The sequence below is a fragment of the Streptomyces sp. NPDC060035 genome (genome assembly GCF_042736635.1).
Lineage (GTDB): Bacteria > Actinomycetota > Actinomycetes > Streptomycetales > Streptomycetaceae > Streptomyces.
In genome coordinates, this window is sequence record NZ_JBHWVO010000010.1 from 1 (window position 1) to 169,384 (window position 169,384).

The window sequence follows — 169,384 nt, forward strand, 5'->3', positions numbered from 1 at the left end:
GTTGATAGGCCAGATGTGGAAGCCCGGTAACGGGTGGAGCTGACTGGTACTAATAGGCCGAGGGCTTGTCCTCAGTTGCTCGCGTCCACTGTGTTAGTTCTGAAATAACGAACGGCCGTGTTTTCATCCGGTGTTGGTTAATTTCATAGTGTTTCGGTGGTCATTGCGTTAGGGAAACGCCCGGTTACATTCCGAACCCGGAAGCTAAGCCTTTCAGCGCCGATGGTACTGCAGGGGGGACCCTGTGGGAGAGTAGGACGCCGCCGAACAATTATTCCGGGAAAGCCCCGTGCCCTTGTGGCACGGGGCTTTTCTGCGTTCACCACCCTTTTCCGGGCCGTCAGCCGTCAAACAGGTTCGACGTCAGGCCGGGGTCACCAAATGGGTGTCATAGGCCAGGATGACCGCCTGGACTCGGTCTCTCGCTCCTGTCTTCGCGAGGATGCGAGTGACGTGCGTCTTCACGGTTGATTCGGCGAGGTGGAGCCGTTCGGCGATCTCCGTGTTGCTCCAGCCCCGGCCTATGACGGTGAGGATTTCCCTTTCGCGCTCGGTGAGGGCGGCGATCCGTGGGTCCTGGGTGGCGGGTTGGCCCGGGGCCGGCGGCAGATGCTGTACATACGCGTCCAGGAGCCGGCGGGTCAGGCTCGGGGCGACCACCGCGTCACCGCCGGCCACGGCCCGGATGCCGGAGAGGAGTTCCTCCGGCAGGGCGTCCTTGACCAGGAAGCCGCTGGCGCCGGCCCGCAGCCCGTCGTACGCGTACCGGTCGAGGTCGAACGTGGTGACGATGAGGACGCGGGTGGAGGCACCGGCCCTGACGATGCGGCGGGTGGCTTCGATGCCGTCCAGCAATGGCATCCGGATATCCATCAGCGCGACGTCCGGCTGATGCCGGGCGACCAGGTGGAGTGCCTCGTGGCCGTTGGCGGCTTCGCCGACGACCGTCATGTCGTCCTGGCTCTCCAACAGCATGCGGAAGCCGAAGCGTTGCATCGCCTGGTCGTCGGCGATGAGCACGGTCGTCACGAGGGGGAGTCCTCCAGAGGGAGCCGGAGCCGTACCTGCCAGCCGGATGCGGCGGGTGGGCCCGCTTCGAGTGTGCCGTCGTAGAGGGATGCCCGTTCGCGCATCCCGGTGATTCCCTGCCCGGTGCCGTCGAGCGGGACGGGTTCGGGGCATGGGGTTCCGTTGTCGGTGATCAGGGCCTCCAGCTCCGTCGCCCGGTAGGTCAGGGTGACCTCTGCCGCGAAAGCCGGGTGTATGCCGCCATGCTTCAGCGTGTTGGTCAGGGCCTCCTGCACCACCCGGTAGACCGTCAGTTGCCTTCCGGCGGTGGGTGCTTCGGCCGGCGGGGTGCCGCGACGGTGCAGACGTACCGGGAGGCCTGCTCGCCGTACACCCGCGAGCAGGGCGTCCATGTCGTCCAGTGTGGGCTGCGGGGTGCGGTCGGCTTCGGCGGGGTGGTCGCGCAGGACGCCGAGCAGACGGCGGAGTTCGGCGAGGGCCTGGCGGCTGGTGGTGCCGATGGCGTCCAGGGCCTGGGCGGCCCGTTCGGGGCTCTTGGCCGCAGCGTAGGCGCCGCCGTCCGCGAGGCCCGTGATGACGGACAGGTTGTGGCCGATGATGTCGTGCATCTCCCGGGCGATCCTGGTGCGTTCGGCGGCTGCGGCGAGCCGGGCCTGCTGGTCCCGTTCGAGTTCGAGACGGTTGGCGCGGTCGACGAGGGCCTCGGTGTACTCCTTGCGCGTACGGACCACGATGCCGAGCAGGGCCGCGAACGCGAACGCCCAGAGATGCGGGAGGAAGAGCCGGTCCCAGGCTTTCGGGAAGTGGCCCGAGGCGATCACGAGCGGGGTGATCACGATCGCGCCGGACCATGCCAGGGAACGCATCGGCAGCCGGACGGCGATGTTGAAGACCACGATCGCCTGGAGGAAGACGGCCTGGACGACCGCCCCCGTCCAGACGTTGATCAGGGAGAACGGGGCCATGAACACGAGCACGGCCAGAGGACGACGGCTGCGGCGCCAGAGCAGCGGGGCGGAGAACGCCACGCTCATCGTGAGCACCAGCGGTTCCGGCACGTGCGGGTCGACGGCGACGGTGCGCCAGCCGCCCGAGGAGATGTCGAGTACGGCGAAGAGCACCCAGAACGTCGCCAGCAGCCCGTTCCAGACGGCGGGGCGCCGCCGGTCGTACGCGCGGATGCGCTGGAGCAGGCGCTGGATGTGCCCGGTGAGCGGGGTGGAGCCCGCGAGCCGGTTCGTATCGTCGTCCTTCACCCGTCCATCCTCGCCCCCGGTTCTCCCGGCGTCATGCGTCGCGGCGCCGCAGGAGCAGGGCTGCCGCTCCGAGGGTTGCCGCGGACCACAGCACGAGGGCGAGCAGGGCTCCGCCCACGGGTGCGGCGTCGGGCAGCGGGGTGGCGGAGCCGAGGACGCCTGCGGCCTGGGTGGGGAAGTAGCGGACGGCGGTTTCCACCGCGTCGTACGGGAGCATGGTCAGGACCTCCGGAAGGACCATGACGCCTCCGATGAACGCACCGATCGCGCCCGGTACCGAGCGGATCAGTGCGCCGAGTCCGAGGGCGATCAGGCTCAGGAGCGTGGTTCCGGTGGCGTTGCCGAGCACCGCACCGAGCACGGCCGGTTCGGTGAGGGAGGCGGCCTGGTCGGTGTCGTGGAGGAGGAGCTGGGCTGCGGCGAAGGTGATCAGTGCGGCGGCGGCCATGACGCCGAAGACAGTGACGGTGAAGACCGCTGCTTTGGCCCACAGGACGGGGAGCCTGCGGGGTACCGCGGTGAGCGAGGCGCGGATCATGCCGGTCGAGTACTCGCCCGCGGTGACCAGGATGCCGAGCACCACGGTGCAGAGCGTGCCGAGTGTGGAGCCGTAGAGGACCAGGATGACCGTGTCGACGTCCGAGTCGCCGCCGTCGGATGTGTAGGTCGCTCCCATGACGATGCCGACGGACAGGACGAGGGCGGCGGCGGAGCCCAGGGTGATCCAAGTGGAGCGCAGGGTCCGGAGCTTGTGCGTCTCGGAGCGCAGGATCCGGGCCGGGGTGACGCGGTACGCATGGCTGGTGGCGGTGGTCATGCGGGGACTCCGGCCGGTTCGGGGGCGGTGATCCGGTACTCGACCGACTCCTGCGTGAGGTCCATGAAGGCCTGTTCCAAGGAGGCGGTGTGCGGCGTGAGTTCGTACAGCGGGATGGCGTGGGCGGCTGCGAGGCGGCCGATGTGTGCGGCGTCCGTGCCGCGGATCTCCAGCTCTCCGAGGTCCGCGCCCGTGCTCTGGGTGATGTCGATGCCGGGTCCCCCGAGGAGTGCGCGCAGCGCGGGTGCCTGCGGGGTGACGACTGTGACCGAGGCGCCGCCCGCTGTGGCCACGAAGTCGGCGACCGTGGTGTCCGCGAGGAGCCGCCCGCGTCCGATGATGACCAGGTGGTCGGCGGTGAGTGCCGTCTCGCTCATCAGATGTGAGGAGACGAAGACCGTGCGGCCTTGTACGGCAAGGGACTTGAGCAGGTTGCGGATCCAGAGCACGCCTTCCGGGTCGAGGCCGTTGACGGGTTCGTCCAGGATGAGGGTGGCCGGGTCGCCGAGCAGTGCGGCGGCGATACCGAGCCGTTGGCCCATGCCGAGCGAGAAGCCCTTGACGCGTGTGTGGGCGACCGCGGTCAGGCCGGCCAGGTCGAGGACGTGTTCGACGCGGCTGCGCGGGATGCCGTGCGTGTGGGCGAGCGCCATGAGGTGGTTGAAGGCGGTGCGGCCGGGGTGGACGGAACGGGCTTCCAGCAGGGCGCCGACTTCGGTGAGGGGTGCGCTGTGGGTGGCGTACGCGCGCCCGCCGACTGTTGAACGGCCGCGGGTGGGGGCGTCCAGGCCGAGGAGCATGCGCATGGTCGTGGACTTCCCGGCGCCGTTGGGGCCGAGGAAGCCGGTGACGGTGCCGGGCCGGACCGTGAAGTCGAGGTCCTGGACGACGGTGGTGTCTCCGTAGCGTTTGCTGAGTTCGTATGCCCTGATCATGCGTCCGACGCTACGGAGCGGGCGCCCGGTGGGCGTCCGACCGGGGGCGGGATGAGGGAGGTGCCGTAGTACCGGGGTACGACGCGCAGGGCGGGGCTGCCGCTACTCGTGGAGTGGGGCCTGTCCTTCGACGAGGGGTGTCAGCCCGTCGAGGAGGGCCTTGAGGCCGAGCTCGAAGAGTGTGTCGAGGCGCAGGTCGTAGCCGTCGTCGAAGGCCCTGACCACCTTGGCGAAGGTGGGGAAGCGGCCGGAATCCACCAGGTTCTTCAGGGCGGGGGCGCGGCTGTCCATCCACTGGTCCTCCGACTGGCCCGAGGTGGCCGCGGCGTTCGCCTCCCGCTCCAGGTGCACCGCCAGGCCTTGGACGTGGCTGTAGAGCAGTACGTGGATGTCGAACAGCTGGGTGGGTGCGAGGCCGTGGCCGTCGAGGGCGCTCAGGGACCATTCGCCGTGGACCATCAGATTGGGCACCAGCAAGGGGCGGGTGAGGGAGTCGAGCTGGGCCAGCCACGGGTGCTTGCGGTGCAGGGCCCACAGGGTTCGCGCGCCCAGCTCGGCGCGGGCGCGCCAGCCCTGCGGAATGTCGGCGGGGTAGAACTTCTCGCCGAATGCGGCGTCGGCCATCAGCAGCACCAGGTCGTCCTTGCTGGGCACGTACCGGTAGGGCGACATGGCGGCGACTCCGAGCCGGGCCGCGATGCCGCGCATGGAGAGCGCCGAGAGCCCCTCGGTGTCGGCGATGTCGACGGCGGTGCGGACGATGCGCTCGAGGGTCAGTTCCTGCTCGGAGGACGGGGCAGCGGGCTGACGCCTGCGGGGCGCCGTGAGGGGTGCGGCAGCGGCGACGACGGTGCCGGTCCGGGGCCGGGTCTCGACCAGTCCTTCCAGGCGCAGGGTGGTCAGGGCCTTGGTGGCGGTGGCGAGGGCGACGCCCCACTCCCTGGCGATCTGACGGGTTGAGGGGACGCGGTCCCCGGGGGTCAGTTCGCCGTCCCGGATGCGCCGGCGGATCTCGGCGACGATGCGCAGGTAGGGCGGTTCTTCCCTCACGCCTGTGGGCTTCGTCACGCTCTCGGGCCTCTCTCTCCTGTACTAGTGCAGAGGGTAGCAGCGAGGACGCTGGAAGGGTGGCAACTGCCCTAGTGCAGAGAGGCCTTATGCCCAGTTGATGCGCTCGCGCGTACGCCGTACGTTCCGTTGCGTACACCGTACGAGAGGAGCTTCTGATGCACACTGTTCTGATCTCCGGCGGCGGAATCGCCGGACCCGCGCTCGCCCACCGGCTGCGCGGCCACGGCTTCGGGGTCACCGTCGTCGAACGCGGGACGGGCCCCCGCGCCGGTGGGCAGGCCGTGGACGTGCGGGGTGTCGCACTCGATGTGGTCGAGCGGATGGGCCTGCTGGAGCGGGCGCGGCAGGTGCGTACCCGCATGCGTGGGATGTCGGTGCTCGATCCGGAGGGCCAGGAGATCCACCGGTCCACGGAGGCGACCTTCAGCAGCGGCCGGCTCGACAGCGACGACATCGAGCTGCTGCGTGACGACCTGGTGGACCTCGTCCACGAGCACACGCAGGAAGGCGTCGAGTACCTCTTCGGGAACAGCATCACCGCGCTCGACGAGGACGGGTCCGGCATGCGCGTCGGCTTCGAGCACGGGCCGTCCCGCCGCTTCGATCTCGTCGTCGGGGCCGACGGTCTGCACTCGGCGGTACGGCGTCTGGCATTCGGGCCGGAGGAGCGCTTCGCGCACCATCTGGGCAGCTATCTGTCGGTGTTCCGCGCGGACAACTTCCTTGGCCTGGACGACTGGCAGATGTGGCTGCGCGACGGCGACGTGGGCTTCGGCATCATGCCCGTACGCGAGAACACCGAGCTCAGGATCGCCTTCGGCTTCGAGTCCGGCCCGCTCACCCACGACACCGCTGCGCTTCGGCGCCTCGTGGTGGACAGGCTCGCGTCCCTGCGGTGGGAAGGGCCCCGTCTGGCCAGGGCGGCGCTGCAGGCGTCCGACTTCTACTGCGACGCCATGGCCCAGATCCGTATGGACCACTGGTCACGGGGCAGGGTGACCCTGCTCGGCGACGCCGGCTACTGCCCTTCCCCGCTCTCGGGGCAGGGAACCAGCCTGGCTCTCGTGGGCGCCCATGTGCTGGCCGACTCCCTTGCCCGGGCGCAGGGCGACCACACCGCCGCGTACGCCCGCTACGAGGAGCGGATGCGCCCCTTCGTCACCCTCAACCAGGCCCTGGCCACCGAGAACCCCGGCGGTCCTGCCTCCGAGGAGTCCGTCGCGCGCGCCAAGAACGCCCTCACGCTGGACGGCTGAGGTGCCGGTGCAATCCCGTTTGCCTGGGCGGGTGCGGCGCGGCACCATCGCCGGATGGAACACGTCGTACGAGCGGTGAGGGCCGAGGAATGGCCTTCGGCCAGGGAAATCCGGCTGGCCGCCCTGCAGGATCCTGTCGCGTCGGTTGCGTTCGCGGAGACGTACGAGCATGCGCTGGCCATGCCCGACACGTTCTGGCGCCGGCGGACGACGGACGCCGGCGAGGGTGCGCAGGTGCGGCAGTTCGTCGCCGAGGCCCCCGGTGGCCGGTGGGTGGGTACCGTTTCGGTGCTCGTGGAGCGGCCGGCCCAGGAGGTGCGCTTCGGGGAGGCGGCCGAGGTCGACCAGGCGCATGTGGTGGGGGTGTTCGTGCGGCCCGAGGCGCGGGGCAGCGGGGTGGCCGACGCGCTGTTGGGGTCGGCTGTCGACTGGGCCTGGTCGCTGTCCGGACCCCGTGTCGAACGGGTGCGGCTGTACGTCCACGAGCACAACCCCCGGGCCGCCGCGTTCTACCGGAGGTTCGGCTTCGTGCCGTCGGGGCGCACCGTGCCCGCGCCGGACGATCCGGACGCGCGCGAACTGGAGTACGTGATCGAGCGGGAGTAACCCCGCAGCGGGCCGGGTGATTTCAGCCGTGTCAGCGGATTCCGGTCCCCGGGAGCTGCAGTTGCTGTGTCCAGCGGGCCCGGCCCTGTTCCTGCGAGCGGAGCAGGACCAGGGTGGGCATCCCCTGGATCTCGCCGGTCGACAGCAGCTCCGGGAGCCGGGGAAGCGGAGCCACGGCCGCGACGTCGTCGAGGACGAGTGTCATTGGTGGGTCGAGCCGACCGTCGGTTGACCGTGCGGCCATGCGGCGGCCGTGCTCGACCACGTGTGAGGCGAGTGCGGTGAGCAGGGGCATCGCACCGGGACGGTGGCGTGGATCCTCGATGGGTTCGCCGACCACAAAGAGCGTTCCCCCCTCACCCGCAAAAGATTCCAGTACGAGCGAATCGGCTCGGTTGGGTGTGCAGGCCTCGCGGATGTGGACCGAGGAGAGGGCCGCGAAGGCCCGTACCGTCAGTTCCTGCGCCCTCTCGCGGCGTTCCGGGTACGCGGTGAGAGCGGACTCCAGCAGTCCGGCGAGTCCGGAGGCGGCCTTGGGGTGGGTACGGAGCAGGCGCACGGGTTCATGGGCGCTGCCTCCGGATGCCCAGCGGTGGACCTGGCGGAAGGGGCGGCCGTCCACCGCCGCGGCGTGCAGCCAGCACTGCAGAAGCGTTTCGGCAGTGTCGGCCATGGCGCTGTCGGCCCTGGCCGACGGGCGGACCGGGGCGAGCAGGGCCGCGGCCCGCGCTGCTGCGGTAGCGGGTTCCTCGCAGCCGGCGGTGGGCGCCCAGTGGAGGCGGGCCGGGGTGTCGCAGAGGTGGCCCGGGTCGTAGACGAGGACCGGGCCGAGTTTGCTGCGGGCGTCCTTCGTCTCGGCCCAGACCGTCGGGTCGGACGTGATGACAAGAGCGGGGCCGTCGGCTTCCCGGATGGCCTGGACGACGGTGGGGCGGCGGGTGGCGGCGGTGCCGTAGACGAGGAGGGGGGTGCGGGGGGACGGGACGGGTGCGGTGGCGGGGTTGCGCTCGTACTCGCGTACGGGGGCGGGGGCCGGCTCGACGAACGCAGGGTCCGGCGCAACAGGACGTACGGGCTCGGGGCGGCGTACGCGCTCGGGCTCTGCGCGCTCTACGGGCTCGCGCTCGGGTTCGTACGGACCGACCGCCGTTGCCTTCCGCTTCCGCACCATCCGCCAGCGGGCCACCACGCCCACGACGAACACCGTCAGGACCACCAGCACCATCAGCTCGCCGATGAACAGGCCCCAGAACAAGCCGTACCCGGAGAGCTCGCCCGCCGGTGTGCCGGGCCAGGCCGCCGGAAGGTTCTGCGGTTCGACAGCCAGTGCACGCAGGGCCAGCGGCGTCCGCGGGAAGGTGACGCCCGTCGGCCAGGCCCCGTGCGCGAACAGTCCGGCCAGCCCCGTGGCCGTCCAGGCCAGCATGGTCAGGCCGAACAGAAAGGCCAGAAGGCCGATCAGCAGGCCGTCCGGGACCCCGCCCTGTCCCTCGCCGCTGCGCTCCGCACGGGATGGTGCCTGGCGTGCCATGTCATGCCACCGTCGACTCGGACGACTCGTTCAGCCGGTGCTGGTGCTCGATCCGCGCCGCCCGCTGCTCCGCCTCCAGCTCGGCAGCCCGTACGTCCTCGGGAAGCATCTCGGACGTCGAGCCCTCGGTCATCGCGCGGTCGGTGAAGACCAGGGGGCGTTCCGCCTCGGTGATCAGGTGTTTGACGACCTGTACGTTGCCGTTGACGTCCCAGACGGCGATGCCCGGGGTCAGCGTCGGGATGATCTCGACCGCCCACCTGGGCAGACCGATCACCTTGCCCGTCGCTCTGGCCTCGTCGGCCTTCTGGGCGTAGATCGTCCGCGTCGAGGCCATCTTCAGGATGGCCGCCGCCTCCTTCGCCGCGGCCCCGTCGACGACGTCGCTGAGGTGGTGGACGACCGCCACGAAGGACAGCCCCAGCCGTCGCCCGAACTTCAGCAGTCGCTGGAAGAGCTGCGCCACGAAGGGCGAGTTGATGATGTGCCAGGCCTCCTCGACCAGGAAGATGCGCTTCTTCCGGTCGGGCCTGATCCAGGTGTGCTCCAGCCATACGCCGACGATCGCCATCAGGATCGGCATCGCGATGGAGTTGCGGTCGATGTGCGAGAGGTCGAAGACGATCAGCGGTGCGTCGAGGTCGATGCCGATCGTCGTCGGGCCGTCGAACATGCCGCGCAGGTCACCGTCGACCAGCCGGTCCAGGACGAGGGCGACGTCCAGGCCCCAGGCCCGTACGTCGTCTATGTCGACGTTCATCGCCTCGGCGGACTCGGGCTTCGGGTGGCGCAGCTGTTCGACGATGTCCATCAGGACCGGCTGGCGCTCGGTGATGGTCTCGTTCACGTACGCGTGGGCGACCTTGAGCGCGAAGCCGGAACGCTCGTCGAGGCCGTGACCCATGGCGACTTCGATGATCGTGCGGAGCAGGGCGAGCTGACCGGTCGTGGTGATCGACGGGTCGAGCGGGTTGAGCCGGATCCCGTCGTTGAGTGCGGCGGTCGGGTCCAGCCGGATGGGGGTGATACCCAGCTCCTGGGCGATGAGGTTCCACTCGCCGACCCCGTCCTCGCCCTGGGCGTCCAGGACGACGACCTGGCGGTCGCGGAAGCGGAGCTGGCGCAGCACGTACGTCTTCTCCAGCGCGGACTTGCCGTTGCCGGACTCGCCGAGCACCAGCCAGTGCGGGGCGGGAAGCTGCTGCCCGTACAGCTGGAAGGGGTCGTAGATGTAGCCCTTGCCGGAGTACACCTCACGCCCGATGATCACGCCGGAGTCGCCGAGGCCGGGCGCGGCGGTCGGCAGGTAGACGGCCTGGGCCTGGCCCGTCGACGTACGGACCGGCAGCCGGGTCGTCTCCACCTTCCCGAACAGGAATGCGGTGAAGGCATCCGACAACGCGGACAGCGGGTCTCGCATGGCGTGACTGCCCTGCCTCTCGGTTGGTGGTCAGCGGCGGATGCCGGTGGCGAACGGCAAGGTGTTCACGAAGGCGCGGTGGTGCTCACGGTCGCACCACTCCAGCTTCAGATACGACTTGCCGGCCGAGGCCCGGATCGTCCGCTTGTCGCGGGCGAGGGCTTCGGGCGACCGGGACGACACGGTGATGTACCCCACCAGGTTCACTCCGGCTGCGCCGCTCGCCAGATCTTCACCCCGCTGGTCGAGCCGGCCGTGCGCGGCGATGTCGCGGGGGTCGACGGTGCGGTTCATCTTGGCCTGGCGGCTCGCCTCGGCCTCGTCGTTCGTCTTCTCCGTCAGCATCCGCTCGATGGCGACCTCCGTGGGCTCGAGGTCCATGCAGACCGCGACCGTACGGATGACGTCGGGCGTGTGTACGAGGAGAGGGGCCAGGAAGTTGACGCCGACGGGCGTCATCGGCCATTCCTTCACCCAGGCCGTGGCGTGGCACCAGGGCGCGCGGGTCGTCGACTCACGGGTCTTGGCCTGCAGGAACGTCGGTTCGACCGCGTCCAGTTCCGCCGGCCAGGCGTTGCGCTTCGTCATGGCCTGGATGTGGTCCATGGGGTGGTCCGGGTCGTACATCGAGTGCACGAGCGAGGCCAGCCGGCTCTGGCCGAGCGGCTGACGGACCCGGATGTCCGCCTCGGCGAGACGTGCGCAGATGTCGGTGAGCTCGCGTGCCATGACGACGGCGAGCCCGGCGTCACGGTCGAGCTTGCGGCGTCCCTGGGGGCGGGCGGCGCGGGCCATGGCGTTGGCCTCGGCGGCCAGCTCGCGGCTGTAGTGCATGCAGGCGACGAGGTAGGCGCGGTGCTGCTCGCTGGAGGTGGAGACCATCGACTGGAGCTGTTCGTAGGACTCCTGGAGCCAGCCCGGTGCCGCCTTGTCGCCGCGCTGGGCGACGTCCTTCGCGTGGGCGTCGGGGTCCGCGGGCAGCGTCCGGGCCAGCATCTGAATGCGGGTCACGAAGCCGTCGCCGTTGGCCACGTGCTTGAGCAGGGTGCCGAACCTGTCGACCAGAGCCTCCTGGTCCTCGCTGTCGCGCAGGCCGACGCCGGGGCCCTCGATCTCGATCGCGGCGGTGACGGTACGGCGGTCGGCGTGCAGCAGCACGGCGATCTCGTCCGGCCCGAACGGCGCGGCGAGCCAGCTGATCCGCCCGATTCCGGGCGGCGGGCCGACCTCCACCTCACGCCCGTCGGAACCGACACCCGCCTCCATGGCGGTGGAACGGTAGGCCGTACCGCGGCGCAGGGTGCGTTTGAAGCTGCGGTTGATCTCGAACCATTTGTAGAAGGTGCGGCCCTTGTAGGGGACGTACACGACGGCCAGGGCCAGCATGGGGAAGCCCATGAGGGCCACGATCCGCAGCGAGAGGGCCGGGACGAGGAGCCCGCTCATCATGCCGAGGAACGCCCCGGCGATGATCAGCGCGATCTCGCCCGTCTCACGGTTCTTGCCGACGATCGCATTCGGCCGGGCGCGGCCGATGAGATACGTACGGCGGGGCGCGATCGTGTGGGACTGGGTCGTCAACGCCCTCCACCTCCTGTGTTCGTGCTACCTGTGCTGCCTGAACCGCCGCCTCGCGAGGAGCGGCTGCCGTGGGGGGTCCCGGAGGTGGGTCCGGACCCGCTGCGGGGCGGAGGTGCGGCGGAGGGGACAGATCCGCCGCCGACCCCGCCCCCGGATCCGCGGGAACTGTGCGCGGCCACACCGCCGCTGGCGGGGTTGGCGGGGCGGGCACCGCCGCCTCCACCGCCTCCCTCGCCGCCGCCGCGTCCGCTGTGGGTCTTGATGCCCTGGGAGACGAGAGCGGCCGGGGAGCTGATCAGCGCGGCTGCCTGGGAGCCGTCGGTGGCCTGCTTGCGGTTGGTACGGGCGCCCTGGATCTCGTCGCCGAAGCCGGGGACGAAGCGGTAGATCATGGCGGAGGCGAAGATGGCCAGCAGGATGATGGCGAGGCCGGACACGACGGCGGACATGGCGTTCGGCCCGTCGTCCTCGGACAGCGCGCCGGCCAGTCCGAGCACGATCACGATGACGGGCTTCACCATGATCACGGCGATCATGATGCCCGCCCAGCGGCGGACATGGCCCCACATGTTCTTGTCGACGAGCCCGGCGTAGACGACGACACCGAGCAGGGCGCCGACGTAGAGCAGGGCGGCCCGGATGACGAGCTCCAGCCACAGGATTCCGGCGGCGAGGATCGACACGAGCGAGACGACGATCAGCATGATCGGCCCGCCGCCGATGTCCGTGCCCTTCTTGAGCGCCTCGGCGAACGAACCGAAGAAGACGTCGGTCTGGCCGCCGGTAGCGGTCGCGATGCCTTCGGTGACGCCGTCGGTTGCGGAGACGACGGTGTAGAGGATGAGCGGCGTGAACGCGGAGGCCAGGACGGTCAGCCAGAGGAAGCCGATGGCCTCGGAGATCGCGGTGGTCAGCGGAACGCCGCGGATCGCGCGCTTGGCGACGGCGAGCAGCCACAGGACGAGCGTGAGGATGGTGGAGGCCGCGAAGACGACGGCGTACTGCTGGAGGAACCGCTGGTTCGTGAAGTCGACGGTGGCGGTGCCCTCAACGGCCTCGCTGAGCTTGCCGACGGTCCAGGACGCGGCGTCGGCGCAGCCGCGGGCGAGGGAGGAGAGGGGGTCGAGGGCGTCGTCGGTGACGGTGGGGGCGCGGCGCGATGGGCTGCCGCCGCCTTCGCCGCCTTCGCAGTAGTCCTTGGCGGGACCACGAATCAGGTCACACGCGTTGTTACTTGCGCTGGGCGAGGGAGTCGGCGTCGGCGAGGGGGCAGCTGTGGCCCGGCTCGCGAGCAGCACGACAGCAACCTGGATGGTGCTGAGGGCTGCCGAGAGCGAGAGCGCTCGGCGGGATTGCTTATCGGGCATAGGTGAACCCTCCGAACTGTTCCACGGCGTCAGCCATCTCCTCGGCAGAGGAGGCAGCCTGGTCGCGCCCGACCGGTGCGGGGCCGTCCCTTTGCGTGAAGTCGGTGACCTTCCAGTCTCCGTTGACCCAACTCAGTTCGTAGGTGGTCGTGTACCAGCCTTCGGACACGGGGTTCTTGGACCCCTCGCCGGCCAGACCGAACAGAGCGGAGTACCAAACGGCGACGCTCGCCGTGTCGCCACCGAACTTCTCTACTTTGGATCCGACAGGGCTCACTCGTGAGATGAAGGTCAGGCCTGCTGGAGGGGTGCCGTCGGCGTTGAGTCCGATCCTCGTCAGGAATTCCTTGCCGGAGTACGCCTTGTCGAGGTCACCCTGCCGTGCAGCGGCTACGTCAGGGGCATACACAGCGGCTGTGATTTCGCGGCGGCTGCCTTCGTCGAACATTTCCGCCGAGCCCAGCGCCACTCCGTAATTCGCCGCCGCGCTCTGCGCCCCCTGCTCGTCATGCGCGAAGCCCGACGCGATCGTGCCGCCGTTGCCCTGCACCGGCTTCGTGCCCGTCGCAGCTGTGGGCCCTGCACCGGCGGCGGGCGGTTCCTTTCCGCTGCCGCCGGAACCCTCGTCCCCGTTCCCGCTCTGGTTCGCGAACGCGATAGCAGCGATGAGGAGAACGACCACGCCCACGATCATGACCAGCGAGCGGGAGTTCCGGGCAGGCCGGCGTCCGTAGCCGTCGCCCTCGTCACCGTCGGGAAGCCGCGTACGGGTCTGGCGCGTGCCGCCGAGCGTGCTGTACGCATCATCCGTACGGTCGCCCGGTTCGTCACCGTATCCGCGTTCGTCGCCCTGGCTCATGCCGCGTCCGCCCCCTCAGCCGTGTGCAGTTCCGCGTAGTACGACGGTAGCTGTGCTGGTTCCCGCGTGGGCGCGGTGTGGTGACTCGACATCAGGGGACGCAACCTCTGCCGGTGGGCACGACGGACGGGTGGTGTGGGGTGGGCGGGACAGCCCGGGGCAGGGAGGCCGACAAGCAGGTCAGACAGCCATCCCGTACACAATCGTGAACAGGGTGCCGAGGGAGCCGATGATGAAGACTCCGGTCAGGCCCGCCACGATCAGGCCCTTGCCCTGTTCCGCACTGAAGGTGTCACGCAGGGCCGTCGCGCCGATGCGCTGCTTTGCCGCACCCCAGATCGCGATGCCGAGGCAGAGCAGGATGGCTACCGCCATCACCACCTCGATCATGATGCGTGCCTCGTTGCCCAGGGTCCCGAACGGCCCCCAGTTCGGGGCGATTCCGCCGATGATGGTGGTGATGTCGCCCTTTTCGGCTGCCAGGATCATGTAAGTCACCGCCCCTGTTGGGTAGTTCGCCGCCCGTGCCGTACGGCACGGGTCACCCTCTATCTTCGCTGATGAATCCGGCTCAGCACGACGCCTTCCCGTGTCTCTTTACCCGGATCTCGCACGTTTGACCGGGGCGGCCACCCTGACCTGCGGCTCGTACGCAGATCTGAGCGTATATGCATGATTACTCTGTGTATCACGCTCTGTGACCGCTAGCAACGACGGCGGCCATGGGTGCCGGGTGCGGTTGCAGCGTTCGCCGGATGCGGAGTGTTCGTATGCGCTGTTCGAGAGCTGTGAACGCGCCGGTGGCTTCCGGCCGACGCATCATCAGGTGACGTACGGGGAAGGGCTCGCGGTTCCCCCGGAATCAGAGGACCGTCCGGGCCGGGGCTGCGGCGAGAGGCGGAGTCGTCCAGTGCCTCGGCGGTCTGAAGTCGCACCAGGAACCGTCGAACGGGAAGGCTCTCGATTCGGCGAGCCCGGCCATCCTCTCGCCCTCGGCGCGGATCGCTGCCGCCTCGTCGACCGACCAGTAGGCGGGGTGGCCCGTCTTCTCGGCGAACGACCGCTCGTCCTTCCATTGCCAGGTGCGGTCCGGCGCCACGTTGATGTCGAGTTCGTGGTCGGCTACGTCGATGTCCTCGCCGTGGTGGACGCGGTGCTCGAGGTTCACGTACCAGCCACGGAACTTCCGACTCCGCCCGAAGAACCAGAACACCGCGTGGCCTGCCCCGGCCGGCTGGTGAATGAGAGCGCTGCCCCTGGGCCACCGGTCCGCCTTCGCCGGATAGCCCTCGGTGGGCCGCTCGTGCGGCGGGATGTCCCGGAGATGGGCGCCGCCGGGCAGTTCCGTACGCCACATCGGGGTGCCGGTCTCCAGCCACACCAGTTGCCCCTCGTCCGTGCGTTCGACGAGACGTACGGGGACGGAGGAGCTCAGGTGGCCGCCGATGAAGAGGTTCCAGCGGAGGATCTGTTCGGTCATGCGGCGAGCAGGTCCAGTTCGTCGGCGGTCAACTGCAGGGCACCGACGGCCACGTTCTCGACGAGGTGGTCCGGATTGCCCGTGCCGGGGATGGCCAGCACGTGCGGTCCCTGGTGCAGGGTCCACGCCAGGCGCACCTGCGCGGGCGTCGCGCCGTGGTTGCGTGCGACGGTGAGCACCGCCTCGCTCTCGGCGGTGGTCGCGCCCGCCTCGCGCCCGGTACCGGCGATGGCCCAGAACGGCACGAACGCGATGCCCTGCTCGCCGCAGTGGCGCAGAAGGGCGTGCTGCTCGGGCGGGGAGCCGATGCCGTACATGTTCTGTACGCAGACCACGGGTGCGATGCCCTGGGCCTCGGCGAACTGTTCCGGCGAGGTGTTGGACATGCCCAGGTGGCGGATCAGCCCGGCCTCACGCAGTTCGGCCAGCGCGCCGAAGTGCTCGGCGACGGACGAGGACGTGTGGCTGCGAGCGATGCGCAGGTTCACCACGTCGAGGTGGTCGCGGCCGAGCTGGCGCAGATTCTCCTCGACCTGCCCGCGCAGCTGGTCCGGGGTGGCCCATATCCATTCGCCGGAGGGGTCGCGGCCCGGTCCGACCTTGGTGGTGATGACCAGGTCGTCGGCGTACGGGGCGAGCGCGCTGTTGATGAGCTCGTTGGCGGACCGCAGGGGCGAGAAGTAGAAGGCGGCGGTGTCGATGTGGTTCACGCCGAGCTCCACCGCACGGCGCAGGACGCGTAGGGCCCGGCCCCGGTCGCTGGAATCGCCGTGCGTGAACGCCGTCCCGTTCTGCGGGAGGCGCATGGCGCCGAAGCCGATCCGGTTGACCGTCAGGTCACCGAGCTTCCAGGTGCCGGCTGCTGACGCGTTGATCGTCTCTGAGGATGAGGGCATCATCGGATTCTCTCACCAGCCCACCCTCGATGAGGTGCGGGACGGGAAGATGCACGGTGATCATCCCCAGCGTTGTGCTTATGAGCCGGGAAGGAGCGGAACATGACGAACGACGAGCCCATCTTCCCACCACCCACCGAGCGGCCCGAGTGGGAAGAGATCCGTGTCTGGGCGCGCAAGAACGGCTATCTGGTCAACAACCGAGGTCGTGTTCCAAGCTTCATCAGGGAAGCGTACGAACTGGCCCATGACCAGGGCGTTCACCCTGCCCAGGGCAACGCGGCCACCATCAGGCCGGACCGTGGCACGGGCGAGGCGGGCTGAGGGCTCATCACCCGACGGTGACCGGGGCGGGCGGCGGTGCTGTCGGCGAGGTGGATGCCGCCCTCGGCCACTTCCAGTCCTGGATCAGATGGTCACGGGGTCTCCTGGGCGAAGTGGTCGAACTCGCCGGCCCGGACGCCTTGTGTGAACGCGTCCCACTTGGTGCGGGTGGTGGTGACGACTGTTCCGGGGTCGCTGGTCTCGCGGAGGTGGACGAGGCCTTCGTCCCCGAACGCGATTTCGATCCAGGGCCCGGGGCCCTCGGCGTCCTCGGGGGCGGCGCGGGTCCAGACGAGGTCGGTGGGGTCGTCAGCCACGGGACGGGGTCTCTTTGACGGTGCGGATGAGGGCGGCCCACGCGGTCGGCGTGGTGCGGAGTATGGCCCCGGTGGGGTCGCTGCTCTCCGTCAGGTGCACCGTGCCCTGGTGGGCGGCGATGTGCACGCACGAGTTTCCTTGGGCGCAGTACGAGGACTTGTGCCAGACGAGAGCGGGCATCATGGACCCCTTCACAGGTTCTGGGCGATGTTGTGGATGAAGTCTCGCGATGCCTCAGGTGCGAGCGCAATCGCTTCCATGCGGCCGAGGAGTACGCGGTACTTCTCCAACTGGGCTTCGGCATCGAGGAAAACGGGGCCGTGCGACTGATCCAGATTGACCGTGTCCAGGTGCGGTACCGCACCTTGCAGGTAGTAGATCGACTGGCCTGATCCCGCGAAGGCTCCGGCAGAGAACGGGATCACCTGGAGCGTGATGTGGTCGCGCTCGCTCATCGCCAGCAGGTGACGCAGTTGCTGTTCAGTCACCTTCGGTCCGCCGAACTGCATCTGGAGAGCGGCCTCGTGGACGACGAACTGCTGGGCAGCAGGGGAGTTCCGGAACAGGACAGCTTGTCGCTTGATCCGGAACGAGATGCGGTGCTCGATGTCGGGTGGAGACAGCTCCGGAACGTCCTGGCGAAAGATCGCGCGAGCATGTTCAGCGGTCTGGAGAAGCCCGGGGATGTGGACGGTGACCGCAGTACGGAGGTGGTGGGAGTGGTGCTCGACCTCCGCCAGATCGAGGAGAGGTGTCGGCAGGATCTCCCTGTACTCCTCCCACCAGCCCTTCGTGCGGTCGGCGGTCATCCCGCACAGAGCCGTAACGAGATCCTGATCTGCACAGTCGTAGTGGCAGGCCAGAGTGCGCACCCGTTCAGGGCTGACGCCGACGCGCCCGGCCTCCATGTTGCTGATCTGGTTCTGCTTCACGCCCAGGAGCTGGCCTGCGTGGGTGGCCGTGAGGCCTGCGCGCTCGCGCAATTTGCGCAGCTCGCTGCCGAAGCGGAGTTGACGACCCGTCGGGTTGCTCCTCACATTCGCCTCCTTGAGCGGCTGGTCACCCACACGGGTGCGAGTTAACAGATTTCTTGAGATTCAGTTAACGCATTAGCCAGGGGTCGCTACTTTAGACCTCGGATCCCCGCCCGGAAGAACCCCGCTCGACGGAGCGACCTGGTCACTGGGCAACGCGACAGCACCGCACCCGACTTCCCTCCGTGAACGGAGACTTCCATGGCCACCGCCACCGTAACGCCGCCCTGGGCATACACCCTCCAACTCCCGCAGGATCCCCGCGCACCGGGCGTCGCCCGCGCCACCCTCCGTACCGTCCTTCGTGTGCACGACATGGCCCAACTCGCCGAGACCGCCGAGCTGCTGGCCAGTGAGCTGGTCACGAACGCGTACCTGCACTCCGAGGGCGCGTTCTCGCTCAGGCTGCGCGGCGCGGGGCGCCGACGCATCAGGCTCAGCGTCTGGGATACCAACCCGCATATTCCGGCGCCGTTCAGCCGGCGCGCGGAGACGCCCTCGGCCATGGCCGAGAGCGGGCGCGGTCTCCATCTCGTCACCCGCTGGGCGGAGAGTTGGGGCGCTCACCCGATGGGCAGCGGGCTGCCGGGGCAGGGCGGGAAGCTGCTGTGGGTCGAATGCGCAGGGGGGCCGGAGCGTCAGTGGGATGTCCTGCCGTAACGCTGTGTGGTTGTTCGGCGATCCCTATGCCCTGACAGCGACGACGGACGCGCTTCCCCTGTACGGCGTTCCCGTCGAAGCTCCTCGGCACGGGTGAGGGAGCGTCAGGCCCGCGCCGCATGCGGGGGAAGCCGGAGACCGACGCAGTGCGAGGCGGACCGTGTCCGGGCGGGGCCCACGAACGATTCCGGCCGTGGGGGCCCTACGGAACAGCCGGTAACGCCAAGCACGTGATCTTGGACGACGCCTGGCGCAAGTGATCTGTCCCGTGCGGGGGTTCGGCGGAAGGTCCTCGATCACTGGTGGGGCGTGGCTACGGTCCGCCGCATGGCGGTGGAATTTCTGACTGATGAGCAGGCTGAGGCGCGCGACCTCGACGATGACGACGACGGCGCGGAGGGATGGACGGAACTGGCGCCGGAAACGCGGTGCATGACCCAGATGTGCCAGAAGCCCGCCAAGGGTTGATGCTCCGTTTTCGGGTAGGTCTGGGGGCTTCGCAAGCACCACCACCACCACCGGACTGACGGGTCAAGGGGATCCGAATCCCCTTCCCTGTCACTTGCCCAACCAGGTATCTTGCTTCGCATGGAACCAGGTGATTCGACCAAGCAGGCCCGGGCAGCCGCCCAGCTACGCAAGGGCGTCCTGGAGTACTGCGTACTTGCCCTGATGCGGGACCGCCCCCGCTACGGCGTGGAACTCCTCCATGCCCTGGAGGACTCCGGCGCCCTGGCCACCAGTCAGGGCACGGTCTACCCGCTGCTCTCCCGGCTCCGCCGCGACGACCTGGTCACCACCACCTGGCAGGAGTCCGCCTCCGGCCCACCCCGTCGTTACTACGCGCTCACCGACAGCGGCCGGGCCGCACTCGACGAGTTCACCCGCGTCTGGCCCGGCTTCCGCAACGCCGTCGACGCCTTCCTGACCACCCCGCACCCCTCCACCGGAGACCTCGCATGAAGACCTCTGCCGATCCTGTACGCGACTACCTCTCCGCCGTCGAGCGCGAGGCCTCCGCGCTCCCCACCGACCGTCGCCAGGAACTCCTTGCCGACCTCGCCGAACACATAGAGGTGACGCGCGCCGAACGCCCCGATGCCGCGATCGGCGAGGTCCTGGCAGAGCTGGGGGACCCCCGCACGATCGCGGCGACGGCGCTGGCCGAGGCAGGGAGCGGGGCTGCCGGGGCCCCGGCAGCCGGCGGTGCCGGTGCACCCGCCCGGCGCGGCAAGGTACACCCCCTGGTCCCGCTCCTGATGCTCACCGTCCCGTTCCTCTTCGCGGCGCTCCTCCCCGACGTCCCCGCCGCACAGTTCTGCAGCACCTTGTTCCGCGTCATCGGCGCGGTGCTGCTCTGCACCTCGGTGCACTGGACCTCTGTCCAGAAGACCACCGGCGCTCTGCTCGCCGCCGTCCTGCCGACCGTCGCCATCAGCATCTGGATCTCGTTGAGCGTCGTCCCGTCGGGCGACGGCCCGGCCCTCCTGGCCAACCTGGCGACGCTCGCCCTGCTGGCCGGTACTGCCGCATGGCTCTGGCGGGTCCGCCGCGCCTGATCGCGGCCGCCTGCGCATCGAGGTCAACAAGTGGATCGACGCGAAGGCCCAGAAGGGGCCGTACGGCTCGACTCCGTCACCGGCCCCTCCGTTCTCGGGTGCATCCGGCATGCGCGGAGCATGTCGCCGCTCACCCGGGCAGCACGGTGTATCCGGGCCCGGACCACCCTCCCGAACTCGCGGCGGTCACCCACGTCGTACGCCGCGGACTCGTACTCGTCCTGCTCTACGCCCAACCACTCAGCCGAGTCGTGCGCCTCACCCTCGACGACATCGGCGGCCGCGACCAACAGATGCTTCTCCGCCTCGGCGAACCGCCGTCCCCCAGTTCCCGAACCGTTCGCTGAACTGTTGCTTCGCTGGATCGACAGCCGGGACAGCATGAACACCGCGACCAATCACGCCTCCCGGTTCCCCTGCCGCCGGGCCGGAGTCACGCGCTCATCCACCCGGATGCCTCTGACACTCGGACTGCTGGTCCGGGTCCGGTAGAGCGAAGGCCCGTTGCAGCCACCGGGTGGATGGCAAGCGACGGGCCTTCGCGGAGCTGGGGACGGTTTTGTTGTGTGGGCCTGCTCTTGGCGGGTTGCGGGGGGCGGCCCGCGTGCTCATGTCGCCTATTTGGGGTCGCGGTCGAACTGCGCCTTCGACCAGCGGTAGCCGAGGAGGGTGAGGCCCAGGCACCAGGCGATGGTGATCCACCAGTTGTTGCCGATCTCGGTGCCGAGGAGGAGTCCGCGCAGGGTTTCGATGGCGGGGGTGAAGGGCTGGTATTCGGCGATCGGCTGGAACCAGCCGGGCATGGTGTCGACCGGGGTGAAGGCGCTGGAGATGAGCGGCAGGAGGATCAGCGGCATGGCGTTGTTGCTGGCGGCCTCGGCGTTGGGGCTGCCCATGCCCATCCCGACCGCGATCCATGTGAACGCCAGGGCGACCAGCGCCAGCAGTCCGAAGGCTGCGATCCACTCCAGGATGGTGGCATCCGTGGAGCGGAAGCCTATGGCGACGCCCACGGCGCCCACGAGGACGACGCTGATGATCGCCTGCAGGACGCTGCCGGCGACGTGCCCGAAGAGCACGGAGCCCCGGTGGATCGCCATGGTGCGGAAGCGGGCGATGATGCCCTCGGTCATGTCGCCCGAGACGGACACGGCGGTTCCGACCACGGTGGAGCCGATGGTCATCAGCAGGATGCCGGGGACGATGTAGGCGATGTAGTCGGAGCGGTCTCCGCCGCCGATGCCCGCACTCATCACGTCGCCGAAGATGTAGACGAAGAGCAGCAGCAGCATGATCGGCGTGAGCAGCAGGTTCAGGGTGAGGGACGGATAGCGCCGGGCGTGCAGGAGGTTGCGGCGCAGCATCGTGGACGAGTCGCGCACGGCGAGGGAGAGGGAGCTCATCGGACAGCCTCCTTGGGCTGGCTGGGCTGGGCGGGCACGGTGGAGCCGGTCAGGGCGAAGAAGACGTCGTCGAGGTCGGGGGTGTGCACGGTCAGTTCGTCGGCCTCGATGCCGGCCGAGTCCAGCCGGTCGAGGATGGAGCGCAGCTCGCGCTGGCTGCCGTCGCTGGGGATCTGCAGCGCGAGTGCCTCGTCGTCGCGGGTGACTTCGCGCAGCGCGGTGGCGGCGGACCGGTAGGCGGCCGGGTCGGAGAAGCGGAGCCGGACGTGTCCGCCGGGGATCAGCCGCTTGAGCTCCTCGGCGGTGCCCTGGGCGGCGATCCTGCCGTTGTTGAGCACCGCGATGCGGTCGGCGAGCTGGTCGGCTTCCTCCAGGTACTGGGTGGTGAGGAAGACGGTGACGCCGTCGGAGACGAGCTCGCGGATGATGTTCCACATGTTGTGGCGGCTGCGCGGGTCGAGGCCGGTGGTGGGCTCGTCGAGGAAGATGATCCGCGGGTTGCCGACCAGGGTCATGGCGAGGTCGAGGCGGCGCTTCATGCCGCCGGAGTAGGTGGAGGCGGGCTTCTTCGCGGCGTCCACCAGGTCGAAGCGCGCCAGCAGTTCGGCGGTGGTGCGGAGGCCCTCGCTGCGGGAGAGGTGGTGCAGGTCCGCCATGAGGAGCATGTTCTCCTCGCCGGTGATCAGGCCGTCGACGGCGGAGAACTGCCCGGTGACGCCGATCGCGGCACGGACCGCCTGCGGGTCGGCGGCCAGGTCGTGGCCGCCGACGCGGATCTCGCCGGAGCCGGCGCCGGCGGAGATGAGCGTGGAGAGGATCTTGACGACGGTGGTCTTGCCGGCGCCGTTCGGCCCGAGCAGGGAGAAGACCGTTCCTTCGGGGACGGCCAGGTCGACGCCGTCGAGCACGACCTTGTCACCGTAGGACTTGCGCAGCCCGTTTGCCGCGATGGCCGGGTTGGTCATGATGGGTGCTCCTTCAGAGGCTGCGGGCGACGATGTCGCCGTAGGCGGTGGTCGCGTGGATGTTCAGGGCGGCGGCGCCGTCGGTGTTCCGGAGTGCGTTGTGGATCCGGCCGTAGGCGGTGCCGGCGTCCAGGGAGGCGGAGACTCCGCGTGCGGCGCCGACCGAGATCTCGCCGTGCTCGGTGCGCAGCGTGACCGTGCCGCGAACGGCCTCGCTGATGTGGATGTCGCCCTTTTGGGTGCTGATCTCGCCGGGGCCGTCCAGGCGGCCGACGGAAACGTCGCCGGCCTGGAGGGTGAGGCGGGCGCTCGTGGTCTCGTCGAGCTTGACCGTGCCCTGCGCGCCCTCGAAGGCGATGTGGCCGAGCCGTCCGACGCCCCGGAACTCGGCGCTGGCCGCCTTCGCCTCGATGCGGGAGCCGACGGGCAGTTGGACGGTCACCTCGATGGATCCGGAAGCGCCGAGGATCCGGTTCGTCGGCGCCGAGGTCTCGATCCGCAGGACACCGTCGCCGTAGGCGACCACGGTCTGTTCCGCCGCCTTCACATCGCGGCTCTTCGAGGTGTCCGCGGGCAGGACCTCGACCGTGGTGTCGGCCCGTTCTGCGGCGATGAACCGGATGCGTCCTGCGGGGATGTCGAGGACGGCGGAGATCGGGGTGGAGGTGTCGAACTTCTGCATCGTGCTCTCCTTCTTCTGCATCGCGCGCCCCCTCGGGCTCGCTGTTTCCGATGATGGAAACGCTACGTTGCGTTCATCGAGTTGGCAACGGACTCGTTGCGCATGAATGTCATCAGTGCAGGTGAGGGTGCAGGTTTCATTGCAATGGTTTTGAAAGTAACGCAACGGTCTTCGCTCGAGCGTTGCAATAGAGTGGAAGTGAACGCTATGCTGGAGACATCACAGACCACGAAGGAGGGATCGCGATGCCGGGAGGCAGACTCACCCAGCAGGAACGCCAGCAGATCGCGCTGGGACTGGCCGACGGCCTCGCCTACGCGGAGATCGCCAGAAGCCTCGACCGTCCGACCTCGACGATCACGCGTGAGGTCATGCGTAACGGCGGCCCCACCGCCTACCGCGCCGACCTGGCTCACCGCGCAACCGAACGCCGCGCGCACCGGCGCACCCAGGCGGCGCCCCGAGTCCTGGAGGCGCCCCCGCAGGCCCACGGACGCGACGCCGAGGCCGTGCGCGAGTACGAGGAGGCGTTCACCACCGTCCTCATGCAAGCGGGCACGCCCAAGATGATGGCCCGGGTGATGACCTGCCTCTACACCACCGACGCGGGCAGCCTCACCGCGTCCGATCTCGTCCAGCGCCTGCAGGTCAGCCCGGCGTCCATCTCCAAAGCGATCGCATTCCTCGAGAGCCAGGGTCTCGTCCGCCGGGAGCGCGACGATCACCGCCGCGACCGCTACGTCGTCGATGACGATGTCTGGTATCAATCGATGATCGCGAGCGTCCGGGCCAACGCCCAGATCATCGAGACCGCACAGCAGGGCGTCAGCATCCTCGGCCGCGGCACCCCGGCCGCGGCCCGCCTCGAGAACATCGCCCGCTTCCTTGACTTCGTCAGCGAGGGCATCACCCGCGCCGCGGAGCAGGCACGCGAAATCCTCCACACAAAGCCCGAAACGACCCCGGACAGCGCCGCCGAGCCACGTTCGGATCGCGAGTAGACAGCCGTCCTGGAGGCCGCGGCCGGTGGCGCCCGCGCCGGATCCCTCCGGATGGGCCGACCCCGGCGCGCCCGAGCCTCGCTGCGGGGCGGGAGCTGCTGTGGGCCGAATGCACGGGGAGCGACGCGGGGTGAGGCGGATCGCGTCCGCGCCCCACCCCCGTGTCGGGCCGCTCAGCTCACGTACCTCGTCTCGAACGCCCGGAAGGACCGCTCCTGGCGCGCCTCCAGCCGCGCCTTCGGGCTGTTCGCGAGCAGCCGTGCGCAGCGCGCAGACTCCAGGACCCGGCACTCCTCGACCGGCCGGAAGCCCTTGCGTACGGGGTCGGGTCGCCACAGGCTGCGGCCCGGCAGGAAGGCGTACTCCAGAGACGCCCGGGCCAGGTCCTTCAGCTCCGGATAGCCGAGCCCGTACGTGCGCGCAGCGCGGCGGTACTCCTGGCCGATGTCGGTGCGTGACACGCCGGGATCGTCCGTGGACAGCACCACCGGGACTCCGTACGCCCGGTACACCGGGAACGGGTGCTCCTCGCCCTCCACCTGGAGGATCTGCGCATTACTGGTGAGTGGCACCTCCACGGCGATCTGCCGACGGGCCATGTCGCGGGCGAGGCGCCGCCAGTTGTCCTCGTACACGAGGTCGACGCCGTGCCCGATCCGTTCGGCCTGCCCCGTGCGGACGGCGCCGGTGATGTGGAACGTGAGCTCTTCGGGCTTCACGAGGCCGGGCACCAATTCACCGGCGTGCAGGGTGATGTGGGCGCGCGGGTGGACCGTGTGCAGGTAGTTCAGCATGCGCATGTGGAGGCGGTAGTCGCGCAGCGAGATCTCGCCGTCCTCCGGCTGGACCAGGTTCACCGCGAGGAACCGCTGGTCGCGCTCGGCCAGGCGCAGTCCCAGGGCGATCTGGGTGAAGACGTACTCCGGAGCGTTGTTGCGCAACACCTGGAAGATCCGGCGCACCGTGAGCCGGCAGCCCGGCCCGGGGCGGCTGCTCGCGCAGTGAGCGGTCTCGCGGAACTCGGCGTCGGCCGTGTCGGACTCCTGCTCGGCGGCGGTGGCCAGTTGGTCCAGCCGGCCATCGGTGAGCAGCTTGCGGTGCAGGGTTGCGAGGTCCGGATCCCACCCGACATCGGCCGCGAGCCTTCTGGTGGCGGCCGCGGCGGGGGTGACCATGGTCTCCAGGTAGACCTGGTTCTGTGCGGCGGCGGCGCCCGCCACATCCGCCAGCAGCTTTCCCGTGTGTGCGGTCGCGGCATCGAACTTGCCGAACGTGGCGAAGAAGTGGTCGTGCCCCGACTCGCCCTGCGGAAAGTCCTGCATGGACCAGGCCCGGATGACGGCCTGCCGGAACCCGGCATCCGCGAGCGCGTCGGTGGCCGGCCGCTTGCCGGGGCCGCACGGCGGCGCGACGGCGGTCATGGTGGCGTCGATGCAGAGGCCGTCGGCGGCGGCGAGCTGGATGAGGTACTCGGTCCGTACCGCACCGGAGAGGTGATTGTGCAGGTCACCTCCCTTGGGCAGGTCCCGGAAGAAACGATCGGCCGCCCCCGCACCCTCTCCATGGGCGTCCAGCCATGCGGCGGTGCGGGTCTCGGCGGCCGTCGTGGGCCGGGGCGGTACGGGGGCGGCGGTGGCGGCGGCCCGGGCCGGCGGACCGGCGGGCAGCGACGGGACGAGGGCCGCCGCGGCGAGCCCTGCGGCCATCAACAACCGGCGGCCGCGCGATGAGGTGCGGTGTACGGAGATCACGCCTTGCATGGTCACGAAGTCCGCGGTGCGCCAACCCGGACCGGGTGCACAGCGCTCGATAAACCATCCGTCCGGGGGACATGGCGGGGTTCGTCCCGCCGACGGGCCCGTCGAAACGGGTGGGGCACTCCCGAATCATGTCGTCGCGCGTTCGGGTGAACGCCGGGGCGGTGATGCCTTGGGGCGCCGGGGCGGCGGACTTCGGGGGAGGTGGGCCCGGCGTGTCGCGTACGCCGGGTTTGGCACAGTGCCGCTCCATGATCGAGGAGCGGGGTGAGCGGTGTGTCCGTGGCGCAGTGGCTGAGTGATCCGGCGGGTCCGGCGGGTCCGGCGGGTCCGGCGGGTGGTGGCGGTGGCAGTGGCGGTCGGCAGGTGCTGAGGCACAGCGACGGGCCGTGGCTGCGGGCTGCGGGGGGTGCGGAGGCGCTGCGTACGCATCTGGGTCCCGTGCCCTCCGAGCTGGCGATGGCGCACGAGGGGCTGATGGCGGGAGCCGGTGACCTGTCGGCGCTGGCGGAGCTCGGCACCGTACGGACGTCGTGGGAGCGGCGGATCGCGGCGGCGCAGGGCGAGTGCGCGAGCCTCGCCGGCAAACTGCGGGCCGTCGCGCGGATCCAGGGCGCGACGAACGAGGCCGTGCGGTCGTCCTTCGCATCGGTGGCAGACAAGGCCGGGGCGCGTTGAAGAGGGCGGCGGGACTGACCTGGCTGGCCTTACGGGACCTGAAATGCGCCGAACTGGAGGGGGCGGCCGACGGATGGGGCCGGGCGAGCAACCGGGCCGACGCGGCGCGCGACCGGATCGACAAGCAGCTCCTGAACGGGCTGCGCGACACGCAGCAGGGGGAAGCGGCGGAGACGGCGGTGGCACGGCTGCGGCAACTGAGCCGGAACTTCCAGTACGTGTACACGGAGTGCGGCCTGCTCCGTACGACGCTGAACAGCCTGGCCCACGAGATGAAGGCGCAGCAGCGGGTGCTGGCGGATGCGCTGGACGATGCGGCTGCGCTGAAGTTCACGGTGCACCCGGACGGCTCGGTGACGTACCCGGCAGCCGGCGAGGGACTGATCGACGGCAAGCCGCTCGGAGGCGGTACGGCGTCGTCGGCCGGGCTACCGGGGCTGCTCGCGCCGTCAGGACTGGCAGCGCCGAACCCGAACACGGCGAAGGCGCAGGACATCGCGGACCGGGTGGCGGGGGTGGTGCGGACGGCTGCCGAGATCGACTGGCGGTACGCGGGGATCCTGCGACGCCTGAAGGCCGAGGAGGGCCTGAAGGTTCCGGACTCGACGTGGAAGGACGCGGCGGGGGATGCGGCGGCGGTCCGGGGTGCGGCGGGTTCGTACCTGCGGAACGGCATCCCGCAGGACGCGACTCCGGCCGAACGGCACGCGTGGTGGGCGGGCCTGACGCAGGAACAGCGCGAGGAGTACCTGGCGGTGTACCCGGACCGGATCGGCAACCTGGACGGGATCCCGGCGCTGGTGAGAGACGCGGCGAACCGGGACAACCTGCAGTTGCTGATCGGGAAACTGGAGGGGCGGGACGATGACAGGTCGGCGACGCAGCTGGCGGGGCTGCGGGAGATCGATCGGCAGTTGCAGGCGGGGACCCAGCCGCCGATGTTCCTGCTCGGCATCGGGGATGAGGGGAACGGGCGGGCGATTGTCTCGTACGGGAATCCTGATACGGCGCGGAATGTGGCGGCTTACGTGCCGGGGTTGGGGACATCACTCGATGAAGAGTTCGCTAAGAACGATCTAAGGCGGGCCCGAGACACAGCGATCGGCGCAAACGAAATGACCCCGGGATCTTCAACTGCCTCAATCGTTTGGCTCGGGTACGACGCACCCCAGGTACCAGCCGGGGATCTCGCGAGCAACTTGGATGTTGCTGGTGAGGGGAATGCCCGGTCTGGGGCATCCGCATACAACAATTTCATGGCGGGGATTTCGTCAACTAATGAGAATGGTGACCCGCACGTAACTGCTATTGGACACTCCTACGGTTCGCTCACGGTTGGCCTTGCTGCACAGGAGCGAGGAGGGATTCCGGGTGCCGACGAAATCATTCTGGTGGGTAGCCCGGGAACGGGCGCGCAGTCTGCGGATGAACTCGGCGTAGGAAAGGATCACGTATTCGTGGGAGCGGCCGAGAATGACACTGTGACAAAGTTGCCCAATAGTCGGGAAGCTAGCGGGCTGGGCAGTGGTGCTGCGGGTGGAGCGTCAGCTGGCTTCGTTCTGGGTTCGACTGCTGGACCAGTGGGCGCTGTCGTGGGTGGTGCGCTGGGAGGAGTCGCGGGCGGCGCTGTCGGATATGCCGCTCAAGATGCGCAGTCGAAGGAGAGTGACGTGTGGTTTGGCACCGATCCCGCGCACGAGGATTTTGGTGCGAATCGCTTTAAGGTTAGCGACGGGCCCTTGCCGCTCCAGCCCGGTCATGGACCGATGGAGGCGCACTCTAACTACTTTCATCCGACCAAGGATCAGATGTCTGCAGACAACATCTCGCGAATCGTTTCGGGTAAGTCTGGAGACATCGTTCGGGAGCGCCCAAGGTGAAGGATCGTATCGCATTTGTATGCGCGGCACTCTTCGTGGTTACGGGGTGTGCCTCGCTGAGCGGCCCGGCAGGATCTGATGGTGGAGAGATTGGAGGCGATATGGATATGCAGGAAGCGGCTGAAAGGGCAGATGCCATCCTTGATGCAACCCTTTCCGGCATTAACCCGGCGGTGCATTGGATGCACGGAGAGTCAACGGAAGGGAGCTGCGATGTCTCGCGTAGGCGCGCAGTTCTAACCTTGATTTCGGAGAGGAGGAGGGGGAGCTTTCTCGGAATCGTGGAGCGAGAATGGAAGCAAGCGGGCTATCGTCAGCTTGGTGTGAACGCGAATGCTGAGAGTCCCGCGACCTATTTTGAGACGCAGGATGGATTTCGTGTGAGGCTGCTCATCGGAGGGGGTGGGCAAGCATTCTTCGAGGTTGCGTCGCCGTGCGTTGCGGAGTCGCAGGTCGCGCCTCCAACTCCACCGCCCGGGGGCGAAGCGCGAGTGGGTGAACCAGTCCCGCCCCCCAACATCCGCTCCACCTTCTGGTCCGCCGGCGCCCCCTGACCCCCCGTAGCCGCCCCTGACGCCCCCTCATGCCCCCATCCACCCGTACACACCAGCGAATCGCGTCGTGAACCCCGCCCGAATGGGGGATGGTTGTGGGGTGCGGAAATACTGGGTGTTCCTCGGCGGCGGCATCGGGCTGGGCCTGTGCTTCATCGCTCTGCTCGTCGTGGGTACGTACTCCGCCGCCGCAGGCATCTCCGGGGCGGGCGGGGCCGTAGGGCTGGCCAAGGGGGCCGTTCCCGCGCGGTATCAGCCGCTCGTGGAGAAGTGGGGCAACCTCTGCCCGGCCATCAACCCCGCTCTGCTCGCCGCCCAGTTGTACCAGGAGTCCGGCTGGAACCCCCGCGCCCGGAGTCACGCCGCCGCGCAAGGCATTGCGCAGTTCATCCCCGGCACCTGGGCCACTCACGGTGTCGACGGGGACAACGACGGGGACCGGGACGTGTGGGATCCGGCCGATGCGATTCCGTCCGCCGCTTCGTACGACTGCGAGCTCGCCGGGTACGTCAAGAAGGTGCCGGGCGATCCGACCGACAACATGCTCGCCGCCTACAACGCCGGGGCCTACCGTGTGATCCGGTCCGGCGGGGTTCCCGCGATCTCCGAGACGCAGAATTACGTCAAAATCATCCGGTCGCTGGAGAAGAGCTTCGCCAAGCCCGTCGGCCGGGTCGCGCCGTCGCAGCAGGCGGCCGGGGCGATCTATTTCGCGCAGAAGAAGCTCGGTACGCCCTACCTCTGGGGCGGCAACGGAACGGCGGACCAGGGCGGGCGGTTCGACTGTTCCGGGCTGACCCAGGCCGCGTACCGGACCGTCGATATCGAGCTGCCCCGTGTGGCCAACGATCAGTACAACGCCGGGCCGCACCCCTCGCGGGACGAGTTGCTCCCCGGTGACCTGGTGTTCTTCTCGGACGACCTGAACAACTCGCGGGCCATCCGGCACGTCGGGCTCTACGTCGGAGGCGGGTACATGATCAACGCGCCGTTCACCGGAGCGGTGATCCGGTTCGACAAGATCGACACCCCTGACTACTTCGGTGCGACGAGGGTCACGGAGGACGGCGCCGCGGCGCTTCCGACCGCCCTCCCGCAGGGCTGACGGACTGTGGACCATGGCCGGAACTCTCCGTGAAGCCCGGGCCCTGAGCAGCGACGATGAGTCACTCTTCGATAACGTCATGGTGATCATTCGGTGGAGAGCGGAACGTACGCAGCGAACAGGCCGTTCCCTGGACTGGGACAGCATGCGCACTGACCATGCGCCACTGGCCAGGACAGTCACGCAGCACGGCGCCACGGCGCACGCAGTACTGAATCGCACCGACCACGGGGGTCCGACCAAAGGCGACGCACAGCGCTGTGCGTCGCAGCAGCAGACAAGGCAAGGGGCCGTAGCAGATGGCTGGACTCGCACTCGATGGGTCGAACCCCGACGTCAGCCTGCTCTACGACATCAACGGGCTGGCGAAGGCCGCTCCTGCCTGGTTCGACCGGGTCATGGAGTTCGTCGGTGAATACGGGATCATGCTCGGCATGGTCCTGGTGGTCCTGTGGTGCTGGTGGAGCGTGCGCCGACGCGGGACGGCCGATGATTCGGTGACGGCAGTCGCCGGGCTCGTGTGGGCACCCCTCGCAGCCGGAATCGCACTGCTCGTGAACATCCCGATCCGGGGTTTCGTGGAGCGGCGGCGTCCGTTCTACGACCATGAGGGGCTCGACGTCCTGGTGGCGGGCAAGACCGACTTCTCCTTCGTGAGCGACCACGCGACGATGGCGATGGCGATCGCGGTGGGGCTCTTCGTCGCCAACAGGAAGTTCGGCCTGGCAGCGATTGCCCTGGCCCTCCTGGAGGGCTTCTGCCGTATCTACATGGGCGTGCACTACCCGACCGATGTGATCGGCGGCTTCGCTCTCGGTACGTCGGTGGCTCTGCTGCTCGCCCCGCTGGCGATGATGCTGCTGACTCCGTTGGTGACGGCCGTGTCCCGTTCCGGATCGGTCGGGTGGCTCGTCCGCTCGCGCCGGCCGGTTGCCGCCGACGACCTGGGTGAGTCGCGCGGGATTCCCGAGCCGCGTCCTGGCTCGGGGCGTGGCGGCTCGCCCGACGAGAAGGATCTCGCTGCGTAGAGGGACTGTGCAGAGGGGCGCCGCAGAGAGGCGCTGCAGAGGTGTACGACGGCCGCAGAGAGGTGTCCCGCAGGGGGCATCCCTCTGCGGCCGTCTTCGTCGTTCGGTGTTCCGGGAATTCTGTTGACGGGGCATCATGTCCACTATTCGGGGGGTGATGCGGTGTGGCTGGGCGTCGGCCGTCACGGCAGGAAGTCAATCGACGGCACGGGCGGGCGGGGTTCGTGGGGCGCCGTGGTGAGCTGGCGGTCTTCCGCGAGACCTTTGCCCGCGATCCGGAAGAGGTGGACTTTCCGTTCCTGTTCCACGTGCGCGGCAACGGCGGCGTGGGCAAGTCGACCCTCGTACGGCAGTGGGAGGCCGCGGCGCGCGAGCAGACCTCGGTGGTCACGGCGTTCGTCGACGACGACGTGCACGACGCGCTCGAGGCGATGGAGACGGTCAGTGCCCGGCTCGGCCAGCAGGGGCACCCGCTGAAGCGGTTCGACAAGCAGCTGGCGACCTACCGTCAGCGCCGGCACCAGGCCGAGAGCGCGGCTCCCGCTCCGCAGGCCGCCCCGGGTGAACCGGGTGCGGCCGGGCCCGTACCGAGCGCCTCGCCGTCCAGCACGGTGGCCGCGCAGGTGGGTCTGGTGGGGCTGGGGATGCTGCCCGGCGTCGGGGCGTTCGTCGGGGCGGTCGATCCGCAGCAGGTGGCTTTGGGCGCCGACCGGATGCGGACGATGCTGAACATGCGGCTGCGCAGCCACGACGATGTGCAGCTGGTGATGAATCCGGTGGCGGGTCTCGCCCCGGTCTTCCTGGAGGACCTGGCGGACGTCTCCGAGCGGTGCGAGCGGGTGGTGCTGTTCTTCGACGTGTACGAGCGGACCGGGCCGGTGCTCGACGCCTGGCTGCAGAGCATCGTCTTCGGTGAGGAGCACGGGAGCCTGCCGGTCAATGTACAGATCGTGCTGTCCGGCCAGCTGCGCCTGGACGCCCGGGTCTGGGGCGACTGGATGGGGCAGGTCACCGAGGTGTGCCTGGAGGTGTTCACCGAGGAGGAGGCCCGTACGCTCCTCACCACTCACGGCGTGGTCGACGAGCCCAGCATCGAGCTGGTCCTGCGTCTGTCCGGGCGGCTTCCGCTGCTGGTCGACATGCTGGCGCGGAGCGACCCGGGCACCGGCGACAGCAGCGGTGATCCGTCCGAGACCGCGGTCGAGAGGTTCCTGAGATGGGAGCCGGATGCGCAGCGCCGCGAGGCCGCGCTGGCCTGCGCGCTTCCTCTTCAGCTCAACGAGGACGTCTACCGTTCCGCCGTTCCGGAAGCCGCCGCCGACGGTTACCCGTGGCTGCGCGGCCTGGCCTTCGTCTCCTCACAGGCGGGCCGGTGCCGCTACCACAACGTCGTCCGCGCCGCGATGCTGCGCCTGCAGCGCACCCGGTCCCCCTCCCGTTGGCAGCAGGCGCACACCCGTCTCGCCGACACGTTCGCGCAGTGGCGGCTGGCGGCGGAGGCCGATCTCGGCACCGACGCCGATGAGCACTGGCAGGACGCCGGCTGGCGTGAGCACCGCCTCAACGAGACGTACCACCGGCTGTGCGCGAACTCCCGCACCGCGCTGCCCGACGCCCTCCATCAGGCGGTTCACGCCATCGATCTCGACCTGGCGACGCTGCGCCGCTGGGCCCAGCTCCTCGGCCAGGCCGGGGAGGACACCGGGACCGCCGTCCTCACGTCCTGGGGCCGGCGGCTGGAGGCCGCCGGGGAGCAGGACACGGCCGGTGTCGCCGTGCTGACGTCGTTGCTGAACGCTCCCGAGCTGGACTCGGCCGGAAGGGGGATGGCGTACCGCACCCGCTCCCGCGAGCATCTGGCCGTGGGCGACTACGCGAGCGCGCTGGCGGACTGCGAAGCGGCCCTGGGCGTCGCGCCGGACACCTCGCGGAACCACGCGGCGCGCGGCGAGACGTACCGGCTCATGGCCCGTCACGAGGAGGCCCTCGCCGACTGCACGCGCGCGATCGAGCTCGACCCCGACTACGAGTGGGCCATCGCCAGTCGCGGGCAGACGTACCTGGCCCTGGGCCGGCACGAGGAGGCTCTCGCCGACTACACCCGCGCGATCGAGCTCGACCCCGGGTACGACTGGGCGGTCGCCAACCGCGGGGAGACGTACCGGCGCATGGAGCGTTTCGATGACGCTCTGGCCGATCTCTCGCGTGCCCTCGACATCAACCCCCAGTACGCCTGGGCCCTGGGCAGCCGGGGGCAGACGTACCAGGATCTGGAGCGTTACGAGGACGCGCTCGCCGATTTCTCGCGTGCCCTCGACATCAACCCCCAGTACGCCTGGGCCCTGGGCAGCCGGGGGCAGACGTACCAGGCGATGGGGCGTTACGGGGACGCCCTCGCCGACTACACCCGTGCCTTCGAACTCGACCCCGAATATGCATGGGCCCTCGCCAGCCGCGGGGAGGCCTACCGGGAACTGGCCCGTTTCGACGAGGCACTTGTCGACTACACGCGTGCCGTCGGCATCAACCCCCAGTACGCCTGGGCCCTGGGCAGCCGGGGGCAGACGTACCAGGCGATGGGGCGTTACGAGGAGGCTCTCGCCGACTACACCCGTGCCATCGAGCTCGCCCCACGTTCCGAATGGATCATCAACGGCCGCGCACAGGTCCATCTGCTCCTGGGCCGCAACGACGAGGCGATCGACGACTGTGCCCGGGCCCTCGACATCGACTCCGAGGACGGCTGGAACGTGGGTCTCCACGCCGTCGCTCTGCGCATGACCGGCAATGAGCAGGAGGCCCAGGAGCAGTTCCGGCACGCTGTCCGGGTGTCTGCCGCTGCCGCGGTGGGAGAGGGCCCGAAGGCTGCGTGGGCGCGCGAGTGCCTGTTCGTCATGACCTGCGCGTTGCCGGACCGGGACGAGGCCGCCGCGCACTTCGACGCCCTTCTCGAAGGTGAGCCGGCCCGGCCTCTGATCCAGGAGATGCGGGAGGACCTGGCGCTTCTCCGGAAGCTCCTTCCGGAGTCAGGACCGGGCACGGACGCCTTCATGCGGCGGCTGGAAGAGATCCTCGAGCGGCCGGCCACCCCTTAGCGGTCGGTCACTCCTCAGCGGCCGACACCCTCAGCGGCCGACACCCTCAGCGGCGGATGCCCCTCAGCGGCCGGACGCACCCCGGCCGCCCGGCATCGCGCTGTGGTGCTGGGCGTCGGTGCGGGCCCGGTCGCGCGAGCGTCTGGCCGGTCCCGACCAGCCGCAGGTGCAGCGGGCCAGGCAGAAAGAGCCTCGTTCGACCGTGGTGGTGGTGTGTGCCGGGGTGGGGGCTTGGACTGCGGAGTCCGGGAGGTCCTCATACACGCGTCCACGGTACTGGGGCCGGTCGGCGACCGGGTACGAGTGGGCCGATCGGCTTCCCGAAGGGCACCGGGTGGGGTGGGGCGGGCTCTTGTGGCGTGACGGCGCGCCCCGGTGGTCGTTAGGCGAGTCGGGCGGGAGCTCGGTCAGGGGTACGACGTCGTTGAGGGTTGGCAGGCGATGGTGGTGCGGCAGCACAGGTGCGGAAGCGGGGCACTGACTGTGTGCGCCCTGGCCATGGCGGGCGTGATGGCGGTGAGCGCCGGGTGCTCCGGCAGGAGTGACGGCGTCGGGACCGGCGAGCGGGCGGTGACCGGGGAAGGCGGAGCCGCCGGAACGTCGGCGGCCGTGGTCCGGCGGGCAGCCGATGAGCTGACCGCTGCGGGCAGCGCCGAGACGCGTACGTCGATGGAGACCGCGGCCGGCGCAACGCGGGTGACGATCCGGGGCCAGGGAGCGTACGACTTCCGCAGACAGCTGGGCCGGATCAAGGTGGTACTGCCGAAGGACGCCGCAGGGGTGGACGGGCACCGGCCGATCACCGAGCTGCTGGCGCCGGGGGCTCTGTACATGAAGAACCGCGGTGCCGGAGTGCCCGACGACAAGTGGGTCAGGATCGACACGACGGCTCTGGAGGACGGCAACCTCGTCACCGGCGGCGTCACCGATCCGATGGCCGCCGCCGAACTCCTGCGTGGTGCGGGCGTGGTGACGTATGTGGGGAGGACGGAGCTCGCCGGGGTGGCGGTCCGCCACTACCGGGGTGTCTCGGACATCGGGCGGGCGGCGGAAGCGGCCTCGCCGTCCGCGCGTGGCGCGCTGGAGGCCGCGGCGAAAGGGTTCAGCACGGACGCGGTGCCGTTCGACGCGTACCTCGACGACGAGGGCCTGCTACGGAAGGTGCGCCACCGCTTCAGCTTCGCTTCCGAGGGACCGGCGGTGTCGGTGGTGTCGACGATGCTGCTGTACGGGTTCGGGGCACCGGTCGTCGTGGAGCTGCCGCCCGCCGGGGACATCTACACGGGCAGGATCCAGCAGGGGCGGGATGGCCCGGAAACACCGTAGGGAGGGGGCTGAAATGGTCCGTCCGTGCCATGCGCGGGGAGTGTTGCGCTCCCTACCCTAGGAAGTCGGTGCGCCAGGAGTCGGCGACGGCAGAGAGAGGTGACGCAGGTGGTGACGCTCAGCGCTCCGAACGCTCAGGACTGTGTGGCTCTCGCCGAGATCGAACTGTGCGGCGAGCTCATGATCGCGGCCTCGGCCGCGTGTGAGGACCGGCTCAGTCCGGACCGTATCGACGAGGTGCTCAACGTCACGACGGCCCTGGCCGAGCGGCCGCCGACGATCCCCCGGCAGTGCACCCACGGGGGGTGAGCCCCTGCTCCGCCGCTGTCGGACATCTCACGGACCGCGTCGGAGTGCGCCGCTTCCCCGCCTCAGGTGCGCAGGAGGCGGGCGATGGCCTTCGTGGCCTCCTCGACCTTCGCGTCGATCTCCGCGCCGCCCTTGACCGCGGCATCGGCGACGCAGTGGCGCAAATGCTCCTCCAGCAGCTGGAGCGCGAAGGACTGCAGGGCCTTGGTGGAGGCCGAGACCTGGGTGAGTATGTCGATGCAGTAGACGTCCTCGTCCACCATGCGCTGCAGGCCGCGGACCTGGCCCTCGATCCGGCGCAGCCGCTTGAGGTGTTCGTCCTTCTGGTGGTGGTAGCCGTGAATACCGCGGTCGTGGTCGGTGACGACCTCTTCCGTACCGGCTGCGTCAGCTGCTTCAGTGGCCTCGGTGGTGGTCATGGGAGTCCTCCGTTGTCCTCTTGCCCTGCGTCCGTAGACCTGTCTGCGCTGTCTGTATACCCCTGCCGGGTATATCGTAACGAATCCAGCCGAAACGTGACCGGGGGGCCGTGCTGATCACTGTGCCCGATGCGCGACACTGAATAACGCCGGTTAGCCGTGGCCGGATGATGCGCCTAGCATCAGCCTGACCGAATCCAAAGCACCCCGAGGACCCCACGTGCGCTTTCGTCTGACCCCCAGGGAGACGAGCTTCTACGACATGTTTTCCGCATCCGCGGACAACATCGTCACGGGCTCGAAACTCCTGATGGAACTGCTCGGGGCGGATTCTGCCTCCCGAGTCGAGATCGCGGAGCGTATGCGGGCAGCGGAGCACGCGGGGGACGATGCCACCCACGCGATCTTCCACCAGCTGAACTCCTCCTTCATCACGCCGTTCGACCGCGAGGACATCTACAACCTCGCGTCGTCGCTCGACGACATCATGGACTTCATGGAGGAGGCCGTCGACCTGGTCGTGCTGTACCAGGTGGACGAGCTCCCCAAGGGTGTCGAGCAGCAGATCGAGGTGCTGGCCCGCGCTGCGGAGCTGACCGCCGAGGCCATGCCGAGCCTGCGGACCATGCAGAACCTCACCGAGTACTGGATCGAGGTCAACCGTCTCGAGAACCAGGCCGACCAGATCCACCGCAAGCTGCTCGCCCAGCTCTTCAACGGCAAGTACGACGCCATGGAAGTGCTGAAGCTCAAGCAGATCGTGGATGTGCTGGAAGAGGCCGCTGACGCGTTCGAGCACGTTGCGAACACCGTGGAGACCATCGCGGTCAAGGAGTCCTGAACCTCGTGGACACCTTTGCGCTGATCGTGACCATCGGCGTCGCGCTCGGCTTCACGTATACGAACGGCTTCCACGACTCGGCGAACGCCATCGCCACCTCGGTCTCCACCCGGGCGCTGACCCCGCGTGCGGCTCTGGCGATGGCCGCTGTGATGAACCTCGCCGGCGCCTTCCTGGGCCAGGGGGTCGCCAAGACCGTCAGCGAAGGGATCATCGCCACGCCCGAGGGGCAGAAGGGGATGGGAATCCTCTTCGCGGCGCTGGTCGGCGCGATCATCTGGAACCTCATCACCTGGTACTACGGTCTGCCGTCCTCGTCCTCGCACGCCCTGTTCGGCGGCATGGTCGGCGCGGCGCTGGCCGGCGGGACGATGGTGCACTGGGACGGCGTCCTCGAAAAGATCGTCATCCCGATGTTCCTCTCGCCGGTCATCGGTCTGGTCGTGGGCTATCTGGTGATGGTCGCGATCATGTGGATGTTCCGGAAGTCCAACCCCCACAAGGCCAAGCGTGGCTTCCGTATCGCGCAGACGGTCTCGGCGGCGGGCATGGCGCTCGGTCACGGCCTCCAGGACGCGCAGAAGACGATGGGCATCGTCGTGATGGCGCTGGTCATCGCCGATGTCGAGGGACCCAACGACGAGATCCCGGTCTGGGTGAAGATCTCCTGTGCGCTGATGCTCTCGCTCGGTACGTACGCGGGCGGCTGGCGCATCATGCGTACGCTCGGCCGGAAGATCATCGAGCTGGACCCGCCGCAGGGCTTCGCGGCCGAGACGACCGGTGCGTCGATCATGTTCGGCTCGGCGTTCCTGTTCCACGCACCGATCTCCACGACGCATGTGATCACTTCGGCGATCATGGGTGTCGGCGCTACCAAGCGGGTGAACGCCGTGCGGTGGGGCGTGGCCAAGAACATCATCCTGGGCTGGTTCATCACCATGCCGGCCGCGGCGCTGGTCGCTGCGCTGAGCTATGGGGTCGTGGTCCTGCTCTTCGGGTGACCGCGTGACCGCGTGACCGAGCCAATGGGTCCGCCCCTGCTCCGATCGGGAGATCGAGAGCAGGGGCGGACCCTTTGCCTTGCGGTGGCACCGCCATGCAGCACCCCAAGGCCGTTTTTGTGGTTATCCGAAGCGGCCCGAGATGTAGTCCTCGGTCGCCTGCACCGACGGGTTGGAGAAGATCCGCTCCGTCTCGTCGATCTCGATCAGACGGCCGGGCTTGCCCACCGCCGAGAGGTTGAAGAACGCCGTACGGTCCGAGACGCGTGCCGCCTGCTGCATGTTGTGCGTCACGATGACGATCGTGAAGCGCTCCTTCAGCTCACCGACCAGGTCCTCGATCGCGAGGGTCGAGATCGGGTCGAGTGCCGAGCACGGCTCGTCCATCAGCAGCACGTCCGGCTCGACCGCGATGGCGCGGGCGATGCACAGACGCTGCTGCTGGCCGCCGGAGAGGCCGGAGCCGGGCTTGTTCAGGCGGTCCTTGACCTCGTTCCAGAGGTTGGCGCCCCGGAGGGACTTCTCGACGACCTCGGCCAGCTGGTTCTTGCGGTACGAGCCGTTCAGCTTCAGCCCCGCGGCGACATTGTCGAAGATCGACATGGTCGGGAACGGGTTCGGGCGCTGGAAGACCATGCCCACGGTGCGGCGCACGGTGACCGGGTCGACCCCGGGTCCGTACAGATTCTCGTCGTCCAGCAGCACCTTGCCCTCGACGCGGCCACCGGGGGTGACCTCGTGCATGCGGTTCAGGGTGCGCAGGAAGGTGGACTTGCCGCAGCCGGACGGGCCGATGAAGGCGGTCACGGAGCGGGGCTCCACGGTCATCGAGATGTCCTCGATGGCCTTGTGGGAGCCGTAGTAGGCGGTGAGCCCGCCGATGTCGATTCGCTTGGCCATGAAAATCACTGCTTCTTTCGGAGGTCGCTGTTGGCCGCGTCAGCGACCGGTCTTCGGGGCCTTCCAGCGGGCGATGCCACGGGCCGCCAGATTGAGGATCATGACGAAGGCGATCAGGACCAGGGCTGCGGCCCAGGCGCGGTCGTAGGACGCGGCCTCGCCGACCTTGTACTGCTCGTAGATGTAGAAGGGCAGCGAGGACTGGGCGCCTTCGAAGGGGTTCGTATTGATCAGCTGGCTGCCGAAGACCAGCAGGATGATCGGTGCCGTCTCCCCCGCGATACGGGCGACGGCGAGCATCACGCCCGTGGTGATGCCGCCGATCGCGGTGGGGAGGACCACCTTCAGGATGGTGCGCCACTTGGGGATGCCCAGGGCGAGGGAGGCCTCGCGGAGCTCGTTCGGGACGAGCTTGAGCATCTCCTCGGTGGAGCGGACCACGACCGGGATCATCAGGATCGTCAGGGCGAGCGCGCCCATCAGGCCTGACGGCTCGATGCTCGCGATCAACATGATCGACAGGATGAAGAGACCGGCCACGATCGACGGGATCCCGGTCATCACGTCGACGAAGAAGGTGACGGACCTGGCGAGCGCGCCCTTGCCGTACTCGACGAGATAGATCGCGGTCAGCAGTCCGAGCGGGGCGGAGATCACCGTGGCGATGCCGACCTGCTCCAGGGTGCCGATCAGCGCGTGGTAGACGCCGCCGCTGTCCTCCGAGCCGAGGACTCCGGCCATGGAGTGGGTGAGGAAGTATCCGTCGAGGCGCTCGGAGCCGCGGCTGATGGTGGTCCAGAGCAGCGAGGCGAGCGGAACGACGGCGACGAGGAAGCACACCCAGACGACGCTGGTGGCAAGGCGGTCCTTGGCCTGGCGCCGGTTCTCGACCACGGTCGTCATGACGTAGGAGATGGCCAGGAAGAGCAGGGCGGAGATCAGGCCCCACTGCACGCGGCTGTGCCAGCCGGCGGCGACGCTGATGCCGACGCCGAGCGCGATCGCGACGGCGCCGAAGCCGAGCGGGGACCAGCGGGGGAGGCTGCGGCTGCTGAGGCTGCCCTTGCGGTGTTCCGGAGAGGTCCGCGGACGGTTGTCCTGGACGTCGGTCGTGGTGGCGTTGCTCATGCGTTGGCCCCCGAGTACTCCTTGCGGCGGGCGATGATGAGCCGGGCCGCGCCGTTGACCAGCAGGGTGAGGACGAAGAGGACGAGGCCCGAGGCGATCAGGGCGTCGCGCCCGAATTCGTCGGCCTCGCCGAACTTGGCCGCGATGTTCTGCGCGAACGTCCCGCCGCCGGGGTTGAGCACGTGCAGCGAGATGAGGAAGCTCGGCGACAGGACCGTGGCGACAGCCATCGTCTCGCCGAGCGCCCGGCCCAGGCCCAGCATCGAGGCGGAGATGATCCCGGAGCGGCCGAAGGGCAGGACCGAGAGGCGGATGACCTCCCAGCGGGTGGCTCCGAGGGCGAGCGCCGCCTCCTCGTTCATCTTCGGGACCTGGAGGAAGACCTCGCGGCTGACGCTGGTCACGATCGGCAGGATCATGATCGCGAGCAGGACGCCGACGGTGAAGAGCGAGCGGGCGACGCCGACCTCGGTCTTCTCGAAGATGTACGTCCAGCCGAAGAACTGGTCGAGCCAGAGGTTCAGGCCCTCCAGGTACGGCACGAGGACGAGCGCGCCCCAGATGCCGTAGACGATGCTGGGCACGGCGGCGAGCAGGTCGATGACGTAGGCGAGCGGGGCGGCCAGCTTGCGCGGCGCGTAGTGCGAGATGAAGAGGGCGATGCCGACAGCGATCGGAACCGCGATGAGCATCGCGATGATCGAGCTGACGACGGTGCCGAAGAGGAGGACCGCGATGCCGAAGACCGGCGGGTCACCGGCCGGGTTCCAGTCGAAGGTGGTGAGGAAGTTGCCCTCGTCCTTCGATATCGCGATGACTGCGCGGTAGGTGAGGAACACGGCGATCGACGCCATGATCACGAGCAGCAGGATGCCCGAGCCCCGCGAGAGGCCCAGGAAGATCTTGTCGCCGGCGCGCCCGGTGGTCTCGGGGCGGCCGCGCGTTGCCGGCGGAGCCGGTGGGATGTCGAGCGGTGTCGTGGAAGCCATGATCTTTCCGGTCTGTGTGGGGGAGGGACGAGCTCCCCTGGCGGCGGTGCACCGGATGGGGCTGGTGGCGGGCCGGTCCGGAGGGATGCGCCGGACCGGCCTGCCGTGTGTCGTGCGCGGTACGGGTTACGAGAGGGCGGCGACCGTCTCGCGGACCTTGGCGTTGATCTCGGCGGGGATCGGCGCGTAGCCGGCCTCGGAGAGGACCTTCTGGCCCTCCTCGGAAGCGGCGTAGGTCAGGAAGGACTTGACCGTGCCGAGGGTCTCGGCCTTGTTGCCGGTGTCGCAGACGACCTCGTACGTCACCAGGACCAGCGGGTACGCGCCCTCGGCCTTGGTCGTGTAGTCGAGGTCGAGTGCCAGGTCCTTGCCGGTGCCCTTGACCTTGGCGGCGGCGATGGCCTTGGAGGCGTTCTCCGAGGTGGCCTCGACCGGGGCGGCGCCACCGGTGTTGATGTCGACGGTGGTGATGTCCTGCGAGGCGGCGTAGGACAGCTCGAAGTAACCGATGGAGCCGTCGACCTGCTTGACCTGGGTGGCGACACCGGAGGAACCGGAGGCGGCCTGGCCACCGGGCGCGGGCCACTTCTTCTCGGCCTCGTACTTCCAGTCGCTCGGGGCCGCGGCGTTCAGGTACTTGCCGAGGTTCTGCGTGGTGCCGGAGTCCTCGGAGCGGTGGAAGGGCTGGATGGCCTTGTCCGGCAGCTTGACGCCGTCGTTGAGCTTGGCGATCGCCGGGTCGTTCCACTTCTTGATCTTGGTGTCGAAGATCTTGGCGAGCGTGGGGGCGTCGAGCGTGAGCTTGTCGACACCCTCGAGGTGGAAGCCGATCGCGATGGGGCCGCCGACCATGGGGAGGTTGATGCCCTGGCCGGTCTTGCAGATCTTCTTCGATTCGGCGACCTCTTCGGGCTTCAGGGCCGAGTCGGAGCCCGCGAAGCCGACGGTGCCCTGGTTGAACGCCACGATGCCCTCACCGGAGGAGGAGGAGTTGTAGTTGACCTCCACACCGGAGCAGGCGGCCATGTAGTTCTTGACCCAGAGGTCCATCGCGTTCTTCTGGGCGCTCGACCCGGAGGCGCGCAGCTGGCCCTCGGCGCCGTCGCACTTGATGTTCGACGCGGCGGCGCTCGTCTTGGTGCCGCCGTTCGCGTCGGCACCGGTGTTGTCGTCCGAACCGCACGCCGTGAGGACCAGGGCGCCGGAGACGGCGAGGGCACCGAGCGCGGTGGCACGAAGCCGGTTCTTGCGCTGAAGCTTCACTTTCGGGGTGTTCCTTCCAGGAGCCGCCGCGGCTGTGGATGCGAGGCGGCGTGCGATGAGGAATGGTGCGGTGGCTTGGCGCCGTGCACCGTGTACGTCCGAAATTAGGCAGAACAGGTGAAGCGCCCTACGGGGCAGAGTGAACGGAAGGTGAACCGTGCCGGGCGGGCTGGTTCCGGTGCGGCAGGCTCGGCGGGGGCTGTGCCCTCATCGCCGGTCCCGGCCCGCATCAGGCGGTCGGCGTCTCCAGGAACGCGTCCAGCTGGTCGCGGTCGCGGGGGCGGGTGAGGCGGTTGCGGGCGGCCGTGGGGGAGAGCCAGATCAGCCGGTCGACCTCGTCGTTGGGCACGAATGCGCCGTCCGTCGCCTCGGCCGCCCAGTAGGTGACCTCTTTCGGGCGGCCGTTCACCAGGTACCGGGACGTGGGCAGCCCGGTGCCCGGGGTGCAGTGGTGGCCCGTCTCCTCCAGGACCTCGCGCAGGGCGCACTCCAGCGCCGTCTCGCCCCGCTTCAGCTTTCCCTTGGGGTAGGACCAGTCGTCGTAGCGGGGCCGGTGGACCAGGCAGATCTCCAGTCCTCCGTCGCACGGCGACCGGCGCCACAGCACACAGCCCGCAGCCAGAACGGGGCCGCTGCCGGTGTCGCTCACGGTGTCGTCACGGCCGCCGCCGCGTACGGCCAGGTCTCCCGGAAGACGCTGCGGGCCGCCTCCACCTCGTGCCGCTGGTCGGCGTGGAGCACCCCCAGGGCGTACGCCGTCGCCGGGGCGATCCGCGGGGTGCGGGCCGCAGCTGCCGCCGCTGCGGCGGCCTCCGCCGCGTCCCGGTGCAGGTCGAGAGCGTGCCCCGCCCCGGCCAGGACCGGATCGTGGGTGCCCGGGACCACCTCGTGGGCGTACCGGTGCAGCCGAAGCAGCAGGCGGGCCTGGTGCCAGAGCGCGTCCTGGGTGTCGTTGTACGGCTCCACCGTCTCGTCGGGCGGCAGCGCGGCCACCGCACCGAGCATCCGCTGCTCGGCCCGCTCCGCGGGGCCGTTCAGCACTTCGGCGGCCGGGGCGGTGGCGGCGGGCGCCAGGGGGACCTCGGAGGCCAGCAGCGCGACAGCGTCCGCGACCGCGTGGAAGCGGGAGGAGCCGAGCGCCTGGAGCGCCGCCGAGTGGGCGCGGGTCCTTGCGAGGGTCAGCCGGCGTTCGAGGAGGGCCCCGGCCCGCGCCGCACCGACGCCGAGCGCGGCCCGTTCCGTGTCGCGGGTGTCGCGCATGTCGCCGCTGTCGCCGCTGCCTGCGGGCGCTGCCGCCCGGGCTGCCGGGAGCGAGGCGCCCGAGAGCTGGTGGAGCGCCTCCAGCAGCCGGGCCAGCCGGGTGGCGTACGCGTGTTCGCGGGCCAGCGTGCCGGAGAGCCAGGTCAGTTCCGTGCGGAGCTGGTCGGCCCAGACCGGATCGAGCGCCCCCCGGAAGGTGTGCAGCGTGCCGCTGATCCGCCGCGCGGAGCGGCGCAGCGCACCGGCGGCCTTCTCGGCCCCCTGGGTGCCGGCGTCCGTCGGGGCGCTGTGCTCGCGGTGCAGGCGCAGGCTCCGCAGGAAGTCGGCGGCCTGTTCCCGCAGGTAGGGGGCGAGGACGGCCTCGGCGGAGAGGTACGGTGCCTGAGTTGTCGTCAGGTGGTCAGGGCGTCGCACGCCGGCGCCTCCGTGCGTCGATGAGCATCTCTTGTACGTGCCGCAGCGGCTGGCCGTCCGCGTCCGTGGCGTGCCGGGTCCAGTTCCCGTCGGGACCGAGGTGCCAGGAGGACGTGGTGTCGGACATGCCTGTTTCCAGGAGCCTGCTGAGGGCGGCGCGATGGGCGGGGTCGGTGACGCGGACCAGTGCCTCGATCCGGCGGTCGAGGTTGCGGTGCATCATGTCGGCGCTGCCGAACCAGACTTCGGGCTCTCCGCCGTTGCCGAAGGAGAAGACCCGGGAGTGTTCGAGGAAGCGGCCCAGTATCGAGCGGACCCGGACGTTCTCGGAGAGCCCGCTGACGCCGGGGCGGATCGCGCAGATGCCGCGTACCCAGATGTCGACCGGTACGCCGGCCTGCCCGGCCCGGTAGCAGGCGTCGATGATCGCTTCGTCGACCATCGAGTTGACCTTGATGCGGACGTAGGCGGAGCGGCCCGCGCGGTGGTGGGTGATCTCCTTGTTGACGCGGGCGATCAGTCCGTCGCGCAGGGACTTCGGGGCGACCAGCAGGCGGCGGTAGGTCTCGCGGCGCGAGTAGCCGGAGAGCCGGTTGAAGAGGTCGGAGAGGTCCGCGCCGACCTGCGGGTCGGCGGTGAGCAGGCCGAGGTCCTCGTACAGCCTGGCGGTCTTGGGGTGGTAGTTGCCGGTGCCGACGTGGGAGTAGCGGCGCAGCGTGTCGCCCTCCTGGCGTACGACGAGCGACAGCTTGCAGTGGGTCTTGAGGCCGACGAGACCGTAGACGACGTGGCAGCCGGCCTCCTCCAGCTTGCGGGCCCACTTGATGTTGGCCTGTTCGTCGAAGCGGGCCTTGATCTCGACGAGGACGAGGACCTGCTTGCCGGACTCGGCGGCGTCGATCAGGGCGTCCACTATCGGGGAGTCGCCCGAGGTCCGGTACAGGGTCTGCTTGATCGCGAGGACGTCCGGGTCGCCCGCCGCCTGCTCCAGGAAGGCCTGGACGGAGGTGGAGAACGAGTCGTACGGGTGGTGCAGCAGCACATCGCGTTCGCGCAGGGCGGCGAAGATGTCGGGCGCGGAGGCGGACTCGACCTCGGCGAGATCGCGGTGGGTGCCCGCGATGAACTTGGGGAACTTCAGCTCCGGCCGGTCCAGCGACGCTATGCCGAAGAGCCCGGTGAGGTCGAGCGGGCCCGGCAGCGGGTAGAGCTCGGTCTCGGAGATCTTCAGCTCGCGTACGAGGAGGTCCAGCACGTACGGGTCGATGGACTCCTCGACCTCCAGGCGGACCGGCGGGCCGAAGCGGCGCCGCATGAGCTCCTTCTCCAGGGCCTGGAGCAGATTCTCGGCGTCGTCCTCCTCGACCTCCAGGTCCTCGTTCCTGGTGACCCGGAACATGTGGTGGGCGAGGACCTCCATGCCGGGGAAGAGCTCTTCGAGGTGGGCCGCGATGATGTCCTCGATGGGGACGTAGCGCTGCGGCGACGCCTCCAGGAAGCGGGTGAGCAGCGGCGGCACCTTGACGCGGGCGAAGTGGCGGTGGCCGCTGACCGGGTTGCGTACGACGACGGCGAGGTTGAGCGAGAGGCCGGAGATGTACGGGAAGGGGTGCGCCGGGTCGACGGCCAGCGGGGTCAGCACGGGGAAGACGCGCTGCCGGAAGAAGGTGAACAGGCGGGCCTGTTCCTTCTCGGTCAGCTCGGGCCAGCGGATGAGCTGGATGCCCTCGTCGGAGAGTGCGGGCGCGATGTCCTGCTGGTAGCAGGCGGCGTGCCGGGCCATGAGCTCGCGCGAGCGGGTCCAGATCAGGTCGAGGACCTCGCGGGGCTGGAGCCCGGACGCGGAGCGGGTGGCGACGCCGGTGGCGATACGGCGCTTGAGCCCGGCCACCCGGACCATGAAGAACTCGTCCAGGTTCGAGGCGAAGATGGCGAGGAAATTAGCCCGTTCGAGGAGGGGTGTGGCGGGATCCTCGGCCAGCTCCAGCACCCGTTCGTTGAACGCGAGCCAACTGCGTTCCCGGTCCAGGAACCGGCCCTGCGGCAGCTCGTCGCCGTCCGTCTCCGGCTCGTACGTGTCGGCGTCGTTGTCCAGATCGGGGTCCAGGTCGGCGGCTGTGGACAGGCCGGCGGGTGCGGACGACGAGCCGGCGACGGCGTTCGGCCGGTGCGCGGCGAGGGAGCCGACCGACGGCTGGGCGGGCTGGACCGGGACCTCGGAGCTGGGCTGCTGGCTCATGGACCTATTCTTCCGCGCGTTCGGCTCCTGGGGCGCGTCGGAGCCGTTAAAGATCGCGGAAGATGCGGGAGTGGTCAGTGAACCGGGGTGGCTCCCGTTGCGGGGGGTGGGCACAGCTGGCTGCATCCCGTGAGGGTCGCAAGCGTGTCTGAATGGCTGGTAACGACGACATGACGTGCAGGAAGCGGTGTGACTGCGGGGATGTCCCCGTTCACCGTATGCGTTCTCCCTGCCCGGGCTCCCCCGGGCCCGGACAGGGAGGTCTCTCAGCCGTGGCGGCGGCGCAGTACGCGGAAGGCGAGCACGAAGGCCAGGGCGGCGAGGGCGAGGAGGATGCCGGTCTCGACGAGCTGGAGGGGCCAGAAGTGCGAGGCGGGGTGGAAGTCGATGAACGCGCCGGTGACGTCGTGCTCGGCCAGGCACCGCTGCATGGCGGCCTCGTCGGCCTGCGGCAGGCACACCTCCCACGGCAGCCGCTCACCGCTGCCGGTGACCCGGCCGAGCTCGACGACCCAGGAGGTCACCGGAATGCCCGAGTTCCCCTCGGTCGGGCGGATCTCGGTCAGCAGGGGCCAGAGGCCGCTCCGGAGGGTCCCGAGCGTCGCGATCACGGTGCCCGTGACGAGTGCGGCCACCGACATCGCGGCCACGGTGCGGCGCACCAGCAGCCCCGTGAGTGCACCCACGGCGATGCCGAGCAGCGTGTAGCCGACGGTCGCGGGGGGTGTCGCGGCGAAGACCGGTGCCTCGTACCAGTAGAGCGGACTCTCGGTGCCCGCCCCTGACCGTGCCCAGGTGAAGACGGCGGACAGCACGGACACACCGGCGACCAGCAGCACGGCCGGGACGGCGAGCTTGGCGGCCAGCCAGCGCGTCGGTGTCACGGACTGGGTCCAGGCCATGCGGTACGTACCGCTCTCCAGCTCCCTGGCGATCATGGGGCCGGCGACGAACGCGCTGACGACCCCGGGCAGGGCCGTGAGTATCAGCGACGCGTAGGTCAGCACCCTGCTGTACAGGTACATCGCGTCGCTGTAGTCCCTGATCCGCTGGTCGCACTCGGGGCCGGAGACACCCGAGACTTCGCAGGGGCCCGCCTCGAACGCGTCGATGAGGTGGGACGTCCGCAGCGCGTAGCCGACGAGGACGACGATTCCGGCCACGGCGACCAGACCCGCGATCTGCAGGGCGCGCCGGTGCTGGCGTACGACCACGCGGGCGGGGCCGCGCAGGGTGAGCGTGCTCATGCGGCAGCCCCCGCCCGGCTCGATGTGCCGGTCGCGCTCGGCGTGAGCAGCGGCGGGGCGTCCGGCGAGCGGAGGTGGGCCAGCAGGAGCTCCTCCAGCGAAGGCTCCGTGACGTCCCAGGCGGCGAGGTCCACCGGGCCCTCCTTCCGTACGAGTGCGGTGAGCTGACGTCCCGTCGTGCGGGACTCGACGACGGTGTGCGGGGCGAGGTCGCCGACCTGGCCGGTGAGCACGGCGTGCGCGGCGAGGATGTCGTCGCTCTCGCCGCCGAGCCGGACCGTGCCGCCGTCGACGAGCAGGAGGTAGTCGCAGGCGCCCTCCAGCTCGGTGAGGATGTGCGACGACATCACGATGGTCGTGGCGTGCTCGGCGGCCTCGGCCATCAGGGTGCCCATCAGCTGGTGCCGGGCGAGTGGGTCGAGGTCGGCCATCGGCTCGTCCAGCAGCATCAGTTCGGGCCGCTTGCCCAGCGCGAGCGCGAGGGCGAGCCGGGTGCGCTGCCCGCCGGAGAGCGTGCGGACCTTCGCGTCCTGCGGGAGCGTTGCGGCGACCCGGTCGGCGGCCGCGCGGTCCCAGGTCGTGGGGTTGAGCTCCTGGCCGGCCCACAGGGTGTCGGCCACGGTGAACTGCGGGTACAGGGGCTTGTCCTGGGACACGTACGCGATGCGCGGCCGGGCATCGGCGGGAGTGGCGGAGCCGAGGACCCGCACCGTCCCCTCGGTGGGCCGGAGCAGGCCCGCCGCGAGGGCGAGCAGGGTGGACTTCCCGGCACCGTTGGGCCCGACAAGGGCGCACACCCGTCCGGCGGGCAGCCGGAACGAACAGTCGCGCAGCGCCCACCCGGCCCTTCGCCCGTACTTCATACCGAGGCCGGTCGCCTCGATCGCGGCGCCTGTCATGACTCCTGGTCCCCCTTGAATGTGCTGTCCAGTACGGCGGTGAAGAGAGCGCTCACGTCGTCCTTGTCCAGTCCCGCTGTGCGGGCTCTGCGGGCCCAGTCGGCGAGTTCGGCCCGCAGCGGTGCGTCGCCCGCGGCTGCCGCGCTGCCCAGGGTCCGGCGGACGAAGGTGCCGAGGCCGCGGCGGGCCTCGACGAGGCCCTCGCGTTCCAGTTCGCGGTAGGCCTTGAGGACGGTGTTGGGATTGATGGCTGTGGCCTCGACGACCTCGCGGGCCGTGGGCAGCCGGTCGCCGGGCTCCAGCACACCCAGACGGAGGGCCTGTTTGGTCTGCTGCACGATCTGCAGATAGGTGGCGACGCCGCTGCGCCGGTCGATGCGGAACTCGACCGCTGCGGACTCGGCCATGTTCACCACCCTTTCACTAATTGAGTAGTGAAAGGGTGTCGCAAAGAAGGGGCGACGTCAAGCGACGCCGCCCCGACCGGTTCTGACCAGGTGTCAGGACTCCGTGCGGTACATCAGGTCGACCTCGTGCGTGGCGAAGCCCATCCGCTCGTACACCGACAGGGCCGCCGGGTTGTCGGCGTCGACGTAGAGCATCGCGGTCGGCAGCCCCTGCGCCGCCAGGTGGCGCAGTCCGATCGCGGTGAGTGCCTTGCCGAGGCCGCCGCCCTGGGCCTCGGGCAGGATGCCGACGACGTACACCTCGCCGAGCTGCTCCTCGGTGTGCACCTTCGTCCAGTGGAAGCCGATGATCGCGCCGTCGCGCTCGGCGAGGAAGAAGCCCTTCGGGTCGAACCACGGCGAGGCCTTGCGGTCGTCCAGGTCCCGCTGGGTGAGGGAGCCCTGCTCGGGGTGGTGGGCGAAGGCGGAGCTGTTGACGGCGAGCCAGGCCGTGTCGTCCTGGCCCGGCACGAAGGTACGGACGGTGACGCCCGGGGGCAGGACCGGCTCGGCGATGTCGAGCGAGCCGAGAGGGCGGCGGAGCTGGCGCAGCTCCCGGAAGAGGGAGAGGCCGAGGACCTGGGCGAGGTGCCGGGCCGCCGACTTGCCGCCGTGCGCCCAGACCCGCAGCCGCTTCCCGGTCGCGGCGAGGAGGGCGGACCCGAGGGCCCGGCCGTGCCCGTGGCCGCGGTGGGAAGGATGGACGACGAGCTCGGCGGCGGGGGCCTCGACGGGGTCGGTGTCCTCCAGCTGCGCGTACCCGGCCAGTGTGCCGTCGGCGGTGAGCAGGAAGTGCCGGATGCCCTCGCGGTGCCCGCCCCGGAGCTGGAGCCGCCCCTGCTCGGAGACCGCCTCCCTGCCATCGGTCCCGGCCGCTTCGCCGAGAAGGGCCAGGACGGCGTCGGCCTGCTCGGAGGTGAGTGCGTCGAGGGTCTCGATCGCACGGCCGGGGGCGGGGAGGGGTACGTCAGTCGTCATGGGTACGAGCGTACGGCGACGGGGTGGGGCGTTCCATGCCGTCGCGACCGTAGCCGCGGAGAACGCCCCACCCCGGAGGGCACCGGGGTGCGTTGCGCGACTTCCTCGATGCCGGGGGCGTAGCCCTCCAGGGCCACCTTCGCGGCGGAGAGTGGAGATTTGGCCGGATCTGCCGCTTTCCGGTCGTGAAGCAACCAGCTCGTAACCCCGACACCCTGTCGCGCTACGCGCGTTGACTCTAGGCTGCGGCAGCAGGCTCCAGACCTGTCACCACTCCCAGACCTCCCGCTGAACTCACAAGGGGACCGATGTCAGCGACTCCGCAGAAGAACCGCGCGTCCAGGCGGGTGCTCGCCGCCGCTGCCGGGCTGGCCACCGTCGGCGCGCTCGTCGCCGCGATGCCGGCCGACGCCCATGACCGGGGCCACGGTCATGGCCACAAGCCCCGTACGGTCGACGTCCAGTTGCTCTCCTTCAACGACCTGCACGGCAACCTGGAGCCGCCGGCCGGTTCCGCCGGGGCGGTCAGCGAGACGCAGGCCGACGGCACCGTGAAGTCGATCCCGGCCGGTGGCGTCGAGTACCTGGCGACCTCGCTGCGCACCGCGCGCAAGGGTCACCCGTACTCCGTCACCGCAGCCGGTGGCGACATGGTCGGCGCGAGCCCGCTGCTCTCCGGCCTCTTCCACGACGAGCCCACGATCGAGGCGCTCAACGGCCTCGACCTCGACGTGACGTCCGTCGGCAACCACGAGTTCGACGAGGGAGCCACCGAGCTGGCCCGTCTGCAGAACGGCGGCTGCCACCCGGCCGAGGGCTGCTACGAGCAGGGCAAGAAGTTCCAGGGCGCGGACTTCCCGTACCTCGCGGCCAACGTGACGGCCGAGAAGACCGGCAAGCCGATCCTCAAGCCGTACACGGTCTGGAAGAAGAACGGCGTCAAGATCGGCTTCATCGGGGTGACCCTGGAGGGCACGCCGAACATCGTCACCGCCAACGGCGTCAAGGGCCTGAAGTTCCACGACGAGATCGAGACGGTCAACAAGTACGCCAAGGAACTGGACCGCCAGGGCGTCAAGTCCATCGTCGCGCTGATCCACGAGGGCGGGGCCCCGGCCTCCTCCTCGTACAACTACAACTGCGACAGCCCGGGCGCCGGTGACGGCATCTCCGGGCCGATCGTCGACATCGCGAAGGGCATCACGCCGAAGGTCGACGCCCTGGTCACGGGCCACACCCACCAGGCGTACGTGTGCACGGTCCCGGACCCGTCCGGCAATCCGCGCTTGGTCACCTCGGCCTCCTCGTTCGGCAAGGTCTACACGGACACGACCCTCACCTACGACCGTCGGACCAAGGACATCGTCCGCACGTCGGTGAAGTCCGTGACGTCGGCGAACCACGTCGTCAGCCGGGACCAGGCCAAGGCCACGGACATGACGGCGCTGATCGCCCGCTGGAACACCCTCGCGGCCCCGATCGCGAGCCGGCCGCAGGGCTTCATCGCCGCAGACATCAACGGCCGCGGCTCCACGGCCCCCGAGAAGCCGCTCGGCAACCTGATCGCGGACGCCCAGCTGGAGGGCCTGGCCCCGGCGGACAAGGGCGGTGCGGTCGTCGCGTTCATGAACCCGGGCGGTATCCGCTCCGACCTCGTGTACGCGGCCTCCGGCAGCGAGGGCAACGGAGTGGTGACGTACGGCGAGGCGTTCACCGTCCAGCCGTTCACCAACATGATGAACGTCGTCGACCTGACCGGCGCGCAGCTCGTGGCCGCGCTCCAGCAGCAGGTCAGCGGTTCCAACGCGGCCAGCCCGAAGATCCTCCAGGTGTCGAAGGGCCTCACCTACACGCTCGACCTCACGAAGGCGGGTGCCGACCGTGTGGTCGCCGGCTCGATCCTGCTGAACGGTGAGGCGATCGACCCGGCGAAGACGTACCGCGTCGCGATGAACGAGTTCCTCGCGGGCGGCGGCGACGGCTTCGCGGCCCTCGGCCAGGGCACGAACAAGCTGGTCGGCCCGTCCGACCTGGACCTGTTCAACGCCTACCTGGCGGCGCACTCCACGGCCTCCGCGCCGCTGGCCCCGCCGGCCACGGACCGGATCACGGTCATCCAGTAGTCGGCGGCAGACGCACGGGAGCGGGGCGGCGGGCCGAAATGGCCCACCGCCCCGCTCCTGCCGTTTTCACCCCGCCCACCGGACATCGCCCCCGCGGCGCCCGGCCGTCGGCCCTGTTCCGGTTTTGAGGTGTACCCGACATAATTTCAGGCCTCCCCCACAGCCGACGGAGGCCTCCCCGCATGAGCCCGTACACCGTCACCCGCCGGAACTTCCTCACAGGCGCCCTCGCTGCCACCGCCGGAGTCCTCATCGGCGCGACGCCTGCCGTCGCAGCCGCCGGCCGGGCCCTCGGCACGCAGGACTGGATGGGCGGTCTCGCCGACGCCACCCCTCTGCAACGCCTCACGATCCCGGGAACGCACAATTCGGGGGCCCGCTACGGCGGCCCCTGGACGGAGTGCCAGAACACCACGGTCGCCGAGCAGCTCAACAGCGGTATCCGCTTCCTCGACATACGCTGCCGGATCAGCGGCGACGCGTTCGCCATCCATCACGGAGCGTCGTACCAGAACCTGAACTTCGACGATGTGCTGGTCGCCTGCCGGGACTTCCTGGCCCAGCGGCCATCGGAGACCGTACTGATGCGGGTCAAGCAGGAGTACTCGGAAGAGAGCGACGCCGCGTTCCGCCGGATCTTCGACCTGTACCTCGACGGCAAGGGCTGGCGCCCGCTCCTCCGCCTCGACTCGGCCCTCCCGGACCTCGGCGCGGCCCGTGGCAAGGTCGTGGTGCTCGCCGACAACGGCGGCCTGCCGGGGATCCGGTACGCCGACCCGGCGGTCTTCGACATCCAGGACGACTACATGGCCGAGCCGTTCGGCAAGTACCCGAAGATCGAGGCGCAGTTCCGCAAGGCCGCGCAGCAGCCCGGCAAGCTGTTCATGAACTACGTGAGCACCGCGGCCCTGATGCCGCCCCGCTGGAACTCCGACCGGCTCAACCCGCAGGTCCACTCGTTCCTCGACGGGGCGCAGGCGTCGGGCTGGACCGGACTCGGCATCGTTCCGCTGGACTACCCGGCCACCCGCTCCGGCCTCGTCGCCTCACTGATCCGGCACAACCCGGCAGCCTGAGCGTTCACAGGTCCGGCGGCGGCTGCGGTGCCCCGGGGAGCGTGACCGAGGCCACCGTGCCGTCGCCGTCGCGTGGCGGGTGCAGCGCGATGGTGCCGCCCGCCTGCTGGACCGTGCGGGCCACGATGGACAGACCGAGGCCGGAGCCGGGGAGCTGGCGGGCCGAGGGAGAGCGCCAGAAGCGTTCGAAGACGTGCGGGAGTTCCTCGGCCGGAATGCCGGGGCCGTGGTCCCGGACGGACAGTTCGCCGCGGTGCAGGACGACCTCGATCCTGCCGCCGGGCGGACTGAACTTCACCGCGTTGTCCAGGACGTTGACGACCGCCCGCTCCAGCGCGGCCGGTTCGGCGCGTACGTACCAGGGGGCCAGCTCGGCAGTGATCGTCAGCTCGGGGCCGCGCAGCCGGGCGCGCTGCAGGGCGGTACGGGTGATGTCGTGCAGCGCGACCACCTGGAGGGGGCCGGGCTGCGCGGCGTCCGGGCGGGAGAGTTCCTGGAGGTCGCCGATGAGGGCGGCCAGCTCGGTCATCTGTGCCTTCACCGACGCCATCAGGGCCTTGCGGTCGTCCGGCGGGATGGCGCGGCCGGTCTCGTCGCTGCGGGCGAGCAGCTCGATGTTCGTACGCAGCGAGGTCAGCGGGGTCCGCAGCTCATGCCCGGCATCCGCGATGAGCTGGGACTGGCGGTCGCGTGAGGTGGCCAGGGAGCTGGTCATGGAGTTGAACGAGCGGGAGAGGCGGGCGATCTCGTCCTCGCCCTCGGCCGGGATCCGGACGGTGAGGTCCTCGGTGCGGGCGACGTGCTCGACGGCGTCGGCGAGCTCGTCGACGGGGCGCAGGCCGGAGCGGGCGACCCAGAGTCCGGCCGCTCCGGCGCCGACGACACCGATGCCGGAGACGAAGAGGAGCATCCAGGCGAGGGTGGAGAGCGGGTCGTCGACCTCGCTCATCGGGCGGGCGACGGAGACCGCCAGGGTGTTGACGGAGGCGGGGCCGGGGCGGTTGAGCTGGATCGGCCGGGTGTAGACCCGCAGCTGCTTGCCGTCGGTGCCGGTGACCGTGTGCAGAGCGTCCTTGCGGTCCCCGCCGGCCACGGCGATGTCCGCGTCGGTCGTGGGGAAGGGGCCGGTCCGCGACGGGGCGGCGCAGGGTTCGCCGGTGGTCGCGATGATCTGCACGCTGTACGAGCCGGGGGACGGGCGCTGGCCGGCCACCGTGCCCGCGCAGGCATTGAGCAGGTTCTGGACGTACTCCTTGTCGATCGCCGTCGAATTGCGCAGCGATTCGTCCAGCTGGTGTTCCAGCTGCTCGCGCGTCACGAACCAGCAGGAGACGGCCACCGCCGCCACCGCGACCGCCACCGCCGTGGCGACCAGCATGGCGAGGCGGGAGCGGAGCGGCAGCGTGCGGAAGCGGCGGAGCAGGCCCGTCACGCCTCACCGCCGCCGGACCGCAGGGCGTACCCCACGCCCCGCACCGTGTGGACGAGCCGCGGCTCGCCGCCCGCTTCGGTCTTGCGGCGCAGGTACATCACGTACACGTCCAGGGAGTTGGAACTGGGTTCGAAGTCGAAGCCCCAGACGGCCTTGAGGATCTGCTCACGGGTCAGCACCTGCCGTGGGTGGGCCAGGAACATCTCCAGGAGGGTGAACTCGGTGCGGGTCAGTTCGACCCGGCGGGTGCCCCGGGTGACCTCGCGGGTGTTCAGGTCCATGCGGAGGTCGGCGAAGGACAGCACGTCGTCGTCGGGGAGGGCGCCCGCCGCGACCGCGTACGAGCTGCGGCGCAGCAGCGCCCGGATGCGGGCGAAGAGCTCGTCGAGCTCGAAGGGCTTGACGAGGTAGTCGTCGGCGCCCGCGTCGAGGCCGGTGACCCGGTCGCCCACGGTGTCGCGGGCGGTGAGCATCAGGATGGGTGTCCTCGAGCCGGTGGACCGGATGCGCCGGGCGGCGGTGAGGCCGTCCATGCGGGGCATCTGGATGTCCAGGACGATCAGGTCGGGGGCGTACGACTCCGCCTTGGTGAGGGCGTCGTAGCCGTCCACGGCGACCTCGGTGCCGTATCCCTCGAAGGCGAGGCTGCGCTGCAGGGCCTCGCGCACGGCGGGCTCGTCGTCGACGATCAGAACGCGCTGCGGATCGTCTTCGGCGGGGCTCATCGCTGCTTCTTCCTTCTTCCTTCGCGTGGCTGTTGCTGCGTGCTGTGCTCTCAGCCTCGCACGGCCGTCGCACGGCGTCGCGCGGCACGGCGTCCGCGGCTGGTGGTGGCTGTGCGGACCTCCGGGGAGCGGGGGCCGTCCGTGGAGCGCCGGGCGGCCAGTTCGGCTGCCAGGGCGAGGGGAAGGACCAGGCCGGACGGGCCGGTGGCAGCGGTATCGGTGTCGGGGTTCATGGGGACCTCCTCGTCAGGAGCCGTTGCCGGCGCGCAGGGCGTCCAGGTCGGCCTTGACGGTGTTGACCGGGATGGCGAAGCCGAGGCCGACGCTGCCCGCCGCCGAGCTGCCCGAGGCACTTGCCGAACTGGGGGAGTACATCGCGGAGTTGATGCCGATGATCTCGCCGTTCATGTTGATGAGCGCGCCGCCGGAGTTACCGGGGTTGAGCGAGGCGTCGGTCTGGATGGCCTTGTACGTGGTCTTGGACGTACCCGTGTCGCCGTTGAACTGCTGCCCGCCGAACTCGAAGGGCCAGTTCCCGCCGCCCTGTTGCTGCCGGCCCTGGCCGGAACCGGAGCTGTCGTCGTCCTTGGCGACCGTGACATCGCGGTCCAGCGCCGAGACGATGCCGCTGGTGACCGTGCCGGTGAGACCCTCGGGCGAGCCGATCGCCACGACCTGGTCACCCACCTTCACCGCGGAGGAGTCGCCGAGGGAGGCCGTCTTCAGTCCGCTCGCGTCCTGGAGCTTGATGAGCGCCAGGTCCTTGTCGGCGTCGGTGCCGACGACGTCGGCGGTGTACGTCCTGCCGGTGCTGAGAGCCACCTTGATCTGCGAGGCCCCCGAGATCACGTGGTTGTTGGTGACGATCTCGCCGTCCGAGGTGATGACGACGCCGGAACCGGTGGCGTCACCCGCCGAGGACGTCGCGCTGATCTCGACGATCGCCGGTGCCACGGCCGCCGCAACGCCGGAGACGGTGCCCGCGCTGCTCCGGGACACGGTGGTGCCGCTGACGACGCTGCCGGAGCCGGAACTGTTCGAACCGCCGTCGGCGAGTTCGCCGACGAGGGTGGCGGTGCCGCCGCCGATCGCGGCCGCGACGATCGCCACTGCGGCGAGGAGGGCGAGGGGCCGCTTGACCCTGCGCTCCGGGGCCGGGGTCTGTGCGGGGGCGGGCTCGGGCGCGGGCCAGGCGGCGGCGCCGGGCTCCGCGGCGCTCTGCGGTGCGGGTTCGTACGCCGGCGGCGGCGGGTAGGCCGCCTCGCCGTTGCCGTACGAGGGGTACATCGGGTACTCGCCGCTCGGGCGGTGGCTGTCGGTCATGCCTACGAGAGTGGCCAGCGAACATGAGAAGGGCCTGAGTACGTCCTGAGAAGCCCGGCAGAACCGCGTATGCCCCATATAAGGGGCGGAGGGCTACGGCGCCGCGACCGTCGGTTCTCCGCAGCCGCACGAACGACGCACCACGAGCGCGGACGGGAACTGCTTCAGGCGCTCGCGCCGTGACCCCGAGACCCGCAGCGAGTCGTCGAGGACCAGATCCACGGCCGCCCGCGCCATCGCGGGACGGTCCGAGAAGACCGTCGTCAGGGGCGGATCCGTCAGGCCCGCCTCCTTCACGTCGTCGAAGCCCGCGACCGCGAGCTCCCCGGGCACATCGATCCGCAGCTCGCGCGCGGCCCGCAGTACACCGATGGCCTGGTCGTCCGTCGAGCAGAAGATCGCCGGCGGCCTGTCCGGGCCCGCGAGCAGCTTCAGGGCCACCTGGTAGGCGTCGTAGCGGTTGTACGGGGCGTGGAAGAGCCGGCCGTCCGTGGACCGCCCCGACTCGTGCATCGCCCGGCGCCAGCCCTCGATGTGGTCGGCGACCGGGTCACCGACCACCGGGGTCGACTCCATGCCGCCGAGGCACGCCACATAGGCGTTGCCGTGCTCCAGGAGGTGGCGGGTGGCGAGCTGCGCGCCGCCGATGTCGTCCGTGACGACCGCGACGTCGTCGATCGCCTCGGGCCGCTCGTGCAGCAGGACGACGCGGGCGTCCCAGGCCTCTATCTCGGCTGCCGCCCGCTCGCTGGGGCCCTGGCTGACGAGGATCAGGCCGGAGACCCGCATGCCGAGGAAGGCCCGCAGATAGTGGACCTCGCGCTCGTCGCGGTAGTCGGAGTTGCCGACGAGCACCATTTTCCCGCGCTCGGCGGCGGCCTGTTCGACCGCGTGCGCCATCTCCGCGAAGAACGGCTGGCGCGCGTCCGGCACGATCATGCCTATGAGGTCGGTCCGCCGCGATGCCATGGCCTGGGCGACCCGGTCGGGCCGGTACCCCAGCTCCTTGATCGCGGCGAGTACCCGCTCGCGCGTGGCCGGGGCAACCGGCCTGGGTCCGTTGTTGATGACGTAGCTGACGACCGCGGTCGACGTCCCCGCCAGTCTCGCCACATCGTCCCGCGTCACCTTGGCCACGCGCGGCAGTCTACGCGGATCGACCTACCGCTTGGCAGGCCGGACCGGGGCTTCTTCCGTAATCCCGGCTTCCGGGGACTGCTCCGAACGGGTTACGTCGTCCTCCACCATCATCGGTGCCGCCCTGTCCTTGGCCTCCTCGCGACCCCGTTCCGCCTTTTCCGGTGCGACGAAGCGGTAGCCGACGTTGCGGACCGTGCCGATCAGTGCCTCGTGCTCGGGGCCGAGCTTGGCGCGCAGCCGCCGTACGTGGACGTCGACCGTTCGGGTGCCGCCGAAGTAGTCGTAGCCCCAGACCTCCTGCAGCAGCTGGGCGCGGGTGAAGACCCGGCCCGGGTGCTGCGCGAGGTACTTGATCAGTTCGAATTCCTTGAAGGTCAGGTCGAGGACCCGGCCCTTCAGCTTGGCGCTGTAGGTCGCCTCGTCGACCGACAGATCGCCGTTGCGGATCTCCATCGGGGAGTCGTCGGCGGTGATCTGCTGGCGGCCGGTGGCCAGCCGCAGCCGGGCCTCGACCTCCGCGGGACCCGCGGTGTCCAGCAGGACGTCGTCGATGCCCCAGTCGGCGGTGACGGCCGCGAGGCCGCCCTCCGTCACGACGAGGATCAGCGGACAGCCGGGTCCGGTGGACCGCAGCAGCTGGCACAGCGAGCGCACCTGTGGGAGGTCGCGGCGGCCGTCGATGAGGATGACGTCGGCACCGGGGGTGTCGACGAGAGCGGGTCCCTCGGCGGGGGCGACCCGCACGCTGTGCAGCAGAAGGCCTAGGGCGGGGAGCACCTCCGTCGACGGTTGAAGGGCATTCGTCAGAAGCAGCAGTGAACTCATCGCCGCCCACCTGCCTGGGTCGTCGGTCGATCGTGCACGGTTCGCTCGCCCATTACGTCGGTCCTCCTCGTTCCCTGCGAGAGGGGCACTCCCGGGGCGGACCCGGGGGAGTATGCGGCACTGCTTCGTACTCGCGTACGACGTTCGCCCTGCGGCGGCGTCATACGGTTTTTACGGTGCGGCCCCGTGCCCTGGAGCCGCTGAGCTTGTTGAAACGTCTCCGTAACAACGCGCGGAAAGCACAAAAGGACCCGGGGGCTACTTTGCCCGGATCCTCTTCGCAGCAGAATAGCCCACATGAGTTCTGTGTCCGAGGGTCGATTCCTGAGTTCTTTTGTTCCCTCGATCACGCCGACCGCACGGCGCACCACATTGCTGACGGGTGACGGCGTCCGTATCGAGGCGGTGTACACCCCGTGTACGCCCGGTTCCGGCACCGGGGCCGACGCGGCATCCGCCGGTACGGCGATCGTCGTCGCACACGGCTTCACCGGCTCCGTCGACCGGCCGGCCGTGCGGCGCGCCGCCGAGGTGTTCTCGCAGCGTGCGGCCGTGATCACGTTCTCCTTCCGGGGGCACGGGAGGTCCGGCGGACGGTCCACGGTGGGCGACCGCGAGGTGCTGGACCTGGCCGCCGCGGTGGCCTGGGCGCGGTCACTGGGACACCGGCGGATCGTTACGGTCGGCTTCTCGATGGGCGGTTCCGTGGTACTTCGGCACGCTGCTCTGTATACGGCGCCGGAGGCACGGGAATCCGTGGAGACGGGATCCGCGGCGGGAGCCGAACGGGTGGGATGGCGCACTGGGGCGCACGCGGGGCGCACAGAAGCGCACGCGGATGCGGTGGTCTCCGTCAGCGCTCCCGCCCGCTGGTACTACCGGGGTACGGCTCCGATGCGGCGCCTGCACTGGGTGGTCACCCGTCCCGCCGGCCGGTTCGTCGGCCGCTACGGCTTCCGTACCCGGATCGACCGCAAGGACTGGGACCCGGTCCCGCTCTCCCCGGTCGAGGCGGTCCCCCTGATCGCACCGGCACCCTTGCTGATCGTGCACGGCGACCAGGACCCGTACTTCCCGCTCGACCACCCGAGGATGCTGGCCGATGCCGCGCGCGGCGCGGCGGACCTGTGGCTGGAGCGCGGGATGGGGCACGCGGAGAACGCCGCGGACGAGAGCTTGCTCACCCGTATCGCCGACTGGACGGCGTCGGCGTGATTCATGATGGCAGCTGACGCACGAGGAAAGGGGTGTCGCCATGGCAGCGGGGACGATCCGCTACTGGGCCGCGGCCAAGGCCGCCGCAGGGACCGCGGAGGAGCCGTACGCGGCGGTGACGCTCGCCGAGGCGCTCGACGGGGTGCGGGAGCGGCACCCGGGTGAGCTGACGCGAGTACTGCAGAGGTGCTCGTTCCTGATCGACGGGAACCCCGTGGGGACCCGTGGCCATGAGACCGTACGGCTTGCCGAGGGCGGCACGGTCGAGGTGCTCCCGCCGTTCGCAGGAGGGTGAACCGCAGACCATGAGCAACAGCGATCAGCAGTATCCGTACGGGCAGCAGTACGGGGACGGGCAGCAGCCGCCGTACGGTGATCAGGCCCCGTACGACGCCCACGCCCCGTACGACGGCTGCCCGGACGGCTCCGCCTGGCCGGCCGGGCAGGCACCGCAGCAGCCCACGGCACCCCAGGAGCCGGGGAACGCGCCGGGCCACCCCGACCAGGGTGCGACCCAGACGTGGCAGGGCCAGACCTGGGACACCCAGTACCAGCCGACGATCCGGCCGGAGCAGCAGCAGGCCGGGTACCAGCAGGCGCAGCCCGCTGCCCCGTATCAGCAGCAGGACGCGTACCAGCCGGCCGCACAGCCCGTTCCGCAGCCCCTCCCGCAGCCGGCCCCCCAGGGTGCCCCGCAGTCCGCCTCGCAGGGCAGCACCTCGGGCTCGTACCCGCTGCCGCCCGAGGTCCCGTTCGCCCAGGAGGCTCCGGCCGCCGGGGCGGCCGCCCCCGTGCAGGAAGGCTCCGGTTACAGCGCGCCCACCACGCTGGGCAACAGCCGGATCACCGACGCCCAGCGGGCCCGCGCCGAGGGGCGTTCGCCGATCATCGCGCCCGGGATGCAGCCCGCCGCCATCACGGCGGGCCTCGGCCTCCTGATCGCCCTCGGCGCCGCGATCGGGCCGTACGCCCTGCTCGTACCGCTGGTGCTGCTCCAGGCCGTGACAGCCGCCGGCTGGTTCCGGCTCAACGGCATGTGGCCTGCCAGGCAGGGCATCGCGCTCGCCTTCGCCGGTGGGTTCGTGGCGGATGCCGTCCTGCTCGCGGCGGGCCGGGACAACGCCCCGGCCGCCATCCTCGGCACGCTCGGTGTGTGGGTGCTGCTCACTCTCGTACTCCAGCTGCGCAGCCACGCCGGGGCCGACGAGCGGATGTACGGCCTGACGGCCACCGTCGCCTCGGCCGCGCTCGCCGTCCTGGCCGCCGGGCATCTCGCTGCGGCCCCGGACGCGGTGACGGTGGGCGCGATCGCGGTCGCGGTGGCCGTGCTCGTCAGGGCCCTTCCGCTGCCGGGCCCGGCCTCGGTCGTCGTCGCGCTGCTCGTCGCGGCGGGCGCCGGCGCTGCGGTCGGCACACTGGCCGGCATCGGTGCGCAGGGTGCGTTCCTCGGGCTCGCGGCCGGTGGCTGTGCGCTGATCGGTCTGCGGGTGGCCAGTTACGACTACCCGTCCAGGTTCGTGCACTTGACGGCCGGAGTGGCGCTGCCGCTCACCGCTGCGGCCCCTGCCGTCTATCTGATCGGCCGTGCGATCGCCTGATGCCGCCCATCGCCTTCCGGCCTTTTCCGGCCGGGGGGAACCGGCCGGGCCGCTTGCTCGTCGATCACTCCGGGCGTGCCGCGCAGCGGCAGTAGGCTCACGGGCACCAGGGGTCCGGCCGGTCGGAGTGGGGGAGCAACAGGCATGCGCGCACTGCGAATACTGCTGATCATCGCTGTGGTTCTCGGCGGCATCTTCGTCGCCGTGGACAGGGCAGCGGTGTACTTCGCGGAGTCGGAGGCCGCGGACCGGGTCCGGTTCGGCGGTGTGGAGACCGGTTCGACCGAGGTCGACATCAAGGGCTTTCCCTTCCTGACCCAGATCGCCGGATCGGAGCTCGACCAGGTCGACGTCAAGGTCGACGGCGTGCGGACCAGCGCGGGCGGCCGTTCGATACGGATCAGTGAGATCCGGGCCCAGCTGCACCAGGTGAAGCTCGGCGCCGGCTACACCAGTGCGACGGCCTCCCGGGCCACCGGGACGGCCGTCGTCTCGTACGAGGACCTCACCACGGCCGCGGACAACGGTGTCACCGTCGCCTACGGCGGCAACGGCAAGGTGAAGGTCTCCGGCTCGATCGAGATCCCGCTGCTGGGCCGTTCGGTCTCGCGCAGCGTGCTCTCCACCGTCACCCTGGTCGACGGCGACACCGTCAAGGTGCATGCGGACGAGGTGCCGGGTGAGGGCATCCCCGGTCTGGAGGACCTGGTCCGCAGGAAGACCGACTTCCAGCGCGAGATCGGCGGTCTGCCGGCCGGGCTGAAGCTGGAGAAGATCGAGGTTGCCGAGGACGGCCTGAAGATCTCGATGACGGGCTCGGACATCGAACTCGCCGGGTGACGGCGGTACGTGCAGCAGCGGCGGATATCCGCCGGCCGGGCGGGGTAGGGGGACCGCGAGGGCGGATGTGACGGCCGATCCAGATAATGAGACGGCCCCGTCCGACCCGTAGATGATGGCGCGGCCCGGACCTTCGGAATCCCGGTCCGGCACGGCCCCGATCGGCCTCGCGTCTCGCATAGCGGACGATCGTGTCTCACGATTCGACACGACGGTGACATCTCCGCCCGTACCTCCCTACGATCGGACACATGAAGCGACAGGCGGACCTCACGAAGCGGCGGGCAGTAGACCTGTGCCGCGTCGCCGCCATGCTCTGTCGCACCTTCTGAGCGGGACCTTCTCCCGTTTCCCCGGCCCTTCGACGATGTCAGGGCCGAACCCGTGCCTCCCGTACGCGTTCCGCTCCCCAGCACCTGCGCGTACACCTCGCACTTCGCACCCCGCACCACCCCGCCGCAGACTGCCCCGGAGGAGAATCACATGAGCCGCGCAGACGTTCTGGTCGACGCAGACTGGGTCGAGGCCCACATCGACGACCAGCAGGTCGCCATCGTCGAGGTCGACGAGGACACCTCGGCGTACGAGAAGAACCACATCAAGAACGCGATCCGGATCGACTGGACCAAGGACCTCCAGGACCCGGTCCGCCGTGACTTCGTCGACCAGGCCGGCTTCGAGAAGCTCCTGTCCGAGAAGGGCATCGGGAATGACACGCTCGTCGTCCTCTACGGCGGCAACAACAACTGGTTCGCCTCGTACGCGTACTGGTACTTCAAGCTGTACGGCCACGAGAACGTCAAGCTGCTCGACGGCGGCCGCAAGAAGTGGGAGCTCGACTCCCGCGACCTGACCGACGCCGTCCCGACGCGCCCGGCCACCGAGTACAAGGCCAAGCCGCAGGACGAGTCGATCCGCGCCTACCGCGACGACGTCGTGAAGGCCATCGGCAGCCTGAACCTGGTCGACGTGCGGTCGCCCGACGAGTTCAGCGGCAAGCTGCTCGCCCCGGCGCACCTCCCGCAGGAGCAGTCGCAGCGCCCCGGCCACGTGCCGAGCGCCCGCAACATCCCGTGGTCGAAGAACGCCAACGACGACGGCACGTTCCGGTCGGACGACGAGCTCAAGGCGCTCTACGAGGACGAGCAGGTGGACCTGTCCAAGGACACCATCGCCTACTGCCGCATCGGTGAGCGCTCCGCGCTCACCTGGTTCGTGCTGCACGAGCTGCTCGGCCAGGCGAACGTCAAGAACTACGACGGTTCGTGGACCGAGTACGGCTCCCTCGTCGGCGTGCCGATCGAGCTCGGCGCCAACAAGTAATTCCGCAGGACCTGATCAGCAGGACCCCGACCAGAAGGACAGAACACCATGTGTGGAGCACAGGCCGGCGGCCCCGACGCTTCGACGATCAAGCCGGGCGAGACGACCATCCAGGGCAGCGTGACCCGTGACGGCGAGCCCGTCACCGGCTATGTCCGTCTGCTGGACTCGACCGGTGAGTTCACCGCCGAGGTTCCGACCTCGGCGACCGGACAGTTCCGCTTCTACGCGGCCGAGGGCACGTGGACGCTCCGCGCCCTGGTCCCGGGCGGCACTGCCGACCGCACGGTCGTGGCGCAGACGGGTGGCCTCGCCGAGGTCGCCATCGCCGTGTAGTTCCCGCGCACGACCGGCCGGAGGGCCGCACCCCAGGGGGTTGGACGCCACCTGAGCAGGGGTGCGGCCCTTCGCGCCGTCCGGCCCGCCGCCGGACGGGTGGATCCGCTCTACCCTGGAGACATGTACGCCCGACGCCGTCGCGCCTACTTCCTGCTGATGGGCGGATGCCTCGTTCTCTTCGTCTCCGCCTGGGCCTTCGTGCGCCTCTGGTCCATCCCCGTGGCGGTCGGCATGTGCGTGGTCGCCATGGTCATCCCGCCCGTCGCGGCGATGGTCGCCAACCGGCGGGGGCCGGAGGACCGCTGGTGGGACGATCCCTCCGGCGACCCGAAGTCGGACGAGTGGTGGGACGAACTCGACGGAAAGAAACACCGCCGGTAGGGCAGCCCCGGGCCCTGCTCATGGACGAAGGTCAGTAGACGAGGGCCTGGCTGCCGTCCGCCATGGCCTCCTGCACGAAAACCTGGGCGCCCGCGATGCGTACGCCCTCCAGGACGTCCTTCTCCGTGATGTCGCGTCGTGCCGCGCACTGGGTGCAGAGCGTGATCCGGCCGCCGGCCTGGATCGACTCGATCAGATCCGGCAGCGGTGCGGAGTGCGGCAGTTCGAATGCGGCGGCACGCCCCGGCAGAGCGAACCAGGCGGATTCGCCGGTCAGCCAGAGCGAGACCTCGACCCCACTGGCGACGGCCACGGCCGCCACGGTGAAGGCCTGTGAGCAGCGCTCGGGGGAATCGGCCCCGGCAGTCACCTTGATCACGAGCTTCTTCGACATGTACCGAACTGTAATCGTCGGGTGAACAACCTCCCCTGTGACCTGTGGGTCAGTTGTGTGCGCAGGTAATGGAATCTGCGCCTCAGGTCTCTTTGGGGGGACCCTTTTGCAACCGAACGACACCGTTCCTGCAGGCACTGAAGTGCCTGGCGGGCCTGGCGGGCCTGGCGGGCCTGGCGGGCCTGAAGTATCTGAAGTGCCGGGCGCATCTGAAGTTCCTGGTGAACCCGCGCGGCCTGGTGAACCTGCGGGGCCGCCCGCAGAGCCCGCAGAGCCCGCAGAGCCTGCCGAGCCGCCCGCTCCGTCCGTACGTCCTCGCCCGCGCGGGCGTACGACCCTGCTGATCGCCGCAGCCGCACTGCTCGGCATCGCGGGCGGCACGGCCGTCGGCTACGACATCCAGGCCGAGCGGCCCCCGACGCCGCTGCCCGCGCTGTCGCAGTCCGATCTGGCCTACCCGGCGAAGGCTTTGCCCGCGGGCAAGGTCCCGGCCGCCCTGCCGGCCTCGCAGGACCGCCAGGTGCGGACGAGCGGCGACCTGCGCAAGCTGCTCATCGACCGGCCGGCGGGCTGGAGCGACAACAAGGCGGAGAACGGGGTGAGCGACGGCTGGCTCAGCGTGGACAGTTACGCGCGTGCCTTCAGGGCCCCGGACTTCATGTTCACCTACCTCCTGGAGAGGGATGTGCGCCGCGTCGCCGGCGCCGCCTGGAAGAAGGGGACCCACCGCGAGGCCAACGTCTGGCTCCTCCAGTTCGGATCCGGGACGGAGACGGGGGCCGTTGACCACGCCGAGAGCCAGACCTGGTACATGCCGGAAACGGAGCGCGGCGCGGGCAACGACGGCGACCCGGTCAAGGGCAGCGGCAACGGCCGCTACTACCTCTACGACGTCGTCCGGAAGCCCGGCTACCTGCCCTCGTACCGGGCGAGGGCCGTCATCCAGCGCGGCGACATCATGATCGAGATCAATATCTTCGACACCGAGCCGATCAGCAAGAAGGACATCCGGACGCTGGCCGAGCGACAGCTGGAGCGCCTGTGAACGACGTCATCCCGCCCGCCCCTGCCACCGCCCCGGAACCGTCCGTGGTCCCGGACGCACCCGCACGTTCCGGGAAGGTCCGCCGGGTGCTCCTCACCGCGCTCCCCGCCGTTCTGGTGATCGGTGCCGTCGGCGGCGCGGCCGCGTACACGAAGGTCACGGTCGACGACGCCGACCGGACCGTCAAGACGACCGCTTGGGCGGATCCCGAGCGCGGGCCCGTCAAGGATCCGGCCGGTGACACCGGCTCGGGCCGGGCCGACACCCCGCTCACCAAGCTGATGCTGCCCGTGCCCGACGGCTTCCGGCTCGGCCCCGACATCGGGGAGCACGGCAATGACGGAGAGGTCAGCGGCAAGCAGGCCACCGCCATGATGAAGGAGTCCGACAGCGGGCTCGCGGGCAGGAAACGCCGTGAGCTCGACAAGCGGATCGACCGACTCCGGATACAGGGCCTTGCCGTCCGTTCGTTCGTCGCGCAGGAGAACTTTCTCGTGGTGAAAGCCGAGATCGTGCGGATGAAGGACAAGAAGGCCGTCCGGGACCTCTACACGTTCCGGACGGAACTGTTCGACGCCATCGGTGGCTTCCGCGACGGACCGAAGGTCAACGGTCACACAGGCAAAGCCACCTGTTACCTGCAGCCCGAGGACAGCAAGAGCGAGCTGGAATCCATGATGTGCACGGCGTACGACGGTGAGCTGAGCATCAGCTACACGGCAGTCGCCGCCAAGCCCATCGACAAGGTGACCGTCGCCGGGCTGCTGAAGGACCAGCTGGACCACATCAAGTCCCCGGGGGAGTACGTATGACCGAGCAGACGGTGGAGTCGGCCGGCGAGGTCACTCCGGCCCCGAACCCGGCCGCACCGCCCGTTGCACCGGTTCTGCCCGTCCCGTCGGTTCTGCCTTCGGAGCCAGGAGAGCCCGGAGCGCAGACCCCGCCGCGCCCCCCGCGCCGGGTGCTGCGGGCCGTCGCCCGCTGGACGGCGGCTGTGCTGGTCCTCGGCGGGCTCGGTACGGGCACGGCCGTCGGCATCGCGTCGATGGAGCGCACCGACGTACCGGGCCTGGCCACCGAGACCGACGGGCGCTGGGACTATCCCCGGCTGACGTTGCCCGCCCTTCCCGCCGGCGCGCCCCGCCCGTTCAACGATTCCAACAGGGGGGAGGTCCACCACGCCGACCTGCGGCGCCTGCTGCTGCCGGCCCCGGCCGGAGCAACCGTGGACAAGAAGCTCGACGGCCGCTGGGTCAGCAGCGCGCAGTACGCCTCCCAGTACCCGAAGGCCGAGCGCGCCGCCCTCATCCAGTGGCTGGACGACTCCGCCCTGCGGCACATCGCGGCCCGCGGCTGGACCATGCCGGATGGCACGTCGTCCCGGATCTATCTGCTCCGGTTCAACTCGGTGGCGTACTCCACCGCGTTCCAGGACGAGCTGCTCGGGCTCGGGCTCGAGCAGCTCACGGACACGACCGCGCCCGCACCCGACGACGCATGGCCGGACACCGAGGTGGAAAACACCACGGCCCGCGTGTACACGGAGGCGAAGCCGTACGGCGCGGAGCAGGTCCGCCATGCGTCTGTGCTGGCCGGGGACACCGTCGCCCTCATCGTCCACACGCGAAAGGGCGGGGCAAGCACGGAAGCCGTTCCGTTCCACCAGAGTGTGATCCTGCAGAACCAGCTGCTGGGCTGACCGGGCCCGGGGGAAACCCCGGACCGTCGGGCCGGGCCCCCACCCATTAGGCTGGGGGCCCGGCCCCGTACTGCCGTCACGTCGTTCGTCCCGAGGAGCTCCCCGTGCTTGAGGCATTCTTCTCCGCCCTGCTGATTCTGGTCTGTGTCGGCGTGCTCGCCTTCTCCGTACTGACCGTGAAGAAGCTGTACCAGGGCCAGCGCTGACCCTCGCCGAACACCTGCCCGTCCACCTCACAGATCGACTGAGCCGCTCATGATCGAGATTCCGTCCGACCTCCACCCGGACCTCGTGCCGCTGGCCTTCCTCCTCGGCAACTGGGCGGGTGCGGGCGTCTCCGACTTCCCCGGCGCCGAGAAGTGCAACTTCGGCCAGGAAGTCACCTTCAGCCACGACGGCCGGGACTTCCTCGAGTACGTCTCGCACTCCTGGGTGCTGGACGCCGACGGCAAGCAGGTCAAGCCGCTGGAGACCGAGTCCGGCTACTGGCGCGTCGACAAGGACCGCAAGGTCGAGATCGTCATGGTCCGCGACCAGGGCATCGTCGAGATCTGGTACGGCGAGCTGGCCAAGCAGAAGCCGCAGATCGACCTGGTCACCGACGCGGTGGCCCGCACCGCGGCCTCCGGCCCGTACAACGGTGGCAAGCGGCTCTACGGCTATGTGAACAGCGACCTGATGTGGGTCGGCGAGAAGGCCACCCCGGACGTCGAGCTGCGCCCGTACATGTCGGCGCACCTCAAGAAGGTCGTCACCCCGGAAGAGGTCGCCGCGATGGCGAAGAGCCTCGGTGACCTGCCGGACGACGGCATCGCCTTCTTCAAGTAGGAGCGGTCCCCAGGAGCGGTCCCCGGCTTTCCGGCGCAGACGTGCCGGTGCCTGCCCCGCCCTACACTGGGCCTGTGGTGAGCACCGACTGGAAGACCGATCTTCGGCAGCGTGGCTACCGGCTGACGCCGCAGCGTCAGCTTGTCCTGGAGGCCGTCGACCGGCTGGAGCACGCGACGCCCGACGACATCCTCTGCGAGGTGCGCAGGACCGCGTCGGGCGTGAACATCTCCACCGTCTACCGGACCCTGGAGCTCCTGGAGGAGCTCGGGCTCGTCAGCCACGCGCATCTGGGGCACGGGGCTCCGACGTACCACCTGGCCGACCGGCACCACCACATCCACCTGGTCTGCCGGGACTGTACGAACGTCATCGAGGCCGATGTCGACGTGGTCGCCGAGTTCACCGCGAAGCTGCGCGGCGCGTTCGGCTTCGAGACCGACATGAAGCACTTCGCGATCTTCGGCCGCTGCGCCGACTGCACGGCGAAGGCGGCGGAGGGGGCGGAAACGGCGGAGGCGGCGGACACCGGTCCTGAGGAGACCGGTCCGGCCGAGGTACCCCGGTAGCGAGCCGCAGCAGGGTCGTACGCTGGTCGCATGAAGAGCCCCTTGCTGTCCCTGCCCGGCGCCGTCCCCGCCGAAGGGCGCGACGAAGGCGTCGCCGCGCACTACGGCGACCTGTTCCGCGAGCAACGCGCGCTCGCCGACGGCCTCGGCCTCGTCGACCTCTCGCACCGTGGTGTCGTCACGGTCACCGGCGACGACCGGCTGACCTGGCTGCACCTGCTGCTCACCCAGCACGTCAGCGACCTGGCGCCGAACCAGGCCACCGAGGCGCTGATCCTCTCCGCCAACGGGCACATCGAGCACGCCCTCTATCTGGTCGACGACGGTGCGACGGTGTGGATGCACGTCGAACCGGAGACGCAGGGCGAGCTGATCGCGTACCTGGAGTCGATGAAGTTCTTCTACCGGGTCGAGGTCGCCGACCGTACCGAGGACTTCGCCGTCGTCCAATTGCCGGCGGGTTCCATCGCCGAGGTCCCGGACGGCGTAGCGGTACGGGAGACGGCGCACGGCCGTGACCTCTTCCTGCCGCGTGCCGACCTGGAGGCGTACGCCGCCGGGCACGGCCCCGCCGCGGGCATCCTCGCCTACGAGGCGCTGCGCATCGAGTCGCACCGCCCGCGCCTCGGCTTCGAGACCGACCACCGGACCATTCCGCACGAGCTGGGCTGGATCGGCACGGCCGTTCATCTCCAGAAGGGCTGCTACCGGGGGCAGGAGACGGTCGCCCGTGTCCACAACCTGGGGAAGCCGCCGCGCCGGCTCGTCTTCCTGCATCTGGACGGCAGTGAGGTGCACCTGCCCGGCCACGGAACACCGGTCCGGCTGGCCGCCGACGGCGAGGACGGCCGTCAGCTCGGCTTCATCACCACATCGGCCCGTCATCACGAGCTGGGCCCGATCGCCCTGGCGCTGGTGAAGCGGAACGTGGCCGTGGACGCGGAACTGATCGCGGGGGCCACCGCGGCGGCCCAGGAGACGGTCGTCGAGCCTTAGACCGACCGGCGCACGGGGGCGGCGTCGCGGTGCCGGTCGGTCTTAGACGCCCTACGCGCGGCCGTCCACCCGCGCTGCTACACGTCGATCACTACGGTGAACGGGCCGTGGTTGGTGAGCGAGACGCGCATGTCCGCCCCGAACCGGCCCGTCTCCACCTGTGCGCCGAGCGCGCGCAGCTGCGCCACCACCTCGTCGACCAGCGGCTCGGCGACCTCACCCGGGGCGGCGGCGTTCCAGGTGGGCCTGCGGCCCTTCCGGGCGTCCCCGTAGAGAGTGAACTGCGAAATGACCAAAAGCGGTGCATTCACGTCCGAGCAGGACTTCTCGCCCTCCAGGATCCGCAGGGTCCACAGCTTGCGGGCAAGCTGTGCCGCCTTCTCCGCGGTGTCGCCGTGAGTGACCCCCACCAGCACACACAGCCCCTCGCCGACGATCTCGCCGACGATTCCGGTCCCCGACGGATCGTCGGAGGTGCCCGCAACGGCGACGCTCGCGCCGTCCACTCTCTGTATCACTGCACGCATACAGACCAACCTATCTTGGGCTGAACGGGTACAGAGCACCTGCGTGAGCACCGTGCGTAGTGGCACGATGCACGATGTCGGTGTGCCGACGCACCGGTCGAGGGGACGGAACATCATGACCACACAGGGAACCGGGCCATCACCCGGTGCGGTACCGGTGACACGTGCTGCCGGTACCGTGCGCCCACCCGTACAGCGGTCCGGCGCGCTGCCCGGACAGGGCCCGTTGTCCGCGCAGCTGCCCACGACACTCACCGGCCCCTTGTCCGTACCGGGACAGACGGGGAACGGCGGGGCCGGGGAAGGGCTCGCCTCGGTGCGTCCGCAGCCCGAATTCCGCGGACTGCGGCTGCCGGAGCTGCGCACACTCCGCCGTGACGCGCAGCGCGACGAGGCGGACCTGAGTTACGTACGCCGTCTGGTCCAGGGCCGCATCGACATCCTGCGTGCCGAGCTCGCCGGTCGCGCCGGCCCGGAGTCGCCGGTGGTGGACCGGCTCTCGGAGATCCTCGCCGACGCCCCGTCCGTCCACCGCTCCTCGGCGAGGCACGTCACCCTCACCACGCCGCGCAGCGACGAGTACCGGCAGCTGGCCGAGGACACACTCGCCGAGGTCGAGCTCTCCGACCTCGACGCCCGGACGGACGAAGAACTGCTCACGGCCATGGCGCGCCTCGTCCGCTACGAACAGCGGGTCTCCCGGCGCCGGCACCGGCTCCAGCACACCGTTGACGATTGCAGTGCGGAGATCGCCCGCAGGTACCGTGACGGCGAAGCACAAGTAGACGATCTGCTCGCCTGAAGCGATCCTTCCGGGGGCAGGTACCGCCCGCTCCCGGAAGGCCACCAGCCACCATGACCTCCATATCTCCCGCCGCGTCCCCCACGCTCCCGGTCCTGGCCGAGGTCGTGCGGTCCGGTTTCACCGAGGGCCACCACCGGGGGTCGCTGGTCGTGCTGGCCGCCGACGGACGTGTGGAGTACGCGCTCGGCGATCCGGCGGCTCCGGTCTTTCCGCGCTCGTCCAACAAGCCGATGCAGGCCGCCGCGATCCTGCGGGCCGGACTGGATCTCTCCGGGGAGCGGCTGGCGCTGGCCGCCGCGAGCCACTCGGGGGAGGACTTCCACCTCGACCTCGTCCGCACGATGCTCGCCGAGCACGGACTGAAGCCGGACGACCTGCAGACCCCGCCGGACCTTCCGCTGGACCCGGTGGAGGCGGAGGCGTACCTCGCCGCGGGGCGGGTGCGGGAGCCGCTCACGATGAACTGCTCCGGCAAGCACGCGGCGATGCTCGCCGTCTGCGTACAGAACGGCTGGGACACCTCGACGTACCTCGACCCGGCGCACCCGCTGCAGCAGCTCGTCGGCCAGGTGGTCGCGGAAGCGGCGGGCGAGCCGGTCGCGGCGGTCGGCACGGACGGCTGCGGGGCCCCGCTGATGGCGATCGGCCTGGTGGGCCTGGCGCGCGCGTTCCGTACGTTCGTGCTGGCGGAGCCCGGCACCGCGGAGCGCCGGGTCGCGGACGCGATGCGGGCGCACCCGGAGTTCGTGGCCGGGACGCGGCGCCCGGACACCTGGCTGATGCGCGAGGTGCCGGGCACGCTCTCGAAGATGGGCGCGGAGGCGGTCCAGGCGGTGGCGCTCGCGGACGGCAGGGCGCTGGCCTTCAAGATCGACGACGGTTCGACGCGCGCGCTGGGCCCGGTGCTGGCCCGTGCGCTGGACATGCTCGGTGTCGACGCCCCGGTGGTGTCCCGCATCGGCAGGGCACCGTTGCTGGGTGGCGCCGCGGAGGTCGGCGAGATCCGCGCGGCGTTCTGAGGGACGGGCCGAATCGAGCGGTGCCGGATCCCGTCGAAAAGCGCGCGACTTTCCGGCGGGACCGTGCCTAGCGTGGGGTCATGAGCCTTGATCTCCGTACCGTCACCGAGTCCGAGTACCCCGACTGGCTGCGCGCCGTGGGCACCGGGTTCCTGAACTCCTCGGTGCCGACGGACGAAGAGATCAAGGGGCGTCTGGCGCATACCGATCTGTCGCGCGTCCAGGGTGTGTTCGACGCCGGGCGGTGTGTGGCGACCTTCCGGTCGTTCGCCCAGGAGCTGTCCGTCGTCGGCGGCGCCACGGTGCGGGCCGACGCGATCAGCGCCGTGACGGTGACGCCCACGCACCGCCGCCGCGGACTGCTTCGCCGGATGATGACCGCGGACCTGGCGGCGGCGAAGGAGCGCGGCGATGTGGTCGCCTCGCTGATCGCGGCCGAGTACCCGATCTACGGGCGGTACGGCTTCGGCCCGGCGTCCTGGACCACGGAGTGGGAGATCGACGTCCCCAGGGCCGGCCTGGACCCGCGCCGGCCGGTCCCCTTCGAGGGGGACGCCGGCCGGATCGACCTGGTGGACGGCGCGGAGGTACGCAGGATCGGCCCCGCGCTCCATGACCGGCTGGCCGTCCGCCAGCCCGGTGTGATCAGCCGGGACGAGCGCTGGTGGCGCCTCAACACCGGGATCGACGTGCCGCCGAAGGACGAGTGGAAGGAGCCGTTCTACGCGGTCCACCGCTCGGCGGACGGTGAGGTCGACGGTCTGATCGTCTACCGGGCCGACGACAACTGGAGTGACGCGAAGCAGCCGTTGAACAAGGCGACGGTGAAGAGCATGATCGCGGTGACCCCCGAGGCGGAACGGGCCCTGTGGCACCTCCTCTTCTCGATCGACTGGATCACCACGGTCCGCACCGGCTACCGCGCCCCGGACGACCTGCTCCCCCTTCTCCTTCCGGACCCCCGGGCCGCCCGCACCGTGACCCAGGCGGACTGGCTGTGGCTGCGCATCCTGGACATCCCCCGGGCCCTGGAGGCCCGCGCGTACGCGAGCGAGGCCACCCTGGTCCTGGACATCCACGACGGGACGGGGCTGACGGCCGGCCGTTTCCGGCTGGATGTCTCGCCGTCGGGCGCCTCCTGCACCCCGACGACACAGAGCGCCGACCTAACTCTGGACGCACGGGAACTGGGGACGCTGTTCCTGGGCGACGAGTCGACGCTGCGGCTCGCCGCACTGGGCCGGATCGAGGAGAACCGGGCGGGGGCTGCGGCTTCGGCGGACGCGGTGTTCCGTACGGCGCGGCGGCCGTGGTGCCCGGATGTGTTCTGACGCGTTCCGAGGTGCCCGGGTGGTCCGGGGCTGCTACAGAGCTGTGCCCACCACGAGCACGGCCAGGAGCACGGCGCCGGCAGTGGTGCACTGCTCGCTGCCGGACTTCAGGCCTCCTACCAGCAACGAGACGGCGAAGCTGAACGGGACGCCGAATTTCCATTCCAGGTACCGGTCGATGACGAGGATGACTACGGGCATGGCGGTCCCTCCTGAGGAGGTGAGGAGCGAAGGCTCCGGGAAGCGGCCGATGCGCGAGCTGCACCCGTACGGCGTTGGACGGATTCAGCGATGAACGTGCCTTGTCTGAAAGGATGTTGGCGAAGTTGGCTGCCAACTTACTTTTAGTTGTCCCCACTTGGTACAAGTTCATAACCAACTAGGGAACAAGTTCCGTTAGATGGCAAGAAGTTGTAGCGTTCTGTTGTGACCCCTGAGCGCAGAGCTATGAACGGCACCAAAAAGCCCTCCTCCGAAGAGGTGGCGGACATCCTGCGCGAGCGGATCCGCACCGGCGTACTCAAAGCCGGCGACCACATGCCGACGCAGGCGCAACTCGTCGAGGAGTTCGGCATCGAACGGGGCGCGATCCGGCGGGCGGTGGAGCATCTGAAGGCCGAGGGCATGCTCACCGCGGTCACCCGGGGCGCCCCGGCGCGCATCGCGGGTCCGCCACCCGTCGTCGACGAGGCGGACGGCGGTGAGCCCCAACAGACGGCAGCCGGCCTGGGGCCGAAGATCCTGGCGGCGTTCGGGGCTCCCGATGTGCGGATCGACGCGCTCTGCCTCACGTCGGAATCCCTCGCGCTCGCCCTGGCGGAACCGCTGCAGCGGATCCGGTCCGGCCGTCTCGCCCCGCGTTCGGTCAAGGTGCGCATCCTGCTGCCGGACCGTGATCTGGACCTGGCGTTCCCCCGGCCCGCCGACGAGCCCAAGGATGCCGCACAGGTCCATGAGCGCTGGCTGCATCTGCGCAACATCCAGGGCGCGGCCCTGCGGCACAACCTGCTGGCGATGCGCAGCACGCGCAACCTCGACGTCGAAGTGACCTTCCGGGCCCTGCCGTTCACTCCGCCCGTGAAGATCTACCTGCTCAACGGCACCGAGGCGCTGTTCGCTTACTACACCGTCACCCGGCGCGAGGAGCAGATCGGCGGCAGCCCCGTCGAGCTCTTCGACGTGCTGGGGAGCGACTCGACGCTCTTCACCTTCAACGGTGACGGCGGGGTGCGGGACGAGGCCTTCGTCGCGCAGTCGTCGATGTGGTTCGAGAGCCTGTGGACCACCGTGGCGACCGACCTGAACCTGGAGCCCTGATGCGAGGATCGTGTGTTCCCCGAGTTCTGTCGCGGGGGTCGCGGGCAGTATGGGGAGGCGAAGGTGCCGGCCCCGGCCCGCTGCCCAGATGGACGGAGCGACGTGACTCAACCGCACCCGACCGACCCGCATGCTCTCCTCTCCGCCGCCGCATGCGTCCTCTTCGACTTCGACGGCCCCATGTGCCGGCTGTTCGCCGGCCATCCGGCTGAGGGGGTCGCGCAGCGGCTCTCCGTGAGGCTGGCGGCACTCGGCCGTGATCCGGCAAAGGTGGCCGCGAGCGTGCGGGATGCCGACCCGCTGGGTGTGCTGCAGGCGGTCCGCAAGCACTATCCGCACGACCGCGCGCTGATGGCCGAGCTGGACGAGCAGCTCACCGAGGAGGAGATCGTGGCGGCGGGAAGGGCCACGCCGACCCCGGGCGCGGCGGAGCTGATCCGCGCCCTGGAGGCGGCCGGTACGCGCCTGGCGGTGACCACCAACAACTCCCCCGCGGCGGTGACCTCCTATCTCGCCCGGGACGGTCTCGGCCCGTGCTTCGACGGGCACATACACGGCCGCAGGCCGGACCCGGCCCTGCTCAAGCCCGACCCGGACTGCCTGCATCGAGCCCTGGAGTCGACCGGGGTGGCCGCCGCGGACGCGCTGATGATCGGTGACTCGGCCGCCGACTGGGTGGCGGCCAGCAAGGCCGGAGTGGCCTTTCTCGGTTATGCGGAGAGCGCTGAGAAGGGCCGGAAGCTGCGTGACGCGGGAGCGGAGGTGAGCGTCTCCACGCTCGAAGGGCTCGTCCGCGTGGTGGACTCCCTGCGCTAGCGGGATACCAGCGCCGCTCGAACGGTGACGGCGAGTGTTTCAGCCCGAAATCGCTCGGCCTGAAACGAGTGACGAGGACGTGAATTTCCCACGCCCGGGACGATCAGCGGGGTACCTTCCTCGTCAGTTCCTGAGTTCCGCACCCACGAGGCGCCATCCAATGAAAGTCGACGCACCGTCCGAAGTTCGCCTGGTGGCGGCGGGGACAGCCGGGCTGGCCTACGACGACCGGGCGATCGAGGGCCCGCTCCAGGGACATCACCACGAGACCTACGTCATCCCGCCGCCGTCCGGCAGTGACCTGCGATGCAAGGTGCGGGAGCAGCGTCCCGGGCTGTTCTGGTACGACCGGCGGTGCTTCCGGTCCGAGGAGCTCCTTCTCCGGGCCCTGCAGGGGCGGGTGCAGAGGATTCCGAAAATCATCGAGGCCGGTCCGGGGGTCTGGCTGCAGGGGTTCGTCGAGGGCCGCACCCTGGGTCGGGGTGTGCTGCCCAGCGGGCCGCTCTCCGCCCGGCACAGCAGCCAACTCGGCCAACTCTTCGAAGAGTTGGCAGCGGTCAAGACGGACGAGATCGACATCGGGCGGATCTGCCGCCCCGAGGACCGGCCCGAGGACGGCGACTGTGCCGGCTTCCTGGCCAGTCTGATCCAGTTCACGCAGAAGCGGGTCTACCTGGAGCACGGCGCCCCGTACCACGGGCTGTTCGGGCAGCTGGGCGTGAGCGGCGCCGCTCTGGAGGGGCTGAGGAGTCGGGCGCAGGCGTTGGGATCCCGGCCTTTCGTGCTCGTCCACGGCGATCTGCACCGGAAGAACTTCATCGTCGATCTCCGTGGTGACCTGTGGACCATCGACTGGGAACTCGCCATGATCGGCGACCCGCTCTACGACCTGGCGACGCACCTGCATCTGATGAGGTACGCGGACCGGGAGCGGGAGCGGATCTGCGGGATCTGGGAGGCGGCGGTCGAAGCGGCCCGGCCGGACGCCACTGCGGGGTGGCGGCGGGATCTGCCTGTGCTGCTCGCCTACAAGCGGGCCCAGTCGGTGTATACGGATGTCATCCGGGGCGCCCTCGCGCTGGAGCATCCGGCGGGTGGGCTGAACCGGCGCGCGCTCCCCGGGGTGGCCTGGCGGGTCCAGCAGGCGCTGGTAGCCGCCCAGCCGGTCCTCGGGGTGCGGACCGCCCCCACGCTCCGGCAGGTCATGGGCGCCTACCGGCAGTGGTTCAGGACGCGCCCCGCCGTCACCGCGTCCGCACCCTGAACAGCACCCCCGACATCCCCACCGCGAGCACCAGGATTCCCGTCGCCCACGCGAGCGCGATCCACGGGGCGTTGCCCACCGGCTGGTTCAGCAGGAGGCCCCGGAGGGACTCGATGGCCGGGGTGATCGGCTGGTGGTCGGCGAAGCCGTGGAGCCAGCCGGGCATGGTGTCGACCGGGACGAACGCGCTGCTCGGGTAGGGCAGGAACGACATGAAGAAGGTGAACCCGCCGGCTGCCTCCGGGGTGCGGGCGAGCAGGCCGATCGCCGCCGAGATCCAGGACAGGGCCGTGATGTAGGCGAGGAGCACCGCGGCGACGGCGAGCCATCCGGCGGGGGTGGCGGCGGGGCGGAAGCCGATGAGCAGGGCGACGCCGAAGACCAGGGTGGTGGAGACCAGATTGCGTACGGTGCTTGCCACCACGTGCCCGGCGAGCACCGGCGTACCGCCGACGTCCAGGGAGCGGAAGCGGTCGATGATGCCGCCCTTCATGTCCTCGCTCACGGCGACCGCCGTGGTGGAGGCGCCGAACCCCGCGCACAGGAGCAGGACGCCGGGGACGACGTACATGACGTACGAGTCGTAGGCGGTGCCCGTGTCGATCGCGCCGCCGAAGAAGTAGACGAAGATCAGCATCAGCATGATCGGCAGCATCATCGAGGTGATGACGGCGTCGACGTTGCGGCGGCTGATGCGCAGGCTGCGGCCGGTCATGACCGCGGCGTGGGTGAGGGTTCCTGGTGCGTCAGACATGGGCGGGTGCCTCCGTCGTCTGTGCGGTGAGGGTCAGGAATACGTCGTCGAGGGTCGCGCTGTGCACGGAGAAGCGGTCCACGTCGGTGCGGTGCGGGTCGATCTCGTCGAGCAGGGCGCGGATATGGGCTCCCGTGCCGTCCGTGGGCAGGCCCAGGGTCAGCGTCCCGGGAGAGTGGTGGACGGCCCCGGTGGCGAGCCGGAGGTAGGCCTCGCGACTGGTGAGGACCACGTCGAGGCGGTGGCCGGAGGTGTGTGACTTCAGCGTGTCCGGGGTGCCTTCGGCGACGATCCGGCCCTTGTCCAGTACGGCGATGCGGTCGGCCAGCTGGTCGGCCTCCTCCAGGTACTGGGTGGTGAGCAGCACCGCGGCGCCCCGGCCCGCGAGGTCGCTGACGACCTGCCAGAGCTCCCGGCGGCTGCGCGGGTCGAGGCCGGTGGTGGGTTCGTCGAGGAAGAAGACGCCGGGTTCGGGCGAGCCGACCAGCCCGGCCGCGAGGTCGAGACGGCGCCGCATGCCTCCGGAGTACGTGCGGGCCTGGCGGCGGGCGGCGTCGGTGAGGCCGAAGCGGACGAGGAGCTCCTCGGCCCGGTGCCGGGCCTGTTCGGGCGAGAGGCCTGTCAGCCGCGCCATCATCCGCAGGTTCTCCTCGCCGGTCTGGGTCTCGTCGACGGCGGCGAACTGCCCGGTCAGGCTGATCGCGCGGCGCACCCGGCTCCGGTCGGCGACGACGTCGTACCCGGCGACGCGTGCCGTGCCGGAGTCGGCGGTGGTGAGGGTGGCGAGGATCCGGACGGCCGTGGTCTTGCCCGCGCCGTTGGGGCCGAGGAGCGCGAAGACGGAGGCGCGGGCGACACGGAGGCCGACGCCGTCCAGGACGCGGACCCGGGCGTCCGGTTTTCCGTAGGACTTGGTCAGGCCGTGCGCCTCGATCATGACGTCGTTCATGGCCGTACTCATGACGATCCCCCTTCTGCGTATGGCATACGCGTTACTGCGTAAGCATTACGCAAACTTAGGATGGTGGCAAGCCAGTACTGGGGAAGGCGGCTTCGGGTGACGGAGAACAGCAGCGTGTCGGGCGGCACCGGCCTGCCGGCCAGCATCGAGGCCGCGTGGGGACTGCGCGACCGGCCGGTCAAGGGTCCGAAGCCCGGCCTGACGCTGGACCGCATCGTGGCAGCGGCCGTGGCGGTCGCCGCGTCGGAAGGGCTCTCGGCCGTCTCGATGGGCCGGGTCGCCAAGGAGCTGGGCGCCTCCACCATGTCGCTCTACCGTTACGTCTCCGCCAAGGAGGAGCTGTACGTCCTCATGCAGGAGGCGGCCATGGGCGTCCCGGCGCCGCTGCCCGCGCTGGAGGACGGAGCGGGCTGGCGGGAGGCGCTCGGCCAGTGGGCGTGGGCCCAGCGCCGGATGTTCCAGCGCAATCTGTGGTCCCTGCGCATCCCGATCTCAGGTCCGCCGGCCAGTCCTCATTCGGTCGCCTGGTGGGAACAGGGCCTCCAGGCGCTGGAGGGCAGCGGGCTGAACGAGGGCGACAAGATCTCCGTCATCCTCCTCGTCTCGGGCTTCGTACGGAACGAGGCCCTGCTGATGAGCGATCTCGCCGCCGCCGTCGAGGCGAAGGGTGTCCCGGCCCAGGAGGTGATGGCGCAGTGGGAGCGGACGGTGAAACGGCTCGTCGACCCCGTCCGGCATCCGGCGCTGTCCAGACTGCTGAGCACCGAGGTCATGAGCGAGCCGGACGAAGCCGACTACGAGTTCGTGTTCGGTCTCGAGCGGGTGCTCGACGGGGTCGAGGCACTCATCAAGAAGGGTGCGCCGTCATGAGCGACGAGAAGACCAGCCTGCGCGAGCGCAAGAAGCAGCTGACCTATCAGGCGGTCTCCGACGCCGCGATCGCGATGTTCCTGGAGCGGGGCTTCGACAAGGTCTCCGTGGCCGAGGTGGCAGCTGCTGCCGACATCTCCAAGCCGACGCTGTTCCGGTACTTCCCCTCCAAGGAGGACCTGGTGCTGCACCGGTTCTCCGACCACGAGGACGAGGCGGCCCGGGTGGTCTCCGGCCGGGCTCCGGGCGAAACGCCCCTGGCCGCGCTCCGCCGCCACTTCCTGGACGGTCTCGACCGGCGCGACCCGGTGACGGGGCTCTGCGACCATCCGGCGGTGCTGGCGTTCCACCGGCTGCTCTACGGAACCCCGTCCCTCGTCGCCCGGTTGTACGGGTACCAGGGGCGCTCCGAGAAGGCGCTCGCGCGCGCCCTGGGCAACGGGGTGCCGGCGCGGCTCGCGGCAGGGCAGATCGTTGCCGTCCTGCGGATCCTGGCCGAGGAGAACTGGCGGCGGATCGACGCGGGGGAGAGTGCCGAGCAGGTGTACGGGAGCGCGGTGGCGTCGGCCGAACTCGCCTTCGTCCAGCTGAGGACGGGGCTGGAGCAGGTCAGCCGTTGAGGAGGTCTCCCTCCTCGACGGCTCACACATCCGCCTGGGTGAGGGCGAACCCGAACGGCCCGTACAGATCGGCCGGTTCACGGTGGAGCACCCCTGTCATCCCGAGGGCGACGGCCGCGTCGACGTTCTCCTGGCGGTCGTCCACGAAGAGGCACCGGTCCACCGGCACCCCCGCTCGCGCGGCGGCGATCCGGTAGATCGCGGGGTCGGGCTGGGCGACGCCCTCCACGGCACTGCTGACGACATGGTCGGCCGGATCGCCGATCCCCGACGTGGCGAGTTCGCCGGCCAGTTGGAGGGCCGCATGGGTGACCAGTACGAGCGGCACCCGGGCCCTGGCCCGTCGCAGGAGGGCCACCACCTCCTCGTCCGCCCGGAACGGCGCCCGGGCGAGCGCCCGGCCAAGCGCGCGGGCCCGGTCCTCGTCCACCCGGCCGGCGAGGCCGGGACACGACGGCCTCGACCCACTCGTCAGGGTGTATCCGGTCCAGGCGCAGCGGGAGGCCGGTCTCCGGGGCGTACGCGATGACTTCGCCGGTCGGCCGGTGGTACCGCGCCGGCGGATGCGAACGCCAGGATGTCGCGTACCGCATCGCCCAGTGCGGCGAAGCGCCGGTGCGCACCGGTCTGCGTGCTCGCGGTGGCGGCGGCGTTCACCGACCACACCGTCATCCCGGCCCGCAGACCGGCCCGCACCCCTGACGGAGCGTCCTCGATCACCAGGCAGTCCTCCGGCCGGGCTCCGAGCCGCTCGGCCGCCAGCAGATACGGCACCGGGGACGGCTTGCCCTCCTCCACCGACGCGGCGTCCACGATCACCTCGGGCACCGGCAGCCCCGTACGGGCGAACCGGCCGAGGACCCGGTGCTCGTAGTTGGACGTGACCAGGGCCCACGAGCCGGTGGGAAGGGCGGCCAGCAGTGCCGCGGCGCCGTCGAACGCGGTGTAGTCGCCGGTACGGACGTCCTCGTCCTCAAGTTCGTGCAGCAGGTCCAGGCAGGCGTGCGGATCCCGGTCCGGGGCGACCTCGGCGAAGGTCTCCATGGGCCGTGTGCGCAGCGCCGTCCGGTAGACCTCGTCGGGGTCGAGACCGTGCCGCAGCGCCCAAGTGCCCCAGACCGTGCGCTGGTTGTCGAGCGCGTCGATCAGGGTGCCGTCGACATCGAACAGCACGTACTTTCCGGGCGCCCGCATCGTCGGTCTCATTCCGCCGCCGGTATGTCCAGGGCCGTTCCGTACAGGCGGGAGACCCGGATCCGGATCACCACGCGGTGCTCCGCCACGACCTGCGCCAGGAAAGCGGCCTCGTCCGCCGGGTCGTCGAAACCCGGCGTCAGGGAGAGTAGTTCACGGCCGGTCGCATCACCGGCCACAACGGTCTCCTGCGACACCTCCGCCTCGCCCTCGGCCACCGCGAACGCCCAGTCATCGCTGCCGCGGACGTGCAGCGAGGCGTGCGGATCCCGGCGCAGCATGCGCACCTTCAGCCGATCGGCGGTGGTGGAGACGCGGACCACCCGCTCCTCGCTGTCCCAGCGGTACAGCACGGTCGACAGGTGCGGGTGGCCGGTACTGCGGACGGCGGCGAGCACGCCGAACTGCTGTTCCTGCAGGATCCGGGAGAGCTCCTGGTCGGTGAGGACGCGGGGTGCGGGCCCACTCTTCGGGTTCGATGTTTCGACGGCGTTCATGGATACACCTTTCAGGAACGGGCGGGAGCAGGGCGCAGGACGAGGAGTGCGAGGACGAAGGCGGCGACGAGCAGGCCCGTGCCGACGGTGAACGCGAGTTGGTAGCCACTGGTCAGCGCCTCGGCCCTGCTGCGGCCGTCCGCCAGCAGCCGCTCGCTGCGGCCCGCCGCGAGCGTGGACAGCACGGCGACGCCGATGGCCATACCGATCTGCTGCGTGGTGTTGAAGACGCCCGAGGCGAGCCCGGCGTCGTCGTCCCCCGCACCGGACATGCCGAGTGCCGTCAGTGCCGGGAGGGCGAGCCCGAAGCCGGCGGCCAGGAGCATCACGGGGAGCAGGTCGGTCACGTAATGCGCCTGTACGGGAACCCGGGTGAGGAGCCCGAGCGCGCCGATCAGCAGCAGGATCCCGGCCAGCAGGACGGCGCGCTCACCGAACCGGGCGTTCAGCCGCGCCGAGACGCCCAGCGATACGGCTCCGATGACAGCGGCGGCCGGCAGCATGGCGAGACCGGTCTCGGCGGCGCCGTACCCGAGCACGTTCTGGAGGAAGAGCGCGACGAGGATCTGGAACGAGAACAGGGCGGCCACCATGAGGGCCTGGACCAGGTTGGCCCCGGCCACACTGCGCGACCGGAAGATCCGCAGGGGCATGAGCGGCGTTTGGGCGGTGGCCTGGCGGACGACGAACCCGACGAGGAGTGCGAGGGCGAGTGCGCCGAGACCGAGCGTGGGCGCGGAGACCCAGCCGTACTCCTCGACCTTGACCACGGTGTAGATCCCCAGCATCAGGCCTGCGGTGACGAGGGCGGCACCTAGGACGTCGGCCCCGGCAGCGAGGCCGATGCCGCGGTCGGCGGGCAGGACGCGGCGGGCGATCAGGAGGGCCGCGATGCCGATCGGCAGGTTGATGAAGAAGATCCAGTTCCAGGCGAGCGCATCGGTGAGGCCGCCGCCGAGCACCTGCCCGATCGACGCGCCCGCCGCCCCGGTGAACGAGAACACGGCGATGGCCCTGGCGCGTTCCCGTCGCTCGGTGAACAGGGTGATGAGAATGCCCAGGCCGACGGCCGAGGCCATCGCGCTGCCGACGCCCTGCAGGAACCGGGCGGCGATCAGCACCCCGGGGGTCGCTGCCGCGCCGGCCAGGAGCGAGGCCGCGGTGAACACCATGGTCCCGGCGACGAACATGCGCTTGCGGCCGATCAGATCGCCGAGCCGGCCGGCCAGCAGGAGCAGGCTGCCGAACCCGATCAGATAGGCGTTGACCACCCAGCTGAGGCCGGCGGATGTGAATCCGAGGTCGCGCTGGATGGCGGGCATCGCCACGGTCACGATGGAGCCGTCGAGGGTCATCATCAGCATCCCGGAGGCGATCACTCCGAGGGCCAGCCTGCGGGTACGGGCGGTGGGCCCGGCGGTATCGCACGGCGGAAGGGGTGCAGTCACAGACATCGGTTTTCTCCTGTCGGACGGGTCGACAGGAGTGACCGTAGCAGATGGTTTCGTTGCAGACTATATTTAACGGTCCTACGCGATGCGGTCAGCTCTGGCCCTGGCGTGCGCGCCGGACCGGCCGGGGGTTCTCGACGGGGGTGGCCAGGTGCTCGTCGGCCAGCTGGTTCAGGGCCCGCAGCAGCGCCTCGCGGTCGTCGCCGGGGAGCGTCGCCAGGGCTTCCTTGTGCACGTGGTCGACGATTTTCTGGCTCCGCTCGGCGAGCCGGGCGCCTTCCTCGGTGACGGCGATGATCCGGGCCCGCCGGTCACGGCTGGACGGTCGCCGCTCGGCGAGCCCCGCGCCCTCCAGGGCGTCCACGGTCACCACCATCGTGGTCTTGTCCATGTCGCCGATCTCCGCGAGCTGGATCTGGGTGCGCTCCTCCTCCAGCGCGTGGACCAGGACGCAGTGCATCCGTGCCGTCAGCCCGATCTCGGCGAGGGCGGCGGCCATCCGGGTCCGCAGGACGTGGCTGGTGTGGTCGAGGAGGAAGGAGAGGTCGGGTGCGGTGCGAGCGGGCGTCATGGCGGTCATGTCAGCCAGCGTAACAACTCGGTCCGTGACAGATTGTCCGGAAGGAACGTATCAGGGCCCGCCGCGCGGCCCCGGATACGGCAGTTCTCGGCTACGGAAGCTCGGTCCGGAGAAGGGCCCGCGCGAACGGCTCCCCGGTGGCCTCGGCGTACGCCACCCGCTCCTTCACCTCGCGCAGAGTGCGCGGGCGGTAGCCGGGGCCGCCGAAGCAGCAGCCCTTGTGGAAGCGGATGCCCGCGTGCAGCAGCACCGAAAGAGCCCGCCACGCTGCCGTGTCCCTCCGTCGCGGCGCCGCGAAGGCGGACCCGACATGGATCAGCGTTCCGGTGCAGCGCGGACAGACGCGTTCCCGGTCCCTGTCGTAGGGCTGCTTGTACGAAGCCCGGCACGGCAGGCAGACGTACGCGGTCTTCGCGTGGGACATGCGCTCAGCGTAGGGGCCCGATCCGTTGCGTTCGAGCTGTTTTCCCACCGGTTCCACGGTGCGGACCCGGCTCAGCGGCCCCGCCACAGACGCCCGATGCGGCGACGGATCCCGCGCCGCGGCCGGCGAGGCCGTACCGGAGACGCCGGTCGGCCGCCCTCGCCCGGCTTCTCACCACGCCTGCGGCCCCACGGATCGTCGGGCGACACCATCGGCACCTTGCGCTCCGCCTGCGCCTGGATCTCGTAGTGGGCGTCATGAGCAGTCACCCTGAACGCCTCGTCGTACGAGGCCATGGCGGCGCGGATCGCCGCGCCGGCGACCCCGCGACGACGGGCGCGGGACGACAGCCACGTGAAGAAACCCATGACGGCGGCGAGTGCGCCCGCGAGTACCAGGAGCGGCAAGAGCTCACCCATGAGCCGGAGCCTACGGGACCTGAACCGCGCCCCGGCGCTCACCTCGACAAGCCGGACCTGAAGCACCGATCGCCGGGACGGGGCACTGCCGCCGTGCCATGCTGGTGAGCATGACCCTGGAGGACCTGGTACGGCTGCGCCGCGTCCGGGACATGATGGACCGCGCATACGCGCAGCCGCTGGACGTTCCGGCGCTGGCGAACGTCGCCCTCATGTCGCCCGGACACTTCTCCCGCAGCTTCCGCGCCGCCTTCGGGGAGACGCCCTACAGCTATCTGATGACCCGCCGTGTCGAGCGGGCGAAGGCGCTGCTGCGGCGGGGCGACCTGAGCGTGACGGACGTCTGCTTCGCCGTCGGATGTACCTCACTGGGGTCGTTCAGCTCGCGCTTCACCGAGCTGGTCGGCGAGAGCCCCAGCGCCTACCGGGCCCGACGCCACGAGGCGGGCGCCGCGATCCCGGCGTGCGTCGCCAAGATCATCACGAGACCGGTCAGGAACGGAGAAGCGAAATCAGCCGCCGACTCGTAGCGTCGAAGCCATGAACATCAACCTCTCGCAGTGCTTCATCGCAGTCGACGACCATGACAAGGCGCTCGCCTTCTACCGCGACGCCCTCGGCCTGGAGGTACGCAACGACGTCGCGTTCGAGGGGATGCGCTGGGTGACCGTCGGCTCGCCCACGCAGCCGGACGTGGAGATCGTCCTCGAACCGCCGCTCGCCAACCCCAACGCCTCGCAGGCCGACAAGCAGGCGATGGCGGAACTGCTGGCCAAGGGCAATCTGCGCGGCGTGATCTTCTCCACCGACGACTGCGACGCCACCTTCGAAAGCATCAGGGCCGCCGGCGGGGAGGTGCTGCAGGAGCCGATCGACCAGCCCTACGGCGTCCGCGACTGCGCCTTCCGCGACCCGGCCGGGAACATGGTCCGCTTCACCCAACCCCGCAAGGCGTAGGAACCGCCTGCGGTAGGGTCCCCGCCATGGCGGTGCGGCGCTCCAACTCCTGGGCTCCGCAGGCATTCCGGCTCCTCGGGGCGGTACGCCGCCCGGCGATGCCGGCCGGAACGAGCGTGAGGCCGCCGCCGGCCGGTCCGACGCCTCGGCCGACACCGCCCCGCCGATCCGACGGACCGCTGCCGCTACGGCTCCCACGCATGCAGAACCGGACGTACTGCTCGAAGCCGGTCGGATCGAGCCGGGCGACACCGACCGGGACCGCTCAGCGGCCCGCCTCACAGATGGAGAGACGATAAGCATGGCCACGAAGAAGGACACGCAGTCGCCCGCGCTGCACGATGCCGACAGCCACGACCTGATCCGCGTGCACGGCGCGCGCGTGAACAACCTCCAGGACGTCAGCATCGAGATCCCGAAGCGTCGGCTGACGGTGTTCACCGGTGTCTCCGGATCGGGCAAGAGCTCGCTGGTGTTCGGCACGATCGCCGCTGAGTCGCAGCGGCTGATCAACGAGACGTACAGCAGCTTCGTGCAGGGCTTCATGCCGACCCTCGCACGGCCCGACGTCGACGTACTCGACGGACTGACGACCGCGATCAGCGTGGACCAGCAGCGGATGGGGTCCGACCCGCGCTCCACGGTGGGCACCGCCACGGACGCCAACGCGATGCTGCGCATCCTCTTCAGTCGGCTCGGGAAGCCGCACATCGGCTCGGCCAAGGCCTTCTCCTTCAACGTCGCCTCGATCAGCGGTGCGGGCGCGGTCACGGTGCAGCGTGCCGGGCAGACTGTGAAGGAGCGGCGCAGTTTCAGCATCACCGGTGGCATGTGTGCGCGCTGCGAGGGCCGGGGCAAGGTCTCCGACATCGACCTCACCCAGCTGTACGACGACTCCAAGTCGCTGGCCGAGGGCGCGTTCACCATCCCCGGCTGGAAGTCGGACAGCCAGTGGACCGTGGGGCTCTACGCCCAGTCGGGCTTCCTCGACCCGCACAAGCCGATCCGCAGGTTCACCAAGAAGGAGATGCAGGACTTCCTCTACCGGGAGCCGGTCAAGGTCAAGGTCAACGGCATCAACCTCACCTACGAGGGGCTGATCCCCAAGATCCAGAAGTCGTTCCTGTCCAAGGACAAGGAGGCGATGCAGCCGCACATCAGGGCGTTCGTGGAGCGCGCGGTCGCCTTCAGCAGCTGCCCCGAGTGCGACGGCACCCGCCTCAACGAGGGCGCCCGCTCGTCGAAGATCAAGCGGAAGAGCATCGCCGACGCCTGCGCCATGGAGATCAGGGACCTGGCCGACTGGGTCCGCGGCATCGAGGAGCCGTCGGTGGCGCCGCTGCTCCTCGCGCTGCAGCAGACCCTCGACTCGTTCGTGGAGATCGGCCTCGGCTATCTCTCGCTCGACCGGCCGGCGGGCACGCTGTCCGGCGGCGAGGCGCAGCGCGTGAAGATGATCCGTCACCTCGGCTCGTCGCTCACGGACATCACCTACGTCTTCGACGAGCCGACGATCGGGCTGCACCCGCATGACATCCAGCGGATGAACGGCCTGCTCCTGCAGCTGCGCGACAAGGGCAACACCGTGCTCGTGGTCGAGCACAAGCCGGAGGCCATCGCGATCGCCGACCATGTCGTCGACCTCGGTCCCGGCGCCGGTACGGCGGGCGGCACCGTCTGTTACGAGGGCAGCCTCGAAGGGCTGCGGTCCAGCGGCACCGTCACCGGCCGCCATCTCGACGACCGGGCCACCGTCAAGGAGACGGTGCGCAAGCCCACGGGCGCTCTGAAGATCCGCGGCGCGAAGGCGAACAACCTGCAGAACGTGAACGTCGACATTCCGCTCGGCGTGCTCACCGTCATCACCGGCGTCGCCGGCTCCGGCAAGAGTTCGCTCGTGCACGGCTCGATCCCGGCCGACGAGGGTGTGGTGGCGGTCGACCAGGCCCCGATCAAGGGCTCCAGGCGCAGCAACCCGGCGACGTACACCGGACTGCTCGAGCCGATCCGCAAGGCGTTCGCCAAGGAGAACGGCGTGAAGCCGGCGCTGTTCAGCGCCAACTCCGAGGGCGCCTGCCCTACGTGCAACGGCGCCGGCGTCATCTACACCGACCTGGCGATGATGGCCGGCGTGGCCACCACCTGCGAGGACTGCGAGGGCAAGCGGTTCGACGCCTCGGTGCTCGAGTACCACCTCGGCGGCCGCGACATCAGCGAGGTGCTCGCGATGTCGGTGACCGAGGCCGAGACGTTCTTCGGCGCCGGCGAGGCGCAGACGCCGGCCGCGCACAAGATCCTTGGGCGGCTCGCCGACGTCGGTCTCGGCTACCTCACCCTCGGCCAGCCGCTCACCACGCTGTCCGGCGGCGAGCGGCAGCGGCTCAAGCTGGCCACCCACATGGGCGACAAGGGTGGCGTCTACGTCCTCGACGAGCCGACCACGGGCCTGCACCTCGCCGACGTCGAGCAGTTGCTCGGCCTGCTCGACCGGCTGGTCGACGCCGGCAAGTCGGTGATCGTCATCGAGCACCACCAGGCGGTCATGGCACATGCCGACTGGATCATCGACCTCGGCCCGGGCGCAGGCCACGACGGTGGCAAGATCGTCTTCGAGGGCACACCCGCCGCCCTCGTCGCCGACCGCTCCACGCTCACGGGCGAGCACCTGGCGGCTTACGTCGCCACCTGACCGAGCCCTCGCGGACGCCGCGAGCATCGCGTGTCAAAGGCCGTGAACCGGGGTGGGGTTGGCAAGGCCGACCCCACGTCCTACGTTGGGCCGATGACGGATCCTGATGTGCCGGCCGTCGTTCGATCCGCCGTCGGTGGCGAACGCGAGGTGCTGGAAGCGTTTCTGGACTTCCAGCGAGGCGTGGTGCGACGCAAGGCCGCCGGGTTGTCCGACGGGCAGGCCCGGCGGAACCTGGTTCCTTCGGCGACGACGATCGCCGGGCTGCTCAAGCACCTGGCAATCGTCGAGCACAACTGGTTCGAGCGGATCCTGACGCAGCAGCCGTCGGATCTGCCCGCCCCCGACGCCTCGTTCGCGGTCGGGGAGGACGAGATCGTCGAGGACGTGCTCGCGGCGTATGACGCGGCCTGCGCCCGGTCGCGGGAGCTCGCCGCGACGTTCGAGCTCGATCACGTGGTGCCGCAGGAGGAGCTCGGGCAGGTGTCGCTCCGCTGGATCTACGTACACATGATCGAGGAGACCGCCCGGCACGCCGGGCACGCCGACATTCTCCGGGAGCTCACGGACGGCTCGACCGGCGTGCTGGGCTGACCACTTGCCCGTCGCGAGGTCGAAGCGCCGAACCAGCGGCGGGTACAAAGGCGCACTACCGGTCCGGCGTTACCGGCCGTGCAGCCGGATCCGCAGCGGACCGACCGGCTCGTAGCCATGGCGCATGGCGGACGCCAGGTCGTCGCTCCGCTCGTTGCCGACCACCGGCACGGTGGGGAACAGCCGGTTCACCGCGTCCAGTACGCCGGGCCGAGCCGATTCGGGCCGCCGACGAGCCGAAGTCATGGGAGATTCCGACCACGTGGTCGCTGCTGCTCGCCACCGCGCCGGCGACCACTCGGCCGTTGGCCTGCGCGTCGAACTCGCCCGCGAAGCCGTGCGATCGGCTCATCGCCGCGCACCACTCGGCGTTGTTGCGGGCGGCGGCCTGGACCAGGAGCTGCTTCGGAGTCGTCACGCGTGCAGATCATGACGCGGCCGGCCCGCCCTGTCGTACGGATTCCGGCTGCAAGGTGTCCGTCCACAGCGGGTGACACAGGAAAAGGCAAGGAGGTTACCCACTCCTTGCCACTCTCAAGGTATAGCGCACAGGGGGGCTTGCGGCAAGGCCGGGGTCGTGTCGCAGAATGGCCGGCCAAGGTCAGAACCTGCGGAAATCGCATATTCGCGAAATATGTGTGTTTCGTTGGCGTACAGCTTCCGCGGGAGCGTCGAACCGTCGGTGGGACTCACGGTGCGGCTGGCCGAAATCCGATGTCGTTGAATGGGCGTTCTGATGATTGACGTGATCGTGGTCGGCGGCGGACCGACCGGCTTGATGCTGGCCGGCGAACTGCGGCTGCACGGCGTGCACGTGGTCGTGCTGGAGAAGCTGACCGAGCGGACCGAGGAGTCCCGCGGGCAAGGCCTGCACGCGCGCAGCGTCGAGATGATGGACCAGCGCGGCCTGCTGGACCGGTTCCTCGCGGTCAGTGAGAAGTTCCAGGTCGGCGGTCTCTTCGGCGGCATCATGAAGGCGTGGCCGGACCGGCTGGACACGGCTCACCCGTACGGCGTCGCCACCCCGCAGCCGGTCACCGAACGGCTGCTCGACGAGCATGCCCTCGAAGCCGGCGCGGAGATCCGGCGCGGCGTCGAAGTGGTCGGGGTGAGCCAGGACGACGACGGGGTGACCGTCGAGCTGGCGGACGGCACGCACCTGCGCTCGCGCTATCTCGTCGGGTGCGACGGCGGGCGCAGCGTGGTGCGCAAGCAGCTCGGCGTCGGGTTCCCCGGCGAGGCCGCCAAGGTCGAGACGCTGCTGGGTGAGATGGAGGTGACCGAGGACCCGGCGACGATTGCCGCCGTCGTCGAGGAAGTCCGCAGGACCCAACTGCGATTCGGCATCGGCCCCAGTACGAACGGGGCGGTCCGCGTCGTCGTGCCCGCCGACGGGGTGGCCGAGGACCGTGCGACCGCGCCGACCCTCGAGGACTTCAAGAAGCAGCTGCGGGCGTTCGCAGGCACCGACTTCGGCGTGCACTCGCCGCGCTGGCTGTCCCGGTTCGGCGACGCCACCCGTCAGGCCGAGCGCTACCGGGTCGGCCGGGTGCTGCTGGCCGGCGACGCCGCGCACATCCACCCTCCGACCGGCGGTCAGGGGCTCAACCTCGGCGTGCAGGACGCGTTCAACCTCGGCTGGAAGCTGGCCGCCGCGGTCAACGGCTGGGCACCGGAGGGTCTCCTCGACAGCTATCACACCGAACGGCACCCGGTGGGCGCCGGCGTGCTGGACAACACCCGCGCGCAGATCACGCTGCTGGGGGCCGATCCGGGTGCGACCGCGCTGCGGGAGCTGTTCGCGAAGCTGATGGACTTCGAGGAGGTGAACCGGTACGTGACCGGGATGATCACCGCGGTCGACGTGCGCTACGACGTCGGCGAGGGTCACGAACTGCTCGGCCGGCGGATGCGGGACGTGGAACTGAAGCAGGGTCGCCTCTACGAGCTGATGCACGGAGGCCGCGGGCTGCTGCTCGACCGGACCGGCCGGCTCTCGGTGGCGGGCTGGGCGGATCGGGTCGACCACGTCGTCGACGTCAGCGAGGAACTGGACGTGCCCGCGGTACTGCTGCGACCGGACGGCCACGTGGCGTGGGTCGGTGAAGATCAGCAGGATCTGCTCGGCCGGTTGCCGAAGTGGTTCGGCGCTGCCGTCGGCTGAGGGCGCAGCGAAGGCGGCTCCGGAAGCGGTGAGGAAGTCCAGCACGTCGCGGTCCGGATGCCGGCCGAAGAGGTTGGACTTCCGGAGTCCCCGGCCGGCGGGGCTGCTGTTCCTGGTCGGTCACGTGCGTCGGTTCTCAACCGGCTTCCGGTGCGGCACATGAGAAGTCGTACACGGCCCACTCGGTGAGCGGGACGTAGCCGATGCGTTGGTAGAGGGCGTTGCTGGTGGGGTTGGCAGGGTCCGCGAAGAGCACGACGTCCGTCGCGCCCGCGGCCAGCGCGGCCCTGCTCACCTCGACCGTCACGGCGCCCGCGTAGCCGCGGCCCCGGAGGTGGGCCGGGGTGTAGACGGGGTCCACCCGGATCATGCCGCCGACCATCGATGTCATGGCTGCCATGGATAGGGGGGTGCCGTCCCGGGTCTCCCAGAACGTGAAGTGTTTGTCGGCGAAACGCGAGTCGGCCCAGGAGTCGGCGTCCACGGACGGGACTTCTCCGACGGTGTCGAGGAACTCGGCGCACCAGCGCACGAGTTGCTCATGGTTCTGCTCACCCACGACTCGCCCCCGGCCGTCCGGGACCGGCTCCGGTGGGGTGAGCGTGCCGAGACGGTACAGACGGATCCGCGTTCTGAGTGTCGGCGCTGCGCCTGTGTGCCGCTGCCATGCCTCGGCGAAAGCGGTGGCGGTGCTGTGGTCCGCGCTGACGTACGGAAAGGAGTGCTGGAGGGCGGCCAGGTGGGCGGCGAGGGTGTCGGCCTGCTCGGGGGTGAGGGGGGTGACGCTCAGGCCGCGGGACGGGATGCGGTAGAAGGTGGCGTGGACCTTGCCCGCTCGTTCCAGTCGGCCGAAGACGGTGGCCCGGGCGCCGTGCGCGTCCGCCCCGCGCGTTGTTCGCAGTTTCTCGGTCACCGTCAGCGGCATGGTGTGCAGGGCGGGCCGAGAGCGCAGGAATTCTCCGGCTCGGGCGAGGAAGTCGTCGACGTCTTCGGTGAGGTGCCAGTCATCTGTGCGCATGCTGCATGATCCCCCATGCTGCAGGTGGCCCCGGACGGGATGAGGCCCTGACCTGCGGTGCCTACGGTCGAGTGGGACAGGTTGGTGGTCGGTGTCCCGCTCGACCGCGGGCAGCGTGGCCGTTCACCCACGGAGCCAGGCCGGCAGGCGCCGTGGGGTCGGTTGCGAGGTGCTGGCTGCCATGGCTCGGGGAGCCGGCTCGGGTCCCTTGACCTGTTGGGCGAGCCGGTATGCGTCGGCTTCGCCGATGAGTTCCTGGGAGCGGATCCGGTGCTCGACGTGCATGCCGTTCGCTCCTACTGCTGGAGCTCCATGACGTCGGCGACCACGCAGCTGATGTTGTCGGGGTCGCCGGAGCCGTTGGCGAGGGCGATGAGTTCGCGGACCGCCTGCTCGGGCTCTTCGGTCCCCGAGAGCACCCGGCGAATCTCTTCGGTCCGCACGACGGTCGACAGACCGTCGGAGCAGAGCAGGTATCGGTCCCCCTGCTGAACGTCGTGAAGGCGGATGTCGGGGGTGCCATCGGCTCCTCGGCCCAAGGCTCGTAGCAGCATCGACCGCTGGGGGTGGGAGACGGCTTCCTCCGGACTGATGCGTCCTTCGTCGACCATCGACTGCACCACGGTGTGATCATGCGTGATCTGGAACAGCTCTCCGTCGCGCAGGAGGTGGACGCGGGAGTCGCCGATGTGGACGAGGGCCAGTCGCGATCCGGTCCAGAGCATCGCAGTGAGTGTGGTGCCGGCCCCTTCGGGTGAGGAGCCGGGTCCTGCGACGCCGTTGACGGCCTGCTCGGCCTGCTCGATGGCGTCTTGGAGGACGTTGAGGAGATCGCCTGCCGGGAGACCGGCGGTGTCGAGGCGCTTGAGCACGTCGATGGCGGCCGCGCCGGCCGGGGCTCCTGCGCTGCCGTATCCGTCGGCGACGGCGAGCAGGCGCGACCCGGCGTAGGCGGTGTCCTGGTTGTTCTCGCGGACGAGCCCCGTGTCGGAAAGGGCGGCGTAGCGGATTCCCAGGGGCTTGGTGGTCGGAGACATGGCGGGGTCCTTCCAGGAAAGATGGTCGATGAGGAAGGAAGCGAGGTCCCGTCGAGCGGCTGTGTCGGCCTCGATCCGGGCCCGGAACGCGCGGATCTCCTGCGCCGCAGCGGCTGACTCCAGCGTGCAGACGTGCTGGATGCGGGCCAGGGGCATCCCCAGGCGTCGGAGCCAGGCGACCAGCCGGGCCCGGTCCAGTTGTTCCGGTGCGTAGAGGCGATAGCCGCTCACCGGGTCGACGCGAGCGGGGGTCAGCAGTCCGAGCTCGTCGTAGAGGCGCAGCGCCTTCGGCGACAGGCGGGACGCCTTCGCGAACGTTCCGATGGTCAGCAACCCCATGCTCGCTCCTCCTCATGCCGAGCACGTCGCCCGGCCCTTTGATGCTGTGGCCTCCCCCAAGGTGAAGGTCAACCGGTGTCCTGCCGGAACCTTGGTCGTCCGACTCGTACGCCACCGATAGCGGCGTACGAGGAAATCCGGCGTGTCCCGTCTCGAACGATCTGGCCCCGAACCAGACCTGTGACGTGCGGTGACCAGTCGCTTGAGACCTGGAGACGGTGGGAATCCCCGGTGATGCGGTCCTGGACGAGTGGATGCCGGACGCTGTCTCAGTCGATCTGGGTCCGGTTGCTCAGCCCTTCCGGATGCCGTCGAGTTGGAAGTGCCAGATGACTGCGACCGGGGAATCGTCCAAGGCCGCGGCCGATGCTTCCGGGCACCAGTGCAACAAGTCCCAGGACACATGGGCCGGGAGTGGGTCCGGGGCGGTGTCGGGGTCGAGGAAGTGGCGCGGGCGGCGGGGTTCCTCGCATTGCCGGACCTGGAAGCCCAGTGGGAGGGCTGCGGCGAGGTAGGCGCTGAGCGGGCGGTGGTGCTCGGCGGGGAGGGACGGGCGGCCGTCCGGGCCGGGACGGCGGGCCAGGGTCGGCCGGAGGTAGGACACCAGCAGGTGTGCATCCGAGATCACGAGGCTTCCGCCGGGGCGCAGGACACGCGCGAACTCCGCCAGTACGGGAGCCAGATCGGGGACGTGCGTCAGGGCGAGCGCGCAGACGACGGTGTCGACCGCGTTGTCGGGAAGCGGCAGCCGGTGCAGGTCGGCCTCGTGGAATTCGACATCTGGCAGGCGCTTGCGGGCCTGGGCGAGCATGTCCGGTGAGGCGTCGACGCCGATCACGTCGTGGCCGAGTTCCCGCAGGTAGGTGGTATGACGGCCGGTGCCGCAGGCCGCGTCCAGCGCCGTGCCGACGGGCAGGCCGTCCAGGATGCGCCGGACAACGGGCTGCTCAATGTCGATCATCTGGTTGCCAGGGGCGTCATAGTGCGGCGCCCAGGACTGGTAGACGTCGGCCACGCTGATCGTGCCCGGACTCACCGTGACCCCCTCGGCCTGCGCGAGGGCGGGCGTGTCCAGCAGAGCGCGGATCTCGGCGATCCGGGCTTCGACGAACGCTCGGTCGGCGCTTCCCTCCCTGAAGCCGCGCAGCAAGGCGGCGCCCTCGATGCCCAGCAGATATCCCAGGGAACTCAGATAGGTCATCCCAGGGACGGTACGGACACATACTCCGACCGCTCCACCGGTTTTCGTGCGCTTCGGGCAGCTGCCTCGGTGGACCACATCACCTGCGACCACAGGCGAATCAGGCCGAATCACCTGGGACCGGGACCAGGTCGACTGAGACGGGACATGACGTGTGCCGCGCCCGCTTCCCGTCCGGACCTGTCCTGTCTCAGTCGAGGTGAACCACGACGAGGCCCTGACCAGCAGTGGTTCATTTCGAGTGAGACGCGGTGCGGCCCGGTGTCTCAGTCAATCTGAGGTCTCGGAGTCCTGTGCTGCCTCGCGCTCGGCGGCGAACTCGTCGAGGAGTTCGAACAGGACTGGTGCCGGAGAGCATGTTGGTCATGGCCGGTCAGGAACGCGGTCAGCATGCGGAAGGAGCTCCTGCCCACGAACATGCCGGGGCGTTGGCCGACGCTCGCGAAGTACTCGCGTTCAGTCATCGTCGAGAGGGGCTTCATGCGTGCGCACTCGCATCGTCACCAACGCTGTCGTCCGGGACTGGACGAAGCCTGCGGCGGGCTGCTTCCAGAGCTTTCCGATCACATCTGCTCCGTGATCGCGGTCAAGGATGTGGCCCTGGCCAGGGTGCTCGGCGACGGCGCCACGGCCGGAACGTGGGGCGGCGCCCCGGCCGGCGTCATCGTCATCCGTGCTGCTCGACAGCGCGTGCGCCGGCCGGTGCCGCTGCCGTGGGGATGGCGTTGTCGACGAGGACCGCTGCGATGGCGGCGGCGGTGGTGAACGCTTCGGTGTTGAGGACTCGGCTGCGGGCCGAGGCGCCGTCCAGGAGCAGCGCCAGTTGCTCGCCGAGCTGTTCGGGGTTGGTGGCGCCGGCCTCGCGGGCGGTATCGGTGAGCCGGGCGGCAAAGCCTATTTTGTAGGTGCGGGCGTGCACGCGTGCCGGGTGGCCCGGGTCGGGGATTTCGACGGCCGCCGCGATGAATGGGCACAGGGGCGCGTGCACGTCGAACGCGGCGAGGAGTCGTTCGCGAGGTGTGAGGTCGGTGCGGTCGAACACTTCGGGCAGGATGTCGGGATCGAATCGGCGTAGGCACTCGGCGATCAGCTCGTCCTTGCCGGTGAAGTGCTGGTAAAGCGTGCGCTTGGACACCTCGGCCACCGCGCAGAGCTGGTCCATACCCGTGCAGTTGATGCCTTGATCGCGGAACAGCTGTTGTGACGCGTTGAGGATGCGCTCTCGTGCGCCCCTGCCGCGGCGCAGGCCTCGCGGCCCCTTCTCCAACTCTGTCACACGCCCAGCGTAGCCCACTTCGGTACCGCTCGGTGTGCATAGCTTGCACCCCCCTCGACTGTTCGATACGTTAAGTACGCAGACCGGTGTACATAACTTCGCCAACGGCATGTGAATGGAGTGGTCGTGGGAAAGCTCGATGGCAAGGTTGCGGTGATCACAGGCGCGACAAGTGGGATGGCGCTGGCCGGTGCGAAGTTGTTCGTTGATGAAGGAGCTCACGTCTTCATTTCGGGCCGGCGGAAGGACGTGCTGGACGAAGCCGTCAAGCTGATCGGCCGGAACGTGACCGGCGTGCAGGGCGATTCGGCCGACCTTGATGATCTGGACCGTTTGTTCGAGACGGTCAAGCAGGAGAAGGGCGCGGTCGACGTGTTGTGGGCAAGTGCTGGGACGGGCGAGCAGGGCAGGCTCGGCGAGATCACCGAGGAGCAGTTCGATGCCGCCTTCTCGCTGAACGCGCGCGGCACGCTGTTCACGGTCCAGAAGGCGCTGCCGCTGTTCAACGATGGAGGCTCGATCTTCATGACCGGGTCAAACGCGTCGCTCCGGGGCTACCCCGATTGGAGTGTGTACGCAGCGAGCAAGGCCGTGCTGCCCGCCTACGCACGGGTGTGGGTGTCCGAGTTGAGGGACAGGAGGATCCGGGTGAACGTGCTGACCCCCGGCCAGGTCGCCACGCCGATTCTGGAGGAGGTGATGGACGAGCAGATGAAGGCGCAGTTCGAATCCGTGATCCCGCGGCGAGAGATGGGCCGCCCTGAAGAGATCGCGTCGGTCGCGTTGTTCCTCGCCTCGGACGACTCGAGCTACGTCAATGGCATGGAGCTGGTTGCCGACGGCGGCACCACAGTGATCTGAGCGCGTCGCCGGTGGTCGTCAGCGCCGCGCCGCGCCGCGCAGGCCGGGCGCAGGCCCGGCGGTCTGGCGCGGTGCGGTGCGGCGCGGCACCGGCGGGTACCCGAGCTGGAGCAGGTTGGTATCGCGCGTCCAGCCGGGCGCGGAGGTCCAGGCCGAGTTCGCGTCGTTGCCGTCCTTGCAGTACGACATGACGTCGGCTCGGCGGCAGAGCATTGAGAATCTGCCTGCTGGAGTGCGACGGGACATTCGCCTCACCGCGTGTGACGGGACGCGGTAGTTGGAACCATGAGGGTGTGGTGAACGTGCGATTCGGACCCCGCGGGTCACGCTTGTCGGAACCACATGGTCACGCTGCTTGCAACCTGCGGTGAATTGCCATTCACGTGGGAACTAGTGCTGATAAACCTGTTCGAGACGCACGGGCGAAGCCCCTCACCCCGGCGGGTGATGACCGCCCGGGGCATCACCAGGGCACTACGCCGGCGTCGTCGAAGAACTTGCCGGTTGGGCCGTCGTCGGGCAGGGTCGCGAGTTTGATGGCGATCGCCGCGCCCTGTTCGGGGGCGCGCACGCCGCGGAAGCCGTTGAGGTCGGTCGCGACGTAGCCGGGGCAGCCGGCGTTGATCAGGATGTTCGTGCCGCTCAGCTCCCGGGCGTACTGGAGAGTGATGGCGTTCAGGAACGTCTTCGACGGCGCGTACGCCACGGCCACCGGACCCGTCGTCCGCTCACCGGCGGCTCCTGACTGCCGGGTGAGGGAGCCGACACTGCTGGACATGTTCACGATCCGCGGTGAGACGGAGCGGCGCAGCAACGGCAGCATCGCGTTGGTGACGCGGATGACGCCGATCACGTTGGTCTCCACGACCGTCCGGATGGTGGCGGGATCGACCCGGGTGGGCTCCTGCGGCATGCCGCCGGTGATGGCGGCGTTGTTGACGAGCACGTCGAGGCGCTCGGTCTGCTCCTCGATCAGCCGTGCGGCGGCGGTCGCGCTCGCGTCGTCGGTCACGTCCAGCGGTACGCCGAACGCGTCGACGCCGGCCGCGCGCAGTCTCTCCACCGCGGCCTTACGGCGCTGATCGTCGCGGGCGCCGACGCCGACGCTCCAGCCGAGGGCACCCAGGCCCGCGGCGATCTCGTAGCCGATTCCCTTGTTCGCGCCGGTGACCAGCGCAATCCTTCGTTCGCTCATGGAGACGATGCTGCCTCGGGGCCCGGCGGGGGTCCAACACCGATCGGGTGGGCGGCGATACCTTCCGGGTATGGATCCGGAGTAGCGTGGCCGTATGGAGACCCGGGAACTGCGATATTTCGTCGCTGTCGCTGAAGAGCTGCACTTCGGGCGCGCCGCACAGCGGCTCGGGATCGCGCAGCCGCCTTTGTCCCGGGCGATCCAGCAGCTCGAACGCCGGCTCGGGGCAGCGCTGCTGGACCGGACCAGCCGCACTGTCACGCTGACCGAGGCCGGCTCGGTGCTGTTGACCGAGGGCCGCGCGGCGCTCGACGCGGTCGACGCCGCTGAGCGCCGGACCCGCCGCGCCGCCCTATCCGTGACCGGCCGTCCCGGCCTGGTCCTGGTCACCAAAGCCAGCGCGTCCAGCGAACTGCTGGCGAAACTGCTCGCCGCGTACGCTGCCGAACCCGACGCGGTCCCCGTCGACGTCATCCTGTGCGGCCCGGCCGAGCAGGAACGATTCCTGCGCGAGGGCCGGGCCGACGTGGCGCTGCTGCACCGGCCGTTCGACTCGACGACCGGGTTCCACACCGAAGAGCTCGGCACGGAGGGCCAGGTTGTGGTCCTGCCGGCCGGGCATCCACTCACCGTCCGGGCCCATGTGCGCATGGCCGACATCACCGGGCTGCCGGGCCTGCCCCTGCCACGTTGGCCCGCCCCCGACGGCACCTACCCGACCGGCCCCGGCCCGCAGGTCCGCGACCACGCGCAGTTGTTGCAGCTCGTCGCGCTCGGCCGTGCCTGCGCGGTCTCACCGGAGTCGTGCCGAGCCCAACTGCACGCGGACCTCGCCGCCGTGCCCGTGCTGGACGCGCCGACAGTCACCACCGTGATCGCCTGGCCACCGCACAGCCGGTCCAGAGCCGTCGCCGACCTTGTCCGCACTGCGACACGTCTCTAGTTCCCACATGCTTGGCCAGGTTCCACCTATCGTGTCCCGGCTCACCGCGTAGGACACGGTCCAAGCCACAGCAGTGACAACAAGCGCTGAAATGTGACAGCCAACGCCGGAAGTCACACGGGAAGGGCTACGTGGCGCCGAACACTTTTGCAAGCAGGCGCTTGCAATAGTTAGCAAGGGTGTTGCACTATCGAGTCATGGCATCACTCAACGTCGGCAATCTCGGTGAGTACCTGCGTGAGCAGCGGCGTACCGCGCAGCTCTCCCTGCGGCAGCTCGCCGACGCCGCCGGAGTGTCCAACCCGTATCTCAGCCAGATCGAACGCGGCCTGCGCAAGCCGAGTGCCGAGGTTCTGCAGCAGGTCGCCAAGGCGCTGCGGATCTCTGCCGAGACGCTCTACGTGCGGGCCGGGATCCTCGATGAGCGGGAGCGGGAGGAGCTGGAGACGAGGGCGGTCATATTGGCCGATCCGTCGATCAACGAGCGGCAGAAGAACGTACTGCTGCAGATCTACGACTCCTTCCGCAAGGAGAACGGTTTCGACGTCGTGCCCGACACCGGCGCCGAGGTACACGGTGCTGCGGATGCGGAGAGCAGAATCGGTGCCGACGCGGAAAGCGGCGCCGGTGACGAAAGCGGCGCCGGTACGGATGCCCGCGGCCCCCGCACGGCCGACGGCAGTGATGCAGACACACCTCTGAACTGACTTCTGATGATCCGGGAGGACCACAGTCATGGCCATCACCGATGACCTGCGCAAGACCCTCACCGACCGCACCCCCTTCTACTTCGCCGCCGGCACGGCCGACCTCGCCGTGGAGCAGGCGCGCAAGGTTCCGGCGCTGATCGAGCAGCTGCGGGCCGAGGCGCCCGAGCGGATCGAGGCCGTACGCAACACCGACCCCAAGGTCGTGCAGGAGAAGGTGGCCACGCAGGCCAGGGAGGCCCAGGCCACCGTTCAGGCGAAGGTGACCGAGGTCATCGGGGCGCTGGACACCGACCTGAAGAAGCTGGGCGAGAGCGCCCAGGACCTGGCGCTGCGGAGCGTGGGCGTTGCCGCCGAGTACGCGGTCCGGGCCCGTGAGACGTACGAGAAGGTCGCCGAGCGCGGCGAGAAGACCGTGCGGACGTGGCGCGGCGAGGCGGCCGACGAGATCGTCGAAATCGCCGCCGTTGTCGAGGCGGAGCCGAAGTCCGTGCCCAAGCAGAAGTCCGAGGCGGCCGCCCCTCAGGCGAAGCCGGCCCCGGCTGCCCCGGCGAAGCCCGCGCCGAAGCCTGCCGAGGCCAAGGCGGCGCCCGTGAAGAAGCCGGCACCCGTGCGCAAGCCTGCGGCGAAGAAGCCCACCCCGCCGTCCGCGAAGTAGCGGGAGCGGTACCGGGACGGCCGGGAACGGTCCGGGCACCTTTGGGGGTGGCCGGGTCGTTGTCCCGGTACCTTGGCCGCGAGGCGCTCATCCACTGACTAGGCGGTGCTCACCATGCTGCTCGAAGCATTCGGCTCGTTCCTCCAGATGCTCTACCTGGCCATGCTCGTCCTGGCCGTGGTCGCGCTGATCTTCGCGGCGACGGCGCGCGAGGACGCCTACCGGGCGGCGGACAAGCAGAAGAAGTCCTTCTGGCTGATCATCCTCGGCGTCACCGTCTTCGTGAACCTGATCATTCCGATCCTCTTCCTGCAGATCGCAGGCGTGATCGCGTCCATCGTCTTCATGGTGGACGTACGGCCGGCGATCAAGGCGGTAACGGGCGGCGGAGGCGGCCGCCGTGGCGGTTCCAGCAGTGACGGGCCGTACGGCCCCTACAACGGCGGGCGCTGAGCGCTCGCGGGTGCGGCCGAGCCGGGGCGGGAGCGCAAAGCGCTCCGGCCCCGTCCGCGTATCCGGGCCTCGTCGCGTTCGAGCAGGAGGACCGCCACGTCGTCGGTGAGCTCGCCGCCGTTCAGCTCCTGCACCTGGGAGACCGCGGCCTCCAGCAGCGCCTCGCCGCCGAGCCCCTGGTCCAGCTGACCGTTGATCATCGCGACCATGCCGTCCTGGCCGAGCCGCTGTGTTCCCTCGAGTCCCACGCGCCCCTCGATCAGCCCGTCGGTGTACATCATCAGACTCCAGGAGCCGCCCAGCTGCACCTGCCGGCGCGGCCAGCGGGCGTGCGGCAGCAGGCCGAGTGCCGGGCCGCCGTCCTCGTAGGGAAGCAGATGTGCCGCCCGTCCCTGGCGCGCGATCAGCGGTGCGGGGTGCCCCGCGAGGCAGAGACCCGCGCGCCGTCCGTCGGGGGCGATGTCGACGGTGCAGACCGTCGCGAAGATCTCCTCGCTCTGCCGTTCGTGCTCCAGGACCTGCTGCAGCGTGGAGAGCAGCTCGTCACCGCAGAGCCCCGCCAGGGTCAGCGCCCGCCAGGCGATGCGCAGCTCGACGCCGAGCGCCGCCTCGTCGGGGCCGTGCCCGCAGACGTCGCCGATCATCGCGTGGACCGTGCCGTCGGGCGTCCGGACCGTGTCGTAGAAGTCCCCGCCGAGCAGGGCGCGGCTGCGCCCCGGCCGGTAGCGGGCGGCGAAGTCCAGGTCGGAGCCCTGGAGGAGGGGAGTGGGCAGCAGCCCGCGCTCCAGCCTGGCGTTCTCCTGGGCGCGCAGCCGGGACTCGGTCAGCTGGTGCTGGGCGATGTCCGCACGTTTGCGCTCCACCGCGTACCGGATGGCCCGGCTGAGGAGGCGCCCGTCGAGTTCGCCGCGGAAGAGGTAGTCCTGTGCCCCGACCCGTACGGCCTCGGCAGCCCGCTCCGCGTCGTTCTCGGCCGTGAGGGCGAGGACCGCGTGGCGCGGCGCGATGCGCAGTATGTGCTTGAGGGTGGCGAGCTCGTCCGGGTGCCCGGAGCCGTCCTTGTCCGCGTCGGTGCGTGCGCCGGTGGGCAGGGCCAGGTCGAGGTCGAGCAGGATGCAGTCGACGTCGTCGGTGAGGAGCCGCCCCGCCTCGGTGAGATTGCGGGCGGTACGGACACGGACCCGGGTCCCGGCGGCGGACGGCAGCTCGGGGACGGTGAAGGTGCCCGCAGGGTCGTCCTCGATCACCAGGAGGGTGAGGTCGGCGCCATGGGTGGTCTCCGCAGCGGGAACAGCACGTTGCTGCGGTACGGGTACGGGCATCGGTTCGGGTTTCCTTCCCTCCCCCCGAGGGCGCGGCGGGACGACGATCGACGACCCGCCAGACGGGGACGATAGCGGTCCGCGGCAGGGGAACGGAATGGAGTGTGAAGATCGGCCGCTGTCATATGCGCGGCCATAAGCCGCTTCCCGTCACGGATCCGGCGTGATGAGCGGGTACGAAGCGGACACGGGAGCCATGACAAACATCACGCGCCGCGCCGGACGGGCCGCCTCCGCCCGGACGGCTACTTGTCCGGGCGGACCACGCCGAGTATCGGCATCGAGCCCGCGCCCGTCAGCGTGACGTTGCGGCCGGGCCGCGGCGCGTGCACGATCGCCCCGTCGCCGACGTACATCCCGACGTGGCTGGCGTCGCTGTGGTAGATGATCAGGTCGCCGGGGCGCATGTCCCGGACGGCGATGCGCGGCAGCAGGCGCCACTGCTCCTGGGACGTCCGCGGGATCGGCCGCTTCGCCGCCGCCCAGGCCTGGGAGGTCAGCCCCGAGCAGTCGTACGAACGGGGGCCCTCGGCCCCCCATACGTACGGCTTGCCGATCTGGGCGGTCGCGAAGCCGATGGCCACCCTGCCGCTCGAGCTCGCCTCGCGGTTGATGTCCTTCAGTGCACCGGAGGAGAGCCAGGCGGCCTGCGCCGTGGACGCGGCCTGCTGTTCCAGCTCGAGGAGCCGGGCCTGCTCCTTCTTCTCCAGCCGTGATTCGATCTTCTTGGCCGCCGCGATCTGTGCGGTGATGCTCTTCTTGGCCTTGGCCTGCTTGACGCGGTTGGACTCGAGCTTGGTCCAGTTGATGCTCGCGTCCTGCGTGTACGTCTCCAAGTCCTCCTGCGTCCGCTTGAGTTGGGTCAGGACGCCCTTGGTGGCCTGCTGGCCCTGCCTGACCTGGTTCACGCCGTCGAGGAAGAGCCGCGGGTCATTGCTGAGCACCAGCTGCGCGCCCGGCGGCAGTCCGCCGTTGCGGTACTGCTCGCGGGCCTGGGCGCCTGCCGTGCTCTTCAGTTCGGCGATCCGCGCCTGGCCGTCGGCGATCGCCTCGGCCAGCTGCACGATCTCGCCGGACTGCTTCTTCGCCTGTTCCTCGGCGAGGTTGTACGCGTCCGTGGCCGCCCCGGCCTTGCGGTACAGCGTGTCGATCTCCTCGCGTACCTCTTCGAGGGTCTTCCCCGTGGCCGGGGAGGGCTCGGGCGCGGGTGTGGCCATGGCCTGGACCGGCGCGGCCAGTACAGCCAGCGCGCAGACCAGTGTGATCGCGGCAGCGGCACAGTGGCGTCGGTTCACGAGCTCCCCCTCCGGACAGAAAGCAGCAAAGGTACGGACCGTCAGATGGCGGACATCTGACTTACCGTCAGTAACGTCATGGCAACGTCGCGATCGTGCCATGTCGTCCCGTAAAGCAACAGAGGCAGACCCCAGCAGTGGCGGACACCATCCGATCCTTCACGCGGGAGGCGCAGGGATCACCCCTCCGCCGTCTCACACGAACGGTGCGTCGAAGGAGTTCCCGGATCGGGTACTCCTTCGGCGTCCGTTCAGCGCGTGTTGGGCCGCAGGGCGGACCACTGCACCGTGATTTCACCCTGCCGCCACCGCCGCACTCCGTCCGTCAGTGGCCAGTCGGCGGAGACCGCTCGCACCGCCGTGATCCAGCGCTGCCGCGCGCCCAGCGAGGCGTACGGTGCGGCGGCCGCCCACGCCCGGTCGAGGTCCCGCAGGAAGGCGTGGACCGGTTCGCCGGGCACGTTGCGGTGGATCAGGGCCTTGGGAAGACGCTCCGCGAGGTCCGAGGGGCGCTCCAGCGAGCCGAGCCTGGTCGCGAAGGTGACCGTGCGCGGCCCCTCCGGGCCGAGCGCCACCCAGACGTGCCGGCGCCCGATCTCGTCGCAGGTGCCCTCGACGAGCAGCCCCTCCGGGGCGAGCCGTGCGCACAGCCGCTGCCAGACCGCGGCGACCTCCGCCTCGTCGTACTGGCGCAGCACGTTCGCCGCCCGGATGAGAGCGGGCCGGCCGGTCAGGGGGATCTCGAAGCCCCCGTGGACGAAGGTGAGGCCCTCGCGCTCGTACGGTTTCGCCGCGGCCACCCGTTCCGGGTCGATCTCGATGCCGGCGACCGTGGTGCGCGGTTCGGCGGTGCGCAGCCGTTCCAGCAGCTCGACGGCGGTCCACGGGGCCGCGCCGTAGCCGAGGTCGACCGCGACGGGGGAGTCGCTGCGGCGCAGTGCGGGGCCGTGGGTGGCGGCGATCCAGCGGTCCATACGGCGCAGCCGGTTGGGGTTGGTGGTCCCGCGGGTCGCGGTGCCGATGGGGCGCTGGGGCATGACATGGAGCGTATGCGAAGCCCTGGAAGGGGCAGGCGGGGAGGCGGGAGTCGTGGAGGGGTGGCGGCGGGTGCGGGCCGGCGCCCGCCGGATCGTAATTGTTTGGCAAAGTGGAAATGAAAGGCTTGGTTCCACTGTTTTGCCCCTTGAAAGGGGCCGTGTGCCCCTGACGAGTGATGCCCCGAGTGAGGAGGAGCGGACCACGTGAGCCAGTACGTCTCCCGGCTCGGCAGCAGCCGTGTGGCACCCCGTATCCGCTTCCCTGGCGGTTTCGCCGGCGGCCACCGCAAGCCGCGCCGCGTCGCGATGCTCTCCGTGCACACCTCACCGCTGCACCAGCCGGGCACCGGCGACGCGGGCGGCATGAACGTCTACATCGTCGAGCTGGCCAAGCGTCTCGCCGCGATCAACATCGAGGTCGAGATCTTCACCCGGGCCACCACGGGCGCACTGCCCCCGTCGGTCGAACTGGCGCCCGGCGTCCTGGTCCGGCACGTCGACGCCGGGCCGTACGAGGGTCTGGCCAAGGAGGAGCTGCCCGCTCAGCTCTGCGCCTTCACGCACGGCGTGATGCAGGCCTGGGCCGGTCAGCGCCCCGGTTACTACGACCTCGTCCACTCGCACTACTGGCTCTCCGGCCAGGTCGGCTGGCTCGCCGCCCAGCGCTGGGGCGTTCCCCTCGTCCATGCCATGCACACCATGGCGAAGGTCAAGAACGCCGCGCTCGCCGAGGGTGACACCCCCGAGCCCGCCGCGAGGGTCATCGGCGAGACGCAGATCGTGCACGCCTCCGACCGGCTCATCGCGAACACCGCGGAGGAAGCCGACGAGCTCGTCCGCTTCTACGAGGCGGACCCGGCCGCAGTCGCCGTCGTCCACCCCGGCGTCAACCTGGACCGCTTCAGTCCCGCCGACGGCCGCGCCGCGGCGCGGGCCCGCCTCGGACTGCCGCAGGACGCCCTGATCCCGCTCTTCGCCGGCCGAATCCAGCCGCTGAAGGCCCCCGACGTGCTGCTGCGCGCCGTCGCCGTACTCCTGGAACGTGAGCCTTCGCTGCGCTCCCGCATCGTCGTGCCGGTCGTCGGCGGCCCCAGCGGCAGCGGGCTCGCCAAGCCGGAGGGCCTGCAGAAGCTGGCCGCGCGCCTCGGCATCGCCGACGTCGTGCGATTCCAGCCGCCGGTCGGTCAGGACCAGCTCGCCGACTGGTTCCGGGCGGCGTCCGTACTGGTCATGCCTTCGTACAGCGAGTCCTTCGGGCTCGTCGCCATAGAGGCCCAGGCCTCCGGTACGCCGGTGGTCGCGGCGGCGGTCGGCGGTCTTCCGGTGGCGGTACGGGACGGGGTGAGCGGCTTCCTGATCCCGGGCCACGACCCGGAGGCGTACGCGCAGGCGCTGGGCCGGTTCGCCCAGCGCCCGGAACTGGTCGGCCGGATGGGTGCGGCGGCGGCCGCGCATGCCCAGTCGTTCGGCTGGGACACGGCGGCCTCGGCCACCGCCGATGTGTACACGGCAGCGATGTACGAACACCGCCGCCAGGCGCGGACGCACCACGGCTGAGGTCTCGGGCCCGGTAGCTCTGTCGTACGCTCGCACCATGGCTGACGTATCCGACGAGGCAGCAGCGGCGCAGGTCATCGAGGCGGCGCTGAACGACGCGGAGCTCGAATGGGAGAGCCCCGAGCCCGGCAGTTTCGTCGTGAAGCTGCCCGGCACCCGGAAGCTGTCCACGACCTGTTCCCTGCGTGTCGGCAAGCATTCCCTCTCCCTCAACGCGTTCGTCGTCCGCCACCCGGACGAGAACGACGCGGCCGTGCACCGCTGGCTCCTGGAGCGCAATCTGCGTCTGTTCGGGGTGAGTTACGCGATCGATCCGCTCGGCGATGTCTACCTCGTCGGAAAGCTTCCGCTCTCGGTGGTCACTCCCGAGGAGCTCGACAGGCTGCTGGGCACGGTCCTCGAGGCGGCGGACGGCGCCTTCAACTCCCTCCTCGAACTGGGCTTCGCGAGCGCGATCCGCAAGGAGTACGCCTGGCGGGTCGAGCGCGGCGAATCCACCCGGAATCTGGACGCGTTCACCCACCTGACCCAGCGCCCAGCCAACTGACCTTCCGCTCCCGCGAATTCGGCAACGCAGGCATCTTCCGTTGCACTGTCGCCCCGTGGCATGCTCGCCGCCGACGCACATATGAACGTCGTTCATATAGCTGAAAGGTGGTTCGGGTCATGGGGAACCTCAGTAGACGCCGGCTGCTCGGCAGCGCCGTCGCTGTCACCGCAGCGGCCGCCGCCGGGGCGCTCGGCGGCGCGGGCACGGCACAGGCCGAGAACAGTGCCGGCAGGGCAAGGGCGGCGAGCGGCGCCGGCACGGAAGGCACGGCAGGGGCGACAGGCGCGGCAGGCGCCCGGACGCACGGATCGTCGCCTCTGTGGCGGGAGTTCACCGCCGCCCCGTTCACCCACCCCCAGGTCCCGTTCATCGGCCGCGCCGGCTACCGCTCGGGCTCCGACCTCCCGCGCCGGGCCACCCGCCCCTTCGTCGCCGACGTCCTGACGTACGGGGCCAGGCCGGACGGCTCCACCGACGCCGCCCCCGCAATCAACCGTGCCATCGCCGCTGCCGGAGAGCGTGGCGGTGGCACGGTGCTCATCCCGGCAGGGACGTACCGCATCGACGACATCATTCGCATCGGCCACAGCAACGTGGTGGTGCGCGGCGCGGGCAGCGGAGCGACGAAGCTGTACGCGACCAGGAACCTCACCGAGATCATCGGCGCCTACGGCAGCCGCTACGGCGGCGACAAGTCCAGCTGGTCCTGGGCCGGCGGCCTCATCTGGCTCTGCCCGGAAGACCGCTGGACCTCGCTCACCGACGCGATCAGGGCGAAGGCCTGGCCCTTCGAGGGCTGGACCGGCAACAAGCGCGACGAGTGGCAGACGCTGACCACCGTCGCCCCCGCCCGCCGCGGCGACAAGACGGTCACCGTCTCCTCCACGCGGCACCTGAAGCCGGGCCGGCTGGTCCTTCTCCGCCTCGCCGACGACGCCGGCCACACGCTGCTGCAGCACATGGCGGGCGACAGCGAGGGCGCCGCGTCGTACGTCTGGGACGACAAGACCAAGCTGACCTCGTACGTCCCCTACGAATGGCCGGTGCGCATCACCGCCGTACACGGGCGGAACGTCACCCTGGAGCGCCCCCTCCCGCTCGACGTGCGTCCCGAATGGGACCCCCGCCTCACCACCCTCGCCACGCCGCTCAGCAACTCGGGTGTCGAGGGCCTCACCCTCGAAGCGGTCGAGACCCCGCAGTCACCGCACCTGCTGGACAAGGGATACAACGGTGTCGCCTTCCAGTGCGCCTACGACTGCTGGGCGGACGACATCACCGTCCGCCACGTCGACAACGGCTTCGGGCTGATCGCCGCGTCCGCCTGCACCCTGCGCCGTACGAAGGTCACGGGCCGCGGCTCGCACCACCCGTACTACTGCCGTGAGGGCTCCCACGACAATCTGATCGAGGACTTCACCGTCGAGCAGCGCACCGTTCCCGCGCCCGCCGGGACCCAGCTCCACGGCATCAACGTCGAGGGCCTGTCCAGCTACAACGTCTGGTCGAACGGGCAGATGGCGATGGGGACGTTCGACTCCCACCGGGGGATGCCGTTCGCCAACGTCCGTACGGACATCACAGTCGAGAACAACGGGCGCCACGGCGGCGACGCCAGCGCGGGGCCACTCTTCGGTGCCCGCTTCACCCACTGGAACATCCGGGTCACCAACGGCCGCGCGGGACTCATGCGGATCGACGGCCTCGCCCCGTACAGCGCGACGGTCGGCATCAGCGAGGTGACGGAGTTCGACCAGATCGACGTCCCCGACTTCACCGGCGATCTGCATACGCGCCTGGAGGCGTACGGGACTCCGCAGGCCGTCCGCCCGCACAACCTGTACGAGGCCCAGCGCGCCCTCATCCGCTGAGGCTCCCGCCGCTTCGGCGACGCGCTCACACCCGCGAGCGCGTCGCCGACTCCACGTCCCCCAGTGCTTCCACGAGCCGCGGCGCCACCTGGGTCCACGTCCACTCCGACGTGTCCGCCGTCGCGCCCCGGGGGACCGTTTCGGTGAGCATGATCAGGTAGAGGTAGCTGCGGTAGAGGGCGAGCCGGAGCCGTACGGACGCGGTGAATCCGACGGGGCCGCCCGTCACGGACGCGTACCCGGCGAGGAAGTCCTCGTCCTCCTCCAGGTCGCCGAGCAGGGCCGTCGAGACGAAATCGGCAACCGGATCACCCCAGAACATCCGCTCGCCGTCGATGATCCCGCCGATGGACCGGGCGCCCGGCTCCCCGGTCACCAGCAGATTGCCCTGCCACAGATCGAAGTGGACCAGGGCGGGTGCGGTCACCTCGTCCAGCACGTACGAGGCGGCGGCGAGCACGGACCGTATCTCCGCCACCGGGCGCGGCAGCCTGGCCCGGTAGGTCTGCGCATCGCTGAGCACCGCATCGGTCATCGCGGTGAACGCCTCGCGCCACGAGGGGGAGAGGGGGCCCAGCGGTTCGGCGGGATACCCGAATCCGGCCGGGCCCCGCACGGTGTGGAGGCGGCCGACGATCTGCCCGAGCTCCGTGCGCAGCCGCTGCTTCTCGCCGTCCGTCAGGTCGTCGGCGATGTCGTGCCAGGGCCTGCCCGGACATGCGGTCATGACGACGTAGGCGCCTGCCGGTGCCCCGTGGTCGAGTTCGCTGTGCACGACCTGCGGGATCGTGCCGTTGCCCACGGCCGCGGCGGCCTCGTAGAAGGCGATCTCATTGACCAGCAGGCGCTGTTCGTAGCTCATTCCGGTGGCGTGGAGGGGCGGGATCTTCACCACCCAGTCCCGGCCGTCCCGGAGTGTGACGCGGGTGACGGTGTTGTACGTGCCGCCGGTGAGCGGCTCGCAGGAGGCGACGGCGCTCTCCGGGACCCCGACGGCCCTGAGCACGGCGGCAGTTGTCTCGATCGGCATGGACGGATCTCCTCGGTTCACGGCAGGGGAACGAGCCTGACCACGGTGACCGTCCATACGGATCCGGAGACGTAGTAGAGGACGATCGCCCCGTACACCGTGGCCTCGCGCCGGTCGGGCTCCCGTTTGACGGCGGACGACGCGTGCCCGTACGGATCCTGGCCCACGGTGCGTGCCATCTCGTCCCGGAAGAAGTCGCCGTCCCGCATCTTGGCCAGGGTGTCGTCGGCCGGCGGTGCGTAGGAGATGCGGAAACTCAAGCGACGCTCCGCCTCTCGGCCTCGTCCTGTGCCAGCCGCTCCAGGATCTGCTCGGCCTCGGGATCGGGGACGGACTCCAGCATCCAGTGCCGCATGACGGCCTGGATCTCGTGGACACCGGCCTCGTTGATCGCGTGGTCGAACTCCTCGCGTCTGTCCTCGGGCAGCGCGGCGCGGATGGCCGGGATGCTGTTGGGCACCTCGACCTCGGCACCGCCGACGAAGGTCTTCAGAGACTCGCTCATGATCGCTCTCCCCGATCTCCTTGCTCTCTGTGCACTGCCTACCCGTTCCGCGCTGCCTGAGCACCCGGGAACGGGTGGGAACGGGCGGGCACGGGCGTCACGTTAGCCGGTGCGGCAAGGGCGGGCGCCGGGCCCCCTGCGTGCGGTCGACCCGCGGGCAGGGGGCCCGGCGTGTTCTCTACCGGGGCGGGAACATCAGCCGCTCAGGGATATGTTCGAGTTCCCGCTGCTCTGGTATCCCTCTGTCGCGAGGATCATGTAGTAGTTGAAACTGCCCAGATTCATTCCGGCACGTGCCCACGCGTCGAAGTGGTTTCCGGTGGTGATGGTTCCGCCCGTCCGCTTCGACTGCCGGACACTCCAGTACTGGTTGAAGGTCTTGGTGCCTTCGACGGAGGGCGCGTTGTACCGCGTCGTCCTGTAGATGTCGTACGTACCGCCGTCGCTGGTCACCGTGCCCTTGTGCTCGCCCGTGGGCCGGTACGTTCCCCAGTTGTCGACGATGTAGTACTCCACAAGCGGGTTCGCCGTCCACCCGTAGAGCGTCAAGTACGCGTTGCCCGACGGATTGAAGCTGCCCGAGTAGTTCACACTCCGGCGTCCGCCGTTGCTCCATCCCTTACCGCAGACGAAGTTGCCGACGTTGCTCCATGAGGTGCTGTAACCCCCGCCGGACTTCAGGGTCATGGACGTCGACCCGCCGCCATCGGTCCAGAACGAGTAGTAGAAGCCGTTGTTGGTGCCGGTCTGGTTCGAGGTGATGACCGTGTCGGCGTGGGCGGTGCCGGGCAGCACCAGCGCGGAAGTGGCCAGCGCCAGGGCGCCGGTGCCGCCGATGAATCCTCTGCGGCTGAGCCCGCCGGCGGGGGTGCCGTCGTTGTCCTTACCCGTGGGTGTGGGGGCGTCGTTCCTGTTCATGCGCTTCCTCCTCGTGAAGGCTGGCTGGGGGGCCAGGCAGCGTGATACGACCCGGCGGACCTGTGGGGGGCCGGGGTGACGCGACATGAGTCGGCCGGTCGTCGTGCGGTCGGCGACCGGAGGGCCGGGTCACGTGGGGTGCCCCGGACCGACAGGTTGGGGCCTGTCGATGGCATAGGTTGGTCCGGCGCCTTGGTGATGTCAACAGTTTCCGCAAGAATTGCGAAACCCCCATCCCGGCAAGGGACTTGGTGAGAAGACGTCCGGCCTGGTCAAGGGTGGTGTCTGATCGGAAAGGCTCAATCGAGTCGGTCGGGGGACTCGATATGGAGATCAAAACCCGGTCCGAAGTTTCGAAAGTTTCGAAGATGTGTCCGATCCCGCCGTGCGGGGTGGCTCGGCTCAGGCGTGACCCTTCGGCTGCCCGGGCACAGCGAAAAGCCCCTACGCGCGGACAGACCGCAGGCAGGGGCGCGGCTCGCGGGGTCGGATGCGCCCGGCTCCCGCCCTTGACCGCTGGTGCCCCTGGCTCCGGCACGACTACGGCACGCGGCACGAGGCCGACCCCGAATCCGTTCGCTTCTCACCGGCCTGTCCAGCAGAATTCCGGCCATGGGTACGGACATACACGGCTTCATCGAGGTCAAGAACAATCACATCGACATGTCCGAGCCCGACGACGACGACCCCTTCCTTCGCTGGCATCCGGCAGGGGCCTTGGATCACCTCTACAACGGCCGGTGCTACTACGCCTTCGACTGCCTGTTCGGGGTGCGAGGTGGCTGTTTCGAGCCTCTGGCCGCGGGGCGAGGCTTCCCGGAGGACGCATCCCGGGCGGCGACCAGAGCCTTCCGGGAAGAAGGCCTCGACGCCCACAGCCCGTCCTGGATCAGCTGGGCCGAACTCGAGGCGGCGGCGTGGGACGAACCCGCTGCGCTGCAGGTGAACCCGCAAGCGTTTGAGTACCGTCGCGGCTCCGACGGCGACTGGGTCTGCTGTGGGTGGGGCACATCGTGTGAGCGCCTCGCCGAACTCACCGGAACCAGCCTGCAGACCGTCGCGCGCGCGGGCGACCGCTGGCCCGAAGGCACCGAATGGGTCGACGGAGAACGCCTCTTCCGTATCTCACGGCTCAGCCGGCGGCAGGCGGTCCGGGACGAGGACTGGGGCGACCTGTGGGCGGTGATGCGCACCCTGGCCAAGCGCCACGGCCCTGATCACGTCCGCCTCGTCGTGTGGTTCGACAACTAGGACCAGGTCACGTCCCGGCGATCCCCGTATCAGGCATGCGGCGGAGTACCTCGGCCACCCTGACCCCGGGCTGACGCTTCGCGTGCTCGTGCACCCGGTGCCGGGCCCGGCGACGGCCCTGAGGCAAGGACGAACCCCCTACTCGCGGACAAACCGCAGGTAGGGGGTTTTGGGCGTGCTACGTCTTCCTGCCCCGGGTCCTGCGCACCGCTCCGGCCGACCTGCGTCCTGCCTGCTCCGCGCCGTGATTGCGGTGCTGTCACCTGTCATCGCCGGTGGTCGTCTGCTGCCGTTCGCCGGCCTCGGACGGCCCGTATGCCGTGTCCGCCGTCGCCCGTACGAGGTCGTGCGGGCGACGCCGCTCTCCTGCTCACACGTGCGCATCTCGGTGATGCGGTTCTCCGGGCGGCCGCTCGTCCTCCCGGGCACGCGCGATTCGACTGCCGGGCGGAGCGGAAGCCCTGGTCAGGCCCATCGCGGCCACACCGCGTCGGCCCCGGCAGCTCATGACGGCTGCCCCGGCCGCTTCGACCGGGGCAGCCGCCGGTCCGTGCCGGGGGAGAGGGACGGCGCCCGGCGGCAGGTCTGGAGGGACGAGGAGGGGGAACACGGCGAGACGCCGGGGTGAGCCCCGGTTCCACTCGTAGCCCGAGAGGCACCGAACGACGGGAACGCCATGCCGACCGACACACCGGAAAGACGCACCGCCCTCCCCGGTGGACACCTCTCCGCCATGTCACCCTCTGCGGGCGACGACGTCCCCTCCCGGCCGTCCCGGGCGGACGCGGAGCGCTCGCTCCGTGCCCCGGAGACCGCCGGGGGCATGGGCCGGGCCGCAGGGATCATCGTGTCGACGGCGGTCTGCCAGGCGGCACTGATGGTGGGGCTCGGACTCCTTGTCACCGGACCCGCGGCCCGCGTATGGCCACTGACGTCCGAGGACGAGGTCACCGACGCGCTGGAGCGTGCCCGTACCGGCACGCTCGACACGGTGTCCCTCGTCGTCTCCGAGGCGGGCAACACCGCCGCGGTCATCGCAGGCACCCTCCTGGCCTGCCTCGGCCTCCTCGTGGTCCCGCGGCTTCCCAAGTGGAGGGACGCGCTCTTCCTGGCTGTCGCCGTCTCGCTCCAGTCCCTGGTCTTCCTGGTCATCACCGAAGCGGTGGACCGCGCCCGGCCGGACGTCGAACGGCTCGACGCCTCGCCCCCCACCTCCAGCTACACCTCCGGACACACCGGCGCGGCGACAGCCCTCTACGCCGGCCTCGCGGTCCTGGTCCTGCACCGGACGAAGGGGCCGTGGCGCAGAGCCGTAGCGGTGCTGCTGCTCCTCGTGCCCCTGCTGGTGGGGATCGCCAGGGCGTACCGGGGGATGCACCATCCGACGGACATCGCGGGAGGTCTGCTCAACGGCGCGCTGTCCCTGTTCATCGTCGGCCGCGCCCTGCCGGCCGGACCGCACGTGCCCGCCGCCGCGCCTGCCGACGCAGCGGCCCGCAAGGCACCGGCTCCCGGGGCGCCGACCGGGCAGGCCCCCGGCCGCACCGCGGTGGTCTTCAATCCCACCGTCACCGACGAGGCGGCCTGCGCCGGCCTGCGACGGGTTCTCGAGGATCACGGTCACCACCCGGCGGACTTCGTGCCGACCACCGCCGACGACCCGGGGGAGGGACAGACGGCGCGCGCGGTGCGGGACGGGGCGTCGCTCGTCGTGGTCTGCGGCGGCGACGGGACCGTCCGGGCAGCGGCGGAGGCGCTGGCCGGTACGGGCATACCGCTCGCGGTGGTGCCCTGCGGCACGGGCAACCTCCTCGCCCGCAACCTGGGACTCCCGGTGAAACCGGCGGAGGCGCTGGCCGTCGCGCTGCGCGGTGCTCCGCACCGCATCGACCTCGGGTGGATCGAGGGCGACGGCATGGCGCCCGCGCACTTCACGGTGATGTCCGGGGCCGGGCTCGACGCCGCGATGCTGGAGAGCACCAGTGACCGCGCCAAGGCCGTGCTCGGTTGGCCCGCCTATGTGGTGGCGGGCCTGCGGGAGCTGCGCGCGCCCCGGATGCGCCTGACGGTCGGCCTCGACGGAGCACGGCCCCTGCGCCGCACCGCCCGGATGGTGCTCGTCGCCAACACCGGCAAGGTTCAGGGCGGCGCCGCGCTGGTCCCGGCGGCCCGGCCCGATGACGGCCTGCTCGACCTCATGATCCTCGACCCGCGCGGACCGGCGGGCTGGCTGAGCGCCGTCGCCTCGCTGGTGCGCCGCCGACCGGAGGGGGAGAGCGGCCACGCAGGCCGGTCGCGTCCCGTGGAGTACTTCACCTTCCGCCACGCGGACATCCGCTTCGAGGCACCGCAGCCACGCGAGCTGGACGGCGACCCCGTGGCCCCGGGCCGGCGCCTCACCGCCCAGGTCAGGCCCGGCGCGCTGACCGTCCTCATGCCTGTGCGGGGAGAGTGAGATGGGCACCGCCACCCGGGTCCCGCAGACCCGCGACATGGTCGGCAGCGAACTCTCCGGCGAGGAGGCGCTGGCCGCCCTGAGGCGCTACGGCCGCTGGCCGCTGCTGCGCGACTCCTTCATCCGCTTCCGGTACGCCGACGGCTTCAGCCACTCCCGGGCGCTCGCCCTGCAGACCGTGCTGGCCGTGGTGCCGCTGGTCATCGCCTTCGTCGGGCTGTCGACGGCCCTGCACACGGAGGACCTGGGCAGGGTGGCGGAACTGACGATCCACCGGATCACGGCGGGGCCGAGCGCCGCGGTGGTCGACGACGCGCTGGACCGCAGCCGGCACAGGGCCGACGACGGGGCCCAGCTCGCCCTGTGGTTCGGACTGGTCTTCTCCCTGACCAACACGACGACGGCGATGTGCCAGATAGAGCGCGGTGCCAACCGCATATACGGCGTCGAGCGCGACCGGGTCTTCCATCTGAAGTACCTGCGGGGGCTGGTGATGTCGCTGACCGCCGGAATCCCGCTCGGCATCGGCTTCGTCGCCATGGTGGCCGGAGGCGACCTGGTGGCGGCCGTGGTCGAGGTGTACGACCTCGGTGCCGGTGCCCGGTCCGCATGGGACCTGCTGCGCTGGCCCACCGGGGTGGTCCTCGTGGTCATCTCGGCGAGCGCGATCTTCCGCCGTTCGCCGAGGCGCCGCCAGCCGGGCTACACCTGGCTGGCCTTCGGCGCTGCCGTGTACCTGGTGCTCTGGACCACGCTGACCTGGCTGCTCAGCCTCTATCTCGAGGTCAGCGGTTCCTTCGACACCGTGTACGGCCCGCTCACGGCCTTCATGTCCCTGCTGCTCTGGGCCTACCTCACCTCCATCGCACTCTTCCTCGGCCTCTCCTTCGCCGCCCAACTGGAGGCAGTACGGGCCAAGTTGCCCGGTCCCGTACAACCCGACCCAGGAGCCTGAATTGACTGCCCGACCCGCTGCCCCGGCCCGACGACGGAGCCGCCGGGACGCCGACCGCAGATTCGGGATCCGGCTGTTCGGTTCCGCAGCCGTCGCCGCGGTCGCCGCCGTCATCTTCGGCCTCCTGCTCGTCCTCGTGGAGAGCGGCTGGCGTCCGCTGCGGCGCCTCGACGCGGGCGCGGCCCGGTGGCTGCACCGGACCGCCCTCGACCATCCGGCGTGGACCGGCACCCTGCGCTTCTTCTCCGACGTGGTGTGGGACCCCGTGACCCTGCGCGCAGCGGTCGCGGTGCTCACCCTGTGGCTGGTGTACCGCCGTGCCTGGCGTCTGGCGGCGTGGTCGGCCGTCACCGCGGTGGCGGGAGGGCTGACGGGGCTGCTGGTCAAGACCGTCGTCGAGCGGGCGAGGCCGGACCTGCCGGACCCGGTGGCGCACGCCCCCGGCTTCTCCTTCCCCTCCGGTCACGCGATGACGGCCACGACCTCGTGCGCGATCCTGCTGCTCGTCCTCCTGCCCCTGGTGCGCCCCGGCCTCCGCCCCGTGTGCTGGGCCGTTGCGGCCGTCTCGGCACTGGGTGTCGGCTTCACCCGCATCGCGCTGGGCGTCCACTGGTTCAGCGATGTGGTCGGCGGCTGGACGCTCGGGCTCGCTGTGGTGGCAGTGACCGGCTGGTCCTTCGAGGCATGGCGCGCCGACGCGGGCCTAGGCCGGACCGAGGTGGCCGAGGGCCTGGAGCCGGAGCTGAGCGACGACGACCCGGAGTCCGCCGACCCCGCCCACTGACGGGAACGTTGAGAGACTCCAGGGTCCATGGCTCGTCCTGCTCGATCCAACACACCCGTGCGTTATCCGCCATCCACTTACTCAGGTCGGCTTCGCCGAAATTGCCCAAAGGCCATCCGCATGCCACTGCCCACGCGCCGCAACTCACGCCCGAGCAGGCAGCCGAGGGCGAGCCGCAGCGTCGAGCCGGCCGCGTTGCCAGCGGGCGTGGTTCAGGGCGTCAAGGTGGAGCGCGCCACTGTACGAACGACCTCGACGCCCTGGGCCGCGACTGCTCGGCTCTGCCTGGGACACTGCGGGTGTACGCGCACCTCATGCCGTCGAGCCAGGAGCGCACCCGCAAGGCCGTGGCTGCTGTCTTCGGGTCCACTAAATCGGCACGACACGAGGGTTGAGGGCTCGTACGCTCCGAACCCGAGAGAGGGGGAGGGGCATGGCGGACGACTACTTCTTGCTGGTGTGCGACGACGTGCCCAATGACAGGGCCCAGGCCGTGAAAATGCCCCCGCTCCGCGTCGTATGCGCAGGTCGGGGGCATGATCGCAAAAGCTACTTCTTCTTGCCCTGGTTCTTCACGGCCTCGATGGCGGCCTTCGCCGCGTCCGGGTCGAGGTACGTGCCGCCCGGCTTCAGCGGGCGGAAGTCGGCGTCCAGCTCGTACGCGAGCGGGATGCCGGTAGGGATGTTGAGGCCCGAGATGGCGTCGTCGGAGATGCCGTCCAGGTGCTTCACCAGGCCGCGCAGGCTGTTGCCGTGGGCGGCTACCAGGACGGTCTTGCCGTCGAGGAGGTCCGGGACGATGCCGTCGTACCAGTACGGCAGCATGCGGTCGACGACGTCCTTGAGGCACTCCGTGCGCGGGCGCAGCTCCGTCGGGATGGAGGCGTAGCGCGGGTCGGCGCTCTGCGAGAACTCGGTGCCGTCCTCGAGGGCGGGCGGCGGGGTGTCGTACGAGCGGCGCCACAGCATGAACTGCTCCTCGCCGAACTCGGCGAGCGTCTGGGCCTTGTCCTTGCCCTGGAGGGCGCCGTAGTGGCGCTCGTTCAGACGCCAGGAGCGGTGGACGGGGATCCAGTGGCGGTCCGCGGCTTCCAGCCCGAGCTGGGCGGTGCGGATCGCGCGCTTCTGGAGGGAGGTGTGCACGACATCGGGGAGCAGGCCGGCGTCCTTGAGCAGCTCACCGCCGCGGACCGCCTCCTTCTCGCCCTTGTCGGTGAGGTCTACGTCCACCCAGCCGGTGAACAGGTTCTTGGCGTTCCATTCGCTCTCGCCGTGGCGGAGGAGGATCAGCTTGTACGGTGCGTCGGCCATGGCTCCGAGCGTAATCGAACCCGCACGGCCTCCGCGCGCCCGGTCACAGGGCGGACAAACGGGAGTGCGGGCCTCTGCCGTTTGACGGGCGGCGTCAATCGAGTGGCGGTCCGGGACCCGGCCTTCGTAATGTTCGGACGTCTACAGGGCCGCTTACAACAGCCGACCCGCATCCGCAGTCACGTCCCAGGGGGAGCCCTATGTCCGTCGCCGGTCTCAGGAAGGCGGCACACGAGACGGTTGCCGGGCTCCCCAGGGAGTTCTGGTGGCTGTGGACCAGCACGCTGGTCAACCGCCTCGGGGCGTTCGTGGCCACGTTCATGGCGCTCTATCTGACCCTGGACCGGGGCTACTCGGCCTCGTACGCCGGTCTGGTCGCTGCCCTCCACGGGCTCGGCGGAGTCGTCTCCTCGCTCGGGGCCGGGGTGATGACGGACCGGCTGGGGCGCCGGCCCACCATGCTGATCGCGCAGCTCTCGACCGCGGCGTCGGTGGCCGTGCTCGGCTTCATGGTCCATCCGGCCGCGATCGCCGCCATGGCCTTCGTGGTGGGCATGGCCAGCAACGCGTCCCGGCCGGCCGTGCAGGCCATGATGGCCGACATCGTCCGGCCCGAGGACCGGGTGCGTGCCTTCTCGCTCAACTACTGGGCCATCAACCTGGGCTTCGCCGTCTCCTCGGCCGCAGCCGGTTTCATCGCCGAGTACAGCTATCTGGCAGGTTTCCTGGGCGAGGCCGCCATGACGCTGGCCTGCGCGGTCGTCGTCTTCCTGAAGGTGCCCGAGTCCAGGCCCCAGAAGGCGCCCCGGACGGCGGAGGGCGCCCCCGGGCCGGACGACGTCCGGCTGGGCACCGTCCTGCGCGACGGGCGCTACATGGGTGTCGTCGGGCTGTCGTTCCTGGTCGCGTTGATCTTCCAGCAGGGGTACGTGGGGCTGCCGGTGGCCATGGGTACGGACGGGCTCTCCAGCTCCGACTTCGGCACGGCCATCGCCGTCAACGGCGTGCTGATCGTGGTCCTGCAGATTCCGGTCACCCGGTTCATCCAGCACCGCGATCCACGCCGTCTGCTGATCATCTCGTCCGTGCTCGCGGGGTACGGATTCGGACTGACCGCCTTCGCGGGGTCGGTCGGCGTGTACGCGCTGACGGTGTGCGTCTGGACCCTCGCCGAGATCGTCAACGCCCCGACGCAGACGGGCATCGTCGTCCAGCTCTCCCCGGCGCACGGCCGGGGCCGCTACCAGGGCATGTACACGATGTCCTGGTCGGCGGCGGCGCTCGTCGCACCGCTGATGTCCGGCTTCGTGATCGACCACTACGGCGCCGACTGGCTGTGGGGGACCTGCGCCGTGCTGGGCACGGTGGCGGCGTTCGGCTACTGGCTGCTGATGCGGAAGCTGCCGGATCCGGTGGCTCGCGTGCCTCTCGCGCCCGAGCGGGCGGTCGCCGAGCCGGCGATCTGACGAGGGCCGGCAGCCCGGCCGTCCGGCGGAAGCCCGGTGGCGCCAGGCGGTCCGGCCGGGCCACCGCGGTCGCGGCGATGCCCCGCGGCGGACACTCCTCCACCGCGGGGCACCGCCGCACCTGTCCGGTCAGCCGGAGCAGCCGCCGCACTGGCACGGCGCGCCGGACTGGCAGCCGCACCCGCAGCCCGAGCCGCAGCCGCAGGCACCGAGCACGGCTCGCTGCACCACTTCGGTCGGGATCTCCTGCTGGGGTTCGGTCATGGGCGAATCGGCCATGGTCCCTCCTCGGGGGGTACGACTCGGCGGCGTACGACAGCTGTCTGGGAGCTGCGTCGACAGCTGTGCACGACGGGGGCATGCGGCATGGCGTGCCGCCCCCATGCCCATTGCATGCCCACCCCGGCGGGCGCATCAACAGCGCACGCGCGCTGAGACGAACGTGCGACCGCGTGCGTTTCGCGCCCCTACGCCCCTTCCACCGGCGTGGGCGTCTGGATTTCGTCCGCGTGCTCACCCGTCACCAGGTAGACGACGCGCTTGGCGACCGACACGGCGTGGTCGGCGAAGCGCTCGTAGTAGCGGCCGAGCAGCGTCACATCGACGGCCGTCTCGATGCCGTGCTTCCAGCGGTCGTCCATCAGGTGCTGGAACAGCGTGCGGTGCAGCAGGTCCATCTCGTCGTCGTCCTGCTCCAGCTGGAGCGCCAGGTCGACGTCCTTCGTGATGATGACCTCGGCGGCCTTCGCCATCAGCCGCTGTGCGAGCTGCCCCATCTCCAGGATGGTGGCGTGCAGGTCGTGCGGCACCGCTGTATCCGGGAAGCGGAGCCGCGCCAGCTTGGCGACGTGCTGGGCGAGGTCGCCCGAGCGCTCCAGGTCCGCGCTCATCCTCAGCGAGGTGACCACGATCCGCAGATCGGTCGCGACCGGCTGCTGGCGCGCCAGCAGCGCGATGGCCCGCGCCTCCAGATCGTGCTGCAGGTCGTCGACCTTCTGGTCCGCGGCGATCACAGTCTCGGCGAGCTTGAGATCGGCGTCGAGCATGGACGTCGTCGCCCGGCCGATCGCCGAGCCGACGAGCCGGGCCATCTCGACCAGGCCTTCGCCGATCGAATCGAGTTCCTCGTGGTAAGCGTCGCGCATGGAAGTCCCTCTCCAGATCCTTGGCCCGCCCGGCGCACGGGGGGCGGCGTCGCGGGGCTGGCACGCACATCTGCGGCGTTGTCCATCAACAACTTCCCCAAGCTCTCGGCTTGGCTCGAGCAGGGGAGACCCCCTCGTGTTGTCTCAATTCTCCGCCTTGCAGCTGCACGCACCCAGCCCCGCCCCTTCTTCCACCCCCCATGTGCCGGGCGGTCTTACTGAGCCGGGGTCTCTGGGCCGACCCCCACGCTCCCACGGTGAGGGCCCAACGAGTCGGGATCCGGCCCCCGAAGTGAACCGGTACTTTCTCCACGGTGAACTCTGGGCGACGAGTGTTCGAGATGGCACCCGGATGGCTGGGAGAGAGTCGACGCGCCCGCATAACCTTGAAGCATGGACGTGAACGCGGCAGTCGCCGCAGCTGCCGCGATCGCCGGGTTGTGTACCGGTGTCATCGCGATGCTGGCGTTCCGCTGGAGCGAACGCGAGCAGAAACGCCCGACGCGTACGTCCCTGCGGCCCGACAGCAACGCCGCGCTGCCCCCCGGGGTGGACACGGTCCTCTCCGTGCTCAGCTCCTCGGCCGTCGTGCTCGACGAGAGCGACAGCGTCGTCAAGGCCAGCTCCGCCGCGTATGCGCTGGGCCTGGTCAGGGGCGGCCGTCTGTCGGTCGAGGCGATGCTCAACATGGCCAGGGACACCCGGCGCGACGGCGAGATACGCCAGGTCGAGCTGGACCTCCCACGGCGCGGTACGGGGCGGGGCGAGGCGCTCGCCGTCTCGGCCCGGGTCGCCCCGCTGGGCTCCCGGCTGGTGCTGCTGCTGGTCGAGGACCTCACCGAGGCCCGCCGCATCGAAGCGGTACGGCGCGACTTCGTCGCCAACGTCAGCCATGAGCTCAAGACCCCGGTCGGCGCGCTCTCGCTGCTCTCCGAGGCGGTCATGGACGCTTCCGACGACCCCGAGGCGGTGGAACGGTTCGCCGGGCGCATGCAGATCGAGGCGACCCGGCTGACCAACCTCGTACAGGAGCTCATCGACCTCTCCCGCGTACAGAACGACGATCCGCTCGAGGACGCCGAACCTGTCCGGGTGGAAGAGCTGGTCGCCGAGGCCATCGACCGGTGCCGCCAGCAGGCAGGCTCCAAACAGATCACCATGGCCTCGGGCGGCACTGCGGACCTCTTCGTCTGGGGGAACCGCGGTCAGCTCGCGGCCGCTCTCGGCAATCTCGTGGAGAATGCCGTCAACTACAGCCCCGCCCGTACACGCGTCGGAATCGCAGCCCGGCGGCTGGTCGCGCACGGCGGGGATCTGATCGAGATAGCCGTGACCGATCAGGGCATCGGCATCTCCGAGAAGGATCGCGAACGGGTGTTCGAGCGATTCTACCGCGTCGACCCGGCCCGCTCGCGGGCCACCGGTGGCACCGGTCTCGGCCTCGCCATCGTCAAGCACGTGGCCGCCTCGCACGGCGGGGAGGTCACCGTCTGGAGCTCTGAGGGACAGGGCTCCACCTTCACCCTGCGACTGCCCGAGTCGGGCGTCGTACGGGGGCGCACCAACGGCGGACCGCTCATCGTCAACGGTGACTCCGTTGACGGCGAGGGGCCGTACGAGACCGACACTTTTGAACCATTTCCTGCCCCGGAGGCTCTTCCGTGACCCGAGTGCTTGTCGTCGAGGATGAGGAATCCTTCAGCGACGCCCTGTCCTACATGCTTCGCAAGGAAGGCTTCGAGGTCGCCATCGCGGCCACCGGCCCCGACGGTCTCGACGAGTTCGAGCGCAACGGCGCCGACCTCGTCCTGCTGGACCTGATGCTGCCGGGTCTGCCCGGTACGGAGGTCTGCCGGCAGCTGCGGGTGAAGTCCAACGTCCCGGTGATCATGGTCACCGCCAAGGACAGCGAGATCGACAAGGTCGTCGGCCTGGAAATAGGAGCCGACGACTATGTGACCAAGCCCTTCTCCTCGCGGGAGCTGGTGGCCCGCATCCGCGCGGTCCTGCGCCGCCGCGGGGAGCCGGAGGAGGTCACTCCGGCAGCCCTGGAGGCCGGTCCGGTACGGATGGACGTGGACCGCCACGTCGTCACGGTCTCCGGCGGCAAGGTCGACCTCCCGCTGAAGGAGTTCGACCTCCTGGAGATGCTGCTGCGCAACGCGGGCCGCGTCCTGACGCGCATGCAGCTGATCGACCGGGTCTGGGGTGCGGACTACGTGGGTGACACCAAGACGCTCGACGTCCACGTGAAGCGACTTCGCGCCAAGATCGAGCCGGACCCGGGGGCGCCGCGGTATCTGGTGACGGTGCGGGGGCTGGGTTACAAGTTCGAGCCGTAAACCGGTGACCGCGGCTGAACCGCAGTGACGCCGGCAGTGCGGCCGGACGAAATCAGGTAGATCGAAGGGGCGTCCTCCGGCCGGAGGACGCCCCTTCGATCTACCGGGTCACTCGGTGACGGACGCCTCGTCCGTCGGCGTTGCCGTGGCGCTCTGCGACTCCGACGGCGAAGACTCCTCCGACGCGGGACCCGACGGCTCGCCCGGTGTCTCGGAGGCGTCCCCCGAAGGCTTCGGGGTGGGCTTCGGCACCGGCAGCGTGCTCGGGCCGAAGCCCTTGAAGAAGCCGGTCGCCGGGACGATCATGGAGCCGAGCCCGATGTCGCCGGTCTCGCTGAACTGGAAGACGACCTGCTGCACGCCGCCGTCCTGCCCCACCTGACTGCCGTCCGCGATCACGGCGGAGGCGTTGCCCTTGCCGCCCAGGATGACCCGTCCGCCGGCCGGGATCACGACGGGGCCCTTGCCCTTGGCGGCGTGCAGCTCGACCGTGGCGCTGGTGCCCGGCAGCGTGATGGCCTCCAGGACCTCCCGCCCGGGACCGTTGTTGAACAGCGTCGCGGTGACGACGGCCGGACCCTCGGTCTCGTGCCCGGGCTGGGTGATGACGTTCGCGTTCTGGATCTTGATGTGGTCGACAGCGGTGGCTGCGTTGTCCGGCCTGACCTTGAGCGTCTCGGCGTTGTTGCCCGCACTGCACGCGGACAACGAGGCGATCGAGAACACGAGGGCAGTGGCGGCGAGGGCGCCGTGTCGAAGGCTGCGGCTCACGGCGGCGGCAACTCCTTGAACGTTCGGACTGCGGGCTTCGGACTCTGCGGACAGGAAGGCCGAGCGGCGTAAAGCCGCCCTAAGTGTGTGTCAGCTGGCTCAGGTTACCGAGCCACCGTCCCGGGCCCGCACCCGACCCGCCCCCTTTGGCGGTACGGCAGAAGAGCAGCTCCGGATCGCGTCGCGATCACACCGTTTCGCACGGCGTTCACAAAACCCGCGTGATCGGTGAGCGGGCGGCGAGTGATCAATTTCCCTGGCGGTGGCGCATTCCTTGCGCATAATCCACCCGGCGGCCGACCGTTGATCAATTTCATTGACCATCGACCCAAAGGTCCGTACGGGTGATCGACGCCCGAACGGAGTGCGGAAACTTCACCATCCAGAATCCGGCAAAACGGGACGTTCAGTCACTTCCCGAGGGCTTCCAGTCCCTGGGACGCGCGCGTTTCGGCTCGCCCGCGCGCCCACTCCGACCTGCGAATATCGCCTTCCGGAAGCCTTCCGCAGCACGTTCGTGTCGCTGTTGTCAAGCCCCGAGATATGCCCTGACCTGCGAAAACGCCATTCAGGAGAAGCAGTTCTCGTGTTACTCTGGATAGCCACGGAAGGGGTACCTGTCACATGACGTTCAAGGTTGGCGACACCGTGGTCTATCCCCATCACGGGGCCGCGCTGATCGAGGCTATCGAAACTCGCCAGATCAAAGGCGTGGACAAGACCTACTTGGTGCTCAAGGTCGCCCAGGGCGACTTGACTGTTCGTGTACCGGCGGACAATGCGGAGTTCGTCGGTGTGCGCGACGTAGTCGGGCAGGAAGGGCTGGACCGGGTCTTCGAGGTGCTGCGCGCGCCGTACGCCGAAGAGCCGACGAACTGGTCCCGACGCTACAAGGCAAATCTCGAGAAGCTCGCCTCCGGCGATGTCATCAAGGTCGCCGAAGTGGTTCGCGACCTGTGGCGTCGTGAGCGTGAGCGCGGACTCTCCGCAGGTGAGAAGCGCATGCTCGCCAAGGCCCGCCAGATTCTGGTGAGCGAGCTTGCTCTCGCGGAGAACACGAACGAGGACAAGGCCGAGGCTCTGCTCGACGAGGTCCTCGCGTCCTGAACCGGATGACACCGGTCGCAAGAATGTGCCGCGGTGCCCGCTGACGAACCGTCCTTCACGGTAAGTCGTCGGGCGCTGCGGCATGTTCGGATCCCGTCGGATCCGCTACTGGCGCCATCCCCTCAACCACACGAGCCCCCGCTGCCGCTTGCCCGACCAGGGTTCACGGAAGGGGTCCCGGTCAAGTCAAGGCGTCGCGCCCGGCTCGCTGGGGCCATACCCATGTCGGCCGTGGAAACAAACCTGCCGAAGCTTCGGAGTGCAACCGATGTCATCGATGTCACCGACGCCTGCTGAACCGCGCCCCTCCCGCACCGCCGCGGTGATTCCCGCAGCCGGCCGCGGCGTCCGGCTCGGCCCCGGGGCCCCCAAGGCGCTCCGCGCACTCGGCGGGACTCCCATGCTGATCCACGCGGTACGGGCCATGGCTGCATCCCGCGCGGTCACGCTCGTCGTCGTGGTCGCGCCCCCGGACGGCGCGCCCGGCGTCAAGAACCTCATCGACGAGCACGCCCTGCCCGAGCGCACCGACTACCTGGTCGTCCCGGGCGGTGCGACACGCCAGGAGTCCGTGCAGCTCGGACTCGACGCGCTCCCCGACGACATCTCCGTCGTGCTCGTCCACGACGCCGCCAGGCCCCTCGTGCCCGTCGACACCGTGGACGCGGTGATCGAAGCCGTACGGGACGGGGCGCCCGCCGTCGTACCCGCTCTGCCGCTCGCCGACACCGTCAAGGAAGTCGAACCCGGCGCGCCGGGCGAGCCCGAGCCGGTCCTGTCGACCCCCGTACGCGCCAGGCTGCGTGCCGTCCAGACGCCCCAGGGCTTCGACCGGGACACGCTCGTGCGGGCCCACCGCACCGTGGCCGTCGACGGCGACGGCGCGACCGACGACGCGGGCATGGTGGAGCAGCTCGGCGCCCCCGTCGTCGTCGTACCCGGCCACGAAGAGGCATTCAAGGTCACCAGGCCCCTGGACCTCGTCCTGGCCGAGGCCGTTCTCGCACGCCGGAGGGCGAACGATGGATTCTGAAGCCGTGAAGCAGCCGGCGCCCCTGATCCCGCTCGTCGGCATCGGGACGGACATCCACGCCTTCGAGGAGGGCCGTGAGCTCTGGTGCGCGGGGCTCCTCTGGGAAGGAGAGGGCCCTGGCCTCGCCGGGCACTCCGATGCCGATGTCGTCGCGCACGCCGCGTGCAACGCCCTGTTCTCGGCGGCCGGACTCGGCGATCTCGGACAGCACTTCGGCACCGGCCGCCCCGAATGGTCCGGGGCCTCCGGTGTCACGCTCCTCACCGAAGCGGCGCGGATCGTGCGGTCCGAGGGTTTCGGGATCGGAAACGTCGCCGTGCAGGTCGTCGGGCTGCGCCCGAAGATCGGCAAGCGCCGCGACGAGGCCCAGAAGGTGCTGTCCGACGCGGTCGGCGCGCCGGTCTCGCTGTCCGCCGCGACCTCCGACGGTCTCGGATTCACCGGCCGGGGCGAAGGCATAGCGGGCATCGCGACAGCACTCGTCTACCGCACCGGCTGACCCTGGTCTCTCGTCGGCCCGGCTACCGCCCGGAACAGGCGTGCGCCGGTGGCGGAAAGAGCCGTCACCGATTAGTTGCGACACGATTTCCCAGGGGGCGTTGGGCACTGGTGCGCGCCCACTACCCTTGAGGGGTGACTATTCGCCTGTACGACACCAACGCCCGGCAGATCCGTGACTTCGCCCCGCTCACAGCGGGCTGTGTCTCGATCTACCTCTGTGGCGCGACTGTCCAGGCCGCCCCGCACATCGGGCACATCAGGTCCGGACTGAACTTCGACATCATGCGCCGCTGGTTCGACTACCGCGGCTACGACGTGACGTTCATCCGGAATGTCACCGACATCGACGACAAGATCATCAAGAAGTCGGCCGAGCAGGGCCGCCCCTGGTGGTCCATCGGCTACGAGAACGAGCGCGCGTTCAACGACGGCTACGACGCCCTGGGCTGCCTCCCGCCCACGTACGAACCGCGCGCCACCGGGCACATCACCGAGATGGTCGAGATGATGCGCGGCCTCATCGAGCGCGGTCACGCCTACGAGGCCGACGGCAACGTCTACTTCGACGTGCGCTCGTACGAGGGATATCTCGAGCTCTCCAACCAGGACCTGGACGACCTGCGCCAGCCCTCCGGCGACGGCGAGACCGGCAAGCGCGACCAGCGCGACTTCGCCATGTGGAAGTCGGTCAAGCCCGGCGAGCCCAGCTGGGAGACCCCCTGGGGCCGCGGCCGCCCCGGCTGGCACCTGGAGTGCTCCGCGATGGCGCACAAGTACCTCGGCACCGCCTTCGACATCCACGGCGGCGGGATCGACCTGATCTTCCCGCACCACGAGAACGAGATCGCCCAGGCCAAGGCCTTCGGCGACGACTTCGCGAAGTACTGGGTGCACAACGGCTGGGTCACCATGTCCGGCGAGAAGATGTCGAAGTCCCTCGGCAACTCCGTGCTGGTCAGCGAGATGGTCAAGCAGTGGCGCCCCATCGTGCTGCGCTACTACCTCGGCACCCCGCACTACCGCTCCATGATCGAGTACAGCGAAGAGGCACTGCGCGAGGCCGAGTCCGCGTTCGCGCGGATCGAGGGCTTCGTCCAGCGCGTCATCGAGAAGGCCGGCGGCGAGGTCGCCGCAGCCTCCGAGGTGCCGCCCGCGTTCGCCGAGGTGATGGACGACGACCTGGGCGTCCCGCAGGCGCTCGCGGTCCTTCACACCACCGTCCGGCAGGGCAACTCCGCCCTCGCCGCCGACGACAAGGAAGCAGCGGTCGCCCGCCTCGCGGAGGTACGTGCCATGCTCGGCGTCCTCGGCCTGGACCCCCTCGACCCGCACTGGGCTGGCGAGAGCGACCGGGGCGAGGACCTCCACGGAGTCGTCGACACCCTGGTACGCCTCGTCCTGGACCAGCGCCAGTCGGCACGCGAGCGCAAGGACTGGCCCGCCGCCGACGCCATCCGCGATCAGCTCAACCAGTCCGGCCTCGTCATCGAGGACGGCCCGAGCGGCCCCAGGTGGACCCTCGGCCCGCGCTGAGCGGCGACCTTCGCACCATGCGTGAGCAGCACAAATGTGCCGCCCGGCCATCCGGGCGGCACACTTTCACTTGAGACACTTTTTCTGAAGCAACGAAACAGGTAGGTCATGGCCGGGAACAGCCAGCGCAGGAACCGCCGCACGTCCAACAAGAAGGGCATGCAGGTCGGCAGCGGCGGTAACCGACGCCGCGGTCTCGAAGGCAAGGGACCCACGCCGCCCGCCGCCGACCGCAAGGGACACAAGAAGAACCGGGTGGCGAACGCCCAGGCCAAGCAGGCCGCGGCCCGCCGCCCCGCCCCGCGCCGCGGTGGCGCCAAGGGCACGTCGGAAATGGTCGTCGGCCGCAACCCCGTCTTCGAGGCCCTGCGCGACGGCGTCCCCGCGACCACCCTCTACGTCCAGCAGTACATCGACAACGACGAGCGGGTCCGCGAGGCCATCCAGCTCGCCGGTGAGCGCGGTGGCATCCACCTCATGGAGGCACCGCGCCCCGAGCTCGACCGGATGACGAACGGCCTGAACCACCAGGGCCTCGTCCTCCAGGTCCCGCCGTACGAGTACGCGCACCCGGAGGACCTCACCGCCGCCGCGTACGACAACAACGAGGAGCCGCTGATCGTCGCCCTCGACGGCGTCACCGACCCGCGCAACCTCGGCGCGATCATCCGCTCGGTCAACGCGTTCGGCGGCCACGGCGTCGTCGTCCCCGAGCGCCGCGCGGCCGGTATGACCGCCGGTGCCTGGAAGTCCTCCGCGGGCACAGCCGCCCGCACCCCGGTCTCCCGCGTCACCAACCTGACCCGCGCCCTCGAGGGCTACCAGAAGGCCGGCATCACCGTCGTCGGCCTCGCGGCGGACGGCGAACACACGGTGGAGGACCTGGAGGCCCTCGCAGGCCCCGTCGTCATCGTCATCGGCAGCGAGGGCAAGGGCCTCGGCCGCCTCGTCGGCGAGACCTGCGACTACCGGGTCCGGATCTCGATGCCGGGCGGCGCCGAGTCCCTGAACGCCGGAGTCGCCGCCGGCATCGTCCTGTACGAAGTCGCACGCCGCCGCGCGTGACCCGGTCCGGGCGGGCCCGGGGTCTGACGGCTCTCACGCCGTCAGGCCCGCCAGCCTCGCCCTCATCAGTACCGCGATCGTGAAGGCGTCCGTGATCCGCCCGTCGGCCACCATCGCCTCCGCCTCGGCGAACGGCACCGTGACGCAGCTGCGGATCCCCTCGGCCGCATCCAGCGGCCCCAGCGCCTCGATCCGTGCCGCGAAGAGCGACACCCGGTCGGCCGTCGCACCCGTATCCGGGTGGAGTTCACCCAGGGGAACGATCTCCAGGGCCACCGCGCCGATCTCCTCCCGCAGTTCCTTCGCCGCGTTCGCCCCGCCCGACAGCCCCTCCGTACCGAAACCGCGCGGCACCTCCCACTGCCAGGAACGCGTCGCGTGCCGGAAGTGCTCGATCAGAACCACCTCACCACCGAGGAGCGGGAGTACCACACACCCCTGCTCCGGCGTGGGGCTGATCGAGCGGATGTACGTACCCGTGGAGCCGTCGGGGAAGCGCACCGGATCGCGCAGCAGCACGACGAACCGGTCCTGGTACAACACGCCGCCCGCCGCCGACACCGCGTCCGGTTCGGTGAGGATCTCAATACCGCCGGGCTGATTGGCAAACAGCCCCGGCCGCTCCGTACGCAGCCGTTCGTACTGCTCGACACCCATCTGCCGTGCTCCCTCCGAGCCTGTCACGCCTCACGCATGCGGTGACTGCTGGTCCGCCTGGCCGCTTCGAGGCGCCGACCCGGTCTCCACGACCCGGCCCCCGTACGACTTGAGGATCTTCTCCCAGTCCCTTCTGACATTGCCCAGCTGGAGCGACGGCAATGTCAGCGAATGACCGAGACCCTTGCGCGCGCCCCGGCCCTCCCGGTCGAAGAACTCCAGCCGGACACTCAGGGCACCCGCGACTGCCGTCGCCATCTGGAGGGAACCCGCCAGCAGCGACACCTCCTCACCGGACGTCACCTGCAGGGCGATACCGGCGGACTCGAGGACCAGCGCCACCTTCATCTCGCGCTGGAAACCCTGACGGGAACCGCTCACCCTGCGCGCGGTCCGCAGCATTCCACGGTGCAGCCTGGCGACATCACCCGTACCGGCACGGAACTCCTCGGGGCTGGGCACCCGCCCGTCCCTGAAACTGCCCCGGACGAACGAGTCCAGGGCATTCACATAGCCGTTCCACTCCTCCGTGGCACGCAGCCGCGTGATGTCGGACAGTGACAGCGAACCGTAGGAACGGGGACCGTCCACGGCCCGGTGCAGAGCATCGGCGAACAGATCGCGCAGCAGAAGTCCGATCTGCTCCGGGTCGTCGTTCCGGCTGCGGACGTCTTCACGCAACTCCTGCAACGCCGAGCGCGGCGGCGAACCCGGAGGCGTCAGAGCGGTGATGCTGCTCGCCTTCGGAACCCCCAGGGTGTACAGGAGGTCGATCAGCTGCTTGGCCGGCACGATGTGCTCACCCTCCCGCAGCAGACCCTCGTGCACCTGCGTGCCCGGCCGGGTCAGGAACTCCCGGTACACGGCCTCACGCGTGATGGTCGAGTAGAGATCCTGCCGGGCGGCCCAGAGCAGGATGTCGGTGAGGATGCCCTCCTTCATGGCCCGGGCCTGGGCGAGGGAGATGCCCAGATTCCTCCTCAACGGCTCCTCGCGGAGCCGCTGGAGCGTCAGCAACTGGCTGGAGAAGAAGTGACTGACCCTCTCCGTGGCCTCCTGGTTCGCCGCATCGTCCCAGTCGAAGCGGACCAGGGCCGGCTCCGCCTCGTCGGTGAGCAGCCGCCCCCAGGCCCGGTGCACCTGCGGATCGTGCGCCCAGGCGAACTCGGCAGCCGGGTCACGCTCGGAGTACAGGAAGGGCACGAGCGCCTTCCCGTTCAGCAGGCGAATGAAGGCCTGCCGTTCGGCCGGATCGGCGTCCGGCAGGTAATTGGCCGAGACCGCCTCGTTGTTGATGAAGTACGCCCGATTGACCACCAGGGTGCCGCTGTTCACCAGCGCACGCCGCAGCTCGGCCGCAGAAGCGTCCACATCGTCCGGCGAGCGGCCCGGCGGCGCGTTCGTCCGCTGTCGTGCCGCCGCGAGATCGCCGGGCAGCCATTGGTTGTCCAGAGCCTGGGCCATCACCGGATACCGCGTCAGATCTTTGAAAGTAAGCTGCTGTCCGCCCATGACTCCCCAGTCGCCTACGGATAACGCACATGATGGCTGGGCTTGTTGACGTACGGAAGGTGAACAAAAGTTCCTGGGCGGCGAGGAATGGCTGGATCTTGACGGGTCTCGGACAGTTCGGCCACGTCAAGGCAGTGTCCTAATCACACATCACTCGGTTAGATGAGTGTGGACACCAGAACGCCGCGGTTCGACGACCAGCCCGCCCTGAGTATGACCAAGGTGGACTGCGACCCCGCGCAGGTCATCGTCAACCACGCCAGCTTCCGGGTGCAGCTCGCCCCGGGCCAGCGCACACGCCTGCGCCCCGTGCCCCCCGCACACGCCCGGATCCCCGCCATGAGCGGCGCGGGGGGCCGCAGGCGGGCTCCCGTCGTCTGGAGCGGCAGGTCGGAGCCCGGCGACCCAGGAGCGACCGGACTCCTGCAGGCCGTACGGAACTCCACCGCAGGCCACCTCGGCACCAGGCCCGGCGGGGACGCAGGCGTCGGCACGCAGGTCATCCCGCGCCTCGACGAGACCCAGCCCAACCCCGTATTCATCGCCCCCCAGCCCGGACCGGGCCGCACCGGACCCATGCTGCCGCCCATGCGGCAGGCCCTCGGCGCCTACGACCCCGTCGATACGGGACACCGCGACCCCTACGACGACGAACCCGACGACACCGCCCACGAACGACGCCACGCCAACGACACCGTCCGGCACGCCTACTACCCCGGGCGCCGGATGAACCTCGGCGTCGTCCTGCTCCCCCTGCGCGTCTTCCTCGGCTTCATCTCCATCTACGCCGGCATGGGCAAACTCTGCGACCCCGTGTACTTCGAGGGCGGCGACCGAGGCTCCATGGTCAAGTGGCTCACCTCGCTGCAGCCCTGGGCCCTGGCCGAACCGCTGCGCGACTTCGCGCTCTCCCACCCCGTCGGCGCCGGACTCTCCGTCGCCTTCCTCCAGGTCGTCGTCGGCGTCCTCACCGTCCTCGGCCTCTGGCAGCGCGTCGCAGCCACCTTCGGCGCCCTGCTCTCCGCCGCCCTCCTCGTCACGGTCAGCTGGCGCAGCGTCGCCGCGTACGAAACACCCGACATCATCTTCCTGGCGGCCTGGAGCCCCCTCGTCATCGCGGGCGCTCCCGTCTACTCCCTCGACGGACGCCTCGCCGGAGAGGCCTGGCGCAAGCTCGGCCCCCGCTCCGAGCTCTGGGACCTCCGCCGCCGCGTCCTGCGCCGCGGCACCGTGGTCGCCACCGTCGTCGTCGGCCTGACCCTCCTCGTCGGCTCCATGCTCGGCGGAGCCGTCCGCTCCACCGAGGTCGTCACCGTCCCCGGCCCCAACGGCAACCCGACCAACCAGCTCCCCGGATCCCCGCTCCCCGAGAAGTCCGCCGCCAAGCGCAAGCCCTCCGGCACCCCCGAGGAACGCAGCCCCGAACCCTCCCCCTCCAGCACGTCCAGCAGCCCGACAGCCGAGGAATCCACCCCGGGCGCCGACTCCGTCCGCGAATCCGGCCAGGCCACCGGAGCAAGCACCGGACAGCCCAGCCAGACCCAGGGCACCGGCCGGCAGAGTCCCCGGGAATCGACCCCGGAGCAGCCCCCGGCCAGCAGCGCGGGCCCCACCTCCTCCGGCGGCAGCAACTCCGGCGGCGGCTCCACGGGCGGCGGCTCGGACAGCGGCGGCTCGGGCAGCGGCGGCTCGGACGGCGGCGGCTCCACCGGCGGCGCCGGCCAGAACCCCATCGGTGGCCTGCTCGGCTGACACCCGCGCCCCACACCGGCAGACACCCGCACCACACACCGCGAGGGCGGCCACCGGATACCCGGTGGCCGCCCTCGTACACGTCCGCAGCGCCGCCTCAGCCACCCATCCGGGAGCCCAGCTCCTTCGCCGCCTCCGTCAGATCCTTCGCCGTATCGATGGCCCGCCAGTACGCCCCGTGCGGCAACGGGAAACCGGCCAGCCGCCGCTCCCGGGCCAGCCGCGGGAACGTCGTCCGCTCATGATCGCCCCGATCCGGCAGCAGCGAGGTGAACGCCGGCGCGAACACGTACACGCCCGCATTGATCAGGTACGGAGACGGGGGCGACTCGATGAAGTCCGTGATGTGCCCGAACGCATCCGTCTCCACCGCACCCCACGGAATCCGCGGACGGGCCAGTGCGAGCGTGGCAGTGGCATCCCGCTCGGCGTGGAACGCCGCCATCTCGCGCAAGGAGAAACGCGTCCAGATGTCGCCGTTCGTCGCGTACCACGGCTCCGACGGATCGGGCAGCCGCGCCGCGGCATGCTTCAGACCGCCGCCCCGGCCCAGAGGCTCGGTCTCGACGACGGTCGTCACACGCAACGGAAGATCGGCCGAGGCCAGCCACTCCTGCAGTACATCGGCAAGATGGCCGCACGAGACCACGGCGTCGGTGACACCCTCGGCGGCCAGCCAGGAAAGCTGATGGCCGATGATCGGGGTCCCGGTCCCCGGGATCTCGACCATCGGCTTGGGACGGTCATCGGTGTACGGGCGCAGCCGCGAGCCCTGGCCACCCGCCAGGATCACGGCCTGCGTCGGAAACGTATGCATGCCAGGCACGATATGCCGTGCCCGCGCACACTCGGCTCAGCTGAACTGCGCGACGCCCGAAGCGAACGACGTGTCGCAGACCGGACGGGAGAAGCGGTGCGCCCGCGTCGGGCCGTACTGGTCGACGGCCGCCTTGCCCAGCGCCTTCGCGATCGACATGCAGTAACCGGCCAGCGACGGACGCGCTTCCACCGTGCGCTGGAGCTCGGTCAGCGCGATACCCGGGTCCTTCTCCCGCAGCTCCTGGAGCAGCCTGTCCCGCAGAACATCCTGCGGCGCGCGCGCCTTGGCACGCTTGGACACGGTCTCCGAGGCCGCGGTCAGCAGATGCGACTCGGCGTTGTGTGCCGACCACGGCACGCGGGTGACCGCGAGAGTCCCGGAGAGGACCATGACGACGGGCAGTACGAGAGCGAGGGTTCGGCCGATTCGGCGCGCGGTGTGGGTCACGCAGGCGAGCGTAGCGGTCAGTGATGACTTGGCGACATTTCGTCACTCCTGCGGGGGATGGTTCGAGGTGACCTTTCGAATTCCTGATTGACGAAACGGGGTGAAATGGCCGTCGTACCGGGATATTTGGGGCAGTCCGCAACTGAAACCCGCAGGCGATCGATTCATGCAGACGGCCCCGCACTCTCCGGAGCACGGAGCTCGGAGAGTGCGGGGCCGTCGTACGGCGTGAACGACGTCAGTCGGTGAGGCGCTCACCGGTCGAGGTCGCGAAGACGTGCAGCTCGTCCGGGCGCGGCACGACGTGCAGCTCGGTGCCCTTCTCCGGCACGGCACGGCCGCCGACACGGACGACCAGGTCCTTGTGCTGGCCACCGACCTGCGCGGCGCCGTAGACGAAACCGTCGGCGCCGAGCTCCTCGACGACGTTGACGGAGACGGCGAGACCGGCCGGGGCGTCGGCCGAACCCTTGGTGAGGGTCTGCGCGACGGCGCCACCGTGCTCGACGATGTCGAAGTGCTCGGGCCGGATGCCGACGGTGACGGTCGTGTCACCACGGTCCGCGGCGGCGGAGAGCGCCGCACGGGAGACCGGGACGACGCTGTTGCCGAACTTGACGCCGCCGTCCGTGATCGGAACCTCGACGAGGTTCATCGCCGGGGAACCGATGAAGCCGGCCACGAAGAGGTTCACCGGGCGGTCGTACATGTTGCGCGGCGAGTCGACCTGCTGGAGCAGACCGTCCTTGAGGACCGCGACCCGGTCACCCATGGTGAGGGCCTCGACCTGGTCGTGGGTCACGTACACCGTGGTGATGCCGAGGCGGCGCTGCAGCGAGGCGATCTGCGTACGCGTCGACACACGGAGCTTGGCGTCGAGGTTCGACAGCGGCTCGTCCATGAGGAAGACCTGCGGCTCACGCACGATCGCGCGGCCCATCGCCACACGCTGACGCTGACCACCGGAGAGCGCCTTCGGCTTGCGGTCCAGGTACTCGGTGAGGTCGAGCATCTTGGCGGCCTCTTCGACCTTCGCCCGGATCTCCGCCTTGTTGATCCCGGCGATCTTCAGCGCGAAGCCCATGTTGTCCGCGACGGACATGTGCGGGTAGAGCGCGTAGTTCTGGAACACCATGGCGATGTCCCGGTCCTTCGGGGGCAGGTGCGTGACGTCGCGGTCACCGATGCGGATCGCACCGCCGTTGACGTCCTCGAGACCCGCGAGCATGCGCAGGGAGGTCGACTTGCCACAACCGGAGGGACCGACGAGGACGAGGAACTCACCGTCTTCGATGTCGATCTCGAGCTGGTCCACGGCCGGCTTCGTGGAGCCGGGGTAGACGCGGGACGCCTTGTCGAACGTGACACTGGCCATGCTGAATCTTCTCCTCCACCGGCAGGAACGTGCCGGACGATCCGAGTAAGGGAGTGGTCTGGTCCACTTGAATGGGCCTGACGTGACGCTACCTGGCGATTTCGGATCTGTCAGTACTTCGAGGTCCCGAATATTGAGCAGGTTCCGGTCCCGGCGTTGGTTACACTGCTTCCGCTGCCTCCTTAGCTCAGTCCGGCCAGAGCAACGCACTTGTAATGCGTAGGTCGTCGGTTCGAATCCGACAGGAGGCTCAACGAAAAGCCCAGCTCAGATACATTCTGAGCTGGGCTTTCTTCGCTTCGGCGGAAAGTTTCGGTCTCAGTTGGTTGCTAGCAGACCGTCGGGATGCCGTTCTTCACCACCGTGTGGAGGAGGTCGGAATCGGCGATGTTTCAGGGTCCCCTTGGCATCGGCCGTCGTCCGGCAGGCGGTGATACTCACCGTCGGTGCGTAACAGCCCGCCGTCGCGCCGGCTGCGAAGTTCGAGGTGGCACACCGGACGTCCCCTTCGCGCTGCGACTCGAAGACGACGCGGCCGCTGATCGTCTTCGCGCTCGACGTCGGGTTCTGCGCGACCAGAACGCCCTGCGCATCGTTGCTGCTGTTGAGCACGATGCACGTCTTCAGCTTGAGCCCGCTGGTGGGGTGCGTCAGGTAGTCGGTGCAGTGCCAGTTCGCATTGGTCTTCACCGGCTTCCAGTTGACCGTCTCACTCGCATGCGCGGGTTGCGCGACGACGAGCACCCCACATGCGGCGAGCGCTGTCACAGCAGCTCTTCCCCTACGCGCCATTGACCGGTCCCTCCTCTACCGGCTCACCATGTGCGGGCCGGAACCGGCGGTAGCCCAGCGATCTCGCAGGTCGTAGCCGGGGCGGGCCGTGCGGTCAGTGCCGGCCCGAGATACGGTCCGCCAGTTTCGCGATGCGGTCCGTGCCCGGGTGCGGGGACGTCGTTTCGCGGCGGTCGGCGGTGCGGTAGGCGGCGTACAGGCCGTGGACGCCGAGCCAGCGGAAGGGTTCGGGCTCCCAGCGGCGGACCTTGTGGTTGACCCAGGGCAGGGCGGTCAGGTCGGTGGGGCCGGCTTGGCCGGAGTCCTGCTGGATGAGGTCGCGCAGCGTGCGGGCGGCGAGGTTGGCGGTGGCGACGCCGGAACCCACGTAGCCGCCGGCCCAGCCGAGGCCCGTCGAGCGGTCCAGGGTGACGGTGGCGCACCAGTCGCGGGGGACGGCGAGTACGCCGGACCAGGCGTGGTCGATGCGGGTGCCTGCTGTGGTGGGGAAGAGGCGGACGAGCAGGTCGCGCAGGGCTTCGATGGTGGCGGGCTGGGTGCGGCCGTCGTTGTCCGTGGCGGAGCCGTAGCGGTAGGGGACGCCCCGGCCGCCGAGCGCGATGCGGTCGTCCGCGGTGCGCTGGGCGTACATGTAGGAGTGCGCCATGTCGTTGAGGGTTTCGCGGCCTTCCCAGCCGATGGTGTCCCAGAGGGCCTTGGGGAGGGGCTCGGTGACGATCATGGAGGAGTTCATGGGGAGCCAGGTGCGTTTCTGGCCCTTGAGGGCGGCGGTGAAGCCTTCGGTGCAGCGCAGGATGTACGGGGCGCGGACCGTTCCGTAGGGGGTGACGGCGTGTTTGGGCTTGATCTCGGTGACGGTGGTGGATTCGTGGATCGTGACGCCGAGGGCTTCCACGGTGTCGGCGAGGCCCTTGACGAGCTTGGCGGGGTGCAGGCGTGCGCCGTGCGGGGTCCAGGTGGAGCCGACGGCTCCGGTGACGCGGATGCGTTCGGCGGTCTCGCGGGCGCCGCGCAGGACGCGGTCGGTCTCGCCGAAGGCGATCTCGACGGAGTGATGGTCCTTGAGGCGGGCGAGCTGGGCCGGGGTGTGGGCGATCTCGAGAACGCCGCCGTGGTGGATGTCGGCGTCGATGTGCTCGTCGGCGGCGGTGCGGATGACCTCGTCGACGGTGTCGTTCATGGCTTGCTGGAGGCGTACGGCGGCGTCGTGTCCGTGGAGCCGGGCGTAGCGGTCGCGGCCCGCGATGCCGTTGTAGAGCCAGCCGCCGTTGCGGCCGGAGGCGCCGTAGCCGCAGAACTTGGCTTCGAGGACGGTGATGTTGAGGAAGGGGACGGCCTTCTTGAGGTAGTAGGCCGTCCAGAGGCCGGTGTAGCCGCCGCCGACGATGCAGATGTCGGCGGTGGTGTCGCCGGGCAGGGGTTCGCGGGGGGCGGGGGTGCCCTCGTGTGCGTACCAGAATGAAATGCCGCCGTTGACGGTACTGACGGTGCTCATGTGTCCCCTGCTTGTCCGTGTGCAGCCGAGTCGCTGGGGGGACGTTACTGCGCGGCCGGGGGTTTCGTCGTGCGGGGTCCTGGGGGCCGGGGCGTGGCCGGGGTTCCGGTGGGGCAGGCGGAGGTGGCCGGCCGGGTGGTGTGTGGGGGCCTTTAGGCTGCGTCCATGATTCGTGTTGCTACTGCTGCTGATGTTCCTGTCATTCATGCGATGGTCCGTGAGCTCGCCGAGTACGAGAAGGCACTTCACGAGGCGGAGGCCACCGAGGAGCAGTTGCGTGAGGCGCTGTTCGGGGAGCGGCCTGCCGCGTATGCGCATGTAGCGGTGTCGGACGAGGACGGCGAGGTGGTCGGGTTCGCGTTGTGGTTCCTCAACTTCTCGACGTGGCGCGGGGTGCACGGCGTGTATCTGGAGGATCTGTACGTGCGTCCGGAGCGGCGTGGTGGCGGGCACGGGAAGGCGTTGCTCGCCCAGCTGGCGCGGATCTGTGCGGAGCGGGGATACGGGCGCCTGGAGTGGTCGGTGCTGGACTGGAATGCCCCGTCCATCGCGTTCTACGAGTCGTTGGGTGCGCGTCCTCAGGACGAGTGGACGGTGTACCGGCTGACGGACGGGGCGCTCGCGGAGTTGGGTGCGTCCTGAGCGACGTGCTGTCGGGCGCCGTGTTCAGGGGATGAGGACGACCTTGCCCATCGTGCCGCGGGTTTCGAGCGCGCGGTGGGCGGCGGCCGCTTCGGCGAGCGGGTAGCGCTCGACCACGGGGCGGAGGCGGCCGGCGGCGGCTTCGGCGAGGGCCAGGGTTTCCAGGGCACGCGTTCCGGGATGTGACGCCGCGTGTGGCGAGGTCCTCGTCGGTGAAGGTGAGCGGCTGTCCGTCGTGGGGTCCTTTGCCGGACCAGCCGAAGACGATGTGCTGTCCGCCGCTGCCGAGCAGGTCGACGGCGGCTCGGGCGGTGACTCCGCCGACGGAGTCGTACACGACGGTGGCGCGGCGGCCGAGCGCGTCGAGGTGCAGGCGGACCTGGCGGGGCCAGTCGGGGAGGGTGTAGTCGACGGCGAGGTCGGCGCCGTTCGCCTTGACGCGTGCGACTTTGGCGGGTCCGCCGGCGAGGCCGATGACGGTGGCGCCGGTGTTCTTGGCGTGCTGGACGAGGAGGGTGCCGATGCCACCGGCTGCCGCGGTGACGACGGCGACGGAGTCGGGGCCGAGGTCGGTGAACTGCAGGATGCCGAGAGTGGTGCGGCCGGTGCCGATCATCGCGACGGCTTCGGCAGCATCGAGTCCTTCGGGGACCGGGTGGAGCTTGTCGGCGTCGACGGCGGCGAGTTCGGCGTAGCCGCCGGGGGCCATGCCGATGTGGGCGACGACATGGCGGCCGAGCCAGGCGGGGTCGGTGCCTTCGCCGAGTGATTCGACGGTGCCTGCGACTTCGCGGCCGGGGATCGTGGGCAGTTCGACGGGGGCCGGGTAGGGGCCGGTCATGCCTTCGCGCAGGGCTGTGTCGATGAGGTGCACGCCGGCTGCGGCGACGGCGATGCGGACCTGGCCGGGGGCGGGTACAGGGTCGTCGGTCAGTTCGTGGTGGAGGTTCTCGGCGGGGCCGAAGGCATGGAGACGGATGGCTTGCATGGTGGGTTCCCCGGGGTGGTGGGCGACGGTTCGTCGGTCCACCTTCTGACCTCAAGCACCCTTGAGGTCAAGCCCTGCAGGGGTGTCCTGCGCCGTCTTCCCGAGGAGTTTCATGGCCAGGACCGCGGCTTCGATGCCGCTGTTGAACGCGACTTCACTGAGGAGTCCGGGGGCTGCGACCTGGTCGCCCGCGAGGAGGATTCCGTTGCCGCGGTCGACGGCGGGGCGGTCGCGCCAGGTGGTGCCCGGTTGGTCGACGGCGCCTGTGCGGCCGGCCGCGAGGGCTTCGCGTCGCCAGGTGGTGCGGTCGCGCCAGCCGGGGAAGCCGAGGTCGAGCAGTTCCTCGGCGCGGTGGACGGCGTCGGCGCGTGGGGTGCCTGGGGCGAGGGGGATCTGGCCCTGGATGAGCTGTTCGCCTGCGGGGGCGAGGGTGGGGTCCTGGGCGGTGAACCGTTCGATCCAGCCGGGGGCGTCGAGGTCGGAGATGACGAACGGGTCGCCGCGCCGGGTCCGCAGGGCCAGGTCGATCAGGGCGGTCCTGCCGCTGCCCCAGGTCAGGGTGGGGTCGTCGAGCAGCGTGCGGGCGGCGTCCAGGTGGGTGGCGACGATCACCGGGCCGTTGCGTTCGAGGCCGGCGAGGGCGTCGGCGTCGATGCGCCGGGCTGTTTCGATGCGTACGCCGAGGTTCCAGGCGCGTGAGGCCATCCGGTCGACGAGCTGTGCCCAGCCGCCGACGGGGTAGTGGGCCTCGGGCGGCAGCGAGGTGGCGCGGCGGAGCCGTTCCTGTACGAAGGCGGCGGAGAGCGATCCGGGGTCGTGGTGGAAGAGGGCCACGCCCATGTAGTGCGCGGCCGCACGGGCGCCCTCTTCGCCCGTCTGCCCGGTGGCCCAGCTGAGGAAGTCGGTGTCGACGGGGGCGCTGCGGCGGGCGAGGCGGAGCAGGGCGAGGGGCGGGATCCTGCGCAGGGCGCCGTTGCGGCGGAAGAGGAAGCGGGTGCCTTCGAGGGGTGGTACCGAGGCGAGCGGGCCGAGGAGGTTGCGCTTCCTGAGCCAGGTCCAGTGCGGTCCGCGGCGGTAGAGGGCGTGGGGGCCCTCGTTGGTGAGGTAGGGGCCTTCGGCGGTCCTGGCCCGTCCGCCGAGGGTGTGATGGGCCTCGTGGAGGGTGACCGGGACGTGCGATTCGGCGGCGGTGATGGCCGCGGTGAGTCCTGCGAGGCCGCCGCCGACGATGTGGATGCGCTGCATGCTGGGTCTCCTTGCGGTGGGTGCTGCTGTGCAGGGGACGGTTCGGCGGGGCGGGTTTGTGACATCGGGCCGCGGCGTTGTTGTCAGTGGTGTGCGTCACGATGGGGGGCATGGCAGGCAGAGGCAACAGGAGCAGCAGGGGTGCGGGCGCGAAGGACACCGTGGCGGCGGCACGGCGGCCGGAGGTCCGGCTGCCGCCGCTCGTGGCGTACGAGGGGGAGGGGCTGGAGCCGGACGGGGACTACGACGGCGTGCGGTTCGAGGGCGTGGACCTGACGGACGAGTCGGGTCCCGGTGCGCGCTTCATGGACTGTGAGCTGCAGGGATGTGCTCTGGATCGTACGGAGCTGGTCCGGGCCCGGTTCATCGACTCGGTGCTGACGGGTGTGCGGGGTGTGGGCACCGATCTCGCGGGGGCCTCGCTACGGGATGTGGAGGTCGTGGACGCGCGGCTGGGCGGGGTGCAGTTGCACGGTGCGGTGCTGGAGCGGGTGCTGGTGCGGGGCGGGAAGATCGACTACCTGAATCTGCGCACGGCACGGCTGAAGGACGTGGTGTTCGAGGGCTGTGTGCTGTCGGAACCGGACTTCGGGGAGGCGCACCTGGTGCGGGTGGAGTTCCGGGACTGTGTGCTGAAGCGGGCCGACTTCAGTGCTGTGCGGATGGAGTCGGTTGATCTGCGGACGGTTGCCGAGCTCGATATCGCTCGGGGGGTGGAGCGGCTGGCGGGGGCGGTGATCAGTCCGTCCCAGCTGATGGAGCTGGCTCCGGCGTTCGCGGCGCAGATCGGGGTGCGGGTGGAGGCGTAGGGCCTCAGAGGCGGGGGAAGCGGGCCTGCAGGTCCCAGATGACGGGGTTGTCGGCGAGGCCTTCGTGCATGTCGGCCAGGTCGGCGATCAGGTCGTGCAGGAAGTCGCGGGCTTCGCGGCGCAGCAGGGAGTGGCTGAAGGTGAGCGGGGGCTCGTCGCCGGGCATCCAGTCGGCTTCGACGTCGACCCAGCCGAAGCGGCGCTCGAAGAGCATGCGGTCGGACGATTCGGTGAAGTCGAGCTCGGCGTACTGCTGCCGGTGGGAGCGGTTGCCCCGGGGGTCCCGGTCGATCTGTTCGACGATGTCGCAGAGCGCCCAGGCGAAGTCGAGTACGGGCACCCATCCCCAGGCTGTGGATACTTCGCGGTCCGCTTTGGTGTCCGCGAGGTAGACGTCGCCGGAGAAGAGGTCGTGCCGCAGGTCGTGGACGTTCGCGCGGCGGTAGTCGGTCTGCGGGGGGTCCGGGAAGCGCCGGGAGAGGGAGTAGCCGATGTCGAGCACGGTTCGATGGTGTCATGCCCGGTGACCCGCCGGGTCCGGCCCGTCCGCCGCGTGGGGGGGCTGCCCGTCCGCCGCGCGGGGGCGCCGCCCTCCAGGGGTCTTTGGTGACGACAGGCGCCAGGCGGACAACCTGCTACGACAGGAGCCGCTGCTCCTTGGCGACCGAGACCGCGCCCGCCCGGGTGTCGACGCCGAGCTTGTCGTAGATCCGGCCCAGGTGGGTCTTGACCGTGGCCTCGCTGATGAACAGGGCACGCGCGATGTCCCGGTTGCCGAGGCCCTGGGAGAGCTGGCCCAGGATGTCGAGCTCGCGTTCGGTCAGGGTGGGGCGGGGTTTGCGCATGTGGGCCATGACGCGGCTGGCGACGGGCGGGGAAAGGGTGGTGCGGCCCTGTGCCGCCGAGCGGATCGCGGCGAACAGCTCCTCCGGGCGTTCGGCCTTGAGCAGATAGCCGGTGGCGCCCGCCTCGATGGCGCGGGTGATGTCGGCGTCCGTGTCGTAGGTGGTGAGGACGAGGACGTGGACGTTTCCCGTGCCGGCGATACGGCGGGTGGCTTCGACGCCGTCGATACCCGGGCCGAGCTGGAGGTCCATCAGGACGACGTCCGGGGTGAGCCGGGCGGCCAGGGCGACGGCTTCCTCTCCGCTGCCGGCCTCGCCGACGACCTCGATGTCCGGTTCGCTGCCGAGGAGGGCGAGCAGCCCGGCGCGTACGACGGCGTGGTCGTCGCAGAGGAGGATCCGTACTGCTCCGGGGGCGGGCGGTGTCATCGGTGAACCTCCGCAGGGGGTGTGGGTGCGGCGGGCAGGGGGACGGCGGCGGACAGGACCGTTCCCTCGCCCGGCGCCGATTCGATCGTGAGTGTGCCGCCGAGCTGCTGGACCCTGGCGCGCATGGCGGGCAGCCCGTGGCCGCGTACGCCGCCGCCGGGCGGGCGGGGTGACGGCTCGGCCGGGCCGAAGCCGCGGCCGTTGTCGGCGATGTCGAGGACGACACGGTCGTCCAGGTGGGTCAGGGTCAGTCCCGCGGCGGTTGCTTCGGCGTGTTCGCTCACGTTGGCCAGTGCCCCCTGCGCGATCCGCAGCAGCGCCGACTGCACCCGGTCGGGCAGTGGGGCGAGCGGGGTGCCCTCCACATGGCAGCGGACGGCGATCCGGCCGTGCGACTGTGCCGTCTCGCGGGCGGCGAGGGCGTGCAGTGCCGCTTCGAGGCCGCCGCCCTCCGCGAGGTCGGCGGGGGCCAGGTCGTGCACGAAGCGGCGGGCCTCGGCCAGGTTGCGTTCCGCGATGCCGGTTGCCGTCCGGACATGCCGGCGGGCGGCCACCGGATCGGCGTCCCAGGAGCGGTCCGCCGCCTGGAGCAGCATCTGCTGGCTCGACAGTCCCTGGGCGAGGGTGTCGTGGATCTCCATGGAGAGCCGCTGCCGTTCGGCGAGGGTTCCCTCGCGGCGTTCGGTGGCGGCCAGTTCACGCCGGGTGCTCAGCAGGTCGTCGATCAGCTCGCGCTGACGGGAGGCCAGGTCCTGCTGGAGTACGGCCTGGCGCTGCATATGGACGAATACGGCGGTGGCGACGGCCGCGACGGCGGGCGGGGCCAGTACCAGATTCGGGTCGAAGCCTTCGGCCAGCCGCAGTTGCGCGGCGACGACGAACACGGTGAGCAGGGCGACCAGGGCCAGTGCGGCGCGCGGCGGCAGGATCCGCAGCCCGGTGTAGAAGAGCGGTACCGCGCACCACGCGAAGCTCGGGGCGAGCAGGACCAGCACCATCCAGACGACGACGAGGACGCCGAGCCGGATGAGTGGCCCGGGTGTGGGTCGGGGGCCGAGCACCGGGCCCAGGAGATAGAGCACGGCGAGGGTCACCGACAGCGCGATGATCCAAGGCGTGCGGGTTTCGCCGGGATGGCGCATCAGGAAGCGGGCGAGTGAGGCGCCGAGCAGCAGGAAGAACGCGGCATGCGTGAGGAGGGCCAGCCACCGGGCGTCCGGATCGGCGGCCGGGCGGGTGTCCGGGTCGGCGGCCGAGAGGGTGTCCGGGTCGCGCCCGGGGGGCGGGGCCACGGCGGATACCGGCTCGCTTCGGTCCTGCACCTCGTACCTCGCGCTCCCTGCCGATGACCCGGACGACCTGGTGCCGGCCCGCGACGACCTGCTGCCGCCCGCGACCACTGCCGCCCATCTGGTGCCGGCCCCGCGCCGGCCTGTCGGGCCTGCCGCCGGTGCGGTGCCGGCCTGCGCGGATATCCCCATGGTGACCCCAGGGGGCTGCACCGGCATCAACCGATCGGCTGATGGAGCCGTCGGCCGACCTGCGTGCGGCGTCGAGCCGGTACGCCGACCGTACGGGCCCGGATCCGGCCGGAGGATCGATACCGGAGCAGGCACAAGGCCGAGCCGAATCACCGAGGAGCCCCCGATGAAGAAGATGTCTCTGCGCACCCGCGTCCTGACCGGTGCCGTTGCCGCCGCCGCCCTGAGCGCCGCAACCTTCGGTGCGATGTCCGCGAACGCGTCCGCCCCGGCTGCCGCGCCCGCCGCCGCGGTCGAGGCCGACGCCGCCGACCGGAACCTCCAGCAGTCCACCCACCTGACCGTGGCCGCCGCGACGAAGGCCGCGCAGGCCACCCTCGACGCCGCGAAGAAGGAGAACCAGCGTGTCTCGGTCGCCGTGGTCGACCGCAACGGCAACACCCTCGTGACGCTGCGCGGCGACGGCGCGGGCCCGCAGTCCCCCGAGTCCGCCGTGAAGAAGGCGTACACCGCCGTCTCCTGGAACGCCCCCACGTCCGAGCTGGCCGGGCGCCTGGAGCAGGCCCCGAATCTGAAGGACATCCCCGGCACACTGTTCCTGGCGGGCGGCGCACCCGTACAGGTCAAGGGCGCCCCGGTGGCGGGCATCGGAGTGGCTGGGGCCCCCAACGGTGACCTCGACGAGAAGTTCGCCGCGGCAGGCGTCGGGGCCCTGGCGAAGTAGCCGCCCCCTCGTACCCGTACGTCGAAAGGGAGAAGCACATGAACGCCCCCGACCGCCGGCTGCTCGACACCGCCCGTACCGGCGACACCGAAGGAGTACGGGCCGCGCTCGAGGGCGGAGCCCGCGTCGAAGCCCGTGACGAGGAGCTGCGCACCCCGCTGCTCCTGGCGGCACTCGGCGACCATGTCGAGGTGGCGCGGCTGCTGGTCGAGGCGGGCGCCTCTCCCGACGCGCAGGACAACCGCGAGGACAGCCCCTGGCTGGTCACCGGTGTCACCGGCAGTGTCGCGATGCTGCATGTTCTGCTGCCGGCGGGCCCCGATCCGACGCTCCGCAACCGGTTCGGCGGCATCTCGCTGATCCCGGCGAGCGAGCGCGGCCATGTCGCCTACGTACGGGAGGTTCTCCGCGTCACGGACGTCGACGTCGACCACGTCAACCGTCTGGGCTGGACGGCCCTGCTGGAGGCCGTCATCCTCGGCGACGGCGGACGGGCGCACCAGGAGATCGTCGAGGTGCTGCTCGCGGCGGGCGCGACGCCGCGGCTGCCGGACGGCGAGGGGGTCACGGCACTGGAGCACGCGGAGCGTCGCGGGTTTACGGAGATGGTGGCGCTGCTCCGGGGCGCGCACGGCCCCGGGGACACCCGGTGAGCGTCCGCCGGGCGGTGCGACTGTCGTCGACCTGGCCGCAGAGGGTGCCAGAGAGCCGTTGCAGCATCGGTGCCGGCGAACGCTCCCTGGGTACCGCCGTTCTCTGAGCCGCCCCCTGAGCCGTTCCCGGAAATCAACCCGACATTCCACCCATAGGATTACCGGTGTGGATCAGCGACCCCCGGTACGGAGCATGGCGCCCGCCGTCCTGCTGCTCGCCCTCCTGACCCTCGCCACCGGCTGCATCGCCGACACGGGCGGGGTGCGGGGCACACCGGGCGCGGCCGGTCTGCGCGATCCGTACTTCCCCAGGCTCGGCAACGGCGGCTACGACGTCACGCACTACGACCTGACCCTGGCCGTCGACGCGGGGTCGGGTCTGCTGCGCGGCAAGGCGGTGATCACCGCCCGTGCGACCCAGGACCTCAGCGCGTTCAACCTGGACCTGGCGGGGCTCGACGTCGGGCCGGTGACCGTCGAGGGCAGGCCCGCGGCCGTGAACCGGGCGGGCAGTGAACTGACGCTGCGTCCGGACAGTGATGTCGAGGACCGTCTGCGCCGGGGCAGGACCTTCCGTACGGTCGTCCGCTACTCCGGCACCCCGCGGACCTTCACCGATGCCGACGGGTCGAAGGAGGGCTGGCTGCTGACCGGGCGTGGGGCGGTCGCGCTCGGTGAGCCGACCGGTTCCATGGCGTGGTTCCCCGGGAACCACCACCCGAGCGACAAGGCCTCGTACGACATCAGGATCACCGTGCCCGAGGGGCAGAGCGCTGTCTCCAACGGCGAACTGGCGTCCCGGCGTACGGACACAGGGCGTACCGCGTTCCACTGGCGCACCCGTGAACCCATGGCGAGTTATCTCGCGACCGTCGCGGTCGGCCGCTTCACGGTGAAGACGTCGGTCTCCGGGGGCGGTATGCCGGTGATCACCGCCGTGGACCCGGCGACGGCCGGTGAGAGCGCCGCCGTCCTCGCCCGGATCCCGGAGGTTCTTCAGTGGGCGCAGGAGACGTTCGGTCCGTACCCGTTCGCCTCGGCCGGGGCGATCGTCGGGCGGAGCGGGGACGCCGGGTATGCGCTGGAGACCCAGAACCGTCCGTTCTTCCCCGGCCCGCCCGACATCGGGCTGCTCGTCCATGAGCTGGCCCACCAGTGGTTCGGCAATTCCGTCACACCGGAGAGCTGGCGGGACATGTGGCTCAACGAGGGCTTCGCGACGTACGCGGAGTGGCTCTGGAACGAGGAGCACGAGGGCGTACCCGTCCGGGACAGCTTCGATACGGCGTACGAGGACGACGCGAACTGGGCCTTTCCGCCGGGGGATCCGCCGGGCGCCGCGGATCTGTCCCGGCCGCCGGTGTACGGGCGCGGAGCGATGGTCGTCCACCGGATCCGGCAGAGGATGGGCGACGACGAGGCCTTCTTCGCTCTTGTCAGGGGCTGGCTGACGGCACACCGGCACGGCAACGCGTCGACGGAGGACTTCACCGCGTACGCGGAGGAGGAGTCCGGCCTGGATCTGACCACGCTGTGGGACACCTGGCTCAACGGCAGGAGCCGGCCCGCCCGGGGCTGACCGGCTCCCGTGCCGTCGGTCCGGGTTACTTCACGTTGACTCCGCTCCAGGCGGAGTCGACGGCCGCGAGTTCGGCGCTGTCCGCCCCGAACAGGTCGGTCGCCGCCTTCTGCGTCGCGGTGCGGGCGCCCGCGTAGTCGGTGGTCGACGTCATGTAGACGGAGAGGGCCTTGTACCAGATCTGGTAGGCCTTCTGGCGGCCGATGCCGGTGACGGTGGAGCCGTCGGCGGTCGACGAGTCGTAGTCGACACCGTTGATGGTCTTCGCGCCGCTGCCCTCGGCCAGCAGGTAGAAGAAGTGGTTGGCGACGCCGGAGGAGTAGTGGACGTCCAGGTCGCCGACGCCGGAGTCCCAGTAGTCCGCCGAACCGCCGTCCTTGCTGGGCTTGTCCATGTAGCGCAGGGGGGTGCCGTCGCCGTTGATGTCGATCTTCTCGCCGATGAGGTAGTCCCCGGCGTCGGTGCTGTTGTCCGCGAAGAACTCGACGGAGGTGCCGAAGATGTCGCTGGTCGCCTCGTTGAGTCCACCGGACTCGCCGGAGTAGTCGAGGTTGGCGGTGGCGGCGGTGAGCCCGTGGCTCATCTCGTGGCCGGCGACGTCGATCGCGGTGAGCGCGCTCTTGTTGTCGGCCCCGTCGCCGTACGTCATGCAGAAGCAGCTGTCGTCCCAGAAGGCGTTGACGTAGGCGTTGCCGAAGTGGACCCGGGAGTACGCGGCCTTGCCGTCGCCGGCTATGCCGTCGCGGCCGAGCTCGGACTTGTAGAAGTCCCAGGTCTTCGCGGCGCCGTAGTGGGCGTCGACAGCGGCGGTCTGGCGGTCGTTGCCGGTGCCGTCGCCCCAGGTGTCGTCGGCGTCGGTGACGAGGTCGCCGGTGCCGGTCTGGCCCTGGTTGAGGTCGTACGTCTTGTGGCCGCCGCGGTCGCCGTCGGTGAGGTCGAAGCCCGAGCCGCCGGGTGTGGTCGTCAGGGTGACCTGCCCGCTGTACTGGCTGTTGCCGGTGCCGGTCTCGACGCCCTCGAAGCTGTGCAGCTTCTTGCCGGTGGCGGCGTCCGTGATGGTGTGCAGCTTGCTGGGTGTGCCGTCCTTCTTCACACCTGACGTGACGGTCTCGAAGGCGAGCACGGGCTTGCCTGTTCCCGCCCAGACGACCTTGCGCGCATGTGCCGCCGACTTCAGCCCGGGCTGTGTCGACGGCACGGCTATGCGGGACTCGGTGGCCTTGTCCACGCCCTTGAGGCTGCCGTCGGACGCGGTGTGGGTGACGAGGTCGCCGCCGAGGACCGGGAGCCCTGCGTAGGTGCGCTCGTAGCGGGTGTGCACGGTGCCATGGGCGTCCTTGATCACGTCACGGGCGATCAGCTTCTCCTGGCTGCCGAGGTCGAGGGACCCGGCGGCCGCGGTGGCGTCGGTCTGTGCGGCGCGGATGGCCGAGCTGCGCTGCGAGGCGGTGTTCACGCCGAGTGCGGTGGCGGGCGCGGTGCGGGTGGAAGAGGCGGTGTCGTCGGGGGTGTTGGGGTTGGCCGTGGCCGAACCGGTCTGTACGCCGACGACGACCATCGCGGCAACTGCGGCCAGGGCAGCGGTGCGACGGGTGTTCATGTGGGGGGTCATGCCTTCTCCGTTGCTCGTTCCTGTGGGGGTTACGAGCGGAGAGCGTGCCATCGAATGAACGACTTTGACCGTGTGCCGACAAATGCCTCACAAGTTTTTGACCAGTTCTTGTCCGACTGGGGCGGGATCGTGTCCGCTATGCGGCGGGCGGCAGGTGCTCGTTGCGTCATGACGCACGGGAGCCCCCGGCCGACAGAGTCGGCCGGGGGCTCCCGGAGCGAACTGTTACGTCAGAGGTTGACGCCGAAGTCCTGGGCGATGCCACGCAGGCCCGAGGCGTAGCCCTGGCCGACCGCGCGGAACTTCCACTCCGCGCCGTTGCGGTAGAGCTCGCCGAAGACCATGGCGGTCTCGGTGGCGGCGTCCTCGCTCAGGTCGTAGCGGGCGAGCTCGGTGCCGCCGGCCTGGTTGATGATGCGGATGAACGCGTTGCGCACCTGGCCGAAGTTCTGGGTGCGGGTCTCGGCGTCGTAGATGGAGACCGGGAAGACGATCTTGTCGATGTCCGCCGGGAGGCCGGCCAGGTTGACGTTGATCTGCTCGTCGTCGCCCTCGCCCTGGCCCGTGACGTTGTCACCGGTGTGAACGATGGTCTGGTCCGGCGTCGCCTTGTTGTTGAAGAAGACGAAGTGGCCGTCGGAGAACACCTTGCCGGCCGTGTTGACCGCGATCGCCGAGGCGTCGAGGTCGAAGTCGGTGCCGGTGGTGGTGCGGACGTCCCAGCCGAGGCCGACCGTGACGGCGGTCAGGCCCGGTGCCTCCTTGGTGAGCGAGACGTTGCCGCCCTTGGACAGGCTTACTGCCATGGGAAGTCCCTTTCCTCGTCATGTGCGGGCTTCGTGCCATCACGAAAGCTACCGTCACACGTCATAACGCAGGCAATAGACCACGAGGTTCCTGCTCGCTTTACTTTCTTTGCCGAACTTCTGGCCGAACGCCCGCAAAAGAAGGTGACGAACAGGCTGTGGGCCAGGGAACATGGGTGTCATGTCCGGGCCCTATGTCATCCGCGGCTCGGTCTCCCTGCCGGAGGCCGAGCTCATGTGGCGTTTCTCGCGGTCCTCGGGGCCCGGCGGGCAGCACGTCAACACCAGCGACTCCCAGGTGGAGCTCCGGTTCGACCTGGCGGCCACCGAGGTGCTGCCGGAGGTCTGGAAGGCGCGGGCGCTGGATCGGCTGGCGGGCAGGCTCGTGGGGGGTGTCGTGGCGGTACGCGCCTCGGAGCACCGCTCCCAGTGGCGCAACCGCGAGACGGCCGCCGTGCGGCTCGCCGCCCTCCTGGCGGAGGCCACGGCCCCGCCGCCGAAGCCGCGCCTCAAGAAGAAGATTCCGCGGGGCATCAACGAGCGCCGGCTGCGCGAGAAGAAGCAGCGCGGCGACACGAAGCGGGGCCGCTCCGGCCGCGACTGGTGACGGCTGCGGATCCGTTGCGAGGGCCCCGGATGCCTTGCGAGGGCAGTGACAGCCGCGCACCCGTCGCGCAGGCCGCCGTCGCGTCCGTGCCGGTCAGCCCAGTTGGCGGTAGCGGCCCTTGAAGTACGCGAGCGGTTCGCCGTCCGCGCTCGGCAGTCCGGCGGTCAGTACCCGCCCGATCACCAGCGTGTGGTCACCCGCCAGGACCCGCTGTTCCGTACGGCACTCCAGGGTGGCGAGCGCTCCGTCGACCAGCGGCGCACCCGTCACCTCTCCGCGTACGGAGGGGATGTCCGCGAACAGCAGCCGGTCGCTGATCCGGCCCTTCATGGCGAACCGTCCAGCGATGTGCCGCTGGCTCTCCGAGAGCACCGACACCGCCCACAGCGGCTGCTCGGCCAGCAGGTCGTCCATCCGTGAGTCGTTGCGCAGGCTCACCATCACCAGCGGGGGATCCAGGGAGACCGAGACGAAAGCGGTCGCCGTCATCCCCACGTCCTCGCCGCGGCCGTGCTCGTCGAGCGGCGGTTCCTGGGCGGTGATCAGCACCACACCGGCGGCCAGTCGGGCCAGGGCGGCGCGGAATTCGTCGTTGCTCACCCCCTCAGCATGGGGGACGGCTTCGGAGCGTGGGCCGGGGGGAGTTGTCTGCAGCACATCCGGCACGCTAGTGCCGGACGGTGCGCGGTCGCATCGGTCCGGGGGACCAGCCGGGTCCTAGGACTCCGGACCCGTCGGTTCGGCCCCCGGCCCGGGGCGCCGCCGGAAGTGCTGCGGATTTGCGTTCAGGAAGGGGCGGCAGCCCCCCAGAGGTGCCCTCGTGGTCTTCTTATCATTCTGTTGTGACTTGAGTCACAGAGCGCAATATTTGTTGACCCTGTGTACCGGGTGCACAGCTCACTGTGATTCAGTGGCCGTGACACTGCAACAAGTACGTCGATATGAAACCTGGAGTTGCTGTCGAGGTCTCGGGGAGTGCGAGCAATGGAGGCCGAGTCGGAGCCGTACGTCCGCCTTGCGACCATGCGGCAGCTGCACCAGGCCGTCGCTGATCTCAATACGGCGCGGAGTCTGGCGGACACGCTGCAGACCGTGGCCGACGGCATCGTCACCGGTCTCGGTTACGAACTGGGCTGTGTGAACCTCGTCCGGCCCGACGGCGATCTCGTCGTCGCCGCCTTCGCCGGCAACGACGCCGCAGAAGCGCTGATCACCGGCCGTGTCGGCTCCCGGGACTCCTGGGAGCGCAGGCTGTCCATGGGCGAGGCCTGGGACAGGCTCCGGTTCATACCGCACACCGAGGGCTGGGTCCTCCTCGACGACGACGTGCCGCAGTGGCACACCGAGGGCCCCGAGCCGCGCTTCGAGGACGAGTGGCATCCCCTGGACCGTCTCTACGCCCCCATGTACGCCTCCGGCGGCGGGCTGGACCTCCTCGGCGTCCTCTCCGTCGACCGGCCCCGCAACGGCCGCCGGCCCGGCGCCTGGGGCCGTGAAGCCCTGCAGATGTACGCATCCCAGGCAGCCATTGCGATCAGCAACGCCCGGCTGCGAGCAAATATGCAGCGCGCCCTGGTCAGGCTCGAACGGGAACAGCAGGCACTGCGGGCCAGTGAGGAATCCTTCCGGCAGGCCTTCGAGTACGCCCCGAGCGGCATGGCCATCGCCGAGATGGGCGGTGACCAGCACGGCAGGCTGCTGCGCACCAACGACGCGCTCTGCCGTCTCCTGGGCCGCCCCGCCTCCCTGCTGCGCCGCTATTCCTTCGCCGACCTCGTCCACCCCGAGGACATCGGCACCCTTCTGCGGACCTCCGCGGAGGGCGGGCGCGCGGAACTGCGGCTCGGGCGCAGGGACGGCACGTACCTCTGGGTCTCGCTGCGCAACTCGGTCGTCGCCGACACCGCCGACGGCCCGCGCTTCCTGCTCACGCATGTCGAGGACATCGAGGAGCGCAAGCGCAACGAACTGAATCTCGCGCACCGCGCCTCGCACGACGCGCTCACGGGTCTGCCCAACAGTGCCGAGCTGCGCTCCCGTCTGAGCGCCCGGATCTGTGAGAGGCCCCACTCGGTCGTGTCCACCGCGATCGAGGCACTGGACGCGGCGTACGGGGACGTCGAGACCTCCCGTACGCACAGCTACCGCCCCGACGGTTACGAGGGCGATGTGGTGGCCGGCGGCCCGTACGACCACCACGTGCACACGGTGGCGCCCGACATGGGGCGCGAGGACGGGGCGAAGGGCCTCGCGGTGCTCTTCTGCGACCTCGACGGCTTCAAGTCCATCAATGACCGTTTCGGACATCACACAGGTGACGCGGTTCTCATCGAGGTGGCACGGCGGCTCACCACCTGCGTACGGGACGGGGACACCGTCGCTCGGCTCGGGGGTGACGAATTCGTCGTCCTCGCGGACGGTCTGGGGGCTGCAGATGCCGCAGATCTGGCCGTACGCTTGCGTAACGCCATCATTCCGCCCATCCGGGTGGACGGCCGGGCAGTCAGGGTCGGGGCGAGTTTCGGTATCGGCTGGGCCGAGTGCGGCATGACCGTGGAAGAGGTCCTGCGCTCCGCCGACCAGCGGATGTATGTGGAAAAGCGGTCCCGATCGAAGGTTCACCGTCGAGCCGGCTGACGTTCACGCCCCGGTAGTCCCCTTACCCCGCCCCGGTTTCACGGTCGGGCGAGGGCAATTCGGCGCGTGCTCCGTTCGGGGTAGGCTCGGCCGGTCGGCGACGGCTGGCGACATGGTGAGGAGTGACCCAGGGATGACGGCCGGGAACAACGGCGCGAGCAAGCCCGAGGACGACGATCCGTTCGGCTATCTGTACGCGGACGGGCAGGCGGCAGGAGCCCAGCCGCCCGGACAGGGTGGTTACGGCTACCCCGGACCGGCCGCACAGCCCGGCGTGCCCAGAACCTCGTACAACCAGGTGCGGACCGTCGGAGAGCGCCAGTACGGGCAGGTTCCGCAGCAGCAGGCGTACGGACAGCAGGCCCCGCAGCAGTACGGGCAGCAGCCGCCGCAGCAGAACGGGCAGTACGGACAGCAGAACGGGCAGTACGGGCAGCCGAACGCGCAGTACGCGGCACCCGAGACCTATCCCGGTGGCGGGGGCCCCTCGCAGGTCCCCGGTGGCCGGGGTGCGGGTCCGGGCCGGGGCGGCCCCAACACCAAGGCGCTGCTGATCGCGGCGGTCGCCGTGGTCGCGGTCGTGCTCATCGGCATCGGCGCCGCCCTGATGACGGGCGACGACTCCGACAAGAAGAACGAGGCCGGCACGTCGGCAGGCCCGGCCGGTGAGGTCGAGGAGTCCCCGAAGACCGAGGACTCCGCGAAGCCCTCGAAGGAGCCCGTCGAGCTGCCCAAGCAGGATGCGGCGACGCTGTCGCTCGGCGGCACGGCCGCCCTGGACAACACGGTCAAGGGCGCCAAGGGTGCGAACGGCCAGTACATCAGCCTCAACGAGGTCGGCCGGTCGGCCACCTGGACGGTCGATGTACCCGAGAGCGGCCCGTACACGCTCTTCGTGACGTACGGGGTGCCGGGCAAGGACGCCAAGACCTCGCTCACGGTCAACAGCGAGGAGCCCCGCTCCATCAACATGAAGAACTTCGCGAACGCCGCGGACGGCGACCTCGAGAAGGGCTGGACGACGACGTACGCGTATGTGCAGCTCAAGAAGGGGTCGAACACACTCATGCTGTCGTGCCGCGAGGGCGACCAGTGCGATGCCAATCTCGACCAGCTGTCGCTGAAGTCGGGTCACGTCAAGTAGGCCCCGTTCAGCAGAACCACCATCGTCCCGGTCATCGCCTCGCGAGCCGGGACGCGGTGTTTTCTGTGCCGTTCAGGCGGCGGGTGCGTGCTGCTCGACCGCGACGCGGGGCAACAGGTCCTCGTACGCCGCGCGGTCGAACTCACCGGCTGCCGGGGCCAGTACGGTCGCCGTCGACAGGGCGACCGCCCTCGCCAGCCGGTCGGGCCAGCTCAGTCCGTCCGCGAGTCCGGACAGCAGTCCGGCCACGGCGGAGTCGCCCGCACCCGTCGGGTTGCCCCGTACGGCGGACGGCGGGGCGGCCTGCCAGACGCCCTCGGGGGTGACGGCGAGCAGGCCGTCCGCACCCAGCGACGCGACAACGCTGTGCGCGCCGCGGCGGCGGGCGTCACGCGTCGCGCGCAGGGGTTCGCGGGCGCCGGTGAGCCGGGCGAGTTCGTCGGCGTTCGGCTTGACGAGGTCGGGCCGGGCCGCGATGCCGCGGCGCAGTGGTTCACCGCTGGTGTCCAGGAGGACGGGAACGCCGGCGCCGCGGGCGAGGCGGACCAGTTCGGCGTACGCGCCGACGTGTATCCCGGGCGGCAGGCTGCCGCAGAGGGCGACCGCCTGCGCTCCGGGGAGCAGCTTCCCGTACGTCCGCAGGAAGGCGGCCCACTCGTCGGCGCTTATGTGCGGTCCGGGCTCGTTGAGCTGGGTGGTGTCGCCGGTGGAGAGGTCGGCCAGGGCGAGGGTGCGGCGGGTGTTCCCGGCGATGGTGACGAGCGCGTCGGTGGGGCCGTGGGGGAGGGCTCCGAGCAGGTCGCGCAGGACGGCTCCGGTGGCGCCTCCGGCGAAGCCCGTGACCACCGTGTCGTGGCCCAGCGCGGAGAGCACCCGGGCCACGTTGAGGCCCTTGCCGCCGGGGCGTTCGGACATCTCGCCGATGCGGTGGCTGGTGTGCGGGACGAGGGCGGGGACGGTGGACGTGAGGTCGAGTGCCGTGTTCAGCGTGACGGTCAGTATCACCTGTACCGGCCCCCGGTTCCTTGGTCGTTCGTCCTGCGCGCCGTCTCCTCCGCGGCGCCGTCCCGGCGATCATGTCAAAGAGCCGGCGGCGGTCCCAGACCTCCGGGCCAACCGCCGTCTCTTCGTTACGTGTTCAACAGGGCGTCAACAGGAGGACGCCCTCATCCGAGTGGAGGCTCGACGATCCACTCGCCCCGGCGCATGACGCCCTTGAGTGCGAAGTCCGCGTCCAGGACCACGAGGTCGGCGTCCTTGCCCGGGTCGAGCGAGCCGACCGTGTCGTACAGGCCGAGCAGCCGTGCCGGGTTGGCGGAGATGGACCGCACGACGTCGTCGACGGGGATCCGGTCGATCGTGACGGCCCTGCGGAACGCCGCGTCCAGGGTCAGTGTGGAGCCTGCGATCGAGCCGCCCTCCACCAGGCGTGCGACGCCGTCCTTGACCTCGACGGCCAGCGGGCCGAGCACGTAGCGGCCGTCGCCGGCCCCGGCCGCGTCCATGGCGTCCGTGATCAGGGCGACCCGGTCGGCGCCCGCGCGGTGGTAGGCGAGCTCCAGGGTGGCGGGGTGCAGATGCGTACCGTCGTTGATCAGCTCGACGGTGATCCGCTCGTCCTCCAGGAGGGCGGCGATCGGACCCGGTGTGCGGTGGCCGAGCGGCGGCATCGCGTTGAAGAGGTGCGTGGCGACGGTGGCGCCCGCCTCGATCGCCTCGACGGTCTGCTCGTATGTCGCGTCCGTGTGCCCGATGGCGGCGATGACCCCGTGCTCGGCGAGCAGCCGTACGGACTCGATGCCGCCCGGCAGTTCGGTGGCGAGGGTGACCATCTTCGCCGTGCCGCGTGCCGCGTCGAGCAGCTTGCGGACCTCGGCCGGGTCGGGGTGGCGGAGCAGTTCCTCGCTGTGGGCGCCCTTGCGGCACGGTGCGATGAAGGGCCCCTCGAAGTGGATTCCGGCGAGCTCGCCCTGCTCCACCAGCTCGGAGAGCATGCCGGCCTGCCGGGCCAGGAAGTCCATGTCGCCCGTGACCGTGGAGGCGACGACGGTCGTGGTGCCGTGTTCGCGGTGGGTGCGCGCTCCGGTCAGGGCGTCCTCGGCGGTGCCGGTGGCGAAGGACGCGCCGCCGCCGCCGTGGTTGTGCATGTCCACGAAACCGGGGACCACCCAGTGGCCCGAAAGGTCGACGGTCCGGGCGCCCTCCGGCGTGCTGCCGGCGATCCGGGTGCCCTCGACGATCACCCGGCCGTCCTCGACCGTCCCGGTGGGAAGCACCACCCGGGCACCTGCGAGAACTGTGCTGTCTGCGCGTCCGGCCATCAGGCGGATACCTCCGTGGAGAGAAGATCCCAGGCGAGCAGCCCTGCGCCCAGGCATCCGGCGGTGTCCCCGAGGGCCGCCGGGACGATGTGAGGCAGCTTCTGGAACGTGACGCGTTCCTCGACAGCCGCACGCAGTGGTGTGAACAAGGTTTCCCCTGCCTCGGCCAGGCCGCCACCGATGATGAGCGTGCGGGGGTCCAGCAGGGTGAGCGCGGTGACCAGCCCGGCGGCGAGTGCGTCGACGGCGTCCTGCCATACGCGCTGTGCGGCTGGATCTCCCGATTCCACCGCTTTCGCGCAGTCCGCGGCATCGGCGTCCGGGTCCCCGGACGCGGCGGCCCAGGCCCGGGTCACCGCGGACGCGGAGGCCAGGGTCTCCAGACAGCCACGCTGGCCGCAGTTGCAGTCCGGGCCGTCCGGCCGGACCACGATGTGGCCGATCTCGCCCGCGTAACCATGAGCACCCGCCTCGATGGTGCCCGCGATGCCGATGGCCCCGGCGATGCCGGTGCCCAGCGGCACGAACAGGAAGCGGTCCGCGCCCCTGCCCGCGCCGATCCGGCCCTCGGCGAGGCCGCCGGTCCTGACGTCGTGACCGAGCGCGACGGGCAGGCCGCCGAGCCGCTCACCGAGCAGTCTCCGCAGCGGCACGTCCCGCCAGCCCAGGTTGGCGGCGTAGACCGCGATCCCGCGCTCCGCGTCGACGATCCCGGGCACGGCGATCCCGGCGGCGACGGCGGGCGCACCGAAGTGCTCCTCGCCGTGCGCGCGCAGATCCGTCGCGAATCCGAGAATGGTCTCGACCACCGCATCGGGCCCGCGCTCGCGGCCGGTGGCCCGGCGCGCCTCGTGGAGCAGGGTGCCGTCGGCCCCGACCAGTGCGGCCTTCATTCCTGTGCCGCCCACATCGAGGGCGATGACGTGTCTCACGGGAGACAGTTTCGCCCGGCGACCCCTAAAAGGTCTAGTCCACTATCGCGGTTTGTTGACCATGCATACAAAATGACCGTGCGGTGTGCCCGGCCCGTCCCGCTTGTAACCGGTCCCGACGGGTCGGATAGATTGCCGAATCGATACTGCGGTGGTGTAGACCTCTGCGGTGGACGTGGGGCAGGATCGCGGCTCATCGCCGGATCCGACATCGGTGCGAACCCAGAGGGAGGGGCAGGTCTGTGCAGCGGCGCTTGGTGGGTCTGACCGCGGCGGCGGCCGCATTCGGCATGACGGCGACGTTGTCGGGCTGCGGCACGGAGAGCGGCTCGGGGGAGGTCACCCTGAAGTTCGTCGCGGCCGACTACGGCACCGGGGCGGAGAACAGCTCCGAGAAGTACTGGGGCGACGTCGCCGGGAAGTTCGAAAAGGCCAACCCCGGCATCAAGGTGGACGTCGACGTCTACTCGTGGAAGGACGTCGACCGCCAGGTCGCCGACATGGTGAAGGCGGGCAAGGCCCCCGACATCGCGCAGATCGGCGCGTACGCCGACTACGCCAGTGCGGGCAAGCTGTACGCCGCCGACGAGATGCTCGCCATCCGCACCGAGTCCAACTTCCTTCCCTCGCTCAGCGACGCGGGCAAGGTCGACGGACAGCTGTACGGTCTGCCGTTCGTGGCCAGCACCCGGCTGCTCTTCTACAACAAGGGCCTGTTCGCGAAGGCGGGCATCGATGCCCCGCAGACCTGGGACGACATCCAGAGCGACGCGGACGCGCTCGAGCAGCGCGATGTGACCTACCCCTTCGCCCTCCCGCTCGGCCCCGAGGAGTCCCAGGCCGAGACCATGATGTGGCTGCTCAGCGGCGGCGGCGGCTACACGGACGACATCGGTTCGTACAGCATCGACTCCCAGCAGAACGTCGCCACCTTCCGGTGGCTGAAGGACAACCTCGTCGGCAAGGGCCTCACCGGCCCCGTCGCCCCCGGCAAGCTCGACCGGGCGACGGCTTTCGACGCATTCACGAAGGGCGAGGTCGGAATGCTCAACGGCCACCCGACGCTGATGCAGGAGGCCGAGAAGAAGGGCATCGACGTCGGCATGGTCCCGCTGCCCGGGATCGACGGACCCTCCAAGGGCTCGATGGGCGTGGCCGACTGGATGATGGGCTTCAAGGAGAACGGCCACCGCGAAGAGATAGGCAAGTTCCTCGACTTCGCGTACAACGACGACAACGTGCTGGCCTTCGCCGACGAGTACGACCTGCTGCCCGTGACCGGCAGTGCGTCCGGGGCGATGGAGACGGACGCGAAGTACAAGGCGCTGCACGAGTTCCTGGAGGCGCTGCCGAACTCCCAGCTGTACCCGTTCGGCAAGACGTCCTGGGCGCAGGCCAGCGAGGCGATCAAGGGGAAGATCGGTTCGGCCGTCGAGCCGAACGGCAACCCGGAGAGCGTCCTCGGGGAGATCTCGACCGCGGCACGTCAGGCGGAGGCCGCGGAGTAGGTTGGTTGATATGACCGCCGACGACGACCCGCTCTCCGACCAGGAGCGTGCGGTGCTGTCCCTGGAGCGGCGCTCCTGGGCCGGACCCGGCGCGAAGGAACGGGCGATCCGGGAGCAGCTCGGCATCTCGCCGGTGCGCTACTACCAGCTCCTCAACGCCCTGATCGACGACCGCCGGGCGCTGGCGGCGGACCCGGTGACGGTGAACCGGCTGCGCAGGGTGCGGGACGCGAGACGCGGGCGGCGCTGACCCGGCGCCGGCAGCTCCGCCGCACGGATGTCCTCGATCGCCGGCCCGGCTCGATCGTGGCGCACCACGATCGCCCCGTCACCGATACGCTCGAAGCATGGGCAGCAACCCGGACCACCCCCTGCCGACCCCGTCCACCCAGGCCGGCCGTGAAGGCCTCGCCGCACTCCTCGCCCGCCCCGACCGCGCCGTGATCGCGCTCGATTTCGACGGCACCCTCGCCGACATCGTCCCCGACCCGGAGCAGTCCCGCGCCCATCCCGGCGCCGTACCCGCGCTCGCCGCGCTCGCACCGCAGGTCGCCTCCGTCGCCGTGATCACCGGCCGCCCCGCGGGCGTCGCGGTCCGGTACGGCGGCTTCGCCGGGGTGCCCGGCCTCGATCACCTCGTCGTCCTCGGGCACTACGGCGCCGAACGCTGGGACGCCGTCACCGGCACCGTGCACGCCCCCACACCGCACCCCGGCGTCGCCGCCGTCCGCGCCGAACTCCCGGGCGTCCTGCACGAGGTGGGTGCCTGGCACGGCACCTGGATCGAGGAGAAGGGGCAGGCCCTCGCCGTACACACCAGGCGGGCCGACGACCCGCAGGCGTCGTTCGAATCCCTGCGCGAACCTCTCGGGCATCTCGCCGCCCGTCACGGGCTGATCGTCGAACCGGGCCGCCTCGTCCTGGAGTTGCGCCCGCCGGGCATGGACAAAGGTGTGGCACTCGCGGAGTACCTACGGAAGACGGAGGCCGAGTCCGTGCTGTACGCCGGGGACGATCTGGGCGACCTCGCCGCGTACGCCGCAGTGGAGAAGCTCCGCGCCGAGGGTCCGGACGGCACCCCGGGCCTCCTGGTCTGCAGCGGCACCGAGGTTCCCGAACTCGCCGAGCGTGCCGACCTGTTGCTGCCGGGCCCGGCAGCCGTGGTGGGCCTGCTGGCAGCCCTGGCCCGGCAGCTCCGAAAGCCCTAACCGCGCAGCGCGTCCAGCTGGTCCAGGAACCACTGCTGCGGCGGCAGCGCGGTCGCCGCAGCAGCCAGCCGCTTCGTGCGCGCGCCCCGCTCGCCGTCCTCCATCGTCAGCGCCTCGTGCAGCGCCGCCGCCGTGGCCGACACGTCGTACGGGTTGACGACGATCGCGTCCTCGCCGAGCTCCTCGTACGCCCCCGCCTCCCGCGACAGCACCAGCGCGCAGCCGGTGTCGGAGACGACCGGGACTTCCTTGGCGACCAGGTTCATGCCGTCGCGGATCGGGTTGACCAGGGCCACGTCCGCCAGCCGGTACGCCGCGAGCGAGCGGGCGAAGTCGTCGTCGACGTGGAGGATGACCGGGGTCCAGCCCTCCGTGGCGTACTCCGCGTTGATGCTGTCGGCGACCCGCTGCACCTCGGCGGTGTAGTCGCGGTACACGGTGAGGTCCTGCCGCGAGGGGTAGGCGAACGCCACGTGCACCACGCGTTCACGCCATTCGGGGTGTTCCTCCAGCAGCGCCCGGTAGGCGTGCAGCCCGCGGACGATGTTCTTGGAGAGCTCGGTGCGGTCCACCCGCACGATCGTCCGCCTGCCGGGGCCCACCTGCTCCCGCAGTGTCTCCATCCGCTCGTCCACGTCGGCCTCGTGGGAGCGGCGGCGCAGGAAGTCCGCGTCGGCGCCCAGCCCGTGCACCCCGATCCGGGTGTGGCCGGTGCCGCCCAGGATCTCCGTGCAGCAGCCGATGAACGCGTCCGCCCAGCGGCGGGTCAGGAACGCGGCCCGGTCGGCGCCCAGGATGCCGCGCAGCAGCTGCTCGCCGATGTCGTCGGGCAGCAACCGGAAGTAGTCGACGGGGGCCCACGGAGTGTGCGAGAAGTGGCCGATCCGCAGGTCGGGGCGGAGCTCGCGGAGCATGCCGGGCACCAGCGACAGGTGGTAGTCCTGAACCAGGACCGCCGCACCCACGCCCGCCTCCTCGGCGAGGGCCTCGGCGAAGGCACGGTTGTACGCCTCGAAGGACGCCCACTGCCGCCGGAATCCGGCGTCGAAGACCGGCTCCAGCGGCGTCTGGTAGATCATGTGGTGCACGAACCAGAGCACCGAGTTCGCGATGCCGTTGTACGCGTCGTCGTGGACCCCGGCGTCGATGTCGAGCATGCGGACGCCGGGCTCTGCCACACCCCGCCGGACCGCCTCGCGGTCGCCGTCACCCAGGGCCGCGCACACCCACAGCTTGTCCTCGACGGCGCTCAGGCCGGAGACGAGGCCGCCCCCGCCCCGCTTCGCATCGAGCGTGCCGTCCTCGCGCAGCGCGTAGGACGCGGGGCCGCGATTGGACGCGACGAGGACCTTGGCAGTGTGCTCGGAGACCATGTACCCGAACCTAGCCCGTTCGGTGAGCCGCCAAACGCGAAGCCCACCGCGAAACGTCACGCCGCGTGGCGGGACGCGTACTCCGCGATCTCGCGCATCGGCGGCCGCTCCTCGGTGTCCACCGCGTGGGTGTGCGGTACGAAGCCGTTCTCGCCCCGTTCGAACTGGGTGAGAACGGGCCGCACCAGATGCCCCCGGGAGAGCCTCAGCTGGGCCGTGCGGTAGATCGCCGCCGCCATCCGGCCGAGTGCCTGGCCGTCCTGGTGGCGGTGCTTGCGTACGCCGACGTCCACCTGCGCCAGCGCGTCCAGGCCCACCGTGTGCAGTGCGTCGACGAGCAGGCCCAGCTCCACTCCGTAACCGACGGGGAAGGGGAGCCGTTCGAGCAGGGAGCGGCGTACGGCGTACTCGCCGCCCAGCGGCTGGACGAAGCCGGCCAGCTGCGGCCAGTGCAGATTGAGCAGAGGGCGCGCCACCAGTTCGGTGACCCGGCCGCCCTGGCCTGCGGCTTCTCCGAGCGGGCGGTCGTACATGGCCTTGACGAACTGCACCTCGGGGTCGGTCAGCAGCGGGCCGACGATCCCGGAGACGAAGTCCGCCGAGAAGTCCTTGAGGTCGGCGTCGATGAAACAGACGATCTCACCGCTGGTCACCAGCAGTGACCGCCACAGCACCTCGCCCTTGCCGGGTACGGCCGGTATCCGGGGGAGTATCGCGTCCCGGTGCACCACCCTGGCACCCGCCCGACGCGCCACCGCGGCGGTGGCGTCGGTGGAACCGGAGTCGATCACCACCAGTTCGTCGACGAGCTGGACCTTCTCCATCAGCTCGCGCCGGATCTCCTCGACGATCTCGCCGACCGTCGCCTCCTCGTTCAGGGCGGGCAGGACGACGCTCACTCCGGCGCGGTGCGGATCCCTCGCTCGCGCGGCCGTGAGGCGTTCCAGCGGGCGGTCGGCAGCCGACCAGGAACGCCTGGTCAGCCAGCGTTCCACCTCTTCCAGCACGGTCGATACTCCCTGTATGTGATCCATCTCGCGGTTCGGACGACTATCTCAATCGTCCGGGGCTTCGGTTACAGTCTTGAACAACGCGGATGGCCCTCGCATGTCGGGGTCGGTCCGCGAATAAATGCCCGGATCGATGGTCCGGTGCCATAGCGCTCATCCAGAGGGACTGAGGGAACGGCCCGTTGAAGTCCCGGCAACCCTCCTGCCGACCGCGAGGTCACGGTGGGGAAGGTGCCAATTCCGTCTTGTGGCGAAATACGTCGCAAGGAAGATGAGGAGAAAGGGCCTCCGCCATCGTGTCTGTTCAGACAGTTGCAGCGAACACCGAATCTTCTGCCGTGGACCTGGGTTCCGCCGCAGCGCTTTCCTGCCGCGAATGCGGCGAGCGTTTCGAGCTCGGTCCCATTTTCGCCTGTGCGTCCTGTTTCGGGCCGCTCGAAGTGGCGTACGACCTGCCGAGCGGCTCCCCCGAAGAGCTGAAGAAGCGCATTGCCGACGGTCCCGACAACATCTGGCGCTATGCGCCGCTGCTGCCGGTCCCCGCCGATGTCGCGGACAAGCCCAACATCAACCCCGGCTTCACGAAGCTGGTCAAGGCCGACAACCTCGCCCGTGAGCTGGGCGTCACCGGCGGCCTGTACGTCAAGGACGACTCCGGCAACCCGACGCACTCCTTCAAGGACCGTGTCGTCGCCATCGCCGTCGAGGCCGCCCGCGCCTTCGGTTTCACCACACTCTCCTGCTCCTCCACCGGCAACCTCGCCGGTGCGGTGGGCGCAGCGGCGGCCCGCGCCGGCTTCCGCTCGTGCGTGTTCATCCCGCACGACCTGGAGCAGGGCAAGATCGTCATGGCCGCGGTGTACGGCGGCGAACTGGTCGGCATCGAGGGCAATTACGACGACGTCAACCGCTTCTGCTCGGAGCTCATCGGCGACCCGCTCGGCGAGGGCTGGGGCTTCGTCAACGTCAACCTCCGGCCGTACTACGGCGAGGGCTCCAAGACGCTGGCGTACGAGATCTGCGAGCAGCTCGGCTGGCAGCTGCCCGACCAGATCGTCATCCCGATCGCGTCCGGATCGCAGCTCACGAAGATCGACAAGGGTCTGCAGGAGCTGATCAAGCTCGGCCTGGTCGAGGACAGGCCCTACAAGATCTTCGGTGCCCAGGCGGAGGGCTGCTCCCCGGTCTCCACCGCCTTCAAGGCCGGACACGACGTCGTGCGGCCGCAGAAGCCGAACACGATCGCCAAGTCCCTGGCGATCGGCAACCCGGCCGACGGCCCGTACGTCCTGGACATCGCCCGGCGCACCGGCGGTGCCGTCGAGGACGTCAACGACGAGCAGGTCGTCGACGCGATCAAGCTGCTGGCCCGCACCGAGGGCATCTTCGCCGAGACCGCGGGCGGTGTCACGGTCGGCGTGACGAAGAAGCTGATCGACGCCGGTCTGCTCGACCCGTCGCTGACCACGGTCATCCTGAACACCGGTGACGGCCTGAAGACGCTGGACGCCGTCGCCCCGACGACCGGCCTGTCGGCCACGATCCGGCCCAGCCTGGACGCGTTCCGCGACGCGGGCCTCGCGGCCAGCTGACCACCCGAGACCGAAGGAAGGCACCCCATGAGCGTCAAGGTCCGTATCCCCACCATCCTCCGCACCTACACGGGCGGTCAGGCCGAGGTCCCGGCCGAGGGCACGATCCTCTCCGAGGTCATCGAGTCCCTTGAGAAGAACCACCCGGGCATCGCCGCCCGCGTCCTGGACGACCAGGGCAAGCTGCGCCGCTTCGTGAACGTGTACGTCAACGACGACGACGTGCGCTTCGAGGGCGGCCTGCAGACGGCCACCCCGGAGGGCGCCGGCATCTCGATCATCCCGGCCGTCGCCGGAGGCTGACCGTCCTGTTCGACTTCGCAGCGTGAACACCATTGCCCCCTCCGCAAGAGAAGCGGAGGGGGCAATTCTGCATGGTTGAGCGCGGTACAGTTGGGGAAGTCCCCTCCGCTGCCTGTGCCGCCCGCATATGAGAATGCGCCCGGTCGCGATAAGAAGCAGCCAAAGTACGTGAACCCATTGCGCCATAAGTGGCCTTTGTCAGGCCCGACTTGCCCTGGAATCTCACGAGTTCTGCCTATCCGGGCGTTCAGCCATGCCCAGAATTCTCGTCCGATTGACCTGTTGCAGAGGGCAGTTGGGCAGATACATTCGGCCGCGGTCGACGCGTTCCGGCGCACGCCACCCTCTCCTGTCGGAGGGTGAGTTCTGACCCGGGCCCGCGAAGTGCGGTCCTGTGCAAGGGCCAGTAATAGGGGAGTTAGGCATGGCTCAGGGCACCGTCAAGTGGTTCAACGCGGAGAAGGGGTACGGCTTCATCGCGGTCGACGGTGGTGCGGATGTTTTCGTCCACTACAGCGCGATCCAGATGGACGGATACCGCACCCTCGAAGAGGGTCAGCGAGTTGAATTCGAAATCTCGCAGGGCCAGAAGGGGCCGCAGGCGGACATGGTCAAGCTCGCCGTCGGCTGAGCTCGGCGCGGTCGGCCAACGACACTACTCACACACGCAGGGCCCGTACCTCCGAAAGGGGGTACGGGCCCTCCGTGCGTCCGGCGCGGCCCCTCGTGGGTGTCCACATTTGGAGGGGGACGCTTGCACTCGCAGGGGTCGAGTGCTAATCATTGGCGTTAGCACTCTCCAGGTGAGAGTGACAGAACTTGGACCGGGCCGGTGAGGCCCGCAGGCTCAGTGGGGCAAGGAACCGCTGAGCACGCTGGCCGTCCGTCGCGGGCGCCTCTCGGTCCGGAGAAATCCACCCCTGTCCGGGAGGACCACTTCACATGGCCAAGATCATCGCGTTCGACGAGGAGGCACGGCGCGGTCTCGAGCGCGGGATGAACCAGCTCGCCGACGCCGTCAAGGTCACCCTCGGCCCCAAGGGCCGAAACGTCGTCCTCGAGAAGAAGTGGGGCGCGCCCACGATCACCAACGATGGTGTTTCCATCGCCAAGGAGATCGAGCTCGAGGACCCGTACGAGAAGATCGGTGCGGAGCTGGTCAAGGAGGTCGCCAAGAAGACGGACGACGTCGCCGGCGACGGTACGACCACCGCAACCGTTCTCGCCCAGGCGCTCGTCCGCGAGGGCCTGCGCAACGTCGCCGCGGGTGCCAACCCGATGGCTCTCAAGCGTGGCATCGAGAAGGCCGTCGAGGCCGTCTCCGCCGCTCTGCTGGAGCAGGCGAAGGATGTGGAGACCAAGGAGCAGATCGCTTCGACGGCCTCCATCTCCGCTGCCGACACCGAGATCGGCGCCAAGATCGCCGAGGCGATGGACAAGGTCGGCAAGGAAGGCGTCATCACCGTCGAGGAGTCCCAGACCTTCGGTCTGGAGCTCGAGCTCACCGAGGGTATGCGCTTCGACAAGGGCTACATCTCGGCGTACTTCGCGACCGACATGGAGCGTATGGAGACGTCGTTCGACGACCCGTACATCCTGATCGTCAACTCCAAGATCAGCAACGTGAAGGACCTCCTTCCGCTGCTCGAGAAGGTCATGCAGTCGGGTAAGCCGCTGCTGATCATCGCGGAGGATGTCGAGGGCGAGGCTCTGTCGACCCTGGTCGTCAACAAGATCCGTGGCACCTTCAAGTCCGTCGCCGTCAAGGCTCCGGGCTTCGGTGACCGCCGCAAGGCCATGCTCGGCGACATCGCCATCCTCACCGGTGGCACCGTCATCTCCGAGGAGGTCGGTCTCAAGCTCGAGAGCGCCGGCGTCGACCTGCTCGGCAGCGCCCGCAAGGTCGTCATCACCAAGGACGAGACCACGATCGTCGACGGAGCGGGTGACAGCGACCAGGTACAGGGCCGCGTCAAGCAGATCCGTGCCGAGATCGAGAACTCCGACTCGGACTACGACCGCGAGAAGCTCCAGGAGCGCCTCGCGAAGCTGGCCGGCGGCGTGGCCGTCATCAAGGCCGGCGCCGCCACCGAGGTGGAGCTCAAGGAGCGCAAGCACCGCATCGAGGACGCGGTGCGCAACGCCAAGGCCGCTGTCGAGGAGGGCATCGTCGCCGGTGGTGGCGTCGCGCTGCTGCAGGCCACGGCCGTCTTCGAGAAGCTCGACCTGACGGGCGACGAGGCCACCGGAGCCAACGCCGTCAAGCTCGCGCTGGAGGCCCCGCTCAAGCAGATCGCCATCAACGGTGGTCTCGAGGGTGGCGTCATCGTCGAGAAGGTGCGCAACCTGCCGATCGGTCACGGCCTCAACGCCGCGACCGGTGAGTACGTCGACATGATCGCCGAGGGCATCATCGACCCGGCGAAGGTCACGCGCTCCGCTCTGCAGAACGCCGCGTCCATCGCCGCGCTCTTCCTCACCACCGAGGCCGTCATCGCCGACAAGCCGGAGAAGGCCTCTGCGGCTGCTCCGGGCGGCATGCCGGGCGGTGACATGGACTTCTGATCCCTCGGGATCAGCAGCTCCACGCAGTACCTGTACGACGCCGGCCCCCGGGATTCGTCCCGGGGGCCGGCGTCGTTTTGCGGTGAGCGGTGGGGGACGGGAACGCATGGGGCTCCACCCCGGGCGGCAACGGCCGCGCCACGGCCTTGGCCGGGTCCGTCCGCGGGACCGTCCGCATCGCCGTGGAACGGCGGGCGCCCCGCTCGGCGCGGCCCGCCCGCACCCCCACCGGCGCGGTCCGCCCGCACCCCCACCGACTCGGTCCCCGCACCTTTTGATCGCACCTGATCGTGGCGGTACCGGATACTGGTGGCCCCTTGCACCCATCCAGAAGGAGCGCACACCGGTGACCACTGACTCCCGGACCGGGCCGCCCAGTTCAGGCGGCGAGCGTGAGACGCTGCGGGCCTTCCTCGACTACCACCGTGCCACCCTGGCCATGAAGTGCGAGGGGCTGGACGACGAGGAGCTCCGGCAGCGGTCGATGCCTCCGTCCACGCTCTCGCTGCTCGGACTGGTGCGGCACATGGCAGAGGTGGAACGAGCCTGGTTCCGCCGTGTGTTCGATGACAACGAGGCGCCCATGGTGTGGTCCGACCGGATCGACTTCCAGGCCGCGTACGACGCGAGCGCCTCGACCAGGGAAGAGGCGTTCGGCGCCTGGGAGGCCGAGGTGGAGAACTCACGCCGCATCGAGCGGGAGGCCGAGTCCCTGGACCTGCTGGGCTTGCAGCCGCGCTGGGAGGAGGAGGTCTCGCTGCGGATGGTGATGGTGCACGTGCTCCTGGAGTACGGCCGTCACAACGGGCACGCGGACTTCCTGCGGGAGGGCGTCGACGGGGCCGTGGGGGCCTGAGCTCCGGACCGGCTGCTTTGCACGCGAACAGGGAACGCAAAAAGATGACGTGACTGTGCATGCATTCATCATTGCCCTGGAAGGTTCTCGCAAAAGGCTTGTGGTGGCGCTGTGTCGAGCCCTACTGTCGCCCCACCTTCCGAGAGAAACGGGCATGCGATGTCACGGAACATCACGGTCGCCGCGTTGACCGCCGCCGTTGTCGGACTCGGCGCCCTGTGCGGCGCCCCGGCCACGGGTGCGGAGGGGAAACGGACCCCCGCGCCCGCGGTGACGCGGGCGGCCCTCGATCCGGCGCTGGTCGCCGGCCGCGGTGCCGAGGTCCCCTTCGTCGAGCAGGAGGCGGAGAACGCCGCGACGAACGGCACGGTCATCGGCCCCGACCGCACCGCGTACACGCTGCCCGCCGAGGCCTCGGGCCGTAGGGCGGTCAGGCTGACGCCGGGCGGGCACGTCGAGTTCACGCTGCCGCGCGCGGCCGACGCGATCACCGTGCGCTACAGCATTCCGGACGCCCCGGGCGGGGGCGGCATCACCGCACCCCTCGATGTCGCCGTCAACGGCAAGAAGCGCTCCACGATGACGCTGACCTCGCAGTACGCCTGGCTGTACAACCAGTACCCGTTCACCAACGACCCCGAGGCCGGGCTGCTCCAGCCCGGCTGGTGGATCACCGAATGCGCCTGCGTCCCCAGCGGGACGACACCCGCCCCCACGATCACCAAGCCGTTCCGCCCGAACCACTTCTACGACGAGCAGCGCCTGCTGCTGGGCAGGAAGTACCGCGCGGGCGACACCGTCCGCCTGACGGTCCCGGCCGGCAGCCGCGCCGCATGGACCGTCATCGACGTGCTCGACTCCGAGCTCGTGGGCCTCCCGCACGTCGAGCTCCGGGCGGCGAACGTGCTGGCCTTCGGGGCCGACCCGTCCGGGCGGCGGGATTCCGCGGGTGCCGTCGACAGGGCGATCGCCCACGCCAAGCGCAAGAACCTCCCGGTGTACATCCCGCCGGGCACGTACCAGGTCAACCGCCACATCATCGTCGACGACGTGACGATCAGGGGTGCGGGCAGCTGGTACACGAAGTTCAAGGGCAGCGAGATCGCCCTCGACCCCCCGGCGGCCGACGGCTCGGTCCACACGGGTGCCGGCTTCTACGGCAAGGACGCGGCCGACGGCGGCAGCCGCAACGTCCATCTGTCCGGCTTCGCCATCGAGGGGGACGTGCGCGAGCGCATCGACACCGACCAGGTGAACGGCATCGGCGGTGCGATGAGCGACTCCACCATCGACGGGCTGCACATCCGCCACACCAAGGTCGGCATGTGGTTCGACGGCCCGATGTCGCATCTGAGGATCACGAACAACGTCATCGTCGACCAGATCGCGGACGCCATCAACTTCCACGGCGGGGTGACGGGTTCGACGGTCTCCCACACCTTCGTACGCAACTCCGGCGACGACGGCCTCGCGATGTGGTCCGAGAAGAACGCCAACACCGGCAACACCTTCGCCCGCAACACCGTCCAGAGCCCGGTGCTCGCCAACGGCATCGCGATCTACGGCGGTACGGACAACACGGTGTCCGGCAACCTCGTCGCCGACCCCGTCCGCGAGGGCAGTGCCCTGCACGTCGGCGCACGCTTCGGCGCGGAGGCGTTCAGGGGCCGGCTGGACCTCACCGACAACACGACGGTCCGCTCCGGTACGTACGAACTGAACTGGAACATCGGGCTCGGGGCCATCTGGTTCTTCGCCCTGGACCGGGACATCGACGCCGACATCCGGGTCACGGGGAACGACTTCCTCGACAACACCTACAACGCGATCATGCTGGTCACCGACTGGCCGGTGAAGGACCGGTACAGGATCCGGGGCGTCCACTTCAAGGACATCGAGGTCGACGGCACGGGCACGTCGGTGGTCAGCGCACGCGCGGCGGGCTCGGCGACCTTCGAGAACGTGGACGCCCGCAATGTCGGCGCGGTCGGCGTCAACAACTGCGGGTCCTTCCACTTCACCCCGGCCGGCTCCGAGTTCACCCTGACCGACCTCGGCGGCAATGACGGCGGCGGTACGACGGGCGACTGGCTCGCGCCGTGGCTCCTGCCGAACACGATCACCTGCGACGACCGCCCGCCGGTGGTGGCACCACCCGCGCCGGGACCCTGGTGACAGCTCGGTAGCGCCGTGGGTGGGCGCCCGGAGGCCGAGACTCCGACCCCCCGCACCGCGCCGGG

At 69.9% G+C, this 169,384-nt stretch carries 171 protein-coding genes, 1 tRNA gene, 2 rRNA genes, 3 pseudogenes and 1 riboswitch; of the genes and pseudogenes, 88 read left to right on the top strand and 89 right to left on the bottom strand.

Annotation, left to right across the window (positions count from 1 at the left end):
• A 23S ribosomal RNA gene (locus ACFWBQ_RS17460) occupies positions 1-73 on the top strand; the annotation flags it as partial.
• A 79-nt stretch (positions 74-152) separates the two neighbouring features.
• Positions 153-269, top strand: a 5S ribosomal RNA gene (rrf, locus tag ACFWBQ_RS17465).
• Between the two features lie 94 nt (positions 270-363).
• Here the strand turns inward: rrf and ACFWBQ_RS17470 are convergent.
• The 5 genes from ACFWBQ_RS17470 to ACFWBQ_RS17490 form a co-directional block, all read right to left on the bottom strand.
• Positions 364-1,029, bottom strand: coding sequence for a response regulator (locus ACFWBQ_RS17470; protein WP_385489196.1), 666 nt, complete (start codon positions 1,027-1,029; stop codon positions 364-366).
• Entirely contained in the window at positions 1,026-2,285 is a 1,260-nt protein-coding gene (locus ACFWBQ_RS17475) for a sensor histidine kinase (protein WP_385489198.1), read from the bottom strand. Before ACFWBQ_RS17475 ends, ACFWBQ_RS17470 begins: the two co-directional genes overlap by 4 nt.
• A 31-nt stretch (positions 2,286-2,316) precedes the next feature.
• Positions 2,317-3,102 (bottom strand): ABC transporter permease, encoded by a 786-nt coding sequence (locus ACFWBQ_RS17480; RefSeq protein ID WP_385489201.1) that lies wholly within the window; start codon positions 3,100-3,102, stop codon positions 2,317-2,319.
• Positions 3,099-4,037, bottom strand: coding sequence for an ATP-binding cassette domain-containing protein (locus ACFWBQ_RS17485; RefSeq protein ID WP_385489204.1), 939 nt, complete (start codon positions 4,035-4,037; stop codon positions 3,099-3,101). The genes ACFWBQ_RS17480 and ACFWBQ_RS17485 overlap by 4 nt, the downstream gene beginning before the upstream one ends.
• Before the next feature lie 102 nt (positions 4,038-4,139).
• Positions 4,140-5,105, bottom strand: a complete 966-nt coding sequence (locus ACFWBQ_RS17490; RefSeq protein WP_385489206.1) for a GntR family transcriptional regulator — start codon at positions 5,103-5,105, stop codon at positions 4,140-4,142.
• A gap of 158 nt (positions 5,106-5,263) precedes the next feature.
• On the opposite strand from ACFWBQ_RS17490, the gene ACFWBQ_RS17495 reads away from it, so the two are divergent.
• A complete protein-coding gene (locus ACFWBQ_RS17495) occupies positions 5,264-6,364 on the top strand; it encodes an FAD-dependent monooxygenase (protein WP_385489209.1) in 1,101 nt (366 codons plus the stop codon).
• Between the two features lie 54 nt (positions 6,365-6,418).
• Positions 6,419-6,970 (top strand): GNAT family N-acetyltransferase, encoded by a 552-nt coding sequence (locus ACFWBQ_RS17500; RefSeq protein WP_385489211.1) that lies wholly within the window; start codon positions 6,419-6,421, stop codon positions 6,968-6,970.
• Positions 6,971-7,001: 31 nt separating this feature from the next.
• Here the strand turns inward: ACFWBQ_RS17500 and ACFWBQ_RS17505 are convergent, their stop codons facing one another.
• From ACFWBQ_RS17505 to ACFWBQ_RS17540, 8 genes are all read right to left on the bottom strand, one after another.
• A complete protein-coding gene (locus ACFWBQ_RS17505) occupies positions 7,002-8,501 on the bottom strand; it encodes a type VI secretion protein (RefSeq protein ID WP_385489214.1) in 1,500 nt (499 codons plus the stop codon).
• Position 8,502: 1 nt separating this feature from the next.
• Positions 8,503-9,921, bottom strand: a complete 1,419-nt coding sequence (locus ACFWBQ_RS17510; protein WP_385489218.1) for an ATP-binding protein — start codon at positions 9,919-9,921, stop codon at positions 8,503-8,505.
• 30 nt (positions 9,922-9,951) lie between these two features.
• Positions 9,952-11,502, bottom strand: a complete 1,551-nt coding sequence (locus tag ACFWBQ_RS17515; protein WP_385489222.1) for an SCO6880 family protein — start codon at positions 11,500-11,502, stop codon at positions 9,952-9,954.
• Positions 11,499-12,869, bottom strand: coding sequence for a hypothetical protein (locus tag ACFWBQ_RS17520; protein WP_385489225.1), 1,371 nt, complete (start codon positions 12,867-12,869; stop codon positions 11,499-11,501). Before ACFWBQ_RS17520 ends, ACFWBQ_RS17515 begins: the two co-directional genes overlap by 4 nt.
• Positions 12,859-13,728 carry a hypothetical protein gene (locus ACFWBQ_RS17525; protein WP_385489227.1) on the bottom strand — a complete coding sequence of 290 codons (870 nt, stop codon included), beginning with the start codon at positions 13,726-13,728 and terminating at the stop codon, positions 12,859-12,861. Before ACFWBQ_RS17525 ends, ACFWBQ_RS17520 begins: the two co-directional genes overlap by 11 nt.
• Before the next feature lie 180 nt (positions 13,729-13,908).
• On the bottom strand, positions 13,909-14,217 hold the full coding sequence (locus tag ACFWBQ_RS17530; protein WP_014047394.1) for a hypothetical protein: 309 nt from the start codon (positions 14,215-14,217) through the stop codon (positions 13,909-13,911).
• Between the two features lie 373 nt (positions 14,218-14,590).
• Positions 14,591-15,208 carry a DUF402 domain-containing protein gene (locus ACFWBQ_RS17535; protein WP_385489231.1) on the bottom strand — a complete coding sequence of 206 codons (618 nt, stop codon included), beginning with the start codon at positions 15,206-15,208 and terminating at the stop codon, positions 14,591-14,593.
• Entirely contained in the window at positions 15,205-16,107 is a 903-nt protein-coding gene (locus tag ACFWBQ_RS17540; protein WP_385489234.1) for an aldo/keto reductase, read from the bottom strand. Before ACFWBQ_RS17540 ends, ACFWBQ_RS17535 begins: the two co-directional genes overlap by 4 nt.
• A 99-nt stretch (positions 16,108-16,206) precedes the next feature.
• On the opposite strand from ACFWBQ_RS17540, the pseudogene ACFWBQ_RS17545 reads away from it, so the two are divergent.
• Positions 16,207-16,353: pseudogene (locus tag ACFWBQ_RS17545) on the top strand (histone-like nucleoid-structuring protein Lsr2); the annotation flags it as partial.
• 167 nt (positions 16,354-16,520) lie between these two features.
• On the opposite strand, the gene ACFWBQ_RS17550 reads toward ACFWBQ_RS17545, so the two are convergent.
• From ACFWBQ_RS17550 to ACFWBQ_RS17560, 3 genes are read right to left on the bottom strand one after another with little or no spacing between them, the layout of a single operon-like run.
• Positions 16,521-16,745 (bottom strand): DUF397 domain-containing protein, encoded by a 225-nt coding sequence (locus ACFWBQ_RS17550; protein ID WP_385489237.1) that lies wholly within the window; start codon positions 16,743-16,745, stop codon positions 16,521-16,523.
• A complete protein-coding gene (locus tag ACFWBQ_RS17555; protein WP_385489239.1) occupies positions 16,738-16,926 on the bottom strand; it encodes a DUF397 domain-containing protein in 189 nt (62 codons plus the stop codon). Before ACFWBQ_RS17555 ends, ACFWBQ_RS17550 begins: the two co-directional genes overlap by 8 nt.
• Positions 16,927-16,937: 11 nt before the next feature.
• Positions 16,938-17,783, bottom strand: coding sequence for a helix-turn-helix domain-containing protein (locus ACFWBQ_RS17560; protein WP_385489242.1), 846 nt, complete (start codon positions 17,781-17,783; stop codon positions 16,938-16,940).
• Between the two features lie 198 nt (positions 17,784-17,981).
• Between ACFWBQ_RS17560 and ACFWBQ_RS17565 the strand changes: the two genes are divergently transcribed.
• The 5 genes from ACFWBQ_RS17565 (at position 17,982) to ACFWBQ_RS17585 (ending at position 20,346) form a co-directional block, all read left to right on the top strand.
• Complete coding sequence (locus tag ACFWBQ_RS17565; RefSeq protein ID WP_385489245.1) at positions 17,982-18,440, top strand: ATP-binding protein; 459 nt, start codon at positions 17,982-17,984, stop codon at positions 18,438-18,440.
• 327 nt (positions 18,441-18,767) lie between these two features.
• Positions 18,768-18,908, top strand: a complete 141-nt coding sequence (locus tag ACFWBQ_RS17570) for a hypothetical protein (protein ID WP_385489247.1) — start codon at positions 18,768-18,770, stop codon at positions 18,906-18,908.
• A gap of 120 nt (positions 18,909-19,028) precedes the next feature.
• A complete protein-coding gene (locus tag ACFWBQ_RS17575; protein ID WP_037696304.1) occupies positions 19,029-19,403 on the top strand; it encodes a PadR family transcriptional regulator in 375 nt (124 codons plus the stop codon).
• A complete protein-coding gene (locus ACFWBQ_RS17580) occupies positions 19,400-19,999 on the top strand; it encodes an HAAS signaling domain-containing protein (RefSeq protein ID WP_385489252.1) in 600 nt (199 codons plus the stop codon). The genes ACFWBQ_RS17575 and ACFWBQ_RS17580 overlap by 4 nt, the downstream gene beginning before the upstream one ends.
• 98 nt (positions 20,000-20,097) lie before the next feature.
• On the top strand, positions 20,098-20,346 hold the full coding sequence (locus ACFWBQ_RS17585; RefSeq protein WP_385489256.1) for a hypothetical protein: 249 nt from the start codon (positions 20,098-20,100) through the stop codon (positions 20,344-20,346).
• A gap of 270 nt (positions 20,347-20,616) precedes the next feature.
• Here ACFWBQ_RS17585 and ACFWBQ_RS17590 read toward each other — a convergent pair whose 3' ends face one another.
• The 3 genes from ACFWBQ_RS17590 to ACFWBQ_RS17600 are packed head-to-tail and all read right to left on the bottom strand — an operon-like array spanning position 20,617 to position 23,049.
• Positions 20,617-21,402 carry an ABC transporter permease gene (locus tag ACFWBQ_RS17590; RefSeq protein WP_385489259.1) on the bottom strand — a complete coding sequence of 262 codons (786 nt, stop codon included), beginning with the start codon at positions 21,400-21,402 and terminating at the stop codon, positions 20,617-20,619.
• Complete coding sequence (locus ACFWBQ_RS17595) at positions 21,399-22,367, bottom strand: ATP-binding cassette domain-containing protein (RefSeq protein ID WP_385489262.1); 969 nt, start codon at positions 22,365-22,367, stop codon at positions 21,399-21,401. The genes ACFWBQ_RS17590 and ACFWBQ_RS17595 overlap by 4 nt, the downstream gene beginning before the upstream one ends.
• Before the next feature lie 13 nt (positions 22,368-22,380).
• Positions 22,381-23,049, bottom strand: coding sequence for a DUF4097 family beta strand repeat-containing protein (locus tag ACFWBQ_RS17600; RefSeq protein ID WP_385489886.1), 669 nt, complete (start codon positions 23,047-23,049; stop codon positions 22,381-22,383).
• Between the two features lie 245 nt (positions 23,050-23,294).
• Here ACFWBQ_RS17600 and ACFWBQ_RS17605 point away from each other — a divergent pair, with 245 nt between their 5' ends.
• A complete protein-coding gene (locus ACFWBQ_RS17605; RefSeq protein ID WP_385489265.1) occupies positions 23,295-24,050 on the top strand; it encodes a helix-turn-helix domain-containing protein in 756 nt (251 codons plus the stop codon).
• 173 nt (positions 24,051-24,223) lie between these two features.
• Here ACFWBQ_RS17605 and ACFWBQ_RS17610 read toward each other — a convergent pair whose 3' ends face one another.
• On the bottom strand, positions 24,224-25,810 hold the full coding sequence (locus tag ACFWBQ_RS17610) for an adenosine deaminase (protein WP_385489889.1): 1,587 nt from the start codon (positions 25,808-25,810) through the stop codon (positions 24,224-24,226).
• A 264-nt stretch (positions 25,811-26,074) separates the two neighbouring features.
• Here ACFWBQ_RS17610 and ACFWBQ_RS17615 point away from each other — a divergent pair, with 264 nt between their 5' ends.
• From ACFWBQ_RS17615 to ACFWBQ_RS17635, 5 genes are all read left to right on the top strand, one after another.
• Positions 26,075-26,485 carry a hypothetical protein gene (locus ACFWBQ_RS17615; RefSeq protein ID WP_385489268.1) on the top strand — a complete coding sequence of 137 codons (411 nt, stop codon included), beginning with the start codon at positions 26,075-26,077 and terminating at the stop codon, positions 26,483-26,485.
• Complete coding sequence (locus ACFWBQ_RS17620; RefSeq protein WP_385489891.1) at positions 26,455-28,365, top strand: alpha/beta hydrolase; 1,911 nt, start codon at positions 26,455-26,457, stop codon at positions 28,363-28,365. Before ACFWBQ_RS17615 ends, ACFWBQ_RS17620 begins: the two co-directional genes overlap by 31 nt.
• A 669-nt stretch (positions 28,366-29,034) precedes the next feature.
• Positions 29,035-30,024 carry an NlpC/P60 family protein gene (locus ACFWBQ_RS17625; RefSeq protein WP_385489894.1) on the top strand — a complete coding sequence of 330 codons (990 nt, stop codon included), beginning with the start codon at positions 29,035-29,037 and terminating at the stop codon, positions 30,022-30,024.
• 299 nt (positions 30,025-30,323) lie between these two features.
• Entirely contained in the window at positions 30,324-31,052 is a 729-nt protein-coding gene (locus ACFWBQ_RS17630) for a phosphatase PAP2 family protein (protein ID WP_385489270.1), read from the top strand.
• 224 nt (positions 31,053-31,276) lie between these two features.
• Positions 31,277-34,147 carry a tetratricopeptide repeat protein gene (locus ACFWBQ_RS17635; RefSeq protein WP_385489273.1) on the top strand — a complete coding sequence of 957 codons (2,871 nt, stop codon included), beginning with the start codon at positions 31,277-31,279 and terminating at the stop codon, positions 34,145-34,147.
• Between the two features lie 63 nt (positions 34,148-34,210).
• Here ACFWBQ_RS17635 and ACFWBQ_RS17640 read toward each other — a convergent pair whose 3' ends face one another.
• Positions 34,211-34,411 (bottom strand): hypothetical protein, encoded by a 201-nt coding sequence (locus tag ACFWBQ_RS17640; protein WP_385489276.1) that lies wholly within the window; start codon positions 34,409-34,411, stop codon positions 34,211-34,213.
• Positions 34,412-34,588: 177 nt separating this feature from the next.
• On the opposite strand from ACFWBQ_RS17640, the gene ACFWBQ_RS17645 reads away from it, so the two are divergent.
• Positions 34,589-35,473, top strand: coding sequence for a hypothetical protein (locus ACFWBQ_RS17645; protein WP_385489279.1), 885 nt, complete (start codon positions 34,589-34,591; stop codon positions 35,471-35,473).
• Positions 35,474-35,572: 99 nt separating this feature from the next.
• Complete coding sequence (locus ACFWBQ_RS17650) at positions 35,573-35,782, top strand: hypothetical protein (protein ID WP_385489282.1); 210 nt, start codon at positions 35,573-35,575, stop codon at positions 35,780-35,782.
• Positions 35,783-35,844: 62 nt separating this feature from the next.
• On the opposite strand, the gene ACFWBQ_RS17655 is transcribed toward ACFWBQ_RS17650, so the two are convergent.
• The gene (locus ACFWBQ_RS17655; protein ID WP_385489285.1) at positions 35,845-36,201 is read right to left on the bottom strand and encodes a metal-sensitive transcriptional regulator; all 357 of its coding nucleotides are present in this window, start codon (positions 36,199-36,201) and stop codon (positions 35,845-35,847) included.
• A 220-nt stretch (positions 36,202-36,421) separates the two neighbouring features.
• On the opposite strand from ACFWBQ_RS17655, the gene ACFWBQ_RS17660 reads away from it, so the two are divergent.
• Positions 36,422-37,042 (top strand): DUF47 family protein, encoded by a 621-nt coding sequence (locus ACFWBQ_RS17660; protein WP_329208774.1) that lies wholly within the window; start codon positions 36,422-36,424, stop codon positions 37,040-37,042.
• A 5-nt stretch (positions 37,043-37,047) separates the two neighbouring features.
• Positions 37,048-38,046: an anion permease gene (locus tag ACFWBQ_RS17665; RefSeq protein WP_385489289.1), complete on the top strand. Its 999-nt coding sequence runs from the start codon at positions 37,048-37,050 to the stop codon at positions 38,044-38,046.
• Positions 38,047-38,169: 123 nt separating this feature from the next.
• On the opposite strand, the gene pstB is transcribed toward ACFWBQ_RS17665, so the two are convergent.
• The 11 genes from pstB to mshD all read right to left on the bottom strand — a co-directional run bounded on the left by pstB (position 38,170) and on the right by mshD (position 49,809).
• Positions 38,170-38,946 carry a phosphate ABC transporter ATP-binding protein PstB gene (pstB, locus tag ACFWBQ_RS17670; RefSeq protein ID WP_385489292.1) on the bottom strand — a complete coding sequence of 259 codons (777 nt, stop codon included), beginning with the start codon at positions 38,944-38,946 and terminating at the stop codon, positions 38,170-38,172.
• Positions 38,947-38,985: 39 nt separating this feature from the next.
• Entirely contained in the window at positions 38,986-40,074 is a 1,089-nt protein-coding gene (pstA, locus tag ACFWBQ_RS17675; RefSeq protein ID WP_385489295.1) for a phosphate ABC transporter permease PstA, read from the bottom strand.
• Positions 40,071-41,063 carry a phosphate ABC transporter permease subunit PstC gene (pstC, locus tag ACFWBQ_RS17680; RefSeq protein ID WP_385489297.1) on the bottom strand — a complete coding sequence of 331 codons (993 nt, stop codon included), beginning with the start codon at positions 41,061-41,063 and terminating at the stop codon, positions 40,071-40,073. The genes pstA and pstC overlap by 4 nt, the downstream gene beginning before the upstream one ends.
• 126 nt (positions 41,064-41,189) lie before the next feature.
• A complete protein-coding gene (pstS, locus tag ACFWBQ_RS17685; RefSeq protein WP_385489300.1) occupies positions 41,190-42,326 on the bottom strand; it encodes a phosphate ABC transporter substrate-binding protein PstS in 1,137 nt (378 codons plus the stop codon).
• A 229-nt stretch (positions 42,327-42,555) separates the two neighbouring features.
• Complete coding sequence (locus ACFWBQ_RS17690) at positions 42,556-42,975, bottom strand: NUDIX hydrolase (protein WP_385489303.1); 420 nt, start codon at positions 42,973-42,975, stop codon at positions 42,556-42,558.
• The gene (locus ACFWBQ_RS17695; protein WP_385489306.1) at positions 42,972-44,000 is read right to left on the bottom strand and encodes a CHAD domain-containing protein; all 1,029 of its coding nucleotides are present in this window, start codon (positions 43,998-44,000) and stop codon (positions 42,972-42,974) included. The genes ACFWBQ_RS17690 and ACFWBQ_RS17695 overlap by 4 nt, the downstream gene beginning before the upstream one ends.
• A complete protein-coding gene (locus tag ACFWBQ_RS17700) occupies positions 43,987-46,239 on the bottom strand; it encodes an RNA degradosome polyphosphate kinase (RefSeq protein ID WP_385489309.1) in 2,253 nt (750 codons plus the stop codon). Before ACFWBQ_RS17700 ends, ACFWBQ_RS17695 begins: the two co-directional genes overlap by 14 nt.
• Positions 46,240-46,505: 266 nt before the next feature.
• On the bottom strand, positions 46,506-47,486 hold the full coding sequence (locus tag ACFWBQ_RS17705; RefSeq protein WP_385489312.1) for a hypothetical protein: 981 nt from the start codon (positions 47,484-47,486) through the stop codon (positions 46,506-46,508).
• The gene (locus ACFWBQ_RS17710) at positions 47,483-48,385 is read right to left on the bottom strand and encodes an ABC transporter ATP-binding protein (RefSeq protein WP_385489315.1); all 903 of its coding nucleotides are present in this window, start codon (positions 48,383-48,385) and stop codon (positions 47,483-47,485) included. Before ACFWBQ_RS17710 ends, ACFWBQ_RS17705 begins: the two co-directional genes overlap by 4 nt.
• Positions 48,382-48,792, bottom strand: coding sequence for a GntR family transcriptional regulator (locus ACFWBQ_RS17715; RefSeq protein ID WP_385489318.1), 411 nt, complete (start codon positions 48,790-48,792; stop codon positions 48,382-48,384). The genes ACFWBQ_RS17710 and ACFWBQ_RS17715 overlap by 4 nt, the downstream gene beginning before the upstream one ends.
• A 93-nt stretch (positions 48,793-48,885) precedes the next feature.
• Positions 48,886-49,809 (bottom strand): mycothiol synthase, encoded by a 924-nt coding sequence (mshD, locus tag ACFWBQ_RS17720; protein WP_385489321.1) that lies wholly within the window; start codon positions 49,807-49,809, stop codon positions 48,886-48,888.
• 308 nt (positions 49,810-50,117) lie between these two features.
• On the opposite strand from mshD, the gene ACFWBQ_RS17725 reads away from it, so the two are divergent.
• Positions 50,118-51,932 (top strand): bifunctional metallophosphatase/5'-nucleotidase, encoded by a 1,815-nt coding sequence (locus ACFWBQ_RS17725; protein WP_385489324.1) that lies wholly within the window; start codon positions 50,118-50,120, stop codon positions 51,930-51,932.
• Positions 51,933-52,114: 182 nt separating this feature from the next.
• On the top strand, positions 52,115-53,008 hold the full coding sequence (locus ACFWBQ_RS17730) for a phosphatidylinositol-specific phospholipase C (protein ID WP_385489326.1): 894 nt from the start codon (positions 52,115-52,117) through the stop codon (positions 53,006-53,008).
• Between the two features lie 4 nt (positions 53,009-53,012).
• Here ACFWBQ_RS17730 and ACFWBQ_RS17735 read toward each other — a convergent pair whose 3' ends face one another.
• The 6 genes from ACFWBQ_RS17735 to ACFWBQ_RS17760 all read right to left on the bottom strand — a co-directional run bounded on the left by ACFWBQ_RS17735 (position 53,013) and on the right by ACFWBQ_RS17760 (position 58,453).
• On the bottom strand, positions 53,013-54,440 hold the full coding sequence (locus tag ACFWBQ_RS17735; RefSeq protein WP_385489329.1) for a sensor histidine kinase: 1,428 nt from the start codon (positions 54,438-54,440) through the stop codon (positions 53,013-53,015).
• The gene (locus tag ACFWBQ_RS17740; RefSeq protein WP_385489332.1) at positions 54,437-55,165 is read right to left on the bottom strand and encodes a response regulator transcription factor; all 729 of its coding nucleotides are present in this window, start codon (positions 55,163-55,165) and stop codon (positions 54,437-54,439) included. Before ACFWBQ_RS17740 ends, ACFWBQ_RS17735 begins: the two co-directional genes overlap by 4 nt.
• Positions 55,166-55,215: 50 nt before the next feature.
• Entirely contained in the window at positions 55,216-55,398 is a 183-nt protein-coding gene (locus ACFWBQ_RS17745) for a hypothetical protein (protein WP_385489335.1), read from the bottom strand.
• Between the two features lie 13 nt (positions 55,399-55,411).
• On the bottom strand, positions 55,412-56,488 hold the full coding sequence (locus ACFWBQ_RS17750) for a S1C family serine protease (protein ID WP_385489338.1): 1,077 nt from the start codon (positions 56,486-56,488) through the stop codon (positions 55,412-55,414).
• A gap of 93 nt (positions 56,489-56,581) precedes the next feature.
• A complete protein-coding gene (locus tag ACFWBQ_RS17755) occupies positions 56,582-57,625 on the bottom strand; it encodes a LacI family DNA-binding transcriptional regulator (protein ID WP_385489341.1) in 1,044 nt (347 codons plus the stop codon).
• Between the two features lie 24 nt (positions 57,626-57,649).
• Entirely contained in the window at positions 57,650-58,453 is an 804-nt protein-coding gene (locus ACFWBQ_RS17760) for a winged-helix domain-containing protein (protein WP_385489344.1), read from the bottom strand.
• 297 nt (positions 58,454-58,750) lie between these two features.
• Here ACFWBQ_RS17760 and ACFWBQ_RS17765 point away from each other — a divergent pair, with 297 nt between their 5' ends.
• The 8 genes from ACFWBQ_RS17765 to ACFWBQ_RS17800 all read left to right on the top strand — a co-directional run bounded on the left by ACFWBQ_RS17765 (position 58,751) and on the right by ACFWBQ_RS17800 (position 64,149).
• Positions 58,751-59,668: an alpha/beta hydrolase gene (locus ACFWBQ_RS17765; RefSeq protein WP_385489347.1), complete on the top strand. Its 918-nt coding sequence runs from the start codon at positions 58,751-58,753 to the stop codon at positions 59,666-59,668.
• A 40-nt stretch (positions 59,669-59,708) separates the two neighbouring features.
• On the top strand, positions 59,709-59,963 hold the full coding sequence (locus ACFWBQ_RS17770) for a MoaD/ThiS family protein (protein ID WP_385489350.1): 255 nt from the start codon (positions 59,709-59,711) through the stop codon (positions 59,961-59,963).
• Positions 59,964-59,973: 10 nt separating this feature from the next.
• The gene (locus ACFWBQ_RS17775) at positions 59,974-61,266 is read left to right on the top strand and encodes a hypothetical protein (protein ID WP_385489353.1); all 1,293 of its coding nucleotides are present in this window, start codon (positions 59,974-59,976) and stop codon (positions 61,264-61,266) included.
• Positions 61,267-61,410: 144 nt separating this feature from the next.
• A complete protein-coding gene (locus ACFWBQ_RS17780; RefSeq protein ID WP_385489356.1) occupies positions 61,411-62,106 on the top strand; it encodes a DUF2993 domain-containing protein in 696 nt (231 codons plus the stop codon).
• 251 nt (positions 62,107-62,357) lie between these two features.
• Positions 62,358-62,438: a putative leader peptide gene (locus tag ACFWBQ_RS17785; protein ID WP_350310325.1), complete on the top strand. Its 81-nt coding sequence runs from the start codon at positions 62,358-62,360 to the stop codon at positions 62,436-62,438.
• A 151-nt stretch (positions 62,439-62,589) separates the two neighbouring features.
• The gene (locus ACFWBQ_RS17790) at positions 62,590-63,429 is read left to right on the top strand and encodes a sulfurtransferase (protein WP_385489359.1); all 840 of its coding nucleotides are present in this window, start codon (positions 62,590-62,592) and stop codon (positions 63,427-63,429) included.
• Between the two features lie 48 nt (positions 63,430-63,477).
• On the top strand, positions 63,478-63,765 hold the full coding sequence (locus ACFWBQ_RS17795) for a DUF1416 domain-containing protein (RefSeq protein WP_014154938.1): 288 nt from the start codon (positions 63,478-63,480) through the stop codon (positions 63,763-63,765).
• 51 nt (positions 63,766-63,816) lie between these two features.
• Complete coding sequence (locus ACFWBQ_RS17800; RefSeq protein WP_385489897.1) at positions 63,817-64,149, top strand: DUF3099 domain-containing protein; 333 nt, start codon at positions 63,817-63,819, stop codon at positions 64,147-64,149.
• Between the two features lie 31 nt (positions 64,150-64,180).
• Here the strand turns inward: ACFWBQ_RS17800 and ACFWBQ_RS17805 are convergent, their stop codons facing one another.
• Positions 64,181-64,543: a DsrE family protein gene (locus ACFWBQ_RS17805; protein ID WP_385489363.1), complete on the bottom strand. Its 363-nt coding sequence runs from the start codon at positions 64,541-64,543 to the stop codon at positions 64,181-64,183.
• Positions 64,544-64,739: 196 nt separating this feature from the next.
• Between ACFWBQ_RS17805 and ACFWBQ_RS17810 the strand changes: the two genes are divergently transcribed.
• From ACFWBQ_RS17810 to ACFWBQ_RS17835, 6 genes are all read left to right on the top strand, one after another.
• Positions 64,740-65,588: a hypothetical protein gene (locus tag ACFWBQ_RS17810; RefSeq protein WP_385489366.1), complete on the top strand. Its 849-nt coding sequence runs from the start codon at positions 64,740-64,742 to the stop codon at positions 65,586-65,588.
• On the top strand, positions 65,585-66,400 hold the full coding sequence (locus ACFWBQ_RS17815; RefSeq protein WP_385489369.1) for a hypothetical protein: 816 nt from the start codon (positions 65,585-65,587) through the stop codon (positions 66,398-66,400). The genes ACFWBQ_RS17810 and ACFWBQ_RS17815 overlap by 4 nt, the downstream gene beginning before the upstream one ends.
• The gene (locus tag ACFWBQ_RS17820) at positions 66,397-67,287 is read left to right on the top strand and encodes a hypothetical protein (RefSeq protein WP_385489372.1); all 891 of its coding nucleotides are present in this window, start codon (positions 66,397-66,399) and stop codon (positions 67,285-67,287) included. The genes ACFWBQ_RS17815 and ACFWBQ_RS17820 overlap by 4 nt, the downstream gene beginning before the upstream one ends.
• A gap of 255 nt (positions 67,288-67,542) precedes the next feature.
• Positions 67,543-68,115, top strand: coding sequence for an FABP family protein (locus ACFWBQ_RS17825; RefSeq protein WP_385489374.1), 573 nt, complete (start codon positions 67,543-67,545; stop codon positions 68,113-68,115).
• A 74-nt stretch (positions 68,116-68,189) separates the two neighbouring features.
• Complete coding sequence (locus ACFWBQ_RS17830; protein WP_385489377.1) at positions 68,190-68,684, top strand: Fur family transcriptional regulator; 495 nt, start codon at positions 68,190-68,192, stop codon at positions 68,682-68,684.
• Positions 68,685-68,714: 30 nt separating this feature from the next.
• Positions 68,715-69,680, top strand: coding sequence for a YgfZ/GcvT domain-containing protein (locus ACFWBQ_RS17835; protein WP_385489379.1), 966 nt, complete (start codon positions 68,715-68,717; stop codon positions 69,678-69,680).
• Positions 69,681-69,757: 77 nt separating this feature from the next.
• On the opposite strand, the gene dtd is transcribed toward ACFWBQ_RS17835, so the two are convergent.
• Entirely contained in the window at positions 69,758-70,207 is a 450-nt protein-coding gene (dtd, locus tag ACFWBQ_RS17840) for a D-aminoacyl-tRNA deacylase (RefSeq protein WP_385489381.1), read from the bottom strand.
• Positions 70,208-70,322: 115 nt separating this feature from the next.
• Here dtd and ACFWBQ_RS17845 point away from each other — a divergent pair, with 115 nt between their 5' ends.
• The 3 genes from ACFWBQ_RS17845 to ACFWBQ_RS17855 all read left to right on the top strand — a co-directional run bounded on the left by ACFWBQ_RS17845 (position 70,323) and on the right by ACFWBQ_RS17855 (position 73,362).
• The gene (locus tag ACFWBQ_RS17845) at positions 70,323-71,009 is read left to right on the top strand and encodes an ABC transporter substrate-binding protein (RefSeq protein WP_385489384.1); all 687 of its coding nucleotides are present in this window, start codon (positions 70,323-70,325) and stop codon (positions 71,007-71,009) included.
• A 53-nt stretch (positions 71,010-71,062) separates the two neighbouring features.
• Complete coding sequence (locus ACFWBQ_RS17850) at positions 71,063-72,031, top strand: asparaginase (protein ID WP_385489387.1); 969 nt, start codon at positions 71,063-71,065, stop codon at positions 72,029-72,031.
• 80 nt (positions 72,032-72,111) lie between these two features.
• Complete coding sequence (locus ACFWBQ_RS17855) at positions 72,112-73,362, top strand: GNAT family N-acetyltransferase (protein ID WP_385489390.1); 1,251 nt, start codon at positions 72,112-72,114, stop codon at positions 73,360-73,362.
• A 33-nt stretch (positions 73,363-73,395) separates the two neighbouring features.
• Here the strand turns inward: ACFWBQ_RS17855 and ACFWBQ_RS17860 are convergent, their stop codons facing one another.
• Positions 73,396-73,563, bottom strand: a complete 168-nt coding sequence (locus tag ACFWBQ_RS17860) for a hypothetical protein (protein WP_385489393.1) — start codon at positions 73,561-73,563, stop codon at positions 73,396-73,398.
• Positions 73,564-73,809: 246 nt separating this feature from the next.
• On the opposite strand from ACFWBQ_RS17860, the gene ACFWBQ_RS17865 reads away from it, so the two are divergent.
• The 3 genes from ACFWBQ_RS17865 to ACFWBQ_RS17875 all read left to right on the top strand — a co-directional run bounded on the left by ACFWBQ_RS17865 (position 73,810) and on the right by ACFWBQ_RS17875 (position 76,759).
• The gene (locus tag ACFWBQ_RS17865) at positions 73,810-74,679 is read left to right on the top strand and encodes a winged helix-turn-helix domain-containing protein (RefSeq protein WP_385489396.1); all 870 of its coding nucleotides are present in this window, start codon (positions 73,810-73,812) and stop codon (positions 74,677-74,679) included.
• A gap of 102 nt (positions 74,680-74,781) precedes the next feature.
• A complete protein-coding gene (locus ACFWBQ_RS17870) occupies positions 74,782-75,495 on the top strand; it encodes an HAD family hydrolase (RefSeq protein WP_385489399.1) in 714 nt (237 codons plus the stop codon).
• Between the two features lie 160 nt (positions 75,496-75,655).
• The gene (locus tag ACFWBQ_RS17875; RefSeq protein WP_385489402.1) at positions 75,656-76,759 is read left to right on the top strand and encodes a phosphotransferase; all 1,104 of its coding nucleotides are present in this window, start codon (positions 75,656-75,658) and stop codon (positions 76,757-76,759) included.
• Here ACFWBQ_RS17875 and ACFWBQ_RS17880 read toward each other — a convergent pair.
• Positions 76,740-77,513 carry an ABC transporter permease gene (locus ACFWBQ_RS17880; protein ID WP_385489406.1) on the bottom strand — a complete coding sequence of 258 codons (774 nt, stop codon included), beginning with the start codon at positions 77,511-77,513 and terminating at the stop codon, positions 76,740-76,742. The two genes, ACFWBQ_RS17875 and ACFWBQ_RS17880, sit on opposite strands and share 20 nt — an antisense overlap.
• Positions 77,506-78,474 (bottom strand): ATP-binding cassette domain-containing protein, encoded by a 969-nt coding sequence (locus tag ACFWBQ_RS17885; RefSeq protein ID WP_385489409.1) that lies wholly within the window; start codon positions 78,472-78,474, stop codon positions 77,506-77,508. Before ACFWBQ_RS17885 ends, ACFWBQ_RS17880 begins: the two co-directional genes overlap by 8 nt.
• Positions 78,475-78,570: 96 nt before the next feature.
• Here ACFWBQ_RS17885 and ACFWBQ_RS17890 point away from each other — a divergent pair, with 96 nt between their 5' ends.
• Together ACFWBQ_RS17890 and ACFWBQ_RS17895 are read left to right on the top strand one after the other, a co-directional pair.
• The gene (locus ACFWBQ_RS17890; RefSeq protein ID WP_385489411.1) at positions 78,571-79,344 is read left to right on the top strand and encodes a TetR/AcrR family transcriptional regulator; all 774 of its coding nucleotides are present in this window, start codon (positions 78,571-78,573) and stop codon (positions 79,342-79,344) included.
• Positions 79,341-79,964, top strand: coding sequence for a TetR/AcrR family transcriptional regulator (locus ACFWBQ_RS17895; RefSeq protein ID WP_385489414.1), 624 nt, complete (start codon positions 79,341-79,343; stop codon positions 79,962-79,964). Before ACFWBQ_RS17890 ends, ACFWBQ_RS17895 begins: the two co-directional genes overlap by 4 nt.
• Positions 79,965-79,986: 22 nt before the next feature.
• Here the strand turns inward: ACFWBQ_RS17895 and ACFWBQ_RS17900 are convergent.
• The 7 genes and pseudogenes from ACFWBQ_RS17900 to ACFWBQ_RS17930 all read right to left on the bottom strand — a co-directional run.
• Positions 79,987-80,491, bottom strand: a pseudogene (locus tag ACFWBQ_RS17900) (HAD family hydrolase); the annotation flags it as partial.
• A complete protein-coding gene (locus ACFWBQ_RS17905) occupies positions 80,436-81,158 on the bottom strand; it encodes an HAD family hydrolase (protein ID WP_385489417.1) in 723 nt (240 codons plus the stop codon). The gene ACFWBQ_RS17905 and the pseudogene ACFWBQ_RS17900, both read right to left, overlap by 56 nt.
• 8 nt (positions 81,159-81,166) lie before the next feature.
• A complete protein-coding gene (locus tag ACFWBQ_RS17910) occupies positions 81,167-81,655 on the bottom strand; it encodes a TIGR03618 family F420-dependent PPOX class oxidoreductase (protein ID WP_385489420.1) in 489 nt (162 codons plus the stop codon).
• An 11-nt stretch (positions 81,656-81,666) separates the two neighbouring features.
• Entirely contained in the window at positions 81,667-83,109 is a 1,443-nt protein-coding gene (locus tag ACFWBQ_RS17915; RefSeq protein WP_385489423.1) for an MFS transporter, read from the bottom strand.
• Between the two features lie 88 nt (positions 83,110-83,197).
• On the bottom strand, positions 83,198-83,686 hold the full coding sequence (locus ACFWBQ_RS17920; protein WP_385489425.1) for a MarR family winged helix-turn-helix transcriptional regulator: 489 nt from the start codon (positions 83,684-83,686) through the stop codon (positions 83,198-83,200).
• 91 nt (positions 83,687-83,777) lie between these two features.
• Positions 83,778-84,110 (bottom strand): deoxyxylulose-5-phosphate synthase, encoded by a 333-nt coding sequence (locus ACFWBQ_RS17925; RefSeq protein ID WP_385489427.1) that lies wholly within the window; start codon positions 84,108-84,110, stop codon positions 83,778-83,780.
• A gap of 71 nt (positions 84,111-84,181) precedes the next feature.
• Positions 84,182-84,529 carry a hypothetical protein gene (locus tag ACFWBQ_RS17930; RefSeq protein WP_385489429.1) on the bottom strand — a complete coding sequence of 116 codons (348 nt, stop codon included), beginning with the start codon at positions 84,527-84,529 and terminating at the stop codon, positions 84,182-84,184.
• A 110-nt stretch (positions 84,530-84,639) separates the two neighbouring features.
• Between ACFWBQ_RS17930 and ACFWBQ_RS17935 the strand changes: the two genes are divergently transcribed.
• The 4 genes from ACFWBQ_RS17935 to ACFWBQ_RS17950 all read left to right on the top strand — a co-directional run bounded on the left by ACFWBQ_RS17935 (position 84,640) and on the right by ACFWBQ_RS17950 (position 88,769).
• Positions 84,640-85,059, top strand: coding sequence for a helix-turn-helix domain-containing protein (locus ACFWBQ_RS17935; protein WP_385489432.1), 420 nt, complete (start codon positions 84,640-84,642; stop codon positions 85,057-85,059).
• A gap of 10 nt (positions 85,060-85,069) precedes the next feature.
• On the top strand, positions 85,070-85,486 hold the full coding sequence (locus ACFWBQ_RS17940; RefSeq protein ID WP_385489435.1) for a VOC family protein: 417 nt from the start codon (positions 85,070-85,072) through the stop codon (positions 85,484-85,486).
• A 301-nt stretch (positions 85,487-85,787) separates the two neighbouring features.
• Positions 85,788-88,175 carry an ATP-binding cassette domain-containing protein gene (locus tag ACFWBQ_RS17945; protein WP_385489438.1) on the top strand — a complete coding sequence of 796 codons (2,388 nt, stop codon included), beginning with the start codon at positions 85,788-85,790 and terminating at the stop codon, positions 88,173-88,175.
• A gap of 93 nt (positions 88,176-88,268) precedes the next feature.
• Positions 88,269-88,769 (top strand): DinB family protein, encoded by a 501-nt coding sequence (locus ACFWBQ_RS17950; RefSeq protein WP_385489441.1) that lies wholly within the window; start codon positions 88,269-88,271, stop codon positions 88,767-88,769.
• Positions 88,770-88,838: 69 nt separating this feature from the next.
• Here ACFWBQ_RS17950 and ACFWBQ_RS17955 read toward each other — a convergent pair whose 3' ends face one another.
• A complete protein-coding gene (locus ACFWBQ_RS17955; protein WP_385489443.1) occupies positions 88,839-89,015 on the bottom strand; it encodes a hypothetical protein in 177 nt (58 codons plus the stop codon).
• A 490-nt stretch (positions 89,016-89,505) separates the two neighbouring features.
• Between ACFWBQ_RS17955 and rox the strand changes: the two genes are divergently transcribed.
• Positions 89,506-90,933 (top strand): rifampin monooxygenase, encoded by a 1,428-nt coding sequence (rox, locus tag ACFWBQ_RS17960; RefSeq protein WP_385489446.1) that lies wholly within the window; start codon positions 89,506-89,508, stop codon positions 90,931-90,933.
• Between the two features lie 136 nt (positions 90,934-91,069).
• Here the strand turns inward: rox and ACFWBQ_RS17965 are convergent, their stop codons facing one another.
• The 4 genes from ACFWBQ_RS17965 to ACFWBQ_RS17980 form a co-directional block, all read right to left on the bottom strand.
• On the bottom strand, positions 91,070-91,951 hold the full coding sequence (locus tag ACFWBQ_RS17965) for a GNAT family N-acetyltransferase (protein ID WP_385489449.1): 882 nt from the start codon (positions 91,949-91,951) through the stop codon (positions 91,070-91,072).
• 296 nt (positions 91,952-92,247) lie between these two features.
• Positions 92,248-93,327 (bottom strand): MerR family transcriptional regulator, encoded by a 1,080-nt coding sequence (locus ACFWBQ_RS17970; protein WP_385489452.1) that lies wholly within the window; start codon positions 93,325-93,327, stop codon positions 92,248-92,250.
• A gap of 292 nt (positions 93,328-93,619) precedes the next feature.
• Complete coding sequence (locus ACFWBQ_RS17975; RefSeq protein ID WP_385489454.1) at positions 93,620-94,528, bottom strand: class I SAM-dependent methyltransferase; 909 nt, start codon at positions 94,526-94,528, stop codon at positions 93,620-93,622.
• A gap of 667 nt (positions 94,529-95,195) precedes the next feature.
• Complete coding sequence (locus ACFWBQ_RS17980; RefSeq protein WP_385489456.1) at positions 95,196-95,804, bottom strand: TetR/AcrR family transcriptional regulator; 609 nt, start codon at positions 95,802-95,804, stop codon at positions 95,196-95,198.
• Between the two features lie 126 nt (positions 95,805-95,930).
• Here ACFWBQ_RS17980 and ACFWBQ_RS17985 point away from each other — a divergent pair, with 126 nt between their 5' ends.
• Entirely contained in the window at positions 95,931-96,665 is a 735-nt protein-coding gene (locus ACFWBQ_RS17985; RefSeq protein ID WP_385489459.1) for an SDR family NAD(P)-dependent oxidoreductase, read from the top strand.
• Positions 96,666-96,683: 18 nt separating this feature from the next.
• Here the strand turns inward: ACFWBQ_RS17985 and ACFWBQ_RS17990 are convergent, their stop codons facing one another.
• The gene (locus ACFWBQ_RS17990) at positions 96,684-96,878 is read right to left on the bottom strand and encodes a hypothetical protein (protein ID WP_385489462.1); all 195 of its coding nucleotides are present in this window, start codon (positions 96,876-96,878) and stop codon (positions 96,684-96,686) included.
• A 250-nt stretch (positions 96,879-97,128) separates the two neighbouring features.
• Entirely contained in the window at positions 97,129-97,860 is a 732-nt protein-coding gene (locus tag ACFWBQ_RS17995; RefSeq protein WP_385489464.1) for an SDR family NAD(P)-dependent oxidoreductase, read from the bottom strand.
• Between the two features lie 94 nt (positions 97,861-97,954).
• Here ACFWBQ_RS17995 and ACFWBQ_RS18000 point away from each other — a divergent pair, with 94 nt between their 5' ends.
• From ACFWBQ_RS18000 to ACFWBQ_RS18015, 4 genes are all read left to right on the top strand, one after another.
• On the top strand, positions 97,955-98,803 hold the full coding sequence (locus ACFWBQ_RS18000; protein WP_385489467.1) for a LysR family transcriptional regulator: 849 nt from the start codon (positions 97,955-97,957) through the stop codon (positions 98,801-98,803).
• A gap of 197 nt (positions 98,804-99,000) precedes the next feature.
• Complete coding sequence (locus ACFWBQ_RS18005; protein WP_385489470.1) at positions 99,001-99,510, top strand: helix-turn-helix domain-containing protein; 510 nt, start codon at positions 99,001-99,003, stop codon at positions 99,508-99,510.
• Between the two features lie 28 nt (positions 99,511-99,538).
• On the top strand, positions 99,539-100,168 hold the full coding sequence (locus tag ACFWBQ_RS18010) for a hypothetical protein (protein ID WP_385489472.1): 630 nt from the start codon (positions 99,539-99,541) through the stop codon (positions 100,166-100,168).
• A 114-nt stretch (positions 100,169-100,282) separates the two neighbouring features.
• Entirely contained in the window at positions 100,283-100,621 is a 339-nt protein-coding gene (locus ACFWBQ_RS18015; protein ID WP_385489474.1) for a DUF2516 family protein, read from the top strand.
• Here ACFWBQ_RS18015 and ACFWBQ_RS18020 read toward each other — a convergent pair.
• From ACFWBQ_RS18020 to ACFWBQ_RS18030, 3 genes are all read right to left on the bottom strand, one after another.
• Positions 100,603-101,943 (bottom strand): PP2C family protein-serine/threonine phosphatase, encoded by a 1,341-nt coding sequence (locus ACFWBQ_RS18020; protein ID WP_385489477.1) that lies wholly within the window; start codon positions 101,941-101,943, stop codon positions 100,603-100,605. The two genes, ACFWBQ_RS18015 and ACFWBQ_RS18020, sit on opposite strands and share 19 nt — an antisense overlap.
• Before the next feature lie 245 nt (positions 101,944-102,188).
• A complete protein-coding gene (locus tag ACFWBQ_RS18025) occupies positions 102,189-103,238 on the bottom strand; it encodes an NlpC/P60 family protein (RefSeq protein ID WP_385489479.1) in 1,050 nt (349 codons plus the stop codon).
• Positions 103,239-103,489: 251 nt separating this feature from the next.
• Positions 103,490-104,275, bottom strand: coding sequence for a class I SAM-dependent methyltransferase (locus ACFWBQ_RS18030; protein WP_385489483.1), 786 nt, complete (start codon positions 104,273-104,275; stop codon positions 103,490-103,492).
• 204 nt (positions 104,276-104,479) lie between these two features.
• Between ACFWBQ_RS18030 and mshA the strand changes: the two genes are divergently transcribed.
• The 3 genes from mshA to ACFWBQ_RS18045 all read left to right on the top strand — a co-directional run bounded on the left by mshA (position 104,480) and on the right by ACFWBQ_RS18045 (position 108,253).
• Positions 104,480-105,832 (top strand): D-inositol-3-phosphate glycosyltransferase, encoded by a 1,353-nt coding sequence (gene mshA / locus ACFWBQ_RS18035; RefSeq protein ID WP_385489485.1) that lies wholly within the window; start codon positions 104,480-104,482, stop codon positions 105,830-105,832.
• Between the two features lie 37 nt (positions 105,833-105,869).
• On the top strand, positions 105,870-106,379 hold the full coding sequence (locus ACFWBQ_RS18040) for a YbjN domain-containing protein (protein ID WP_385489488.1): 510 nt from the start codon (positions 105,870-105,872) through the stop codon (positions 106,377-106,379).
• A gap of 119 nt (positions 106,380-106,498) precedes the next feature.
• Positions 106,499-108,253 carry a glycosyl hydrolase family 28-related protein gene (locus tag ACFWBQ_RS18045; protein ID WP_385489491.1) on the top strand — a complete coding sequence of 585 codons (1,755 nt, stop codon included), beginning with the start codon at positions 106,499-106,501 and terminating at the stop codon, positions 108,251-108,253.
• A 25-nt stretch (positions 108,254-108,278) separates the two neighbouring features.
• Here ACFWBQ_RS18045 and ACFWBQ_RS18050 read toward each other — a convergent pair whose 3' ends face one another.
• The 4 genes from ACFWBQ_RS18050 to ACFWBQ_RS18065 all read right to left on the bottom strand — a co-directional run bounded on the left by ACFWBQ_RS18050 (position 108,279) and on the right by ACFWBQ_RS18065 (position 110,706).
• Positions 108,279-109,283, bottom strand: coding sequence for a phosphotransferase family protein (locus tag ACFWBQ_RS18050; protein WP_385489494.1), 1,005 nt, complete (start codon positions 109,281-109,283; stop codon positions 108,279-108,281).
• 17 nt (positions 109,284-109,300) lie between these two features.
• Positions 109,301-109,543: a hypothetical protein gene (locus ACFWBQ_RS18055; RefSeq protein ID WP_385489497.1), complete on the bottom strand. Its 243-nt coding sequence runs from the start codon at positions 109,541-109,543 to the stop codon at positions 109,301-109,303.
• The gene (locus tag ACFWBQ_RS18060) at positions 109,540-109,788 is read right to left on the bottom strand and encodes a hypothetical protein (protein ID WP_385489500.1); all 249 of its coding nucleotides are present in this window, start codon (positions 109,786-109,788) and stop codon (positions 109,540-109,542) included. The genes ACFWBQ_RS18055 and ACFWBQ_RS18060 overlap by 4 nt, the downstream gene beginning before the upstream one ends.
• Positions 109,789-109,983: 195 nt before the next feature.
• Positions 109,984-110,706: a glycoside hydrolase family 11 protein gene (locus tag ACFWBQ_RS18065; RefSeq protein WP_385489502.1), complete on the bottom strand. Its 723-nt coding sequence runs from the start codon at positions 110,704-110,706 to the stop codon at positions 109,984-109,986.
• Positions 110,707-111,318: 612 nt separating this feature from the next.
• On the opposite strand from ACFWBQ_RS18065, the gene ACFWBQ_RS18070 reads away from it, so the two are divergent.
• The 4 genes from ACFWBQ_RS18070 (at position 111,319) to ACFWBQ_RS18085 (ending at position 116,151) form a co-directional block, all read left to right on the top strand.
• Positions 111,319-111,957, top strand: a complete 639-nt coding sequence (locus tag ACFWBQ_RS18070; RefSeq protein WP_385489505.1) for a hypothetical protein — start codon at positions 111,319-111,321, stop codon at positions 111,955-111,957.
• Between the two features lie 733 nt (positions 111,958-112,690).
• Positions 112,691-114,412, top strand: a complete 1,722-nt coding sequence (locus ACFWBQ_RS18075; protein WP_385489508.1) for a diacylglycerol kinase family protein — start codon at positions 112,691-112,693, stop codon at positions 114,410-114,412.
• 1 nt (position 114,413) lies between these two features.
• A complete protein-coding gene (locus ACFWBQ_RS18080; RefSeq protein ID WP_385489510.1) occupies positions 114,414-115,367 on the top strand; it encodes a YihY/virulence factor BrkB family protein in 954 nt (317 codons plus the stop codon).
• 1 nt (position 115,368) lies between these two features.
• Positions 115,369-116,151, top strand: coding sequence for a phosphatase PAP2 family protein (locus ACFWBQ_RS18085; RefSeq protein ID WP_385489513.1), 783 nt, complete (start codon positions 115,369-115,371; stop codon positions 116,149-116,151).
• A 549-nt stretch (positions 116,152-116,700) separates the two neighbouring features.
• On the opposite strand, the gene ACFWBQ_RS18090 is transcribed toward ACFWBQ_RS18085, so the two are convergent.
• Complete coding sequence (locus ACFWBQ_RS18090) at positions 116,701-117,462, bottom strand: phosphoglyceromutase (RefSeq protein ID WP_385489516.1); 762 nt, start codon at positions 117,460-117,462, stop codon at positions 116,701-116,703.
• A 200-nt stretch (positions 117,463-117,662) separates the two neighbouring features.
• Here ACFWBQ_RS18090 and ACFWBQ_RS18095 point away from each other — a divergent pair, with 200 nt between their 5' ends.
• Positions 117,663-118,928 carry an MDR family MFS transporter gene (locus ACFWBQ_RS18095; RefSeq protein WP_385489519.1) on the top strand — a complete coding sequence of 422 codons (1,266 nt, stop codon included), beginning with the start codon at positions 117,663-117,665 and terminating at the stop codon, positions 118,926-118,928.
• Positions 118,929-119,057: 129 nt separating this feature from the next.
• Here ACFWBQ_RS18095 and ACFWBQ_RS18100 read toward each other — a convergent pair whose 3' ends face one another.
• Both ACFWBQ_RS18100 and phoU read right to left on the bottom strand, forming a co-directional pair.
• Positions 119,058-119,207, bottom strand: a complete 150-nt coding sequence (locus ACFWBQ_RS18100; protein WP_385489522.1) for a hypothetical protein — start codon at positions 119,205-119,207, stop codon at positions 119,058-119,060.
• 188 nt (positions 119,208-119,395) lie between these two features.
• A complete protein-coding gene (gene phoU, locus ACFWBQ_RS18105; RefSeq protein WP_385489524.1) occupies positions 119,396-120,073 on the bottom strand; it encodes a phosphate signaling complex protein PhoU in 678 nt (225 codons plus the stop codon).
• Between the two features lie 393 nt (positions 120,074-120,466).
• On the opposite strand from phoU, the gene ACFWBQ_RS18110 reads away from it, so the two are divergent.
• Together ACFWBQ_RS18110 and ACFWBQ_RS18115 are read left to right on the top strand one after the other, a co-directional pair.
• On the top strand, positions 120,467-121,738 hold the full coding sequence (locus ACFWBQ_RS18110; RefSeq protein WP_385489527.1) for a sensor histidine kinase: 1,272 nt from the start codon (positions 120,467-120,469) through the stop codon (positions 121,736-121,738).
• Entirely contained in the window at positions 121,735-122,415 is a 681-nt protein-coding gene (locus tag ACFWBQ_RS18115; protein WP_006377546.1) for a response regulator transcription factor, read from the top strand. The genes ACFWBQ_RS18110 and ACFWBQ_RS18115 overlap by 4 nt, the downstream gene beginning before the upstream one ends.
• 108 nt (positions 122,416-122,523) lie before the next feature.
• On the opposite strand, the gene ACFWBQ_RS18120 is transcribed toward ACFWBQ_RS18115, so the two are convergent.
• Complete coding sequence (locus tag ACFWBQ_RS18120; protein WP_385489530.1) at positions 122,524-123,186, bottom strand: DUF461 domain-containing protein; 663 nt, start codon at positions 123,184-123,186, stop codon at positions 122,524-122,526.
• A gap of 624 nt (positions 123,187-123,810) precedes the next feature.
• Here ACFWBQ_RS18120 and ACFWBQ_RS18125 point away from each other — a divergent pair.
• The 5 genes from ACFWBQ_RS18125 (at position 123,811) to rlmB (ending at position 128,425) form a co-directional block, all read left to right on the top strand.
• The gene (locus tag ACFWBQ_RS18125; protein ID WP_006380568.1) at positions 123,811-124,293 is read left to right on the top strand and encodes a CarD family transcriptional regulator; all 483 of its coding nucleotides are present in this window, start codon (positions 123,811-123,813) and stop codon (positions 124,291-124,293) included.
• Between the two features lie 268 nt (positions 124,294-124,561).
• Positions 124,562-125,326, top strand: coding sequence for a 2-C-methyl-D-erythritol 4-phosphate cytidylyltransferase (gene ispD / locus ACFWBQ_RS18130; protein ID WP_385489534.1), 765 nt, complete (start codon positions 124,562-124,564; stop codon positions 125,324-125,326).
• The gene (gene ispF / locus ACFWBQ_RS18135; RefSeq protein ID WP_385489537.1) at positions 125,316-125,825 is read left to right on the top strand and encodes a 2-C-methyl-D-erythritol 2,4-cyclodiphosphate synthase; all 510 of its coding nucleotides are present in this window, start codon (positions 125,316-125,318) and stop codon (positions 125,823-125,825) included. Before ispD ends, ispF begins: the two co-directional genes overlap by 11 nt.
• A 134-nt stretch (positions 125,826-125,959) precedes the next feature.
• Complete coding sequence (gene cysS, locus ACFWBQ_RS18140; RefSeq protein WP_385489539.1) at positions 125,960-127,360, top strand: cysteine--tRNA ligase; 1,401 nt, start codon at positions 125,960-125,962, stop codon at positions 127,358-127,360.
• Positions 127,361-127,468: 108 nt separating this feature from the next.
• The gene (gene rlmB / locus ACFWBQ_RS18145; protein WP_385489542.1) at positions 127,469-128,425 is read left to right on the top strand and encodes a 23S rRNA (guanosine(2251)-2'-O)-methyltransferase RlmB; all 957 of its coding nucleotides are present in this window, start codon (positions 127,469-127,471) and stop codon (positions 128,423-128,425) included.
• A 33-nt stretch (positions 128,426-128,458) separates the two neighbouring features.
• On the opposite strand, the gene ACFWBQ_RS18150 is transcribed toward rlmB, so the two are convergent.
• Complete coding sequence (locus ACFWBQ_RS18150; protein WP_385489545.1) at positions 128,459-129,082, bottom strand: NUDIX hydrolase; 624 nt, start codon at positions 129,080-129,082, stop codon at positions 128,459-128,461.
• Positions 129,083-129,112: 30 nt separating this feature from the next.
• Complete coding sequence (locus ACFWBQ_RS18155) at positions 129,113-130,594, bottom strand: hypothetical protein (RefSeq protein WP_385489547.1); 1,482 nt, start codon at positions 130,592-130,594, stop codon at positions 129,113-129,115.
• 162 nt (positions 130,595-130,756) lie between these two features.
• Between ACFWBQ_RS18155 and ACFWBQ_RS18160 the strand changes: the two genes are divergently transcribed.
• Positions 130,757-132,346, top strand: a complete 1,590-nt coding sequence (locus ACFWBQ_RS18160) for a DoxX family membrane protein (protein ID WP_385489550.1) — start codon at positions 130,757-130,759, stop codon at positions 132,344-132,346.
• 97 nt (positions 132,347-132,443) lie between these two features.
• On the opposite strand, the gene ACFWBQ_RS18165 is transcribed toward ACFWBQ_RS18160, so the two are convergent.
• The 3 genes from ACFWBQ_RS18165 to ACFWBQ_RS18175 form a co-directional block, all read right to left on the bottom strand.
• The gene (locus tag ACFWBQ_RS18165; RefSeq protein WP_385489553.1) at positions 132,444-133,163 is read right to left on the bottom strand and encodes an NDP-sugar synthase; all 720 of its coding nucleotides are present in this window, start codon (positions 133,161-133,163) and stop codon (positions 132,444-132,446) included.
• Positions 133,164-133,199: 36 nt separating this feature from the next.
• Positions 133,200-133,613, bottom strand: a complete 414-nt coding sequence (locus tag ACFWBQ_RS18170) for a hypothetical protein (protein WP_385489556.1) — start codon at positions 133,611-133,613, stop codon at positions 133,200-133,202.
• Positions 133,614-133,851: 238 nt separating this feature from the next.
• Positions 133,852-134,988 (bottom strand): ABC transporter ATP-binding protein, encoded by a 1,137-nt coding sequence (locus tag ACFWBQ_RS18175; RefSeq protein WP_385489558.1) that lies wholly within the window; start codon positions 134,986-134,988, stop codon positions 133,852-133,854.
• A gap of 176 nt (positions 134,989-135,164) precedes the next feature.
• On the opposite strand from ACFWBQ_RS18175, the gene ACFWBQ_RS18180 reads away from it, so the two are divergent.
• Positions 135,165-135,239, top strand: a tRNA-Thr gene (locus tag ACFWBQ_RS18180).
• A gap of 67 nt (positions 135,240-135,306) precedes the next feature.
• On the opposite strand, the gene ACFWBQ_RS18185 is transcribed toward ACFWBQ_RS18180, so the two are convergent.
• Both ACFWBQ_RS18185 and ACFWBQ_RS18190 read right to left on the bottom strand, forming a co-directional pair.
• The gene (locus ACFWBQ_RS18185) at positions 135,307-135,756 is read right to left on the bottom strand and encodes a hypothetical protein (RefSeq protein ID WP_385489561.1); all 450 of its coding nucleotides are present in this window, start codon (positions 135,754-135,756) and stop codon (positions 135,307-135,309) included.
• Positions 135,757-135,874: 118 nt separating this feature from the next.
• Complete coding sequence (locus ACFWBQ_RS18190; protein WP_385489564.1) at positions 135,875-137,275, bottom strand: NAD(P)/FAD-dependent oxidoreductase; 1,401 nt, start codon at positions 137,273-137,275, stop codon at positions 135,875-135,877.
• A 165-nt stretch (positions 137,276-137,440) separates the two neighbouring features.
• On the opposite strand from ACFWBQ_RS18190, the gene ACFWBQ_RS18195 reads away from it, so the two are divergent.
• On the top strand, positions 137,441-137,917 hold the full coding sequence (locus ACFWBQ_RS18195; protein ID WP_385489567.1) for a GNAT family N-acetyltransferase: 477 nt from the start codon (positions 137,441-137,443) through the stop codon (positions 137,915-137,917).
• A 24-nt stretch (positions 137,918-137,941) separates the two neighbouring features.
• Here the strand turns inward: ACFWBQ_RS18195 and ACFWBQ_RS18200 are convergent.
• Both ACFWBQ_RS18200 and ACFWBQ_RS18205 read right to left on the bottom strand, forming a co-directional pair.
• Positions 137,942-138,905: pseudogene (locus ACFWBQ_RS18200) on the bottom strand (zinc-binding dehydrogenase).
• A 51-nt stretch (positions 138,906-138,956) separates the two neighbouring features.
• Entirely contained in the window at positions 138,957-140,150 is a 1,194-nt protein-coding gene (locus tag ACFWBQ_RS18205) for an NAD(P)-binding protein (protein WP_385489570.1), read from the bottom strand.
• Positions 140,151-140,251: 101 nt separating this feature from the next.
• Between ACFWBQ_RS18205 and ACFWBQ_RS18210 the strand changes: the two genes are divergently transcribed.
• Positions 140,252-140,959, top strand: a complete 708-nt coding sequence (locus ACFWBQ_RS18210) for a pentapeptide repeat-containing protein (protein ID WP_385489573.1) — start codon at positions 140,252-140,254, stop codon at positions 140,957-140,959.
• Between the two features lie 4 nt (positions 140,960-140,963).
• On the opposite strand, the gene ACFWBQ_RS18215 is transcribed toward ACFWBQ_RS18210, so the two are convergent.
• From ACFWBQ_RS18215 to ACFWBQ_RS18225, 3 genes are all read right to left on the bottom strand, one after another.
• Complete coding sequence (locus tag ACFWBQ_RS18215; RefSeq protein WP_385489575.1) at positions 140,964-141,461, bottom strand: hypothetical protein; 498 nt, start codon at positions 141,459-141,461, stop codon at positions 140,964-140,966.
• A 133-nt stretch (positions 141,462-141,594) separates the two neighbouring features.
• Complete coding sequence (locus tag ACFWBQ_RS18220; RefSeq protein ID WP_385489578.1) at positions 141,595-142,233, bottom strand: response regulator; 639 nt, start codon at positions 142,231-142,233, stop codon at positions 141,595-141,597.
• Complete coding sequence (locus ACFWBQ_RS18225; protein ID WP_385489581.1) at positions 142,230-143,555, bottom strand: sensor histidine kinase; 1,326 nt, start codon at positions 143,553-143,555, stop codon at positions 142,230-142,232. Before ACFWBQ_RS18225 ends, ACFWBQ_RS18220 begins: the two co-directional genes overlap by 4 nt.
• A gap of 325 nt (positions 143,556-143,880) precedes the next feature.
• Between ACFWBQ_RS18225 and ACFWBQ_RS18230 the strand changes: the two genes are divergently transcribed.
• The 3 genes from ACFWBQ_RS18230 (at position 143,881) to ACFWBQ_RS18240 (ending at position 146,670) form a co-directional block, all read left to right on the top strand.
• On the top strand, positions 143,881-144,438 hold the full coding sequence (locus tag ACFWBQ_RS18230) for a heme-binding protein (protein ID WP_385489584.1): 558 nt from the start codon (positions 143,881-143,883) through the stop codon (positions 144,436-144,438).
• A 38-nt stretch (positions 144,439-144,476) separates the two neighbouring features.
• Complete coding sequence (locus ACFWBQ_RS18235; protein WP_385489587.1) at positions 144,477-145,091, top strand: ankyrin repeat domain-containing protein; 615 nt, start codon at positions 144,477-144,479, stop codon at positions 145,089-145,091.
• 193 nt (positions 145,092-145,284) lie between these two features.
• Positions 145,285-146,670: a M1 family metallopeptidase gene (locus ACFWBQ_RS18240; protein ID WP_385489900.1), complete on the top strand. Its 1,386-nt coding sequence runs from the start codon at positions 145,285-145,287 to the stop codon at positions 146,668-146,670.
• 25 nt (positions 146,671-146,695) lie between these two features.
• On the opposite strand, the gene ACFWBQ_RS18245 is transcribed toward ACFWBQ_RS18240, so the two are convergent.
• Together ACFWBQ_RS18245 and ACFWBQ_RS18250 are read right to left on the bottom strand one after the other, a co-directional pair.
• Positions 146,696-148,282, bottom strand: a complete 1,587-nt coding sequence (locus tag ACFWBQ_RS18245) for a M4 family metallopeptidase (protein WP_385489590.1) — start codon at positions 148,280-148,282, stop codon at positions 146,696-146,698.
• A 230-nt stretch (positions 148,283-148,512) separates the two neighbouring features.
• Entirely contained in the window at positions 148,513-149,088 is a 576-nt protein-coding gene (locus tag ACFWBQ_RS18250; RefSeq protein WP_385489593.1) for a TerD family protein, read from the bottom strand.
• Positions 149,089-149,260: 172 nt separating this feature from the next.
• Between ACFWBQ_RS18250 and arfB the strand changes: the two genes are divergently transcribed.
• Positions 149,261-149,695, top strand: a complete 435-nt coding sequence (arfB, locus tag ACFWBQ_RS18255) for an alternative ribosome rescue aminoacyl-tRNA hydrolase ArfB (protein ID WP_385489596.1) — start codon at positions 149,261-149,263, stop codon at positions 149,693-149,695.
• A 93-nt stretch (positions 149,696-149,788) separates the two neighbouring features.
• Here the strand turns inward: arfB and ACFWBQ_RS18260 are convergent, their stop codons facing one another.
• The gene (locus ACFWBQ_RS18260) at positions 149,789-150,295 is read right to left on the bottom strand and encodes a flavin reductase family protein (RefSeq protein ID WP_385489598.1); all 507 of its coding nucleotides are present in this window, start codon (positions 150,293-150,295) and stop codon (positions 149,789-149,791) included.
• Positions 150,296-150,679: 384 nt separating this feature from the next.
• On the opposite strand from ACFWBQ_RS18260, the gene cdgB reads away from it, so the two are divergent.
• Both cdgB and ACFWBQ_RS18270 read left to right on the top strand, forming a co-directional pair.
• Entirely contained in the window at positions 150,680-152,332 is a 1,653-nt protein-coding gene (gene cdgB / locus ACFWBQ_RS18265; protein ID WP_385489601.1) for a diguanylate cyclase CdgB, read from the top strand.
• Between the two features lie 133 nt (positions 152,333-152,465).
• Positions 152,466-153,476, top strand: coding sequence for a carbohydrate-binding protein (locus tag ACFWBQ_RS18270; protein WP_385489603.1), 1,011 nt, complete (start codon positions 152,466-152,468; stop codon positions 153,474-153,476).
• A 72-nt stretch (positions 153,477-153,548) separates the two neighbouring features.
• Here ACFWBQ_RS18270 and ACFWBQ_RS18275 read toward each other — a convergent pair whose 3' ends face one another.
• The 3 genes from ACFWBQ_RS18275 to ACFWBQ_RS18285 all read right to left on the bottom strand — a co-directional run bounded on the left by ACFWBQ_RS18275 (position 153,549) and on the right by ACFWBQ_RS18285 (position 156,729).
• Entirely contained in the window at positions 153,549-154,481 is a 933-nt protein-coding gene (locus ACFWBQ_RS18275; protein WP_385489606.1) for a 1-phosphofructokinase family hexose kinase, read from the bottom strand.
• Between the two features lie 161 nt (positions 154,482-154,642).
• On the bottom strand, positions 154,643-155,797 hold the full coding sequence (nagA, locus tag ACFWBQ_RS18280) for an N-acetylglucosamine-6-phosphate deacetylase (protein ID WP_385489610.1): 1,155 nt from the start codon (positions 155,795-155,797) through the stop codon (positions 154,643-154,645).
• Positions 155,797-156,729: an ROK family protein gene (locus tag ACFWBQ_RS18285; RefSeq protein ID WP_385489613.1), complete on the bottom strand. Its 933-nt coding sequence runs from the start codon at positions 156,727-156,729 to the stop codon at positions 155,797-155,799. The genes nagA and ACFWBQ_RS18285 overlap by 1 nt, the downstream gene beginning before the upstream one ends.
• Positions 156,730-157,019: 290 nt before the next feature.
• Between ACFWBQ_RS18285 and ACFWBQ_RS18290 the strand changes: the two genes are divergently transcribed.
• From ACFWBQ_RS18290 to otsB, 3 genes are all read left to right on the top strand, one after another.
• Entirely contained in the window at positions 157,020-158,237 is a 1,218-nt protein-coding gene (locus ACFWBQ_RS18290) for an ABC transporter substrate-binding protein (protein WP_385489904.1), read from the top strand.
• A gap of 10 nt (positions 158,238-158,247) precedes the next feature.
• Positions 158,248-158,487, top strand: coding sequence for a DUF3263 domain-containing protein (locus ACFWBQ_RS18295; protein WP_385489615.1), 240 nt, complete (start codon positions 158,248-158,250; stop codon positions 158,485-158,487).
• 97 nt (positions 158,488-158,584) lie between these two features.
• Complete coding sequence (gene otsB, locus ACFWBQ_RS18300; protein ID WP_385489618.1) at positions 158,585-159,445, top strand: trehalose-phosphatase; 861 nt, start codon at positions 158,585-158,587, stop codon at positions 159,443-159,445.
• On the opposite strand, the gene ACFWBQ_RS18305 is transcribed toward otsB, so the two are convergent.
• Positions 159,442-160,818: a trehalose-6-phosphate synthase gene (locus ACFWBQ_RS18305; protein WP_385489621.1), complete on the bottom strand. Its 1,377-nt coding sequence runs from the start codon at positions 160,816-160,818 to the stop codon at positions 159,442-159,444. The genes otsB and ACFWBQ_RS18305 overlap by 4 nt on opposite strands.
• A gap of 56 nt (positions 160,819-160,874) precedes the next feature.
• A complete protein-coding gene (locus ACFWBQ_RS18310) occupies positions 160,875-161,825 on the bottom strand; it encodes a glucosyl-3-phosphoglycerate synthase (protein ID WP_385489624.1) in 951 nt (316 codons plus the stop codon).
• Positions 161,826-161,978: 153 nt separating this feature from the next.
• Positions 161,979-162,106: riboswitch (SAM riboswitch) on the top strand.
• Positions 162,107-162,124: 18 nt separating this feature from the next.
• Between ACFWBQ_RS18310 and thrC the strand changes: the two genes are divergently transcribed.
• From thrC to ACFWBQ_RS18340, 6 genes are all read left to right on the top strand, one after another.
• Positions 162,125-163,420 (top strand): threonine synthase, encoded by a 1,296-nt coding sequence (gene thrC, locus ACFWBQ_RS18315; protein WP_385489628.1) that lies wholly within the window; start codon positions 162,125-162,127, stop codon positions 163,418-163,420.
• A gap of 27 nt (positions 163,421-163,447) precedes the next feature.
• Positions 163,448-163,723, top strand: coding sequence for a MoaD/ThiS family protein (locus ACFWBQ_RS18320; RefSeq protein WP_385489630.1), 276 nt, complete (start codon positions 163,448-163,450; stop codon positions 163,721-163,723).
• Between the two features lie 424 nt (positions 163,724-164,147).
• Positions 164,148-164,354 carry a cold-shock protein gene (locus ACFWBQ_RS18325; protein ID WP_003967346.1) on the top strand — a complete coding sequence of 69 codons (207 nt, stop codon included), beginning with the start codon at positions 164,148-164,150 and terminating at the stop codon, positions 164,352-164,354.
• Positions 164,355-164,665: 311 nt separating this feature from the next.
• Positions 164,666-166,288, top strand: a complete 1,623-nt coding sequence (groL, locus tag ACFWBQ_RS18330; protein WP_385489632.1) for a chaperonin GroEL — start codon at positions 164,666-164,668, stop codon at positions 166,286-166,288.
• A gap of 346 nt (positions 166,289-166,634) precedes the next feature.
• On the top strand, positions 166,635-167,144 hold the full coding sequence (locus tag ACFWBQ_RS18335; RefSeq protein ID WP_385489635.1) for a DinB family protein: 510 nt from the start codon (positions 166,635-166,637) through the stop codon (positions 167,142-167,144).
• A 159-nt stretch (positions 167,145-167,303) separates the two neighbouring features.
• Positions 167,304-169,319, top strand: coding sequence for a glycosyl hydrolase family 28-related protein (locus tag ACFWBQ_RS18340; RefSeq protein ID WP_385489638.1), 2,016 nt, complete (start codon positions 167,304-167,306; stop codon positions 169,317-169,319).
• The last annotated feature ends 65 nt before the right edge of the window (positions 169,320-169,384 follow it).

What these genes read in the sequence shown, in the direction of transcription:
- ACFWBQ_RS17785 (WP_350310325.1), top strand. Translation starts at nt 62,358, where the DNA reads ATGAAGCGACAGGCGGACCTCACGAAGCGGCGGGCAGTAGACCTGTGC.
- ACFWBQ_RS18015 (WP_385489474.1), top strand. Translation starts at nt 100,283, where the DNA reads ATGCTGCTCGAAGCATTCGGCTCGTTCCTCCAGATGCTCTACCTGGCC.
- ACFWBQ_RS17630 (WP_385489270.1), top strand. Translation starts at nt 30,324, where the DNA reads ATGGCTGGACTCGCACTCGATGGGTCGAACCCCGACGTCAGCCTGCTC.
- ACFWBQ_RS17595 (WP_385489262.1), bottom strand. Translation starts at nt 22,367, where the DNA reads ATGACCAACCCGGCCATCGCGGCAAACGGGCTGCGCAAGTCCTACGGT.
- ACFWBQ_RS17765 (WP_385489347.1), top strand. Translation starts at nt 58,751, where the DNA reads ATGAGTTCTGTGTCCGAGGGTCGATTCCTGAGTTCTTTTGTTCCCTCG.
- arfB (WP_385489596.1), top strand. Translation starts at nt 149,261, where the DNA reads ATGGGTGTCATGTCCGGGCCCTATGTCATCCGCGGCTCGGTCTCCCTG.
- ACFWBQ_RS17875 (WP_385489402.1), top strand. Translation starts at nt 75,656, where the DNA reads ATGAAAGTCGACGCACCGTCCGAAGTTCGCCTGGTGGCGGCGGGGACA.
- ACFWBQ_RS17930 (WP_385489429.1), bottom strand. Translation starts at nt 84,529, where the DNA reads ATGGGTGAGCTCTTGCCGCTCCTGGTACTCGCGGGCGCACTCGCCGCC.
- ACFWBQ_RS18095 (WP_385489519.1), top strand. Translation starts at nt 117,663, where the DNA reads ATGTCCGTCGCCGGTCTCAGGAAGGCGGCACACGAGACGGTTGCCGGG.
- ACFWBQ_RS17540 (WP_385489234.1), bottom strand. Translation starts at nt 16,107, where the DNA reads ATGATGCCCTCATCCTCAGAGACGATCAACGCGTCAGCAGCCGGCACC.
- ACFWBQ_RS18190 (WP_385489564.1), bottom strand. Translation starts at nt 137,275, where the DNA reads ATGAGCACCGTCAGTACCGTCAACGGCGGCATTTCATTCTGGTACGCA.
- ACFWBQ_RS18000 (WP_385489467.1), top strand. Translation starts at nt 97,955, where the DNA reads ATGGAGACCCGGGAACTGCGATATTTCGTCGCTGTCGCTGAAGAGCTG.
- ACFWBQ_RS18220 (WP_385489578.1), bottom strand. Translation starts at nt 142,233, where the DNA reads ATGACACCGCCCGCCCCCGGAGCAGTACGGATCCTCCTCTGCGACGAC.
- ACFWBQ_RS17820 (WP_385489372.1), top strand. Translation starts at nt 66,397, where the DNA reads ATGACCGAGCAGACGGTGGAGTCGGCCGGCGAGGTCACTCCGGCCCCG.
- ACFWBQ_RS17760 (WP_385489344.1), bottom strand. Translation starts at nt 58,453, where the DNA reads ATGAGTTCACTGCTGCTTCTGACGAATGCCCTTCAACCGTCGACGGAG.
- ACFWBQ_RS17565 (WP_385489245.1), top strand. Translation starts at nt 17,982, where the DNA reads ATGGCCACCGCCACCGTAACGCCGCCCTGGGCATACACCCTCCAACTC.
- ACFWBQ_RS17935 (WP_385489432.1), top strand. Translation starts at nt 84,640, where the DNA reads ATGACCCTGGAGGACCTGGTACGGCTGCGCCGCGTCCGGGACATGATG.
- ACFWBQ_RS18175 (WP_385489558.1), bottom strand. Translation starts at nt 134,988, where the DNA reads ATGGCCAGTGTCACGTTCGACAAGGCGTCCCGCGTCTACCCCGGCTCC.
- ACFWBQ_RS17920 (WP_385489425.1), bottom strand. Translation starts at nt 83,686, where the DNA reads ATGACCGCCATGACGCCCGCTCGCACCGCACCCGACCTCTCCTTCCTC.
- ACFWBQ_RS17805 (WP_385489363.1), bottom strand. Translation starts at nt 64,543, where the DNA reads ATGTCGAAGAAGCTCGTGATCAAGGTGACTGCCGGGGCCGATTCCCCC.
- ACFWBQ_RS17945 (WP_385489438.1), top strand. Translation starts at nt 85,788, where the DNA reads ATGGCCACGAAGAAGGACACGCAGTCGCCCGCGCTGCACGATGCCGAC.
- ACFWBQ_RS18270 (WP_385489603.1), top strand. Translation starts at nt 152,466, where the DNA reads ATGACGGCCGGGAACAACGGCGCGAGCAAGCCCGAGGACGACGATCCG.
- ACFWBQ_RS17645 (WP_385489279.1), top strand. Translation starts at nt 34,589, where the DNA reads ATGGTGGTGCGGCAGCACAGGTGCGGAAGCGGGGCACTGACTGTGTGC.
- phoU (WP_385489524.1), bottom strand. Translation starts at nt 120,073, where the DNA reads ATGCGCGACGCTTACCACGAGGAACTCGATTCGATCGGCGAAGGCCTG.
- rox (WP_385489446.1), top strand. Translation starts at nt 89,506, where the DNA reads ATGATTGACGTGATCGTGGTCGGCGGCGGACCGACCGGCTTGATGCTG.
- ACFWBQ_RS18065 (WP_385489502.1), bottom strand. Translation starts at nt 110,706, where the DNA reads ATGAACAGGAACGACGCCCCCACACCCACGGGTAAGGACAACGACGGC.
- rlmB (WP_385489542.1), top strand. Translation starts at nt 127,469, where the DNA reads ATGGCCGGGAACAGCCAGCGCAGGAACCGCCGCACGTCCAACAAGAAG.
- ACFWBQ_RS17905 (WP_385489417.1), bottom strand. Translation starts at nt 81,158, where the DNA reads ATGCGGGCGCCCGGAAAGTACGTGCTGTTCGATGTCGACGGCACCCTG.
- ACFWBQ_RS18070 (WP_385489505.1), top strand. Translation starts at nt 111,319, where the DNA reads ATGGGTACGGACATACACGGCTTCATCGAGGTCAAGAACAATCACATC.
- ACFWBQ_RS17855 (WP_385489390.1), top strand. Translation starts at nt 72,112, where the DNA reads ATGAGCCTTGATCTCCGTACCGTCACCGAGTCCGAGTACCCCGACTGG.
- ACFWBQ_RS18305 (WP_385489621.1), bottom strand. Translation starts at nt 160,818, where the DNA reads ATGGTCTCCGAGCACACTGCCAAGGTCCTCGTCGCGTCCAATCGCGGC.
- ACFWBQ_RS17880 (WP_385489406.1), bottom strand. Translation starts at nt 77,513, where the DNA reads ATGTCTGACGCACCAGGAACCCTCACCCACGCCGCGGTCATGACCGGC.
- ACFWBQ_RS17530 (WP_014047394.1), bottom strand. Translation starts at nt 14,217, where the DNA reads ATGATCCTGGCAGCCGAAAAGGGCGACATCACCACCATCATCGGCGGA.
- ACFWBQ_RS18090 (WP_385489516.1), bottom strand. Translation starts at nt 117,462, where the DNA reads ATGGCCGACGCACCGTACAAGCTGATCCTCCTCCGCCACGGCGAGAGC.
- ACFWBQ_RS17505 (WP_385489214.1), bottom strand. Translation starts at nt 8,501, where the DNA reads ATGGCACGCCAGGCACCATCCCGTGCGGAGCGCAGCGGCGAGGGACAG.
- ACFWBQ_RS17795 (WP_014154938.1), top strand. Translation starts at nt 63,478, where the DNA reads ATGTGTGGAGCACAGGCCGGCGGCCCCGACGCTTCGACGATCAAGCCG.
- ACFWBQ_RS17555 (WP_385489239.1), bottom strand. Translation starts at nt 16,926, where the DNA reads ATGCCCGCTCTCGTCTGGCACAAGTCCTCGTACTGCGCCCAAGGAAAC.
- ACFWBQ_RS18020 (WP_385489477.1), bottom strand. Translation starts at nt 101,943, where the DNA reads ATGCCCGTACCCGTACCGCAGCAACGTGCTGTTCCCGCTGCGGAGACC.
- ACFWBQ_RS18320 (WP_385489630.1), top strand. Translation starts at nt 163,448, where the DNA reads ATGAGCGTCAAGGTCCGTATCCCCACCATCCTCCGCACCTACACGGGC.
- ACFWBQ_RS18125 (WP_006380568.1), top strand. Translation starts at nt 123,811, where the DNA reads ATGACGTTCAAGGTTGGCGACACCGTGGTCTATCCCCATCACGGGGCC.
- ACFWBQ_RS18110 (WP_385489527.1), top strand. Translation starts at nt 120,467, where the DNA reads ATGGACGTGAACGCGGCAGTCGCCGCAGCTGCCGCGATCGCCGGGTTG.
- ispD (WP_385489534.1), top strand. Translation starts at nt 124,562, where the DNA reads ATGTCATCGATGTCACCGACGCCTGCTGAACCGCGCCCCTCCCGCACC.
- ACFWBQ_RS17975 (WP_385489454.1), bottom strand. Translation starts at nt 94,528, where the DNA reads ATGACCTATCTGAGTTCCCTGGGATATCTGCTGGGCATCGAGGGCGCC.
- ACFWBQ_RS18100 (WP_385489522.1), bottom strand. Translation starts at nt 119,207, where the DNA reads ATGGCCGATTCGCCCATGACCGAACCCCAGCAGGAGATCCCGACCGAA.
- ACFWBQ_RS17480 (WP_385489201.1), bottom strand. Translation starts at nt 3,102, where the DNA reads ATGACCACCGCCACCAGCCATGCGTACCGCGTCACCCCGGCCCGGATC.
- ACFWBQ_RS17710 (WP_385489315.1), bottom strand. Translation starts at nt 48,385, where the DNA reads ATGACAGGCGCCGCGATCGAGGCGACCGGCCTCGGTATGAAGTACGGG.
- ACFWBQ_RS18150 (WP_385489545.1), bottom strand. Translation starts at nt 129,082, where the DNA reads ATGGGTGTCGAGCAGTACGAACGGCTGCGTACGGAGCGGCCGGGGCTG.
- ACFWBQ_RS17965 (WP_385489449.1), bottom strand. Translation starts at nt 91,951, where the DNA reads ATGCGCACAGATGACTGGCACCTCACCGAAGACGTCGACGACTTCCTC.
- otsB (WP_385489618.1), top strand. Translation starts at nt 158,585, where the DNA reads ATGGGCAGCAACCCGGACCACCCCCTGCCGACCCCGTCCACCCAGGCC.
- ACFWBQ_RS17525 (WP_385489227.1), bottom strand. Translation starts at nt 13,728, where the DNA reads ATGAGCCAGGGCGACGAACGCGGATACGGTGACGAACCGGGCGACCGT.
- cdgB (WP_385489601.1), top strand. Translation starts at nt 150,680, where the DNA reads ATGGAGGCCGAGTCGGAGCCGTACGTCCGCCTTGCGACCATGCGGCAG.
- ACFWBQ_RS17995 (WP_385489464.1), bottom strand. Translation starts at nt 97,860, where the DNA reads ATGAGCGAACGAAGGATTGCGCTGGTCACCGGCGCGAACAAGGGAATC.
- ACFWBQ_RS18030 (WP_385489483.1), bottom strand. Translation starts at nt 104,275, where the DNA reads ATGCCCCAGCGCCCCATCGGCACCGCGACCCGCGGGACCACCAACCCC.
- dtd (WP_385489381.1), bottom strand. Translation starts at nt 70,207, where the DNA reads ATGCGTGCAGTGATACAGAGAGTGGACGGCGCGAGCGTCGCCGTTGCG.
- ACFWBQ_RS17850 (WP_385489387.1), top strand. Translation starts at nt 71,063, where the DNA reads ATGACCTCCATATCTCCCGCCGCGTCCCCCACGCTCCCGGTCCTGGCC.
- ACFWBQ_RS17590 (WP_385489259.1), bottom strand. Translation starts at nt 21,402, where the DNA reads ATGAGCTCCCTCTCCCTCGCCGTGCGCGACTCGTCCACGATGCTGCGC.
- ACFWBQ_RS17610 (WP_385489889.1), bottom strand. Translation starts at nt 25,810, where the DNA reads ATGCAAGGCGTGATCTCCGTACACCGCACCTCATCGCGCGGCCGCCGG.
- ACFWBQ_RS17895 (WP_385489414.1), top strand. Translation starts at nt 79,341, where the DNA reads ATGAGCGACGAGAAGACCAGCCTGCGCGAGCGCAAGAAGCAGCTGACC.
- groL (WP_385489632.1), top strand. Translation starts at nt 164,666, where the DNA reads ATGGCCAAGATCATCGCGTTCGACGAGGAGGCACGGCGCGGTCTCGAG.
- ACFWBQ_RS17700 (WP_385489309.1), bottom strand. Translation starts at nt 46,239, where the DNA reads ATGAGCCAGCAGCCCAGCTCCGAGGTCCCGGTCCAGCCCGCCCAGCCG.
- ACFWBQ_RS18240 (WP_385489900.1), top strand. Translation starts at nt 145,285, where the DNA reads ATGGCGCCCGCCGTCCTGCTGCTCGCCCTCCTGACCCTCGCCACCGGC.
- ACFWBQ_RS17770 (WP_385489350.1), top strand. Translation starts at nt 59,709, where the DNA reads ATGGCAGCGGGGACGATCCGCTACTGGGCCGCGGCCAAGGCCGCCGCA.
- ACFWBQ_RS17485 (WP_385489204.1), bottom strand. Translation starts at nt 4,037, where the DNA reads ATGATCAGGGCATACGAACTCAGCAAACGCTACGGAGACACCACCGTC.
- ACFWBQ_RS18040 (WP_385489488.1), top strand. Translation starts at nt 105,870, where the DNA reads ATGGCTGACGTATCCGACGAGGCAGCAGCGGCGCAGGTCATCGAGGCG.
- ACFWBQ_RS17865 (WP_385489396.1), top strand. Translation starts at nt 73,810, where the DNA reads ATGAACGGCACCAAAAAGCCCTCCTCCGAAGAGGTGGCGGACATCCTG.
- ACFWBQ_RS18245 (WP_385489590.1), bottom strand. Translation starts at nt 148,282, where the DNA reads ATGACCCCCCACATGAACACCCGTCGCACCGCTGCCCTGGCCGCAGTT.
- nagA (WP_385489610.1), bottom strand. Translation starts at nt 155,797, where the DNA reads ATGGCCGGACGCGCAGACAGCACAGTTCTCGCAGGTGCCCGGGTGGTG.
- ACFWBQ_RS17835 (WP_385489379.1), top strand. Translation starts at nt 68,715, where the DNA reads ATGAAGAGCCCCTTGCTGTCCCTGCCCGGCGCCGTCCCCGCCGAAGGG.
- ACFWBQ_RS18235 (WP_385489587.1), top strand. Translation starts at nt 144,477, where the DNA reads ATGAACGCCCCCGACCGCCGGCTGCTCGACACCGCCCGTACCGGCGAC.
- ACFWBQ_RS17940 (WP_385489435.1), top strand. Translation starts at nt 85,070, where the DNA reads ATGAACATCAACCTCTCGCAGTGCTTCATCGCAGTCGACGACCATGAC.
- ACFWBQ_RS18080 (WP_385489510.1), top strand. Translation starts at nt 114,414, where the DNA reads ATGGGCACCGCCACCCGGGTCCCGCAGACCCGCGACATGGTCGGCAGC.
- ACFWBQ_RS18155 (WP_385489547.1), bottom strand. Translation starts at nt 130,594, where the DNA reads ATGGGCGGACAGCAGCTTACTTTCAAAGATCTGACGCGGTATCCGGTG.
- ACFWBQ_RS17715 (WP_385489318.1), bottom strand. Translation starts at nt 48,792, where the DNA reads ATGGCCGAGTCCGCAGCGGTCGAGTTCCGCATCGACCGGCGCAGCGGC.
- ACFWBQ_RS18325 (WP_003967346.1), top strand. Translation starts at nt 164,148, where the DNA reads ATGGCTCAGGGCACCGTCAAGTGGTTCAACGCGGAGAAGGGGTACGGC.
- ACFWBQ_RS17860 (WP_385489393.1), bottom strand. Translation starts at nt 73,563, where the DNA reads ATGCCCGTAGTCATCCTCGTCATCGACCGGTACCTGGAATGGAAATTC.
- ACFWBQ_RS17950 (WP_385489441.1), top strand. Translation starts at nt 88,269, where the DNA reads ATGACGGATCCTGATGTGCCGGCCGTCGTTCGATCCGCCGTCGGTGGC.
- ACFWBQ_RS18160 (WP_385489550.1), top strand. Translation starts at nt 130,757, where the DNA reads ATGAGTGTGGACACCAGAACGCCGCGGTTCGACGACCAGCCCGCCCTG.
- ACFWBQ_RS17600 (WP_385489886.1), bottom strand. Translation starts at nt 23,049, where the DNA reads ATGCAGAAGTTCGACACCTCCACCCCGATCTCCGCCGTCCTCGACATC.
- pstA (WP_385489295.1), bottom strand. Translation starts at nt 40,074, where the DNA reads ATGAGCAACGCCACCACGACCGACGTCCAGGACAACCGTCCGCGGACC.
- ACFWBQ_RS17570 (WP_385489247.1), top strand. Translation starts at nt 18,768, where the DNA reads ATGGCGGTGGAATTTCTGACTGATGAGCAGGCTGAGGCGCGCGACCTC.
- ACFWBQ_RS17725 (WP_385489324.1), top strand. Translation starts at nt 50,118, where the DNA reads ATGTCAGCGACTCCGCAGAAGAACCGCGCGTCCAGGCGGGTGCTCGCC.
- ACFWBQ_RS18195 (WP_385489567.1), top strand. Translation starts at nt 137,441, where the DNA reads ATGATTCGTGTTGCTACTGCTGCTGATGTTCCTGTCATTCATGCGATG.
- ACFWBQ_RS17730 (WP_385489326.1), top strand. Translation starts at nt 52,115, where the DNA reads ATGAGCCCGTACACCGTCACCCGCCGGAACTTCCTCACAGGCGCCCTC.
- ACFWBQ_RS18210 (WP_385489573.1), top strand. Translation starts at nt 140,252, where the DNA reads ATGGGGGGCATGGCAGGCAGAGGCAACAGGAGCAGCAGGGGTGCGGGC.
- ACFWBQ_RS17825 (WP_385489374.1), top strand. Translation starts at nt 67,543, where the DNA reads ATGATCGAGATTCCGTCCGACCTCCACCCGGACCTCGTGCCGCTGGCC.
- ACFWBQ_RS17915 (WP_385489423.1), bottom strand. Translation starts at nt 83,109, where the DNA reads ATGTCTGTGACTGCACCCCTTCCGCCGTGCGATACCGCCGGGCCCACC.
- mshD (WP_385489321.1), bottom strand. Translation starts at nt 49,809, where the DNA reads ATGACGACTGACGTACCCCTCCCCGCCCCCGGCCGTGCGATCGAGACC.
- ACFWBQ_RS17705 (WP_385489312.1), bottom strand. Translation starts at nt 47,486, where the DNA reads ATGAGCACGCTCACCCTGCGCGGCCCCGCCCGCGTGGTCGTACGCCAG.
- ACFWBQ_RS17885 (WP_385489409.1), bottom strand. Translation starts at nt 78,474, where the DNA reads ATGAGTACGGCCATGAACGACGTCATGATCGAGGCGCACGGCCTGACC.
- ACFWBQ_RS18010 (WP_385489472.1), top strand. Translation starts at nt 99,539, where the DNA reads ATGGCCATCACCGATGACCTGCGCAAGACCCTCACCGACCGCACCCCC.
- ACFWBQ_RS17580 (WP_385489252.1), top strand. Translation starts at nt 19,400, where the DNA reads ATGAAGACCTCTGCCGATCCTGTACGCGACTACCTCTCCGCCGTCGAG.
- ACFWBQ_RS18340 (WP_385489638.1), top strand. Translation starts at nt 167,304, where the DNA reads ATGTCACGGAACATCACGGTCGCCGCGTTGACCGCCGCCGTTGTCGGA.
- ACFWBQ_RS17740 (WP_385489332.1), bottom strand. Translation starts at nt 55,165, where the DNA reads ATGAGCCCCGCCGAAGACGATCCGCAGCGCGTTCTGATCGTCGACGAC.
- ACFWBQ_RS17970 (WP_385489452.1), bottom strand. Translation starts at nt 93,327, where the DNA reads ATGGGGTTGCTGACCATCGGAACGTTCGCGAAGGCGTCCCGCCTGTCG.
- ACFWBQ_RS17510 (WP_385489218.1), bottom strand. Translation starts at nt 9,921, where the DNA reads ATGCGAGACCCGCTGTCCGCGTTGTCGGATGCCTTCACCGCATTCCTG.
- ACFWBQ_RS17775 (WP_385489353.1), top strand. Translation starts at nt 59,974, where the DNA reads ATGAGCAACAGCGATCAGCAGTATCCGTACGGGCAGCAGTACGGGGAC.
- pstB (WP_385489292.1), bottom strand. Translation starts at nt 38,946, where the DNA reads ATGGCCAAGCGAATCGACATCGGCGGGCTCACCGCCTACTACGGCTCC.
- ACFWBQ_RS18050 (WP_385489494.1), bottom strand. Translation starts at nt 109,283, where the DNA reads ATGCCGATCGAGACAACTGCCGCCGTGCTCAGGGCCGTCGGGGTCCCG.
- ACFWBQ_RS17495 (WP_385489209.1), top strand. Translation starts at nt 5,264, where the DNA reads ATGCACACTGTTCTGATCTCCGGCGGCGGAATCGCCGGACCCGCGCTC.
- ACFWBQ_RS17790 (WP_385489359.1), top strand. Translation starts at nt 62,590, where the DNA reads ATGAGCCGCGCAGACGTTCTGGTCGACGCAGACTGGGTCGAGGCCCAC.
- ACFWBQ_RS17520 (WP_385489225.1), bottom strand. Translation starts at nt 12,869, where the DNA reads ATGCCCGATAAGCAATCCCGCCGAGCGCTCTCGCTCTCGGCAGCCCTC.
- ACFWBQ_RS18005 (WP_385489470.1), top strand. Translation starts at nt 99,001, where the DNA reads ATGGCATCACTCAACGTCGGCAATCTCGGTGAGTACCTGCGTGAGCAG.
- ACFWBQ_RS17535 (WP_385489231.1), bottom strand. Translation starts at nt 15,208, where the DNA reads ATGACCGAACAGATCCTCCGCTGGAACCTCTTCATCGGCGGCCACCTG.
- ACFWBQ_RS18290 (WP_385489904.1), top strand. Translation starts at nt 157,020, where the DNA reads ATGACGGCGACGTTGTCGGGCTGCGGCACGGAGAGCGGCTCGGGGGAG.
- ACFWBQ_RS18230 (WP_385489584.1), top strand. Translation starts at nt 143,881, where the DNA reads ATGAAGAAGATGTCTCTGCGCACCCGCGTCCTGACCGGTGCCGTTGCC.
- ACFWBQ_RS17955 (WP_385489443.1), bottom strand. Translation starts at nt 89,015, where the DNA reads ATGACTTCGGCTCGTCGGCGGCCCGAATCGGCTCGGCCCGGCGTACTG.
- ispF (WP_385489537.1), top strand. Translation starts at nt 125,316, where the DNA reads ATGGATTCTGAAGCCGTGAAGCAGCCGGCGCCCCTGATCCCGCTCGTC.
- ACFWBQ_RS17750 (WP_385489338.1), bottom strand. Translation starts at nt 56,488, where the DNA reads ATGACCGACAGCCACCGCCCGAGCGGCGAGTACCCGATGTACCCCTCG.
- ACFWBQ_RS17745 (WP_385489335.1), bottom strand. Translation starts at nt 55,398, where the DNA reads ATGAACCCCGACACCGATACCGCTGCCACCGGCCCGTCCGGCCTGGTC.
- ACFWBQ_RS17605 (WP_385489265.1), top strand. Translation starts at nt 23,295, where the DNA reads ATGCCGGGAGGCAGACTCACCCAGCAGGAACGCCAGCAGATCGCGCTG.
- pstC (WP_385489297.1), bottom strand. Translation starts at nt 41,063, where the DNA reads ATGGCTTCCACGACACCGCTCGACATCCCACCGGCTCCGCCGGCAACG.
- ACFWBQ_RS17655 (WP_385489285.1), bottom strand. Translation starts at nt 36,201, where the DNA reads ATGACCACCACCGAGGCCACTGAAGCAGCTGACGCAGCCGGTACGGAA.
- ACFWBQ_RS18075 (WP_385489508.1), top strand. Translation starts at nt 112,691, where the DNA reads ATGTCACCCTCTGCGGGCGACGACGTCCCCTCCCGGCCGTCCCGGGCG.
- ACFWBQ_RS18295 (WP_385489615.1), top strand. Translation starts at nt 158,248, where the DNA reads ATGACCGCCGACGACGACCCGCTCTCCGACCAGGAGCGTGCGGTGCTG.
- ACFWBQ_RS18045 (WP_385489491.1), top strand. Translation starts at nt 106,499, where the DNA reads ATGGGGAACCTCAGTAGACGCCGGCTGCTCGGCAGCGCCGTCGCTGTC.
- ACFWBQ_RS18165 (WP_385489553.1), bottom strand. Translation starts at nt 133,163, where the DNA reads ATGCATACGTTTCCGACGCAGGCCGTGATCCTGGCGGGTGGCCAGGGC.
- ACFWBQ_RS18205 (WP_385489570.1), bottom strand. Translation starts at nt 140,150, where the DNA reads ATGCAGCGCATCCACATCGTCGGCGGCGGCCTCGCAGGACTCACCGCG.
- ACFWBQ_RS17910 (WP_385489420.1), bottom strand. Translation starts at nt 81,655, where the DNA reads ATGAACGCCGTCGAAACATCGAACCCGAAGAGTGGGCCCGCACCCCGC.
- ACFWBQ_RS17780 (WP_385489356.1), top strand. Translation starts at nt 61,411, where the DNA reads ATGCGCGCACTGCGAATACTGCTGATCATCGCTGTGGTTCTCGGCGGC.
- ACFWBQ_RS17845 (WP_385489384.1), top strand. Translation starts at nt 70,323, where the DNA reads ATGACCACACAGGGAACCGGGCCATCACCCGGTGCGGTACCGGTGACA.
- ACFWBQ_RS17575 (WP_037696304.1), top strand. Translation starts at nt 19,029, where the DNA reads ATGGAACCAGGTGATTCGACCAAGCAGGCCCGGGCAGCCGCCCAGCTA.
- ACFWBQ_RS18060 (WP_385489500.1), bottom strand. Translation starts at nt 109,788, where the DNA reads ATGAGCGAGTCTCTGAAGACCTTCGTCGGCGGTGCCGAGGTCGAGGTG.
- ACFWBQ_RS17925 (WP_385489427.1), bottom strand. Translation starts at nt 84,110, where the DNA reads ATGTCCCACGCGAAGACCGCGTACGTCTGCCTGCCGTGCCGGGCTTCG.
- ACFWBQ_RS18250 (WP_385489593.1), bottom strand. Translation starts at nt 149,088, where the DNA reads ATGGCAGTAAGCCTGTCCAAGGGCGGCAACGTCTCGCTCACCAAGGAG.
- ACFWBQ_RS17500 (WP_385489211.1), top strand. Translation starts at nt 6,419, where the DNA reads ATGGAACACGTCGTACGAGCGGTGAGGGCCGAGGAATGGCCTTCGGCC.
- ACFWBQ_RS17990 (WP_385489462.1), bottom strand. Translation starts at nt 96,878, where the DNA reads ATGCTCTGCCGCCGAGCCGACGTCATGTCGTACTGCAAGGACGGCAAC.